This window comes from Micromonospora sp. NPDC005173, assembly GCF_040608515.1.
Lineage (GTDB): Bacteria > Actinomycetota > Actinomycetes > Mycobacteriales > Micromonosporaceae > Micromonospora.
In genome coordinates, this window is sequence record NZ_JBEXIK010000008.1 from 1 (window position 1) to 210,230 (window position 210,230).

The following is a 210,230-nucleotide window of genomic DNA, read 5'->3' on the forward strand; positions in this document are numbered from 1 at the left end:
CCCGCAATCTATTTCAGGTATTTCTGTTTTTGGGGGGGTTTTATATCCGGCGCGGGCCCCCACGCGGCGAGCGGGGCGCGGGGCCGGCTGGTGATGGAGCGACTGCTCAGCAGTCGTAGGCAGCTCAGCAGTCGTAATACATGGCGAACTCGTGCGGGGTCGGGCGCAGACGCACCGGGTCGACCTCGTTGGCCCGCTTCCACTCGACCCAGGTGGAGATCAGGTCCGGCGTGAAAACGCCGCCGTCGAGCAGGTAGTCGTGGTCGGCCTCCAGCGAGTCGAGCACCGCCGGCAGCGAGCCCGGGACCTGCTTGACGTCGCCCCACTCCTCCGGCGGGAGGTCGTAGAGGTCCTTGTCGATCGGCGTCGGCGGCTCGATCTTGCTCTTGATGCCGTCCAGGCCGGCCATCATCATGGCCGAGAAGGCGAGGTACACGTTGGCCGACGGGTCCGGCACCCGGAACTCGACGCGCTTGGCCTTCGGGTTGCTGCCGGTGACCGGGATGCGGGTGCAGGCGGAGCGGTTGCGCTGCGAGTAGACCAGGTTGACCGGCGCCTCGAAGCCCGGCACCAGCCGGCGGTACGAGTTGACCGTCGGGTTGGTGAAGGCCAGCAGCGACGGGGCGTGGTGCAGCAGGCCGCCGATGTACCAGCGGGCGGTGTCGGACAGGCCCGCGTAGCCGGTCTCGTCGTAGAACAGCGGCTCACCGCCCAGCCAGAGGCTCTGGTGGGTGTGCATGCCGGAACCGTTGTCGCCGAACAGCGGCTTGGGCATGAAGGTGGCGGTCTTGCCGTTCGCCCAGGCCTCGTTCTTCACGATGTACTTGAAGAGCTGAAGCTGGTCGGCGGCGTGCAGCAGGGTGGAGAACCGGTAGTTGATCTCGGACTGGCCGGCGGTGCCCACCTCGTGGTGCGAACGCTCCACAGTGAAGCCGGTGTCGACCAGCCGGCGCACGATCGAGTCGCGCAGGTCGGCGTAGTGGTCGACCGGGGGCACCGGGAAGTAGCCGCCCTTGTAGGCGGTCTTGTAGCCGCGGTTGCCGCCCGGCTCCTCGCGGCCGGAGTTCCAGGCGCCCTCGATGGAGTCGATGTAGTAGAACGACTGGTGCGCCGAGGTTTCGTGGCGGATCGAGTCGAAGATGTAGAACTCGGCCTCGGCGCCGAAGTAGGCGGTGTCGGCGATGCCGCTGGCCGCGAGGTACGCCTCGGCCTTCTTCGCGACGTTGCGCGGGTCGCGGGTGTAGGCCTCGCGGGTGAACGGGTCGTGGATGAAGAAGTTCAGGGCGAGGGTCTTCTGCGCCCGGAACGGGTCGATGAACGCGGTGGCGACGTCCGGGAGCAGGAGCATGTCCGACTCGTGGATCGCCTGGAAACCGCGGATCGACGAACCGTCGAACGCGAGGCCGTCGGTGAAGAGGTCGTCGTTGACGGACTCGACCGGCAGATTGAAGTGCTGCATCACGCCGGGCAGGTCACAGAAACGTACGTCGACGAACTTCACGTCCTCGTTCTTGAGGTATCGCAGCAGTTCCTCGGGATTGGCGAACACACGTCCTCCTGGCACGTCCACTGGGTGGCTAGGCTTCTGGCGACGCTATTCCCAAGCGGTTGCCCGGCCATGTCTCCGATGTTTCTGCCGTGTTACGTCGCTCGCGGAGCGTCAGCGACGCTCTTCCACCGCTTTCGGCCCGCCGCGAACGTCGTACCGGCTGTGCCATTGTAATGACATCTGATGCGATTAGCCCGATTAGGCACGCGGCGAGGGGCGGCACCCGGAAGCCCCGATCCCGACGCGGATACCCTTGACCGCTGTGACCAACCCGCACGCCACGGCAGCGCCCGCCACCGACCCCTCCTTCACCCCGCCGAGCCTCGGTCGGCGGTTCGGAGCGCTGATCATCGACTGGGTGCTCTGCCTGCTGGTGGCCAACATCTTCGCCGACCCGGTGCGCGACGGCTGGGCGCCGGTGCTGGTGCTGATCCTCGAGTACGGCCTCTTCCTCGGCCTGTTCGCCCAGACGCCGGGCATGTACATCACGAAGATCCGCTGCGTGAGCTGGGCCGACGGCGGGCGGATCGGGCTGTTCCAGGGGCTGCTCCGGGGCCTGCTGCTGGCCCTGGTCGTCCCCGCCCTGATCATGGACGAGCACCGCCGTGGGCTGCACGACCGCCTCACCGGTTCGGTCATCGTCGACGCACCCCGCAACTGACCCCCCGGCGCCAGGGACCGCGACCCGCAAGATCGCGCTCGATCAGGAACGCCACCGGCAAGATCGCGCTCGATCCAGGATGTAGCGGCATCCCTGGTGTTCCAGGCCACTACATCCTGGATCCAGCGCGATCTTGGCGCCCGCACCGGGGCCAGGGGCGGGGCGAGGGTCGGGGGACGCGGTGGGGTAACGGAAAGGAGCCGGACCTGTAGGTCCGGCTCCGTTCGGTGCACGGCGGGGGTCAGCGGCCCCGCGACTGGCGGAAGTTGCCCGGCGGCCGCATGTTCTTCGGGATCGCGCCCTTGGGCATCTGCGGGCGGGCGGTGAGCGCCTTCAGCCGCTTGTCCAGCGAGTTGACGTCCTTGCCGGAGAGCGCGCGGGGCAGCCGCAGCAGCGTCGTCCGCAGCTTGCGGATCGGCAGCTCGCCCTCGTCCTGCCCGATCACGTAGTCGTGCAGCGGGGCGGAGCCGATCACCTTGGACAGCCGCCGCTTCTCCTGCCCGAGCAGGCCGCGCACCCGCTGCGGGTTGCCCTCGGCCAGCAGGATCACGCCCGGCCGGCCGATCACCAGGTGGACCATGTCCATCTGGGTGGTGGAGCTGACCGCCGGGGTGACCCGCCAGTCGCCGCGCATGTTCTCCATGATCTGCGCTGCCGCGCCGGGCTGGCCCTCGGCGGCGTTCATCATCGCCTTGTTGGACCGCAGGTTCAGCACGATCAGCACCGCGAGCAGGATGAACAGGATGCCCACCGGCAGCCAGATCCAGCTCCAGAGGATGACCGCGACCACGGTGACGGCGAGCGGGAGGAGCACCGCGGCGGCGACCAGCGGGGCGAACCACCGGTCCTGCTTGGCGGTGAACTTGAACACCATCCCGATCTGCTTCAGCCGCTGGCCGAACGAGACCTTCTCCTGGGGCTTTGCCATGTCGGAGAGTCTAGTGGGCGCCGCCGGCCCCGTTGATCCGCGTCCGGGTGCCGGCCGGCTGAGTACCTTACGTCGCCTCAGGCGTCGCTGGCGGGCGGGTAAGGAGGGTGGCACCGGGGAAGATCAGGCAGTGTGCCCATGCCCGGGTGGGGCCTTCGCGCGAAGAGTCATCAGCAGAAAGATGACGACGCCACGAAGGAGCCCGACATGTTCGGCAACGACGCAGAATTCCTGCTCTCCCTGCACCGTACCCACGCCGCTGAGCTGCGCGCCGAGGCGGCGGCGGAACGACTCGCCCGCTCGGTGTCACGCCCGGCCGGCCGCAGCTGGCTAGGCCGGCGCCAGGTCCGCCGCACCGGTGACGACCACCGGTGACGGCGCCCGCCCCAGCCGCCGCGCCCGTCCCGTCGCCGGCCCCGCCACTCGGTCACCGGCCGATCGGCGGGGCCGGCGGCGTGGGCCGCCATGGCATGCTCGTTCCCGTGACCGTACGTGCCGCCAGCTCCGTCCTCGTCGGCCGCCAGCGCGAGATTGCCGCGCTGCGCGGCGCGCTGGCCCGCGCCCGCACCGGGGAGCCGAGCACGGTGCTGGTCGGTGGCGAGGCGGGCGTGGGCAAGACCCGGCTGCTGGAGGAGTTCGCGGGCGGGGCCACCGACACCGGAGCCCGGGTGCTGATCGGCCAGTGCCTGGAGTTGGGCGAGGCCGGCCTGCCGTTCGCCCCGTTCGCCGCCGCCCTGCGTGCGGTGCTGCGCGCCGACGGCGCCGAGGTCTTCGCCGGCTACGAGGCGGAGTTCGCCCGGCTGCTGCCGGAGCTGGGTCGGGTGCCGGCGGCGCTGGCCGTGCCGGCCGCCGCGCCGCTCACCGACGCCCCGCGCGGATACCTGTTCGACCTGGTCGCCGAGCTGTTCCAGCGGCTCGCCGACGCCCGGCCGCTGGTGCTGGTGATCGAGGACCTGCACTGGGCGGACCGCTCCACCCGGGACCTGATCGGCTTTCTGGTCCGGGCCGCCCGGCCGGGCCGGCTGCTGCTGGTCGGCACCTACCGCACCGACGAGTTGCAGCGTGGGCATCCGTTGCGCCCGTTCCTGGCCGAGCTGGACCGGGCCCGCGGCGTCGAGCGGGTCGAGCTGGGCCGGTTGGACCGCGACGGCACCGCCGCGATCCTCGCGGACCTGCTCGGCGCCGAGCCGACCGCCCGCGCCGTCGACGACATTCATGACCGCACCCAGGGCAATCCCTTCTTCATCGAGGAGCTGGCCGTCGCCGGCGACCCGCTGGGCTGCGCCGCGCTCCCCGAGACGCTGCGCGACCTGCTGCTGGCCCGGGTGGACCGGCTGCCCGAGCCGGCCCAGCGGGTGTTGCGGATCGCCGCGGCCGGCGGCAGCCGCTTCGCCCACCACCTGATCGCCGAGGTCGCCGCGCTGCCCGAGGCGGAGCTGGAGGACGCGCTGCGCGCCGCCGTCGCCGCCCAGCTGGTGGTGGCCGACCCGGACGGCGACTACGAGTTCCGACACGCGCTGGTCCGCGAGGCCGTGCACGACGAGCTGCTGCCCGGCGAGCACGCCCGGCTGCACGCCCGCTTCGCCGCCGCGATCGTGGCCCAGCCGCACCTGGTCGCCGAGGGCCGGGCACCGGCCGAGATCGCCCACCACTGGTACGCCGCGCACGACCACCCGCGAGCCCTGGTCGCCGCCTTGGCGGCGGCCTGCGCCGCCGCCGACCGGTACGCCTACGCCGAGCAGCGCCGGCTGCTGGAACGGGCGCTGGAGCTGTGGGAGTTGGTGCCCGACGCCGCCGACCGGCTCGGCATGGACCACCTGGCGCTGCTGGAGCAGACCCTGGGCGCCGCCGTCACGGCGGGCGACTTCAGCCGTGCGATCACCCTGACCCGGGCCGGCCTGGCCGAGGTGGACGCCGACGCCGCGCCGCTGCGCGCCGCCCGCCTGCAGGACCAGCGGGGTCGACTGCTGGCTCTGCTCGGCAAGAGCGACGGCAGCAGCGAGCTGGGTGAGGCGTACCGGCTGGCGGCGGGCGGCCCGGCCGGTGTGGAGCGGGTACAACTGCTCGCCGACATCGCCGCCCACCTGGTCAAGATCGACCCTCAGCAGGCTGCCCGGGTGGCCGCCGAGGCTGCCACGGACGCCGAGGCGCTCGGCGAGGACGTGGCCCTGCTGCCCACGCGGATCGCCCTGCTGTGCCACGGCGAGCGGGACCTGGAGCGAGGGCTGGCCGAGCTGAGCCGGGCCGAGGCCGCCGCCCGTGCGTCCGGTGACGCGCCAACCCTGGTGCTCGCAATGGTGTACCGGTCGGACCTGCTCTGCGAGCTGGGTCGCTACGCCGAGTCCGCGCAGGCGGCCGAAGCCGGCGTGGCCGAGGCGCGGCGGGTGGGGATCAGCCGCTCCACCGGGGCGTACCTGTTGTCCAACCGGGCCGAGGCGCTGATCGCGCTGGGCCGGTGGGACGAGGCCGAGGCGGTGTGCGCGGAGGCCGCCCGGATCGACCTGTCCGGCGTCACCGGGCTGCACTGGCTCCAGTTGGGCGCCGGGCTGCGGCTGGCCCGGGCCCACCCGGCCGCCGACGAGCTGGTCGACCGGGCGCTGGCCTTCCTCGGCCGGCCCTACCTGTGGCCGAACCATCGGCTGCCCCTGCACGAGCTGGCGATCGAGTCGGCGCTGGCCGCCGACGACAAGGTCGAGGCGGTCCGGGCGGCCCGCGTCGCGCTGGCCGATGGGAGCCTGCCGCAGCTGCCCCGCGAGGGCTGGCCGGTGCTCAGCGCCGTCGCTCGTACCGCCGCCCGGATGGGCGACCGGGAGCTGGCCGCCGCCGTCGCGGCGCTCGCCGCCGATCTGCCCGCGCTGCATCCGGGCGCGCGGGCGCATGCCGCCCAGGTCACCGCGCTGCTCGCGGCCGGTGATCAGGCGCTGCCGGCGTGGCGTGCGGCGGTGGACGCGTGGCGCGCCGACGGGCAGCCGTACCCGCTGGGCCGGGCACTGCTGGCGCTGGCCGAGGCGGCCGCCTCGGCCGGAGAGCGGGACGAGGTGGCGGCGGCGGTCACCGAGGCCGCCGAGATCGCCCGGCGACTGGGCGCGACGCCCTTGGCCGATACGGCCGCCACGCTGGCCCGCCGGGTCGGCCTGCGCGGAGCGGGCCAGGGCGGCCCCGGCACCGATCTGCTGACCGCTCGGGAACGGGAGGTGCTGCTCCTGGTCGCCGAGGGGCACAGCAACAGCCGGATCGCCGAGCGGTTGTTCATCTCGCCGAAGACGGCCAGCGTGCACGTGTCCCGGATCATCGCCAAGCTGGGTGTGACCAACCGGGTGGAGGCCGCCGCCCTGGCGCACCGCCTTGGCCTGCTCAGCGAGCCCGCCGTACCCCGCTGACAAGCGAGCCGGGGCGGCTCGGCCACCCCGCTGATGAGCGAGCCGGGGCGGCTCGGCCACCCCTCAGGCGTGCGGTAGGTAGATCCGCCAGCCGTCCAGGGTGACGAGGTCCAGGCTGCCCGGGGCGGCGCGCAGCCGCTCGTCGAGCCGGGTCGCCAGCGGTGAGTCGGCCGGCGCGACCCAGGCCGGTGCCGCGGCGCGCTCCACCTCCCGCCGGTACGCGGGGTAGCGGTCGAAGCCGGGGCGCAGTGTGTCGTCGACGACCGCGCAGACCACGTCCTCCCCACTGGCGAAGGTGAGCCGGTTGCAGGTCCAGTAGCCGGCGCGTACGTGCCGTACGCCGAGCTGCCGCAGGGTGGTCACCAGCTCGGCGTGCCGGGCCTCGGCGGCCCGGATCGCCGGGGCGGTCTGCGTCGCCTGCCACGTGGCGTGGGCGGTGGTGCCCAACGTGGCAGCGAGCACGACCAGCGCGACCAGCCGGACGACGGTCCACCCGGCTCGGTGTCGGGCCGCCATCCACAGTGGCCAGAGCAGCGCCGGCAGGGAGATGAGCAGGCAGGACAGGTAGCGGGAACTCTCCACCGGGGTGAGCCCGGCGGCGCTGCTCGCGGTGTACGCGACGAGGGTGGCCACCGCGGCTAGCACGAGAGCCAGCCGCATCGCCGCCGTGACCCGGGGCGACGGGTCAGCCGGGGTGGTGGACGAACGGCGCATCGTTCGCCAGGCGGTCCCGGCGGCGACGGCCAGCAGCACCGGGAGTGCGAGCGCCCACCAGAGCTGCCAGGTGGCGCACTGCCCGGGGGCGCAGAAGCCCATGCCCAGCGGCGGGCCGAGCAGCAGCCCGCCGTGCAGCCGGTCCGCCCAGCCCGCGGTGGCGTTCGCCCCACCGGCGGCGAGTACCGCGTGCAGCGGGTTCCGGCCGGTCAGCAGGCTGTGCACCAGCAGTGGGGCCGCCCCCAGCGCGGCGGCCGCCCCGAGCAGCGCTCCGGCCGCCCCGCGCAGTTCCCGGCGGCAGAACCCGATCAGTACCGCCCCGGTGGCCAGGATGTACGGCAGCACCAGCGGGTCGACCCAGAGCATCAGGCCGGACAGGAGCCCCCACGCCGCCCAGCGGACCAGCCGCCGCCCCGGCCGGCCGGTGGCCAGGTCGAGGGCGAGTAGGGCGAGCGCCACCCCGGCGGCGTTCATCTCGGGATAGCCGCCGCCGGCGATCAGCTGGTTCTTGACGACCCGGTCGGAGCCGAGGGCGAGCAGCGCCACCACGAGCAGCCCGAACCAGCGGTCCCCGGTCAGCCGCACCGTCAACCGCCAGGCAAGCAGCAGGAACACCGCGTACAGCACCAGCGTGGGCAGCCGCAGGCCGAGCAGCGACGGCCCGCCGGCCAGAGCGAACACCGGCGCGGCCAGGTACGCCTCCAGCGTGCCCATGTACTGCTGGCCGTAGAACCAGACCGGGAAGTTCTCGCCCCGGGCGATGTGCAGCGCGGCCAACCCCATGGTGGCCTCGTCGCTGTTCGTCGGTGGCGCGGCGTGGCCCAGCAACCAGAGCCGGTAGCCCACCCCGGCGAGCAGGGCCAGCCCGGTGAGCCAGCCGACCAGTCCGGGGCGTGCGCCGGGCCGGAGGCGCGGGTTGCCCGCCCCATGCGGCTGCTGGCGTACCCCGACGGTCATCGCACGATCATGGCACCGACCGCTCGCGCGGCGTGCCGCGCCCGGCGGGTCGGGCGCGGCTCAGCCGGGCGGTGGAAGTCGGAGTGCCGGTGGTGCGGCTCAGCCGGCGGTGGCGACCGGGGTGGCGGCGCGGGCGTCGAGCGCCTGCCGGTAGAGCCGGCCGGCCCGGTACGACGAGCGCACCAGCGGCCCGCTCATCACCCCGGCGAAGCCGATCTCCTCGGCCTCCTCGCGCAGCTCCACGAACTCCTCCGGCTTGACCCAGCGGGTCACCGGGTGGTGCCGGGGGGAGGGCCGCAGGTACTGGGTGATGGTGATCAGCTCGCAGCCGGCCTCGTGCAGGTCGCGGAGCGCCTGGGAGACCTCGGCCCGCTCCTCGCCCATGCCCAGGATCAGGTTGCTCTTGGTGACCAGGCCGTCGGCGCGGGCCTGCCGGATCACGTCCAGCGAGCGGTCGTAGCGGAACGCCGGCCGGATCCGCTTGAAGATCCGCGGCACGGTCTCCACGTTGTGCGCCAGCACCTCCGGGCGGGAGCCGAAGACCTCGGCCAGCTGCTCGGGGACGGCGTTGAAGTCCGGGATCAGCAGCTCGACGCCGCAGCCGGCCTGGAGGGCGTGGATCTGCCGGACGGTCTCGGCGTACAGCCAGGCGCCGCCGTCGGGCAGGTCGTCCCGGGCGACGCCGGTGATGGTGGCGTAGCGCAGCCCCATCGAGACCACCGACTCGGCGACCCGGCGGGGCTCGTCGGCGTCGAACTCGGCCGGCTTTCCGGTGTCGATCTGGCAGAAGTCACAGCGCCGGGTGCACTGGTCGCCACCGATGAGGAAGGTGGCTTCGCGGTCTTCCCAGCACTCGTAGATGTTGGGGCAGCCAGCCTCCTGGCAGACGGTGTGCAGCCCCTCGCGCGAGACGAGCCCGCGCAGTTGGGTGTACTCCGGCCCCATCTTGGCCTTGACCTTGATCCATGGCGGTTTGCGCTCGATCGGCGTCTCGGCGTTGCGCGCCTCGATCCGCAGCAGGCGACGCCCCTCGGGGGCGGCCGTTGCGGTGCGCGCTGCCTGGCCGGTCGTCGGCGCGGAGTGCTCGATCGTCACGAAAACGAGCCTACGCCCGACGGCCGTCGTCTATGTGCGTCAGGCGACCGGCATCACGCCGCAGATGTTGTGACGCCGGACACCGCCCTGTCGAAAATGGGCGTCACACCGACGGACGTCGGGTGCTACGGTCACCGCCAACAGCGACGACGGAGCCGAGTAGCGCCCCGACCCGCCAGTGCAGAGAGCCGCCGGTGCTGAGAGGCGGTCTGGCGCCGGTGCGTGAAGACCCTCCCGAGCTGCGGGAAGAACGGTTGCGGGTCGCCCCCGTGCCCAGTAGAGCCCGCCCGGCTGGCCCCGGTCATCAGGCGACGAACGAGGCTCCCGCTCCGGCGGGGGCGAAGGTGTGGTGGCACCGCGAGGTTCCCGCTCGCCCACACCTCCCTGGGGCTGATGCGACGCTTCGCCGCCCGGGAGGTGGCGAAGGCGTCGCGATTGACCGAGGAGCAGCCCACCATGCAACGCGTCCTTTCCCACCACCTGCACCTCCACCTCGGCACGACTGTGCGGATCGCCGGCTGGGTACGCCGCCGCCGGCTGCTGAAGTCGGTGGCCTTCCTGATCGTGCGGGACGCCGCCGGCCTGGCCCAGGTCGTCATCACCGACCCGGCCGTCCGCGCCGACCTGGAGAAACTCACCGAGGAGACGGTCGTCGAGGTCATTGCCACGGTGGTCGCGCGGGACAGTCACGCCGCGCCCACGGCCGATGCGGCTACGACGTCCGCCGGGGTCGAGCTGACCGACCCGACGGTACGCCCGCTCGGCCCGCCCGCCGTGCCGCCACCGTTCGACCTGTACCGGCCGGCGCTCACCGCGAGCCTGCCCACCCAGCTCGACCATGCGCCGACCGCGCTGCGGCACCCCACCCGGTCGGCCGCGCTGCGCGTCTCGGCGGCCGCGGTGGCCGGGTTCCGGGCCGCGCTCGACGCCCGGGACTTCGTGGAGATCCACACTCCGAAGGTGGTCAGCTCGTCGACCGAGAGCGGCGCGAACGTGTTCGCGCTGGACTGGTTCGGCCGGCCCGCGTACCTGGCCCAGTCGCCGCAGTTCTACAAGCAGCTGATGGTCGGCGTCTTCGAACGGGTCTATGAGGTGGGGCCGGTGTTCCGGGCCGAGCCGCACGACACCGTCCGGCACCTCGCGCAGTACACCTCGCTCGACGCGGAGTTGGGCTTCGTGGCCGACCACCGGGACGTGATGCGCGTGTTGCGCGACGTCCTGGCCGGGATGCTGGGTGCGGTGGGCGAGCGGGCCGCGGGTGCGTTGGAGACGCTCGGCGTCGAGGCGCCGGCCGTGCCGGCGGAGATCCCGGCGGTGCACTTCACCGACGCGTTGCAGATCGCCGGCGCACCCGACGACGAGCCGGACCTCGCGCCCGCCCACGAGCGGGCGCTGGGGGAGTGGGCCCGCCGCGAGCACGGGTCGGAGTTTCTCTTCGTCACCGGCTACCCGATGGCGAAGCGACCGTTCTACACCCATCCGGACCCGGGCCGGCCGGCGTACTCCAACGGTTTTGACCTGCTCTTTCGTGGCCTGGAGCTGGTCACCGGCGGGCAGCGGCTGCACCGGCACGCCGACTACCTGGCGGCGCTGGCGGCCCGGGGCGAGCCGGTCGAGCCGTACGCCGGGTATCTGGACGCGTTCCAGCACGGCATGCCGCCGCACGGCGGCTTCGCCATCGGCCTGGAGCGCTTCGTGGCCCGCCTGGTCGGCGCGGCCAACGTCCGGGAGGTCACCGCGTTCCCGCGCGACCTGCACCGCCTGACCCCGTGACAAACAGGGGCCCCTGTCCACGCCTTCGGCGGAACAGGGGCCCCTGGGTCGTCATTCGGACGGATCGAGCCGACGGCATCGCACCGCCGGCCGGGTGCTACACCTCGATCAGGGTGGACAGTCGGCGCTCGACGACCGGGAGCACGTCGGCGACGGTGATCGGGCGGCCCAACTCGGCGGTGAGTGAGGTGACGCCGGCGTCCCGGATGCCGCACGGCACGATCCGGTCGAAGGACGTCAGGTCGCAGTCGCAGTTGATCGAGAAGCCGTGCAGTGTGACGCCCCGGGCGACCCGGATGCCGATGGCGGCCACCTTGCGGGCCGGCCCCCGGTCGTCCTCGGGCACCCAGACACCGCTGCGCCCCTCGACCTGGCCGGCGGCCAGCCCGAACTCGGCGCACACGTCGATCAGCAGTTTCTCGGTGCGGCGCACGTAGGCGACCACGTCCACCGGGTCGGGCAGTCGGAGGATCGGGTAGCCGACGAGCTGCCCCGGCCCGTGCCAGGTGATCTTGCCGCCGCGGTCCACGTCGACGACCGGGGTGCCGTCCGCCGGCCGGTCCCACGGCTCGGTGCGCTTGCCCGCGGTGTAGACGCTCGGGTGCTCCAGCAGCAGCACGGTGTCGCCGCGTTCGCCGGCCACCACCGACTCGTGCAGGCGGCGCTGCTCGTCCCAGGCGGCCTGGTACTCGAGCAGGCCGGCGCGGACGGCCGTCAGGCCGGAGGTCGTCGTTGTCACGCCACCGAGCCTAGTCCGGCCACCGGCTCCGATCCCTGGTGAGCCGCCTCACCACGGCCGGTCAGGCCGGCGGAACGCGCCAGACCCAGACGTCGTCGACCCGTTGCGGTTCACCGAACAGAGCGGTGGCGGTACGCCGGACCGCCTCCTCGTCAACGTCGAACTTCGCGCCGTGCACCCGGTCGGCGAGCACCACCGTCTCGATCCGCCAGTGCCGCAGGTCGGAGCGGACCTCCCGGATGGTGCCGTCGGTGACGATCGGCACCGTTCCGGTGCGGCCCGCCTGGTCCATCAGCGCGCTCAGGGTGCGCGGCACCGGCCCGATCCGGCCGCGTCCGTCCGGGCCGCCGGGGCCGAGGAAGAAGCCGCCCGGGATGGCGAACTCACCCTGCCGGTGCGACAGCGCGTACGCCTGCCAGCGCTGACCGTCCGGGTAGATGTCCACGGTCAGCGGCACCGGGGTGAGCACCCCGCCCGGGGAGACGTACTCCCGCCAGGTCCCGGCCGTGATGAACCGGGGGATGGGCTCCCGCTCGTGGGTCAGCAGCGGGGTGGGCAGGAGCGGCAGCAGGGCCACCGCGAACCCGAGCGACCAGGCCAACTCCGTGGAGCGGTGCCGGGGCGGCGCGGCGCGCAACTGGTCGATGGCGTACGCCAGCAGCACGCCGATCACCGGCGCGACCACCAGGGCCAGCCGGGCGGGCAGCGCGGCGTTCACCACCGGCAACTGCCCGAGCAGGTCGAACGGCATCGGCAGGTCGGTGCGCCGCCCGTCGACCTTCGCCACCGGCCCGAAGGAGAGCACCGTGAAGATCAACGCGGTGGCGCCCAGAGCCCAGAGGGTGGCCCGGCGGCCGGCGTCGGCCCGCCGCCAGAGCGCGACGAAGCAGACCACGGTGAGCACCAGCAGCGGAATGCCGAAGAACGAGTTCTCCTCGGTCGAGTTCGGTGCCAGTGAGGTGCCCAGCCCGGCCTCACCGGCCAGCGAGCGGCGCGGGAAGGCGGCGAACGCGGCGATGTCCTCGGAGTGGGTCACGGGGTCGAAGCCGGTGCCGTGGAACCGCTGCGGTCCGGCGAAGTGCAGCCACAGCGGGTACGACAGCAGCGCGGCGGCCACCACCGCGGTCACTCCGAGCCCGCGCAGGAAGGTGGGCAGCACGGCCCGCGCCTCGGCCCGGTGGGCCGGGTGTACCGCCCAGACGGCGACGAACACTCCGAGCGCGAGCGCGGTGAAGAACAGGCCCTCGGCGGCGATCGAGAAGGCCACCGCGACCAGGACGCCGAGGATCACCCCGTCCCGGAGCCAGTGCCCGGGCCGGCGCAGCGCGAACAGCCGCCAGATCAGCAGCGGCACCAGCCAGCCCGCGGTCCAGTTCAGGTGGGCGTTGGCGTGCGAGACCATGCCGGGGGAGTAGGCGATGAACAGGCCGCCGATCCCGGCGGCCAGCCGGCTGCGGACCAGGTGCCGGGAGAGCAGCCAGTACCAGGCCAGCGCGGTGGCGAGCAGGTTCAGGGTGAGGATCACCAGGAACGTCGCCGGCGGCCCGATCAGGTACGTGAGCGGGGCGAAGACCACCGCGTACACCGTGATCGAGGTGTTGACCGCGAGGTTGACCCCGTCCGGGACGTTGATCAGGTACGTGAAGAGCGGGTTGTCCCCGTGGGTGACCGCGTGCCCGCCGAAGGCCAACAGCCACTCGAAGAGCGCCTGGTCGCTGGAGTTGACGGTGATGGTGCGCAGGTTCGGGTCCCGCCACAGCCCACTGGTCACCCAGACGGCGAGCGCGAGCGCCACCAGCACGACGATCAGGTCGGCCCGGCGGTCCCGCACGGTGTGCGGCGGTGACGCGGGTGCGGGCCCGGTGGCCAGCGACGGGGAGGACGGCACGCAGCGGACGTTACCAACCGGACCTGGACCGGCCGGTCAGACACGGAACCTTCGGGCACACATCGCGTCGCGGGACGGCCGAACCGGGAGCACATCTTGACGTCGGTGAATGTGTGAGTGTGCCCCATGTCATAGCGGCGACACATCGACGTAACGTCTCGGCAATTCGACCGTGACCCAGTTCACATTTCGCCCCGGGAGGCCGCCGTGCGCCGCTCCTCATCCCTCCTCACCCGGCTGACCGGTGTGGTCGCCGGGCTCGTCCTCGCCGCCGCCGGCGTCGTCGCCCTGGCCGCGCCTGCCCAGGCTGCCAGCCTCACCGCGGTCGCCAGCTTCGGTTCCAACCCCGGCAACCTGGCCATGTACGCGTACCGGCCGGACAACCTGCCGGCCAACCCGCCCGCCGTGGTGCTGTTGCACGGCTGCACCCAGAACGCGTCCGGCTACTTCACCAACTCCGGCTGGCGCAAGTACGCCGACCAGTGGGGGTTCGCGCTGATCGTGGCGGAGCAGAAGTCCGGCAACAACGCCAACAGCTGCTTCAACTGGTTCGAGCCGGGGGACACCGCCCGGGGTCAGGGTGAGGCGCTGTCGATCAAGCAGATGGTCGACCACGCGAAGGCGAACTTCGGGGTGGACAGTGCCCGGGTCTTCGTCAGCGGCCTGTCCGCGGGTGCGGCGATGAGCTCGGTCATGCTCGCCACGTATCCGGACGTCTTCGCCGCCGGATCGATCATCGCGGGCATTCCGTACCGCTGCGCCACCAGCATGGTCAACGCGTTCAGCTGCATGAACCCGGGCGCGGACAAGAGCCCGGCGGCCTGGGGCGACCTGGTCCGCGGCGCGTACTCCGGCTACACCGGCCAGCGGCCCAGGGTGGCCATCTGGCACGGCACCTCGGACACGACCGTCGCCCCGCTCAACGGCACTGAGTCGCGCGACCAGTGGACCAACGTGCGGGGCGTCTCGCAGACCCCGAGCAGCACCTCGTCGCTGCCCGCCGGCACCAGCCTGGAGGTGTACGGCAACGACGACGTGCGGCTCTACCGGGTATCCGGAATGGGTCACGGCACCCCGGTCGACCCGGGCTCCGGCGCCGATCAGTGCGGCACCGCCGCCGCGTACTTCCTGGACACCATCTGCTCGACGTACCGCGACGCGCTCTTCTTCGGCCTGAACGGCGGCGGAACCACCCCAACCCCCACCCCGACGGCCACCCCCACCCCCACCCCCACGCCGACCCCCACCACGCCCCCGACCTGCGTGACCGCCAGCAACTACGCGCACGTGGCCGCCGGCCGCGCGTACCACTCCGGTGGCTACGCCTACGCGAACGGCTCCAACCAGCGAATGGGCCTCTACAACACCTTCTACATCAGCGCCCTCAAGCAGACCGCCCCCAACCACTGGGTAATAGGCTGCTAACCCCCCACCCCATCCCACCCCCCGGGGCGCTGACCGCCGTCGATCATGAAGTTGTTGCCACGACACGCCGAGGTGGCTGGCAATAACTTCATGATCGACGGCGGTGGGGTTACTCGGTGAGGGCGGCGTGCAGAGCGGTGCGGAGGTCTGGGTGGTGGTACTGGTAGCCGGCCCGGGTGAGCACGGCGGGTAGGACGCGGGTGCTGGTGAGGGCCTCGTGGGCGAAGCCGCCGAGGACCACCTTGAGCGCCAGCGCGGGGATCGGGATGATCGCCGGCCGGTGCAGTTGCCGGGCCAGCTCCCGGGTGAACTCGGCGTTGGTGACCGGGTTCGGCCCCACCACGTTCACCGGGCCGGCGATGTCGGCGTGGTCCAGCAGGAAGCGGATCGCGTCCAGCCAGTCGGCCATCGAGATCCACGGCAGCCACTGCCGGCCGCTGCCCAGCCGGCCGGCGATGCCCAGCTTGAACGGCAGCAGCTGCGGCTTGAGCAGCCCACCGTCGCGGTGCAGCGGCAGGCCGGTGCGCAGCCGCACCACCCGTACCCCGGCGTCCTCCGCCGGCCGGGTCGCGGCCTCCCAGACCCGGCAGACGTCGGCGAGGAAGCCCTCACCTGCCGGGGCGTCCTCCTCGACGACCCGGTCGCCGGTGTTGCCGTACCAACCCACCGCCGAGGCGTTCAACAGCACCTGCGGCCGGTCGGCGGCCGGCAGCCCGGCGATGGCGGTCGCCAGGGTGCTGGTGCTGTCCACCCGGCTGGTACGGATCAACCGCCGGTAGTCGTCGTTCCAGCGCTTGTCGCCGACCCCCGCGCCGGCCAGGTTGACCACCGCGTCCGACTCGGCGACGGTCGCCGGGTCGAGCTGCCCGGCGGCCGGATCCCACCGCCGCTCCCGCGGGTCGCGCGCGGGCCGGCGAACCAGCCGGGTGACCTGGTGGCCGTCGGCCGAGAGCCGGTCGACCAGCCGGGTGCCGAGGAAGCCGGACGCGCCGGCCAGAAGGATCCGCATGTCCTCATCTTCGCCCAGAACGCCGTCGGTGGATGCGTCGGGCGGCCGACGTCACCGGCTGCGGAGCGACCCGGCGAAGAAATCTGCGCGGATCCACCGGGCGGCGTGGAAAACGCAGGTCAACGGGCGTTCCTGGCGCCGAAAAAGGCTGTCGCGCGCATTCGGCGGTCGGCGTGTTTCCGCAGGTCAGAGCGAACGTGAATGCGATGTTCGCGATTGCTTCCGGCGTCGATCTGACTGACCATGAGCCATCCGAGTGAGCCCCCGAATGGGGGGGTTGGCGCTCCATGCCCGCCGTCGGGCAACCCGTGAGGAGGAACCATGCCGATCCTGGTGACCGGAGCGACCGGGACCGTCGGAGGCAGCCTGGTCCGGCAACTGGTGGCCGCCGGCCACGAGGTACGCGCGTTGACGCGGGACCCCGCCTCGCCGGCGGCTGCCGCCCTGCCCCGCCGGGTGGAGGTGGTGGCGGGTGACTTCGCCAGGCCGCACACGCTGGCCCCGGCGCTGCGCGGCGTGACGCGCATGCACCTGGTCGCGATGGACGGGTACGGGCCGCTGACCACCGGTGCGGAGATCCTGGAGCTGGCTCGGCAGGCCGGCGTCCGCCGGGTCACCCACCTCGGTCACAACGATCCGAGCCGGGCGGACGACGACCCGATCGAGGCACCCCACCGGCCCCTGCACCGGGCCGTCGAGAACTCGGGCCTGGAGTGGACGCACGTCTTCCCCGGCGAGTTCATGGCGAACACCCGGGACTGGGCGGCCGGCATCCGGACCGAGGGGGTGGTGCGGGCGCCGTTCGGGGACTGGAACAGCGCGTTGGTCCACGAGGCGGACATCGCAGCGGTCATCCTGGCCGCGCTCACCGACGATGGCCACGCCGGCCGGGTGTACCAGCCGACCGGGCCGGAGCCGGTCCGCCGCCGGGACGCGGTCCGGATGATCGGCGAGGCGATCGGCCGTCCGGTGCGGTTCGACGAGCTGACCCCGGAGCAGGCCCGGGAGCACTGGAAGGATGACTACCCCGCCGAGGTGATCGAGTGGTTCCTGGAGATGGGGCGGTATCCCGACGGCAACGGCTGGGTCGCCCCGGACGTCGAGCAGGTGACCGGACGCCCCGGGCGCACGTTCCGGCATTGGGCCGCCGAACACGCGGACGACTTCCGCTGACGGCGCCCGGGGCGTGGACCCGGTGGTCAGGCCGCGTGGGCCGGACGCAGGTCGGCGAGCAGTCGCTCCACCTCGGCGTACGCCTCGGCGCTCAGCGGGCCGAGCGCCAGGGTGGCCAGGTTCTCCTCGGCCTGGGCCACCGTGCGCAGGCCGGGGATCGGCACGGTACGCGGGCTGCGCGCCAGCAGCCAGCCGAGCGCCCCCTGGGCCAGGGTGCGCCCGTCGGCGGTGAGCGTCGCCCGGACCTGTTCGACCCGGGCCGCCCAGCGCGGCGTCGGGCGTCCGTCGGTGAACCACTCCAGCCACTCCGGTGCCCGGCCGCGCACGTCGTCCGCGCCGACCGCCCGGGTCGACCCGGTGAGCAGCCCCATCGCCAGCGGCCCACGGTTGAGGCTGGCCAGGTCGTAGCTGTCGCAGACCGCCAGCACCGCCGCGTTGTCCCGCAGCACCGACTCGTCGTGCTGGATGGCGGCGCAGTGCGCGCCCGCCGCCGCGAAAGCCTCCGCCGAGGCCGGGTCGTCGGTGCTCCACCCGTACGCCCGGATCTTGCCCTGGCCGACCAGGTCCTCCAGGGTGCCGACCAGGTCGAGCGCGGCGGGCACCGACAGCTCGTTGATGTGCAGTTGGTAGAGGTCGACGTGGTCGGTGCCGAGCCGGCGCAGCGAGTCCTCCAGGCTGCGTACCGCGAAGGCGGGGCTGGCGTCGGTGCCGAGCGCCCGCCGGGTGGCCTCGTCGCTGACGTTGCCGAACTTGGTGGCGATCACCGCACTGTCCCGCCGCCCGGCCAGAGCCCGGCCGAGGATTCGCTCGCTGTGCCCGGCGCCGTAGTTGCTGGCCGTGTCGAACAGGGTCACCCCGAGGTCGAGCGCGCGGTGGATGGTGCGGATCGACTCGTCGTCGTCCACCTCGCCCCAGCCGAACGGCTGCCCGTCGTCACCCCAGAGCGGGCCGCCGATCGCCCAGCACCCCATCCCGATCGCGCTCACCTCGATGCCGCTGCGTCCCAGCGTCCGTGTCGTCGTCATGCGGACCAGCCTCCAACCTGGAGTGCACTCCAGGTCAAGCACTACCCTCTCGGGACATGAGTGGTTACGCCCCCGCGGAGGCTGCCCGCCGCAGCGGCTTCAGCCTGGACACGCTGCGGTACTACGAGAAGATCGGCCTGCTCGCCGACGTGGGCCGGACGGCGGGCGGCCAGCGGGTCTTCAGCGACGACGACCTGAGCTGGTTGGTGCTGTTCCGCTGCCTGCGCGACACCGGGATGCCGATCGCCCAGATGTGTCGCTACGCGCAGCTGGCCCGGGAGGGTGAGCACACCACCGACGAGCGGCGGGCGCTGCTGGAACGGCACGCGGTGCGGGTCGAGGACCAGATGCGCCTGCTCCAGCGCCAGTACGACCACCTCCGGGAGAAGATCCGCTTCTACGAGCGGCTGCCCGGCCCGGGGCCGGAGGCCGGGCAGCCGACGGCAGCCGCCCGCCCCGGCTCGTAGGCGGCTCGGGCGGCGAACAGCCGTCAGTCGGCGGGTTGCGGCGCGGTCAGGCCGAGGAGTTCCTCGGCGGTCCCGGGTTGGCCGGTGAGCGCGTTCAGCGCGTTGACCAGCCTCTTCTCCTCGTACCGGAAGTGCGACTCCAGTAGCGCGGCCAGCCCGTCCAGCTCGCCGCGCAGTTGGGCCGGCATCGCCGTAACATCGCCCAGCAGGTCCTCGACCCGCTCCAGGATCCCGGCCACCACCTCGTGGTCGGTGATCAGGTTGGCGATGACGGGGCGTAGCTCGGGGACCTGGTCGGCCAGCAGCCGGAAGGCGCCGGCGTCCTCCCCGGTGTGGTGCCGGCCGAGGGCGGCGCAGAAGGTGAGGCAGTGGGCCCGCAGGTCCCGCGATGGGCGGACCTCGCCGGGGGAGGCGGGGTCGAGGCTCGCCCGGAGGCGGGCCAGCTCCGCGCTGAGCCAGAGGTGGATCTCGATCATCTGATTGCCGACGGCGGCGAGCCGGCCGGCCGGTGAACTGGTTGGGTGCACGTTTGTCCCATGCTGTCCCCGCGCCTCCATGCCCACGGCGGCCTTCGTGCCGGGTGCACCGCGACGCTGGGCCGGATCCTATCCCGAGGGGTCAGGGCGTGGTGGGGTCGTCCGGCTCCCTGAGGTCGTGCCAGCGGGCCCGCCAGGCGGCCTCGTTGGCCTCGTGGGTGGTCCGCTCCTGGAAGACGACGGATCGCAGCGCGTGCCGGGAACTGGCCATCACCATCACCTCCACGGCCACCAGTCCGACACAGATCACGGTCGCGAGGGTGAGCGCACCCAGCGCCGGCAGGTGCTGACCGATCGGGAGGGCCAGCGTGAGCACCACGATGACGCCGACGCGGGTCCAGCTGACGGTGTGCAGGGTGCGGAGCTGGAACAGGATGTTGGTGGCGAAGTAGCAGATCAACCCGCCGAAGAGCATCGGCACCGCCGGTCCCTCGACCTTTTCGGCGATCCCGCCGGCCGGGTCAGTGATCTTGTGCAGGACCTGCTCGTTGCCGATGGAGAAGAGGATCACCCCGGCGATCATCGGCAGGTAGAGGTACGCGTACGCGTCGCGGGCCATCGCCACCCGGGGCCCACCCTCCGCCGCGTGCAGGGCGATCCGGGCGGCTGGCCCGATGAAGTCGAAGTGCGCCCACCAGAGGGCAGCGGTGACCACGATGCCGAGCGCGGCGGCCGCCACCGCCGGCCAGGTGACCGGCTTGCCGAGCAGGTTGCCGCCCACCCCGGTGGAGATCACCGATTCGCCCAGAGCGATGATCAGGATGAGGTCGTAGCGCTCTGTCCAGTGCTCGGCGCTGGTCACCCCCCAGCCCCAGGTGCCGACGATGAAGCCGGTGGCGTACTGCACCACCACCACGGCGATCCACAGCCCGTCGCGAACCATGGCGGCCTGGTCGGGGTCGGTGATCTGCGGCGGGATGAGCGCGGCGGCCAGCAGCAGCGCGATGCTCACCGCAAGCTCCGGGGCGAACCGCCGCAGTTGCCGCCGCTCCTGCGGGCTGTCCCGCACCACATGCTGATACAGGATCATGTGAACGGCCCGGACCACGACGTAGCTGATGGCCACCAGCATCGGGCCGGAGGCGCTTCCCTTCGGGTCGCTGAACGCCTGCGGCAGCCCCAGCGCGAACGCGAACAGGGCGACCATCGCGATCACCATGAGCACCGGGACGTAGCCCTCGCCGAGTCGGACCCGGGTGGCGACCAGGCTGTGCACCACCCAGATCCACCAGAGCACGGCGAGGACCAGGCCGGCGTGCAGCAGTTGCCGGCCGGAGATGTTCGCGGCGGTCGCGCGGGTGATGATGAAGAACGAGAAGACGAAGACCAGGTCGAAGAAGACCTCGAACTTGTCCACCCGTGCGCCGGGGGCGATCGGGACGGCCGGCCCCAGTTGCCCATGCCGCCGGAAGCCACCCACGAACCCACTCTGGCAGCGTCCAGCCTGGGCGGAGGCCGGAACGGGTCAGCCCGCTCGTCGGTGCCGCAAGCCGTCCATCAGTAGGTCGAGCAGCCGGTCGGCCTGGGCACGCTCACCGGCGGCCAGGGAGATCCCGCTCAGGCTTACCAGCACGTCGCCGGTTTCCACGTCCGCCCGGACGCTGCCAGCCGCGACGCCCGCGGCCAGCAGCCGGCCCAGCGCCTCCAGCAGCCGGTCCCGGCTCTGCGCGTACGGGTTGGCGCCAGCGGCGATCACCAGGCGCAGGGCGTCGGCCATCCCGCGCTTGGTGGCGAGGTAGTCGATGAACCGGGACATCCAGTTGCGTAGCGCCCGATCCGGCGGCAACCGGTCGAGCAGTTCAGGCGCGGCGTCGCAGAGCTTGCCGAGCTCGTTGCGGTACGCCGCCTCGACCAGCGCCTCGCGGGTGGGGAAGTGGCGGTAGAGGGTGCCGATGCCCACCCCGGCCTCCCGGGCGATGGCGTCGAGCGTTACCTCCGGCCCGGGGCGGGAAAACGCCTGGACCGCGGCCTCCAGCAGCCGCTCCCGGTTGCGCAGCGCGTCTGCCCGTAGCGGGCGGGGGCCGGTCTCCGGCACGTCTCCTCCTTGGCTGGTGCGGCCGACGGGTGCACCCCGCAGTGGTATCCGGAGGAAACTCCGGTTAGTCTCGACCGTAGCGGAGGATCCTCCGCTTCCATCGTAGTGGCGGGCCGGTCGGTCCGCCCCACCCGGACAAGGATGGATCATGACGACGAGCACCCCGATCATCACACCGTTCACCCATGACTCCACCGCCATGGACGTGATCCAGGGCGTGGACCTCGGCGGGCGGCGGGCGATCGTCACCGGCGGGTCGTCGGGCATCGGCGTGGAGACCGCCCGCGCCCTGGCCAGCGCCGGCGCGCAGGTCACCCTGGCCGTCCGCAACACCGACGCCGGGCAGCGCGTCGCCGACGACATCACCGCCACGACCGGCAACGACCGGATCCTGGTCGCCCCGCTCGACCTCGCCGACCAGGACTCGGTCGCCGACTTCGTGGCCAACTGGGACGGCCCGGTGCACATCCTGGTCGACAACGCCGGCATCATGGCCGCGCCGCTGAGCCGGACCTCCCAGGGCTGGGAGATGCAGTTCGCCACCAACCACCTGGGGCACTTCGCGCTCGCCACCGGACTGCGCCCGGCGCTGGCCGCCGCCGACGGGGCCCGGATCGTCTCGGTCAGCTCCGCCGCGCACCTGCGCTCGCCGGTGGTCTTCGAGGACATCCAGTACGACCGCCGGGCGTACGAGCCGTGGCAGGCGTACGGGCAGTCCAAGACGGCCAACGTGCTCTTCGCCGTCGAGGCGACCCGGCGCTGGGCCGACGACGGCATCGTGGCCAACTCGCTGATGCCCGGGGCGATCCGGACCAACCTCCAGCGCTATGTCAGCGACGAGGAACTCGACCGGTTGCGCGCGGGCAACGCGGCGGCCTGGAAGACCCCCGAGCAGGGTGCCGCCACCTCGGTGCTGGTCGCCGCGTCGCCGCTGCTCGACGGGGTCGGCGGGCGGTACTTCGAGGACAGCCAGGAGGCCGGCCCGGCCAAGCCCGGCGATCGTCGCGGCGTCGCGGAGTACGCGCTGGACCCGGAGGCCGCCGAGCGGCTCTGGGAGGTCTCGACCCAGCTGCTCAAGGGCTGAGCCCTCCGGCGCCGGCCCGGTTCCGACCTGGCCGGCGCCCGCCCATTACGAACGACGAAAGGGCGCCCCGGTCGACGACCGGGGCGCCCTTTCGGTTGGCTCGGAATCAGGCCAGGCCCAGCTCCGACTCGAAGTTGCCGGCCTCCAGCCGCTCCTTGACCGCGGCCAGGAAGCGGGCCGCGTCGGCGCCGTCGATCAGCCGGTGGTCGTAGGACAGGGCCAGGTAGACCATCGACCGGACCGCCACGACCTCGCCCAGATCCGGGTCGTTGACCACGACCGGCCGCTTGACCACGGCACCGGTGCCGAGCATCGCCGACTGCGGCGACGGCACGATCGGGGTGTCGAAGAGAGCGCCCCGGCTGCCCGTGTTGGTCAGCGTGAAGGTCGCCCCGGCGATCTCGTCCGGGCTGATCTTGTTGGTCCGGGTCCGCTCGGCCAGGTCCGCGACCCGCTTGGCGATGCCGCCCAGGTTGAGGTCGCCGGCGTTGTGGATGACTGGAACCAGCAGACCCCGCTCGGTGTCCACGGCGATGCCGAGGTGCTCCGCCTCCGGGTAGGTGATCGTGCCGCCCGCCAGGTCCATCCGGGCGTTGACGATCGGGTACGTCTGCAGCGCCTCGACGGCGGCGAGAGCGAAGAACGGCAGGAAGGACAGCTTCACGCCGTGCCGCTGCTGGAAGGAGTCCTTCGCCTGCGTCCGCAGCTTGGCGATCCGGGTGACGTCCACCTCGATCACCGTGGTGAGCTGCGCCATCTCGTGCAGCGACTCCTGCATCCGCGTGGCGATGGCCTTACGGATCCGGGTGAGCTTCTCCGTGGTGCCCCGCTTGCCGCTCGGCTGCGGCTTCGCGACCGGCTTGGCCGGGGCCGCAGCGGCGGCGGCCGGCTGCGGCGCGGCGGGAGCGGCCTTGGCCGCCTTCGCCTTCTCGGCCGCCTCCAGCACGTCCTGCTTGCGGATCCGACCACCCACGCCGGTGCCGTTGAGCGAGGACAGGTCGACGCCGTGCTCGCTGGCCAGCTTGCGCACCAGCGGAGTGACGTAACCGGCGGCCTCCTCGCCGCCACCCTGCGCCGGAGCGGACGGGCGCTGCGGCGTCGGGGTCGGCGCGGACGGCTGCGCGGCCTGCTCGGCCTTCGCCGGCTGCGCCGAGGTCTCGGCCGCCGCGGCCGGCTCGTTGTACGACGTGCCGGGGGTCGGCTCCTCGACCTTCGGCTCGGCCTTGGGCGCCGGCTTGGCCTCCGCCTGGGGCTCGGGCTTCGGCTCCGGCTTCGCCGGCGCGGGGGCCGCACCGGCAACGCCGATGATCGCCAGGTCGGCGCCGACCGCCGCGGTCTCGTCCTCGGGGACCTTGATCTCCAGCACCGTGCCGGCGACCGGCGACGGGATCTCCGTGTCCACCTTGTCGGTGGAGACCTCCAGCAGCGGCTCGTCCACCTCGATGGTGTCGCCGACCTGCTTGAGCCAGCGGGTGACCGTACCCTCGGTGACGCTCTCGCCCAGGGCCGGCATCTTCACCGCGGTGCCCTCGCCCGAAGGCGCGGCGGCCGGAGCCGGCGCCTCGTCCTGGGCCACCTCGGCGGCGGTGCCCTCGGCGGCGGCCGTCGGCTCGGCGGCCGGCTCGGCCGGGGCCTGCTGCTGCTGCTCCTGCGGGGCGGCCTCGCCGCCACCCGCCGACTCGCCCTCACCGGCGATGACGGCCAGCTCGCTGCCGACCTCGGCGGTCTCGTCCTCGCCGACCACGATGCGGCTCAGCACGCCCGCCGCAGGCGACGGGATCTCGGTGTCGACCTTGTCGGTCGAGACCTCGAGCAGGGGCTCGTCGACCTCGACCGTGTCGCCCTCCTGCTTGAGCCAGCGAGTGACGGTGCCCTCGGTGACGCTCTCGCCGAGCCGGGGCATGGTGACCGATACCGGCATTTTCTGAGACTCCTTCATTCCCCTGGTGGGATCTTCGCCCGTCGCCGGACGCCGCGGGTTGTCGTGGTCAGGCGTGCGCGTGCAGCGGCTTGCCGGCGAGGGCCAGGTGCGCCTCGCCCAGGGCCTCGTTCTGGGTCGGGTGGGCGTGCACGAGCTGGGCGACCTCGGCCGGGTAGGCCTCCCAGTTGTAGATGAGCTGCGCCTCGCCGACCAGCTCACCCACCCGGGCGCCGACCATGTGCACGCCGACCACCGGGCCGTCGTCCACCCGGACCAGCTTCACGAAGCCGGCGGTCTTGAGGATCTGGCTCTTGCCGTTGCCACCCAGGTTGTAGTTGTACGTCTTCACCTTGTCGGCGCCGTACTGCTCCTTGGCCTTCGCCTCGGTCAGGCCGACCGACGCCAGCTCCGGGTCGGAGTAGGTGACCCGCGGGATGCCGACCTCGTCGATCACGGCCGGGGTCTGGCCGGCGATCTCCTCGGCGACGAAGATGCCCTGCTGGAAGCCGCGGTGCGCGAGCTGGAGGCCGGGCACGATGTCGCCGACCGCGTAGACGTTCGGCACGCTGGTGCGCAGCCGCTCGTCGGTCAGCACGTAGCCGCGGTCCATCTTGACGCCCTGCTCCTCGTACCCGAGGTTGGCGGTGTTCGGGCCGCGACCGACGGCGACGAGCAGCAGCTCGGCCTCGACGGTCTCGCCGCCCTGGATGGTCAGCTTGACGCCGTTCTCGGTCTTCTCGACCTTCTCGAACGGCTTGCCGACCTTGAAGTTGATCTTCCGCTTGCGGAACGCCCGCTCCAGCGCCTTCGACGACTCCTCGTCCTCGGCGGCCACCAGGCGGGGCAGCGCCTCGACGATCGTCACGTCCACCCCGAAGGACTTCCACACGCTGGCGAACTCGACGCCGATCACACCGCCACCGAGCACGATCGCGGAGGCGGGGATCCGGTCCAGAACCAGGGCGTGGTCACTGGTCAGGATCCGCTCGCCGTCGACCTCCAGGCCGGGCAGGCTCTTGGCGTACGAGCCGGAGGCCAGCACCACGTTGCGGCCGGTGTAGCGCTTGCCGTCCACCTCGACGGTGTTCGGCGCGACCAGCGTGCCGCGCCCCTCGACGATGGTGATCGACTTGTTGCCCTTGAGCATGCCCTGCAGGCCCTTGTACAGGCGGGAGACCACCCCGTCCTTGTACGCGTTGACCCCGGCCATGTCGATCCCGACCAGCTCGGCCTTCACACCGAACTGCTCCGACTCGCGGGTCTGGTCGGCGATCTCCGCCGCGTGCAGCAGCGCCTTGGTCGGAATGCAGCCGTTGTGCAGGCAGGTGCCGCCGAGCTTGCCCTTCTCGACCAGGGCGACCGTCAGGCCCAGTTGGACGGCACGCAGGGCGGTCGCGTAGCCGCCGCTGCCACCTCCGAGGATGACGATGTCGAAGGTTGCGTCGTTCGGCTCGCTCACGTCCAACTCCCAGGTCGCGTCACTGCATCGGGGGTCACAGAGGTGTAACAGGGACACACCCCACCTCGGTCATCTTGTCACCACTGGGCACAGGGTGCGTACCGAGGTGCCCAACGACACGTCGGTGACACGTACCCTTGGCACCGTTATCGATGACAAACGTGGGGGAGAGGTCCGGTGGGATTGTTCCGCCGCCGTAAACAGGCGCGTGTGTCGAGCCACGACCGCGCGGCCGATCGTGGCGACCTCGACCATCTGGAGAACTTTGTCCGGAGCCGGCGCGGCGTCGAGGCGTTCATCGAGCCGCGGACGACGGTGACCGAGACCACGGTCATCCTGATCGCCGACGACGGGGAGTGGACCCGCCGGCGCGTCGACGGCCCGGACGGCGCCCGGCGCTTCGCGTACCGGATGGGCATCCCGGTGTACGACGTCCGGCTGATGGGCTACCCGCAGCGCATGCGCGACTTCAACGAGCGCCGCAAGCGCCGCCCCGAGCGGTACTGAACGCGACCGGGGCGCCCCCGTGTTGGGGCGCCCCGGTCGTCGTCGGTCTTCTGACGGTCAGCCGTTGACGGCGACGTCCTCGACCAGCTGCACCAGGGTGCGGACCGGCACGCCGGTGCCGCCCTTGGTCCAGTAGCCGGTCGGCTCGCCGGAGTGGTAGCCCGGCCCGGCGATGTCGATGTGCGCCCACGCCACGTCGTCGGTCACGAACTCGCGCAGGAACACGCCGCCCTGCAGCATGTGACCGGCCCGGTCCATCCCGGCGTTGACCTGCGAGATGTCCGCCACGTCGGAGTCCATGCCCTTGCGCACGTCGTCCGGCAGCGGCATCGGCCAGGCCGGCTCGCCGACCGCGTCGCCGACCGTCCGGACCCGCTCGCACAGCTCGGGGGTGCCCATCACGCCGGCCATCCGCTTGCCGAGCGCGATGACCTGGCCGCCGGTCAGGGTGGAGGTCTCGAACAGGTAGTCGGTGCCGTCCTCGCAGGCGCGGGCGATCGCGTCGGCCAGGATCATCCGGCCCTCGGCGTCGGTGTTGAGCACCTCCACCTTCTTGCCGCTGTACATGCTGATCACGTCGCCCGGCCGGTAGCTGGTGCCCGACGGCATGTTCTCCGCCATCGGCAGGTAGGCGCTGACCGCCACCGCCGGCTTGAGCCCGGCGATCGCCAGCATGGCGGCGCCCACCGCGGCGGCGCCCGCCATGTCGGACTTCATCTCCCACATGCCCTGCGCCGGCTTGATCGAGATGCCGCCGGTGTCGAACGTGATCCCCTTGCCGACCAGCGCGACCCGCTTGCCGTTGCCGCCATCCTGCGGGGTGTAGGTCAGCTTCACCAGCCGCGGCGGAGCCTCCGAACCCTGCCCGACCGCGACGATGCCGCCGTACCCGCCAGCGACCAGCGCCGCCTCGTCCAGCACCTCGACGCCGAGGCCGGCGGCACGGGCGGCGTCGGCCACGGCGTCGGCGAACGACGGCGGGCGCAGCTCGTTCGGCGCGGTGTTCACCCAGTCCCGGCTGAGCCGGACCGCGCCGGCCACCACCTGCGCCCGGCTGATCTCGGCCTGGGCGCCCTCGTCACCGGCGTCCGGCACCGCGACCAGCACCTCGGCCACCGGCTCCCGCCGGGCCGGCTGCGGCCGGGTCTTGTAGCCGGCGAACCGGTACCCGCCGAGCAGCGCGCCCTCCGCGACCGCGCGCAGGGCGGCCGGCGCGTCGGCGTCGTCCGGCAGCGGCATGGCCAGGGCCACCTTCGGTGCGCCGGCCAGAGCCCGGATCGCCGCACCGGTCGCCCGGCGCAGCGTCTCCGGTGCCGGGGCGGCACCCGAGGGCTCCGGGCCGAGCCCGACCGCGACGACCACCGGGGCGGTGACCGTGCCCAGCGTGGCCAGCTTGATCACCTCGCCCGGGCCACCGGTCGCGCCGAGCAGCGCCAGGGTCTCGGTCAGCTTGCCGTCGAACGCGGCGGCGATGCTTTCCGCGCCGCTGGCGAGCAGCAGGGTGCCGGTGCGGCCGCTGGTGGCGTCCTGCTCTCCGGTCTGGCTGTGCACGCCGATCACGATCGCGTCGACGGCGAGTTCCGCCGGGTCGGTGTCGACCAGGCTCAGGGTGGTGGTGCGGGGTGATGTCACTGAAGCTACTCCGGGCGGGCCGGGCCGGCCGCGTCGTCGCGTACCGGCGATGAAGGTCTCCGGCGGAACCTACCCGCCGGACGTCAGGGCTGTCCCGTCGATGGCGCTGACAGGGTCCCGCCGATGCTAACCAGCGGCGTTGCCCCCGGTAAGTTGCCACCCATGACCGACGTGACCTCCTCCGCCGCCGAGACCCGGCTGCGCCGTTCCCCGCTGCACGAGCGGCACACCGCTCTCGGCGCCAAGTTCGCCCCCTTCGGGGGCTGGGAGATGCCGCTGGAGTACGCCGGCGGCGGGGTGCTCAAGGAGCACGCCGCAGTGCGTACGGCGGTGGGGGTCTTCGACGTGTCGCACCTGGGCAAGGCCCGGGTGAGCGGCCCCGGCGCGGCCGAGTTCGTCAACGCCTGCCTCAGCAACGACCTGGGCCGGATCGGTCCGGGTCGGGCGCAGTACACGCTCTGCTGCGACGACGCGACCGGCGGCGTGGTGGACGACATCATCGCCTACCTGTACGCCGACGACCACGTCTTCCTCATCCCGAACGCCGCGAACACCGCCGAGGTCGTGCGCCGGCTGCGCGCCGCCGCGCCGAAGCAGATCACCGTCACCGACGAGCACCAGGCGTACGCGGTGCTGGCCGTGCAGGGCCCGCGCTCGGCAGAGCTGCTGGCCGCCCTCGGCCTGCCCACCGAGCACGGCTACATGAGCTTCTCCGCCGCCAGCCTGGCCGGGGTGGAGCTGACGGTCTGCCGCACCGGCTACACCGGCGAGCTGGGCTACGAGCTGGTGGTGCCGGCGGAGCACGCGGTCCCGGTCTGGGATGCGCTCTTCGCCGCCGGCGAGAGCTTCGAGCTGCGTGCCTGCGGGTTGGCCGCCCGGGACACGCTGCGTACCGAGATGGGCTACCCGCTGCACGGGCAGGACCTGTCCCTGGAGATCACCCCGGTGCAGGCCCGCTCCGGGTGGGCGGTTGGCTGGGACAAGCCGGCCTTCTGGGGCCGCGACGCCCTGCTCGCCGAGAAGGCCGCCGGCCCTCGCCGTACGCTGCGCGGCCTGGTGGCCGTCGACCGGGCCATTCCGCGGCCCGGGATGACCCTGCACGTCGGCGACGCGCAGGTCGGCACGGTGACCAGCGGCACCTTCTCACCGACCCGCAAGCAGGGCATCGCGCTGGCCCTGCTGGACACCGACGCCAAGCTCGCCGACGGCGACCTCGTCGAGATCGAGATCCGCGGCCGCCGGGCCCCCATGCAGGTGACCCGCCCCCCGTTCGTCAACCCCTCAGTCAAATAACCGCTGCCCCACCTCTGGCCCCGGGAGGGATCAGGGGGTGGGGGTCGGGGGTTCGCCGGAGTCGAGGACGGCCTGGGTCCAGCCGCCCTCGATGACGCCGGTGGCGTCCAGCACCGCCCAGTCGACCACGTCGGTCGCCTCCACCACGACCGGGACGCCGATTCGCACCGAGGGGTCGGTGGCCGCGTCGCTGGCGCTGACGCCCACGATCCGCTCCGGGGCTTCCCACGACGTGACGCCCGCCCAGACGTACTCCGGACCGTCGTCACCGGGCAGGCCGTACTTGACCACCAGCTGTGACTCCGCCGGCAGGTGACCGGCGACGAACCGGGTCCGGGCGTCGCCCAGCGCGGCCCGGGCAGTGGCGACCGCCCGGCTCATCGCGTCGCCGGAGCGCGCGTAGCGCACGTCCGGCTGGATCCCGGCGAACAGCGTCGCGCAGGCGGCCGCGTAGTAGCGCCCGTCCGGACCGGGATGCCCGGGCGGCGGGCGCAGGCTGAGGAACGAGTCGGCCTCCGGGTCGGTCGCCGGGTCCAACTCAAGGCGCAGCAGCACCGGGGCGGTCGCCCCGTGCTGGTCCGGGTTGCCGTACGCCACCGCGATGTCATGCCCGGTCACCGTGGCCAGCACCGGCAACTGCACGAACGCCGGCACCTCCTCGCCGTTGAGCCCGTCGGTCCAGTCCCGCAGCAGCCGTCGCGCCGCCCCGGTCATCACCGCGCCCCAGGCCCGGGTGAGGTGGTCGGGCACCCCCTGGGTCTGCAACTCCAGCAGCCCGAAGCGGCGCAGCCCCTTGGTGGTGAACCACAGACCCTCCACATCCGAGGAGTACGGCACCAGCACCCAGTCCACCAACCGGATCCGGCCCTGCTCATCGGGGAGCGAGCGCAGCGCGGTCGCCGGGTCGAGGAACTGCAGGCCGAAGACGTCCACCACGTCGCCGTCGACGGATTCCGCCACGGCAGCCGCGACCGCGCGGGCCGCCCACTCGTGCGCGGGCGGCCAGCCGGGCCGGTACTCGGCCTGCACCACCACCAGGTGACTCGCCGCGGCGAGCCGCGCCAGTTGCGCCTCGGTGGCGCCGAACGCGGTGAGCAGGTCCGGTGGTAGCTCGGGGAACTCCGCGATCGGCCGGGTGTCCACGCTCATCAGCGGGCTGTCCAGCATCTGCCGGGCCAACCCGTGCACCGGCTCGGCCAGCCGGCCGGTCAGCGCCGCCACAGCGGTCTTCGCGCTGACCTTCGGTAGCCCCGCCATCGGCACCAGGTAGGTCGCGCTGAGCGACTCCGGGACCGGTACGGGCAGGAAGTCGTCCGTGATGAGCATTCTTTGTCCCCCGGTGGCCGCGCCGGTGCTGTCGAGGCGAACGCTACCCGGCCCGCCTCGACGGGTTCAGCCGGACAGCACCAGACCGACGTAGACCAGCGTGGTGACCACCTCGACGGTCGCGCCGAGCACGTCGCCGGTGATCCCGCCGAGCCGGCGTACCACGTGGGTGAGCAGCGGCACCGCGACGGCGAGTGCGACCGCGACGGCCAGCGGCCCCTGCCAGGGCCGGTCCGGCACCGCCGGCACCGCCAGCAGCACGACGGCGACCGCGCCGGCGGCCAGCGCGGCCGGGCCGACCGTCCCGGCCACCATGGCGCCCAGCCCGTCCGGCCGGGCAGCCGGCACGCCCCGCCGGCAGGCCACCGTCACGCCCAGCCGCCCGGCGGCGGTCGCCGCGACCACCGCCGCGAGGCAGGCCGGCCAGGACCGCCCGGCCAGCTCGGCGAGTGCCGCCGCCTGCACCAGCAGGACGACCACCAGGGCGACCACCCCGAACGGGCCGACGTCCGGCTTCTTCATGATCTCCAGCGCGGCCGCGCCCCGCCGGTACGAGCCGAGCGCGTCCACGGTGTCGGCCAGCCCGTCCAGGTGCAGCCCTCGGGTGAGCAGGGCTGCGGCGCCCACGGTCACACCGGCGGCCACCAGCGGGGGAGCGAGCGCGCCGGCCAGCAGCAGTACGCCAGCCAGCAGTACGCCGAGCAGCGCGCCGACCGCCGGGGCGAGCGCCATCGCGGTGCCGGCCACCGGGCGGTCGATCCGCCCGGCCCGTACCGGCAGGGTGGTGAACGTGGTGACCGCCAGCCGGGCCCCCGCGACGAGCCGCGAGTCAGCCGGCACGCCAGCCCGACGCCGGCTGCTCGTCCGCCCCGGTGCTGGCCGGGCCCGGTCCGTCCGGCTCCGGCTCGATGAACTCCGGATCGGTGTACTCCCGGTCGGCGTACTCCGGATCGGTGTACTCCGGCTCCTCGGGGGCCGGCTCCGGCTCTCCGCCGCCGAGCGACGGGTGGACCGGCAGCGCAGCGGCCAGCGCCAGCACCGAACGCAGCAGCGGGAGCGCGACCAGTGCGTTCGCCCCCTCGCCGAGGTCCAGCCGCAGGTCGAGCAGCGGGGTGAGGCCGAGCACGTCGGCGGCCAGCCGCACCGCCGGGTGCCCGCCGTGGTCGGCGAGCAGGCACCAGTGCCGCGCCTGCCCGGCCAGATCGCGGCTGACCATGCCGGCGGCCAGCCCGACCGGCCCGTCCAGCAGCACCGGCACCCGGCGGGCGGTGGCGCCCAGCAGCACGCCGGTGGCCACGGCCACGTCGCCGCCGCCCAGCTCGGCCAGCACGTCCTTGGCGGTACGCGGCGAGCGACGGGTGCGGTGCAGCGCGTCGCGTACCGCCGCGCAGCGGATCATCCAGGCCGCGTCGTCGATCTCGCCGGAGTCGGTGATTACCCGGCTGAGCACGGCCTGCGGCTCCGCGCCCGCGGTGGCCGCCAGCACCGCCGCGGCGGCCGCCTCGGTGCCAGCGCCGCACGCGCCCAGCACGAGCAGCTGTACGCCGGCGTCGGCGGCCTGCTCGGCCAACCTCCAGCCGTAGCGCAGCGCCGACTCCACCTGCTCCGGCGCGAGCGCCGGCTGGTCCTCCATCGGCGCTGCGGCCGGAGTGTCCACCACCTGCAGGCTGGCACCGCTCTCGGCGGCCAGCCGGGCCAACGCGCCCAGGCCGGCGCGGGCCTGCGCGGCCCGGCGTGCCGAATCGCCGGCGACGGTGCCGGCGGACGCCCCGCCAGCGTGGTCGCCGTGCAACAGCAGCACCCGCACCGAGCCCCAGGCGACCGGGGTCGAGGTGCCCTGGGTGGCGGCGGCGAAGCCGACCACCCGGTCCAGCACACCCAGCCCGGCACCGGGAACGTCCAGCGTGGCCAGCCGGTCCACCGCCTGTGGGCCGGTGTACTCGTCGGGCATCGGCAGCTCCATGCCCGGCTGGATGACCAGCCCGGTGGCCACCATCGGCAGCGCCATGGTGGGCGCGGCCCAGGGGTTGCCCGGCTCCTGGTTGGGGGCGACCGGCGGCGCGTGGGTCAGCACGTCCGGAAGCTGCACCTCGGGGGTCGGCTCGGTGTCGGCCAGGCTGACGACGACCGGCGCGGAGACGACCGCCCGGGAGCCGGCCGGCTCGGTCACGGTCGCGGCGCTCGCGGGCTCGGCACCTCCGGTGCTCGCGGGCGCGACGGCCGGCTTCAGCCAGGCCGGCTGACCGGCGACCACCAGCACCACCGCGTCGCAGGCGTCGGCGACCGCGCGGTTGGCCGCGCCGAGCGCGTCGGTGAACGCCCGGCCCAGCGGTGTGGTCGGCACCAGTGACAGCCCCACCTCGGGGCTGACCAGCACCACCCGCGCCGAGCAGGTGCGGATCGCCTCGGCCAGCTCGGCGATCGTCGCCACGTCGTCGGCGGGCTGATGATCCGGGTCGAGCAGCACCGTCACCCAGCCGCCCAGGTCGTCCACCAGCAGCGTCTCGTTGGGCTGTGCGGACGCGAGCACGTCGGCCAGACGCCGTGGCTCGGCCGCCGTCTCCTCGGTGGTCCAGCTGCCCGGCCGCCGGGCGCGGTGCGCGGCGAGCCGGGTCGCCCACTCGGTGTCGTCCGGGTCACCCTCGGGCGCGGTGGCGAGGTAGCGGACCACCGGTGCGTCGGTGACCAGGGACTCGGCGAACTCGGACTTGCCGGACCGGATACCGCCGAGCACCAGGACCGTGTTCCACCCGTCTACGGACATGCCCGTACCTTAAGGCCGCCCGGCGTCCCGCTGCCTGCCGGCCCGGCGCTCGCGGTTGATCAGTCGCAGTGTTCGAACCCGCTGCCGTAGCTGACCCCGCCGGTGGCGCCACCCCATTTCACACACTTCCCGGCGGCGCTGGCCCGCACCGGCCCGGCGTAGTAGTCGAAGGACCCGCTGTCGGTGCTGCGGGCCCGTCCCTGGACCTCCAGGTACGCCGACGCCGCCGACGGCGTGCCGACCGCGGTGTCCTTGAGGGTGACCACGCAGTTGTTGCCGTTGCCCGAGTGGTAGAGCAGGTAGACCCGCCCCCGGCGGCGGCCGTCACCGCCGGTCAGCGTCGCCGAGTCGATCACCTGGTAGCCGCTGCCGCACGCCTGCGCCGCCGTGTACGGGTTGGGCCGGCCCGCCGGGCTGCCGCTGGACGTCGGCTGGCCGCTGGCCCCCCCGGTCGGCGTGGTCCCCGGCGCGGTGGTGCGTGGGGCCGGGGCACCGCTGCCCGGCGCGCCGGGCTGGCCGCTGGCGCCGGTCGGTGCGGCGGTCGCGGTCCGGCTGGCGCCCGGCGTGCCGCTGGGCAGGGGCCCCGGGCTGGTCGCGTCCCCGCTTGGCAGCGGGACCTCCGCGGCCGACACCGATTCGCCGGCCAGTGCCGGCGGACCGTCTGTTCCACCAGGGTCGGAGCCGGGCCGCAGTGCCGCCACGGCCCCGGCGACCAGCGCGACGAGGACGACCGCACCGACCCCGACCAGCAGTGGCCCGCGCCGCCTGGCCGACCCGGTCCGGAACGGGTCCTCCCGGGTCTGCCCGGTCCCCACCGGTTCGGTCCCGAAGGCCGCTCGGGGCCGCGGGTCCGTGGGCGGGGCCGATGGCGTCGGCGCGGGGGTCGGGACGGCCTGCGGGGTGGGTCCCAGGACGGGCGGTGGGGTGGGGCTCGGGACGGGCGGCGCGACGGCCGGCGGGGTGGGGCTCGGGGCGGGCGGCGCGACGGCCGGCGGGGTCGGGCCCGGGACGGATGGGGTGGGGGCGGCCAGCGCCCACGGTGGGCGGGCGGCGAGCGGGATGCTGGCCAGGGTCGCGTCGCGGGCGTCGGCGGCGGCGCCGGCCAGCTCGGCGGCGCTGGTGTAGCGGTCCGCGGGGCGCTTGGCCAGCGCGCGGGCGACCACCGCCGCCACCGCTGGCGGGGTGTCCGACGGAAGCGGCGCTGGTTCCTCCTGGGCGTGCCGCAGCGCCACCGCGAGGGGGTTGTCGCCGTCGAACGGCGGCTGCCCGGCCAGGCAGAAGTACGCCACCGCGCCAAGCGCGTAGACGTCGGTGGCGGGGGAGACCCGCTGCCCGGTGGCCTGCTCGGGGGACATGTACGAGGCGGTGCCGAGCACCATGTTCGCGGCGGTGAGCCCGGCCATGGTGCTCGAGCGGGCGATGCCGAAGTCGACCAGCACCACCCGGCCGTCGGCCTTGACCAGCAGGTTGCCCGGCTTGACGTCCCGGTGCACGATGCCGGCGAGGTGGGCGGTGTGCAGCGCGTCCGCCGCCTGCGCCAGCACCGACATGGTGGTGGCCGGGTCCAGTCGACCCACCCCGCGCACCCGGGCGCTCAACGGCTCGCCCTCGACGTACTCCATCACCAGGTAGTCGACCCGGCTGCCGTCGGCGAGGGCGGTCTGCCCGACGTCGTGCACGGCGACCACGCCGGGATGCCGCAGCGCCGCCAGCATCCGCGCCTCGGCCCGGAACCGGGCGGTGAACTCCGGGTCGGCGACCAGCGACGGCAGCAGCACCTTCACCGCCACCTCGCGCTCCAGCATCACGTCGGTGCCGCGCCAGACCGCGCCCATCCCGCCCGTCGCCACCCGCTCTCCCAGCCGGTACCGGTCGCCGAGCAGCACTCCCCGTGTCAGCACTGGGCCACCGTACCGGCCGGCCCCGACGGGGATCGATCAACCCATGGGTCGCGGTCGAAGGCGAGCGAGCGGTCGTTCCACGCCGGGCCGACTACGCTGGCGAGGGTTCGTCCCACGGGGACTTCAGCGGCGAGGGGAGACGCGGCATGGCGTGGAGCTGGCGGTACGAGGGCACGGACGGCCAGACGGTCGAGGGACCGGCGGAGTCGTTCGGCAGCCAGGCCGACGCCGAATCCTGGATCGGTCAGACCTGGCGGGAGCTCGCGGCGTCCGGCGTCACCTCGGTCGCGCTCGTGGAGGACGACCGGGTGGACTACCGGATGAGCCTGCTGCCCACGGCCGAGTGATGGGCTACGACCGGCCGGGTGGGGAGCGGCTGGTGCTCGGGGTGCCGCGGGAGGCGTTCCGGCCCAGCCCGATTTTCCTCGGCCTGGTCGCCCTCTTCGCGGTCAGCGGGGTGCTGACCTGGAACGGGTACGGCAATGTCCGGTTCGACGTGTTCCTCTTCGTGGTTTCCGGGTGGCTGGTCTCGCTCTGCCTGCACGAGTACGCCCACGCGGTGGTGGCCTACCGCGCCGGCGACCGGGACATCGCCCACCGCGGCTACCTGACGCTCAACCCGTTGAAATACACCAACCCGCTGCTGTCGATCGTGCTGCCGGTGGCGGTGGTGCTGCTCGGCGGCATCGGCCTGCCCGGCGGTGCGGTGTGGGTGGACCGGCACGCCATCCCGGGCCGGCTGCGGCACACCCTGGTCAGCCTCGCCGGCCCGGCGACCAACGTGCTGTTCACGCTGGTGCTGGTGGCGGCGATACGGTTCGGCACCCAGACGGGCGGCCCGGTGGAGTTCTGGGCCGGCGTGGCGCTGCTGGCGTTCCTCCAGCTCACCGCGAGCGTGCTGAACCTGCTGCCGGTCCCCGGCCTGGACGGCGGCAACATGATCCAGCCGTGGCTCAACCCGCAGTGGCGCCGGATGTACGACCTGTTCGCCCCGTTCGGCTTCCTGCTGCTCTTCGCGTTGCTGTGGAACCCGCGCATCGGTGGCTGGTTCTTCGACGCGGTCTTCGCAGTGGGGGACCTGCTCGGCCTGCCCTCCTGGCTCTACGCCACCGGCCTCGAGCTGATCCGCTTCTGGCAGGGCTGATCGTCTCGGGCTGACCGACCCGGTCCGGCCGGCGCGGACCCGCGCCGACCGGACCGGACTGGCGTCAGGGCCGCTGAGCGGGCGACTCGGTCTTCGCCGGGTCGCGCTCGGTGACCGGCTCGACGATCTCGTCGATCGCCTTGAGCAGTTCGGCGTCGAGCTTCACCCCGGCCGCCTTCACGTTGTCGTGCACCTGCTCGGGGCGGGACGCGCCGATGATCGCCGAGGAGACGTTCGGGTTCTGCAACACCCACGCCACGGCGAGCTGGGCCATGCTCAGCCCGGCCTGCTCGGCCAGTGGCTTGAGCTGCTGGACCCGGGTCAGCATCTCGTCGGTCATGAACCGGGAGATGAAGCCGGCACCGGACTTCTCGTCGGTGGCCCGGGAACCGGCCGGCGGCGGTTGCCCCGGCAGGTACTTGCCGGACAGGACGCCCTGCGCCATCGGCGACCAGACGATCTGGCCGATGCCCAGCTCCTCGCTGGCCGGTACGACCTCGGCCTCGATGACCCGCCAGAGCATCGAGTACTGCGGCTGGTTGGAGACCAGCGGGATGTGCAGCTCCCGGGCGAGCGGGTGAGCGGCGCGCAGCTGCTCCGCGCTCCACTCGGAGACGCCGATGTAGTGCGCCTTGCCGGAGTGCACGACGTCGGCGAACGCCTCCATCGTCTCTTCCAGCGGCGTGCTGTGGTCGTACCGGTGGGCCTGGTACAGGTCCACGTAGTCGGTGCGCAGCCGGCGCAGCGAGCCGTTGATCGACTCCATGATGTGCTTGCGGGACAGGCCGCGGTCGTTGCGGCCCGGTCCGGTCGGCCAGTACACCTTGGTGAAGATTTCGAGGCCCTCGCGGCGCTCGTTCTGCAACGCCCGGCCGAGCACGTCCTCGGCCCGGGTGCCGGCGTACACGTCGGCGGTGTCGAAGGTGGTGATGCCCGCGTCGAGGGCGGCCCGGACGCAGGCGAACGCCGCGTCCTCCTCGACCTGCGAACCGTGGGTGATCCAGTTGCCGTACGAGATCTCGCTGACCATCAGGCCGGAGCGGCCCAGGTGTCGGAATTCCATGACTGGACCCTAGCCCTGCTGGTTTACGGGACTCTGAACGGCCGATCAGAGCACCGGGTTGGCGTCGGTGAGCAGCCGGTCGATCTCGGCCAGCACCGCGTCACGATCGCGGTGTACAGGGTCGATCAGCGGCTCGCCACGCCGGTCGAGCGCACCCCACCGCCCGGTGCTGCTGCCGACCAGGAACGCCACCGGGTGGATGACCAGCATCGGGTGCGCCGGCGGGACCAGTACGGTGCCGCTGCGGTCCACCACACCGCGCCTGCCGGCCACGTCGACCACGGCGAGGCCCTCGTCGGTGAAGCCGTCGACCTGCTGGCCGTCGGCCAGCTCGGTGGCGAAGCCGTGGTGCCGGGTCGGCACCACGATCCGGCCGGTCCGGTCGACCGCACCCCACCCCTCGCGCCGTACCGCGGCCACCCCACGGCGGAACGGTCGCACGTCGGCGAAACCGGGCCGAACCTGCACCTCCCCGGTCGCGTCGATCGCCTGCCAGCCGTTCGCGTTGTCCGCCACCCAGGCCAGGCCGTCGCTGAACGGGCGCGCCGCGCGGTAGGTCGGCGGGATCACCGTCGTACCGAGCAGGTTGATCAACGACCACCGGTCGGTGTCCGGCCGGCGGACCCAGGCCAACCCGTCGTGGAACGGCTGCGCCTCGGCGTACCGGGCGGGGATGACCAGGTCACCGTCCGCGTCGGTGTACCCCCACAGCGGTCCGTCCCGCCCCGGCAGCGGGGGCCGGTCACGGTCGAGTACCTCGTCCCGACCCCGGGGGTACGGCCCGAAGCCATCCGTCGCGGCCCGGGTGGTGACCGCGTCGAGGCCCACCCGGATCCGGTCCAGCAGGTCGGCGTCGCCGGCGCCGCGCAGGTCGAGCGCCTGCTCGAAGTGCTGGCAGGCCTCCATCAGCCGACCCTGGTCGTAGCAGGACCGACCGGCGTGTTCGTGCAGCGCGGCCCGCAGCCGGTCGGGCAGTTCGACGGAGTTGGCCTGGGCGAAGAGTTGGTCGGCCTCGGGGAAGTCCCCGCGCCAGCGCAGCACGTGGGCCAGCCGGGCCTGGGCCAGCGCGGTCCGGCGCAGCTCGCCGGTGGCCTCGGCGTAGGTGAGGGCGAGCCGGCCGTCGGCCAGCGCGTCGTCCAGGTCGCCGAGGATCCGGGAGGCCACCGCCCGAAGACTGAGCAGCCGAGCGCGGGACCGGTTGTCGGTGGCCGAGCCCAACTTCTCGGTCAGCCGCCGCCGGATCGCCCGTAGGTCGTCCGGCTCCGTCAGATCCTCGCGCAGGGTGACCGGGTCCAGTCGCCAGCGGTACGCCGCAAGGACCTGCTCCGGGTCGCCCTGGTCGGCCAGCGTCCGGCGGGGTGCCGCTGGCGGCGCCGTGTCGGGTGGCGCGGATACCGGCACGCTCTCCTCGGCTGACCCGTTCCGCGGCTCGGGAACTGCTGCGGCCGGCGGCCCGGAGACTGGCGGCCCGGAGACCGGCGGCGCGGAGACCGGTGTGGCGGACACCGGCGGCGCGGAGATCGGCGGTGCGGACACCGCCGCTGCCGGCGGAGCGGAGACGGATGCTGCGGGCGGTGCCGAGACCGGCGGTGCGGGCAGGTCGGAGACGGGCGGCGCGGAGACGGGCGGCGCCGGAACGGGGTGCTCCGCGTCGTGGTCGGTCGGCGCCGGTCGGGCCGGCGGCGCATCGGCAGCGGCCCAGTCGTCGGGTTGTGAACCGGCCGCCGGTCCGGCGGTGCTCGGACCGCCCGGCGCGTCGGACTGCGGGTCGGGCGGCGCGGCGGTCGCTTCGCCTGCCGGGTCGCGTTCGATCGGGTCGGTGTCCGCTCCGGGGGGTGCGGAGACCGGCCGGTCCACCTGCGCGTCGATCGGCGCCGACGTCGGCCGGTCCAGCGGCTCGGGGTCGGCGAGGCGATCGCCCTCCCAGTCGGCAGGTGTGTCGGACGTGGGCGTGCTCGGCGTGCCGGGGAACTGGTGGTCGGCCTCGGCGGCGGGTTCGGTCTGGAAGTGCCGCGTTCCGTCGCTCAGAGCAGCGGAGACCGGCCGGGAGGCATCGGTCGGTGTCGGCTCGTCGGTTGGCTGTGCGTCGTCGAGCAGGTCGTCCGCCCAGGTGCGGGGTGCACCGGAGACCGGGCGGACCGGCGGTGCCGAAACCGGGTGGACCGGCGGTCCGGAGACCGGGCGGGCCGGTGGCGCGGAAACCGGTCCGGGCGCCTCGGTCGGTATCCACCCGACCGCGGACTCCCGGTCGGCGCCGATGTCGTCGGTCCAGAGGTCACGGTCGCTGGAGACCGGTTCGGCCGGCGGTGCGGAGACCGGTCGCGCGGGCGGTGCGGAGACCGGTTGGGCCTGCGGTGCCGTTGCCGCGATGGCCGGCTCGACCGTCGCATCGGGGCGCGGGTCGGTCGCCCAGCCGTCGGCGGGCGGTTCGGTCACCGGTGTCGACGGGTCGTGCTCCGCTCTGGTGGGTGTCGAGGAGCCGGCCTGGCCGTCCGCAGGCCGATCGTCGGCCGCGTCGGTCGGTCGGCGGTCCGTCGCCGGCTCGTCCTGGTCGGACTCCTCCGCTTGGGCGGGGCTGAACCAGGCGGCCGGTCCACCGGTGACCGGAGCCTGGACCGGCTCCGGAGCGGGCGCCACCGGCGGTTCCGACGACGGCGGGGGTGGCACGTAGCGGCGCGGCCGGCCGGGAGTTATCGGAAGCACCGCATCGGCGTCCGCCGTGGGTGCCGGGTCGGCGGGTGCGGATGCCTGGGCCGTGGGTGCCGGGGTCGGCCGGGTGGCCGGCGGTTCCGGGGCCTGCCAGGTGGGCGGCGGCGCGACCGGCGGGCGCGCGTCCCCCGACGGGGCAGACCGCTCCGGCGGTGTCGGGCGGCGGTCCGTGGTCGGCTTCCCGCCGGGCCGCTGGTCGGCTGGGCGGTCGTCGGTGCCCGGACCGGGGTAACGCGGCGGCGCGGTGGGCCGCGCGCCGGCCGTCGGTGCCGGTTCGGTCGGCGTCCGGTGCTCGGGAGGCAGCGGGCCGGGGCGCTCGTCGGGCAGCGGCGGGTCCACCGGCGCGGGCAGGTACTCCAGCCGCAGCCGGGCGGCCGGCGGACCCGAGACGGGTACGTCCGTCGCCGGGGAGACCGGGGCCGCCGACACCGGCCGGTCCCGATCCGGGCGACCGGGCGGGGTGTGGTCCGCCGGTCGGCGCTCGTGGTCAGTCGGCGCGGGAGAGATCGGGGCGGTCGAGATGGGCCGGTCCCGGCCGGGCGCGGCGGGGGAGACGGGTGCCGGCGACACCGGTCGCTCCGGGGAGAGCGGGGCGGTCCGGCCGGAGGTGGCCGGTGCGGGCGGAGCCGTGGCGGCGGGGCGTGCCGGCCGGTCGTCGTACCGGGACGGCGCGGTCGGAGGCCTCTCGGGCCGGGTGGCCGGCCGCGACGCGAGGCCGGAGTCGGCGGTGCGCTGCGGTTCGGCGGTCTGGTGCGGCTCGGCACGGTAGCCCGCCTCGCGCGTGCGGTCCGGGCGCACCGGACCCGGCGGTGGCCAGGGCAGGCCGCCGTCCGGTCGGTGGCCCGGCTGCGACCGCGGCTCGCGGTAGGCCTCCTCGCGGTAGGCCTCCGGCCGGGTCTCCTCGCGGGGGCGCCGGTCCGGGTACGCCTCGGCGCGGGCCGCCGCATCGCGGGGCTGCTGCCGGTGCGGGTCGGCGTCGGGTCGACGCCGCTCGTCGTCCCGGCGTGGTTGACCAGGCGTCTCCTGTTCGGGCTGGCGGCGGCGTCCACCGTCGGGTGTCTGCGGCGCGCTGACCCGCTCGTCGGGCTGGTACCGCCGCTCGCTGGGCGCGCCGACTCCGGCGTCCGTGCGGGCTCGCGCCGCCGGCCGCGCCTCGTCGGAAGCCCGGTCGGGGCGGCGCGCGTCGTCCGTACTCCGCTCGGGGCGGCGGGCGTCCTCGGCGGCCCGGTCGGGGTACCGGTCGTCGCGGTAGAGCGAGCGACCGTCCACAGGCGCCCACTGGCCGGCCCCGTCGGCGGCCCAGCCGTCGGCCGTCCGGCCGTCGCGGCCCCGGTTGGGCCGGTTGCCGTACCCGTCGTCGGGGTGCCGGTCGTATCCGGCGGCCGGTCGCTCCTGCGTGCCGCGCCGACGTGGCGCCTCCTCCGGCTCCGGCACCCAGCCGGGCTGGGTCCGCGGTGCGGGGGACACCGGTGGCGCCGACGAGTGCCCCGGGTCCCGGTCGGCCGGCTCGTGCCGGGGTCGGCGGGTGTCGTACCGCTCGGCGGGCTGGTCCCGGTGCCAGGCGGCCTCCCGGGCCGGTCCCCGGTCGTCACTGGGGCGCCGGTCGGACCAGGCGGTCCGCCGGTCGGACTCGGGGGAACGGCGATCGTCGCGCCGAGGCGGCTCGGGCAGCGGCCGGCGGTACGGCTCGTGGTCGTAACGCGGGGCCTCCGCCTCGGGCCGGCCGTAGGCGGAGGCGTCGGCCGGCCGCTCGTCGCCCTGGGACCGGCCGAAGGTCGGCGTCTCGGCCGGCTCCTCGTCCGCCCAGGACCGGCCGAGGTAGGTGCCGTCCGGGCGGGTGGGTGCGAGCGGCGGCACCTCGGTACGGCCGACCACGGTCGCCCGGCCGCGCGGCGGCGGGGGCGGCTGGTGGGACAGGCCGATGTCGCCGGGGTAGCGCTGGCCGGGAAACTGGGGATGCCACTCGGTGGTCGGTTCAACCACCCAGGACGGTTCGTTCGGGTCCCGCCACCGGTCGGTGTAGCGGCCGTTCATCCGCCGAACCCGTCGCCAAGCCCGGCCGGTCGGCCGATCTCCAGAGGAGGCGGGCCGTCCGCGTGCGCGCCCCGGTGACCGCGGGGCGTCCGGTCGCCGCCTGCCACGCCCCGGTGGCCGGCTCGCGTCCGCTCGCTCACGGCGTTGTCACCTCGTTGCAAATTGTCGCGCTGGGGCCTCGCGTGCCGGTCAAGTCGCCCATTCCGGCAGGGCGTGGCTGCGGATGGAGGGTAACGGCGTGGGCTCGCTCACCGCCACTGTGGTACTGCCCACGGGCGCAAACGTTATCCTACTGTTTCGGACATTTGGGCCGATAACCGAATCTGGTTTCCGACGATACCCCACCCGCCGGTGGAGCGGCCCGGGCGGGACCGGCCGCGCTCGATCAGGGGTGTTCCATGACGAGTACGGCGAAGGTGCCGGGAACCAACGCCTCGTAGGCGTGCGGGGCGTCGCCGGGGAACGTCGCGTAGTCGCCCGGGCCGAGGTCGACCGTGCCCTCCTTGGGGCCTACCCGCAGGCGGCCGGCGGCGACCACCACGTGCTCGACGCTGCGGGGGGTGTGCCCTTCCGCGGCCCGGACCGCGCCCGGCTCCAACTCGATCAGGTAGATGTCCCGGCGCAGGTGCGCCGCTCCGGCGCTGAGCAGCGTGCCGGTGAAGTCGGCCTGCTCGGAGCGGACCCGTGGCCCGTCTCCGGCCCGGATCACCCGGATGCCGTCGTCGGCCGGCTCAACCAGCCGGCTGAACGGCACGCCGAGCGCCACGCCGAGCGCCCAGAGCGTCTCCACGCTCGGGTTCCCGGTCCCCGACTCCAGTTGGGAGAGGGTGGACTTGGCAACTCCCGCCCGGCGGGCGAGCTCGGTCAGCGAGATGCCGACCCGGTCCCGTTCCCGGCGCAGAGCGGCGGCGATGGTGGCCAGGGGAGCGGCCGGTTCGGGAGGCATGCGTTCGCTCCATCGGATCTACGTTCGGTTTGACGAACACCGGTCATCTGTTCACCATGGTGAACCATGCGTACGGTACAACGAACAGCCGACGCCCGGATGCTTCGCGACGTGCTTGCTCTCGGTGCGGCCATGATCGCGGTGGGTGCCTCGTTCGGGGCGGTGGCGGTCGCCGCCGGGCTACCCGTGTGGGCCACCCTGACCATGTCCGCGGTCCTCTACGCCGGCGGCGCGCAGTTCATGGCGGTCGGCCTGGTGGCCGCCGGCAGCCCACTGGCCGCCGTGCTGGCCGGGCTGCTGCTCAACGCCCGGCACCTGCCGTTCGGCCTCGCCCTCGGTGACAGCCTCGGCCCCCGGCTGCGGCACCGGCTGCTCGGCAGTCACCTGATGACCGACGAGACGACCGCGCTCACCCTGGCCCAACCGGCCGGCCAAGCTCGGCGGCGAGCGTTCTGGCTGGCCGGCACGCTGCTCTTCCTGGCCTGGAACGTCGGCACCCTGCTCGGCGTGCTCGCCGGTGACGCGATCGGCGACCCGGCCGCGCTGGGCCTGGACGCCGCCTTCCCCGCCGGATTGATCGCGCTGCTGCTGCCGTCCCTGCGTGACCGGGACACCCGGCAGGCGGCGTTGGCCGGGGCCGCGCTGGCGGTCGTGGCCACGCCGGTGCTGCCGGCCGGGCTGCCGGTGCTGCTCGCGCTCGCCGGCCCGGCTGCCATCGCCTTCCGCCGTCGGCCGCCTCCGAGCGGCGACGCCAACCCCGCCCCGCCCGCGCCCAGCGGGGTCGAGCAGACCGGGGAGGGGCCGCGCCCGGCCGCGGCCGAACCGGTGGGCGTCGAACAGGCCCGCCCGGCTGCGTCCGCACCTCTCGGCGTGGAGCGCACCGGGGAGGTGCCGTGCTGATCGCGGTGATCCTGGCGTTGGCCGCCGGAACCTATGGCTTCCGGCTGGCCGGTGTGCTGCTGCGGGACCGGCTGGAACTTCCGGAGTGGGCCCGGCGACTGTTGCCGGTGGGTGCCGCCGCGTTGCTGGCCGCGCTGGCCGCCACCGCGGCGCTGACCGAGGCCGGCCGGTTCGCCGGCTGGGCGCGCCCGGCCGGGGTGCTGGTCGGCGTGCTGCTCGCCTGGCGGCGGGTGCCGTTCGTGCTGGTGGTGGTCGGCGCGGCCGCCACCACGGCGGTGCTGCGTCTGCTCGGGGTGGCCTGAGCCGGGGTCAGACCTTGTCGCCGAGCTTGACCTGGGGGGCCGGGGCGCGCATCCGCCGGAAGGTGATCGAGCGCATGACCGCGTAGAGGTAGAGCGAACCCATCCGCTGGCCGGTCTTCGGGAAGCGCGCCCGGACCAGCTTGTTGATCTTGCGGCAGATGAGCACCGAGTCGACGACCACGCCCAGCGCCAGCGCACCCCAGAGCACGTTGGAGATCAGCCGGACCAGCGGAGGCATCGCCGCGTTCGACCCGATCAGCACGATCAGTGCGCCGCCGAAGAACCAGGTGCCGACAGTACGCCGGGAGTCGACCACGTTGCGGGCCAGCAGCCGCTCCGGGCCGCGGTCGCGGGGGCCGCCCTCGCGGCGGAACTCCGACGCGGCCTCGGCACGCAACTGACGGCGGCGCTCCCGCTCCTCCTGCTTGTTCAGGGGGCGGGTGGGGCCGGCCGGGCGACGGCCGACGGTTGGCCGCTTCGGCGTCTCCCGACCCTTGGCCGGGGTGTAGCCCCGGGACCGCTCGGCGGTTTCCTCGGGGGTCACCGAGGTGACGGCCTCGTCGACGAGGTCGGTGGACTTGCGGCGAAAGAGCGACGGCACGCGGCAAGGGTAGCCAACGGTTCGCGCCCGGTGCACATCGCGGTGCACCGGGCGCGAACGGAAGGTGTTCGAGGTTACGGACGCTCGGCGTGCGCGCCCAGGTCGGCGAGCTTCGCCTCGAAGTCCTCGTAGCCCCGGTTGATCAGGTCGACGCCGTACACCCGGGAGGTGCCCTCGGCCGCGAGCGCCGCGATCAGGTGGCTGAAGCCGGCCCGCAGGTCCGGGATGACCAGGTCGGCGGCGTGCAGCTTGCTCGGCCCGGCGATGACCGCCGAGTGCTTGAAGTTGCGCCGGCCGAAGCGGCACGGGGTGCCGCCGAGGCAATCCCGGTAGACCTGGATGTTGGCACCCATCGAGTTCAGCGCCTCGGTGTAGCCCAACCGCTGCTCGTAGACCGTCTCGTGGACGATCGACAGCCCGCGGGCCTGGGTGAGCGCCACGACCAACGGCTGCTGCCAGTCGGTCATGAAGCCGGGGTGCACGTCGGTCTCCAGCGCCACCGCGTTCAGCTCGCCGCCCGGGTGCCAGAACCGGATGCCACCCTCCTGGCCGAGATCGCCCAGCTTCGGCGGCCGGGCGTCGGTGACCTCGTACTCGCCACCGACCGACCGGAAGATGTTCAGGAAGGTCATCATGTCGGCCTGCTGCGCGCCGAGCACCTCGACGTGACCGCGGGTGGCCAGAGCCGCCGCAGCCCAGCTAGCCGCCTCGATCCGGTCCGGGATCGGCCGGTGGGTGTAGCCGTGCAGCTTCGGCACGCCCTGGATCTCGATCACCCGGTCGGTGTGCACCTTGATGATCGCGCCCATCTTCTGCAGGATGCAGATGAGGTCGATGATCTCCGGCTCCACCGCGGCGTTGCGCAGCTCGGTCACGCCCTCGGCCATCACCGCGGTCAGCAGCACCTGCTCGGTGGCGCCGACACTCGGGTACGGCAGGGCGAACTTCGTCCCGTGCAGTCCGTTCGGCGCGGACAGGTGCAGCCCTTCGGGCCGCTTGTCGACCGTGGCGCCGAACTCGCGCAGCGCCTGCAGGTGGAAGTCGATCGGGCGCGGGCCGATGTGGCAGCCGCCAAGGTCCGGGATGAACGCGTGCCCGAGCCGGTGCAGCAGCGGGCCGCAGAACAGGATCGGGATCCGGCTGGAGCCGGCGTGCACGTTGATCTGGTCGGTGCTGGCGCTCTCCACGTTCGCGGGATCGAAGACGAGCTCGCCGTCCTCGTCGCCGTCGGTCACCTTGACGCCGTGCAGGCCGAGCAGACCCCGGACCACCTCGACGTCACGGATCTTCGGCACGTCGAACAGCCGGCTCGGGCTGTCGCCGAGCAGCGCGGCGACCATCGCCTTCGAAACCAGGTTTTTCGCGCCTCGCACGCGGATCCGCCCTTCAAGCGGAGTGCCTCCGTGCACGACCAGGACGTCGTCGGTCAACGCAACCTCCAGCATGTCGGTGCTGCCGTGTTGATGGTGGGGAGTCTGAACACTGTCGCTACCCCGGATGCGGCCATATCGAAATGGCCCGCTTGCGTCGTCGCTCCGGCAGCATAGCCCTCGGTGACGAAAAACGACTCGGTCACATCGGCGTGTGTGGCATTAATCGGTGATCAGGCACTTTTGCGTACCAACGACGCTACGGATAGTGATCAGCTCGCGGTCGGCGGCGGGGTGTCCGCGCCGGGCAGGGCGAGCATTTGATCCAGCGCCACCCGCGCGTGGTACGCGGTGTCGGGGTCCACCGTGATCTGGTTGGCCACCCGGCCCGCGACCAGCTCCTCCAGCGCCCAGACCAGGTGCGGCAGGTCGATCCGGTTCATCGTCGAGCAGTAGCAGACGGCCTTGTCCAGGAACATGATCTGCTTGTCCGGGTGCGCCAGCGCCAGCCGGCGGACCAGGTTCAGCTCGGTGCCGAGCGCCCACGCCGAGCCGGTCGGAGCCGCCTCGATGGTCTTGATGATGTACTCGGTCGAGCCGACGTAGTCGGCGGCCGTGACCACCTCGTGCCGGCACTCCGGGTGGACCAGCACGTTGACCCCGGGCACCCGCTCCCGTACGTCGTTGACGCTCTCCAGGGTGAAGCGGCCGTGCACCGAGCAGTGCCCCCGCCAGAGGATCATCTTGGCGTCCCGCAGCTGCTCGGCGGTGAGCCCGCCGCCCGGCTTGTGCGGGTCGTAGAGGACGCAGTCGTCCAGCGACAGGCCCATCTCCAGCACCGCCGTGTTGCGGCCCAGGTGCTGGTCGGGCAGGAAGAGCACCTTCGACCCCTGCTCGTACGCCCAGTCCAGGGCGCGCTTGGCGTTGGAGGAGGTGCAGACCACGCCACCGTTTCGGCCGACGAAGCCCTTGATGTCGGCCGAGGAGTTCATGTACGTCACCGGCACGGTCTCGCCGGCGATGCCCAGTTCGGTCAGCGTGTCCCAGGCGGCCTCGACCTGGCCCAGCACGGCCATGTCCGCCATCGAGCAGCCCGCCGCCAGGTCGGGCAGGATCACCCGCTGGGCGTCGGTGGTGAGGATGTCGGCGCTCTCGGCCATGAAGTGCACACCGCAGAACACGATGTACTCCGCGTCCGGACGGGCCGCGGCCTCCCGGGCCAGCTTGAACGAGTCGCCGGTCACGTCCGCGAACTGGATCACCTCGTCGCGCTGGTAGTGGTGCCCCAGCACGAAGACCTTGCTGCCCAGCTTCGCCTTCGCCGCCGTGGCGCGGGCCACCAGATCGGGGTCGCTGGGCGCCGGCAGGTCGCCCGGACACTCGACGCCGCGCTCGGTGTCGGGGTCGCTGCCCCGACCGAGCAGCAGCAGAGCCGTCGCCGTGTTGGAGGGTTCCACCCAGGTCGAAGTCACGTGGTCCATGGTCCCACAGCGCGAGCGCGACGCGGCTTCCGTCGGTGTGGGCTGCCACACTGCTCGGCATGCGTGTGCTGCTCTGTCCGGACAAGTTCGCCGGCACCCTGCCCGCACCGGAGGTGGCCGCCGCGGTGGCCGCCGGCTGGCGCACCGTCGCCGCCGGCGACGACCTGCTGATCCGGCCACTCGCCGACGGTGGGCCGGGCTTCGTGGAGGTGCTCGCCGAGGCCATCGGTGGCCGGCGGGTGCCGGTGCGGACGGTCGACCCACTGGGCCGGCCGGCGGCCGGTGAGATCCTGCTCACCGCCGACGGCGCGACCGCCTACCTGGAGAGCGCCCAGGCGTGCGGGCTGCACCTGCTCGCCACCGCCGAACGTGACCCGAAGGCCACCACGTCGTACGGCCTGGGCCTGCTGGTGGCCGCTGCGGTGGAGAGCGGCGCCCGGACGGTGGTGATCGGGCTGGGCGGCTCCGGCACCAACGACGGCGGCGCCGGGATGCTCACGGCGCTCGGCGTCACCCCGCTGGACGAGGCGGGCCGCGCCCTGCCGTACGGCGGAGCGGCGCTGGCCGCGGTCGCCGCGCTGGACGGCGCGCCCCGGCTGCGCGGCACCCGGTTGATCGCCGCCACCGACGTGGACAACCCGCTGCTCGGCCTGCACGGCGCCAGCAGCGTGTTCGGCCCGCAGAAGGGTGCCGACCGGGCCGATGTGCTGCTGCTCGACGCCGCCCTGGAGCGCTTCGCGGCGGTGCTGGAGCGGGACCTGCCCGGCTGCCCGCCGGGGCTCGGCGGACTGCCCGGTGGCGGAGCCGCCGGCGGCATCGGCGCGGCCCTGCTCGCCCTGGGCGGTGGCTGCGAGTCGGGCATCGGCCTGGTCACCAGGGCCACCGGGCTGGACGCCGCACTGGACACCGCCGACCTCGTGATCACCGGTGAGGGGTCCTTCGACCACCAGTCGCTGCGCGGGAAGGTGGTCGCCGGGGTGGCGGGCGCCGCCCGGGACCGGGGGGTCCCCTGCGTGGTGGTGGCCGGGCAGGTGAGCACCGGCCGGCGGGAGGCCGCCTCGGCGGGGGTGACCGACGCGTACAGCCTGGTCGACCACTTCGGCGGGGAGGAGGGCGGCGGGCTGGCCGCCGCGATGAGCCGGCCCACCGACGGGCTGCGCGAGCTGGGTGCCCGACTGGCCCGGCAGTGGAGCCGCTGAGCGCTCAGGCCGCGCGCCCGACCCGGCTGCGACCGGGACTACCTGCGGCGGGGGTCACGCCACGCGGGTGAGTCCGGCCGGCGCGGCGTACGATCGGAAAAGGACCACAACCGGGAATCACTGGACGGCGTGCGGCGTTGGCCAGTGCGTCCGGACCCATACCGCGCAGGGAGACTTCCACGTGACCACGCCAGCGCAGACCGAGTCGACCGAGGCCCAGGCCGCCCCTACTTCCGTCGTCCTCACCGACGTCGCGGCGCAGAAGGTCAAGGCCCTGATCGAGCAGGAGGGCCGCGACGACCTGCGGCTCCGGGTCGCGGTGCAGCCGGGCGGCTGCTCCGGCCTGCGGTACCAGCTCTTCTTCGACGAGCGTTCGCTCGACGGTGACGTCGTCACCGATTTCGGTGGTGTTGAGGTCGTCGTCGACCGGATGAGCGCCCCGTACCTTTCCGGCGCGACGATCGACTTCGCTGACCGGATCGACGCCCAGGGCTTCACCATCGACAACCCCAACGCGGGCAACTCCTGCGCCTGCGGCGACTCGTTCAACTGAGTCGCGCCATACGCACCAACACGACGGGGCCGTCCTTCGGGACGGCCCCGTCGTCGTTCTGGGAGTGGTGACCGGCGGGGGTGGGAGCGGTCTCGGGACGGCGCCCGCCGGGCGGTTACCGGGCGGTTGCCGTTGTCCGACCGAGCGGACACCGCCGGATGGCCGGGCCGGTAGGCTGACCGCGCCCTGCTCCCGACCCCGAGGGTTGACATGAAGATCGCCGTCACTGGCTCGATCGCCACCGATCACCTGATGAGCTTCCCCGGTCGCTTCGCCGACCAGCTCATCGCCGATCAACTGCACAAGGTTTCCCTCTCCTTCCTGGTGGATGACCTGGTGCTCCGCCGCGGCGGCGTGGCGGCGAACATCTCCTTCGGCATGGGACAGCTCGGGCTGCGCCCGGTGCTGCTCGGCGCGGTGGGCGCCGACTTCGCCGACTACCGCTCCTGGCTGGAACGGCACGGAGTGGACTGCGACTCCGTGCACATCAGCGAGGTGGCCCACACCGCACGGTTCGTCTGCACCACCGACACCGACATGTGCCAGATCGCGTCGTTCTACGCCGGCGCGATGAGTGAGGCACGCAACATCGAGCTGTCCCCGGTTGCCGACCGGCTCGGCGGACTGGACCTGGTGCTGGTCAGCGCCAACGACCCGGAGGCGATGCTGCGCCACTCGGCCGAGTGCCGCACCCGCGGGTACGCGTTCGCCGCCGACCCCTCCCAGCAGCTCGCCCGGATGCCCGGCGAGGACGTGGTGGCGCTGATCGAGGGCGCCGAGTACCTGATGACCAACGACTACGAGAAGTCGCTGCTGCAGAGCAAGGCCGGGCTGAGCGACGACCAGCTGCTCGACCTGGTCAAGGTGCGGGTCACCACGCTGGGCAAGCACGGCGTGGAGATCGCCGGGCGCGGCATCGACCCGATCCACGTGCCGATCGCGCGGGAGATCCGGGCGGTCGACCCGACCGGGGTGGGCGACGGCTTCCGCGCCGGCTTCTTCACCGCGCTCTCCTGGGGGCTCGGCCTTGAGCGGGCCGCCCAGGTCGGCTCGCTGCTGGCCACGCTGGTCCTGGAGACCGTCGGCACCCAGGAGTACGAGGTCCGCCGCGACCTGTTCGTGAAGCGCCTCGCCGAGTCCTACGGCGACACCGCCGCCGACGAGATCCGCCCCCACCTCCTGCCCTGACCCGTACCCCCGCACTCCGTGGTCTTGCACGTTGTGACGCCGATCCGCGCTTCAGGTGCGTTTCGCCGGGCGGAACTGCGAGATCGCGGGGTGCGGCGGGTCAGTGGGCGCGGCGGATGTCGTAGGCGGGGCCGTCGGGGCCGGTGATGGCGGCGAGGAACTCCTGACCGCGCATCCGGCACCAGGCGGGGATGTCCACCGCGGCGGCTGGATCGTCGGCGAGCACCCGGACGACCGTGCCGACCGGCACCTGGGGCATCCGTCGGGCCGCCGCGATCACCGGCAGCGGACAGCGCTGGCCCCGGCAGTCGAGGATCTCGTCCGGCATCGTCACCGCCCCATTCTCCCGTTCCCACGCCGTGCCGTCCCGCCCGTAGCCGTCCCGCCCGTGGCCCGCCCGCGCGGCGCCGGGGGAGCGGTAGCGGTCACAGCCCCACCACCCCGGCCTCGGCGCGCAGGTCGGCGACGATCCCGGGCAGTTCGGCGAGGAACCTCTCGACGTCCGCCTCGGTCGTCTCCCGGTGCAGGCTGACCCGGACGTTGCCGTGCGAGAGCACCCCCATCGCCTCCAGCACGTGCGACGGGCGCAGCGTGGACGAGGTGCAGGACGAGCCGGACGACACGGCGAAGCCGCGCCGGTCCAGCGCGTGCAGCAGCGCCTCGCCGTCGACGTACAGGCAGGAGAAGGTCACCAGGTGAGGGAGCCGGAGCACCGGGTCACCGACCACCTCGACGTCGGGCACCTCCGCCGGCACCCGCGCCCGGATCCGATCCACCAGCGCCGCCAGCCGGCTCTCCTCGGCCGCGGCGTCGGCCGCCGCCGCGCGCAGGCTCGCCGCCGCCGCCACCACCGCGGGCAGGTTCACCGAGCCGGGGGTACGTCCGCCCTCCCGCTCGTCGGCCGGCCAGGGTGACTCCCAGCGGGTGCCCTTGCGGACCGCCAGCAACCCCACCCCGGGCGGGCCGCCCCACTTGTGTGCGCTGGCGCTGAGCACCGACCAGCCCGCCGGCAGGGGTACCCGGCCGACCGACTGCGCGGCGTCGACGTACAGCGGCACCCCGGCGTCGGCGCACGCGGCGGCCGCCTCGGCCACCGGTTGTACGGTGCCCACCTCGTGACTGGCGGTGATCAGTGCGGCCAGCGCGACGCCGGGGGCCTGGACCGCGTCCGACCAGGCGGTCAGGTCCAGCCGGCCCAGCCGGTCGACCGGCACCGGGTTGGCGCTGCCGCCAGCTGCCACGTGCCGCTCCGCGGCGTGCAGCACGGCGGAGTGCTCGATCGCCGAGTGCACCAGCGTGGACCCGACCCGGTGCCGCCCGGCCAGGCCACCGAGCACAGCGCCGTGGGCGGCCGTCGTACCGCTGGGGGTGAAGGACAGTTCGTCGGCGCGGACGCCGAGCGTCTGCGCGGTGGCCTCGCGGGCGGCGTCGAGCAGTTGCCGGGCCCGACGGGCCTGGGTGTAGAGCTTGCCGGGGTCGGCCCAGCCGTCGTCGAGGGCGGCCATCAGCGCCTGCCGGGCGACCGGGTGCAGCGGCGCGGCGGTCGCCGCGTCCAGGTAGACCGAGGGTGCACTCACTGATCCGCCTTTTGTTCGCGACTGTGGGGCTCGCAACCCCGGCTCACTCCTCGCACTCACGGATCCAAACGCTATCGCGGCGGTATGCCCAGGATCCCCCCGATGGGGGCGGACAGTGACCCCACCACGGTCGAGTCCGTCATGGTCGAGTAATCTGCGACCGTCGGTGACGCCTTTGCCGCCGGTGCTGAGGAAAGACGCACCGCGGCGCGCTAGGGAGGCAGGACCAGGTGGTCGCAAGGAGTTCGGAGGTACGGCCGTCGGCCGTACGGCACAGCGCTTCCCGAGGGGTCGGTGGACGCCGACGGCGTGGTGCTGGTCGGGTGGCCGGGCTCGGTCTCGGTGGCGTCGCGCTACTGGTCCTGCTCACGGGCTGTGACGTTGGCAGGGCGTTCGACGGCTTCGGCTGGCCGCAGGGCGGCATCTCGGCCGAGTCCCGGCGGATGTACGACCTGTGGATAGCCTCCTGCATCGCAGCCCTCGCGGTCGGCATCTTCGTGTGGGGCCTGATCTTCTGGTGTGTTGTGCGCTACCGCAAGCGTGGCAACGCGCTGCCGGTGCAGACCCGCTACAACATGCCGATGGAGTTCCTCTACACCATCGCGCCGATCCTGATCGTCTCCGTGCTCTTCTACTACACGGCGATCGTGCAGACCGACGTGGACAAGTTGACGAAGAACCCCGACGTCACGGTCGAGGTCGTCGCCTTCAAGTGGAACTGGCAGTTCAACTACCGCGACGGGCAGGGCCCGGACGCCAAGACCACCGCGTCGACGCTCGGCACCAGCGAGGTCATCCCGGTGTTGGTGCTCCCGACCAACCGGTCCATCCGGTTCGAGGAGACCAGCCGCGACGTCATCCACTCCTTCTGGGTGCCGGAGCTGCTGTTCAAGCGGGACGTCATGCCGGGCAAGATCCGCAACGTGTTCGAGGTCTCCAGCCTGGAGACCGAGGGCGCCTACGTCGGCCGCTGCGCCGAGCTGTGCGGCAGCTACCACGCGTTCATGAACTTCGAGCTGCGGGTGGTTTCGCCCGAGCAGTACGACCAGTTCCTGGCGGCCAAGCAGGGCGGCAAGTCCACCCAGGACGCACTGATCCAGATCGGTGAGAAGCCGTACGCGGAGACCACCGAGCCGTTCGACACCCGGCGGACGCACAGCAACTTCAACCCGGACAACGCTCCGGCCGGCACGGGAAGCTGAGGCAGCGGGATGAAGACCGAGTGGCGCATCTTCCTGATCATTGCCACGTTCCTGGGCGGCGCGACCATCCTCTACGGCGCCTGGACGGCCGGTGAGGCCGGTGGCGTCGAGTGGGTGGGCACGGTGGCCCTGCTGCTGTCCTTCCTGCTCTGCACGATGTGCGGTGGCTTCTTCTGGTTCGTTTCCCGCCGGATCGACCTGCGCCCCGAGGACCGGCCGGACGCCGAGATCGCTGACGGCGCCGGTGAGGTCGGCTTCTTCAGCCCGGGCAGCTACTGGCCGTTCGGCCTGGCGCTGGCCGCCGCGACGGCAGGCATGGGCCTGGTGTTCTGGCAGTTCTGGCTGGTCGGTGCCGGTCTGCTGGCGGTCATCTTCGCCGCCTGCGGGCTGCTGTTCGAGTACTACACCGGCACCCGGCGTACCGCCGAGCACTGATTCACCCGGTCGCCGTAGCAGCGACCCGTACTGCCATGAAGGCCCGTTCCCCGGTGGGGGAGCGGGCCTTCGTCGTGCTCGAGCCCGGCGGGCTCGGGTGATCAACTCCACGTACCCGATCCGGGGGTGAGAGCGCTGCCGGATACCGCACCCACGCCGACACCGAGTCGATCGAGCCGTGGCGGGGTCAGGCGGCGTGGCGGGTGGGCTGGCGGTGTCGGCGGTCGGCCAGCCGGGTGACGCGGAAGGTGAAGGTGGCGATCACCACAGCGGTGCCGCAGCGGGTGCAGATCAGCTCGGGACAGTCGGTGCCGTGGCCGTCGACGCAGGGCGGCACCTCGAACGGCGCCACGCCCTCGCAGACGCCGCAGTAGAGCTCGCGGTCCGACGACACGGGCGTCTCCTCTCACTTCGGGCGGCTCGCCCCCGGCGCGACAGCAACGCACAAACGGAAGCGGAGAACTACTCGGCTGTAGTTTCCCACGCGGGTCCGACAAATCCCCACTGCGGGGCGAGTCAGGCGGTGGTGGCGGTCTCGATCCACCGGTCGAGGGTGGCGGCCGCCGCGCCGGAGTCGATCGACTCGGCCGCGCGGTCCAGGCCGGCGCGCAGCGCCTCGGTCAGGTCGCCGTCGAGCGGGCCCTGAGTGGCCAGCGCCGCCGCCGCGTTGACCAGCACCGCGTCCCGGACCGGGCCGGTCTCGCCGGCCAGCAGGCGACGGGCCACGCCGGCGTTGTACGGGGCGTCACCACCGCGCAGATCCGCGAGGGTGGACCGGGGTACCCCCAGGTCCGTCGCGTCCAGCACGGCCTCGCGTACGGTGCCGCCCTGGGCCGCCCAGACCCGGGTCGGTGCGGCAGTGGTGAACTCGTCCAGCCCGTCCTCGCCGCGCATCACCAGCACCGAGTCGCCGCGAGCGGCGAACACGCCGGCCATCACCGGGGCCATCCGCGGGTCGAAGCAGCCGACAGCGCCGGCGCGGGGCCGGGCCGGGTTGGTCAGCGGGCCGAGGAAGTTGAACACGGTGGGCACGCCCAGCTCTCGCCGGATCGGCCCGGTGTGCCGCATGCCCGGGTGGAACCGGGCCGCGAAGCAGAACCCGATGCCCGCCTCGGTGACGCAGCGGACAATCGCGTCCGGGTCGAGGTCGAGCGGAACGCCGAGGAACTCCAGCAGGTCGGCGGTGCCGCAGGAGGACGACGCGGCACGGTTGCCGTGCTTGACCACCCGGACGCCGGCGCCTGCCACCACCAGCGCTGCCATGGTGGAGATGTTGACCGTGTGGGCGAGGTCACCGCCGGTGCCCACCACGTCCAGTGCGGTGGAACGCAGCTCCTCGGGAAGGTCGACCGGGACCGCACGGCTCAGCATCGTCTCGACCAGCCCGGCCAGCTCGGCCGAGGTCTCGCCCTTGGCCCGCAGCGCCACCGCGAAGCCGGCGACCTGCGCGGCGCCCGCCGAGCCGGCCATGATCTCGCCCATCGCCCAGGCGGTGTCGGCGGTGGACAGCTCGTCGCCGCGCAGCAGCGCGTTGAGCAGGTGCGGCCAGGTCCGATCGCCCATGGCGGGCCTCCCGAGCATGCGAAGTGCGGGTGGGCTGGAACCGGCGCCGATTCTTCCGGCGCCGTGGCGGTGCCGGAGAGCGGGGACGTCAGGCGGGTGCGTGCGTCCGCAGCAGCTCAGCCACCGTGCTGCCGGTGGTCACCGGGTCGAGCGGGTGCACCAGCGTCGCGTCGACCTCGGCGTACGCGGCGAGCCATCGGTCGGCGGCGCGGGCGATCACCAGGCAGGTCGGGGGCGCGTCGTCCCGGTCGTCCTTGATCTGTCGGGCGATGCCCATACCGCCGCCCGGGCTCGCCTCACCGTCGAGCAGCAGGAGGTCGATCTCGTAGTCATCGACGAGCCGGATGGTCTCGGCGTAGGTCGACGCGTCGACGAACTCGATCTGCAGCCCGGGTGCGGGCCGGGTGCCGACGGCCATCCGCATCCGATCACGGACCTGCGGGTCGTCGCTGTAGAGCAGGACGGTGCAAAGACGATCGCTCATGGCTGGACTGGCTCCCACCTCGTAGCTGCCCGCCGATCGTACCGGTCCACGTGACGCAGTCGACATCCCGCCCGTCGCCGGCCGTCTGGCGTACCGTCGCCGCAGCTCAGGCCGGGGTGCCGGCGGTGCAAGCTCAGGCCGGGGTGCCGGCGGCGCGTTCGCGGGCCTCCTGGCGGTCCAGGTCGCGGTCGATCCGGCGGGCCTCGCGTTCGGACTGCTTGACCCACTGCACCACCAGGACCGCGAGCATGGTGACGCTGACGAACTCACCGCCGGCCCACAGGATGCCGCCGGCGACCACCTGGTCGTCCCAGGGGTCGGACCAGCTCAGGTTGAGCGACGGGTACCAGTCGCCGCCGAAGAGCGTGCTGCTCTGCATGATGGTGAGCCCGAGCACGGTGTGGAACGGCACGGAGAGCAGCATCAGCAGCGCCCGTGCCGGGTACGGCCAGCGGCCCGGCAGCGGGTCGAGGCCGAGCAGCGGCCAGAAGAACACGCAGCCGGTCAGGATGAAGTGCGCGTGCACCAGCTCGTGCGCCCAGGCGTGTTCGAGGGTGAAGCGGTACAGGTCGCTGAAGTACAGCGCGAACGGGTTGACCACGAAGATGGCGAACGCCACCAGCGGGAAGCTGTAGACCCGGGCGACGCGGCTGTGCACGATCGCCAGCAGGCGCTTGCGCGCCCCGACCGGCAGGGTCCGCAGCGCCAGCGTCATCGGTGCGCCGAGTGCCAGGAAGATCGGCGCCACCATGGACAGCACCATGTGCTGGACCATGTGCACCGACAGCAGGGCGGTGTCGTACGCGTGCAGCCCGCTGACCGTGACCAGCGCGATGCCGCCCAGGCCGGGGCCGAGGAAGAAGACGGTACGGGAGACCGGCCAGCGGTCGCCGCGGATGCGCAGCCGGTGCACCCCATAGAGGTAGAGGCCGGCGGCGAGCACCAGGCCGAGCGCCAGCCAGCTGTCCAACCGGGTCTCGGTCAGCACCGTGCCGACGGTGAACGGGGGAGGGGTCGCCTCGCCCCCGGCGGCCAGCGCCGGGCCCGCCGGGGTGGCCGCGAGCACTGCGGCCGGGACGGCCGAGGTGGCGGCGAAGATCGGATCGACGTGCAGCACGCTTTTCAGGCTAGGCCAGGCGAACCGGACCCCGACGCTCGGGCCACGGAAGGCGTGGGTTTGCCACCCCGCTGATCGCCGGCCCCGGTCAGGGGCAATAATGACGGCGTGACTGCGGCCCCAGCCATTGACAAGAGCCGGATCCACTCTCTGACCCGACCGAACATGGTCAGCGTCGGGACGATCGTGTGGCTCTCCAGCGAACTTATGTTCTTCGCGGCGCTGTTCGCGATGTACTTCTCGATCCGCGCGGCTGCGCCGGAGCAGTGGGAGAAGCACACCGAGCACCTCAACATCCCGTACGCGACCACGTTCACGGTGATCCTGGTGCTCTCGTCGGTGACCTGCCAGCTCGGCGTCTTCGCGGCGGAAAAGGGTGACGTGCACGCGCTGCGGCGCTGGTTCACCGTCACCTTCGTGATGGGTCTGATCTTCGTGCTCGGCCAGCTGAACGAGTACCGCGAGCTGGTGCACGAGGGCGTCAAGATCAACGGAGACGGCTACGGCTCGGTGTTCTACCTGACCACCGGCTTCCACGGCCTGCACGTGACCGGCGGCCTGATCGCCTTCATCATCTTCATGGTCCGTACGACCATGGGCCGGTTCACACCGGCGCAGGCGACCTCGGCGATCGTCGTGTCGTACTACTGGCACTTCGTCGACGTCGTGTGGATCGGGCTGTACGCCATGATCTACTGGCTTCAGTGATCTTGGCGCGTCACGAACCGCGCCGCTGCTCCGTCCCCTGAGACAAGGTCCAACCGGTTAAGGACACAGCTCATGACTTCTGACAACGACCGCCGACGCGGTCTGCTCGCGCGCCTGCGCGGGCGGCCCGCCGCGCGCAGCAGGGGCCGCCGCCGGCTGGGTGCCGCGGTTCGGCTGTTCGCCGCGCTGATGCTCGCCGGCGGCGCCTACACCGTCTTCGCCCCCGGTGTGCAGGCGCAGGACAACCCGCCGATGACCGGCGCCGCCGCCGAGGGCAAGGCGCTGTTCGACGTGAGCTGTGTGACCTGCCACGGACGCAACGCCCAGGGCGTCGAGGGCCGCGGACCGAGCCTGGTCGGCGTCGGCGCCGCCTCGGTCGAGTTCCAGGTCAGCTCCGGCCGGATGCCGATGGCCCGGCAGGAGGCCCAGGCACACCGCAAGCCCCCGCTCTTCACCGACGAGCAGACCCGCCAGCTGGCTCAGTACATCCAGGAGCTCGGTGGCGGCCCGATCGTGCCGGAGGGTGACCTCGCCCAGGACGCCAACGTCGCGGCCGGTGGTGAGCTGTTCCGGATCAACTGCTCGCAGTGCCACGCCTTCGGCGGCGGCGGTGGCGCGCTCTCCTCGGGCAAGTTCGCTCCGAGCCTGCACCCGGCGACCGACCGGCAGATCTACGCGGCGATGCTGAGCGGCCCGCAGAACATGCCGGTGTTCGGTGACAACCAGCTCCGCCCGGAGCAGAAGGCCGACATCATCGCCTACATCCAGGAGACGCTGAAGCACGACCAGGACCCGGGTGGGTTCAACCTCGGCCGGTACGGGCCGTCCACCGAGGGCCTGGCGATCTTCCTGGTTGGCATCGTGGCGCTCGTCTTCGCTAGCCTGTGGATTGCGGGCAAGTCGTGACCGAGCGGATCATCCGATTCAGTGCTGTGGTGCCGCTCGGCGCCACCCGTAGCGAGGTGACGGCATGAGCACGCACACCGAGCACCAGGCCCCGCAGGGCCAGGAGCCGCTCGACCTGAACGCGCCCGGGGTGACCCGGTTCGACGTCGTCCGTGAGGGCGCGCGCCGGGACGACATCGAGATCGTCCACTACGAGCCGCAGGTACTGCCCGGCACCAAGGCCGAGCGCCGGCTGACCCGGGTGGTGGCAGGGTTCTTCCTGATCACCGGCCTGGCGGCGACCGCGTTCCTGGCCATCTACATCTGGTGGCCGTGGCAGTACGAGCCGGGCCGTGGCGGCGACAAGTTCTACACCCCGCTGCTCGGCGCCACCCTCGGCGTGGCCCTGCTCGCCGTCGGCTTCGGCATCCTGACCTGGGGCAAGAAGTTGCTGCCCAAGGAGGTCTCGATCCAGGACCGGCACGAGGGCGCGGTGGACGAGGAGAGCCGCACCATCACCGGCCAGACCATGCTCTACATGGCCGACGAGTTGGGCGTGAAGCGTCGCCCGCTGCTCGGCATCTCGCTGCTGGCCGGTCTCGCGCCGGTCGGCGCGGTGGTCGCGGCGCCGCTGGTCGGCGGTCTGATCTCCCAGCCGCACAAGAACAACCAGATGTTCACCACCGGGTTCGCCGCGGCCGAAGGTGGCCAGCGGATCCGGCTGGTTCGCGAGGACGGCCGGCCGATCCGCCCGGCCGACATCAGCGTCGGTGGTCAGCTGACCGTCTTCCCGGGCATTGACCACGGCGTGAGCAACAAGCACGCCGACTCGCCGACGCTGCTGATCCACCTGCGGGACTCCGACGCGATGACCTCGCGCCAGGCCAACGAGCGGGTCGGCCACGGCGACTACATGTGGGGCAACTACGCGGCGTTCTCCAAGATCTGCACGCACGCCGGTTGCCCGGCCAGCCTGTACGAGCAGCAGACCAACCGGCTGCTCTGCCCGTGCCACCAGTCCCAGTTCCTCATCACCGACAACGCCCGGCCCGTCTTCGGCCCCGCCAGCCGGCGGCTGCCGCAGTTGCCGATCGAGGTGGACTCCGAGGGCTTCTTCGTGGCGAAGTCCGACTACACCGAGACCGTCGGGCCTGATTTCTGGGAGCGGCCATGAAGCGTCGAAAGCTTGACCTTGCGGCGACGCCGGGCAAGGCCGCGGTGGGAGTGGATGACCGCTTCCAGGTGGCCACCCCGCTTCGCCGGCTGCTGAACAAGGTCTTCCCGGACCACTGGTCCTTCCTCCTCGGCGAGATCGCGCTGTTCTCGTTCGTGGTGCTGCTGCTGACCGGTGTGTTCCTGACCTTCTTCTTCGAGCCGGCGATGACCGAGGTGGTCTACGACGGCAGCTACGCCCCGTTGCAGGGCACGCCGATGTCCGCCGCGTACGCCTCCAGCCTGGACATCTCGTTCGACGTCCGTGGCGGTCTGGTGATGCGGCAGATGCACCACTGGGCGGCGCTGCTGTTCATGGCCGCGATCGTCGTGCACATGCTGCGGGTCTTCTTCACCGGTGCCTTCCGCAAGCCGCGGGAGACCAACTGGATCATCGGCTCGCTGCTGTTCTGGGTCGGCTTCCTGGCCGGCTTCACCGGCTACTCGCTGCCGGACGACGGCCTGTCCGGCACCGGCCTGCGGATCGCCTCGGCGATCATGCTGTCGATCCCGGTGATCGGCTCCTGGGTCACCTCGTCGATCTTCGGCGGGGAGTTCCCCGGCACGATCATCATCAGCCGGTTCTTCATCGCCCACGTGCTGCTCATCCCGGGTCTGCTGGTCGCTCTGATCAGCGTCCACCTGGGCCTGGTCTTCAAGCAGAAGCACACCCAGTGGCCCGGCCCCGGTCGGACCAACGGCAACGTGGTCGGCGAGCGGATGTTCCCGCGGTACGCGCTGAAGCAGGGCGGCTTCTTCATGGTCGTCTTCGGGGTCATCGCGCTGATGGGCGGTCTGTTCCAGATCAACCCGATCTGGCTGTTCGGCCCGTACGAGGCGTGGGTGGTCTCGGCCGCCAGCCAGCCCGACTGGTACGTCATGTTCCTCGACGGCTCGACGCGGCTCATGCCAGCGTGGGAGATCAACATCCCGCTCGGTGACGGGTACGTCATTCCGCCGCTGTTCTGGCCGACGGTGGTGCTGCCCGGCATCCTGGTGGGCCTGTCGACGATGTACCCGTTCCTGGAGGCGCGGCACCTCAAGGACCGCAAGAGCCACAACCTGCTCCAGCGGCCCCGTGACGTTCCGGCCCGGACCGCGGTCGGCGCCATGGCGGTGTCGTTCTACATCGTGCTGACGCTCTCCGGCGCCAACGACGTTATCGCCGACAAGTTCCAGATCAGCCTGAACGCGATGACCTGGGCGGGCCGGGTCGGCCTGCTGCTGGTCCCGCCGGTGGCGTACTACGTCACCTACCGGCTCTGCCTGGGTCTACAGCAGCACGACCGGGAGGTGCTCGCGCACGGCGTGGAGACCGGCATCATCCGGCGTTTGCCGGACGGCCGGTTCGTCGAGGTGCACCAGCCGCTCAGTGCGGCGGACGGGCACGACGGCCACGGCGAGCTGGAGTACGTCGGCTGGGTGGTGCCCAAGAAGATGAACCGGCTCGGGGCCCTCGGCCCGGCGATCCGGGGCTTCTTCTACCCGATCGAGAAGCCGGTCGAGGCGCCGGTCTCGCCGGGGCACCCGCCGGTCGAGGCCCGACCCGAGCGCGAGGAGATCAGCAGCGGCGAGAGCCGCCGCTGACCCCCCGACCGCAGCGTTACGTGGCGCCCGCCGGAATTCCGGCGGGCGCCACGCCGTATCGGCGTCCACCACCCATCCGGTCAGGAGTCGGACGGCCACGGCGGGACCGGTCGACCCCGCGCTACGGGCGATCGCAGGAATAACCCCGGTGAGCCGGGTATCCGTGCGGTCCAACGTCTCAAGGGGGGGAAGCATGTTGGGTATCAAACGCCTCGGCCTGTTGGCCGCGCTGGTACTGGTCGGCGTAGCGCCGGCAGCGGCCGCGCAGGCCGCGGCACAGCCGTCGACGCAGGACACCCAGTATCTGCAGGCGGTGCACCAGGTCAACCTGTTCGAAATCACCGCCGGTGACCTGGCCCAGCAGAAGGGCCAGGACCAGGGGGTCAAGGACCTGGGCGCGATGTTGAAGACCGACCACACCCAGCTGGACCAGACGGTGCAGCAGACCGCGTCCCAGCTCGGGGTGGAACTGCCGAACGAGCCCAGCGCCGATCAGCAGGCCGTCATCGACCAGCTGAACAACGCCAGCGGCGCGGAGTTCGACCGGCTCTGGGTGACCAGTGAGCTGGCCGGTCACGTCCAGGCCATCCAGGCCACCCAGACGGAGATTTCGCAGGGCTCCGAGCAGTCGGTGGTCCAGTTGGCCCAGACCGCCCTGCCGATCCTGCAGACGCACTACGACGAGTTGGTCCAGCTCGCCAACCAGCTGGGCATTCCGGTCCCGCAAACCAGCGCCAGCGGTACGCCCAGCCCGGGCGGCACCGGCACTGAGTCGCCGGCTCCGGGCGGCACGGGCACCGAGTCCCCGGCTCCGGGCGGCACGACCGAGTCGCCGGCTCCGGGCGGTGGCACCACCGAGACGCCGGCTCCGAGCGAGAGCTGACGTAACGGCAGCAGACGGCCGGTCCACCCGCGGGGTGGACCGGCCGCCGTGCGTCCGGCGTGGCCGACACGGCGGTCGGCGTGGCCGGCGCGGTCAGTCGGCGCTGGCCAGGCCGATGGCGAACGCCTCCTCCAGGTCATGCTGGGAGTACGCCCGGAACGCGATGTGCGACTCGGTGTTGAGCACGCCCGGCACCTTGGAGATGCTGCCCGCGATGACCTGGGCGATCTGGTCGAACTCGCGGACCCGGACGATGGCGATGAGGTCGACGTGCCCGGCCACCGAGTAGACCTCGCTGACGCCGGGGAGGTTGGCCAGGTTCTCCGCCACCTCGGGGATCGCGTCGGTGGCGCAGTCGATCAGCACGATCGCGGTGATCACGGGGCATTTCTCCGTTCGTCGGCGTCGTCGCCCATGCTAGATGTTTCCGCCCGGGCCTGGAGGCGGGAGCCGTCGGGGCTCAGCCCTGCGCGCCGGCCGGCACGGTGCAGCCGTCCCCGGCCCGGATCGCGTCGCGTAGTCGTTCGTCGGCGCGTACCGTCGCGCCCGGCCAGACCACCGTGCGCCGTACGTCGCCGTGCACCCGTGCACCGGCGCCGACCACCGACTCCACGCAACGGCCGGTCACCGTGGCCGACGGGTCGACCAGGGTGCCGCCCGCCGCCGCGTGCAGGTTGGCGGCCAGGTAGTCGGCGGGGGTGCCGGTGTCGTAGAAGGTGCCCGGGTAGGGCACCACCTCCAGCGCGCCGGCCGCCTCGGCTGGCCGCCAGACCGCGCGTACGAGGTCGGAGAAGACCACCGGCAGGTCGCGGACAAGCCGCCAGGGCAGCAGCGAGAAGCCGGTGAAGCAGTGCCCGGCGAAGGTGCCCGGCTCCGTCGGGTTCGCGGCGGGCTGACCGAGCAGGCGTACCCGGTGCCCGTCCCAGCCGTCGAGCAGGGCGGCCACGTCCGTGCCCGGTGGAGCCGCCGGGTCGGCGAGGTACGCGTCGGCGTTGCCGACCAGCACCGGCCGGCCGTCGATCCAGTCCCGCAGGTTGGCCACCCCGCCCGCCGTGCCGAGCGGGTCGCCGGGCTCCACCGACAGGTGAGCACGGTCGCCGACGTGCGCGACCACCTGGTCGGCGAGGTAGCAGGCGTTCACCGCGACCCGTCCGGGACCGGTCAGGCCGAGCCCGGCCAGCCGGGCCAGCGCCCGGTCCAGCAGCGGCACGTTGCCCACCGGGCAGAGCGCCTTGGGCACCCGCTCGGTGAGCGGTCGCAGCCGGGTGCCCTCGCCCGCGGCCAGCACCACGGCGCACACCTCCGCCCGCCGGTCGCCCGGCCGGCCGTCGGTCGCCGGCACGCCGGCCGCTGCGGTCACGGCATCGTGTCGGGTACCGGTGGCGGGAACTGCCCGGCCAGCGGCCCGATGTCGTAGTAGGCGAGCAGCCGGGCCGTCGGCCAGGTCAGCTTGGGCAGATCGTCGAGCGGGTGCCAGGCGGCCTCGAAGACCTCGCCGCCGTCGACCACCAGCTCGGTGTCGGAGGCCGGCACCTCCGTCTCGAAGACCACGTCCACCCAGCCCTTGGCGTGCACGACCGCGTTCGGCACCGCGGGGCGCAGCCGGGACGGTGGGAGCCGGATGCCGCTCTCCTCGAACAGCTCGCGGGCCGCGCCCACCACCGGGGCCTCGCCCCGATCCAGCAGGCCGGCGGGCAACGACCAACCCTTGCCGGGCGGCTGGCGCAGCAGCAGCAACCGCCCCGCACCCGTCGTCTCGGCGTCGCGGACCAGGGTGACCGCGCCGACGATGTACTTGGGCACGGCCAGCCGGACCAGGCGGCGGCGCACCGGCAGAGGCAGCCGGTAGAAAGCCTGGTAGAAGATGGCCCGACCGGTGGCGCGGGAGCGGGGGATCATGACTCCAGGCTAGTGGTCACGAATGTCGTTCGGACGCGCTGGGGCCCGGCGGGTCACTGCCGATGGTCGACCAGGTCGATGAGCTGGCGGACCACGGTGTCCGGTTCGATCACCCGGTCGAAGACCGCGACCAGCAGGGTCTCCAGGTCGGGGTAGCCCAGCTCCTCGGAGAGGCGCAGCAGCGGCAGGTCACTGGCGAGGCCACGGTTGTGCTGGCGCAGGGCGAGCCCGATGGTGGCCCGGCCGAGGCGGACCTTGTCGCTGATCGTGATGCCCGGCTCGGTGTGCTCCGCGAACCACCGGTTGATCTGCATCTGCGCGTGCGGCGACTTGACGAAGTCGAGCCACTCCCGGCGTGGGCCGCGCGGCGCCACCCCGGCCTCGAAGCCGTTGTCCCCGTCGTTCTCGGTGAAGATCTCGACCACGTCGCCCTCGTCCAGCTCGGAGCTCAGCGGCGCGAGCCGGCCGTTGATCCGGGCGGCGAGGCAGTGGTCGCCCCGCTGGCTGCCCAGCTCGTAGGCGAGGTCGACGGGCGTGGCACCGGCCGGCAGCACGACCTGCCGCCCGTCAGAGAAGACCTGGATCTGCCCCTCGGCGAGGTCGCAGCGCAGCGACTCGAGGAACTGCGCCGGGTCGGCGGCGTCCGGCTCCCAGTCGAGCACCCGCCGCAGCCAGTCCAACTGCTCGGCGCGGGCCGCCGCGCTGCCGCTGCTCGTGCGTGGAAAGCGGAAGTCGGCGGCGATGCCGTACTCGGCCGAGCGGTGCATCTCCTCGGTGCGGATCAGCACCTCCACCGTGCGGTCCTGCGGGCCGCAGACGCTGGTGTGCAGCGAGCGGTAGAGGTTGTTCTTCGGCGAGGCGATGAAGTCCTTGAATCGGCCGGGGACCGGTCGCCAGGTGCCGTGGATGGCGCCGAGCGCGGCGTAACAGTCGGTGGCCGGGCCGTCGACCACCACAGAGATGCGCGGCAGGTCGTACGGCGCGGCGTGGCCGCCGGCGATGGTGTCCTTCCAGATCGAGTAGAGGTGCCGGGGCCGGGGGCTCACCTCGGCGTCGACCCGGCTGCGACGCAACGCCACCCGGGCACGGGTGACCACCGACTCGAGGTACGCGTCCCAACCCGGCCGGTCGTGCACGTGCCGGGCCAGCCGGGCGTGCTCGTCGGGCTCCAGGTGCAGCAGCACCACGTCGTCCAGCTCGCGCTTGAGGGTCTGGATGCCCAGCCGGTCGCAGAGCGGGACCAGCACCTCCTGGGTCTTGCGGGCGATCCGTTCCCGCGACGCCGCGGAGCGCACACCGAGGGTGCGCATGTTGTGCAGCCGGTCGGCCAGCTTGATGATCAGCACCCGGACGTCCTTGGCAGCCGCCACGATCATCTTGCGGATCGTCTCCGCCTCGGCGGCCTTGCCGTAGAACGCCTTGTCGAACTTGGTCACCCCGTCGACCAGGTGGGCCACCTCGCCACCGAAGTCCTCGGAGAGCGCCTGGAGCGTGTAGCGGGTGTCCTCCACCGTGTCGTGCAGCAGCGCCGCCACCAGGGTGATGGTGTCCATCCCCAGCTCGGCGCAGATCTGCGCCACCGCGAGGGGGTGGGTGATGTAGGGCTCACCGCTCTTGCGGAACTGCCCGCGGTGCATGTTTTCCGCGATGGTGTACGCCCGGCGAAGCACCGCGGGATCGGTGCCGGCGTGGATGCCCCGATGGGTCCGGACAAGCTGCGTGACCGGGTCGGAGTCGGCGGTCGGCCAGGTGAGCAGCGACCGCAGCCGGCGGGCCAGCGGCAGCTCACCCGACTGGGTCGGCAGGGCGCCCCCCAGGGCGGCGCCGTGTCCGGCGTCGACGTCCACGAGGGACACCTCCTCACCCCGGCTCCGCGGCCGCCGAAACCCGGCGGTCGGGAGCAGGCCCACGAATCGGGCAGGACTGCACTTCTCCAACAGCCTAAGGGAGTCGACGTAGTCCGATCGGTCACTTGGTCATGAGCGTTCGGTCGAGAGTTGGTGGGACCCTCCGTTTTCGGCCTTCGCCAGGAGGTCGCGGAACCGGCCCGCACCACCAACCGGCGAGGACCAACCGGAGGACATTTCCACCAGCCGGGTCTCCGGTCGTTCCAACCAGGACAGGATGCGCTCGGACTCCTCGGCGGTGGCCGCCGGCACCGGCCCGTGCCCGCCCGGCACCGTCTCGGCGGTCGCCCGGATGGCGTTCAGCGTGGGTCGCGGGTGGACGCTCGGCGGGGACACCCCCGCGCCGGCCAGCCGGCCGTGCCGGACCAGGGCCAGCTCCCAGCCGCCACGGGCGGCCGGCCGGGCCGCGGCCAGCTCGACGATCCCGGTCAGCGCGGCCAGCCGCTGCATCCGCACGGTGGCGCGCAGGACCGCGGCCAGCCGGGACCGCACCACCGCGGCCTCCTCGTAGCGCTGGTCGCGGGAGAGCACGTCGATCCGGGCCAGCAGCGCGTCCACCACCGGCTGCGGGTCGCTGGCGGTGGCGGTGCGGAACGGCGCGGCGGCGCGGTCGTCGTACTCCTCGGGGGTGATCTTGTGCTCGCAGGGTGCCGGGCAGCGACCCAGCTCGGCCAGCGCGCAGGCCGGCGTGACGGTCCGCAGCGAGAGCCGGTGCGTGCACTGGCGCAGCGGCACGGCGTCGTGGAAGCCCGCGGCGGCCAGCTCCGCGGCCCGTCGGGAGGTGAACGGCCCGAGGTAGGCGGTGTCGGTGGGGGAGAGGCCGCGGACCACCGACAACCGGGGGTACGGGCCGTCGGTCAGCTTGAGCCAGACCATCCGCTCCGGGTATTTCGACCGCCGGTTGTACGGCGGGGCGTGCGCGGCGATCAGCCGCAGCTCGCGCACCTCGGCCTCGAGCGAGTGCGCGCACTCGACCGCCTCGACCCGCTCGGCCGCCGCCAGCATCTCGGAGATCCGGGCCCGCTTCTCCCCGGCGGTGAAGTAGCTGCGCACCCGGGTGGCGATGTCGCCGGAGGTGCCGACGTAGAGCGGCCGGTCGTCGGCGGCCCGGAAGATGTAGACCCCGGGGACCTTGGGCAGCCCCTCGGCCAGGTGCCGCTTGCGGCGCTGGGTCGGGGTGACCGCCCGGGCGAACTCGATGGCGTCGCCGACGGTGTCCACCCGGTGCCCGCCGAGCCGGCCGATCAGCCCGTGCAGCACGTCGACGGTGGCCTTCGCGTCGTCCAGCGCCCGGTGGGTGGGCTGGGTGGCGGTGCGGAAGTAGGCGGCCAGGGTGCCCAGCTTGCGGTTGGGCACCTCGTCGCGGGTCAGCACCCGGCGGGCCAGCGCCGCGGTGTCCAGCACCCGCGGGTTGGGCCACCGGTAGCCGTGCTTGGCGCAGGCGGCCTTGAGGAAGCCCACGTCGTAGGGGGCGTTGTGGGCCACCAGCACCGCGTCGGCGATGAACTCCAGGAAGCTCGGCAGCACCTGCTCGATCGGCGGCGCCGGCACCAGCATGGCCTGGGTGATCCCGGTCAGCACGGTGATGAACGGCGGGATCGGCTGCCCCGGGTTGACGAGGGTGGCCAGCACGCCGAGCTGCTCACCGCCGCGCACCTTGACCGCGCCGATCTCGGTGATGCCGCCGCCGTCCGGTGCGCCGCCGGTGGTCTCGAGGTCGACCACCACGAAGGTGGTCGCGTAGAGCGGCAGCGCCGGGTCCACCCCGCCCATCGCCGGGTCGAGACCGGCCAGTGACTCCTGGACGTACTCCGACTGTGCCATCGGCGGCACGCTAGCGCCCCGGTCCGACACTCCCGTCACAACGGTCCCATGAGTTACCACGGGGGCTAGGATGAGAGATCGGCTCACTCACCGGGCGGTGGGCCCGGTCGCGGTGGGAGACTTGTTACATGCCCCTCACCGAGCCGTCCGACGACCACCTCCCGCAGGAGGATCCGGTCGCGCTCGACGGGGCCCTGGGCAACCCGGACGACAACGTAGTCAGCGAGACATCCGGCGCATCCGGCCCGACGGCGGCGGGCGACGGGCCGGTTGTCGAGCCGGAGCCGACCCTGCCCGAGCCGGTCCGGCAGCGGATCGTGGCGCTGACCGCCGCGGTGCTGCCCGTGCTGCCCTCCGACGAGGTGCCGGTACCGCTGCGCCGGGTGGCCAAGTTCGCCCCGAACCGGCGGGCCCGGCTCGGCGCGCCGGCCATCGCCGCCCAGCTCACCGGCGACCCGCTGTTCCGGCAGCGGGTCACCGCCCGGGTGCTGGCCGACGCCGGTGACCTTGGCGCAGCCGTGGTCGAGGGCACCGCGCCAGCCGCCGCCGACCCGGTCGAGGTGGCCGCGCTGGCCTACCTGGCCCGGCCGCGTGGCTGGCGCGAGCTGATCGACGCCAGCGGCGCGGCGGTCCGCGCCGAGGCCGACAGCGCGGTCGTCGCCGAGTTGGTTCGCGAGGCCGAGCAGCGGGCCACCCGGGCCGAGCACGACCGGGCGGTGGCTCGGGTGGAGGCGGAGAAGCTCCGCGACGAGCTGGCCCGGGTCCGGGAGGAGTTGGGCCAGCTCCGCGAGGAGTCCCGCCAGTTGGCCCGTACGCTGCGGGAGACCCAGGCCCGCGAGCGCAAGGCCACCGAGGTGCTGGCCACCGAGCGTGGCCGGGCCGCGCGGGCGAGCGCCGACGTGGACGCCGAGCTGCGTCGGGCCCGCGCCCGGCTGGCCGAGGCGGAGGCCGCGGCCGGCGTGGCCCGGGCCAGCGCCAAGGAAGCCCGCTCGGTCGACGACGCCCGGCTCTGGCTGCTGCTGGAGACCATCGGTCAGGCCGCCGTCGGGCTGCGCCGGGAGCTGGCGCTCGACCCGGTGGACAAACTCCCCGCCGACTTCGTGGCCGACGCGTTCGCCGAGCAGCCGGGCACCGCGCCGGCCGGCCCGTCCGCCCGCGCCCGGGACACCGACGACCCGGCCCGACTGGACCAACTGCTCGCCCTGCCCCGGGCACACCTGGTGGTGGACGGCTACAACGTCACCAAGCGCGGCTTCGGCGAGATGTCGCTGGAGCAGCAGCGCAAGCGCCTCATCACCGGGCTGGGCGGGATCGCCGCGCAGACCGGCGACGAGGTCACCGTGGTCTTCGACGGCGCGGAGCGGATGCACGGGCTGCCGCCGGCGCCGCGCGGCGTACGGGTGCTCTTCTCCCGCAAGGGCGAGACCGCCGACGAGCTGATCCGGCGGCTGGTCCGCGCCGAGCCGGCGGGGCGTCCGGTGGTCGTGGTCTCGTCCGACCGCGAGGTCGCCGACGGCGTACGCCGACACGGGGCCTACCCGCTCGGGGCCGACTCGCTACTGCGGCGGCTGGCCCGCTCCTGACCGCATCGGCCGGCGGCCAATCTCTGCGTGATCGACACGAGGTCGGTGATGTTGGGGTGTCCGGCGGTCGGGATACCCCGATATCGCTGACCTGGAGTCGATCTCGCCCCCAAACGGCCGGTCGAGGTGGTTGTCCGGGTTTCTGTCATACCCGGTGGCTAGCGTCGATGTGACCGACGGTGCTCGGGTGGCGACGACAGTGCGCCCGGCCGCGCATCGCGAGCCGATCAGGAGGCGTGATGCTCATCGACTGCGAGGGGTGCCCGACCCAGGGGGGCGGTTGTTCCGGCTGCCTGGTGGCCGCCCTGTTCGACGAGTCGTCCCCGGCGGCCGGGCTGGCCGCCGCAGAGGTCCAGGCGATCGAGGTGTTCGCCCGGGCCGGCTTCGACGTGGAGGTGCTGGCGGCGCCCGCGCGTCCCGGCACTGTTCGTCGCCGCGCCTCCCGCCAGGTCGCCTGACCGCCACACCGCGCCCGGAGCGGGCTTTTCGCGGACCATAGGATGGGCGGTCACGGCGGGAGGAGCGGCGGGATGAGCGGGGTACGACGCGACGACGGCGGGCCCGCCGGCAGCGGCGAGAAAGTCCGCCGCGCGGTGCGTACGGTGGTGCGCCGGTGAGCCCGCGCGGCTGGGCGCTGCTGACCCTGGCCGGGTTGACCGTCGCGCTGGTGGTGACCGCCGCGCTGCTCATACCGTGGCACCGACCGCCGGCGCCCCGGGCCGACCAGCTCGCGGCGCTGCGTGACCTGCCGGCCGACCAGGTGGCCCGGGGGCGGGAGTTCCGCGCCGCGCTGCGCCCCGGTGGTTACTCCGCGCTCGCCGTCGGGCTGCTGGTCGCCCTCGCACTCGGGCTCACTCCGCTGGGCAGCCGCCTGGTCGAGCTGGTGGGCCGGCCGTTCGGCGGGCACTGGGCCGCGCAGGCGGTGCTCGGCGGGCTGGCCGTGGTGCTCGTCGCCGACCTGCTCACCCTTCCGTTCTCCGCCTGGCGGCAGAGCGTGCTCACCCGCTACGGACTGAGCACCAACGGCTGGAGCGGCTGGGCGGTCGACCTGCTCAAGTCGTACGCCGTCAGTGCGGTGATCGGCGCGGTGGCGCTGTTCGGCTTCTACGCGGTCATCCGGCTCGCCCCGCGCTGGTGGTGGGCTTTCGGCGCGGCCGGTGCGGCCCTGCTGGTGGTGCTGCTGTCGTTCGTGCTGCCGGTGCTGGTGGAGCCGGTGTTCAACCGGTTCACCCCGCTGGAGCAGGGCCCGCTGCGCACCGAGCTGGTCAGCATGGCGGCCCGCGACGGGGTGCCGGTACGCGACGTGCTGGTGGCCGACGCCTCCCGGCGCACCAAGGCGGTCAACGCGTACGTCTCCGGTCTCGGGCCGACCCGGCGGGTGGTCGTCTACGACACGCTGCTGCGCGAGGCGACCCCGGCCGAGGTGACCGCCGTGGTGGCGCACGAGCTGGGGCACGCGAAGGACCGGGACGTGGCGGTCGGCACGCTGACCGGCGCGCTGGGCGCTGCCGCCGCAGTGGTGGCGCTCTACCTGCTCGGCTCGTGGGGGCCGCTGCTGCGGCTGGCCGGTGTCGACTCGGTCGCCCAACCGAGCGCGTTCCCGTTACTGGTCGCCCTGGTCACGGTGGTGGGGCTGCTCGCCGCGCCGGTGCAGGCGCTGATGTCCCGGCGGGTGGAGGCGCGGGCCGACGCGCACGCGCTCGCGCTGACCGGTGACCCGGCTGCCTTCGAGTCGATGCAGCGCCGGCTCGGCTCGGTCAACCTCGGCGACCCTGACCCGCCGCGCTGGGAATACCTCTACTCGGCCACACATCCGTCCACCGTGGAGCGGATGGCCGCTGCCCGCGCGTACGCCCGGGAGGCCGGCCGATGAGCCGCACGCTGCTGATCACCAACGACTTCCCGCCCCGTCCCGGTGGGATCCAGTCCTTCGTGCACAACCTCGCGGTGCGTCAGCCGGCCGGCTCGGTGGTGGTGTACGCGTCGAGCTGGCGCGGGGCGGCGAAGTTCGACGCCGACCAGCCGTTCGAGGTGATCCGGGAACGCACCCGGGTGCTGCTGCCCACCCCGCTGATCGCCCGCCGGGCTGCGCGGCTGGCCCGCGCGTACGACTGCGACACGGTGTGGTTCGGCGCGGCAGCCCCGCTCGGGCTGCTCGCCGCGGGCCTGCGCCGACGGGCCGGGGTGCGCCGGGTGGTGGCGCAGACCCACGGCCACGAGGTCGGTTGGGCGGCGCTGCCCGCCGCACGGCCGGCGTTGCGGCGCATCGGTCGAGGCGTCGACGTCACCACCTACCTCGGCGAGTACACCCGTAGCCGGCTGGCCCGGGTGCTGGACGGGGTGACCGAGCTGCGTCGGCTGGCGCCCGGGGTAGACGTGGACACCTACCACCCGACTGTGGACGGCGAGCCGGTGCGGGCTCGGCTGGGGCTGGCCGACCGGCCGGTGGTGGTCTGCGTGTCCCGGCTGGTGCCGCGCAAGGGGCAGGACATGCTGATCCGGGCGCTGCCGGAGATCCGCCGTCGGGTGCCCGACGCGGCGCTGCTGATCGTTGGCGGTGGCCCGTACCGGGCGACCCTGGAGAAGCTGGCCCGGCAGGCCGGCGTGGAGCGGGACGTGGTCTTCACCGGCTCGGTGCCGGCGGCCGAACTGCCGGCGCACTACGCGGCCGGCGACGTCTACGCGATGCCCTGCCGCACCCGCAACCGGGGGCTGGACGTGGAGGGGCTGGGCATCGTCTACCTGGAGGCGTCCGCGACCGGCCTGCCGGTGGTGGCCGGCGACTCCGGGGGCGCGCCGGACGCGGTCCGCGAGGGCGAGACCGGCTACGTGGTGCGGGGCCGGGACGTCGCCCAGCTTGCCGACCGGGTGGCCCGGTTGCTCGCCGACCGGGACCTGGCCCGCCAGTTGGGCGCGGCCGGCCGGGCGTGGGTGGAGCGGGAGTGGCGCTGGGAGGCGCAGGCGCAGCGGATGGCAGCCCTGCTCGCCGGCTGACCGCCACCCGCGCTCAGCTGGGGCTCGACCGGGGCGGTGCGTAGCGGGGCACGTACTCCTGGCCGGTGAGCCGCTGGATCGCCGCCATCACCTCGTCGGTGACCGTCCGGATGTCGCGTGGCCCGTTGATCCGGCCGGCGACCGGGATCGGCGGGCCGAACCGCAGGGTGATCGGGTGTCGGCGGGGCAGCCGCGCGTCGACCGGCAGCACCTCGGCGGTGCCGAGCACGCCGACCGGGATGATCGGCACCTCGGCGTCGCGGGCCAGCCGGGTCATTCCGACGCGGCCCCGGTAGAGCCGCCCGTCCGGGGAGCGGGTGCCCTCCGGGTAGACGGCGACCAGGCCGCCGGAGCGCAGCACCGGCACGGCGGCGTCGAGGGCGCTGAGGGCGGCCCGGCCGCCGCCGCGCTCCACCCGGATGGCGCCCATGCCGGCGACGATCTGCCGGTTGAGCCAGCCGCCCGGGCCGCGGCCGGTGAAGTACTCGGCCTTCGCCCAGAAGGTGACGTGCCGGGGCGTCGCGCAGACCAGGAACAGCTCGTCGGCGACGGAGAGGTGGTTGCCGGCGAGGATCGCGCCACCGTGCCGGGGCAGGTGCTCCAGCCCTTCCACGCGTGGCCGCCAGCCCAGCCGCAGCGTCGTGCCGACGGTCAGCTTGGTGAGGTCGTACAGCAGGGGCACGTGTCCTCCGGGGTGCGGGGGCGGATGGTTCAGGCGGGGGCAGGGCCGAGGTGGGCGTCCAGCGTGGCGCGCAGCAGGGCCTCGTCATCGGTGGCGCCGGTGGCCAGCGGCAGGCTGCCCCAGGCCCAGAGTTGGGCGATGCCGTGCAGGTTGGCCCAGAGCGCGCCGGCCAGCACCGGGGCTGGCGCGTCGGTCGGCCGGCGCAGTTGGGCCACCAGGTCGGTCACGACGGCGAACAGGGGGAGGCTCGTCTCGCGTAGCCGGAGCCGGCCGCTGCCCAGCAGGTCGTGCCGGAACATCAGCTCGAACATGCCGCCGTGGGCCGCCGCGAAGTCCAGGTACGTCCGGCTCAGCGCGGTCAGCCGGGCCCGCGGGTCGGGGCCGGCGTCGCGCGTCGTCTCCTCGACCCGGGCTGCGAGGTCGGCGAAGCCCTCGCGGGCGATGGCGGAGAGCAGGTCGACATGGGTGGGGAAGTAGCGGCGTGGTGCGCCGTGCGACACCCCGGCCTGGCGGGCGATCTCCCGTAGTGACACCGCCGACTGGCCCTCGCGCAGCACCAGGTCCACCCCGGCGGCCACCAGCCGCGCCCGGACACTCGCCTCCTCGCTCATAGACAGTGTCTACCAGCCGGACGTAGACGCTGTCTACCCAGCCCTCGCTGCCCACTCTCTGCGGCATGAGACGAGGGCCGTGTCCGGCCGTGGCCACCGGCGAGCCCGAGGGCGGCCTCGCCGCATCGAGCGTGATACCTCAGAGTCATAAAAATACCTCTGAGGTATCGCCGTCCACGCAGTCCGCGCGCCGTCGAGTGACGCGCCATCCACGCAGTCCGCGCGCCGTCGAGTGACGCGCCATCCGCGCAGTCCGCGCACCGTCGAGTGGCGCGGCATCCGCGCCGTTGAGTGGCGCGCCGGGCGGTCAGCGGATGCGGGCCAGGATCCGGTCGGCGGGGGCCGGCCGGCCGAAGTGCCAGCCCTGGGCGGCGTCGCAGCCGATCGCCCGCAGCCGCTCGGCCTGTCCGGCGGTCTCCACACCCTCGGCGGTCACCGTCAGGTCCAGCGCGTGCGCCAGCGAGACCAGCGAGGCGAGGATCCGCTCGTCGGTGCGTCCGACCGCCGGCGACTGCAACCCCGCCACGAACTCCCCGGCAACCTTCAGCTCGGTCACCGGCAGGTCCCGCAGGTACGCCAGGTTGCTGTAGCCGGTGCCGAAGTCGTCGATGGCGATCCGCACCCCGAGGTCGGCCAGCACCCGCAGGGCGCGTACCGGCTCCTCGGCGGTGCTCATCATCGTGCTCTCGGTGATCTCCAACTGGAGTCGCTCCGGCGGCAGGCCGGTCTGCCCCAGCAGGGCGCGGACCTCCTGCACCAGCCCGGGCCGGTGCACCTGGCGGACCGCCAGGTTGACGCTCACGAACGGTGCCGCCGCGCCACCGGCCGACCAGGCCTTCGCCTCCCGGCACGCCTCGGCCAGCACCCACCCGCCCAGTTGCACGATCAGGCCGGTCTCCTCGGCCAGCCCGATGAAGCTGTCCGGCCGCAGCACCCCCAGCTCCGGGTGGCGCCAGCGGACCAACGCCTCCACGCCGATCAGCCGGCCGTCGCGCAGCGAGGTCAGAGGCTGGTAGTCGAGGTAGAACTCGCCCCGCTCCAAGGCGGCCGGGATGGCCGCGGAAAGCGCGTACCGGGCCAGCTCGCGCCGGTTGCGCTCGGCGTCGTAGAGCGCCCAGCGCGCACCACCGGCCGACTTCGCCCAGTGCAGGGTGCTGTCGGCGGCCCGCATCAGGTCACTGGGGTTGGCACCGGCCACCTGCCGCTCGACGATGCCCAGGCTCGCCGAGACCTGAAGCTCGTGCCCGTCGACCAGCGCCGGTGTCCGGACCGCCTCCAGCGCGGCCTCGGCCACCTTCACCATGTCGTCAGTGCCAGCGGTGTGTTCCACCAGGATGACGAACTCATCCCCACCGAGCCGGGCCACCAGGTGCTCACCCAGGGCCTGGCACAGCCGCTCGGCCACCGTGGACAGCAGCCGGTCGCCGATCTGGTGCCCGAGGGTGTCGTTGACGACCTTGAACCGGTCCAGGTCGAGGAAGCACACCCCGACCCGCTGCGCGCCCCGGCCCGGCTCGTTCAGCGCGGCGGTGAGCCGCTCGGTGAACAGCGTCCGGTTGGGCAGGCCGGTGAGCGGGTCGTGGGTGGCCTGGTGGCGGAACCGCGCCTCACTGGCCCGCAACGCCCGCTCGGCGTGCGTCCGGGCCATCATGGCGGCCCGGCGGATCGACTCCTGCTCGTCGAGCGTCCGGTCCCGCAGCGCGCGGGCGTACCCGGTTGCCACGGCGGCCAGCAGCCGCGCCATCCGGTCCTCGACGTCCTCGGCAACCAGCCCCAGGTCGCGCACCAGCCGGAGCTGGATGACCTCGACGGTACGGCCCAGCCCCTCCGCGGAGGCGATGTGCGCCGCGACCAGTTCGGCGCCGACCCGGTGCCCGGTGCGCACGTCGAACGGCTCGGCGAGCAGTGCACCGGCCAGTTGCCCGGTGAGCCGGTGCAGCAGGGTCTCGAGCTGGGCCTGGGTCATCGGCAGATAGCTGGTGCCGGAGACCGCCTTGGCCCAGGCCCGGGCGAAGCTGCCCGGGTAGGAGGTCGCCTCTGGCGACTCAGGCACCGAGCCGCCCGACGCCGCCAATGAAGACCGCGCGTTCGGCGTCCTCCGCGCTCTCCGGGGTGTCCGGCCGCCACCCTGGCACCCAGACCACGCCCGGGTCGACCAGCTCGAACCCGTCGAAGAGCGCGGTCAGCTCATCCCGGCTGCGGACCCAGAGCGGGTTGTCGGTACGCCGGTAGACCCGTTCCGCCTCGGCCCGTTCGTCCCGGCTGCGCCCGTCGTCGCTGGCCTGTGACAGCACCAGGTAGCTGCCGGGGGCCAGCGCGTCGCGCAGGGTCCGCAGCAGCTCCGCCGGTCGGTCGTCATCGGGGACGAAGTGCAGCACGGCCACGATCATCACGGCCACCGGTTGCCCGAAATCGAGCAGCCCTCGCACGCTCGGGTGGGCCAGGATCTTCTCCGGGTGCCGCAGGTCCTCCTGCACCACCACCGCGCGGTCGTTGCCGGCCAGGATCTCGCGGCTGTGCGCCACCGCCACCGGGTCGACGTCCACATAGACCACCCGCGACTCCGGGTCGATCCGCTGGGCGATCTCGTGCACGTTGCCGACGGTCGGGATCCCCGAGCCGATGTCCAGGAACTGCCGGACCCCGGCTTCGGCGAGGTGGTGCACCGCTCGGCGTAGGAACGCTCGGTTGGCCTGGGCCATCAGCGGCGCCTCCGGCACCGCCGACACCATCGCCTGGGCCGCGGCCCGGTCGGCGGCGAAGTTGTGCGAGCCGCCGAGGTAGTAGTCGTACATCCGCGCGACGCTTGGGCGCTCGATGTCGATGGTGTCGGGTGCCCAGTCCGGCCGCTGCATGCGCTTCACCCCTAGTCCGCGACGCGGGCGTCGTCGCCCGCGCGGGTATTGTGCCCCCGCTGTGCCCGCCAGACCATAGCGTGCCGCCCATGTTGCCGCCGACCTCGGTCGATACGCGAAGGTCCGCGCCTGCCGGGGAGGCTGGCGCGGACCTTCGGTCACGGCGTCCCGCTCGGCGAGCGGGGGCAGATCAGAACTTCGGGGCGTCCGGCGCCTCGAGCAGGCCGAGCCGGAGCGCGGTCATCAGCGCCTGCGCCCGGTTGGCAGCCCCGAGCTTCTCGTAGAGCTTGGAGATGTGGGTCTTGGCCGTGGACTCGCTGACGAACAGCTGCTTGGCGATGCCGGCCACGCTCATCCCGTCGGCGAGCAACCGCAGCACCTGACCCTCCCGGGGGGAGAGCTGCGGACCGGACGGGGCGAGCCGGCGCTTCATCGCCTCGGCAAGGTCGGCCGCGGTGAACGCGCTGGGGGAGGAGGCGGCGTGCCGGGCGGCGGCCACCACCTCGTCGGCCGGGGCGGTCTTCGGCACGAAGGCACTGGCGCCAGCCTCCAGAGCGCCGAAGAGCTGATCGTCGCCGGCGTACATGGTCAGTACCACGATGCCCATCGACGCGCTGGACTTGCGCAGCGCGCGGGTGGCCTCCAGGCCGCTGCCGTCGGGCAGCCGCAGATCCATGATCACCACGTCCGGCTGAAGGGCGCCCGCCTGACGTACCCCCTCCGCCGCCGTGGCGGCCTCACCGACGACCTCGAACTGACGGTCGCGCTCGAAGGCGTGTCGCAGGCCCTTGCGAATAAGGTCGTGATCGTCGACAAGGAGGACCTTGGTACGGGTGGCCGGTGTCGGACTTGTGGTCATCCTCGGGTTACTCCCCTTCTGGTGCTGCGCTACCGCGCACGTTATCGCGCCGGGACGAGGTGCCGAGAACTACCGCCACGGTCGTGCCGCTCGGTTGCCGCGGCCTGATCTCCAACCGGCCCCGGATACGTTCCGCCCTCTCGGCCATGATCGCAAGACCGTACCGCCCGTCGGGGCGCTGGTCAGCCATCCCCTGACCGTCATCCGACACTTCAATTTGCGCGTACGGGGGGTCCACCTCGCAGGTGACCCAGAGATTCGAGGCTCCAGCGTGCTTGCGCGCGTTGGTCACCGCCTCCTGCGCGATGCGCAGCAACTCGGCCTCGGTGGCCGCCGGCAGCCGTGCGGTGGACTCGTCCAACGACAGGTGCACCCGCAGCCCGCCGGACGCGCCCACGGTCCGCGCGTACTCGGCGATCGCCGCGGCCAGCCCGCCCTGCCGGTCCACCTCGCTGCGCAGCTCGAAGAGGCTCAGCCGCAGCTCCTGAATCACCCGGGTCACCTCGCCGCGCAGCGTACGCAGCGCCTCGGCGGTCTCGTCGGCGTCGTCGAAGACGGTGGCCAGGGCGTTGTCGATGCCGTAGCCGACCATCACCAGCTCCTGCGCCACCCCGTCGTGGATCTCCCGGGCCAGCCGCTGCCGTTCCTCGTTGGTGGCCAGCGAGCGGACCTCGTCGAAGAGCAGCGCCGCCTCCAGCCGCAGCGCGGCCGGCCGGGTCAGCGCGGTCACCCGGGACACCACGGGCGGCGGGTACGCGTGTGCGGCGTCCGCCTCCAGCACCACCAGCCCCACCGTGCGCACACCGGCGACCAGCGGGACGATCAGCGCGGAGACGTCGCCGCCGCGGTGTGAGCGGGACTGTGAGCGGGCAGCGGTCTGCGCCTGCTGGCTGGCCCAGGCGTCGGCGATCGCCGAGTCCGCGTCCAGCGTCGTCTCCCAGTCCACCCGGTCCACCCCGGCCTGGGCGAGCACCACGAGCCGGCCGCCGCCGCTGGCCGACAGCACCGCCGCCCGGTCGGCTCGCGCCACCGTACGCAGCTCGTCCAGCAGGTGCTCGGAGATGCCGCCCGGGTCCAGGGTCGCCCCGGGCAGTTGGCGGGCCACCGTGCGCAGCTGGGTCAGCAGCCGGGTCGCCTCGGCGTACGGCTGGGGCTTGCCCTCACCGCGTACCGCCATCACCCGGTGCAGGGTGCTGGCGGCGTAGAGCCCCAGCGCGGCCAGGATCAGCCACTGCGCGCAGACCGCCAGGTAGCCCGGCTGGCCGAGCTGACGCCCTCCGCCGACCTCGGTCAGCGCGCCGCTGACCAGGAGGGTGGCGGCGGTGACCGCGAGCAGGGCGGCACCCTCCCGGAACCGGCGGCGCAGCGCGGTGACGGTCACCGGCACCGCCAGGTAGGGCAGCATCGCCGAGGCGCCGAGCCCGTCCACCGTCCCGCCGATCGACGCGACCGTGGCCACCTGGCTCGCGGCCAGCCCCAGCACGACCACCTCGGCCACCCTGCTGAGCGGGCCGATCAGCCGGTGCTGGGGGGCCAGCGACGCGGGCAGCCCGGCGACCGCCAGCAGCGCGATCCACCACAGCTGGCTGACGTCGTGGGTGGCGAACAGGGTCAGGACGGCGACCAGCGCCAGCATCACCAGGCGGGCGGCCGCGGCGAGGGGATGCGGGTGCGGTGCGACGGATGTGGATACGGGCACGTGACGGATGGTAGTCAGCCCCGGTAGATATCGGCGATCTCCGCCGCGTACGTCTTGTGGACGACCTGGCGCTTGACCTTGAGCGACGGGGTCAACTCGCCGGTGGCCTCGGTGAAGTCGCGGGGCAGGACGCGGAACACCTTGATCGCCTCAGCCTTGGAGACGGCCTGGTTCGCGGTGTCGATCGCGGACTGGATCTCCGCGCGCAGGCCCTCGTGCCCGCGCAGCTCCTCGACCCGGGTGTCGGCGGGCAACTCGGCGCTCTCCAGCCACTTCGGCAGCGCCTCCTCGTCAACGGTGACCAGCGCCGCGATGAACGGCTGCCGGTCGCCGACGACGACGCACTGGCTGATCAACGGGTGTGCCCGGACCAGGTCCTCCAGCACCGCCGGGGCGACGTTCTTGCCGGCGGCGGTGACGATCAGCTCCTTCTTCCGGCCGGTGATGCTGAGGTAGCCGTCGTTGTCGAGCTGGCCCAGGTCGCCGGTGCGGAACCAGCCGTCGGCGCCGAGGACCTCGGCGGTCGCCGACTCGTTGTGCCAGTAGCCCTGGAAGATCAGGTCGCCGGAGAGCAGGATCTCGCCGTCGTCGTCGATCCGCACGGTCACGCCGGGCAGCGGGCGGCCGACGGTGCCGATCCGGGTGCCGGTGGGCAGGTTCGCCGCGGCGGCGGGCGAGGTCTCGGTCAGGCCGTAGCCCTCCAGGATCGTCACCCCGATGCCGCGGAAGAAGTGACCGAGCCGGGCACCGAGCGGTGCACCGCCGGAGATGGCGTCCCGGCACCGGCCGCCGAGCGCGGCGCGCAGCTTGCGGTAGACCAGCCGGTCGAAGAGGGCGTGCTGCGCGCGGAGCGCCAGGCTGGGCCCCCGCGAGGTCTCCAGCGACTCGCTGTACGCGATGGCGACCTGCTCGGCGCGGGCGAAGATGGCGCCCTTGCCGTCGGCCTCGGCCTTCTGCTTCGCCGCGTTGTAGACCTTCTCGAACACCCGGGGTACGGAGAGCACGAAGGTCGGTTTGAACCCCTGCAGCTCGGCGACCAGGTTCTTGGTGTCCGCGCAGTGGCCCATGGTGGCCCGGGCCTGCACCACGCCGATCTGGATCAGCCGGGCGAAGGCGTGCGCCAGCGGCAGGAAGAGCAGGGTGGCCGCGCCGGCGTTGAACAGGTTCGGCAGCACCGGCACCGCGTTGGCGATGTCGGCGTACATGTTGCGGTGGGTCAGCATGCAGCCCTTGGGCCGGCCGGTGGTGCCACTGGTGTAGATGATGGTGGCCAGGTCGCCGGAGCGGACCCCCTCGCGTCGCCGGTCCACCTCGGTCAGCTCGACCGCGGCACCGGTGGTGACCAGCTCATCGACCGCGCCGAGGTCGAACTGCCAGACCTGGTTCAGCTCGGGCAGCCGGTCCCGGACGCCGGCCACCAGGGCGGCGTGGTCGGCGGTCTCCACCACCGCGGCGACCGCGCCAGAGTCGGAGAGGATCCAGGCGGCCTGCTCGGCGCTGGAGGTCTCGTAGATCGGCACGGTGACCGCGCCGGCCGTCCAGATCGCGTAGTCCAGCAGCGTCCACTCGTAGCGGGTCCGGCTCATCAGGGCGACCCGCTCGCCCGGCTGGATCCCGGCGGCGATCAGGCCGCGGGCCACCGCGACCACCTCGTCACGGAACTGAAGGCAGGTCACGTCGGACCAGCTGGTGCCGGTGCCGTCGGCGGCCGGGGTGGCGCGGGCAAACTGGACGGCGTCCGGCGCGACCTCGGCGTTTTTCCAGACCGGATCGGTGAGGTTGGCCGCGTCGCCGACGGTGACGATCGGCGGAACGGAGAACTCGCGCACCTGCACTCCCTCGTGCTCACACTGGCCGGACCGGCCGCCACCGTGGGCGTCGGCTTTGTCGAAACCTACCCGGCCGCCGGGGCGGGTGTAGTAGGCAGGCTGCCCAGTACGGTCGTGGCGCGGTGGTCCGGCGCGCGGCGGGGGCGGCGCGGCGCGTGCGCGATGCCCGCCGGGTAGCCTCCCCCCATGGCGGACTCCTCCACCCAGTCGATCATCATCGGCGCCGCACCGGACCGGGTGGCGGCGGTCATCTGCGACTTCGCCCGGTACCCGGAGTGGACCGAGGCGGTGCGCCACGCTGAGGTCATCGAGGAGTACGAGGACGGCTACGCCAGCCAGGTGCGGTTCACCATCGACGCTAGCGTGATGGCCGACGAGTACGTGCTCGCCTACGAATACGCCGAGGACCTGTCCCGGATCGAGTGGCACCTGGTCGCCCCCTCGAAGATGCAGAAGAGCCAGCGCGGTTCGTACGACCTGGTGGGTAACGCGGACGGCGGCACCACGGTGACCTACACCCTGGAGGTCGAGCTGTCCGTGGGAATGCTCGGCATGTTTCGGCGCAAAGCCGAGAAGATGATCATGGACACCGCGTTGAAGCAGCTCAAGCGCCGGGTAGAAGCACCCGGTGCGGCGCACTGACGCGTCCGGCGGCACGGTAGAGGAGCCGACCATGGGCGGAACGGATCCGGGTTCTGCCCGGGAAGAGGCGGAGCGGCTGGTCGCCACCCTGCTCGCGGGGGCGCGGCTGGCCTCGGCCGGGTCGGCGGGCGGCGCGTGGGGCCCGCTGGGCGGGATGGTGGCCGGTGTCCTCGGTCACAGTGCCGCCCCGGACGGTCGGTCCGGTGCCGGCGGCGGTTTCGCCACCGGCACGGCTGAATGCTGCATCTGCCCGGTCTGTCGGGGCATCGCCGCATTGCGTGACCCGAGTCCGGAATTCGCCGAACGGCTGGCCACCGGCGCCGGTGACCTCGCGGCGGGCGTCGCCAGTCTGCTGCGCGCGTTCGCCCCGGCCGAGCCGCCCGCCGCCAGCCCACCGGCGCCACCCGCCCCACCCCGGCCGGCGCCCGACCCGACCGCCGGCCCGAGCACCGGCACCGAGGTCCCGGAGCCCGCCCCGGCCGACCGTTCCGCCGGAGCCGACGACGATCACGTGTGGCGCGATGCCACCCGCACCGGGCATGATTCTCAGCCGGCGCCGGAGCGGGATGTCTGGTCGGCCGCCACCCGGACGGCGGACCCATCCGCCCCGGCCGCCGCACCACCCGTCGACGAGGCCGGGCCGGTGTCCGCACCGGCACCGACCAATCGACCCGTGGTGCCCGCCTCGCGGGTGCCCGACGACACCGACGCACACGAGCCGGGCGACCGCGCCTGAGCGCGGGAACCTACGACCCGGACCGGCGTGCCGTCGGTGCGCGGGCCGGACAGCACAGCAGAGGGGAGCGGCAGCGGTGACGCTGACCATCGGAGTCGACGTCGGTGGCACGAAGGTGGCCGGCGGTGTCGTGGACGACACCGGCGAGGTCCTCGTGCAGACCCGACGGGACACTCCCGCCGATGACGTCGGCAAGACCCGTGACGTCATCATCGAGCTGGTCGGCGAGCTGGCTGCCGGGCGGACGATCGAGGCGGTCGGCATCGGCGCGGCCGGCTGGATCGACGCCACCCGCTCGACGGTGCTCTTCGCCCCCAACCTGGCCTGGCGGGACGAGCCGCTGCGCGAGTACGTCAGCGCGGCGGTCGGCCTGCCGGTGATCGTGGAGAACGACGCCAACGTGGCCGCCTGGGCCGAGTTCCGGTACGGCGCTGCCCGGGCCGCCGACGACTCGATGATCATGTTCACCATCGGCACCGGCGTCGGTGGCGGCATCGTGCTCGGCGGCGAGCTGATGCGCGGCGCGCACGGCGTCGCCGCGGAGCTGGGCCACATGCTGGCCGTGCCGGACGGACACCAGTGCGGCTGCGGTCGGCTGGGCTGCATCGAGCAGTACGCCAGCGGCAGCGCTCTCGTCCGCTTCGCCCGGGCCGGCGCCCGGCAGGAACCGCACCGGGCCACCGCGCTGCTGGAGCTGGCCGGCGGGGAGGCCGAGGCGATCACCGGCCCGATGGTGACCACCGCCGCGCAGGGCGGTGACCCGGTCTCCGCCGAGGCGTTCGCGCAGATCGGCCGGTGGCTGGGCACCAGCCTCGCCGACATGGCGCAGATCCTCGACCCGCAGACCCTGGTGGTCGGGGGTGGCGTGATCGACGCCGGTGACCTGCTGCTCGGCCCGACGCGCCGCTCGTACCTCGACGCGCTCTCCCAGCGGGGACGGCTGCCGGTGGCCGACGTGCTCCCGGCTGAGTTGGGCAACAGCGCCGGGGTGATCGGCGCCGCCGACCTGGCCCGACGGATCTGAGGCGGGTCGGGATGGGCCAGGGTGCCGGCGTACCGCTGCGCGTGGTGTCGTACAACATCCACAGCCAGCGCGACGACACCGCCGCGCTGGCGGCGGTGGTCCGGGCCGCGACACCGGACGTGGTGATCGTGCAGGAAGGGCCGCGCCGGTTCCGGTGGCGGCAGAAGTCCGCCACGCTGGCCGAGTCCTTCGGCCTGGTGGTGGCCGCCGGCGGGCTGCCCGCGCTGGGCAACCTGGTGCTGACGAGCCTGCGGGTCCAGGTGCGGGGCACCCGTTGCCAGCGCTTCCCGCTCACCCCGGGCCGGCACCTGCGCGGCGCCGCGTACGCCGACTGCCGGGTCGGCGACGCCCGGTTCACCCTCGCCGGCTCGCACCTGTCCACCGACCCGGCCGAGCGTCCCGGGCAGGCCGCCGAGTTCAAGCGTGGGCTGGATGCGGCGAGCGGCCCGGTGGTGGCCGGAGCCGACCTCAACGAGGGCCCGGACGGGCCGGCCTGGGCCACCGTGGCGAGCGGGCTGACCGACGCCGCGGTGGCGGCCGACCAGGCGGACCGGCTCACCTACTCCTGCGCCGACCCGCGCCGCCGCATCGACGCGCTCTTCGTCGACCCGCGGATCACCGTGGTCGACTACGACGTGGTGGACACCCCCCAGACCCGGCGGGCCAGCGACCACTTCCCGGTCCTGGTCGACCTGCTGTTGCCCACCACCGACTGACCCCGCACCGGCCCGACCCGTCGATCCGGCCCGCGCCGGGGCTGGACATCCGGCTCCGTTGTGGAGAGGATTTCGCGGCGACCGGCACGTGTGCCGCACAAAAGGAGATGTCCCGGTGTCCACCTCCACCGACCATGGCCGGCTCGACCCGGAGGCGACCCCGTCCGCGCTGAGCCGCGACGATCGCCCGGTCTCCGACCGGGGCGACACGGTCTGCGTCATCGGCGCCGGGGCCAGCGGCCTGACCGCCATCAAGAATCTGCGCGAGCACGGGTTCGGCGTGGACTGCTACGAGCGCGAGACCGGCATCGGCGGCGCCTGGAACTGGCGGCACGACCGCAGCCCGGTGTACGCCAGCACCCACCTGCTGTCGTCGAAGCCGTTCACCCAGTTCCCCGACTTCCCGATGCCGGACTCCTGGCCGGACTACCCGCACCACAGTGAGCTGCTCTCGTACTTCGAGCGGTATGCCGACCACTTCGACCTGCGCTCGCACATCTGGTTCGGCACCGAGGTGATCCGGGTCGAGCCGGCTGCGGGGGACCGCTGGAACGTGACCACCCGCTCCACCGGCGGGTACGGGCCGGAGCGCACCTCCCAGTACGCCGCCGTGGTGATCGCCAACGGCCACAACTGGTCACCCAAGCTGCCCCGCTACGAGGGGCTGGAGCAGTTCCGGGGCGAGATCATGCACGCCTCGTCCTACAAGGACCCGGCGCAGCTGCGCGGCAAGCGGGTGCTGGTGGTCGGCGCCGGCAACACCGGCTGCGACATCGCCGTCGAGGCCGCCCAGCAGGCGTCGCGCTGCTGGCACTCCACCCGGCGCGGCTACTGGTACGCGCCGAAGTACGTGCTCGGCCGCCCCGCCGACCAGGTCAACGACACCCTGCTGGCGCTGCGGGTGCCGCTGCGGGTGCGCCAGTGGCTCTACCACTGGACGCTGCGGCTGACCGTCGGCGACCTGACCCGCTTCGGCCTGCCCAAGCCCGACCACCGGGTGTACGAGACGCACCCGATCGCGAACAGCCAGCTCGTCTACTACGTGGGCCACGGCGCGATCGGCCCGGTGCCCGACGTCGCACGGTTCCACCCGTACGCCGTGGAGCTGGCCGACGGCCGTGAGATCGACCCTGAGCTGGTCATCTTCGCCACCGGCTACCTGCCGCGCTTCGAGTTCCTCGACGCGTCGGTGTTCGGCGACAGCGCCGGCGCCGGCCGGCCGACGCTGTGGCTCAACGCGTTCACCCCCGGGCATCCGACGCTGGCGGTTGCTGGCCTGGTCCAACCGGACTCCGGGATGTTCACCCTGTCGCACTGGCAGACGGTGCTCTTCGCCCGGCTGCTCCAGGCCCGCCGGGACCGCCCGGAGCGGGCCGCGGCGTTCGCGCAGCGGGTGCGCGACCGGGCCGGGGAGCGCTACTCCGGCCAGGTCAAGGAGAGCAGCCGGCACTGGTTCGAGGTTGGTCACGCCGACTACCTGCGCGCCGTCGAGCGCGCCCTCCACGACCTGGAGGGCAAATGAGCGCGAGGAGTGAGCTTGCGAGCCCCGCAGTCGCGAACGAAAGGTCGGCCCGATGAGTGAGCTGCGGATCATGCGGGGCCGGGAGTGGTCCCGTCCGGTTCGGCCGGCCCGGCGCGAGGTGCTCAGCGCTACTCCCGAGCTGGAGGAGGGGCGCCCGCCGCTGCTCTTCGTCCCCGGGTTCGGGCACGGCGCGTGGGCGTTCGCCGAGCACTGGCTGGGGCACGCGGCGTCGCGGGGGTTCCCGGCGTACGCGATGAGCCTGCGCGGGCACGGCGGCAGCGAGCCGGCGCCGGAGGCGACGCTGCGCGCGTACGCCCATGATGTGGTCCAGGTGGCCGCGGGCCTGCCGCGCCAGGCGGTGCTGGTGGGGCACGGCGCCGGGGCGCTGGTGGTGGCGCACGCGTTGGCCCGCTACCCGGCGCGGGGCGCGGTGCTGGTGGCGCCGGTCTTCGGCGGCTGGGGATTGCTGGGCGCTGCACTGCGCCGCAATCCGGCCGGCACGCTGCCGGCGGTGTTCGGCGGCCCGCTGCGGCTCAGCCGCGGCCAGTTGTTCAGCCGCGAGCTCCCCGACGAGGAGGCCCGGCGGCACGTCGCCCGGCTCGGTCGGGCCGGGCGGCGGGCGCAGTGGGCGCTGCTGGGTGCGCCGGACGCCGAGCCGGCCGTGGGTGCGCCACCGGTGCTGGTGTTGGGCAGCCCGGATGACCGGGTGGTGCCGACGTCGGCGTTGACCGGGGTGGCAAGGCGCCACGGGTCGGCCCCGTTGCTCTTCCCGGGGATGGGGCATGACCTGATGCTGGACGCGCGCTGGGCGGAGCCGATCGACGCGATCCTGGACTGGTTGGAGAAGGAGCCCGCGGCGCACTGAGCGACCCGACGGCTGGGCAGGCGCGCGCCGGTCAGCCGCCGGCGTGGTGCGTGGCCGGGGTGACCCGGCTCGTCGGCAGCGGCACCCGGGCGGCCTCGGCCGGGTTGCCGTCGGTGCTGGTCAGGCGGCCGACCACGGCACCTTTTTCGTCCAGTGCGCTGAGGTAGGAGCGGGCCCAGGCCCGGATGTCGTGCTGGTGCAGGTAGGCGCGCATGGCGCGCATCCGTTCCGTGACGTCGGCCGGGCTGGCCCGCAGTGCCGCGCACAGTCCCTGCTTGAGCCCTTCCAGGTCGTGTGGGTTGACCAGGTACGCCTGGGGCAGCTCGGCGGCGGTGCCGGCGAACTCGCTGAGCAGCAGCGCGCCGGAGTCGTCCACCCGGGCGGCGACGTACTCCTTGGCGACCAGGTTCATCCCGTCGCGCAGCGGGGTCACCGCCATCACGTCGGCGACCCGGTAGAGCGCGGCCAGCTCGGCCCGGTCGAAGGGCTGGGTGAGGTAGTGGATGGCCGGCTCGCCGACCCGACCGAACTCGCCGTTGATCCGGCCCACCTCGCGCTCGATCCGTTCGCGCAGGATCTGGTACTGGCCGACGCGTTCCCGGCTCGGCATGGCGACCTGCACCAGCACCGTGTCGCGGACCTTGACGTCGCCGCTGGCGAGCAGCTCGCTGTATGCCTTGAGTCGCTGCTCGATGCCCTTGGTGTAGTCCATCCGGTCCACGCTGAGGATGACCTGCCGGGGGTCGCCGAGGTCCTGGCGCAGCCGGCGGGCACGGGCGGCCACGTCGGGGCGGGCGGCGAGCGCGGCCATCTCGGCGGTGTCGATCGAGACCGGGAACGCGCCGATGCGCACCACCCGGTCGTCGACTCCGATCCGCCGGTCGGTGGCCGGCAGCTCCAGCACCTTCGTGACCAGCTGGGCGAAGTTGTGCGCCGCCTGGGCGCGCTGGAAGCCGACCAGGTCGGCGCCGAGCATGCCGCGCAGCAGCTCGGCCCGGCGGGGCAGCTGCATGAACAACTCCGGCGGCGGGAACGGCACGTGCAGGAAGAACCCGATGCGCAGGTCCGGTCGGAGCGCGCGGAGCGCGCCGGGGACCAGTTGCAGGTGGTAGTCCTGCACCCAGACCACCGCGCCCTGCTCGGCCACCCCGGCGGTGGCCTCGGCGAAGCGCTGGTTGACCCGCTGGTACGCCTCCCACCAGCGGCGGTGGTGCTGTGGCTGCTCGACGGCGTCGTGGTAGAGCGGCCAGAGGGTGGCGTTGGCGAACCCCTCGTAGTGGTCGCGCAGGTCCTCGTGGCTGAGCGCGACGCTGTGCATCCGGACGCCGTCCACGTCCGGTAGTGCGGGGGCCGGCCCGGTGCCGCCGGCCCAGCCGACCCACGTCGCCGGTGTGTGCCGTAGCAGGGGGTGCAGCGCGCTGACCAGCCCTCCCGGGCTGCGCCGCCATTCGCAGGCCCCGTCGGGCGCCACGCTGTCGTCGATGGGGAGGCGGTTGGCCACCACCACGAGGGAACTCTGTCGCATCTCGGGCATTCCGATCAGCAGAGGGCTGACCGCCGCGAGCAAGGAAAAACCGGTCAGTCAGCGGGGGAAGTGACGTACAGCGGTATTCCTACTGACAGTAAGTTACACCACTGTTACGCCCGGGGCGGGGCGTCGTCGTCCCGGGATGCGGTCGGCGGTGGCCCGCCGGAGTCAGACGACCGCGCCGTTGTCCGGGTCGTCGTCGTCCTCGTCACCGGGGCGCAGCCGCCAGATCAGGGTGACGAAACCGGCCAGGATGCCGGTGAACCCGAACAGCGTGACCGCCGAGCGGTCCACCGGGAGCAGCGACGGGAAGAGGAAGAGCACGAACCCGACGACCACCGCGAGCACGCCGACCACCGCGTACTTGGAGAACCGGGGCAGCGGCGGCGGCGGGGGCGGGTGGTAACCCTCGTCCTCGTCCTCGTCGTCGGGCAGGTCGGCACCGAAGGTGTCCAGCCCGTCCAGCAGCGACGGCTCGTCCGGGCGGGTGCCACGCCCGATCGAGATCCCGGAGATGTCGGTGGCGGACGGCAGCCGGCGGACGTCGGTCGCGGTCGGGCCGGCCTCGTCGGTGCCGGAACGGGCCAGCGGACCGGCGGCGGGCTCGTCCCGCTCCTCCACGTCCTCCGCGGCTGGCCACGGGCGCTCGCCGACCGTGGCGGTGCTGTGGAAGCCGGCCACGATCCGGGTCCACTCGGCGTCGATGTCCGGCTCGTCGCGGGCCGGCGGCTGCTCGGGGGCGGTCTCGTCGGAGAGCTGGGTGAGGTAGTCGCGTGCGGTGGTCAGGTGCGAGCGGTCGACGTAGAGCCGGTCGACCGGGCGGGCCGGCACGGTGGTGGTGCGGGTGACCGGGTTGAGGTCGGCGGAGGGTTGCAGGTAGGCGGCGATCCCACCGGCGGCCAGCACGTCGAGCAGGTGCTCACCGACGCGCGGATCGACGTCGCCCACGACGGCGTACTCACTCGCGTCGAGCCCGTTGTCCCGCCGTCCCCGGCGGGCCCCACCCGCTGACACCCGGACATCCTCCCTCAACGCGCCTTCGGCGCGGCCGCCCCAGCCCCCTCGACGTCCGTCCGCACGCCGTGCTCTGAATCGTGACACGTCCGGGGCCGGTTCCGGGAGTGCGTTGTGTCGCGTCTTCCAAAGTCAGAGCCGGTGCTGCAGGTCGCGGCAGGGCTCTTTGTCCGTTCTTGCTCAACAAGTGCTAACAGGGGTTTACCCGATGGAGCTGTCCAGCACCTCGCCGGCAGGAGTCGACCCGTCGGCGTCGCCGAGCGTACGGGCGCCGTGGCGGCTGTGCCGCGATTCCATGGCGTACCGTCTGGAACCCCCCGGATCCAGACGGGCGGTGCCCATTCAGCGACTGGAGAGGTACACGTGGCTGGTGGTGACTACGAGGAACTGGACGTCCCGCCGCAGCTCCAGACCTTCGCGGACCGTCATCACCTCGAATACCGGCAGACGCCACCCGGGATCACGCTCTATCTGGGCCTGGGCTCGACCCTTCTGGGGTTGCTGTTCAGCACAGCCCCGAAGGTCCCCGACGACCGGATCATCGGCTACCTGATGCTGGGCGGCGGTGCCGTGCTCCTCATCGCCTCCCGGGTGCTGCACAAGCGCAAGCGAAGGCGGGAAGAGAGGCTGTACCGCCACTACCTACAGTGGAAGCGGGAGCAGGGCGAGTAGCTGGCCCATCGCCGGTCACGGATTTGCATCGAGGGGTCGGGATGGATCTGGCGATGAGGGTCACCCGCTGGCTGGCCGGCCCCGTCGCCAGAGTGCTCGACGTCGACGGCGAGACACCCGAGGAGCGGCGTGCCGAGGTGATCGAGGCCGCAGGCCTGCCGGGGGACGAGGTGGAGGACCTCGGCCTGCGGCACGTGACCCGGGCGGTGGCCTGGTTCATCCTGAGCGGTGTGGCGTTCGCCGCCACCATGGTGGTCGTGATTCCGGTATCCGTCTTCGCCAGCGAGCGGGTGAAGGACCTGGCGTTCGACATCGGCGACTGGGTGATCTTCTTCCCGCTCTTCACGGCGGCTGTGCACGTTGTGAAGATGGTGGTGGTCTGGTACCTGCCGGAGCGCCGGTGGAACCCGCAGAGCCGGCTGTGGCGGGCGGTGATGCTGGCCCAGACACCGGACTACGCGCTCGCCACCCTGCTGACCGCGGCCAACGCGCTGTGGTGAGGGCCCGGCCCCGGTCCGGTGCGTCAGCGCCGACCTTCGTCCGTTGTGGTCAGGGCCCGCGCTTCGTAGGCTCGTCGGCGACGGCGGCGTTCCCGGGCTTGGCGCTGTCGCGGGCACATCACGGGAAAGGACGCCGGTGCTCTACTGGCTGCTGAAGTACGTCATCCTCGGTCCGCTGCTCAAGCTGATCTTCCGCCCGCAGGTGGAGGGCCTGCACAACGTGCCGGCGACCGGTCCGGTGATCCTGGCCAGCAACCACCTCTCCTTCTCCGACTCGATCTTCACGCCGCTGATCACCTCGCGGAAGGTCACCTTCGTGGCCAAGGCCGAGTACTTCACCGGCAAGGGGATCAAGGGCTGGCTGACCAAGATGTTCTTCGTCGGCACCGGCACCATCCCGGTCGACCGTTCCGGCGGCCGGGCCGCCCGCGCCGCGCTGGACACCCAGTTGCAGGTGCTGCGGGCCGGGGGAGTGGCCGGCATCTACCCGGAGGGGACCCGCTCCCCGGACGGGCGGCTCTACCGGGGCAAGACCGGCGTGGCCCGGCTCGCGCTGGAGAGCGGCGCGGTGGTGGTGCCGGTGGTGATGCTCAACGCCGACGAGATCCAGCCGCCGGGCAAGCTCATCCCCAAGGTCGCCCGGGTGAAGATCCGCTTCGGTGCCCCGCTGGACTTCTCCCGCTACGCCGGTCTGTCCGGTGACCGGTTCGTCGAGCGCGCGGTCACCGACGAGATCATGTACGAGCTGATGGAGCTCTCCGGCCGGGAGTACGTCGACATCTACGCGCAGAAGCTCAAGCAGCCCGTCCCCGCACCGGTCGCCGCCTGACCCGGCCTCAGCAGGCCACCGCGGGCCCGGTCGGGCTGATCGGTCGGCCGGCGAGCGCGAGCAGCCCGGGGGCGTCGTTGCGCAGCGCGAAGGTGCGTACCTCGGCGCGCGGCACCCGGGCGGCCGCCGGGTCGCCGGCCCGGGTCAGCTCCGCCGCCGCGAACGCCAGCGCCAGCACCCGGTCGCTGGCGTCCGGGATCCGGCCGTAGGTCTCGGCGGCGGCCAGGTGCAGCTCGGCCGAGCGCCGGTGATCGCCGTCGGCCGCGGCCAGGGCGGCCGTCACGGTCCGAAGCGCCGCCTCCGACCACGGGGTACGGTGGCCGACCCGGTCGAGCATCGCCCGGACCCGCACCGCGGCGGTCCGGCCGGCCAGGGCGGCGGCGTACGCGGCAGCGGCGATCCACTCCCCGCTGGCCAGCGCCGGCACCGCCGACCAGGACCGGTCCAACTCCTCGATCAGCTCCGCCGCCTCGTCGGCGCGGTCCTGCAGCGCCCGGCACAGCGCGGCCATGCCCAGCATCGTCCAGTGCAGGCGGTGGAACCCACTGCGCCGTGCGGTGTCCAGGGCGGCGGCCACGTCGTCCGGGTCCTCGTCGTCGCGCAGCACCAGCAGGCAGCAACGCAGCCCCCGTACCTGCATGTCCCAGCTGCCGGTCGGAGTGTCCACGAATGCTTCCGCCGCGGCGAGCAGCCGGCCGAAGTCGCCGTCGAACCAGGCGAGCATCGCCTCCGCCGAGTAGCTGGTGGTCAGGGTCTGGCCGCTGGCGGTGCGGGCCGGCGCGGCCGAGAGCAGGGCGTTGGAGCGCAGCCAGTCGCCCTCCTCCCTGATCGCCCAGGCGAGGTTCTGGGTGGCCCGGGGCAGCGCGAGCAGTTGGTTGGCGCGGCTGAACTCGACGATCGCGTGCAACTCGTCCAGGCCCACCCGGTCGCCGGACTGGTAGCGGGCGGTGGCCGCGGTGATCCGGGCGTTGGTGCGGGTCTCGGTCAGGCCCAGCCGCTCGGCGATCTCGGCCGCGGTGTCCGCCGCAGCCACGGCCGGGTCCCGCTCGTAGTTGAGCATGTGCAACCGGGCCAGCTCGGCGTACGCGTCGGCCTTCTGTGGGGTGTCCGGCAGCGGCTCGAACAGCTGCACCGCGCGGTCCAGGCAGGCCAGCGCGTCGCTCCGGTCGGCGCGCAGCCAGGCGGCCTGGCCGAGCAGCGTCCACGCTCGGGCGGCGCACGCGTCGTCGCCGTGCGCCAGCAGCCGGTCGGCGAGCGCGTGCACCTGCTCCGGCCCACCGCCGGAGAGGAACCCGTTGCCGTCCCGGTAGAACGAGATCTCGGTGCTCAGCAGCTCCAGCTGGAGCCGGCCCAGCGGGTCACTGTCGTCGGCCAGGCCCAGCGCCCGGCCCGCGTGGCTGGCCGCCGCGTCCAACCCGTGCAGCGCGTACGCCCGGCGGGCCGCCCGGTGCAGCGCCTGCCGCGCCGGCCCGGCGTACCGGCGGACCTGCATGCCGAGCGAGCGGGCGATCTCGTGGGCCGCCCAGCGGTGGTGGGCGAGCACCTCGGCCAGGTCGGTGTCGCGGCTGTGCGACAGCGCGTCGAGCCAGTCCGCGGCCCGCTCGTGCCGGGCCACCCGCTCGGTGCGCGGCAGCCGCTGGTAGCAGACGTCGCGCACCAGCACGTGCCGGAACCGGAACTCCGCCTGCCCGGCCATCGTCGACGCCGCCTGCTCGTGCACGAAGTCGCGCTGCTCCAGCCGACGCAGCGAGCGTTCGACCGACTCGACCGGCTGCCCCAGCGCGGCGGCCACCGCGCCAGGCCAGAACTGCACCCCGACCACCGAGGCGGCCAGCAGCACGGCGCGGTCCTTGGCGTCCAGCAGGTCCACCCGGTTGGCGATCACCGCGTGCACGCTCTCCGGCATGGTCAGTTCGAGCTGCTTGTCCAGCGACCAGCCCCGTCCGGACTGGCGCAGCGCGCCCTGCTCGATCAGCATCCGGACGTACTCGTGGGCGTAGAGCGGGTTGCCTCCGGCCACCTCGATGAGCGGGCTCAGCATGTCGGCGGAGAACGCCGCCTGGCCGAACATGTGCGCGTACAGCGCGGCGATGCCGGTGTCGCGCAGCGGCGGCAGGGTGATGGTCACCGAGCCGGTGATGGTGCCGGCCCAGCTCGGGTCCCGGTCGACCAGCTCCGGCCGGGCGGTGCAGAGCAGCAGCAGCGGCACCTCGCGGGCCGCCGCGCCGAGCAGCTCCACGAAGCGCAGCATCGCGTCGTCGGCCCAGTGCAGGTCCTCGAAGACCAGCACGGTGGGGCGGCGGGCGGCCAACGCCAGCAGGAAGCGCCGCCACGCCGACTCCGCCTCCTCGGCCGGCAACGGTGTGCCGGGCAGCCCGACCAGCGGTCGCAGCGCGTCCACCACCCGGCCCCGTTCGCCCGGGCCGATCAGCTCGCCGACCGCCGCGGTCAGCCGCTGCGCCGCGCTGCTGGCCGGGTCGGTGTCCAGGATGCCGGCCTCGGACTTCACGATGTCGGCCAGCGCGGCGAACGTGACGTTCTCCCCGAACGGTGGGCAGCGCCCCGTCCGCCAGGTCAGCGGCTCGTCGACCAGCCGACCGGTGTGCCGGTAGAGCTCCCGCAGCAGCCGGCTCTTGCCGATGCCGGCCCGGCCGAAGATGGTCACCACCTGCGGCAGTCTGTCGCGCAGTGACCGGTGCAGGGCGTTGACCAGCATGCCCAGCTCGTGTTCCCGGTCGACCAGCGGCGTGGTGTCCGGCTCCCGGTCGGTGGGCTGGCGGCGCAGCGGGGACAGGGCGAGCCACACCTCGGTCGGCGACGACCGCCCGCGCAGCGTGACCGGGGGCTGCTCCTCGTAGCGGATCGCGTCCTTGGTCAGCGCGTGCGTGCTGCCGCAGACCAGCACCCCGCCCGGTGGCGCGACCGACTGCATCCGGGAGGCCGTGTTGACCACGTCGCCGGCCACGATCGCCTGCCCGCCGTCGCGGGCGGCGGCCACGTCGACCAGCGCCTCGCCGGTGGCCACCCCGACCCGGAACCGCAGCTCCGTGCTGCCGGTGGGGGCGAACCGGGTGAGCACCCGTTGCAGCTCCAGCCCGGCCCGTACGCAGCGCAACGCGTCGGTCTCGGTGGCGATCGGTGCGCCGAAGAGCGCCATCACCGCGTCGCCGATGTACTTCTCCACCACCCCGCCGTACTGGCCGACGACCCGGCGGGCGGCGGAGAAGAACCCGGTCTGCATGCCGCGGACCTGCTCCGGGTCGGCCCGTTCGACGTACGGGGTGAAGTCGATCAGGTCGACGAAGAGCACGCTCACCCGGCGGCGGTCCTCCTGCGGGGTGACCGCGGCCGGTCGGTCCGCGCCCGGCCTGGGCGACCCGCACGAGGTGCAGAAGGTGACGTCCGAGGCGAGCGGACGCAGACAGTGCGGGCAGACGGCGCCCAGTTCGGCACCGCAGCCACCGCAGAAGCGGTCGCCGTCGGCGGCCGTGCGTCCACAGCGCCCACACTGCGCGGCGATGACATCCTCCACTGACGAACAGGCGGACGCGCACCGCGTCCCGTCAGTGGAAGTATCACCGCCGACGCGGCTGTCGGGTACCGGCCTGTTGGCTTGTGGACAGTCCACCCGGGCATTCACGGACTAGATTCAGGCAGCCACATGTCGTTCAGCGAGCACAGGGGGACAGGTCAATGGTGTACGTCAAGTTGGAGAGCGACTGGACCGACGGCAACGGGGTCAGCCACTCCGCGGGTGAGTCGGTGGACGTCGACGCCGCCACCCTCGCCACCCTGCAGGCCGAGGGCATCGTCATCGAGCAGTCCCACGGGGCGGGCGGCGACGGCAAGGGCCCGGACAAGTGGGCCGGTCCCGGCAGCTCCGGGGTCTGACTCAGCGCTGGTGAAGCGACGACGCGGCCGGGTCACCCACGGGTGGCCCGGCCGCGTCGTGTCCGTTTCGGTGCGTCGCCCGTTGTGCGGGATCAGCGGTCGTTCATGCCGGCGCGTCGACGCAGCGCGGCCACGTCGGTCACCACGATCCGGCGCCCCTCGGTGCGCAGCCAACCACGACTGGCGAACGACCCGATCGCCTGGTTGACGCTCTGCCGGGAGCCGCCGGCCATCTCGGCCAACTGGCTCTGGTTGAGCTCGATGGTGATCATCGGCGCCTGGCTCTCGCCGGCCAGCCGGACCAGCGTCTTGGCCACCCGACCGGGCAGGTCGAGGAAGACGTGGTCGGCGTTCTGCTCGGTGAGCCGGCGGATCAGCCCGCCCAGCGAGCGCATCACCGCGTCCAGGATGCGCGGGTTGGAGTGCACCAGCTCCATGAACGCCCCCCGGGACAGCGCGAGCGCCGCACAGTCCTCAATGGCCTCGGCCGAGGCCGACCGGGTGGAGGCGTCGAGCAGGGAGACCTCGCCGAGCACGTCCGGTGGACGGATCACCGACAGCACGGCCCGCTCGCCGGTGGGTGCGGTGCGGAAGACGGCCACCGCGCCCCGGCGGAGCACGATCAACGACTCGCCCGGGTCGTTCTCCACGAAGAGCAACTGACCCTTGCGGTAGGTGCGCGGGACGGCGGCGGCGATGACCCGCTGCCGCACCTCGGGCTCCAGCCCGGCGAACATCTCGACACCCGTGAGCGCGTCACCCGGCTCCGGCAGGCGAACCTCCACGGGCCAACCCCTCCCCGGTAAAGGACCACAACTCGCTCACCGGGCGAACCTGATGGCCCCGACAAGGTGAACTGACACCGGTTCGGCGTCCGGTAGCGGTACACATCAGATCATGACGGTCCGGTCGCTTGCTGTACACCCCTCGAAGCACTTCCGTGACCGTCCCGAGCTGCGGCGCACCGCTTTCTGGGGTGCAGATCCAGGCCGGCGGCACGGGTCATCGCCGGCGCGGCCAGCGGCCGTCCGCCGGCCCCGCCGGTCAGCGCCGCGTGGCGGTGGGCGAGGATGGCCGGAATGGTCTACCGCTACTTCTACGACTGCGAGTTCATCGAGGACGGCCAGACCGTCGACCTCGTCTCGATCGGTGTCGTCGACGAGTACGGCCGCGAGTTCTATGCGGTCTCCACTGAGTTCGACGACTCCCGCGCCGTGCCCTGGGTGCGGCGCAACGTGCTGGACAAGCTGCCGTCGCCGGCCGACCGGGCCTGGCGCTCGCGGGAGCGCATCCGCGACGACCTGTACGACTTCCTGGTCGAACCGGTCCGGGACCGGCCGGGGGAGCAGCTGGAGCTGTGGGCCTGGTTCGCCGCGTACGACCACGTGGTGCTCGCCCAGCTCTGGGGTGCGATGCCGGCGTTGCCCCGGGAGATCCCCCGGTTCACCAAGGAGTTGCGGCAGCTCTGGGACGACCGTGGCCGGCCAACCCTGCCGGACGCGGACGCGGCCCGGCACGACGCCCTGGTCGACGCCCGGCACAACCTGGCCCGCTGGCGGGCGATGACGGCCCGCTGAGCGGCGACCGGCGACGGCCGTACCGGCGGAGGTTTGACCGGTTCTGTCCAGGGCACCGGTTCGACGAGTCGAGCCGAGGGAGAGTGCCATGAGCAACGAGTCGACCAGCGCCGCCGAGGCCCGGGCCCGAGTCACCGAGCTGGCCCGGGCCGCGCGGGTCTGCATGCTCACCACGATCGCCCTGGACGGGCGGCAGGTGAGCCGGCCGATGGGCCTGCAGGAGGCCGAGTTCGACGGCGACCTGTGGTTCTTCGCCTCCGCGGACTCAGCCAAGGTCCGCCAGATCCGGGTGAACCCGGAGGTCAACGTCGCCTTCACCGACCAGAAGCACAACGCCTGGGTGTCCATCTCCGGCACCGCCAACGAGGGATTCGACCGGTCCCGCGCGGACCGGCTCTGGAGCCCGGTGCTCAAAGCCTGGTTTCCGGACGGGCTGGACACCCCCGGCCTGACGATGATCAAGGTGCACGCCAGCTCCGCCGAGTACTGGGACTCGCCCAGCAGCACCGTGGTCAACCTGCTCGGCTTCGCCAGGGCCGCCGTCACGGGCCGGCCGCCGGAGGCCGGCGAGAACCACGAGGTGACGTTCTGACCCGCGAGAGGCGGCCCGGTCGACCCGGGGCGCGCTGTCACCGCACAGGCAGGCCGACTACAGTGCGCAGTGACGGCCCGCCCCGGGCCGGCAACGGCGCCGATGGTCTGACCTGACACATATCCTGGGGCATATCGGGCTTTACCTGATGCTCCAGGAGGATGAGCGGATCATGCGTATCGGCGTGCTCACCGGCGGCGGCGACTGCCCAGGTCTCAACGCGGTCATCCGGGCGGTCGTCCGCAAGGGCGTCGCCACTTACGGTCACGAGTTCGTAGGCTTCCGGGACGGCTGGAAGGGCCCGCTAGAGGGTCTGTCCCGGCCGCTCGACATCGCCGACGTCCGCGGCATCCTGCCCCGCGGTGGCACCATCCTCGGCTCGTCCCGGACCAACCCGTTCAAGATCGAGAACGGCGTCGAGCGGATCAAGGACAACCTCGCGGAGCAGGGCGTGGACGCCCTGATCGCGATCGGCGGCGAGGACACCCTCGGCGTGGCCACCAAGCTCTACGAGCTGGGCGTGCACGTGGTCGGCGTACCGAAGACGATCGACAACGACCTGGGCGCCACCGACTACACCTTCGGCTTCGACACCGCGGTCAACATCGCGATGGAGGCCATCGACCGGCTGCACACCACCGCGGAGAGCCACCACCGCACCCTGGTCGTCGAGGTGATGGGCCGGCACGCCGGCTGGATCGCCCTGCACGCAGGCCTGGCCGGTGGCGCCAACGTGATCCTGCTGCCGGAGCGGCAGTTCGACGTCGAGCAGGTGGCCGGCTACGTCGAGAAGCGCTTCCAGCACCAGTACGCCCCGATCGTGGTGGTCGCCGAGGGCGCCCAGCCGCTGGACGGCCAGATGGTGCTGGCCAACCAGGAGCTGGACTCGTTCGGTCACGTCCGCCTCGGCGGCATCGGCCAGTGGCTGGCCGAGCAGTTGGAGGCCAAGACCGGCAAGGAGGCCCGCACCGTGGTGCTGGGCCACATCCAGCGCGGTGGCACCCCAACCGCCTTCGACCGGGTGCTCGCCACCCGGCTCGGCCTGCAGGCCATCGACGCGGTGCACGAGGGTGACTGGGGCAAGATGGTCGCGATGCAGAGCACCGACATTGTCCGGGTGCCGCTGGCCGAGGCCACCCGAGAGCTGAAGACCGTGCCGCTGGAGCGGTACGCCGAGGCTGAGGTCTTCTTCGGCAGCTGATCGACGGTCGACGGCGCGGCGGGCCTGCGGGTCCGCCGCGCCGCGACTCGACACGAGGGGGTACGACCGAGATGTCCGCCGGGGTGCACACGGTCGCGGTGATCGGCGCGGGCAAGATCGGTGAGCTGATGCTCTCCGGGTTGCTGCGCTCGGGATGGCCGGTCGACCGGCTGTTGGCCACCGCCCGCCGACCGGCACGCGCCGAGGAGTTGACCGCCCGCTACGGCGTCCGAGTGGTCGACAACCTGGCCGCGGTGGACGAGGCGGCGGTGCTCGCGGTCTCGGTCAAGCCGCAGGACGCCGCCGCGCTGCTGGACGAGATCGGCCCCAAGGTGCCCGCCGACAAGCTGGTCATCTCGCTCTGCGCCGGTCTGCCCACCAGCTTCTTCAACCGCCGGCTGCCCGAGGGCACCCCGGTGGTCCGGGTGATGACCAACACGCCGGCACTGGTCGACGAGGCGATGACGGCGATCTCGGCGGGCGCGTACGCCACCGGGACGCACCTGGCCCTCGCGGAGGAGATGTTCAAGCCCCTCGGCCAGACGATCCGGGTGCCCGAGTCGCAGCAGGACGCGGTCACCGCGCTCTCCGGCTCCGGTCCGGCTTACTTCTACCTGCTGGTCGAGGCCATGATCGACGCCGGGATCCTGCTCGGGCTGCCCCGGCAGGTGGCGCACGAGCTGATCGTGCAGACCGCGATCGGCTCCGCGGTGATGCTGCGCGACTCCGGCGAGCACCCGGTCAAGCTGCGCGAGGCGGTCACCTCGCCGGCCGGCACCACCATCTCCGCCATCCGTGAGCTGGAGAAGCACGGCGTCCGGGCGGCCATGCTGGCGGCGCTGGAGGCTGCCCGGGACCGCGCCCGCGAGCTGGCCGTCCAGGCCGACTGAGACTGTCGCCCGTCGCGGGGCCCTGCACGCCCCGGTGGGTGCCGCATACTGGCCCGGTGTTCACACTCGCCCAGGCCCGGCACCTGGTGGCCACCCTGCAGCCGCGTGTCGACGAGTTGATCCGGCTCCGGGCCGACCTGGCCGAGCTGCGCGCCGACCTCACCGACCACGGCGTCAGCGCGCTCGGCGGGTTGGCCGAGGTGAAGGGGCTGGAGGCCCGGCTGCACGGCGTCGTCGACGAGCTGCACCAGCACGGCATCCAGGTCAAGGGCATCGCACCGGTGCTGCTCGACTTCCCCGGCGAGCGGGCCGGCCGCGCCGTGCTCTGGTGCTGGCTGGAGGGGGACTCCGACGTGCGCTGGTACCACCGGGCCGAGTGCGGCTTCGCCGGCCGACGCCCGGTCTGAGTGCGCTCTGGCCAGGGCCGGCGACCGAGTGCTCAACCCGCGGCGGAGCCCGGCAGCACCGGGCCAGCGGCGTCGGTCACCGCGAACACCACCACGTTGTCCCGGTAGTGCCCGCGCCGCCGGTCGAAGTCGCCGCCGCAGGTGACCAGGCGTAGCTCCGCGCCGGGCGTCGGGCCGTAGACCACGGCGGTGGGGAGCTGCTCCTTGCGCGTGCGCAGCGACCCGGTCACCCGGAACGACAGTCGCTGCCCGCCACGCCACACCTCCACCCGGTCGCCTGGACGCAGCTCGCCGAGCCGGGCGAAGACCGCCGGGCCGCGCCGCGAGTCCAGGTGGCCGGCGAGCACGGCCGGGCCGGTGTCGCCAGGGGCCGGGCCGCCGCCGTACCAGCCGGCGGTCTCGAAGTCGGTCGGCGGGATCAGCGCGCCGGCGCGGTCCAGGCCCAGCACGGTGAGCGCCGAGTCGACGCCGATCCGCGGCACGCGTACCCGGGTGGGTGGGCCCTGCGGCGCGGGCACGGCGGCGGGCGACGGGCAGTCGTCGGCGCAGCCCGGCTGCCAGCTCGCCGACGGCGGCGGCAGCGCCGGGGCGGTCGTGGCGAGCCCGACCCCGGTGCCGGCGGCCAGGCAGAGCGCCGCGCCGGCCGCGACCAGCGCGGCCAGCGGCACCCGGCGGTCGCGGTGCCGTCGGATCGCGAGGTCGGGCCCGGTGCTCACCAGGTCGTGCGCCGCCGCCGGCGCCACAGCAGCAGGCTCACCGCGACGGCCGCCGCGGCCAGCCCGCCGGCCACCAGGGGGTACGCGCCACGCCCGGTCCCGGCGGTGCCGCCGGCGCCGGTGTCCACGCCACCGGCCGGTACGACGGTGCCGCCCTCAGCGTCGCGGCGCAGCTCGGCGGTGAGCCCGCCCTGCTTCGCGTCGAGCACCAGCAGCGAGTAGACCGCGCCTCGGGTCAGCTGCACCTCGGTGTCGGTGCTCGGGCCACCGGCGCCGGTCAGCTTCAGCCGCCAGCTACCCGGCTCGACCTGCTGGTAGGCGGTGGTGGTGGCGAACTGGACGCCGTTGGCGATCATCGGACCGTCGGCGGCGGCCACATCGAGTACCGGAGTCCGCACCGACGCCTGCACGACGCGCACCTTGGCCCGGCCCTGGGCGGGCGCGCTGAGGTCGTCGTTGAGCACCCGCAGCCCCAGGTCGGCGTGCCGACCGACGCCGGCCACCGTGAACGCGTCGCCACTGGTCACCGCGACCTCGGTGGTGAGCACCGGGGGATCGCTGGCGGGGGCGCCGGCCTCGCGCATCGCCACCGCGTACCGGCCGGGCGCCAGCTCCAGGTAGTCGGAGACCACGCCATAGCCGACCCCGGGGAAGACCTGCGGCTTCGCGGCGTCGGGGGCGGCCAGGTAGACGTCCACCGCCGGGGTGTCGGGGGAGAGATGGGCGAGCCGGACGTATCCGACGGTGGCCGCGCCGGTCGCGGCGCTGGCCGGCATCGGCGTGCCGGCGGCGGCGAGGGTGGTGCCGAGCAGCAGCGCGCCAGCGCCGGCCAGCAGCCGGCGGGGCACGGTACGGAGCGTGTGCATGTCGCCTCCGGGGCACGTTCGGTGAGCGGGCGGCAACCCACGGACAGAGTCCCGTGTACGGGACCATCACGCAAGTTGTCCCGGGGATGTCGCCGGATTTTTGTCACCCGTGCCGAGTGCGTGACGGGCCGGTCAGTCCTTGACGGCGAGGAAAGCGAGCAGATCCGGGACGCCACCCGGGCCAGCCTCGGCGATCCGGACCAGCCGTAGGCCGGCGGCCACGGTTGCGTTGAGCAGGTCGGCGAGTGGCACGTGCCAGGCGCCCACCCGCACCCGGACACCGCTGGTGTTCCAACTGGCGAAGCTGCGTGACCGGTCGGCGTACCGCTCGTCCACGACGACGCTCGGCCGCTGGCTCCAGTCCGCGAACGCCCCCACGAAGCAGGGGTGCACGCCCACATGCACGAACCGCCCGCCAGGGCGTAGCACCCGGGCGACCTCGCGCAGCACGGCCGGGTAGTCGGGTACGTCCGTGCTGGACAGCACGCACATCGCCGCGGGCAGCGACGCGTCGGCGATCGGCAGCGCGACAGCGTCGGCCCGGGTCACCGGCAGCCGCCCGGAGGCGTGCCGCAACTGCCCGCCGGACAGGTCCACGCCCACCGGTGTCCAACCCAGACTCGCCGGCACGGCGGCGTGCGCGCCGGTGCCGCAGCAGATGTCCAGGCAGGGACCTTCGCCCGCGCCCAGCAGGTCCGCCACCGTCGTGTGCACCCGCCGGAGATATCCACCCCCGGCCGAGATGAAGTCCTCGTACCAGTCCGCGTGGGCGTCGTACGCGGGTGTGCTCGTCGCTCCCATCAGCCGATGCTAGGGATCGGGACGCGCCGCGCGGCATCCGTTCTCCCGAGGGCAGATGCGGCGCTGGCGGGCCTCCGCCGGTCGTCGCGGTCCCTTATTCTCGGTCGATGCGGGATCGCCGGGTGGCGCTGGCGTGGGCGGCCTTCGTGGTCGTCGCGCTGCTGTCCTGCGTGCTCGTGCTGCGGCGCGAGGACCGCCTCTCCGACCTGCACATCTACTACGGGGCGCTGTCCGACCTGCACTCCGGCCGGCCGCTGTACGGGTACAAGGCGGAGAACGGCGGCCCGTTCACCTATCCGCCGTTCGCCGCGCTCGTGCTGGGGCCGATCACCGCCGTCAGCGAGGGCGTACTGCAGGGGATCTGGCTGGTCGCGACGTGCGCGGCGGTCGTCGCCATCGCCGGGACGGTCGGCGTCGCGCTGACCGCCCGACGGTCCCGGCGCCCGCTCGTCGTGGCGGTGGCGGCCGCGGTGCTGATGCTCTCCGCGCCGGTGCAGAGCAACCTGCGCTTCGGCCAGGTCAGCATCTTCATCGTGCTGATGGCCCTGCTCGACGGGATGGGCGTCGTCCCACCCCGACTGCGCGGGGTGCTGGTCGGGATGGCCGCGGCGATCAAGCTGACCCCGCTGCTGTTCGTGGTGTACTTCCTCGCCACCGGCCGCTACCGCGACGCCGGCCGTGCGGCGGCGACGTTCGTGGCCTGCGCCGGGCTCGCCGCGATCGTGCTACCCCGGGAGAGTTGGACCTACTGGACCGAGTCCGTGCGGCAGACCTCCCGGATCGGCAACCTGGCGTCGCTGGGCAACCAGTCCCTGCACGGGATGCTGCTGCGCGTCGGGGTCGACGAGGCGTCCCTGCCCGTGCTCTGGGCCGGCCTGGTGGCGGTCATCTGCGCGGCGGCGCTGCTGCGGGCCCGGCAGTTGACGGCGCAGGGCCGTGCCGCACACGGCGCGGTGCTCGTCGGCTGCGCCACCGTGGCCGCGTCCCCGGTGTCCTGGACCCACCACCAGGTGTGGCCGGTGCTCGCCGCGATGCTGTTGATCGGCGCGTCCGGCGTCACCCAGCGGGCCGCTGGCGCCGCGCTGCTCGGCACGATGGTCGTCTCGTTGGGTGCGGCCCTCAGCCCGGTGTCGACGCGGCCGGGCGTGCAGTTCCTGTTCGAGAACGCCCGCGCCGTCGGGGTGTGCCTGCTGTGCCTGGCCGGCTTCGGGGGCGTCGCGGTCGCCGCCGCCCGCACGAACCGGCGGCCGGCCACCGGGCGAGCCTGGTGGCGGGTGGGCATCGCGGCCACGGTGGCTGTCGCGTTCTTCGCCGTCCAACCCCTGCCCGCGGGAGCGGACCCGACCTTCAAGGCGTACAACCTCGACGACGTGGTCAACCCGCGGTACTTCTTCGTCTGTCGGGGCCCGGTCGAGTGCGCCGCCTACCGCACCGACGCGCCGGTCACCTTCGGCACCCGCGCCGAGAAGACCAAGGTACGGGTCAACGGCGTGGTCTCCCCGCAGGTGGCCCGATTGGAGTACTACTCCGCGCCAGGCGGGGCGCCCCGGGCCATTCCCCTGCTCGACGCGTACCCGGGGACCCGGACGTTCTCGTTCCGGTCGGCGAGCATGGCGCAGGGTCGGCTCGTCGCGTACGCCTCGGACGGCCAGCCGATCGCCAACTACGACGAGGAACTCGCCGCCGCCCTCCGCACGACCACCCGATAGGGGAGGCTGCGCGAGGCGGGGCGGGCCGCCGAGCACGGCGGCCCGCCCGGCGGTGGTGGTCAGCGGGTGGCGGCGGCCAGGGCGGTGCGCAGCTTCTCGGCGTCGCTCTGGGCCGGGTGCTCCCAGTCGGTCGGGTCGGCGGAGTAGATGGTTCCGTAGGCCGGGGTGTCCGGCTGGTAGCGCCACCCCTCGGCCAGCGACCCGGCGTCCACCGCGTCGTAGCCGATCCGGTCCAGGAAGGCGGTCACCTCGGCCTTCGCGGCGGCGTCGTCGCCGGCGATCGCGAGGGCGCTGCGGTCGGCCGCGCCGGCGGGCCGGGGCAGCGCGGCCAGGTGCTTGAAGAAGATGTTGTTGAAGACCTTCACCACCCGGGACTCCGGCAGGTGCTGCTGGAGCAGTTCGCTGCTGGTGATCTCGCCGGAGTCCAGCTCCGGGAAGTTCCCGTCGCGCTGCGGGTAGTAGTTGTTGGTGTCGATGACGACCTTGCCGGCCAGCGGCTCCACCGGCACCGCCCGGTACGCCTTCAGCGGAACGCTGACCACCACCAGATCGCCCACCTGCGCCGCGTCCTGTGCCGTGCCGGCGCTGGCATGCTTGCCCAACTCATCGACCAGGTCGGTGAGCGTCTCCGGCCCGCGCGAGTTGCTCAGCACCACGTCGTACCCGGCGGCCACCGCCAGCCGGGCCACGTTGCCACCGATGTGGCCACTGCCGATCAGTCCCACAGTTGTCATGCTCGTTCCCAACTCCGTCCACCCGCGACACATTCCCGACTGGTGCGGTGGGTTATTCCGGTTGCCGGCGTGCCGACCGGTGCGCAGAATCCCGTCCGTGCAGTGTCTGACCGAGGATCTCGCGACCTTCACCGCCGCAGCCGACGCCTGGCTGCGCCGCGAGCCTGTCCTGCACAACGTACTGCTCACGCTGGTCGCGGACCGGCTGTCCGGGGACGTGCCACTCTCCGGTGACGAGCAGTTCGTCCGGGTGGTCGACGGCGGCGCGACGGTGGGCGTGGCGGTGCACACCCCGCCGCGCGGGCCGCTGCTCGGCGCGGTGTCGGTGGCCGCCGCGCGAGCACTGGCCGACCACTTTGTCCGGGCGGCGCCGCCGCTGGCCGAGGTGCACGGCCCGGTTCCGGCCGTCGGGGAGTTCGCCGAGCGGTACGCCGAGTGCGCCCACCTGGTGGCCGTACCCGGAACTGCGCAGCGGATCTTCGAGCTGGCCGCGGTCCGGTCGCCGGTCGGCGTACCCGGGCGGGCCCGACCCACCACCACCGCGGACCGGGACCTGCTGATCACCTGGGCTGCCGCGTTCCTCGCCGAGACGGCGCCCGGCGGGTCGCCGGTGGACCCCGCCCGGCAGATCGACGCCCGGCTGCCGCACGGCGACCTGCTCTGGCTGTGGGAACAGGCCGGTACGCCGGTCGCGACGGCCTGGCTGAGCCGGCCGGTGGCGGGGGTGGTCCGGGTCAGCGGCGTGTACACGCCGCCGAAGTGGCGGGGGCACGGCTTCGCCAGCGCCTGTGTCGCGCACGTCAGCCGGTACGCGCTGAATACCGGCGCCGCCGCGTGCACGCTCTACACCGACCTGGCCAATCCCACCAGCAACCGGATCTACCAGGTGCTCGGCTACCGCCCGAAGGTCGACGTGCCCCAGTGGCGCTTCGTCGCGCGCTAACGCCCCTCCCACGGTCGATCATGGAGTTGTGGCGGGGGACGAATCCGGCGAACCATGACGCGTCGGGCACCACAAGTCCATGATCGGCCCGTGGGTCGGGTTGTGGGTCGGGTCGTGGGTTAGGGGGTGGGGGGAAGCAGCTTCTCGATGGCGGCGTGTAGCTCGTCGGCACCGGGCTCGACGGTGGGGGCGAACCGGGCGGCGACCGTGCCGTCCGGGGCGACCAGGAACTTCTCGAAGTTCCACCGGACGTCCCCGGTGTGCCCGTCGGCGTCCGGGGTGTCCACCAGCGCGGCGTAGAGCGGGTGCCGGTTGGGGCCGTTGACGTCGACCTTCTCGGTCAGCGGGAACGTGACCCCGTAGTTGACCTGGCAGAAGTCGCTGATCTCGGCAGCGCTGCCCGGCTCCTGCCCGGCGAACTGGTTGCAGGGCACGCCGAGCACCACCAGGCCGCGGTCGGCGTAGGAGTCCGCGAGGGCCTGCAGGCCGGCGTACTGGGGGGTCAGGCCGCAGCGGGAGGCGACGTTGACGACCAGCAGCGCCTTGCCGCGGTAGCGGGCCAGGTCGGCGGGGCCACCGCTGAGAGCGTCGATCGGGATGTCGAAGACGGTCATGGTTCGAGGCTACTTGCCGGCCGACGGGGCGCCGGTGACGGGTGGAGCAGGTGCACTCCACGCACCAGGAGAAATCGATACATGCACATCTTGACGAAGTGATGACGTGCTGAGTACCGTCTCACCATCTCTTTTGGAAAGTTTCCTAACAGTTCGGGAGACGCCTCATGAAAAGATCGCTCCGCCGGGCCCTCTGGGCCGGTGCCGTGGTCGCCTTGACCCTCACCGCGGTGCCGATGACCACCGCGTTCGGCGCCGGCACCGTCACCGCCACGTTCGCCAAGGCACAGGACTGGGGGACCGGTCACGAGACGAGGGTGACCGTCACCAACGGGTCGAGCGCCACGGTCAGCACCTGGCGCATCGAGTTCGACCTACCGTCGGGCACCACCATCAGCAGCGCCTGGGACGCCGACGTGACCAGCAGCGGCAACCACTACGTCGCGGTCAAGAAGAGCTGGGCGGGCGGTCTCGCCCCGGGCGCCTCGTTCAGCTGGGGCTACAACGGCACCGGCGCCTACAAGGCGCCGTTGAACTGCACCGTCAACGGCGCCGCGTGCGGCGGAGGCACCACCCCGCCGACCACTCCGCCGCCGACCACGCCCCCGCCGCCGACTACGCCCCCACCGACCACGCCGCCGCCGACCACGCCCCCGCCGAACCCGGGTGGCAAGAAGGTCGTCGGCTACTTCGCCGAGTGGGGCGTCTACGCCCGCAACTACCACGTCAAGAACATCCAGACCAGCGGCTCGGCAGCCAAGCTGACCCACATCCTGTACGCCTTCGGCAACACCACCGGCGGCCGCTGCTCCATCGGCGACAGCTACGCCGACTACGAGAAGGCGTACACCGCGGCGGACAGTGTCGACGGCGTCGCCGACACCTGGGATCAGCCGCTGCGCGGCAGCTTCAACCAGCTGCGCAAGCTCAAGCAGTTGAACCCGCACCTGAAGGTGATCTGGTCCTTCGGCGGCTGGACCTGGTCCGGCGGCTTCACGCAGGCCGCGCAGAACCCGGCCGCCTTCGCCGAGAGCTGCTACAACCTGGTCGAGGACCCGCGCTGGGCGGACGTCTTCGACGGCATCGACGTCGACTGGGAGTACCCGAACGCCTGCGGCCTGACCTGTGACAGCAGCGGTCCGAACGCGTTCAAGAACGTGGTCGGCGCGCTGCGGACCAAGTTCGGCTCCAACGCCCTGGTCACCGCCGCGATCACCGCGGACGGCAGCAACGGCGGCAAGATCGACGCCACCGACTACGCCGGGGCCATGGGCAGCCTCAACTGGCTGATGCCGATGACGTACGACTACTTCGGCGCGTTCAACGCCCAGGGCCCGACCGCCCCGCACTCGCCGCTCACCTCGTACACCGGCATCCCACAGCAGGGGTTCAACTCCGACGCGGCGATCCAGAAGCTCAAGAGCAAGGGCGTACCGGCCAACAAGCTGCTGCTCGGCGTCGGCTTCTACGGCCGGGGCTGGACCGGCGTCACCCAGGCCGCCCCGGGCGGCAGCGCCACCGGTGCGGCACCGGGCACCTACGAGGCGGGCATCGAGGACTACAAGGTCCTCAAGAACACCTGCCCGACCACCGGCACGGTTGCCGGCACCGCGTACGCCAAGTGCGGCAACAACTGGTGGAGCTACGACACCCCGTCGACCATCAACGGCAAGATGACGTACGCGAACAACCAGGGCCTCGGTGGCGCGTTCTTCTGGGAGCTCTCCGGTGACACCGGCAACGGCGAGCTCATCGGCGCCATCAAGGGCGGTCTCGGCTGAGCCGAGGGCCGACGCACCACCCACACGGCGGGGAGGGGCCGCACCGTCCCTCCCCGCCCGTGACGGACCGGTCCGGCCGACGCACAGCGTCGGCCGGGCCGCTGGCGTTGGGCGGGCCGGCCCCGATGTGGCAGACTCGCGGCTCGGCAGTCTCGATGTCCCCGTCGACGGAGGTGATCATGCGCTCGACCCACCGCAGGCTGGCCGCGACCGCCGCTGGGCTGGTGCTGCTGCCGGTCGCCCTGGTCGGCTGCGGGATCGGCGGCGGCGGCGATGAGCCGGCCGCCAAGCCCGAGCGTGCCCCCGCCGAGGAGGCCGCCACCCGGTCCCGTGAGCGGGTGCAGGCGTACCTCGACGCGATGACCGCCAAGGATGTCGCGGCCGGTCGCAGCCAGCTCTGCGCGCTGCTGCACGAGGGCTTCGACCTGGGTGCCACCGGCCCCAACGGCGACTTCGCGGACCATTTCGAGGTGCCCGAGGCGGCCATCACCGATGTCCGGTCCGGTCCGCGCGGCCAGGAGGTCAGCGTCTCGGTCTCGGTCACCGCCGGCACGCGCAAGGTCACCCGACCGTTGGTGTTCACCGTCACCCGCGACGGCGGCGACTGGTGCATCGCGGGGGAGGCGCCGGGTGGCGTCCCGGCCGCCGCGACGCCGACCGGCGTCGCCCCCTCGCCCGCGTCCTGACCTGCTCCCGCTGGGATTGATCTCCCAACAGCCGGAACCGTCACCCTCGCCGCCCGGGCACCCCGACGGCCGCCGTAGGCTTTCTGTCATGCGCCATGAGTGGCATCAGCTGAGCCATCCCGGGGTGGGCAGCCCGGGCCTGCAGACCAGCCGACCGACCGTCGACTCCGCCGAGGACGCGGCCCTCGGCCTGGACCGATGGCGGGAGTTGCCCCGCGAGCAGACCCCGCCGTGGTCCGACCCGGCCACGGTCGCCGAGGTCTGCAAGGTGCTCGACACCGTTCCGTCGGTCGTCGCGCCCTACGAGGTGGATCAGCTCCGGCAGAAGCTGGCCCTGGTCTGCGAGGGCAAGGCTTTCCTGCTCCAGGGCGGCGACTGCGCCGAGACCTTCGCCGACAACACCGAGAGCCACCTGCTGGCCAACGCCCGGACCCTGCTCCAGATGGCGATCGTGCTCACCTACGGCGCGTCGCTGCCGGTGGTCAAGGTGGCCCGGGTCGCCGGGCAGTACACCAAGCCCCGCTCGCTGCCCACCGACGCGCGCGGCCTGCCCGCCTACCGCGGCGACATGATCAATTCGCTGGAGGCCGACCCGGCCGCCCGGGTCGCCGACCCGCAGCGCATGATCCGGGCGTACGCCAACTCGGCGGCGGCGATGAACATGCTCCGGGCGTACCTCGCCGGTGGGCTCGCCGACCTGCACGCGGTGCACGACTGGAACAAGGGCTTCGTGAAGAACTCCCCGGCCGGGGAGCGCTACGAGGCGATCGCCCGGGAGATCGACCGGGCGTTGGCCTTCATCCGGGCCTGCGGGATGACTGACGACGAGGCGCTGCGCACCGTCACCCTCTACTGCTCCCACGAGGCTCTGGCCCTGGAGTACGACCGGGCGCTCACCCGGGTCTCCGACCGCCGGGCGTACGGGCTCTCCGGGCACTTCCTCTGGATCGGCGAGCGCACCCGGCAGATCACCGGCGCGCACATCGACTTCATCTCCCGGATCGCCAACCCGATCGGCGTCAAGCTCGGCCCGACCACCTCACCCGACGAGGCGATCGAGCTGTGCGAGAAGCTCAACCCGGACAATGTCCCCGGCCGGCTCACTCTGATCAGCCGGATGGGCAACCACCGGGTGCGCGACGCCCTGCCGCCGATCGTGGCCAAGGTCACCGCCGCCGGCGCCAAGGTGGTCTGGCAGTGCGACCCGATGCACGGCAACACCCACGAGTCGTCCAACGGCTACAAGACCCGGCACTTCGACCGCATCGTTGACGAGGTGCTCGGCTACTTCGAGGTGCACCGAGGGCTGGACACCCACCCCGGTGGCCTGCACGTCGAGTTGACCGGCGAGGACGTCACCGAGTGTCTCGGCGGCGCCCAGGGCATCGAGGACCTCGACCTGCCCGACCGGTACGAAACCGCCTGCGACCCGCGACTGAACACCCAGCAGTCGTTGGAGCTGGCCTTCCTGGTAGCGGAGATGCTCCGTGGCTGACGCGAGGAGTGAGCTTGCGAGCCCCGCAGTCGGCAGCCGAAAGAGGATGACTGTGGCTGACGCGAGGAGTGAGCTTGCGAGCCCCGCAGTCGGCAGCCGAAAGGACAACTGTGGCTGACATGTTCGTGGATTTGCGCTCCGACACGGTGACCCGGCCGACCGCCGGCATGCGGGAGGCGATGGCCACCGCAGAGGTCGGTGACGACGTCTACGGCGAGGACCCGACCGTCAACGCGCTGGAGGCCGAGGTCGCCGCGCTGTTCGGGCACGAGGCGGCGCTGTTCGCCCCGAGCGGGTCGATGGCCAACCAGATCGCCCTGCAACTGCTGGTCTCGCCCGGCGACGAGCTGCTCTGCGACGCCGACGCGCACGTGGTCACGTACGAGATCGGTGCCGCGGCCGCGTACGGCGGGATCTCCTCGCGGACCTGGCCTGCGGTCGGCGCGGACATCGACCCGGAGACGGTCGCCGGGATGATCCGGCCGGACGGCTACTTCGCCGTCCCCACCCGCGCGATCGCCGTCGAGCAGACCCACAACCGGGGCGGCGGCGGGGTGATCCCGCTGTCCACCCTCCGGGCGCTGCGTCGGGTCGCCGACGACGCGGGGGTGGCGCTGCACTGCGACGGCGCCCGGATCTGGCACGCGCACGTCGCCGACGGGGTGCCTCTGATCGAGTACGGTCGGCTTTTCGACACGATGTCGGTCTGCCTCTCCAAGGGCCTCGGTGCGCCGGTCGGCTCGCTGGTGGTGGGCAGCGCGGAGAAGATCGAACGCGCCCGGCTGATCCGCAAGCGGATGGGTGGCGGCATGCGTCAGGCCGGCATCCTCGCCGCCGCCGGCCGGTACGCGCTCGCGCACCACGTCGACCGGCTGGCCGAGGACCACGCCAGGGCGGCCCGGCTCGCCGAGGCGGTCGCGCCGTTCGGCGTGCTCGCCACCGCGGTCCGCACCAACCTGGTCCCGCTGGACCTGACCAAGCACGCGCTGGACGCCCGCGCCCTGGCCGCCGCCGCGCGGGCCGAGGGCGTACTGATCTCCGTGCTCGGCCCCCGTACCGCCCGCCTGGTGACCCACCTGGGCCTCAACGACACGGACATCAGCCGCGCCACCACCGTCCTCACCAGCGTCCTGTCCGCCTGACCCCACCCCGCGGTCCCCGCTGTTGATCAAGAGGTTTGCGTCAGAATCCGGCCTCCGGATGACGCAAACCTCTTGATCAACAGGTTGGGGTGGGGTGGGGTGGGGGTTAGGGGTGGAGGCGGGTGAGGGTGGCGATGTCGGCGGCGTGGCCGATCTGCTTCTCACTGGGGGTCTCCACGACGACCGGGACGCCGGCGGTGGCCGGGTGGGCCATCAGCTCGGCGAAGGCCGGCTCGCCGATGGTGCCCTTGCCGATGTTCTCGTGCCGGTCCCGGGTGGAACCGCACAGATCCTTCGAGTCGTTGGCGTGCACCAGCCGCAGCCGGTCCGCCCCCACCGTGGCCACCAGCGTGTCCAGGGTCGCCGTCATCCCGCCCTCGACGGCCAGGTCGTGCCCGGCGGCCCAGGCGTGACAGGTGTCGAAGCAGACCCCCAGCATGGGGTGCCGGTCCACCGCGTCCAGGTAGGGCCCGAGCTGCTCCACCCGGGAGGCGAGCGACCGACCGCCGCCCGCGCTCGGCTCCACCAGCAGCATCGGCCCGCCGACCTCGGCGGCCCAGTCGAGCAGCGGCAGTAGCTCCTGGCGGACCTGTCGCATCGCCGCCTCGGCGTGCCCCTCGTCGACCGAGCTGCCGGCGTGGAACACCACCGCCCGGGCGCCGATCGCGACCCCCCGGCGCAGCGCGTGCGCCAGCGTCTGCGCCGACCGTTCGACCGTGGCCGGGGTGGGTGAGCCCAGGTTGACCAGCAGCGAGGCGTGGATGAAGGTCGGGATGCCCCGCTCGGCGCAGCCGTCGCGGAACAGCACGTCCTGCGCCGGGTCACCGGCGGGCAGCGCCCAGCCCCGCGAGTTGGAGACGTACACCTGCACCACCTCGGCGCCGGTCGCGTCGGCGTACGGCAGGGCGGCCTTGGCCAGCCCACCGGAGGTGGGGGTGTGTGCGCCGACCGGTCGGGAGCGGGTCACCGGCATCTCAGAAACATCCGATGGTGACCTGGGTGCCCGGCGGCACCTGCGAGTTCTCGCCCGGGTTCTGGAACCGGACCACGGCGTTCGGGTTGAACTGGATCGTCACCGGGAAGCCCTGGCTCTCCAGCACCTGCTTGGCCTGCGGGCAGGGCAGGTCGATCACGCGGGGTACGACCACCGCCGGCGGGCCCTTGCTGACCTCCAGTTTGACCTGGGTGCCCTTCTCCACGCCGGCGCCGTCGGCCGGGCTCTGACCCAGGATCTCGTCCTTGGGCTTGTCGGAGTCCTTGTAGGTCTCCACCGGCACCAGGTTGAGTTGGGCCAGGGTGGTCCGGGCCTCGGTCAGGCTCTTGCCGACCAGGTTCGGCACCGACACCGGCGCCCGGCCCCGGCTCAGGATGAGGGTGATCTTCGCGCCAGGTTTGACCTCGGCGCCCACCTTGGGGGAGCTGTCCACCACGACCCCGGCCGGCAGGCTGTCGTCGTAGCGGGCGGTGCCCTTGGCCACCACCAGCTTCGCGTTGACCAGGTCCGCCTCGGCCAGCTCGAACTCCTTGCCGATCACGTCCGGGACCGGGAAGCGCTCCGGGCCGAGGGAGAGGGTCAGGGTGATCGTGCCACCCTTGACGATCTTGGTGGTCGACGCCGGGCTCTGCCCCAGCACGCTGTCCTTCGGGGCCTTCTCGTCGTAGCGCGGCTCGCCGTACGCCAGGGTGAGCCCGGCGCGGTCGGCCCGCGCCTGCGCGTCGGCGTTGCTCAGGCTGACCAACTGCGGGGCGGCCGTGTAGCGACCGACGCCGAACCACCAGCCGCCGACGGCGGCCACCAGACCCAGCACCACCACCACGGCCGCGACGGCCAGCCGGCCCCGCGGGTTGCCCATCACCGTGCTGCGCAGCTCGGCGAGCCGGGACCACAGCCCCTCCGCCGGCTCGGGGGCGGCCCGCCGCCGGCCCGGCCCCTGGTTGCCGCCCTCGGGCAGCCGGGCCCAGGCAGGGCGCTCAGCCGGGCGGACCGTGGCGACCATCATGGTCGGCTGGGAGATCGGCGGCTCGTCGGTCACCCGGCGCAGCACGGTGGTACGGCTGTTGGCGTCGCCCAGGGCGTCCCGGGCCACCTGCACCTCGGCCAGCAGCACGCCAGCGTCGGCTGGCCGGGCACCCGGATCGCGCCGGGTGGCCCGCTGAACCAGGTCGTCGAGGATCGACGGCAGGCCGGGCACCAGCGTCGAGGGTGCCGGCACGTCCCGGTCGACGTGTTGCCAGGCGACGTCCACCGGACGGTCCCCGTCGTAGGGCACCCGACCGGTGAGCATCTCGAACAGCACGATGCCGGCCGAGTAGACGTCGGTACGCGGGTCGGCCCGACCCTCCGTGACCAGCTCCGGGGCGACGTACGCCACGGTGGCCATCAGCTGGTTGCCCTGCTCCTCGTCGGCGCTCGCCTCGACCGCCCGGGCCAGCCCGAAGTCGGCCACCTTGACGACGCTGTCCACCAGGTTGGCCACGCCGCCGGTGGGCGCCTCGGCGACCAGCACGTTCTCCGGCTTGACGTCGCGGTGCACCAGGCCGGCCCGGTGCGCGGCGGCGATCGCGGCGAGCATCTGCTCGGAGATGGCCAGCACCTCGTCCGGGTTGAGCCGGCGTCGCTCGGCCAGCACGTCGCGCAGCGTGCGGCCGCGGACGTACTCCATCACCAGGTACGGCAGACCGGCATGGGTGCCCTGGTCGTAGACCGCCACCACGTTCGGATGGGTCAGCCGGGCGATGGTCTTCGCCTCGTCGGTGAACCGGGTCACGAAGTTCGCGATCCGGGCACGGGCTTCGGGGGCCTGGGTCGGATGAATGATCTTTACAGCGACGGTGCGCTCGAGGCGTTCGTCGGTGGCGGTGTACACGGTCGCCATGCCGCCACGGGCCACGCGACCGCGAATGCGGTAGCGCCCGTCGATAAGCGAGCCCAGCAACGTGTCGGCGACCTGTGTGTCCATCGGCAGGGAGTCTATGTGTCCAAGGGGCGAAGTTTGAACAGGATGCTACAGGCCGGGGCTGGGCCTGGTCCGTCCCGCCGCGTTCGCCGCCCCCGTCCCGACGGGTTGGTGCCGGTCATCCGGGGTGCCGGTGGCTCGTCCGGGCAGTGGCGTGGCAGGGTGATCGGGTGACCGAACCCATACCCGACCAGGCCGTACCCGGCCTCGCGCTCGCCGGACCTGCCGACCTGGCCGACTGGCTCACCCTGCCCGACGTCGCCGAGCGCCTCGACGTGTCGATCAGCAAGGTGCACCAGATGATCCGCGACCGGGAGTTGCTGGCGGTCCGCCGCGACGGCATCCGGCGGATCCCGGCGGATCTGGTGGCCAACCAGACCGTGCTCAAGCACCTGCCCGGTGTGCTCAACCTGCTCTCCGACAACGGCTACGACGACGAGGCCGCGCTGCGCTGGCTCTACGAGCCGGACGAGACCCTCCCCGGAGCCACCCCCGCCGCGGCCCTCTCCGGCGACCAGGCCCGCGAAGTCAAACGCCGAGCCCAAGCCCTCGGCTTCTAACCCCGCCCCCCGCGCCCCCCGGCGCTCCGCGCCCCGCGTTCCCCCGCGTCGATCATGAAGTTAGCGGCGTCCGCACCGGCGAGTCGTGCCGCTAACTTCATGATCGACGGGGGCGGGAGGCCCGGGCCGGGAGGGGGAGGGGAGGGGAGGGGGTTAGTCGGCGCGGCGGGTGGCGGCTATGGCTAGGTCGACCAGGGCCTGGCGGGCCTCGGTGTCCAGGTCTACGGCGGCCAGCGCCGCCAGCGCGCTGTCGGTGAGCGTGACGATCCGCTGCTCGGTGCGGGCCAGTGCGCCGCTCGCGGAGATCAGCTCACGCAGCCGGGCCACCCCCTGCTCGTCCAGCTCCGGGTCGCCGAGCCGGCCGAGCAGCAGCTCCCGGCCGGCGTCGTCGGTGGCCTCCACGGCCGCCGCGACCAGGTACGTGCGCTTGCCCTCGCGCAGATCGTCCCCGGCGGGCTTGCCGGTCTGCGCCGGGTCGCCGAAGACCCCCAGCACGTCGTCGCGGAGCTGGAACGCCTCGCCCAGCGGCAGCCCGTACGCCGAATAGGCCGTCCGCACGTCGGCCGTCGCGTCGGCCAGTGCGGCGCCGAGCAGCAGCGGACGTTCGACCGTGTACTTCGCCGACTTGTACCGGGCGACCTTGCTGGCCCGCTCCACCGAGGTGTCCCCGGTGGCCTGGGTCAGCACGTCGAGGTACTGCCCGACGGTGACCTCGGTGCGCATCTCGTCGAAGACGGGCCGGGCGCGGGCCACCGCCCGTAGGTCCAGCCCGGCGGAGTGCAGCAGCTCGTCGGACCAGACCAGGCAGAGATCGCCGAGCAGGAGCGCCGCGGCGTCACCGAACCCGTCCGGGTCGCCGCCCCAGCCAGCCGCCCGGTGTCGGGCGGCGAACCGCCGGTGCACCGCCGGCTCACCGCGCCGGGTGTCGGAGCGGTCCATCAGGTCGTCATGGATCAGGGCGCTGGCCTGCACGAACTCCAGCGCGGCCAGGGCGGTGAGTACCTGGTCGGAGTCCACCCCGCCGGCGCCCCGGAAGCCCCAGTACGCGAAGGCCGGACGCAGCCGCTTGCCGCCGCCGAGCACGAACGCCTCGATCGCCTCCGCCACCGGGACCAGGGCGTCGTCCACCCGGGTCAACCGGGCCCGCTGGCCGGCCAGGAACTCGGTGAGGGCCTTGTCGACCCGCTGTCGCAGGTCGGCGCGGTCGACGGGAGACACGGGAGCAGCGTGGGTCACGCCACGACGCTAGCCGGTCGTCATGGCCCGCGCTCCACCGCCACGCGTAGTCCCGCCGGCCCGCCCGGCGGCGCGGCCCGGACCCGTCCGCCCGGCCGGCCGCGCGCTGGCCACGGTTGCCCGCCCCGGCCCGCCGACCCGCGTCGGGCCTGCTCGCCGGGTGCTCGCGGCGGCCTCGGCGAGCACCACCAGCGGCACGTCCAGCACGATGGCGAGCCAGCCGAGCCAGAACCCTCCGGGGACACGCCGCTGCCGTTCCCACCGGGACACCTCGTGCCGGCTCAGCGTCGGCACCCCCGCGGCGGTACACAACTCGGCGGCGGTGCGCTGCTGACTCCAGCCGAGAGCCGACCGGCGCAGGGCGAGCAGCGGCCCGAGCTGTGGCGGGCGCGGTGGTGGGGACGGGGTCATCGGTCCTCCCGGCGGGGGTCGGTGCGGTGACGACCCGCCCGCCTGAGCGGACGGGACCGGCGTCACCGGTCGGCTGCTGACCCCCGCGCGTGCCCCCGGGCCGCCCCCGCCGCCCCTCCCGCGCCACCCATTCCTACCCCGTGGGTACGACGGCTTCGCGCCCGCCGGGCCGGGCGGGCAGGCCGCGGCCAGTCGCCGGGCGGGGCCCGGATACGCCCACGGACCCGTCGATCCGTATACCGGCGTGGGAAGCGTCTGGGTGGCGGTGGCGCCGCCCGCTAGAGTCGAGTCGTGGCGCTCGGTCTTCCCTCGGTACTCCCCAATCCGCAGCCGGCGATCGGGGAGCTCATTCGTGACCGCCAGCCGACCTTCTCGTTCGAGTTCTTCCCGCCCAAGACCGAGGCGGGGGAGCGGCTGCTCTGGCAGGCGATCCGCGAGCTGGAGTCGCTGCGCCCGTCGTTCGTGTCGATCACCTACGGCGCGGGCGGCTCCACCCGGGACACCACCGTGGCGGTGACCGAGCGGATCGCCACCGAAACCACCCTGCTGCCGATGGCCCACCTGACCGCGGTCAACCACTCCGTCGCCGAGCTACGGCACGTGATCGGCCGGCTCGCCGGGGTGGGCGTCCGCAACGTGCTGGCGGTGCGCGGTGACCCGCCGGGCGATCCGGGCGGCGAATGGGTGCGCCACCCCGAGGGCGTGGACTACGCCGAGGACCTGGTCCGCCTGGTGCGCGACTCCGGTGACTTCAGCGTGGGTGTGGCGGCCTTCCCGTACAAGCACCCCCGCTCAGCCGACGTGGCCAGCGACACCGCGCACTTCGTCCGCAAGTGTCGGGCCGGCGCCGAGTTCGCGGTCACCCAGATGTTCTTCGACGCCGACGACTACCTGCGGCTGCGCGACCGGGTCGCCGCCGCCGGCTGCGACACCCCGATCCTGGCCGGTGTGATGCCGGTGACCCAGATCGGCACCATCGAGCGGTCCGTGCAGCTGTCCGGGGCGCCCTTCCCGCCAGCGCTGGCCACGCGCTTCGAGCGGGTCGCCGACGACCCCGAGGCGGTCCGCCAGCTCGGCATCGAGCAGGCCAGCGACATGTGCCGCCGACTGCTGGACGAGGGCGTGCCGGGGATCCACTTCATCACCCTCAACCGGTCCACGGCGACCCGCGAGGTCTGGCAGAACCTCAAGGCCGGCGCGCGGGTGTGACCAGGAAGTCCGCGACACCTGATGACCGGCACGACGGTTGATCCGTGGTGGGCACACAGCTGAACTGGGACCAGTACGCCACGGCGTGGGCGCGGCTGCACGGCGGGTTTGACCCCCGGACCGCCGCGCCGGTGGTGCGCGCCTGGCTGCGGTTCTCGTACCACGTCGGGTACGTGCTGGGCCGGCTGCGGGTCACCCCCACCCCGGTCACCGTGGCCGGGGTGCTGCTCTGCTTCTGCGTACCGTTGCTGGCGACCCGGCCGGGCGACGGGCCGTTCCTCGGCGCGCTGTTCGTGCTGCTCGCCTCGGTGGCCGACAGCGTGGACGGGGCGGTGGCGGTGGCCACCGGTCGCACCACCCGGCTCGGCTACGTCTATGACTCGCTCGCCGACCGGCTCGGTGAGGTGGCCTGGCTGCTGGCGTTCTGGCTGGTCGGCGCGCCGGGCGCGCTGGTCGTCGCGGGCGGCGCGCTGTCCTGGCTGCACGAGTACGTCCGGTCCCGAGCGATCTCCGCCGGCATGCGCGAGATCGGCGCGGTGACCGTGGGCGAACGCCCCACCCGGGTCTCGGTGGCGCTGGTCGGGTTGCTGGTCGCCGGGTTGGCCGGGCTGATCGAGCCGGACCTGGCCGCCGGCACCATCACCATGGCGACCGCGGTGTGGGTGCTGCTGGCTGGCTTCGGCCTGGGGCAGCTGCTCTCCACCGTCCGCCGCGCGCTGCTCGACGCCGGCTGACCGCCGCGCTGCTCGACGCAGGCTGACCGCCGCGCTGCCCGCAGGCGTCAACAACGTCCCTACCAGGCCGGGCCGATCTCGTCGGCGACGATCTGCGCGGAGAGGGTCACCATCGGCAGCCCGCCACCGGGGTGGCTGGAGCCGCCCACCAGCCACAGTCCGTGCGCCGGGCCCCGGTTGGCCGGGCGGAGCAGCCCACCCGCGGTGCCGTAGATCGAGCCACCCGGCGCGCCGGTCGCCACGTCCAGGTCGGCCGGGGTGCGGACCTCGCGGAACAGCAACCGGTCGCGCACGTCGACGCCGCGTTGCGCCAGCACGTCCAGGATCCGGTCGGCGTACGCGTCGGCCAGCCCCGGGCGTCGCCAGTCGACCGCGCCCGCTGCGGTGCCCTGCCGGGCGGCGTTGACCAGCACGAACCACGCCTCGTGCCCGGCCGGGCGGACCATCGGGTCGTCGGCCACGGTGACGAACACCGTCGGGTCGGCCGCCGGCCGGGCCCGTACGCCGCGTCCCGGGTTGCCGAAGACCGCGTCGAACTCCGCGTCGTAGTCGCGCGGGAAGAAGACGTTGTGGTGCGCCAGCCCGGTGCTGCCGGAGACGCCGAGCAGCAGCACGAAACCGGCCAGGCTGCGGTCGGCCAGCCCGGCCAGCAGGCGCGGATGCGGCAGCAGGTCGCGATAGACGGTGAGCGCGTCCACGTTGGCCACCACCACGTCGGCGGGCACCGGCGCGGCGACGCCGGCGAGGCGTACCCCGTGCACCCGGCCGCCGGTGGCGTCGATCCGGGTCACCGCGGCGCCGGTCTGCACGACCACGCCGAGGTCCAGGCAGCGCGTCAGCAGCGCGTCGGCGAGCGTGCCCAGCCCGCCGCGCAGGTACCAGCCGCCGAAGGTCAACTCGGCGTAGGGGACCGCGGCCAGCGCCGCCGGCGCCCGGCGCGGGTCGGCGCCGGTGTAGGTGGCGTACCGGTCCAGCAGCATCCGCAGCCGCGGGTCGGACAGGTGCCGGCGGCCCAGCCCGCGCAGGGTGCGGCCCGGGGCGATGGCGGCCAGGTCACCGACGCGCCAGGCCAGCGACGCGAGGTCGCGGGGGGAGTCGACGGTACGGCGCAGGATGTCCCGCGAGGAGGCGTGCCACACCCGTGCGGCCCGGCGCCACAGCCGCTGCCAGTCGGCCGCCGCCCGATCACCGAAGGCGGCCCCGATCCGGGCGGCGAACTCCACCGGGTCGGTGCAGGAGTCCAGCGCCGGGCCGCCGTCGGGGAAGACGTGCCGGACGATCGGGTCCAGCGGGGCCAGGTCGAGGTATTCGTCGAGCTTCGCCCCGGTCGCCTCGAACAGGTCGTGAAAGACCTCGGGCAGGGTGAGCAGGCTCGGCCCGGTGTCGAAGTGGAACGACCCGGCCGGGGTGTCGTGCGTGTACCGGCCGAGCTTGCCGCCGACCGTGTCGGCCCGCTCGAAGACGGTCACCTGGTGCCCGGTGGCGGCCAGCCGGGCGGCGGTGGCGAGGCCACCCACCCCGGCGCCGACGACCACGATCCGCGCCATGTCGCGCCCTCCTAGCTGACCGGGCGGCCCCGCCAGGTCAGGCGGCGACGCTTTCGCAGATGGTACGACCGCAGGGTCAGCCAACCGAGGACCACGACCGACACGGGGTGTGCGAGCGCGTCGGGCCACCACCGTCCCCCGGTCGCCCGGGCGGTGAGCACCCGTCCGGCCGCTCCGAGCAGGTAGCCGGCCAGACCCACGGCGGCCACCACCGGAGCGCCGGCCGCCACGCCGGCCAGCGCGACCAGCGGCGGCGCGGTGTAGAGCAGGAGCAGCAGCGCCACCACGGCGGCCGCCGCGCCCGGGTGCCCGAACGACGCCCAGAGCGACTTCGAGTACCCGTCGCGCAGCTGCGGCCAGTCGTCGTACATCCGGCAGGTGGCCAGCCGGGAGCCGTCGGCCAGGGCGATGCGCCCGCCGGCCCGTTTGACCGCCCGGGCCAGCTCGATGTCCTCCAGGATCTTGTCGGCGACCGCGGCGTGCCCGCCGGCGGCGGTGTAGCCGGCCCGGTCCACCACCAGGAACTGCCCGCCCGCCGCGGCCAGCGACGGCCGCGGCGAGCGTTCCATCGCGCGCAACGGCAGGAAGGTCAGCCAGAGCCACTGCAACAGCGGCTGCACCAGCCGGTCGGCCGCCGTCGTCACCACGATCCGGGGGTACGGCGACAGCAGCGTCGCGCGGGCGGTGCGCAGTTCGGTGACGGCCGCCGCCACGGCGTGCGGGGCGAGCACCACGTCGGCGTCGACGAAGACCAGCGCGGTGGCCGCCGGGTCGGCCCGGGTGGCCAGTTGCCAGCAGGCGTGCGGCTTGCCCAGCCAGCCCGGCGGCGGGGCGACCCCGGTGAGCAGGGTGACCCGAGGGTCGTCGCCGGCCACCGCGCGGACCACCTCGGCGGTGCCGTCGGTGGACCCGTCGTCGAGGACCACGACGCGCAGCCCGGGCACGCCGCGCTGGGCGAGCAGGGCGCGCAGGCAGGGGATGACGCGGGCGGCCTCGTCGCGCAGCGGCAGCAGTACGGCGACCAGCTCACCGACCTCGTCCGGTCGGTCGGTGGGCCGGCGCAGCCAGCGGGCGGCGTTGAGCCAGGTGTGCCCGGTCAGCGCGGCGACGGCGAGCAGCAGGGCGAGCAGGACGGTCATCGGGTCGCGTCGACGCCGGGCCGGTGCGGTTGGTGATCCACCCGGTGGTTGTCGCGGGCCCGGCGGGCACGCAGCAGGGTCACCGCCAGCGGCACGGCGATCACCGACATGCCGGCCGCGCCCCAGAGCGCCGAGGCGGGCAGGTCGAGGAAGACCGCGTGGGCCAGGATGCTGGAGAAGTACGTCCACAGGTAGAGCGCGATCATCGGGTGATCCCGTTGGTCGGTGTGCTCGGCGGTCGGGCCGGCCAGCGGGCGCAGCGCGCTCATCAGCAGCACCGCGAAGAGCAGCCAGCCCAGGTAGTTGCTGACCGGGATGCCGGGCAGGCCGGGCAGCGCCGGGGTGGCGTTCCGCCAGGTCCAGTAGCCCTCGGCCACCATCTGCGGATCGAGGAAGAGGTCCCAGGCGGCCAACCCCAGTGCGGCCAGCGCGACCCGCCGGACCCGCCGGCCAGCCGTCGACCCGTTGCCACCAGCCGTCGACCTGTTGCCGCCGGTCAGCCGGACCGCCGCCAGCCAGGCCGGCCAGGCCATCCAGGTCCAGGCCAGCGGGATGATCAGCGGCACCCCGGCCAGCTTGGGGCCGAGCTCCCCGGAGTAGTCGTAGCTGCCGAACGGCACGCCGGTGGCCACCCCGATCGCCTCGATCGCGAACCCGCCGCCGGTGGCCACCGCGACCAGCGCCGCCGCGGCCCGGGGGCCCCGGCTGAGCAGCGCGTGGCCGACCGAGAGCAGCCAACCGAGCACGACGGTGGCCACGGTGAGCCCGGCCCGTGTGGCGCCGCTGGTGAGCGGGTAGCAGATCTGGGCGAGCACCAGGACCGCGAGCAGCGTCCAGGAGACCCGCCGGGTCATGACGCCGGTGGCTCGAGCGGCAGGTCCCGACCGAGTACGCCGAACGGTCGCTCGTCGCCGGGGAAGTGGAAGTCGCGCAGCACGTCGACGAAGCCGAACCGCCGGTACAGCCGCCAGGCCCGCGAGGTCTGCTCCTCGGCCTCCGGGGTGGACAGCAGCGTGGTGTCGCCCTCGGCCATGGTGAGCAGCGCGCGCAGCTGGCCGGCGCCCAGGCCGTGCCCCTGCGCGGGCGGCCGGACGTGCAGCTCGACCACCTCGAAGCAGTGGGTGAGCCAGCGCTGCCGGGTCGGGACGTCCAGTGCCCGGTGCACCTGGTCGTGCCACCACTGGCCGGGGCCGCCCAGGTAGCCGTAGCCGAAGCCGGCGAGGTGCCCCTCGCTGGTCAGGCTGGCCACGGCCCGGAACCCGGGTCGGCGGACGTGGGTGGCGATGTAGCCGCGCCGGGCCTCCAGCAGGTCGGTGCGGTAACCCATCGCCTCGCCGTAGACGGTCACCACGTCGTCCAGCCGCCGGACGAGATCGTCCGGCGTCCAGCGCACCAACCTCATGCCCGTCCACCCTTCACCGTTCCCGAATCGCCGTCGGCGACCCATCCGAGCACCGTCCGGTCGCCGACCACGTCGCGCACCTCGAACCGCGCGAACAACTCCTCGGCGTACCAGCCCGCGGTGGGAGTTCGCATGATCGCCGCCCGGTGCTCCGGGTGACGGTACGCGAACGCCACCAGGTCCGTCGGGTCGCGCCACACGCTCACCGTGCCCTGCCAACCCAGTGGCGCCTCGCCGACGCCGAACCGGGCCAGCAGCCCGGGAGCGTCGCGCAGGGCGGCGGCCACCGGGGGGATCGCCCGCCAGAAGGTGGCCGCCCGGCGGGCCCGCAGCCGGGCCCGGGTCAGCGCCAGCACCGGCCCGGTGACCCGGCCGCCCGACGGCTCGCCGAACGGCCGCTGCCCGGACCACTCACCCCGGCTGCTCAGCGGGCGCAGGTCGACCCGGGCGTGGGCACGGGCGATCCGCGCCCACGCGCGCCCGACCGGCGAGTCGTCGAAGCCGGCCGCCGCGGCGGGGGAGTCCCAGACGGTCAGCGCCGCCCACCGGGTCAGGTCGGCGTCACCCGGGCCGAAGCCGGTGCCGGTCCCGGTGCCCAGCAGCTTGCCGAACCGGACGCCCGGGAGGGCACGCAGCCGGCCCGGGTCCACCGCCATCCGGGTCAGCGCCCGGGGCAGCGCGCCGCGGGACGTCCGCCACACGTGCAGGGTGACCAGCTCTCCAACGCTGCTCACGCCACCGCTTCGCGGCGTCGCGAGCGCCTCGCTGCTGTGCCTGCTGGTTCGCTCGCTTCGCTCGCTCACGCCACCTCGGTCGGGGTGCCGGCGGTGACCCGCAGCAGCTCGGCGTAGGTGGTCGGGAAGACCGCCTGCGGTACGCCGCCAGCGGCCCAGACCTCCGGGTACGCCGCCAGCGCGGTGTCCACCAGGGTGCGCAGTACGCGCGGGTGCCCGAGCGGAGCGACCCCGCCGATCGGCTGCCCGGTGTGCGTCCGGACGAACTCCGGGGTGGCCCGGCGCAGCCGGGTGACCCCGATCGACGCGGCCAGACCGGCGGTGTCCACCCGGTGCGCGCCGGAGGTGAGCACGAGCAGCGGCGCGTCGTCCGCGTCGAAGATCAGCGAGTTGGCGATCTGGCCGACCTGGACGCCGAGCGCCTCGGCGGCTGCCGCGGCGGTGTGCACCGCGTCGGGCAGCAGGCGGACCGTGCTGGGCTGGCCAGCGCCGTCGAGTGCGCCGGCGTCGGTGAGCGCGTCCTGCACCGCCCGTACGTTCGGGTGTGGCTGCATCCCGCCATTCTTCCCGGTCCGCGGTGCCGGGTTCACTCTGGTGCACCGGCCGGCGCGTCACACGTTGCATTTTCGTCGGAGGGGAGGTGTACTGTCAGCAGCAGTTAGAACGAGTGTTCGATTGCCTCGAACGCCCGTTCCAACCAGCCGGAGCGCGGTGTTTCGCGGCACCACCTCCGGGCGGTGTGGCTCCGCGGGCCGCACCTGGGTTTCCGGGCAGTCGCGAGCCCGGTCCCATCAGGCAGGAGCGTCGCTCGCCGCCCACGACCCCCGGGCGGCGGGCGACGAACCCGCCGGTACGCCGGCCGGGTGTGGTGTGGGGAAGCATCCACACCCGGCCGGCCACACCCGGTGCGTCTTCCTCCGCACCACCCGACCTCGGCGTCTCATCGGCGGCATCAGTGCGCCGGCCGACGCCCCGGCCACGTGGAGGAGACAGTCCATGCCGACCAACCCGGCTCAGGCACCGACGGTGCCGGCGCACGTGCTGCCGCACCGCACCCCCGCCCAACTCCTCACATTGGCCCGGCGCGGGCTGATCGAAGCCGGCCAGACCCGACCCGACGGTTTGCGCTACGCGGCCGCCCACCTGGCGGCGCTGCGCGCGGCGGCCGCCCTGCTCGCCGCCCGCGCCCGACCCGCGCCGAGCCGGCGTAACCGGATCACCAGCGTCTGGGTCCTGCTCTGCGCCGTCGCCCCCGAGCTCGACGAGTGGGCCCGGTTCTTCGCCGCCGGTGCCGGCAAGCGGGCCGCCGCCGAGGCCGGCATCCCCCGGGTGGTCAGCGCCCGGGAGGCCGACGACCTGCTCCGCGCGGCCGAACAGTTCGTCACGGTGGTGGAGACCGCGCTCGGTGTGGCTCACCAACCGGCCCTGGACGGCCTCGCCGCATGACCCCGCCGTGACGCCGGCCGCCCGATGGGGGGAGCCGGGCGGCCGGCGTCACCGGCGTGCCGGTCCTGATCTGATCCACAGCAACGACGGGGGGTTGGTCCGATGGCGGGCCGCATGGTGGTCGGTTCCGCCGCACTGGCCGATCTGGTACGCCCGGCGAGCGCACCCGATCCGGAGGGCGGCCACCGGGTGCTGCCGGTGGTGCCCGAGCTGACCGGCCTGCTGCCCAACCGGGGCCTGCGTCGGGGCAGCACCATCGCGGTCGCCGTCGGTCAACCTCGGCGCAGTGGCGGCACCTCGCTGGTGCTGGCCCTGCTCGCCGAGGCGTCCCGTGCCGGCTCGTGGTGCGCCGTGGTCGGGGTGCCGACGTTCGGCGCGGGCGCGGCCGCCGAGCTGGGCATCGCCCTGGACCGGCTGGCCCTGGTGCCGAATCCCGGCCCCGAGTGGGCCACCGTGGTCGCCGCGCTGATCGACGGGGTGGATGTCGTGGTCACCGCCGTGCCGGCCGCGGTCTCCGCCTCGGTCGCCACCCGACTGGCCGCCCGGGCCCGGCAGCGCGGCAGCGTGCTCGTCCCGTACGGCCGGTGGGACGGCGCGGACGTGACGTTGCAGGTGGTCCGTGGGGTCTGGGAAGGGCTCGGGGCGGGCCGGGGCCGGCTGCGCCGCCGGGAGGTCACCGTCTCGGCGCGCGGGCGCGGGGCGGCCGCCCGACCCAAGGAGATCAAGGTCTGGCTCCCCGGTGACGAGCTCACCCGGGTGATCCCTCGTACGGTGCTGTCGCCCGTGGGCCGACCGGCCGTGCCGTTCGCCGGCCGGCCCCGCCCGGTGCCGCCGGCCGGTGACCGGGTCCGCGCCGACACCGCCCGGCAGGGCGCCCTCACCCTGGTCAGTCCGGCGTGACCGGGGTCGCGGAGCGCGGTGCCGTTCCGGCCGAGCCTGGCCCGGGAGGTCCGGGGTGACCGGTTCACCGGTACGGACCCTGCTGCTGTGGTGCCCAGATTGGCCGGTGCTCGCCGCCGAGATCGTCGACGGGGTGCCGGCCACCGGCCCGGTCGCCGTGCTGCACGCCAACCGGGTGGTCGCCTGCTCCGAGCGGGCCCGCGCCGAGGGGGTGCGCCGGGGGCTGCGCAAGCGGGAGGCGCAGGGCCGCTGCCCGCAGCTCACCGTCGTGGAGTACGACCCCGGCCGGGACGCCCGGGCGTTCGAGCCGGTGGTCGCCGCAGTGGAGGAGTTGGTCGCTGGCGTCGAGGTGGTTCGCCCGGGCGCCTGCGCGGTGGCCGCCCGGGGCCCGAGCCGTTACCTCGGCGGCGAGGAGGCGGCCGCCGAGCGGATCATCGAGCACATCGCCCAGTCGTGTCTGGTGGAGAGTCAGATCGGCGTCGCCGACGGGGTCTTCGCTGCAGGGCTGGCCGCCCGCGCCGGCCGGGTGGTGGCGCCGGGCGGGACGCCGGAGTTCCTGGCCGGGTTGCCGGTCGAGGCGCTCGCCCGGCCGGCGCTGGCCGACCTGCTGCGTCGGCTGGGGGTGCGGACCCTCGGCGACTTCGCCGCGTTGCCGGCCGGTGACGTGCTGGCCCGGTTCGGGTTCGACGGCGCGCTGGCCCACCGGCTGGCCGCCGGGCGGGACCACCGCCCGCTCGCCGTCCGGCAGCCGCCGGCCGACCTGACGGTGACCGCCGAGTACGACGAGCCGATCGACCGGGTCGATGCGGCGGCGTTCGCCGCCCGTGCGCTGGCCGAGCAACTGCACGACCGGCTGGCCGGGCACGGGCTGGCCTGCACCCGGCTCGGCATCGAGGCGGTCACCGAGCACGGGCAGGAGCTGCACCGGGTGTGGCGGCACGACGGCCTGCTCACCGCCGCGGCCATCGCCGACCGGGTGCGCTGGCAGCTCGACGGGTGGCTCTCCGGCAGCAACGGCCGGGCCGGTGCCCGACCGGCCCGGCCGACGGCCGGCATCATCCGGCTGCGGCTGATCCCGGACGGGGTGATCGCCCAGGCCGGCCTGCAGTCCGGCCTCTGGGGGGAGACCGGCGAGGAGCGGGAGCGGGCGCACCGGGCGTTGAGTCGGGTGCAGGGCATCCTCGGCCCGGAAGCGGTGGTCACCGCGGTGCTCGGCGGCGGGCGCTCCCCGGCCGACCAGGTGCGACTGGTGCCCTGGGGCGACGAACGCGTCCCCACCCGTCCCGGCCCGCCGGCGCCGGGCAGCCCGGCGTATCCGGGCGGGTCGGCGTCCCCCGGTGGGCTGGCGGTCTCGGGCCGGTCGGCGGACCTGGGCGGATCGGGCGGTGGTGCGGCGCGGGCCGGGGCCCGGGTGGCGGGGGGTGCCCCGCCCTGGCCCGGCCAGCTCCCACCGCCGGCACCGGCGGTGGTGCTGCCGAGCCCGCTCGCGGCGACCGTGCACGACGCCGCCGGAGAGCCGGTGGTGATCAGCGCGCGGTTGGCGGTGAGCGCCCCGCCCGCCCTGCTGGTGGTTGGTACCGGCCGGCCGGCGGAGATCGTCGGCTGGGCGGGGCCGTGGCCGGTGGACGAGCGCTGGTGGGCGCCGGCGGAAGCCCGCCGTCGGGCCCGGTTTCAGGTCGGCCTCGCCGACGGCACCGCCCTGCTGCTCGCCGTCGAGGCCGGGCAGTGGCTGGTGGAGGCGATCTATGACTGAGTGTTCAGCCGGATGAGCTTCCACAACCCGAAGATGCCCTGGTCGGAGCTGGAGGGGGTGCTCTCCGGGCGGCCCGACGGCAACCGGGGGAGCAGGGGCGAGCGGCACCTGCACGTGGTGGACCCGCTCGCCGTGGACGCCGACGGTGGTGACTCCCCGGCCTGGAGCCGCAAGCGCCAGCACTACGAGGCGCCCGAGCTGCCCCGCCCCGACGACGCCGTGCCCTACGCGGAGCTGCACGCGCACACCAACTTCAGCTTCCTCGACGGCGCCAGCCACCCCGAGGAGTTGGCCGAGGAGGCGGCCCGGCTGGGGCTCACCGCGCTCGCCGTCACCGACCACGACGGCTTCTACGGGGTGGTCCGCTTCGCCGAGGCGGCCCGCGCGCTGGACCTGCCGACCATCTTCGGTGCGGAGCTGTCCCTCGGGCTGCCCGGCCCGCAGAACGGCGAGCCCGACCCGCACGGCGCGCACCTGCTGGTGCTCGCGCACGGCCACGAGGGGTACGCCCGGCTGGCCACCACCATCGCCCGCGCCCAGCTACGCGGCGGGGAGAAGGGCCGCCCGGTCTACGGGGAGCTGGAGGAGGTCGCCGCCGAGCTGCGCGACCACGTGCTGGTGCTGACCGGCTGCCGCAAGGGGCACGTGCCGGCGGCGCTGCTCACCGAGGGGGTGGACGCGGCGGCCCGCGAGCTGGACCGGCTGACCGCGCTCTTCGGCGCGGAGACGGTGGCGGTGGAGCTGACCGACCACGGCCACCCCGTCGACGCCGACCGCAACGATGCGCTCGCCGAGTTGGCCGCCGCGGCCGGGCTGCCGACGGTGGCCAGCAACAACGTGCACTACGCCAGCCCCGGCCGGCGTCGGCTGGCCACCACCGTCGCCGCCGTCCGGGCCCGACGCAGCCTGGACGAGATCGACGGCTGGCTGCCCGCGGCGGCCACCGCCCACCTGCGCAGCGGCGCGGAGATGGCGGCCCGGTTCGCCGCGTACCCGGGTGCGGTGTCCCGGGCCGCCGAGTTCGGCGCCGAGCTGGCCTTCGACCTCCAACTGGTCGCGCCGCAGCTGCCGGCGTACCCGGTGCCGCCAGGGCACACCGAGATGAGCTGGCTGCGGAAGCTGACCGCCGACGGGGCTCGGGAGCGCTACGGCCCCCCGCAGGCGCACCCGACGGCGTACGCGCAGCTCGACCACGAGCTGAACATGATCGAGGAGCTGGGTTTCCCGGGCTACTTCCTGGTGGTCTACGACATCGTGACGTTCTGCCGTGAGCAGGACATCTACTGCCAGGGCCGGGGCTCGGCAGCCAACTCGGCGGTCTGCTACGCGCTGCGGATCACCAACGTGGACGCCGTCCGGCACCGGCTGCTCTTCGAGCGTTTCCTCGCCCCGGAGCGGGACGGCCCCCCGGACATCGACGTGGACATCGAGTCCGACCGCCGGGAGGAGGTGATCCAGCACGTCTACACCCGCTACGGCCGGGAGCACGCCGCCCAGGTCGCCAACGTCATCTCCTACCGGCCCCGGTCGGCGGTGCGGGACGTGGCCAAGGCGTTCGGCTTCTCTCCCGGCCAGCAGGACGCCTGGAGCAAACAGATCGACCGGTGGGGCTCGGTCGCCACGGTCGACGTCGAGGACATCCCGGAGCAGGTCGTGGAGTACGCCAACGAGCTGCAGACGTTCCCCCGGCACCTGGGCATCCACTCCGGCGGCATGGTGATCTGCGACCGGCCGGTGATCGAGGTCTGCCCGGTGGAGTGGGGGCGGATGCCCGGGCGCAGCGTGCTCCAGTGGGACAAGGACGACTGCGCTGCGGTCGGCCTGGTCAAGTTCGACCTGCTCGGCCTCGGCATGCTCTCCGCGCTGCACTACGGCTACGACATGATCGGGTCCCGACTCGACCTCGGCGACATGACGCTGGACGACCCGGAGGTCTACGACATGCTCTGCCGGGCCGACTCGGTCGGGGTGTTCCAGGTGGAGAGTCGCGCCCAGATGGCCACCCTGCCCCGGCTCAAGCCCCGCGAGTTCTACGACCTGGTGGTCGAGGTGGCGCTGATCCGGCCCGGCCCGATCCAGGGCGGCTCGGTGCACCCGTTCATCCGGCGCAAGAACGGCCTGGAGCCGGTGACGTTCGCGCACCCGTTGATGCGCAACGCGCTGGAGAAGACCCTCGGCGTGCCGCTGTTCCAGGAGCAGTTGATGCAGCTCGCCATCGACCTGGCCGGCTTCGACGCGGCCGAGGCCGACCAACTGCGCCGGGCCATGGGCGCCAAACGCTCGGTCGAGCGGATGACCCGCATCGCCGACCGGCTCTACGCCGGGATGGCCGAGCGGGGCATCACCGGTGAGCTGGCCGACGACGTCTACCGCAAGCTCACCGCGTTCGCCAGCTACGGCTTCCCGGAGAGCCACGCGATGAGCTTCGCCTACCTGGTCTACGCCAGCTCCTGGCTCAAGCGCTACCACCCGGCCCCGTTCCTCGCCGCGCTGCTCAACGCCCAGCCGATGGGCTTCTACTCACCGCAGACCCTGGTCGACGACGCCCGCCGGCACGGGGTGGAGGTACGCCGGCCGGACATCAACGCCAGCGGGGCCAAGGCGGTGCTGGAGTCCACCCCCGACACCCGGTGGGGCAGCGGGCCGGGGGAGCCGCCGCACGCCTGGGGGCTGGACGGTCCGGCGGTCCGGCTCGGGCTGTCCAGCGTGCGTACCCTCGGCGCTGAGGTGGCCGAGCGGATCGAGGCCGACCGGAGCGCGCACGGGCCGTACCGTGACATGTCGGACCTGGCCCGGCGGGTTGGTCTCACCGCCGCGCAACTGGAGGCGCTGGCCACCGCGGACGCCTTCGCCTGTTTCGGGCTGACCCGACGGCAGGCGCTCTGGGCCGCCGGCGCGGCGGCCCAGGACCGGCCGGGCCGGCTGCCCGGCACGGTGACCGGCGCGGCGGCGCCGACGCTGCCCGGGATGGAGGCGGTGGACCGGCTGGTCGCCGACGTGTGGGCCACCGGGCTGTCACCGGAGAGCCATCCGGCCCGGTTCATCCGGGGTCAGCTCGACGTGCTCGGCGCGGTGCCGATCGCCCGGCTCGGTCGGGTGGAGCCCGGGCAGCGGATCCGGGTCGGCGGCATCGTCACCCACCGACAGCGCCCGGCGACTGCGGGCGGGGTCACCTTCCTCAACCTGGAGGACGAGACCGGCATGCTCAATGTCACCTGCTCGCCGGGGCTGTGGCAGCGCTACCGGCGGGTGGCCCGGACCAGCGCCGCGCTGGTGGTCCGGGGGCGGCTGGAGCGGCATGAGGGGGTGACCAACCTGGTCGCCGACCGGCTGGACGCCATCGAGCCACCGGTCAGTCCCGCGTCCCGTGACTTCCGCTGATCGAGTGATCCACATTACGGTTTCCGGTGCCGCCGAGCGGGAGACTCGTGCTGAGCGGGCAGAGCGGCCCGTGATCCATGAGGGGAAAGAACAGTGATGGGGAATCACACGTACACCGGTGGAATCGCCAACTCCCGACGGACCCGGCTCGGCGCCGGTTGGATGCCGTCGCACCTCGCCGACCCTCGCGAGTACGAGGTGACCAACGGTCCGGTCGCCAACGAGCGGCGGTCCCGCGCGGAGGACGAGGTCGAGGGCGTCGAGTCCTGACCGGCCGCGTCACCGCGTCCCGACCGGGCGGGTCGGTGCGCCTGCCCCACGATCGCCCTGCTGATGGACCGGGTGACTAGGCTCGACCGGGTGGAGCAGACCCGAGGCCGGTTCGCCGGGCCGCCGCTGACCCCCCGTACCGCCGTGATCTGGTCGGTGCTCCGCGCCGAACTGGACCGGCGCGGCGACACCGAGCTCACCGTGCTGGACGTGGGCGGCGGCACCGGCGGCTTCGCCGTCCCGCTGGCCCGGGCCGGGCACCGCGTCACCGTGGTCGACGCCAGCCCCGACGCGCTGGCCGCGCTCGCCCGCCGGGCCGCCGAGGCCGGGGTGGCCGACCGGATCGTCGCCGTGCAGGGCGACGGCGACGCCCTGACCGGGCTGGTCGAGCCGGCCGGCGTCGACCTGGTGCTCTGCCACGCCGTGCTGGAGGTGGTCGACGACCCGACGCCGGTGGTGACCGCGCTGGCCACCGCACTGCGCCCCGGCGGCGCGGCCAGCGTGCTGGTGGCCGGCCGGGCCGCCGCCGTGCTGGGCCGGGCGATGAACGGCCACCTGGAGGTCGCGGCCGCGCTGGCCGCCGACCCCGCCGGCACCGCCGGGCCGCGGGACACCCTGCGCCGCCGCTACGACGCCGACGGCGCCGCCGCGCTGCTCACCGCCGCCGGGCTGGTGGTCGAGGAGATCCACGGGGTACGCGTACTGGCCGACCTGCTGCCGGCCGCGGTCGCCGACGGGCAGTCGGCCGCCCTGGTCGAGCTGGAACGGACGCTGGCCGCCCAGCCCCCGTACCGGGATCTGGCCGCCCAACTGCACCTGTTCGCCCGCCGGCCGGCATGACCGCCCCGCCGGGTGGTGCGCCGGCGCCGCTGGCGGTCCTCGGGCCGGAACACGGCGGCGGCCGCCTCACCGATGTGCTGCCCAGCGCGCTCGCCGTGCTGGGCGTCCCCGGGTCGGCCGACCCGCTCGGGCTCGTCCCCGCGCTGGCCGGCGTACGCCGGATCGCCGTGCTGCTGGTCGACGGCCTCGGCTGGTACCAGCTGCCGACCGCCGCGCCGTACGCGCCGACCCTCGCGGGGCTCGCCGCGACGGTGGCCCGGCCGCTTATCGCGGGCTTCCCGTCCACCACCCCGACCAGCCTGGTGTCGCTGGGCACCGGCGTCGCGCCGGGCGCGCACGGGGTGCTCGGCTTCACCGTGCGGATGCCCGGCACCGACCGGGTGCTCACCCACACCGACTGGGCCGCCGACCCGTCGCCGCTGCGCTGGCAGCCGGTGCCCACCCAGCTGGAGCGGGCCCGCGCCGCCGGAGTGGCGGTGAGCGTGGTGAGCCGGCCGGAGTTCGGTGGCAGCGGGTTGACCCTGGCCGCCAACCGGGGCGGCGACTTCCGGGGCGCCATCGGCGCGGACGCGGTGTCCGCCACCATGCTGGCCGCGCTGTCCGCCGGCCACGGACCCACCCTGGTCTCCGGCTACCACGCCGACCTGGACCGGCACGGCCACCTCAGCGGGGTCGACTCGGCACCCTGGCGGATCGCCGCCAACGAGGTGGACGCGCTGCTCGCCCGCCTGGTCGACGGGCTGCCGCCGGACGCCGCGCTGCTGGTGACGGCCGACCACGGGCAGCTCAACGTGCCCGCCACGCACCGCTTCGACCTGGACACCGATCCGCGGCTGCGCGGCGGTGTGCGGCTGGTGGCCGGTGAGGCACGGGTGCGCTACCTGCACGTCGCGCCCGGCGCGGCCGACGACGTGGTGGCCGCCTGGTCGGCGGTGCTCGGCGACGCGGCGCGGGTGCGTACCCGCGACGAGGTGGTGGCCACCGGCTGGTTCGGGCCGGTGCCCGAGGAGCACCTGGGGCGCATCGGCGACGTGGTGGTGACCTGCAACGACACGTACGCGGTGCTGGCCACCCGCACCGAGCGGCCGATGGCGTCCCGGCTGGTGGCGTACCACGGGTCGGACACGGCCGCCGAGCTGACGGTGCCGCTGCTGGTCGTCCGCGGCTGAACGGTGGTCCGGCCCGGCGGTCGCTGGTGGTGTCGTACCCCCGGGTTAACCTGCCGGGATGGGCCGCAGTCAGTCGTTGCCCCGGGGCGTCGATCCGCGCTTCGGGCCGGACGCCGACGACTCCGACAGCCCGATCCTGCACGTCGACATGGACGCCTTCTTCGCCGCCGTCGAGGTGCGTCGCCGGCCCGAGCTGCGCGGCCGGCCGGTGGTCGTCGGCGGTATCGGGCCGCGCGGCGTGGTGAGTTCCGCAAGCTATGAGGCCCGCCGCTACGGCGTACGCAGCGCGATGCCGACCAGCCAGGCCCGTGCCCGCTGCCCGCACGCCGTCTACCTGCCACCGGATTTCACCGCCTACACGACCGCCTCCCGCGCGGTGATGCAGATCTTCCGGGACGTCACCCCGCTGGTCGAGCCGCTCTCCCTCGACGAGGCGTTCCTCGACGTGACCGGTGCCCGCCGGCTGTTCGGGGCCCCGGCCACCATCGCCGGGCTGATCCGCCGCCGGGTCGCCGAGGAACAGGCGCTGACCTGCTCAGTCGGGGTTGCGCCGAGCAAGTTCGTGGCCAAGCTGGGTTCCACCCGGGCCAAGCCCGACGGCCTGTTGGTCGTGCCCCCCGGGCAGGTGCTCGACTTCCTGCACCCACTGCCGGTGGACGCGCTCTGGGGGGTGGGGGAGCGGGCCGCCGAGGCGCTGCGTCGGCTCGGCCTGGCCACCGTCGGCGACCTCGCCGAGGCCCCGTTGGGCATGCTCCGCCGGGCGGTCGGCGCCGCGTCGGCGGCGCACCTGCACGAGTTGGCCTGGGGGCGAGACCCGCGCCGGGTCAGCCCCGAGCACGTCGACAAGTCGATCGGCGCCGAGGTGACCTTCGACGTCGACGTGGCCGACCCGCTGGAGATCCGCCGCGCCCTGCTCGCGCTCAGCGCGAAGGTCGGCGTCCGGTTGCGCGGCTCCGGGCAGGTGGGGCGCACCGTGTCGCTCAAGGTGCGCTTGGCCGACTTCCGCACCGTCAACCGCTCCCGCACTCTCGGCGTGCCCACCGACACGGCACGCGAGATGTTCGACACGGTCTGGGCGCTCTACACCGCTCTGGACCCGGGCGAGCGGATCCGGCTCGTCGGTGTCCGGGTGGAGGGGCTCGCCCCGGCGGAGGGTGCGCCCCGGCAACTCACCCTCGGCGCGCCCGAGCGTGGTTGGCGGGAGGCGGAAGCTGCCGTGGACGCTGCCGCTGCCCGATTCGGGCGATCCGTCATAGGTCCAGCCAGTCTGTTAGGCGACCGTGATCCCCGCCGAAACGAAAATCCACCCCACCCATAGGTCGTCCCGCTTTCCGACGCGCGACCCCCCTCGTAGACTTGCGGGTAAGCAGCCGGTTGGCTGCCACGGTCTGTCGGCCCGAGTGGGCCTGACCAACGTGACCGGGGAGGAGTGCCGTGCCGCTCTCGGAGCACGAGCAGCGGCTGTTCGAGCAGATCGAGCGGTCGCTTGCCGAGGACCCCAAATTCGCCTCGGCCGTGCGCGCCAGCGATCCGCGCTTCCACGCGCGGCGTCGCCTGCTCGTCGCTGCCGGCGTGATCATCGCTGGCTTGGCTCTACTGGTCTATGGCGCGGTGATCAAGACTCCACCGCTGGCGGTGGCGGGCTTTGTCGTCATGCTGGCCTCGGCCGCGTTCGCGGTGCAGTCGCACCGGCGTGCGCAGTCACCCGACCTGCACGTGGTGGGCGGCACGACCAGTCGTCGTCGTCCCCGTGGCGGCGGCCGATCCGGCCGCCGGTCGTCGATCCTGGATCGCATGGAGGACAGGTGGCGGCAGCGCCCGGAGGGGCACCGCTGAGCCCGTCCCGCCGCTGAGGCGGGCCGTACACCGCGACGAGCGGGTCGCCGGGAACAGCCCGGCGACCACTGTCGTATCCGCGCGCCCTCGTACCCGCGCGTTGCACCGCGCCCTCGTACCCGCGCCCTCGTGCCGCTGCCCAGCATCACTTGATGCTGGGCAGTCCCGTCCGGCTTCTCGTGACTGCTCACCATCAAGGGATCAACGGCGGCCCGGGGCACCGCAGCGACTGCAGGTGGTTGAGCAGGGGAGCACCGACGGGATGCGCCACAGCCGGGCGGGGCGACGGCCAATGGACCGCCGCCCCGAGCCGGACGGGGACGTCCCTCAGCGGGCCGCCCGGTCGGCCAGCAGCCGACGCGGATTCCAGCGCAGCAGCCGGTACCGGGCCCGCCCGGTCAGTGCCACCAACCGGCCGGAGGAGTCCGCCAGGCCGAGCCGCCAGCGCAGCAGCACCGACGGCGGCAGCACGGCGGCCAGCAGCCGGGTCCGCCGGTCCGCCCGTGCGGCCAGCGCGCGCCGGACCGCGCGCAGCGCCGGCAGCAGCCGCTCACCGGTCAGCGGGTCCCGGGCGTAACGCGCCCGCTCCTCCGCCCGGCCGAGCAGCCGCGCCGCGCCGACCGCCGCGGTGTCATCGGTGAAGGTGTCCCGGACCAGCCGGTCCGCGGTCGCCCGGGGCGTCTCGGTCCGGTCGACCCGGACCTTGAAGTCCACCAGCGTGTCGAGCAACTCCGCCCAGGCGGCATGCGCGTCCGCGCGGGCCGCGTTGGCGTCCACCCCGACCACCATCACAGGTGCCCCGTCGCCAGGAGCGGCATCGTCCGCGGTGGCGGCCACCGCGGCGCCCTCCGCCCGGCCACCCCGCCGTCGGCGCAGCGCCAGCCGACGCAGCGCCGGCACCGCCAGCAGTGCCATCAGGGCCAGCAGACCTGCCGTCCACCATGGCCACACCGGTGCCTGCTCGGCCGGCGTCTGACCGCTGAGGGAGAGCCCGCTGTCGGTGTCCCGGTCGGCGTTGTCCGGTCCGGCCGGTCCGGCCGACGCGTCGGGGCCCACCGGGGTGTCCGTGGTGCCGGTGCCCGGGCTGGACGGCTCCGGCGCGTCAGTGTCCGGCGCCCACGCCGACCGGGTGGAGCCCGGCACCCCGTACGTCGGGGTGGCGTCGAACGGCACCCAGCCGACCCCGTTGAAGTAGACCTCGGTCCAGGCGTGCAGGTTGAGGTTGGTCAACGTGTAGGTGTCGCCGTCCCGCTTGCTGCCGTTGGTGAACCCGAACGCCACCCGGGCCGGGATGCCGGCCGCGCGGACCAGCCAGGCCATCGCTGCGGCGTACTGCTGGCAGTAGCCGACCTTGTTGGTCAGGAAGTTGACGATGTCCTGGCCACTGCTGCCGCTCTCGGTGCTGAGCCGGTAGCTGAACCCATTGTCCGCCGAGAAGTGCTGGTAGATGGACAGCACGCGATCGTAATCGGTGCGCTGCCCCTGGATCAGCCCCTTGACCAACTCCTCCACCTCGGGCACCGGCCCCGGGGTGGCGGTCAACTGCCGGCGGACCGGGTGGTCGGCCGGCAGCGACTGCGCGGCGCGCAGCGCCGCCGGGGTGTACGTCGAGCGGATGTAGTCGAAGGAGTACTTCTTGCTCCGGGAGTTTTCCCGGTTGGAGAAGACGACCTGCTGGTTGGGGTCATAGAGCCAGTTGCCGTTGAGGTCCTCGGTGCGCACCGGCTCCGCGTACACGGGCAGCAGGGACATGCTCAGGCTCTTGGTGACCTCGACGGTGGCCCGGTACGGGGTCTGCTGCACCCCTCGGCCGGCCCGCTCGCCGGGATCCGGGAGATCCCGGTTGGCCGGCCGACCACTCGGGCTGCGCGCCTGGAAGCCGCTCGGACGCAGCTCGTCGGCGACCGCGTAGCGGAGGTAGAACGGGGTCGGCTCAGACGTGGTCACCTTGACCAGGTCGCTCACCTCGGACTGGTTGAGCTGGCCGGCGAGCGACGCGAACAGGTCGATGCGGCCGGACGAGCCCGCCCCCGCCCGGCCGTTGCCGTTGCCCGCCCCGCCGCCAAGCGTGTCGAGCAGCCCGCCGGTCATGCCCGGCACGGCCAGCGGCAGCACCACGGCCAGGGCAACCCCGACCACCGCGAGCCGGCGGCCGGCGGCGGCCAGGGGCGAGGCCTCCCACACGTCGACGTCGCGGCCGTCGCCGGTGAACCGGCGTCCGAACCGGCGTACCCGGTCGACGTTGTCGGTGACCAGCAGCCAGAGGTACCCGGCGGCGCCCACCACGAACGGCACCGCGGGAACGCTGTCCACGTCGACGGCGACCGGCACCGAGTAGATGGCGAGCATCGGCAGCCCGGCCAGCGCGGGCCGGCGCAATGCCACCGCCAGCACGTCCACCAGCACGGCCACCCCGCCGACGCCGAGCACGGTGATGAACAGCAGCGGGTCAGTGTCCGGCACCTCGATGCCGTACGAGCGCATGTCCTGCATCGAGCCGGTGAACAGGTCGGCGAAGTGCCCGAACGTGGTCGGCGTGGGCAGGAAGGTGAGAAACTCCGCGCCGCTGGGGAACAGCCAGGTCAGGGCGAGCACCAGGGCGGCCAGCATGCCGAGCACCTGACCCCACAGGGGTGCCCGGACGAGTCGGGTCAGCGCGGCCACCCCGGCCACCACGGCGACCGCGATCGCGGACTGGATCAGCCACGTCCAGGTCTCGAAGATGGCCGACAGCGGGGCGGCGGCGAGCAGCGTGGCCGCGGCCGCCACCGCGCCGATGTTCCGACTGGCGATCATGAGGGGAACCTTCCGTTCATCGCACGCCGCCGGCCACCGTCTCGGCCAGCGCGGCGCGCAGGGCGAAGCCCTGGGAACCCCGGCCCGCCTGCGGCCAGAGTGCCGGCAGTCGGCTGCCGTGGTCGACACCGACCACCCGCCAACCGCTCTGCAACATCGTGAGCGCTGCGGCGCCGTGCGCGTGCTCCGCCTCGGCCCGGGCCTTCTCCGGCAGGCTCAGCCAGGTGGAGCTGTCCAGCAGGAAGCCGACGCAGGTGGCGCCATTGCCCCGCAGCCCGGCCAGCAGCTCGGCCTCGGCCACACTCACCGCGCCGAACAACCCGATGATCAGACCGCCGTCAGCGCGTTGCCGGACGCGCTGCACCAGGCCGGTCACCTCGGCCCGCTGGTCCAGCCGGACCTCGGCGAGGTGGTCGAGCAGCGTCCCGTCGCCGCCGGCTTCCGAGGCGTCCACGTCCGCCCCCGAACCGGTGACCAGGCGCAGCTTGTAGCCGGCCTGACGCAGGTGCACCGCGATGCTCGCGGCGGCGGAGACCGCCCACTCGAAACTCGCCGTCGGCCCGTCGCCGCGGTGACCGTACGCGCGGGTGTCCAGCACGACCGTGGCCCGGCTCTCCCACGGCTGTTCCTCGCGGCGCACCATCAGCTCGCCGGTGCGCGCCGTGGACTTCCAGTGCACCCGGCGCAGGTCGTCGCCGCGCCGGTACTCCCGGGTCGCCGCGTCGTCCTCACCGTGCACCGCCACCGACCGGGCCCGGCTGTCGCCGCTGCCCGCGTACTCCCCGGGGAGCCGGACCGACGGCAGTGGGGTGACCTGCGGGATGACCGTCAGGTGGTCGGTGCTGGGGAACGCCCGGCTGAGCTCGCAGAGCCCGAACGGGTCGCTCATCCGCACCACCAGCGGGCCCACGTCGTAGCGGCCCCGCACGTCGGCCCGGACGGTGTACGCCACAGAGCTGGCCTGCTGCGCGCCGAGCCGCTCCAGCACCACCCGGGGCCGGCTGCCCAGGGCGTAGGGCAGCCGGTCCTCCAGTAGCAGGGTGCCGGTCGGCAGCCGGGAGAGGTTCTGCAGCCGCAGCACCACCCGGGAGTTGGCGCCGACCGGGACCCGGTGCGGGTCCAGTGAACGGTTGCAGGCCAGCTTGTAGCGGCTGCGCCCGACGTAGGCGGCGGCCAGCAGCGGCAGGACGGCCAGCAGCACGGCGACCCGGAGCAGGTCCTTCTCGCCGAGGATGCCGGCCGAGATCGCCGCCGCGACCGCGGCGGCGAGGAACGAGCGCCCGCGGGTGGTCAGCCCGCGCAGCCCGGCACGCACGTCACGGCCTCCGCGGCTCGTAGGGCGCGCGACCGTTGCCGGTGGCGGGCCGGGTGTCGTACGGGGAGCGCTGCCGGTCGTGCGGCAACGGCAGTCGGTGCACCAGCTCGGAGACGATCGCGTCGGTGGTGCGTCGGGCGAGCTGCGCGTCGGCGGTCGGGATGATCCGGTGCGCCATTACCGGCACCGCGAGGGCCTGCAGGTCGTCGGGGAGGACGTAGTCGCGCCCCTCCAAAGCGGCGACCGCCCGGGCGGTGCGCAGCAGCTGCAGGGTTGCCCGGGGAGAGGCGCCCAGACGCAGGTCGGGGGCCTCGCGGGTCGCGGTGACCAGGTCGATGGCGTACTGCTTGACCGCGTCGGCGACGTGCACCTGCCGGACGGTGGCGATGAGCTGCCGGACGATGTCCGCGTCGGAGACCGGGCGCAGCTCGTTCAGCGGGTCGGTGCCGCCGTGCCCGTCCAGCATGGCCAGCTCGGCGCCAGCGTCCGGGTAGCCCATCGCGATCCGGGCGGTGAACCGGTCGCGTTGCGCCTCGGGCAGCGGGTAGGTCCCCTCCATCTCGATCGGGTTCTGGGTGGCGATGACCATGAACGGGGTCTGCAGCTGGTACGTCACGCCGTCGACCGTGACCTGCCGCTCCTCCATGCACTCCAGCAGCGCCGACTGGGTCTTCGGCGAGGCGCGGTTGATTTCGTCGCCGACGACCAGGTTGGCGAAGACGGCGCCGGGACGGAACTCGAAGTCGTGCGTCTCCTGGTTGTAGACGCTGACCCCGGTGACGTCGCTGGGCAGCAGGTCGGGGGTGAACTGGATCCGCCGCACCGTGCAGTCGATGGACCGCGCCAAGGCCTTGGCCAGCTTGGTCTTGCCGACGCCGGGGACGTCTTCGATGAGGAGGTGACCCTCGGCGAGCAGGACGGCAAGGGCCAGCCGCACGGTGGCGGTCTTACCCTCGATGACCTGCTCGATGTTGGCCACGATGGCCTCGCTGGCGGCGCGGAACTCGTCGTGCGGCAACAGTCCGCCGACCTCGTCCCAGGTCTGTTGTGTCACGGGCCTCCTCCTCGTCGCCGTCACGGCAGCTCTGTATAGAGCACCTGGACCCGCCGTTGGGTTCGCGACGTCGAGCCTCGTTTGCCGCAGAATTCTCACTGGCCTCTCAGGCTAACCATGTTTGTCGTTATCGCCGACCCCCGCAGGCAGTCCGTCGGTTACGCACCGATATTCGCCGGGTTGGGGGACTGGCCCCGCCGACCCCGGCCCGAACCGGCGGCGAGGTACACTGCCGGACATGGCCGGAGTCTTCCTGCTTCTTATCGGGCCGTGCTGATGCGCTGAACGCGCGACAGCACGGCGGCCCCTCCTGCGTGAGGGGCATTTTTGTGCCCGTCGCCGGTCCGGCCCGGCGGTGCCGAGACGAAGCGAAGCGAAGCGAGGAGAGACGATGAGTGAGGCAGCCGCACCGGCGGGCGACATTCCCCCGTTCCGGTACACCGCGGCCCTGGCCGACGAGATCGAAAATCGTTGGCAGGACACCTGGGCGCGCGAGGGCACCTTCCACGCCCCGAACCCGACCGGCCCGCTGGCCGACCCGGACCACCCCCGGGCCGGTGCGGAAAAGCTGTACGTGCTGGACATGTTCCCCTACCCGTCCGGCGCCGGCCTGCACGTCGGCCACCCCCTGGGCTACATCGGCACCGACTGCTTCGCCCGCTACCAGCGGATGGCGGGGCGCAACGTGCTGCACGCCATGGGCTTCGACGCGTTCGGCCTGCCCGCCGAGCAGTACGCGGTGCAGACCGGCACCCACCCACGGACCACCACAGTGGCGAACATCGAGCGGTACAAGGCGCAGCTGCGCCGGCTGGGGCTGGCGCACGACGAGCGCCGCTCGGTGGCGACCATCGACACCGACTTCTACCGCTGGACCCAGTGGATCTTCCTGCAGATCTTCAACTCCTGGTATGACCGGGACGCCGGGCGGGCCCGGCCGATCGCCGAGCTGATCGCCGAGTTCGAGGGTGGTAACCGGGCGACCCCGGACGGCCGGGCCTGGGCCGAGCTGAGCGTCGCCGAGCGCCGCCAGGTCGTCGACGACCACCGCCTGGCGTACGTCTCGCAGGCCCCGGTGAACTGGTGCCCAGGGCTGGGCACCGTGCTGGCCAACGAGGAGGTCACCGCCGACGGCCGCTCCGACCGGGGCAACTTCCCGGTCTTCAAGCGCAACCTGAAGCAGTGGATGATGCGGATCACCGCGTACGGTGACCGGCTGATCGAGGACCTGGACAGCCTGGACTGGCCCGAGCCGATCAAGATGATGCAGCGCAACTGGATCGGCCGGTCCACCGGTGCGCACATCGACTTCCCCACCGAGCTGGAGCCGATCCGGGTGTTCACGACCCGGCCGGACACCATCTTCGGGGCCACGTACATGGTGCTGGCGCCCGAGCACGAGCTGGTCGACACGCTGGTGCCGGCCGCCTGGCCGGAGGGGACGAGGGACGCCTGGACCGGCGGGCACGCCAGCCCCCGGGCGGCCGTCGAGGCGTACCGCAAGGCGGCGGCGGCCAAGACCGACATCGAGCGGCAGGCCGACAGCAAGGAGAAGACCGGCGTCTTCATCGGCGCGTACGCCACCAACCCGGTCACCGGCGGGCAGATCCCGATCTTCATCGCCGACTACGTGCTGGCCGGCTACGGCACCGGCGCGATCATGGCGGTGCCGGCACAGGACGAGCGGGACTGGGCGTTCGCCGAGGTCTTCGAGCTGCCCATCGTGCGCACCGTGCAGCCCGCGGAGGGCTTCGACGGCAAGGCGTACACCGGGGACGGTCCGGCGATCAACAGCGCCGCGCCCGAGCGCGGCCTGGACCTGGACGGCCTGGGGGTCGCCGACGCCAAGGCGGCGATCATCGGCTGGCTGGAGGCGAACGGGTACGGCGCCGGCGCGGTGACCTACCGGCTGCGCGACTGGCTGTTCTCCCGGCAGCGCTACTGGGGCGAGCCGTTCCCGATCGTCTACGACGAGACCGGCGCGGCGATCGCCCTGCCCGAGGAGATGCTGCCGGTCGAGCTGCCGGAGGTGGACGACTTCTCACCGAAGACGTTCGACCCGAACGACGGCGACTCGAACCCGGAGACCCCGCTGTCGCGTCGCCGCGACTGGGTCGAGGTGGAGCTGGACCTGGGTGACGGGCCGAAGCGGTACACCCGGGAGACCAACGTGATGCCGCAGTGGGCCGGCTCCTGCTGGTACGAGCTGCGTTACCTGGACCCGACCAACAGCGAGCGGTTCGTCGACGCGGAGAACGAGCGGTACTGGATGGGCCCGCGCGGCGAGGGCGACTGCGGGGGTACCGACCTGTACGTCGGCGGCGCCGAGCACGCCGTGCTGCACCTGCTGTACGCGCGGTTCTGGCACAAGGTGCTGTTCGACCTGGGGCACGTGTCGTCGTTCGAGCCGTTCCGCAAGCTGTTCAACCAGGGCATGATCCAGGCGTACGCGTACACCGACTCGCGCGGCAGTTACGTGCAGGCCGAGGACGTCATCGAGCGCGAAGGCGGCTGGTACCTGGGCGACGACGAGGTGCGCCGCGAGTACGGCAAGATGGGCAAGTCGCTGAAGAACGTGGTGACCCCCGACGACATGTGCGCCGCGTACGGCGCGGACACCTTCCGGGTGTACGAGATGTCGATGGGCCCGCTGGAGGTGTCCCGTCCCTGGGAGACCCGGGCGGTCGTCGGGTCGTACCGGTTCCTGCAGCGGGTCTGGCGGGCCGTGGTCGACGAGGAGACCGGTGCGCTGCGGGTCAGTGAGGCCCCGGCCGACGAGGCGACCCGCCGGCTGCTGCACAAGGTGATCGACGGGGTCCGTGGCGACATGGACGGCATCCGGTTCAACACGGCGATCGCGAAGCTGATCGAGCTGACCAACGGGCTGACCCAGCTGTCGGCGACGCCGCGCGAGGTGGCCGAGCCGCTGGTGCTCATGGTGGCGCCGTTCGCCCCGCACGTGGCCGAGGAACTGTGGCGCCGGCTGGGCCACGAGACCTCGCTGACGTACGCGGACTTCCCGACGGCTGACCCGGCACTGCTGGTGGCGGACACGGTGACCTATCCGGTGCAGGTCAACGGCAAGGTCCGTGGCCGCATCGAGGTTCCCACCGACGCGTCCGAGGAGTCGGTCCGTGCCGCCGCCCTGGACGCGGTGGCCGCCACCCTGGCCGGCAAGGAACCCCGCAAGGTCATCGTCGTCCCGGGCCGGATGGTCTCCGTCGTCGCCTGACCCTCGCGGCGTAGGTGGTCCGGGCACTCGGCGGGGCTGGCGTCGCGGTCCGGGCATCCCGAGCCTTCGCGGTCTGGCGTCCCGGCCCCGGGTATACAGAGCGTGACGCCCGGGGGGATGGACGCCACGACGAGCGTGATGACTCAGAGGTATAAATATGCCCCTGAGTCATCACGCTCACCGGCGCACCCGCCGCCCGGCGCGACACGCCGGCTCCTAGCGGCGACCCGTCGGCTCTGAGGGGCGGCACCGACTCAGGCGGTCAGCGCCGCCGCCACGGTGCGGCGGTGGGCGAGCAGCCAGTCCTGCCAGCGACGTACCCCGTCGACGGCGCCCCCGTCGCGCAGCCGGCGCATTCCCGGCTCGTCGCGGTCGGCGCCGGCGTCGATGCCGCGCCAGGTGCCCTCGATCTGGTCGAGCATGAGGTCCACCAACTCGTCCCGGGCGAGTGCCACCAGGGTCGGTCCGGTGGCTGCGGCCTCGTAGGCGTCGCAGAGCACGCGGCAGCGCCTACCCAACTCGGCCGGGTCGGCGCCCTCGCCCAACGCGGCCCAGTGCCAGCCGGCGAACGCCACGTCGGCGATCCGGGGACCCGGTGCGGCCAGGTCCCAGTCCAGGAAGGCCACCGGCAGGAGACCGGCGGGAAAGTCCCGGTAGACCGTGTTCTTCGGTGACAGGTCGTGATGGCAGACCGTTTCGGCGTCGCCGGCCAGGGCGGTGCCCGCGCAGGCGTCGTGCAGCCGCCGGATCAGCTCAGCCAGCCGCACCAGCGCCGGGTCGGCGACAAAGGCCGGGTCCTCCTGGTCCCGCCACGGCACCCGCCCCTCGATGTGGCTGAGCATCTGGCGGCCCAGGGCGTCGACACCCAGGTGCCGGGGGGCGAGGTCCGCGCCGACCTCGGCCAGGTGGTGCAGGAGCGCGCTGACGAAGTCCAGGTTGGCCGGTGGGGTACGCCGTACGGTGTCGCCGATCCGGACCACGTCGGCCACGAAGCCTCCGGCGAGTCGCTGCTCGCCGGGCAGGTCGGTCGGCTCGGGCACGGTCAGGCCGGCATGGAGCGGCGGCGCCGCTCGGCGCGCCACCACTGGTGGATGAGCACCACGCTGGCGATCAGGCCGAGGCTGGCGGGGGCGGCGGCGTACCAGTTGATGCGGCCGGGTGAGCTGACCGCCGCGCCGATCGCGGCGTAGCCGAATGCGGTCGGCGCGGAGGCGATCACGCTGCCGGCCAGGAACGGCAGTACCCGGGCGCCGGTGGTGCCGTAGCCATAGCTGACCAGCCCGAAGCCGGCGATCGGCAGCAGCCGGACGGTGACCACGCCGAGCACGCTCTGCCGGGTGAACCAGCCGTCGAGGCGGGCCAGCCGGCCACGGACCCGCTCGGCCACGAACTCCCGACCGAGCAGCCGGCCGACCGTGAACCCGATCGCCGCCGCCAGCAGCGCGGCGCCCAGGGCGTACGCGGCGCCCTCCAGCGGGCCGAAGATGGCGCCCGAGGCGAGTGTGATGAAGGTCCGGGGTACCAACGCGACCAGCAGCAGCGCGCCGCCGAGGACCGCCGCCACCGGGGCGAGATGGCCGAGGTGGTTGGCCAGCCGGGGTAACTGCTCCGGGTCCGGTCGGGGCGCCAGGAGCAGCAGCAGCGCGCAGCCGCCGATCAGCAGCACGAGCAGGGCGAACCGGGCGGCCGACGGCTGCCGGAGCAGCCGCCGGACGGCGGGGATCATGCCCGGGCGGCGGCCACCGCGGCGCGGCGTTCGCTCCGAAGCCGGTCCGACCAGGTGTCGTCCAGCGGCGGGAGCTGGTGCGCCCCGGTGGCCCAGCGCAGCAGAAGGTCGGCCAGGGCCGGATTGCGGGCCAGCGCGGGGCCGTGCGAATAGGTGCCGAGCAGCTTGCCCCGCCAGGCACCCTCGGTGGTGCCGTCGTTGCCCACCCCGGTGCTCACCCGTGCCAGCGGGGAGACCTCCGGACCGAGGTGGGTGCGGCCGCCGTGGTTTTCGAAGCCGGTCAGCGCGGGCAGGCCCAGGCGGGGGTCGATCTCGCCGGCCAGCTCGCCGACGGCTCGGCTCGGGCCCCGGTCGGACTGCAGGTCGAGCAGCTCCAGGCCGCGGCACTGCACACCCTTGGCGAAGAAGGACATGCCGAGTAGCTGGTAGCCGGCGCAGACGCCGAACACCACCGAGCCCTGGGCGACCGCCCGGTGCAGGCCACCGTCGGCGATCAGCCGCTGCGCGCCCAGCGCCTGCGGACCGTCCTCACCGCCGCCGACCAGGTAGATGTCGGCGGTCGCGGGCAGCCGCTGGTCGGAGCGGACCTCCATGACCTCGACCGGCATACCGCGCTGGCGGGCCCGCCGGGCGAGGATCAGCGCGTTGCCCCGATCGCCGTAGGTGGAGAGGAGGTCTGGGTAGATCCAGACGATGCGCAGGCTCTCAGTTGACACGGTCCAACTCCGCTCGGATGTCCTGGAACGCGGTGTAGTTCGCGATGACCTCCAGCCGCCCCGGCGGGACCGACCGGATCGCGTCCTCGAACGTGCGCACGTGCTGGAACGACACGTCGTTGACGTCCAGGCGGACCGCCAGGTCGTACGCCCGGTCGCCGGTGATCAGCACCTGTCGGCCGCGCAGCGGCGCGAAGTCGACGTCGAAGAGCCAGGAGGTGTCCAGCCCGTCGGGGTCGCGCGCGTTGATGGAGAGCAGGGTCGGCGCCTCGTCGGCCATGTCGAAGGCCTCCAGCCAACTGGCCGGATTCTTGGCCAGCAGCAGCCGGATGTTGCGCCCGTCCTTGTCCACCTGCGCGTAGCGGCCGGCCACCGAGGTGACGATGCCGAGGCGGGACACCGCGTCGACCGGGCGGACGCCGAACTCGGCGGCCACGGCCAGCGCCGTCGCCGCGTTGCCCAGGTTGACCTTGCCGGGTAGCTGGAGGGAGACCTTGTGCCAGGCTCCGGTGGGGTCGAGCACGCCCTCGTCCTCGACGACCCACTGCGGCTCCGGCCGGCGCAGCGGGCAGCCGGTGCACCACCACTGGTCGCCGTTGCGCTGAATGGTGGAGCCGCACTCCGGGCAGACCCAGGAGTCGTCGTGCCAGCGCTGGCCGGCGCTGAACCAGGTCACGTGCGGCGGGTTGATGCCGCGGGCGGGGTCGCCCGGCGGGGTGGCGGCCCAGACCACCATCGGGTCGTCGGCGTTGGCCACCACCCGCACATCGGTGTGCCGGACCAGCGCCGCGCGCCAGAGCTGCGCCATCATGGCGACCTCCTTGGCCCGGTCGAGCTGGTCGCGGGAGAGGTTCAGCAGGGCGACCACGTGCGGCTCGGTCGCCTCCAGCACCTGGGCGAGGTAGTGCTCGTCGACCTCCAGCACGGCGTACGGGGTGCTGCCGGCCTTGGCCAGCGCCGAGGTGTGGCCGCTGGGCATGTTGGCGCCGAAGGAGTTGGTGGCGACCCGCCCGAGCACGCCGACCGCGGCGGCGGTCAACCGGGTGGTGGTGGTCTTGCCGTTGGTGCCGGAGACGAGCGCGATGGCGCGCCCGGCCGACAGGTGGGCCAGCAGGTCCGGGTCGATCTTCAGGCCGATCCACCCGCCGATGACCGAACCGTCGCCACGGCCGGCCGCCCGGGAGAGCGCGGCGGCGGTCCGTGACACGGAGCTGGCCACCTTGGCCCGTAGGGGCATTTTCGCGTCCGTCACGCGAGCGAGGTTACCGGACCGCCCGCCTCACCAGATCGCCGCCGACCGCGAACCGTTCGGCCGTGGTGCCCACGCGGGCGGCTGGTTCGGCTTCATCCGGACGGAGTCGATCTATGTCGGAAAGCGGACCACGCCGGACCGCCGCCGTGGCCCTCCACTCCGCTCCACCCCTTGTGACGTGCGGTTTTGCCCGCGCATCGAGCGCGCCACGCGGGCGAATCTGGTTGCAGGTGGAGGGAAGTGGAGTAGAGTGGGGACCAATGGTGAGGCCGGGAGGGCTCACCGGCCCGGGGGGTCAGCGGCGCCGCGAACGCCGTTCAAGGGCGAGGGGGTAGGGCCGATGTTCCTCGGCACCCACACTCCGCGCCTGGACGACAAAGGCCGGTTGATCCTTCCGGCCAAGTTCCGGGACGAGCTGGCAGGGGGTGTCGTGGTCACTAAAGGGCAGGAGCGCTGCCTCTACGTCTTTCCGACACCTGAGTTCCAGCGGATCGCGGAGCAGTTGCGCGCGCAACCGATGACGCACAAGGCGGCCCGGGCCTACAGCCGGGTCTTCTTCGCCAGCGCGCACGACGAGGTTCCGGACAAGCAGGGTCGGGTGACCATCCCGGCCCACCTGCGGGCGTACGCCGCACTGGATCGCGACCTGGTCGTGATCGGCGCGAGCACGCGGGTGGAGATCTGGGACCGGGTCGCCTGGGAGACCTACCTCGCCGAGAGCGAAGACGACTTCGCCGACATCGAGGAGGGGGTGCTGCCCGGCGGTCTGTAGGGCGGAACGGCGCCCGACGTACTGCGAGATCTCCAGCCGCTTTCGAGTTCCTGGCACCCCTTCCCCGGTGCCAGGCGCACGATCCAGTCATCGGGCGGAGCCCGGTGCCCGGCGGGAGCGGATGGGGATCTGGCGGTACGACGGCAGCGCCGTCCGACGACGGGCGCACGAGGAGAACGGACGTTTCAACCAGTGGGGGTCATCATGGGGGAGTTGCGCGGCACGCACGTGCCGGTGCTGCTCGAGCGGTGTCTCGAGCTGCTGGCCCCCGCGCTGGGTCGAAGCGGCCGGACGGTGCACGTCGACGCGACGCTCGGCCTGGGCGGGCACGCGGAGGCGGTGCTCGAGGCGCATCCGGAGACGGTCCTGATCGGGCTGGACCGGGACACCGAGGCACTCGCCCACGCGCGGGTTCGGCTGGCCCGGTTCGCCGATCGGGTGCACCTGGAGCACGCCGTCTACGACGAGCTGCCCGAGGTGCTCGACCGGCTGGGCTATCCGGGCATCGACGGCATCCTGTTCGACCTGGGTGTCTCGTCGCTGCAACTCGACGCGCCCGACCGCGGGTTCGCGTACGCCCAGGACGCGCCACTGGACATGCGGATGGACCAGACCCGGGGGGTGACCGCCGAGGAGGTGGTCAACACCTACGCGCACCCGGACCTGGCCCGGGTGCTTCGGGTCTACGGCGAGGAGAAGTTCGCCGGCCGGATCGCCTCGGCGATCATCCGGGAGCGGGAACGCGTCCGGATCACGTCGTCCGCGCGGCTGGCGGAGCTGGTCCGGGACTCCATTCCGGCGCCAGCTCGACGAACGGGCGGACACCCGGCAAAGAGAACGTTTCAGGCTTTACGGATCGAGGTAAACAAAGAGCTGGCAGCGCTGGAGACGGCGCTGCCGTCCGCGCTCGACGCATTGACCGTGGGCGGTCGCATGGTGGTCCTGTCCTACCACTCGCTGGAGGACCGGCTCACCAAGGTGGCGCTCGCGGACCGGGTCCGCAGTAAGGGCCCGATCGACCTCCCGGTCGAACTGCCCGGGTCCGGTCCGACGTTCCGGCTGCTCAGCCGGGGTGCCGAACTGGCCGGGGAAGCGGAGGTCGCCGCTAACCCGCGAGCCGCCTCGGTGCGGCTGCGGGCGGCGGAGCGACTCGACCCGAACGCGGCACAGCAAGGGCGGACCGACCGCGAACGGTCCCGCCGAAGGGTGAAGGGGATGCACCAACCGGGGACGGGGACTGCGTGATCCGTGGGGGATCCGTGGCTCCGGTCCGGTAGAGGGACGGACGTTGAGGGGGAGGGGACATGAGCATTGACAAGCGCGACCGCCGGGACATCACCGGCGGCGGGCAGCGCACACCACGGTCGGGGGGCCGGACCGTGGCGGAGCGGGCGACGCGCGTGGGGAACGGTACGCCACGCATCGATCGAGTGAAGCGGCAGGGGGAGGCTCGTGCCCGGGGGGCGCGCGAGTTCCCCACCCAGGGCAGTGCCGCGCTGCGGCCGGCCGAGAAGGCCGGCGTCGCCGCCAGCGCTCGCCCGCCGCGGCTGCGGGTGGCGCCGCCGCCGCCGATGTCGGTGCCGCGCGCACCGTTCGCGGCGCTGATCGTGCTGCTGGTGCTCGGTGGGGTGCTCGGCATCCTGACGGTCAACACCAAGATCAACGAGAATGCCCTGCGGCTGGAGAAGCTGGAGCAGCAGCAGGGCCGGCTGGACCTGGAGAAGCAGCAGCTGGACAAGCAGATCGCCGACGCCGAGGCGCCAGGCAACCTGACCGCCGAGGCGCGCCGACTGGGTCTGGTGGACGCGGGCGAGCCGGGGTACGTCCGGCTGCCGGACGGCAAGCTGCCCCTCGGCGTGCCGAAGCCGGCGACCGGGGAGCCGTCGGTGACCAGCCAGCAGGGTGCGGGGGGCTGACCGGTGCCATCGAGGTCGGACGAGCCGCGCCGGGATCCCAAGGGGTCCCGGCGCGGTTCTTCCCGTGACACCGACCCCACGGACGGGGAGCCGCGTGCCGGGGAGCCGGGCATGGGAGGCATCTCGGGCGCTCGGGCGTACACCCCTCGGGGCCGGACCATCCGGGAGGAGCGCGGCTCGCCGGCGCGTAGCGGGGGCACCGAGCAGCGGCGTACCCCGCGCAGCACCCGGTCCGGCGACCCGTTCCGGCCCGCGTTGCAGGTGCTCGACGGCGGCCGGGCCGCCGCCCGGACCGGCCGACGGGACGCGCCGGCGGCGGGACGTGGCGGGGTCGTGCGCACCGTCGCGCCGCGCACCCCGCGCGGCCCGGCCGGCGACGAGCCGCCGCCGCGCCGCCGGACCACCACGCCGCGCGCGCCGCGCCGCGGCGACCGCCCGGCGGCCCGCCGGCCGTCCCGCAAGCCACCGCGCCCGCCGAAGCTGGCCGACTCACGGCTGCGGCTGAGGCTGGGCACCGCGCTCACCCTGACGCTGTTCGCCGTCATCGGGATCCGGCTGATCTTCCTCCAGGCGGTAGACACTCCGGCGTACGCCGGCGGCGGCGTCGCCGACCGGACCCGCACGGTCGAACTGCCCGCCCCGCGCGGCGCGATCTACGACCGCACCGGCGCCCCGCTGGCCCACAGCGTCGAGGCGCGGTACGTGTTCGCCGACCCGACCGAGATCGAGGACCCGGCCGGCACCGCGAAGGCGCTCTCCCCGCTGCTCGGCATCCCGGCGTCGAAGCTCACCGAGCTGATGAAGCCCCGCAAGCTGGAGACCGGCGTCGCTTCACGATTCGAGTACCTGGCCCGGGGAGTGGAGATCTCGACCGCCAAGCGGGTGCAGACGCTGGAGCTGCCCGGCATCGGCGTGCACCGCGACGAGCGCCGCGAGGTGCCCGGCGACGACCTGGCGGCCAACCTGATCGGCTTCACCAGTCAGGACATGGTCGGGCTGGAGGGCCTGGAGGCCCGCTACAACGATCTGCTCGCCGGACAGGACGGCAAGCGGGTGTACGAGGCCGGCCTCGGTGACCTCGCCGCGCCGATCCCGGGTGGCTACAGCAAGACCACGCTGGCCAAGCCGGGCAGCTCGATGACGCTCACCATCGACCGCGACCTGCAGTTCCGCAGCCAGCAGATCCTTAGCACGGCGTTGGCTCCGCACCCGGGTAGCACTGGGGCGGCGGTGATCATCGACGTGCCCACCGGTGAGGTGCTGTCCCAGGCCAGCCACCCCACCTACAACGCCGCCAAGCCGATCCCGAGCGACCCGGTGGCCCGGGAGGACGCCGCGACCAGCTTCGTGGTCGACCCCGGTTCGGTGCACAAGGCGATCACCTTCGGGGCGGCACTGCAGGAGGGGGTGATCACCCCGGACACCACGCTGCCCATCGCGAACAGCATCAAGAAGGGCGACACCTGGTTCGCCGACACCCACCCGGCGAACGGCAAGCGGATGAGCGTGCCGGGGATGCTCGCCTACTCGTCGAACGTCGGCACCATCACCATCGCCGACCGGCTCGGCCGGGACCGGTTGATCGACTACCAGAAGCGGTTCGGGCTCGGCCAGCCCACCGGCGAGGGGATGCCCGGCGAGGCCCGCGGACGGCTGCTGCCGGCCGACGAGTGGAGCGAGTCGTCGGCCGGGTCGGTGCCGATCGGGCACAGCGTCGACGCCACGCCGCTGCAGATGGCCGCCGCGTACGCCACCATCGCCAACGACGGCACCTACGTGCAGCCACACCTGGTCAAGGAGACGATCGGCCCGGACGGTAAGCACACTGCCGCGCCGGCCCCGGTGACGCGTTCGGTGCTCAGCCCGCAGAACGCGGCGGCGCTGCGCACCATGCTGGAGGCGGTCACCACGGTCGATCGCGCCACCGGCGAGGCCGCCGCGGTCCCCGGCTACCGGATCGCCGGCAAGACCGGCACCGGCTGGCGGCTGGTGGACGGCAAGAAGCAGCCCGGCGAGGTGTCCTCCTTCATCGGGATGGCCCCCGCGGAGAAGCCCCGTTACGTCGTCGCGGTGTTCGTGTACAGCCCTGGTGGCGGTGGCGCCAAGGCGGCAACAGAATCCTTCCGCGAAGTGATGAGCTTCACTCTGCGTCATTCACGAGTCCCTCCTACGGGAACGCCGAGTCCACGTTTTGTCGTCTTCCCTGGTTAGCAACGGATGGCGTCTTCGGCGGAGGCACGCAGACCGCGTTGAAGCAGGTGCAGGCTGCGGTCGGTGTGACCGCTGACGGTGTCTACGGCCTGAACACGCGGAACGCCATGAAGTGGATCCACGCGGAGATCTAATTGCAGTCGGGCGCGGATACGGGTTGGAAATAATCCGTGTCCGCGCCTCATTTTCTGGTTTCTGGTGAAGGCGGCTGAGCCGGCAGGGAACTGTGCTCCCCTGCGGTGCTCTCGCAACCGGCTCGGACCCCTGCACCAGCGTCGCCGCAGCCGCTCCACGGGCCGCCCGACGCCACGCCGGACGTTCGGCGACTCCCGAGACGGATATTCAGGCGCGGTGTGCGGCCGGAACCGGACGACCGGGTAGGGTCTGACGCCGTGCCCGGCAATCCACGTCCACGTACCGTGACCGGAGTCCGGCTCGGCGATCTCGCCGTCCGGCTCGATGTCGACCTCCCGGCGGACGCCGCTGGAGTGGTCGTCACCGGGGCCACCCACGCCAGCCAGGAGGTCCGCCCCGGCGACCTGTATGCGGCCCTGCCCGGTGCCCGCCGGCACGGCGCGGAGTTCGCGGCCGGCGCTGCCGAGGCCGGCGCGGTGGCGCTGCTGACCGACCCGGCCGGCGCCGAACTGGCGGCGGGGTCCGGCCTGCCCGCCCTGGTGGTGTCCGACCCCCGTGCGGTGCTCGGCGAGGTGGCCTCGGCCGTCTACGGCGACCCGACCGCCGGGCTCACCGTGATCGGCGTGACCGGCACCGCCGGCAAGACCTCCACCGCCTACCTGATCGAGTCGGGCCTGCGCGCCGCCGGGCACACCACCGGGCTGATCGGCACCGTGGAGACCCGGCTCGGTGACCTGGTGATCGACAGCGTGCGCACCACCCCCGAGGCGACCGATCTGCACGCCATGCTGGCCACCGCCCGCGAGCGCGGGGTCACCGCCGTGGTCATGGAGGTCTCCAGCCACGCGCTGGCCATGGGCCGGGTGGGCGGCGTCCGGTTCGCCGTCGGCGGCTACACCAACTTCGGCTCCGACCACCTGGACTTCCACGCCGACAGCGCCGACTACTTCGCCGCCAAGGCGCAGCTCTTCGACGGCCGGTGCGCCGTCGAGGTGCTCAACCACGACGACCCGGCCCTCAAGTCGCTGTACAAGCCGACGACGGTCAGCTACTCGGCGGCCGGCGACCCGGACGCGACGTGGTGGGCCGACGGCGTCGGTGGTGAGGGGTACGCCCAGCGGTTCACCGCGCACGGCCCGGACGGGCTGGCCCTGCCCACCGGGGTGGCGCTGCCCGGCCGGCACAACGTGGCCAACGCGCTGCTGGCCATCGCAGCGCTGGTGGGTGCCGGGGTGGACCCGGCGACCGCGGCGGCCGGCGTGGCGGCCTGCGGCGGCGTACCGGGCCGGCTGGAGCTGGTCGACGTCGCGGGGCCGGTGCGCGGGGTGGTCGACTACGCGCACAAGTCGGACGCGATCGTGGCCGCGCTGGCCGCGCTACGCGAGCTGAGCGCGGGCCGGTTGATCTGCGTGATCGGTGCCGGTGGGGACCGGGACCGGGGCAAGCGGCCGGTGATGGGCGCCGCCGCGGCGGAGGGAGCCGACGTGGTGCTGGTGACCGACGACAACCCGCGCACCGAGGATCCGGCGGAGATCCGCGCCGAGGTGCTCGCCGGGGCGTACCGGGCCGGCACGGCCGCACGGATCATCGAGGTGGACGGCCGGCGCGCCGCCATCGACGAGGCGGTCCGGCTGGCCGAACCGGGCGACGTGATCGCGCTGCTCGGCAAGGGCCACGAGCGGGGCCAGGAGGTGGGCGGCGAGGTGTTCCCGTTCGACGACAGCACCGAGCTTGCCGACGCGCTGCGGGCCCGCTTCGGGGACCTGGCGGGTCAGCAGTGATCGCGCTGACCCTGGCCGAGGTGGCCGCCGCGGTCGACGGGCGGCTGGTCGCCGCCGACGCGGCCGTCACCGTGACCGGCACGGTCGAGTTCGACTCGCGCAAGGTGGCCCCCGGCGCGCTCTTCGTGGCCTTCCCAGGGGAGAAGGTCGACGGGCACGACTACGCGGCCGGCGCGATGGAGTCCGGCGCGGTGGCGGTGCTCGGCACCCGCGAGGTGCCCGGAGTGCCGATGGTGCTGGTCGACGACGCGCTGACCGCGATGGGCCGGCTGGCCCGCGCGGTGGTGGACCGGCTGCCCGGGCTGACCGTGGTCGGGCTAACCGGCTCCTCCGGCAAGACCACCACCAAGGACCTGATCGGCCAGCTCACCGTCCGGCTCGGCACCACGGTGGCGCCGCCCGGGTCGTTCAACAACGAGCTGGGGCACCCGTACACGGCGTTGCAGGCCGGGCCGGACACCCGCTACCTCGTGCTGGAGAAGGGCTCGCGCGGGGTGGGGCACGTGCGCTACCTGTGCGAGATCGTGCCGCCGAGGATCTCCGTGGTGCTCAACGTCGGGACCTCACACATCGGTGAGTTCGGCTCGCAGGAGACCATCGCCCTGGCCAAGGGCGAGCTGGTCGAGGCGCTGCCGTCCGACGGCCTGGCCGTCCTGAACGCCGACGACCCACGGGTGGACGCGATGGCGAGCCGTACCAGCGCCCGGGTGGTCCGCTACGGCGAGGCCCCGGACGCCGACGTGCGGGCCGAGGACGTCACGCTGGACGATCGGGGACGCGCGTCGTACACCCTGGTCACCCCGGAGGGGAGCGCGCCGGTACGGCTCGGGCTGACCGGCCGCCACCAGGTCTCCAACACCCTCGCCGCGGCGGCGGTGGCCCGAGAGCTGGGCATGCCACTGGACGAGCTGGCCACGGCGCTCGGCGAGCTGGGGCTGGTCTCCACCCGACGGATGGACGTCTTCGACCGCCCCGACGGGGTGACCGTCATCGACGACTCGTACAACGCCAACCCGGCCTCGATGTCGGCCGCGCTGAAGGCGCTCGCCACGCTCGGCCGGGGTCGGCGTACCGTCGCGGTGCTCGGCTACATGGCCGAGCTCGGCCCGTTCGAGCGGGACGGCCACGCTGAGGTCGGCCAACTCGCGGCCGAGCTGGGTGTCGACCGGCTGCTCGTCGTGGGCGAGCCGGCTGCGCCGATCCACGAAGGCGCGACAGCGGTAGCGAACTGGGGAGGAGAGTCGGTGCTGCTCACCGATCAGGCAGCGGCCGTCGAGGTGCTGCGGGGCGAGCTACGGCCGGGCGACGTCGTCCTGGTCAAGGGCTCCCGGTACCGGACCTGGGAGGTGGCCGACGCCCTGCGCGCCGACGCCACCTCTGAGAATGGAGCTACCGCGTGAGGGCGGTCATCGTCGCCGTCGGGGTGGCCTTCCTCGTCTCGCTCTTCTGCACCCCGATCGCGATCAAGGTGTTCACCCGGCTCAAGGCCGGCCAGCCGATCCGGGCCGAGGGCCCGGCCATGCACCAGACCAAGAAGGGCACGCCCACGATGGGCGGCGTGGTCTTCATCCTGGCCACGGTGATCGCGTACGTGGCCGGGCACCTGGCTCTGACCACCCTGCCGGACGCGCAGATCGCCCAGGTGGAGCCGACCATCACCGCCCTGGTGCTGCTGGGGCTGATGGTGTTCTCCGGTGCGGTGGGCTTCCTCGACGACTTCCTCAAGGTGCGCAAGCGCAACAGCGCCGGGCTGAACAAGCGCGGCAAGCTGCTCGGCCAGATCCTGGTCGGCGCGGTCTTCGGCGTGGTCGCGCTGTACTTCCCGAGCACGATGACCGACGCCTCGGGCGCGGTGACCAACACCGAGACGGTGGGCAGCACCACGCTGAGCTTCATCCGGGACATCGACGCCCTGGAAGTCAGCAAGATCGGCGCGATCATCATCTTCATCTTCGTGGTGATGGGCGCCACGAACGGGGTGAACCTCACCGACGGCCTGGACGGTCTGGCCACCGGCGCCTCGGTGATGGTGCTCGCCGCGTACGCGTTGATCGCGTTCTGGCAGTACCGGCACTGGTGCGCCGACCCGAGCTACACCCAGTCGTACTGCTACGCGGTCCGCGACCCGTTGGAGATCGCGCTGATAGCCGGGGCGGCGGCCGGGGCCTGTGTCGGCTTCCTGTGGTGGAACACGTCCCCCGCACGGATCTTCATGGGTGACACCGGTGCGCTGGGGCTGGGCGGCCTCATCGCCGGCATGGCGATGTCCACCCGGACCATCCTGCTGCTGCCGATCATCGGCGGGCTCTTCGTGATCATCACGATGTCCGTCGTGATCCAGATCATCTCCTTCCGGACCACCGGCAAACGTGTGTTCCGGATGTCGCCGCTGCAGCACCACTTCGAGTTGGCCGGCTGGAGCGAGGTCAACATCGTGGTCCGGTTCTGGATCATCGCCGGCATCGGGGTGGCCATCGCGCTGGGCCTGTTCTACAGCGAGTTCCTGGCCAACATGACCTGACCCGGCGTACACCGGCCAGCACACCTCGGCCCCCGGTTCCGCTCGCGGCGGACCACCGGGGGCCGTGGCGTGTCCATCCGACACGCCGGGGGCGCCGTTGTGGGCGTGCGCGGCGCGCGGAGCGGTGATGATGTCCGGGTGGGGGAGGAACCAGGCACCGAGGACAGGACAGCCGGCCGGTCGCGGCGGTCACCGGGCGCGGGGCGTAACGCGTCGCCGCGCGGCCCGGACGACAAGCGTGGGCCGGACGACAAGCGGGGGTCGGATGGCTCGCGTGGGCCGGCAGCGGGGGCCGCGGCGCGGGAGCCGGAGCCGGCCGCGCCGGCGCCGCTGCGTGGGCTGGACGCCGCTGGTGGGCTGGCGGCGCTGCGCGGTCTGCTGGACCGGCCGCTGGCCTCCTACTACCTGCTGCTGTCCAGCGCCGGCCTGCTGCTGCTGATCGGGCTGACCATGGTCTTCTCGGCGACCAGCGTGCGGGACTTCGCCGAGGACGGCAACGCCTCGGCCTCGGTGACCAAGCAGGCGATCTTCGCGGTGATCGGCATCGGGGCGTTCTGGGCCTGCCAGCGGCTGCCCGCCACCACCTACCGGTCGCTGGGCCGACCGCTGCTGATCACCTCGGTGGGGCTGCTGCTGGTGCTCAACCTGCTGCTCGCCTACGCCCGGCTGGCCGGCAAGGAGTCGGCCCAGCTCGGCCCGTTGAAAGCCGAGCTGCTCTGGCTGTTCGTCGGCGGGATCCAGCTCCAGCCCTCCGAGCTGGCCAAGTTCGCGTTGGTGCTGTGGGGCGCACACGTGATCGCCCGCAAGGGTGCCGCGCTGGGCTGGTGGCGGGAGCTGGCCACCCCGCTCTTCCCGGTGATCGGGCTGCTCTTCGTCCTGGTCGGCTACAACGACGTCGGCACCATGCTCTGCCTGCTGGCCCTGGTGGTCGGCCTGCTCTGGGCGGCCGGGGTGCGGATGCGGGTCTTCGGCGCGCTCTCGGTGGCCGGCCTGGCCGGGATCGGCCTGCTCATCGCGGTGGCCTCGCTGGGTGCCGGCTCCGGCGAAAAGGGTAAGGAGAACTACCGCTTCGCCCGGCTCACCTACTTCCTCAACCCGCCGCCGCCGCAGGAGTGTGGCGACCCCTGCTACCAGATCTACCAGGGCCGGCTGGCCATCGAGCACGGCGGCTGGTTCGGCGTCGGGCTGGGTAAGAGCAGCCTCAAGTGGGACTGGCTGCCCGCGGCGCACAACGACTTCATCTTCGCGATCATCGCCGAGGAGTTGGGCGTGATCGGCTGCGTGGTGGTGCTCGCACTCTTCGCGGTGCTCGCGTACACCGGGCTGCGGATCGCCCGGCGGGTCGACGACCCGTTCCGCCGGCTCGCCGCCGCCGCGGTGACCACCTGGCTGGTCAGCCAGGCCGTGATCAATATCGGTGGGGTGGTCGGGCTGCTGCCGATCACCGGCCTGCCCCTGCCGTTCATCTCGGACGGCGGAAGTGCCCTGGTCGTGACGCTGGCGGCGATCGGGATGCTGGCGTCCTTCGCGCGCGCCGAACCCGATGCGGCCAGAGCACTGCATGCCCGTCCGCCGGCCCGGTGGGTCCGACTACTCTGGGCCCCGTTGCCGCCGCTTCCCGGCCGGCGTCGCCGGCCGGCGACGCCGTCGGCTGGCCGAGGGTCCGTGCCCCGGTCCCGCGCGCGGCGACAGGACGACCAGGCCGTACCGCGCGGCGTCCGGCAGGACCGGAGTCGCGCGGGTTCGGCGAGCGAGAGGAGACGCTGATGGGTCCGCTGCGTTCGGTAGTGCTCGCGGGAGGTGGCACCGGGGGGCACATCTACCCGTTGCTCGCCTTCGCCGACTGCCTGCGCCGACACGACCCGGGCGTCCGGATCACCTGCCTCGGCACACCCAAGGGCATGGAGAACGAGCTGATCCCGCCGCAGGGCTACGACCTGCGGCAGATCCCGGCGTACCAGCTGCCCCGGTCGGTGAACATGAACCTGGTCCGCACGCCGGGCCGGATGTGGACCGCGGCCCGCGCGGCGGGCAAGATCATCGACGAGGTGCGCGCCGACGCGGTGGTCGGCTTCGGTGGGTACGTCTCGGTGCCGGCCTACCTCGCCGCCTGGCGCCGGGAGCTGCCCATGGTGATCCACGAGGTGAACGTGCCGCCGGGGGTGGCCAACCGGCTGGGCATGAAGTTCACCAAGAACATCGCGGTCGGCTTCCCGCACCAGCCGAGCCAGGCCGAGTCGCTGCGCGACGCCCGCGTGGTCGGGGTGCCGCTGCGCCGCAGCATCGCCACGCTGGACCGGTACGCGCTGCGCAACGCCGCCCGCGCCCACTTCGGGCTCCGCCCGGACCTGCCGGTGCTCTTCGTCGCCGGCGGCTCCTCGGGCGCCCGCTCGATCAACCTGGCGGTCTCCGGGGCGGCCAAGGAGCTGGCCCGCAACGGCGTGCAGGTGCTGCACGTGATGGGCGCCCGCAACGAGCCGGTGCCGATCCCCACCGACCTGCCGGTGCCGTACGTGACCCTGCCCTACCTGTCCGAGATGGAGCTGGGTTACGCCGCCGCCGACCTGATGCTGGGTCGGGGCGGTGCGATGACCGTCGCCGAGGTGGCCGCGATCGGGCTGCCCACGATCTACGTGCCGTACCCGCACAGCAACCAGGAGCAGAGGCGCAACGCGCTGCCCGTGGTGGAGGCCGGCGGCGGGATGCTGGTCGACGACGCGGAGCTGACCCCGGACTGGCTGGAGCGCACCATCATCCCGCTGATCCGTGACCCGCAGCGGTTGTACACCATGGGCGCGGCGGCAGCGGCGTACGGGCGCCGCGACGGCGACGAGGCGCTACGCTCGTACGTCATCGAGGCGGTGGCCCGATGACCGCGCAGTTCACCCCGGCCGGCACGCTCACGGCCGAGGACCTGGGCACCATCCACCTGATCGGGGTGGGTGGGGTCGGCATGAGCGGGCTCGCCCGGCTCTTCCTCACCCGGGGCATCCCGGTCTCCGGCAGTGAGCTGCGCGAGTGGCCGTCGCTGGCCGGCCTGCGGGCGCTGGGTGGGACGATCCACATGAGCCACGAGGCGACCAACCTCGATGGCGTGGACACCGTCGTCTACTCCTCGGCCATTCCGCAGGACCACCTGGAGATGGTCGAGGCGCGCCGGCGTGGCCTGCGGGTGCTGCACCGCTCCGAGGCGCTCGCCGCGGCGATGACCGGCCGCCGCGCGGTGGCGGTGGCCGGCACCCACGGCAAGACCACCACCACCTCGATGGTGACCATGGTGCTTCAGCAGGCCGGGGTCGATCCGTCCTTCGTGATCGGCGGGGAGATCTCCGAGGTCGGCTCGGGCGCCCACCACGGCAGCGGCGAGTACTTCGTGGTCGAGGCGGACGAGAGCGACCGCTCGTTCCTCATCTACCGCCCGTACGTCTCGATCATCACCAACGTCGAGGCGGACCACCTCAACACCTACGGCGACTACGCGACGCTGGAGGCGGCGTTCGTCGAGTTCGCCCAGCTCACCGACCCGGACGGGTTCATCATCACCTGCGCCGACGACCCGGGCGGGCGGCGGCTGGCCGAGAGCCTGCGCGCCGAGGGGCGGCGGGTGTACACGTACGGCGAGGCGGCCGACGCCGACCTGCGACTGACCGACATCGTCTCGTCCGCGCGCGGGGTGCGGTACCTGGCCGCGATCGACGGGCGGTCGCTGGGCGAGTTCCGGCTGCCGGTGCCGGGGCGGCACATGGGCCTGAACAGCGCCTCCGCGGTGCTGACCGCGTACCTGCTGGACCTGCCGCTGCCGGCGGCGGAGGCCGCGCTGGCGGTCTTCCCGGGGGTGCGGCGGCGCTTCGAGCGCAAGGGCGTCGCGGACGGCGTGCTGGTCTACGACGAGTACGCCTACCACCCGACCTCGATGACGCTGGCGTTGCAGACGCTGCGCGAGGTGGCCGGGGAGGGGCGGCTGATCGTCGTCTTCCAGCCGTACCGGCTGTACCGCACCCGCGATTCGCAGGCGGAGATCGCCGAGGCGCTGGCCATCGCCGACGAGGTGGTGCTGCTGGAGGTCTTCGGGCCGGGTGAGCTGCGCCAGCCCGGCGAGGGCTCGGCGGCGCTGATCGAGGCGGTGGCGCTACCCGCCGAGCGGAAGGTCTTCGTCGACTCCTGGGAGGCGGCGCCGGTCGAGGTGGTCCGCCGGGCCCGCCCGGGGGACGTGGTGGTGACCATGGGCGCCCCGCCGATCTCGCTGATGGGTGACGAGTTGCTGGCCGGCCTTCTCGCGCGTACCGCGGGCTCCGCGCCGACGGCGACCGTCGACCCGGTGGCCACCGCTCCGGCGGTCGGTCATCCGGTGGCCGGCGGCTCCACCGCCGGCGGCGACGGGGCGGCCCTCGGTGGCACCGCCGCACCGGACGGCGCGGCGCCCACGGCCGGATGAGCCCCGGCCCGGCCCGAGGACGGACGAGCGGCGCCGACGGCGGCGCTCCGCGACGCGGTCCGGTCCGGCGCTGGCAGCTGGTCCGGGCGGGCAGCGACGCGGTGCCGGCGTCGACCCGCCGGTTCATGGCCCGCGCCCGGCAGCGCCGGATGCGCGCGGCGCTGCCCTGGGCGGCGACCGCCGGGGTGCTCGCCCTGGTCGGGCTGGTCGCCTGGACGGTGCTCGGCACCGGGTTGTTCGGGGTCCGCGAGGTGAAGGTGGAGGGTGCCAGCCTGGTCACCCCGGTACAGGTGCGTGACGCGGTCGGGGTGGCCGACGGGGTGCCGCTGGCCCGGGTGGACCTGGCTGCCGCCGCCCGCCGGGTCGGCACGCTGGCGCCGGTGGAGCGGGCCACGGTGTCCCGGGACTGGCCCGGCGCGCTGGTGGTCCGGGTGACCGAGCGGGCCCCGGTGGCGGCGGTGCCGCAGGGTGAGGCGTTCGCCCTGGTCGACCGGACCGGGGTGGCGTTCCGGACGGTGCCCCGGCGCCCCGCGGAGCTGCCGCTGGTGCGGGTGGCCCGGCCGGCCGTCGACGATCCGGGTACCCGGGCCGCGCTGGAAGTGCTCGTCGCGTTGACCCCGGAACTGCGCGCCGAGTTGGTGGACGTGAGCGTGGAGGGGCTGGCGCGGATCAGCCTGCGGTTGCGCGGGGACCGGACGGTGGTCTGGGGTGACGCGACGCGGGGTACGGACAAGGCCCGGGTGGCCACCGCACTGCTCGGCGAGGACACCGACCGGATCGACGTGAGCGCGCCGGACGTGGTGACCTTCCGCTGAGCGGGGGGCGTGCCGCGGGGTGCGGGGACGTGACTCATCGCGCTCTGGGCGGCGACACGCCGGTCGGGTCCTTGGCCGATCGCGCGGCGGCGCTTACGTTGCCCCGAAGAGGATCAGTGGTTGACATAACTGTAAGCCTCTAGTAGAGGGTGAGGGTTCACCTCTGATCCTCGGTGGTTACAGCTGTCGTCGGCCGCTGGGCAGGCCACGCCGTACCCGGTCGGCCGAAGCCAATCTCGAAGGGAAAGGACCGGAGATGACACCTCCGCACAACTACCTGGCGGTCATCAAGGTCGTCGGCATCGGGGGCGGCGGCGTCAACGCCGTCAACCGGATGATCGAGGTTGGGCTCAAGGGCGTCGAGTTCATCGCGATCAACACCGATGCCCAGGCGCTGCTGATGAGTGACGCCGACGTCAAGCTCGACGTCGGCCGGGAGCTGACCCGCGGCTTGGGCGCCGGGGCCAACCCGGATGTCGGCAAGAACGCCGCCGAGGACCACCGCGACGAGATCGAGGAGGTGCTCAAGGGCGCCGACATGGTCTTCGTGACCTGCGGCGAGGGCGGCGGCACCGGCACCGGCGGGGCGCCCGTGGTGGCGAACATCGCCCGCAAGCTCGGCGCGCTGACCATCGGCGTGGTGACCCGGCCGTTCTCCTTCGAGGGAAAGCGCCGCCAGGTGCAGGCCGAGACCGGAATAGACGAACTGCGCAACCAGTGCGACACCCTGATCGTCATCCCGAACGACCGGCTGCTGGCACTCGGCGACCGCGGCATCAGCATGATGGACGCGTTCCGCACCGCCGACCAGGTGCTGCTCTCCGGTGTGCAGGGCATCACCGACCTGATCACCACCCCGGGTCTGATCAACCTGGACTTCGCCGACGTCAAGAGCGTCATGAGCGGCGCCGGCAGCGCGCTGATGGGCATCGGCAGCGCCCGCGGCGAGAACCGCGCGGTCGAGGCGGCCGAGGCGGCCATCTCCAGCCCGCTGCTGGAGCAGAGCATGGACGGCGCGCGCGGTGTGCTGCTCTCCATCGCCGGCGGCTCCGACCTGGGCCTGTTCGAGATCAACGACGCGGCCCAGCTGGTCACCGACGCGGCGCACCCGGACGCCAACATCATCTTCGGCGCGGTGATCGACGACGCGCTCGGCGACGAGGTGCGGGTGACGGTCATCGCGGCGGGCTTCGACGGCGGCACGCCGGCGTACAAGGCGGCCGAGCCGTCCCGCAAGACCAACACCAACCAGCCGGCGCCGCAGAGCGCTCCGGTCCCGGCGCCGGTCACCATGCCGGCCCCGACCCAGTCGCCGCGTCGGGTGCTCTTCGACGACGTGGACGTGCCCGACTTCCTCAAGAACGGGTCCTGAGCACCGCCGATGACCGACAGCCCAGCCACGGTACGACCGGAGCGGCGTGCCGAACTCGCGGCCGGCCTGGCCCAGGTCCGGGCCCGGATCGCCGACGCGTGCGCGGACGCCGGCCGGGACCGTTCCGAGGTCACGATGATCGCGGTGACCAAGACCTACCCGGCCGACGACGTACTGGCGCTGGCCGGGCTCGGGGTGACCGACGTGGGGGAGAACCGCGACCAGGAGGCGGCCGGTAAGGCCGCCGAGGTGGCCGCGGCCGGGGTGAGCCCGCGCTGGCACTTCATCGGCCAGCTACAGCGCAACAAGGCCCGTTCGGTGGTCCGGTACGCCGACGTGGTGCACTCCGTCGACAGTGTCCGGCTGGCCCGGGCGCTGGCCACCGCGGCGGCCGACCGGGAGCGACCGTTGGCCGCCCTGGTGCAGGTGAGCATCGACGGCGATCCGGCCCGGGGTGGCGCGCTGCCCGATTCGGCCGACCCGAGCGTCGGGCTGGAGGCGGTGGCCGAGGCGCTGGCCGGTGCGTCGGCCCTGCGGCTGGCCGGCCTGATGGCGGTGGCGCCGCTGGGCTGGGCGCCGGAGCGGGCTTTCGCCCGGCTGGCCGAGGTGGCCGAGGCGTTTCGCGCGGTCCACCCGGGAGCGAGCGCGTTGTCCGCTGGAATGAGCGGCGACCTGGAAATCGCGATCCGATACGGCGCGACACATGTCCGCGTCGGTAGCGCGTTGCTCGGAATGCGCCCCACGCTGCGGTAGCCTGACCGCGAAAGAAGCAAATTACATCAGTGTTGTTTCAGGGACGGCGTCTCCTTGTCGGGGGTCGTGGCGTGCGACGCGAATCGCGCGCCAGGGGATTGCCGTTCCGGTCCGATGGGCATGGTTGTCCACTCGCGACGAGCGACATGGCACGGGGGCGCGTGCCGCACGGCGGACGGAAGGGCGCGGGATGGGTGCACTGCGCAAGGCGGGGGTCTGGCTCGGTCTGGTCGAAGAGGACGACGAGCGGGCCTACGATGACGGTGGCTACGACAAGGGTGGCTACCGTGACTCGCGGTACCGGCAGAGCCGGTACGCCGAGGAGTTCGCTGACGAGGACGACGACGACACCGAGGAGCCGCCGGCTCCCCGGCCGCGGGCCACTGAGCGGGGTCGGCTCTCCGACCGGGCGAACGGGCGCGTCAGCGACTCCGACCGGGGCGACGGCGAGCGTCCGGAGCGGGTCGAGCGGTCCAGCGTCCGGTCGATCACCCGGTCGTCTGCCGGCGAGACCTCCGGTGCGCTGACCTACCACACCCGGGACAACCTTGCCCTCGCGCCGCAGGCCAGCCTGCGTGAGCGGGCGGTGCCCGAGGAGGAGCAGCGTTACCAGATCACCACGCTGCACCCGACCACCTACCGGGAGGCGCGCACCATCGGTGAGCACTTCCGCGACGGGGTGCCGGTGATCATCAACCTCACCGAGATGGATGAGGCCGATGCCCGCCGTCTGGTTGACTTCGCCGCCGGTCTGGCGTTCGGGCTGCGCGGTACGATCGAGCGCGTGACCAATCGGGTGTTCCTGCTCTCACCGGCCAATGTCCAGGTCACCGCGGAGGACAAGGCCAAGATCGCTGAGGGCGGTTTTTTCAGTCTGAGTTGATCCCGCCCGACCCGAGGGACGTCGCTGACCGTGTTGTCGATCTTGCTGCAAGTGTTGTACCTGATCCTTTATGTCTTCCTGCTCCTTCTTCTGTCCAGGTTTGTGCTGAGCGCCGTCCTGCAGTACGGCCGTCGGTGGCAGCCGGGGCGTGGAGCATCGGCAGGATTGGAATCCGTGTGGAGCGTCACTGATCCCCCTCTCAACGCGTTGAGGCGTGTGATCCCTCCGCTGCGAATTGGTACCGTGAGCATCGACCTGGCCTCCCTTGTGCTCCTGGTTATCCTGTTCGTGCTGATGGAGTTCGTGTTAGGGCCGTCGATCAGGGCATCTGCCTGATGACCGACGCGCTTTCGCGGCCGCAACTGACCCGAGGAGTTTCGATGCCGCTGACCCCGGCCGACGTCCACAACGTCGCCTTCAAAAAGCCGCCGATCGGCAAGCGGGGCTATGACGAGGAGGAGGTCGACGCCTTCCTGGACGAGGTCGAGCGCGAGCTCGCCCGTCTCATCGAGGAGAACAACGAACTGCGCGCCCAGGTGGAGCGCGGCGGCCGTGGCGGTGCCCCCGCCGGCCCCGGCGGCGACGCCCGACTGGCGGCAGAGCTCAACGACGTCAAGGCCCAGCTTGACCGGGTGCAGCGCGACAAGGCGTCCGCCGAGCAGGCCGCCCGCGCCATGCAGGCCGAGCTGGAGCAGGTTCGCGCGACCGGCGGCCCGGCGGTCACCGGTGACGGTGAGCAGCAGGCCCTGCGCGTGCTGATGATGGCCCAGCGCACCGCCGACGACCACGTGTCCGACGCGCGCCGCGAGGCCGACCAGCTGCTGTCCGAGGCCCGCGGCAAGGCCGAGGAGGTGACCCGCGAGGCTCGCGCGAAGGCCGACGCCCTCGAGCGGGACGCCCGCCAGCGGCACCAGGAGGCCATGGGCGGCCTGGACGCCAAGCGCACGGCGCTGCAGAAGCACATCGAAGAGCTCAAGCAGTTCGAGCGCGAGTACCGCACCCGCCTCAAGGCCTACCTGGAGAGCCAGCTGCGTGACCTCGACGGTCGCGGCCAGGGCCTCGAGGCTGAGATGACCCGCTCCGAGGCAGGCCGGGTCGCCGGTGGTGGCAACGGGCTGGCCGCGGCGGGCCTCGCCGGTTCGTACGGCGGCGGCGGGCGCTCCGGCGCCCTCGAAGCCGGACGCTGAGCACCGGCCGGCGATCGCGTCCGCCGATGGTGACGGTCGCCGGCCCCGCCTGGACGGTACGACGCGGCGGGGGTGAGCCGTGATAGTCGCAAGTCTGCTGCTCATCCTCGTCGCGGTGGTGCTGCTGGTGCTCGGCCTGGCCGGTGGCTCCAGCTTTATGTTGATCATCTCCATCGCGGCCAGTCTGCTGGCCGCCGTGGCGTTGGTGGTGGGCGCCCGCCAGGCAGCCGCCAACCGCGCGACGGCGGAGCCCGGCCGGCCCGGCTGGCGGCACCCCGGAGCGCCCCGCACGGCCAACCAGGCCGGACCGGGTGTCGCGTACGGGCCGCCGCTGGTCGAGCCGGAAGTGCCGGTCCAGCACGTGCCCACGACGTTCGGTACCGGCGGCACCGGGTGGCGGCAACCACCCGAGCCGCCGGCCGACCACGCGTCGCCCCTCGACGCGCCGGTGGAGCAGGGGCCGCCCTTCGCGACCCCGGCCGACCAGGCGTCCACCCCGGCCGACCAGGCGTCCACCCCGGCCGACCAGGCGTCCACCCCGGCCGACCAGGCGTCCACCCCGGCCGATCAGGCGTCCACCCCCGGCGGCCAGGCGAATACCCCCGGCGGCCAGGTGTCTCCCTTCGCGGCCCCGGTCGACGAGGCGGCACGCCTCGATGCCCCGGCGGCCGAGGCCGCAGACGACGAGCCGACCGAGCAACCGATCACCCCGGCCGAGGCGGCCCAGGTCGCCCGGTTGCCCGACCCCGTCGAGGTGGTGGACGGTCGGCCCCGGTACCACCTCGCCACCTGCTCGCACCTGGCCGACCGGGTGCCCGAGACGCTGCCGGTCGCCGAGGCCGTCGAGCTCGGCTTCACCCCGTGCGCGCACTGCGCGCCGGCCACCGCCCTGCTGGCCGACGCCCGGCCGATCTGAAACGGCGTCCGGTGACCGCCCAGGACACGCTCACCGTGGCGGTACGGGTAAAGCCCAACGCATCCCGGGACCGGGTCGGCGGCCGGTTCGACGGCCCGCACGGCCCCGCCCTGGTGATCGCGGTGCACGCCCCCGCCGTCGACGGTCGGGCCACCGAGGCCGCCCGCCGGGCGTTGGCCGGCGCATTGGGCGTCCGGCCGGCGGCGGTGTCGCTGCGTACCGGCGCGGCCAGCCGGGACAAGCTCTTCCTCGTCGACCGTCCCGGCCCGGGGCTGTCCGAGGTGCTGTGCCGCCTGCGCGACGGATCCGCCGGGTGAGGAACGCCCGGGCCAGGCAACCGTGACGCCCGGGCTGGATATCGCGCTGCTCCTCGGCGCGGCCGTGCTGCTGGTGGCGGTCGGCGCGGTCCGGCTCTCCACCCGGCTCGGGGTGCCCAGCCTCCTGGTCTACCTGGCGCTGGGCGTGGCGATCGGCGAGTCCGGGCTGGGCATCCGCTTCGACGACGTCGACCTGACGCGGACCCTCGGCTTCTGCGCCCTGATCGTGATCATCGCGGAGGGTGGCCTGACCGCCCGGTGGAGCACCCTGCGTCCGGTGCTCGGGCTGGCCGCCGCGCTCTCCACGGTCGGCGTGGTGGTCAGCATCGGGGTGGTCGGCGTCGTACTGCACCTGCTGCTCGGGCTGGACTGGCGGCTGGCGCTGCTCTACGGCGCGGTGCTCTCCTCGACCGACGCGGCCGCTGTCTTCGCCACCCTGCGCCGGCTGCGCCTGCCACCCCGGCCGGTGGCCACGTTGGAGGCCGAGTCGGGCATGAACGACGCCCCGGTGGTGCTGCTGGTGGTGCTCCTGTCCCACGAGGGCTGGTCGCACCCGTGGTGGTACGAGGCCGGCCTGGTCGCCTACGAGTTGGGCGTCGGCGCCGCAGTGGGCGTGGGCGTCGGCCTGGGCGGCGCCTGGGCGCTGCGCCGGGCGGCACTGCCCTCCTCCGGGCTTTACCCGATCGCCGCGGTGGGGATCACCGTGCTGGCGTACGCCGCGGGGGCGGTGCTGCACGCCTCGGGGTTCCTTGCCGTCTACGTGGCCGGGGTGCTGCTGGGCAATGCCCGGCTGCCGCACCGGCAGGCGATTCTCGGCTTCGCCGACGGGCTGGCCTGGCTCGCCCAGATCGGCCTGTTCGTGCTGCTCGGGCTGCTGGTCTCGCCGGTCCGGCTGGACGCGGCGGTGCTGCCGGCGGTGGTCGCCGGCCTGGCGCTGGTGCTGCTGGCCCGGCCGCTGTCGGTGTTCGTGTCGGCGCTGCCGTTCCAGGTCGGCCTGCGCGAGCAGGCGTTCCTGTCCTGGGCCGGGCTGCGGGGGGCGGTGCCGATCGTGCTGGCCACCATTCCGCTCTCCGAACGGGTGCCCGGCGCGGAACGGCTCTTCGACGCCGTCTTCGTGCTGGTGGTGATCTTCACGCTGGTGCAGACCGGGACGCTCGGGCCGTTCGCCCGCCGGCTGGGGGTGACCGCGCCGGCCGAGGCCACCGAGATCCACGTGGAGACCGCCCCGCTGGAGCGGATGCGGGCCGACCTGCTCCAGCTGGAGGTACCACCGGGCTCGCGGCTGGCCGGCGTGCACGTCGACGAGCTGCGGCTGCCGCTGGGCGCCTCGGTCACCCTGGTGCTGCGCGACGGCGTGGGCTTCGTGCCCGGCCCGGACACTCGACTGAAGACCGGCGACAGCTTGTTGATCGTGGCCACCGCCGGGGTGCGTGACGCCGCCGAGCGGCGGCTGCGGGCGGTCAGCCGGCGGGGTCGGCTGGCCCGGTGGTTTGGTGAGTACGGGGATGAGGCGCCCGGTTGATCTGCTAACGTTCCCTTTGCCCCAGTTAGGCAAGGCTCGGGGCTGTGGAGCGGTGCGACGGTGCGGCACGTTGTCGGACGCCTGTACGTTCCGTATTCTTGCCAACCTCCGGAGTGTGCGGCCTTCGTTGCCGTGCGCCCCTTTTCGTACATAGGGGACGCCCTGGTCGGCGCCCCCTGACCAGGCATCGCGGGCCACCCCGGTGCCGCGGCCGAGGGAGCGACCCATGGCGAAGCCAGCCGACACCAAGACCGCCGGCCGAAAGCCGGTGGCCAAGGCCACCCGCAGCGCGGCGGAGACCGAGAAGATCCGGGCGGCGCTGGCGGCGCGGCGGGACGAGCTTCGCGCCGAGTACGATCAGACGCTGAGTGAGATCACCGAGCTGCAGCGCGATCGGCTGACCGACTCGGCCGGGGACGACCAGGCCGACACGGGCACCAAGACGCTCGAGCGGGAGCAGGAGATTTCTCTCGCCAACAGCATCCTGGAACGGATCACGCAGGTCGAGCGCGCCCTGGAGCGCCTCGACGAGGGTGGATACGGCTGGTGCGAGCGGTGCGGCAACCCGATCCCGGTCGAGCGCCTCGCCGCCTTCCCATCCGCCACCCTGTGCGTGACGTGCAAGCAGCTGGAGGAGCGGCGCTGAGGTCCGCTCCCCGGCGGCGATGAGACGGTGAGCGATCACCGCCGAGACTGTCGATGGGGAGCGCATGACCGCAGCACCGTCCGCCGAACCCGGCCGCACCGACCCGGGCGGGGGTAAACGCCGGCCCCGGGCCATCGCGATCCTCGCCGGAGTCGCCCTGGTGGCCCTGCTGGCCGACCTGGTCACCAAGCACCTCGCGCTGGCCGCGCTGACCGACCGGGAGCCGGTCCGGTTGCTCGGCGGACTGGTCTACCTGAGCCTGACCCGCAACAGCGGTGCGGCGTGGAGCATCGGCTCGGACCACACCTGGGTCTTCCCGCTGATCACCATCGGTGTGGTCGGCTGGATCGTCTGGATGGCACTGCGGCTGCGCTCGCTGCCCTGGGCGATCTCACTCGGCCTGGTGCTCGGCGGCGCGCTGGGCAACCTCATCGACCGGATCTTCCGGGCGCCCTCCCCCTTCCACGGGCACGTGGTCGACATGATCAGCCTCTTCGACCCGTACGGCCAGGTCTGGCCGGTGTTCAACCTGGCCGACAGTTCGCTGGTGTGCGGCGTGCTGCTGGCCGTGCTGCTGGAGCTGACGGGCCGTCAGCGTGACGGCCGGCGGGTCGGTCGCGACGGCAAGCCAACCGACGCGAGCGAAGCCACCCACGGCGCCGACCAGCGGGAGCGGGCGTGACCTCCGCGTTCGCCGCTGGCGGCGACCACCGTTCACTGCCCGTGCCCGACGGCCTCGAGGGGATGCGACTGGACCAGGCGGTGTCCCGGCTGTTCGGGCTCTCCCGCACCGCCGCCGCGGCCCTGGTCGATGCCGGGGACGCGCTGGTCGACGGCACGGCCCGGCCCAACTCGCACAAGGTCAAGGCCGGCTCGTGGCTGGATGTCACGCTGCCGGCGCCGGTCGCACCACCGACCATGGTGCCGCAGGCGGTGCCCGGCCTGCGGGTGGTGTACGCCGATGACGACATCGTGGTGGTGGACAAGCCGGTGGGCGTGGCCGCGCACCCGAGCCCGGGCTGGACCGGCCCGACGGTGATCGGCGCGCTGGCGGCGATCGGGCACCGCATCTCCACCAGCGGCGCGGCCGAGCGGCAGGGTGTGGTGCACCGGCTCGACGTGGGCACCACCGGGATCATGGTGGTGGCCAAGAGCGAGCAGGCGTACACCGCGTTGAAGCGGGCCTTCAAGTACCGCGAGGTGGACAAGGGCTACCACGCGGTGGTGCAGGGGCACCTGGACCCGCTGCGCGGCACCGTCGACGCGCCGATCGACCGGCACCCCACCCACGACTACCGTTGGGCCGTGGTCTCCGGCGGCAAGCCGAGCATCACCCACTACGACACGCTGGAGGCGTTCCCGGCGGCCAGCCTGGTCGACGTCCGACTGGAGACCGGCCGGACCCACCAGATCCGGGTGCACTTCTCCACTCTGCGGCACCCCTGTGTGGGCGACCTCACCTACGGTGCCGACCCCACCCTCTCGGCCCGGCTCGGGCTGGCCCGACAGTGGCTGCACGCTCGCGAATTGAGCTTCCTGCACCCCCGAACGGGGGACGAGGTCCGGTTCGTCAGCGACTACCCTGACGACCTGGAACGCGCGCTTCAGGTCCTGCGTGACTGAGCGGCGGCCACCCGACACCGATCCGACGAGGGGATCCCGCCCGTGCGCGCCGGCGACCTGCTGCGGCAGTTGGACCAACGGCTGCTGCCGCCGCTGACCCGGGCCGTGGGCCGGCTGAATGACCGGTCGGCGCGGTTCGGGGTGCTCACCTGGGCCGCTCTGCTCTCCACGGCGGCGGTGCTGGGCACCGCGGTCTGGGCCGCCGACGACACTCCGGTCGGCGACCGGACGGTGGGCGAGGTGACCCGGGTCGGAGTCGTCGACGGCGACTCCGTCCCCGGCTACCTGCGGTCCGCCGCCGCCGACCTGGCCGCGCTGCCGACGGCGGCCCCGGCCACCGGGGACGGGACCTACGCCCTGGTCACGCTGGGCGCGTACCTGCCTCCGCAGCGACTGGCGGCGGTGCTCGGCGACGTGCCGGTCTCGACGGTCTTCGGGCGGGTGCCGCTGCCCGGGCGGCAGACCGAGATCGTGAAGATTCCCGCGCTGCGGGTGCCGGACGACGTGGTCGCCGGGATGGAGCAGGTGGCCGTCCGTAAGGACACCGAGGCCGCCGACTACCGGGCCAGGGCCGCCGCGGTGAGCGGCGACGGTGCCGCCGAGCGGGAGTTGCGCGAGGGGTACGCCAGCGGCGCGGACGTGGCGGCGGCCGAGGCGGCGGCGTACCGCACCGGCTGCGCCTGCGTCTACGCGGCGGTGGTGCGGGCGACGCCGGGGGTCCTGCGCGGGGTGGCTGCCCGGCCGGACGTGCGGGCGGTCGACCCCGCCCCCGAGGTGTACCGGCTGGACCGCACCGTCTTCACGCCGCCGTTGCCCGAGCAGCACGACGTGGTCCGCCCGCCGGCCGACAGCGGGCCGACCCCGGACCCGACCTCGGACGGGCGCGGGGAGCCGGCGCCGGTGTCCCAGGCGCCGATGGGCGAATCGTCGGAACCCGCACCGGTCGTGACGATCCCGTCACCCGAGCCGTCGTCGGTGGAGCCCACCGAGCCGGCCCCGCCGACCGTCGCGACCTCCCCGGACGCCACCGGTTCCGCGCCGCTGGCACCCAGCCCGTCGTGATCCGCGCCGGGTGATGTGCACGCCGTGGTGTGGTCCGAATAGGGTTTCCTTCGTAGCCTGTCAGACGGAGATCGATGGCGCTGGGAGGGCGGGCCGTGGAGGGCAGTGAGACCGGCTGGGGCCGGCCGGCCGAACCAGCGCCGAGGTGGCGGGCATTGCTGGACCGCGCCCGGCACGGCAGCCGCGCCGCTGAGCAGGCCGAGCCCGAGCGGCGGGCCGAGGAGCCACCCCCGGCTCCCCTGCCGCAGCGCGCGAACCCCAACGGCTACTCCGGTCGGGCATCGGCCATCGGGCATCCGGCCGAGCTGTCGTACGGCGCGGAGCCCGGTTACCGGGCCGAGGCGACCTATCGGGTCGACCCCGCCTACCGTGCCGAGCCGACGTACCGGGCCGAGCCGGACTACCGGGCGGAGTCCGCGTACCGGGCGGAGCCGGACTATCGGGCGGAGCCCGCGTACCGGGCGGAGCCGGACTATCGGGCCGAGCCGGTGTACCGGGCGGAGCCGGACTATCGGGCCGAGCAGGCGTACCGGGCGGAGCCGGTGTACCGGGCCGAACCCGAACCCGAGCCGCCGCCGAGCCGGGCCGAGCCGGTCCAGTCGCGCTACGCGCTGCTGGACAACGGCTACCGCAACGGCAGCCCGCCGGTGGAGTCCCGGTACGCGCTGCTGGAGACCGGCTACCAGCCGGAGATCGGCTACCCGCCGGCCCCGCCCGCTCCGCCGGTCACGCCGACCCCGCCGGTCATCCCGCCAGCCGCCCCGGCGGTCGGCTCGGCGATCGCGGAGCGCGGCTACCCGGCCCGTATCGAGTGGCGCCCGCAGGGTGTCGACCCGGAGCTGGAGCGGGTCAGCGGCGTGCTCCGCCGGGAGCTGGGCACCCCCCGGGTGTTCGCGTTCGCCAACCCCAAGGGCGGGGTGCACAAGACCACCGCGACCGTGCTCGCCGCTGCCACGGTCGGCAGCGTCCGCGGGCAGGGCGTGCTGGCCTGGGACGACAACGAGCTGCGCGGCACCCTCGGGCTGCGCGCCGGCAGTGCCCGACACGCCCGGACCATCCGCCACCTGATCACCGACCTGGCCCAGATCGAGATCCTGGAGGGCTCGACCCTGCTGGAGCGGCTGGACGACTACCTGCGGCACGCCTCCGACGGCTCGTACGACGTGCTGGCCGGAGAGGAGAGCCCACGCTTCGCCCAGCGACTGGACCAGTTCACCGTCCGGCGGGTGCTGGAGCTGCTCCGGCGTACCCACGACGTGGTCTGTGTGGACACCGGCAACAACGTGGAGAGCGCCAACTGGCGCACCGTGATGCAGGCCGCCGACCAGCTGGTGGTGACCACCGTGCCGCGTGAGGACGCCGCGTTCAGCGCCGACTGGATGCTCGATCTGCTGCACGAGGAGGGCATGGGAGAGCTGGCCGACAACGCGATCACCCTCATCTCCTGCCCGACGCCGGGCCGCCTGCCGCTGCAGGACGACCTGGAGCGGCACTTCGCCACCCGGACCCGCGGGGTGGCCGTGGTGCCGTACGACCCGGCACTGGAGACCGGCTCCTCGATCGAGTACCACCAGCTACAGCCGGAGACCCGGCAGGCGTGGCTGCACGCGGCGGCGATGATGGTGGAGCCGTTCGCCCGGTGAGCTGGTCTGGGGCCACCGGCGCCCCGGCCCCCCACCGCGCCTGAGAGGATCATCGGGTGAGCCCGGACACCCCCGACCCTGAGCGGCCCGTCGACGACACCGACCGGCCCGCGCCGCCCGGCGCGTCAGGTGCGACACCGTCGTCGGCCGAGCCGACGGCCGTGCCACCGCCGGACCGACCGTTGCCGCCAGCCGGGTTCGACCCGGCCGGTTCTCCGCCCTCGGCCGCGTACCAGAGCTCGCTGGAGCAGGGCGCCGACCAGCCGCCTCGCCGGATGCGGGTCGCGGCGACGGTGCTCGGGACCGCTCTCGCGCTGGCCGTGCTGGGTGCACCGCTCGGGCTGCTCTGGGCCGCCCTCGCGCCGGACACCCCGGTGCTCAAGACCGCCGAGGGGGCGATCTACGCCGAGCCGCAGCCGGAGCAGCCGATCGCCGCCGACGGCTGGTTCAGCGTGCTCGGGCTCGCCTTCGGGGTGCTCGCGGCGCTCGTCCTGTGGTTCGTGCTGCGCAGGTGGCGTGGCCCGGTCGGGCTGCTCGCCGCCGTGTTGGGCGCACTGGCTGCCGCGCCGGTGGCCTGGCAGGTGGGCCGGCGGGTCGGCCGGGCCACCTTCGACCGGCTGCTGGACACCGCCCCGCCCGGCCAGGCCTTCAGCAAACCCGCCGACCTGCGGGCCGGCGGGGTCGACTGGCTGCTCGGCGTGCTGCCGGTGCCGCACGGCAACCTGCTGCTGCCGGCGTTCGGCGCCGCGATCATGTACACCCTGCTGGCCGGCTGGTCGCGCTGGCCGTCACTGCGCCCGGAGCCGGAGCCCGACCCGACCGCGTTCAATTGGGCGTTGGCGGGGACGCCAACTCCGCCAGCGGCACCGGAACCGCCCGCACCTGGCGCAGCAGAGCCGCCTCGCGGTTGAGCAGCCGCAACTCGGCACGGAGCCGGGCGGCGGTGTCGTCGATCGCCAGCAGCCGCTGCCGGTCGTCGACGGTCAGCGCCGCGGTGGCCGCCACCAGGTGGGAGAGCACGGTCGGGTCCTCCGGCAACTGCTCGGAGATCTCCTCCGGGTCGGACCGGATCAGGCCCAGGTACTGCCGGAACACGGCGATCACCCGGGCGGCGAGCAGGTCGGCCACCTCATCCGAGCCGGCCGGCTCGGGCAGCCACTCGACCTCGGCGGTCAGGTAGGGCGCGGAGCGGTCGTCGACGTCGGCGACCCGGAACCGGCGCCGGCCGACCGTGACGATGTCGAAGCCGCCGTCGGGTAGCTTGGTCACCTGGCGCAGCTCGGCGGTGCAGCCCACCTCGTGCAGGGTGACGTCGCCGCTGACGGGCGTCGCCCGCGTGCCTGGCCCGGTCGGCGCGACCTCCCAGCCAGCCTGGATGGCCACCACCCCGAACTCGCGCGGCGCACCCTCGGGCAGGTCGACCAGGTGCCGGACCAGAGCCCGGTAGCGCTCCTCGAAGATGTGCAGCGGTAGCACCAACCCGGGAAAGAGCACCGTTGCGAGCGGGAACACCGGCAGCCGTGCGGTCACAGGTCGAGCCTAGCCAATCCTGACCGCGTCGGCGTGGCCCGGCTCACCGTCCCGGCTGGCGGGCGGCCCGGGTGGGCTCCGGACCGGCCGCCTAGACTCGCAAGGGTGCTGAATCGGATCGACCTGCGCAATGGTCTCGGTGACCCGCGCCGCCTGCTGCCCCGTGCCCAGCTCGACGTGTCGGTGGCCGTCGAGCGGATCCGGCCACTGGTGGAGGCGGTCCGGGAGCATGGGTACCCGGCGATCCGGGAGGCCAGTGAGCGGTTCGACGGCGTCTCGCCCGAGGTGCTGCGGGTGCCGGTCGAGGCGATCGCCGAGGCCGAGGGGGTGCTCGACCCGGAGGTGCGCGCCGCGCTGCTGGAGTCGATCAGCCGCACCCGCCGTGTGCACGCCGACCAGCGGCGCACCGAGCACACCACGCAGGTGGTGCCCGGCGGCACGGTCACCGAGCGGTGGCTGCCGGTCGACCGGGTGGGCCTGTACGTCCCCGGCGGGCTGGCCATGTACCCGTCGACTGTCGTGATGAACGTGGTGCCGGCCCAGGCGGCCGGGGTGCGCTCGCTGGTGGTGGTCAGCCCACCACAGAAGGACAACGGTGGCCTGCCCGACCCCCGGGTCCTCGCCGCGTGCGCGTTGCTCGGCGTCGACGAGGTCTACGCCGTGGGCGGTGCCCAGGCGGTGGCGATGCTGGCGTACGGCGCCGCGGTCGACCCGGCGGGTGAGGCGCGCTGCGAGCCGGTGGACCTGGTCACCGGCCCGGGCAACATCTGGGTGACCGCCGCCAAGCGGCTGCTGCGTGGTGTGGTCGGCATCGACGCCGAGGCCGGGCCGACCGAGATCGCCATCCTGGCCGACGACACGGCCGATCCAGCCCACGTCGCCGCCGACCTGATCAGTCAGGCCGAGCACGACCCGCTCGCCGCGAGCGTGCTGGTCACCCCGTCGGTGGCGCTGGTCGAGGCGGTCGAGCGGGAGTTGGCCCGGCAGGTGCCGGCGACCAAGCACACCGAGCGGGTGACCGCCGCGCTGACCGGTGAGCAGAGCGGCGTGGTCCTGGTCGACGACCTTGAGGCCGGGCTGCGGGTGGTCGACGCGTACGCGGCCGAGCACCTGGAGATCCAGACGGTCGACGCCCGGGAGTGGGCGCTGCGGGTACGCAACGCGGGGGCGATCTTCGTGGGCGCCTGGTCGCCGGTGTCGCTCGGCGACTACTGCGCCGGCTCCAACCACGTGCTGCCCACCGGTGGCTGCGCCCGGCACTCCTCGGGGCTGTCCGTGCAGTCGTTCCTGCGCGGCGTGCACCTGATCGAATACACCGAGGACGCGCTGCGCGAGGTGGCCCCGCACGTGGTCACCCTGGCCACTGTGGAGGACCTGCCCGCGCACGGCCAGGCGGTCCGGGCCCGCTTCCCGGGAGGGTCGGCGTGAGCTCGCTCGACGACCTGCCGATCCGCGACGACCTGCGCGGGCTGTCGCCGTACGGAGCGCCGCAGCTGGACGTGCCGGTGCGGCTGAACACCAACGAGAACTCCTACCCGGTGCCCGAACCGGTGGTCGAGGCGATCGGCAAGGCACTCACGGCCGAGCTGCGCGAGCTGAACCGCTACCCGGACCGGGACGCCGTGGCGCTCCGCGCCGACCTGGCCGGTTACCTCGGGCACGGGCTCACCGTCGAGCAGGTGTGGGCGGCCAACGGCTCCAACGAGATCCAGCAGCAGCTGCTCCAGGCGTTCGGCGGTCCGGGTCGCAGTGCGCTCGGCTTCGTCCCGGCGTACTCGATGCACCCGCTGCTGGCGCTCGGCACCGGCACCCGGTGGGTGCCGGTGCGGCGCGGCGTCGACTTCGGGCTGACCGCCGACGAGGCGGTGGCCCAGGTCCGCGAGCACCGGCCCGACGTGGTCTTCCTCTGCTCGCCGAACAACCCGACCGGCACCGCGCTGGACCCGGCGGTGGTCGCCGCGGTGCTCGACGCCGCGTCCGGCATGGTGGTGGTCGACGAGGCGTACGCCGAGTTCGCCCGGCCCGGCACGGTCAGCGCCCTCGCCGTGCTGCCCGGGCATCCGCGGCTGGTGGTCACCCGGACGATGAGCAAGGCGTTCGGCTTCGCCGGCGGGCGGCTGGGCTACCTGGCCGCCGACGCGGCGGTGGTGCAGGCCGTGCAGCTGGTCCGGCTGCCGTACCACCTCTCCGCGCTGACCCAGGCCGCCGCCCGCGCGGCGCTGGCCCACCGCGACGCCCTGCTCGGTACGGTGAGCGCGATCATGGTGCAGCGGGACCGGATCGTGGCGACGCTGCGCGGGCGCGGCCTGCGGGTGGCCGACAGCGACGCCAACTTCGTGCTCTTCGAGGTGGGCGGTGACCAGGCCACCGCCTGGCGCGTTCTGCTGGAGCAGGGTGTGCTGGTCCGCGACGTCGGCCTGCCCGGCTGGCTGCGGGTCACCGCCGGCACCCCCGCCGAAACTGACGCCTTCCTAGCCGCGATGGAGAGACTGCCATCGGAGCGCGGGGAGTGAGCGTGCGAGACCCGCAGTCGCGACCGAGAGGTGAGCAATGAGCCGGACCGCCCGGGTGGAGCGGATCACCAAGGAGACCAAAGTGCTCGTCGAGATCGACCTCGACGGCACCGGAACGGCCGAGATCAGCACCGGCGTGGGTTTCTACGACCACATGCTGCACCAGATCGCCCGGCACGGCGGCTACGACCTGACCGTGCGCACCGTGGGCGACCTGGAGATCGACGCGCACCACACCATGGAGGACACGGCGCTCGCCCTGGGCACCGCGTTCGACCAGGCGCTGGGCGACAAGGCCGGCATCCGGCGGTACGGCTCGGCGACCGTCCCGATGGACGAGGTGCTGGTCCGGGCCGCGGTGGACCTGTCCGGCCGGCCGTACGTGGTGCACGACGAGCCGGTGCTCGCGCCGTACATCGGCCCGGTGTACCCGACCAGCATGACCCGGCACATCTGGGAGTCCTTCGGCCAGGCGGCCCGGATCACCCTGCACGTCGACGTGCTGCGGGCGGCCCGGCCGGGCGGTCACCCGGACGCGCACCACGTGGTGGAGGCGCAGTTCAAGGCGGTCTCCCGCGCGCTGCGCGAGGCCACCGCGATCGACCCGCGAGCGGCGGGCGCGATCCCGAGCACGAAGGGGGCTCTCTAATGGGTGGCGCTTTGCCGACGTTGTTGCTGATCCTGGCCGGGGTGCTGGTGGGCGGCGCCTGGTCGCTGTACCGCCAGGGCGCGTCGAGGGCTGCCGTGGTGATCACCGCGTTGCTCGCCGTGCTCGCTACGATCGGCGGCGTGCTCTGGCTGCTCCCGGGGGACGCGTGAGCGCGAGGAGTGCGGCGCAGCGGAGCCCCGCAGTCGCGAACGAGAGGTGGCGCCGGGTGAGCGTGAGACGGTTGACGACATGAGCGACGTGGTGGTGCTCGACTACGGCTCGGGCAACCTGCGCTCGGCGGAGCGGGCGTTGGCCGCCGCCGGCGCGGCCGTGCGGGTGACCGACGACCTGGCGGCCGCTGCTGCCGCGGATGGTCTGGTGGTGCCGGGGGTGGGTGCCTTCGCCGCGTGCATGGCCGGGATCGAGGCGCTCGGCGCCGGTCCGGTGATCGCTGAGCGGGTGGCCGCCGGGCGGCCGGTGCTCGGCATCTGCGTGGGCATGCAGGTGCTCTTCGAGCACGGCGACGAGCACGGTGTGGTGACCAAGGGGCTTGGGCTGCTGCCCGGCGGGGTTACCCGGCTGGCCGCCACCCGGTTGCCGCACATGGGCTGGAACACGGTCCGGGCGCCGCGGGAGTCGGTGCTCTTCGCTGGTCTGCCGGCGCAGAGCCGGTTCTACTTCGTCCACTCGTACGCGGTGGGCGACCCGTCCGCGCTGGCCGCCGCTGGCGCCGTGGTGACCACGGCCCACCACGAGGCCGACTTCGTCGCCGGGGTGGAGCTCGGTTCGCTGTCGGCGGCTCAGTTCCATCCGGAGAAGTCCGCCGACACCGGTGCCGCGCTGCTGCGCAACTGGCTCGCCACGCTGCCCAGTGGTGACTGAGCGCAAACGCCCGGCGCCCGCCCGACGGGGATCGCGGTGAGCCGGGAACGGGCCCGTCGTCGGGCGGAGCGTGAGGCGGAGCAGGCCCGGGAGCGGGCGGTCCGGCAGCGCCGGGTGGCCCGCCGGCAGCGCCGCCGGGCGCTGGTCCGCCGGTTGACGCCGCAGGTGCGGCGGGGCCGATCCGGTCGGCTGGCTCGGCACACCCGGGGTGAGCGGGCCGCGATCGTGCTGCTCACCGCGGCGGCGGTGATCCTGCTCTGGACGTTCGTGGACGATCTGGCGTTGCGTATCGCGCTGATCGCGCTGCTGCTGCTCGTACTGCCGGCGATCGTCGTGATCGCCCTGGACCGTCGTACCTGATCGAGGAGAAGACGTTGAGCCTCACCCTGTTACCCGCCGTGGACGTCGCCGACGGCCGGGCCGTCCGGCTCGTGCAGGGCGCCGTCGGAAGCGAGAGCATCTACGGTGACCCGCTGGACGCCGCGCTGGCCTGGCAGAGCGACGGCGCCGAGTGGATCCACCTGGTCGACCTGGATGCGGCGTTCGGGCGGGGCACCAACGCGCACCTGCTCGCCGAGGTGGTGCGCCAGCTCGACGTGAAGGTGGAGCTGTCCGGTGGCATCCGCGACGACGAGTCGCTGCGCGCGGCGCTGGGCACCGGGGCGGCCCGGGTGAACATCGGCACCGCTGCCCTGGAGGACCCGGTCTGGTGCGACCGGGTGGTCGGGGAGTACGGCGACCGGGTCGCCATCGGGCTGGACGTGCGCGGCCGTACCCTCTCCGCACGCGGCTGGACCCGCGACGGCGGTGACCTGTACGAGGTGCTGGAGCGGCTGGACAAGGCGGGCGCCTGCCGGTACGTGGTCACCGACATCACCAAGGACGGCACCATGCGCGGGCCGAGCCTGGACCTGCTGCGCGAGGTGTGCGGTCGTACGGACCGGCCGGTGATCGCCTCCGGTGGTGTGTCCACGCTGGACGACCTGCGGGCGCTGTCCGCCCTGGAGCCGCTCGGGGTGGAGGGCGTGATCGCCGGTAAGGCGCTCTACGCGGGCGCCTTCACGGTGGCCGAGGCGCTGCGGACGCTGGCCGAGTCGTGACGGTCACCCGTCTCGGCTCGGGCGGGCCGTGGGAGCAGCGGTACGGCTACTCCCGGGTGGTCCGGGCCGGCAATCTGGCCTGGACGGCCGGCTGCACGGCCACGGTGGACGGCCGGGTGGTGCACGTCGGGGACCCGGCCGCGCAGACCGCACAGGCGCTGCGGATCGGGCTGGCCGCGCTCGCCGAGGTGGGCGCGGAGCCGGGCGACGTGGTCCGTACCCGGATGTACGTGACCGATCGGCTGCACGCGGACGAGGTTGGTCGGGCGCACAACGCGGTCTTCGGCGCGGTCCGGCCGGCGGCGACGCTGGTGGTGGTGGCCGGCCTGCTGGACCCGGAGCACCTGGTCGAGGTGGAGCTGGAGGCGTATCTCGCCGACCGCTGAGGCGGTGGTGGTGGTCCCGCGGTGATCGCCGTCCTGGCCGAACCTCGGCCCGATAGGTTGTGCACAACTTAATTGTGGGCTACGGTTTGCCGGTGACCGATGACCTGGTGCTGCGCCGGCAGGTGTGCTTCGCGCTCTACGCCGCGTCGCGCGCCCTGACCGACGTCTACCGGCCGATCCTCGACGGCTTCGGGCTGACCTACCCGCAGTACCTGGTGCTGCTGGTGCTCTGGGAGCGCCCCGACGACGCCCCCACGGTCTCCGAGCTCGGTGCCGAGCTGCGGCTGGACTCCGGCACGCTCTCCCCGCTGCTCAAGCGACTGGAGGGGGCGGGCCTGGTGGTGCGGCGGCGGTCGGCGCGCGACGAGCGGCGGGTCGAGGTGGGCCTCACCGAGCAGGGCCGCGCGCTGCGGCAGCAGCTCTGCGACGTCCCGCTGCGGATCGCCCAGGCCACCGGGCTGGGCATCGACGAGCTTGTCGCGTTGCGTGACACCCTCACCCGGGTCACCGACACCATCCATCGACAGAAGGAGCAGTGACCATCATGCAGGTGCTCTACACCGCTTCCGCCACGGCCAGCGGCGACGGCCGGGACGGCCGCGTCGAGACCTCCGACGGCACGTTCGCCCTCGACCTTGCCGTGCCGAAGGAGATGGGTGGCGCCGGTGGTGCCGCGAACCCCGAGCAGCTCTTCGCCGCCGGCTACGCGGCCTGCTTCCACTCCGCGCTGCGGCTGGTGGGCCGCAGGGCCAAGGCCGACGTGACCGGGTCGGTCGTCGCCGCCGAGGTCGGCATCGGCCCCAACGGCAACGGCGGCTTCGGGCTCACCGTGCAGCTCGTCGTCGACCTGCCCGCCGTTCCCCGGGAGCTCGCCGAGCAGGTGGTCGAGCAGGCCCACCAGGTCTGCCCGTACTCCAACGCCACCCGCGGCAACGTCGACGTCACGCTGACCGTCCGCGAGACCCTGGCGGCGTGACGTCGCCGACCCAGGCCCCGACCGCGGACGAGAGGACGACCACCCCCGTGACCAGCAACCGTGAGATCCACCTGGCCAGCCGGCCCCAGGGCTGGCCCACCGAGGAGACCTTCCGGCTCGTCGAGACCGACGTCCCGACGCCCGGCCCGGGCCAGATCGTGGTCCGCAACCAGTACATGTCGGTTGACCCGTACATGCGCGGCCGGATGAACGACGTCAAGTCGTACGTGCCGCCGTACGCGCTCGACGCGCCACTCGACGGCGGGGCGATCGGCGAGGTGGTGGCCAGCGAGGCCGCCGACGTCGCGGTCGGCGACACCGTGCTGCACGGGCTGGGCTGGCGGGAGTACGCGCTGCTCGACGCCAGCGCCGCCCGCAAGGTCGACCCGAGCCTGGCCCCGGTCAGTGCGTACCTCAGCGTGCTGGGCATGACCGGGATGACCGCGTACGCCGGGCTGCTCGAGGTGGCCGCGATGAAGCCGGGCGAGACGGTCTTCGTCTCCGCCGCGGCGGGCTCGGTGGGCAGCCTGGTCGGCCAGATCGCCAAGCTCAAGGGCGCCGGCCGGGTCGTCGGCAGCGCCGGCTCGGCGGCCAAGGTGCAGCGGCTGCGGGCGCTGGGCTTCGACGCCGCCTTCGACTACCACGACGGGCCGGTCCGCGACTCGTTGCGGGCGGCCGCCCCGGACGGCGTCGACGTCTACTTCGACAACGTCGGCGGCGATCACCTGGAGGCGGCGATCTCGGCGATGAACCTGCACGGCCGGGCGGCCATCTGCGGGATGATCGCGCAGTACAACGACACCGAGCCGCCGGCCGCGCCGCGCAACCTGGCGCTGGTCATCGGCAAGCGGCTCACCCTGCGCGGCTTCCTGGTCCGCGACCACGGCCACGTGCGGGAGGCGTTCGTCCGGGACGTCGCCGGCTGGCTGCGCGAGGGCCAGCTCTCCTACGACGAGACGATCGTGGACGGCATCGAGAACGCCCCGGCGGCGTTCCTCGGCCTGTTGCGCGGCGAGAACCTGGGCAAGATGCTCGTCCGGGTGTGACCCAGACCTCGTTCACGGCGGTCGGCCCGAACGGGTCGGCCGCCGTGCCGTGCGCGGAGGATAGGCTTCGCGGCATGACGGTGGCGGTGCGCGTGATCCCCTGTCTGGACGTGGACGCCGGGCGGGTGGTCAAGGGGGTCAACTTCCTCGACCTACGCGACGCCGGCGACCCGGTGGAGCTGGCCGCCGCCTACGACCGGGCCGGCGCGGACGAGCTGACCTTCCTCGACGTCACCGCGTCCTCCAGCGACCGGGGCACCATGCTCGACGTGGTGCGCCGCACCGCCGAGTCGGTGTTCATACCGCTGACCGTCGGCGGCGGGATCCGGCAGGTCGCTGACGTGGACACTCTGCTGCGCGCTGGCGCGGACAAGGTCGGCGTGAACACCGCAGCCATCGCCCGGCCGGAGCTGATCGCCGAGATCGCCGACCGGTTCGGCCGGCAGGTGCTGGTGCTCTCCCTCGATGTGCGCCGGGCCCCGGCCGGCAGCACGCCCAGCGGCTTCGAGGTCACCACGCACGGCGGCCGGCGCGGCACCGGGATCGACGCGGTGCACTGGGCGCAGCGAGGGGCCGAGCTGGGCGCGGGGGAGATCCTGCTCAACTCGATGGACGCCGACGGCACCAAGGCGGGCTTCGACCTGGAACTGATCGCCGCGGTACGGGCGGTGGTGGACGTGCCCGTGATCGCCAGCGGCGGCGCCGGCGAGGTGGCGCATTTCCCACCGGCGATCGCCGCCGGCGCGGACGCGGTGCTCGCCGCCAGCGTGTTCCACTTCGGCGAGCTGACCGTGGCCGAGGTCAAGGACGTGCTGCGCCGCGGCGGCCACCCGGTGCGCTGAGCCCGGTCAGTACCCGCCGGACTGACCCTCCGGCGAACGCCGGGGGGTGGGGATCGAGCGGACCATGTACTCCTGGACGGCCGCCGCGTGGTCGGCCTCGTCCAGGCTCCAGTCGGCGCTGGCCGGCGCGTGCCGGCGGCTCAGCACGCCCTGCACGGTGTCCACCATGGTCGCCACCCCGGCGCGCGGCCTGGTGCGCCAGAGCTGCTCGCCGTCGGCGGTGATCCGGAACCAGCCGTCCGTGACGCTGACCAGCCCGGCGCCGACCAGCCGCTGGACCGCGGCCTCCACCTCGTGGCGCTGCGGGATCGCGTGATTGAGGTGATCGGCGGTGGAGAGCACGTCGGTCAGGCGGACGCCCTCCGGCCGGCGGCTGGTGGCCGACCGACGGTGCCGCCCCGCCCCGCTCGCGATGACCAGCGACACGAAGATCCAGGCATCGGTCCAGCGCCAACCGTTCTCCCCCATGCAGAGATGATGACGGCGAGCGTCGCGGAAGGGAACACCCACCCACCATCCGGCCCGCCGCACCACCGTGGCGTGCCGGTCCGCGAACGGTCGGTGAGGCCTCAGACGGCCGGCGTGGCCGGCGCGGCGGTCGCCGGCACGGGTGCGGCGGTGTCCGGTTCGGGCACCGCGAACAGCGGGATGAAGAGTTGGGCCAGCGGACCGATGGCCAGCGCGTACGCGACGGTCCCCAGGCCGACCGTGCCGCCGAGCAGCCAGCCCAGCGCCAGCACGGTGACCTCGATGACCGTGCGCACCAGCCGGATCGACCAGCCGGGCCGGCGGGCCACGAAGCCGGTCATCAACCCGTCGCGCGGGCCCGGGCCCAACCGGGCGCCGAGATACATTCCGGTGGCGGCCCCGTTGGCGACGATCCCGGTAACCAGCAGCGCGATCCGCACGCCGAGCGGGCCGCCGGACGGCAGCAGGGCCAGTGTGGCGTCCACCACCAGGCCGATCACCACCACGTTGCTGACCGTGCCGAGACCGGGCCGCTGCCGTAGCGGGATCCAGAGCAGCAACACCAGCGCGCCGACGGCGATGGTGACCGTGCCGAAGGAGAGCCCGGTCAGCTCGGACAACCCCTGGTGGAACACGTCCCACGGGTCCAGGCCCAGGCCGGAGCGGATCATCAGGGCCATGCTGACCCCGTAGAGGACCAGCCCGACGTAGAGCTGGGCCAACCGTCGCGCCGGCCGGTGCCGGAGATTGCCAATCAGTGCCATGCATGCCACCCTAGGTGCCAATCCTCCCGGAGGGAGAAGCCAATATCGGAGGAGTGGCCATGGCGGGTGAGCTGAGGGGCGTCCAATTGGCCCGCCTGCTCGGGCAGTGGCACGCCCTGCCGGGTCGGCGGCGCAGCCCCGACTACGCCGCCCTGGCCAGCACGGTGCGCGGGTTGCTCGCCGACGGCCGGCTACCGCTGGGTGTCCGCCTGCCGGCCGAACGGGAGCTGGCCGAGGCGCTGCGGATCAGCCGCACCACGGTCACCGCCGCGTACCGGCAGCTGCGCGAGACCGGGCACCTGGCCAGCCGTCGGGGCGCCGGGAGCTGGACCATGCTGCCCGGCAACCACCGGGTGGCCAGCACCGGCCTCTGGACCCCGCTGGACGACCGGGAGATGATCGACCTCGGCGTCGCCGCGCTGGCCGCCCCGCCGCAACTGCTGGCGGCCGCCCGGGCCGCCGCCGAGGACCTGCCCCGCTACCTGGGCGGGGCCGGCTACCACCCGACCGGCATCATCGAGCTGCGCGAGGCCGTGGCCGACGGGTACACCGCCCGGGGCCTACCCACCTCGGCCGACCAGATCATGGTCACCAGCGGCACCCAGCACGCACTGGACCTGGTGTTGCGGCTCGCCCTGGCCCCCGGCGGCAGCGTGCTGGTCGAGTCCCCGACCTACCCCAACGCCCTCGCCGCGCTGGCCGGCCGGCGCGCCCGGATCACCACTCACGGCCTGGCCGCCGACGCCGGCGGCTGGGAGTCCGATCTGCTGCTGGGCAGCCTCCGGCAGACCCGGCCCAAGCTGGCCTACCTGATCCCGGAGTTCCAGAACCCGACCGGGCACCTGATGCCGGCGTCGCTGCGTGAGCGGGTGGTGGCCGCCGCCCACGCCGTCGGCACCGACCTGGTCATCGACGAGTCCTTCGTGGACCTGCCGCTGGACGGCACCGAGCTGCCCCCGCCGACGGCCACCTTCGACCGGCACTCCCGGGTGGTCACGATCGGCGGGATGAGCAAGCCGTACTGGGGTGGCCTGCGGATCGGCTGGGTACGCGCCTCCGCGCCGCAGGTGCAGCGGCTGGCCGCCGTCCGGGTCGGTGTGGACATGGCCAGCCCCGTGCTGGACCAACTGGTCGCGGTGCACCTGCTCGCCGATGCGGCGGCCATCGTCGCGGGCCGCCGCGTCCAGCTCGCCGCCCAGCGCGACGCGCTGCTCGGCGCGCTTGCGCACCGGCTGCCGGACTGGCGGGTCACCGTGCCGCGCGGCGGTGTGACGCTCTGGGCCGAGCTGGACGGCCCGGTCTCCAGCGCGCTGGCCCGGGCAGCCGAGGAGGTCGGCGTCCGGCTGGCGCCCGGTCCTCGGTTCGGCCTCGACGGCACCCTGGAGCGGTTCCTGCGGCTGCCGTTCACCCTGCCCGCCGCCGACCTGGTGGAGGCCGTGGGGCGGATCGCCGCGGTCCGCTACGACCTGGACCGCACCGGCCGGCAGCGCTGGCGGGAGCCAGCCGTCATCGCCTGAGTCCCGCCGCCTGGCGCACATCCGCGCGTCCCGCTGCCGCGCAGGCGGCAGGCCCGCCAGCAGGGCCGCTGACCGCCTGCCGAGGTCATCCAATCGGGCCTGCCGGTCCGCCCCGTGCTGACAGACTGCCGGGATGGGCGGCGAAGGCGGGGTCCGGTGGTCGCGCGGGATCCGGCCCGGCGCCCCCGGTTCCCGCACGAACCGGCTGGAACTCTTCTACGACCTGGTCTTCGTTTCGCGTTCCTCAACGTCACCACGCTGACCGCCGACAATGCGAACGCGTCCGGCTTGATCCGTTGCCTACTGGTGCTGGCCCTGCTCTGGTGGTGCTGGACCAGCTTCGCCGCCTTCGGCAACGTGGTGCGCACCGACCAGGGGATCGTCCCGTTGGTCGGCTTCGCCAGCATGGCCGCGGCGTTCGTCTTCGCGCTGAGCATGCCCCAGGCGTTCCGCGACGCGCCCGGCGGTCTGTATGGCCCGCTGGTCTTCGTGACCTGCTACTTCCTGGTCCGCGCGTTCCAGGTCGCGATCTTCGGCTGGGTGGTCCGGTACGACCCGCGGCTGCGCCGCCGCTCGTTGCTGCTCGCCGTGCCGGTGCTGATCTCCACCGCGCTCATCGTCAGCGCCCCGCTGCTGCCGCCGCGGCTGTTCGACGTGCCGATCGGGACCGGCATCCGGCTGACGCTGTGGCTGGTCGCCATCGCCGTCGAGTACGGCTTCGGCCTGGTGCTCCGCCGCAGCGGATGGACGCTCGTCTCGGCTGGACACTGGGCCGAGCGGCACGCGCTGATCATTCTGGTCGCGCTCGGTGAGTCGATCATCTCGCTCGGGCTGGGCCCCGGGTTCATCACCGGCCTACCGCTGACCTGGCCGGTGATCATCGCGGCGGTGCTGGGTGTCGCCGTGGTCGCCGCGCTCTGGTGGTCGTACTTCGACACCCTCGCCCTGGCGCTGGAGCAGCGACTGCACCGGACCCGTGATCAGGACCTGCGCTGCGCGCTGGCCCGCAGCGCGTACACCTACCTGCACCTGCCGATGGTGGCCGGGACGATTCTGTTCGCGCTGGGCCTCAAGGGGCTGCTCGCCGACGCGGCAGACCCGTCCACGCCGAGCTGGGGTGTGCCGCTGCCCGGCTTCGACCTGCTGACCCTGCACGGCGGGGTGGCCCTGTACCTGCTGGCGCTGGTGGCCCTCGGGTGGCGCGGGCTCGACACGCTGCGCTGGCCGTCGGCCGTGGCGGTGGGGCTGATCGTCGTGCTGGTGCCGGTCGCGGCCCGACTGCCGGAACTGCTCGCGCTGGGGCTGCTCGGTCTGGTCGTCCTGGCGGCCACTGCGGTGCAGACGGTGGTGGATGCCCCGCTGCGCCGGCAGGTGCGCGAGGTGGCGCTGACCGAGCAACTGGCTGCCGAGGCCGACCAGACGCAGTGGCGGGGGCGGCACCTGTGAACGCCAGCGGCCCCGCACCCGGGCGGGTGCGAGGCCACCGACGGTCGGCTCAGAGCTCGGCGAGGGTGCCGGCGTACATCTTGTCGATCTCGGCGGCGAAGTTGCTCTCCACACCGCGGCGCTTGATCTTCAACGACGGGGTGATCTCGCCGTGCTCGATGGTCAGGTCGCGCGGCAGGATCGCCACCTTCTTGATCGTCTCCCAGCGGTTGAGCTTGGCGTTGAGCTGGGCGACGTACTCCTCGACCATCGCCTGGGCCTCCGGCGAGGAGACGATGGCGGAGTAGTCGCGGCCCTCCAGGGGGCCACCAGCGACCCAGCCCTGGATCGCATCCGGGTCCAGGGTGACCAGCATCGTGCAGAAGTTGCGGGCCTGCCCGACGACGATCGCCTGCGAGGTGTACGGGCAGATCGCCTTGAACATCCCCTCGATGTGCGAGGGCGCGATGTACTTGCCGCCCGAGGTCTTGACCAGGTCCTTCTTCCGGTCGGTGATCCGCAGGTAGCCCTGCTCGTCGAGGCTGCCGATGTCACCGGTGCGGAAGAAGCCGTCCTCGGTGAAGGCGGCGGCGGTCTCCTCCGGCAGGTTGTGGTAGCCGCGCATCACCGGCCGGCCACGGACCAGGATCTCCCCGTCGGTGTCGATCCGGCACTCCAGGTCGCCCATCGCCCGGCCCACCGTGCCGATCTGCAACCCCGAGGGCGGGTTGACGAAGTTGCCGGCGCTGGTCTCGGTCAGGCCGTAGCCCTCGGAGATCGGCAGGTTGGCGGCGGCGAAGAAGGTGGCGATCTCCGGGCTGAGCGGAGCGGCACCGGAGACCAGTACGCGCATCCGACCGCCCAGGCGGGCCTGGAGCTTGCTGAACACCAGCTTCTCGGCCACCCCGTAGCGCAGCTTCAGCCCGGCCGGCACCGGCTTGCCGGCCTGCTCCAGGGCCACCTTCGCCTTGCCGACCCGGACGCCCCAGGCGAAGATCTTCGCCTTCGCGCCGCCGCCGCCCTGCGCGGTGGTCACCGCCTTGTTGTAGACCTTCTCGAACACCCGGGGAGCGCCGCACATCAGCGTCGGCCGGATCACCGAGAGCAGGTCGACCAGCTTCTCCACCCGTCCGTCCACATAGGTGGGCAGGCCGACGTGGATGGCGCCGCAGAGCAGCGTCTTGCCGAACGAGTGGGCCAGCGGCAGCCACAGGTACTGCAGGTCGTCGTCGCGCAGCAGCCCGACCTCGGCCTGCGCCACGGCCTCCCAGCACCAGCCGCCGTGCAGCAGCTCGACGCCCTTGGGTTGACCGGTGGTGCCGGAGGTGTAGATCAGGGTGGCCAGGTGCTCCGGGCCGATGCCGGCCACCAGCATGTCGATCAGATCCGGCTCGGCGGCCAGCGCACGGGTGCCCCGCTCCTCCAGGTCGGCGAGCGTGAGCTGGGGGATCGCGGCGGCCTCGTCGGCGACGCCGTCGAGCAGCACCACGTGGGTCAGCGCGGGCAGGTCGGCACCGGCGATCTTGGCGGCCTGGGCCGGGTTCTCCGCGAACAGCACCTTCGAACCCGAGTCGGCGATGATGTAGGTCGCGTCCGCCGGCTCGGTGGTCGGGTAGACGGTGGTGGTCGCCCCGCCGGCGCACATGATGCCGAGGTCGGCGATCACCCACTCCAGCCGGGTGTTGGCGAGGATCGCGACCGGATCCTCCTGGCCGACGCCCAGGCCGTGCAGGCCGGCGGCGACCGCCTTGGCGCGTTGGCCGACCTGGTCCCAGGTCAGCCAGACGGGACCCGAATTGTCGGGGTTCGGGGAGGCGAACGCGTGCCGGTCGGGGGTGGCCGCCACGCGCTTGAGGAACATGTCCGGGATGGAGCGGTACGGGACATCGAGAGCCATCGCTGTAGCCGCCTTCGGGGGTGGTGGCGTGACGGTCGTCACGTCAAAGTGGTTACCGAAGGGTATTGCCTGTCACCGGACATCGGCTAGCCCCGGTGATCGTCCGGGGGTGCCATCCCACCAACCGGTACGGCCAGATCAGGCGTACCGGGCGGCCACGAGTGACCAGTCGTAGGTGGCCCGGACCCAGTTGCGCCGGGCGGCGAGCGCGGGGCGCAACCCGTCGTCCCCGCCGGCCAGCAGCGCTTCCTCCACGGTCAGGTACGCCGCCAGCCCTCGGTTGAACCGGTCCGCCGCCGCCCGCAGGGCGTCCGCCTCGTCCGAGCCGCTCTCCTGGGCGATCACCGTCACCAGGTTGTGCGCGTCCGGGTCGACCTGGCTCTCCTTGCCGTAGGAGAAGAGATCGTTGCACCAGCAGATCAGGTCGACCGCCAGCAGGTCCAGGGTGAGCAGCGTCGGATCGGCGCGTCGGGCCGACCCGGGCGGCTCCTTCGACGCGAGGTCGGTCAGGGTGAGGCAGGGGTGCACGCCGCCGATGTGTCGGCGCAGTTGGACGTACTCCGCCACCTCGGGCACCCGCCGGCGCTCCCGGTTGGTCGCCTCCCAGAGCAGCGCCAGCAGGTACTCCCGCAACTGGCTGACGAACCGCAGCAGCAGTGCCGGGTGGCCCTGCGCCCGGGCGCGGCGGCACAGGTCGTGCAGCGCGTCACCCAGCGGCCCAACGGCGGGCGGCATGATGTCCGGGTCACCGCACCGGTCCAGCACGTCGAGCAGGGTGCCGATCGCCGGTGCCAGCCGGCTCGGGTCGGTGCCGAGGCCGTCCTCGTCGCAGGCGTCGTCCATCACGAAGAGCCAGGAGATCAGGTCGGTGAGCAGCCGTAACCCGTCCACCGGCCCGTCCGGGCAGGCCCGGCCGGCCAGGCCGGCGGCATCCGCCCGTTGCAGCCGGTGAACTCGGTGTCCGGAATCGACCAGCCCGAACACGCGCGCCCACTCGACGCTCTCGCTCGCCACCCGATCCGTGGCCTCATGGCACCCCGCCGCGAAGGGGGGCTCCTCCAGCGCCGAGATCGCGAAACTCCGCATCGTCCGCCCCCACTCGTGCCGCCCCGGCGCGGAACGGCGCGGTGAAGAGTACGGGAGTAGGGATCGGTCTGGATCGTTGGGTGCGGGTCGTTCCGCACCGGGAAAGTGACCGATCAGGCACAGAAAGTTACATGCCCAGGCTGGCGTTACGCAGCTGCTGCGCGGAGGAGGCCGGGCCGTCCAACTGGACGCGGGCCACCCGTTGCCGGCCGGAGAGGAACAGGGCCAGCTCGGCCGGGGCGCCGACCACCCGCAGCGGCTCACCGCCGCGGCCGACCGAGATTTCGCCGTGCCCGGGCGCCTGCACGTACAGGTCCGCAGGGAAGCGGCGCAGCGCCAGCCGGGCCATCGGGGCGGCCCGCTTCCAGAGCGCGGCCTGCAGGCCGGGCGACAGCTCGCGCGGCAGCCATCCCGAGCCGGCCCGCCGCACGTCCTCGTGGTGGATGAAGAACTCCAGCGTGTTGGCCAGTTCGTCGGTCACCGGGTTGCTGACCGGGCTCCACACCGGCGGCCGGCGCACCTGCGCCACCAGCTCGGGATAGGGCTGGGCGGCGAGCCGGAGACGGACCCGTTCGGCGTACCCACGCAGCGGCGCCAGCACGAGGCCGCTGGCCGCGTCCGGGCGGCGATCCCGCAGCACCAGGTGCGCGGCGAGGTCACGGGTGGCCCAGCCCTCGTTGATCGTCGGAGCGTCCGGCCCGAGGGCCAGCATGAGGTCGGCCAGCGCTTGGCGCTCGGCTCGGGCATACCGCGGCATGGCCCCGATGGTAGGCCCGGGGGCCCGTGAGCGCGCGCCGGCGGATCTCGCGTCGACGTCGAGCCGGTCCCGCCGTCCGGTACGTGACGGTCGACATATCCGGTCCGAGTCGGCGGGGGTGGTCCGGACCGGTAAGGATGAGGGAGATAATTGCGGCTTACGGCGGGGGAGAGCGTGGCGAGCAAGACAAGTCGGGATGTGCTCGGCCGAGGGCTGGGGGTTCTCCGGCAGGCGATCCGGGAGCAGCCACGGATCTTCACGGTGGCGGTGGTCGGCAGCGTGCTGTTCGGCGCGATGGTCATCGTCAGCGCGTACGTGGTCGGCGGGGTCGTCGGCGACGTGGTGGTACCGGCCATCGCCCGCGGCGAGGTGGCCACCGGCACCCTGGCGCTGGCCGCGGTCGCGCTGTTCGGGATCAGCGTGCTGCGGGTGGTGGGGATCTTCGGCCGCCGACTCGGCGCCGGCTACATGCAGTACCGCCTCCAGGCGGCCTACCGCCGCCGCGTCACCCGCCGCTACCTGGACCTGCCGCTGTCCTGGCACCACCGCAACGCCACCGGCACCCTGCTCTCCAACGCCAACTCCGACGTGGAGGCGGCCTGGTACCCGATCGCGCCGCTGCCCTTCGCGGTCGGCACGCTGGTGATGCTGGTCGGCGCGATCGTCTCGCTGTTCGCCACCGACTGGGCGCTGGCCCTGGTCGGCCTCGCGGTCTTCCCCGCGCTGTTCGCGCTCAACGTGGTCTACTCCCGCCGGATGGCGCCCCGGCAGGCCCGGGCTCAGCGGCTGCGCGCCGAGGTCAGCGGGATCGCCCACGAGAGCTTCGACGGTGCCCTGGTGGTCAAGACGATGGGCCGCGAGGCGCAGGAGACCGCCCGGTTCGCCGGTCGGGCCGGTGAGCTGCGTGACGCGTTGATCGCGGTCGGCCGGCTGCGCGGCGTCTTCGACCCGCTGCTGGAGACGCTGCCCAGCCTCGGCACCCTGGCCGTGCTGGTGGTCGGGGCGTTCCGGCTGCGGCAGGGCGCGATCAGCGTCACGGAGCTGGTCAGCGTGGCCTTCCTCTTCACCGTGCTGGCCTTCCCGGTGCGGGCCATCGGCTGGGTGCTGGCCGAGCTGCCGCGCAGCGTCGCCGGCTGGGACCGGGTCCGCCGGGTCCTCGACGCGACCGGCGAGATGCCGTACGGGCGGGTGGTTCTCGACCCGGCCACCCCGGGCCCGGCCGCCCTCACCTTCACCGACGTGCACTTCTCGTACCCGCCCGCCGAGGCGCACCAGCCCGGTGCGCAGGTGCTCGGCGAGGTCGGCTTCACGGTGCCCGCCGGGCGGACGGTGGCTCTGGTCGGCCCGACCGGCGCCGGCAAGTCCACCATCGCCTCGCTGGCGGTGCGACTGGTCGATCCGGACGCCGGCACCGTCGAGCTGGACGGGGTGGACGTGCGCGAGCTGACCGCCGCGTCGCTCGCCGGCACGGTGGCCCTGGTCGCCCAGGTGCCGTTCGTCTTCGACGACACGGTCCGGGCCAACATCGCCCTCGACCGGCCGGGCATCGACGACGAGGACGTCTGGGCGGCGCTGCGGCTCGCCGAGGCGGACGGGTTCGTGGCGGCGCTGCCCGACGGGCTGGACACCATGGTCGGCGAGCGGGGCACCTCGCTCTCCGGCGGCCAGCGGCAGCGGCTCACCCTGGCCCGCGCGGTGGCCGGCCGGCCGCGCCTGCTGGTGCTCGACGACGCGACCAGCGCCGTGGACCCCCGGGTGGAGGCGGCCATCCTGGCCGGGCTGCGCTCGTCGGCGTCCCAGCCGGGAGTGTCGGCCGCGTCGATCCTGGTGGTGGCGTACCGCCGGGCCACCATCGCGATGGCCGACGAGGTCATCTACGTGGAGCAGGGACGGGTGGTGGCCCGGGGTACGCACACCGAGCTGCTGGCCACCGTGCCCGGCTACGCCGACCTGGTGACCGCCTACGAGCAGGCGGAGGTCGAGCGCGCGCAGGAGCGCTCGTACGACGACGAAGAGGTCGCCCCGCTGCCGTCGGGCCTGGAGATCGAGGTGGACCGGTGAGCGCGAGGAGTGCAGCGAAGCGGAGCCCCGCAGTCGCGAACGAAAGGTCAGCCCCGGTGAGCGCGAGGAGTGCAGCGAAGCGGAGCCCCGCAGTCGCGAACGAAAGGTTGGCCCGGTGAGCGCGCAGACTGATGAGCGGGCAGAGCGGGTGGAGACGACCTGGCAGACCCTGCGCCGGGGGTTGGCGCTCTCGCCGGAGCTGCGGACCGGGCTGGCCGGCACGCTGGCCCTGGCGCTCGTTTACATGGTCGGCCGGGTGGCCGTACCGGTCGCCGTGCAGCAGGGCATCGACCGCGGCATCGTCGGTGGCCTGAACCTGGACGTGGTCTGGTCGGTGGCGGTGATCACCGCGGCGATCCTCGCGGTCACCACGCTCTGCGGCTACCTGATGATGCGCCGGCTGTTCACCGTCAGCGAGACGGCGCTGGCCAACGTGCGGACCCGGGCGTTCCGGCACGTGCACGACCTGTCGATGCTGCACCAGCAGTCGGAGCGGCGTGGCTCGCTGGTCTCCCGGGTGACCAGCGACGTCGACCAGATCACCCAGTTCCTCCAGTGGGGTGGGGTGATCCTGCTGGTCAACCTCGGCCAGTTGGTGGTCACCACGATCGTCATGCTCGCGTACTCCTGGCAGTTGACCCTGGTGGTGCTGGTGGCGTTCCTGCCGGCGGTGTTCATCATCCGGCAGTTGCAGCGCCGCCTCGGCGCGGCGTACGCGACGGTGCGTCAGCGCACCGGCACGCTGCTCGGCGCGATCGGCGAGAGCGTGGTGGGCGCGCCGGTGATCCGGTCGTACGGCATCGCGGGCCGGACCGCGCGGCGGCTGGACGACGCCATCGACAGCCAGCGCCTGGCGCAGCAGCGGGCGATCCGGATCAGCATCGTGGGCAGCTCGGTTGGTGAGCTGGCGGCTGGGGTGGCGCTGGCCGGCGTGGTGGTGCTCGGGGTGACGCTGGGGGTGGACGGCACGTTGTCGATCGGCCAGCTGACCGCGTTCCTCTTCCTGGTGACGCTCTTCATCCAGCCGGTGCAGATCGCCACCGAGGTGCTCAACGAGGCGCAGAACGCGATCGCGGGCTGGCGTCGGGTGCTGGACGTGCTGGATGTCGCTCCGGACGTGGCTGACCCGGGGGAGCAGGGGCGGGACCTGCCGGGCGGGCCGCTGGACATCCGGTTCGCCGGGGTGCGGTTCGCCTATCCCGGTGGCCCGCCGGTGTTGCAGGACATCGACCTGGAGATCCCGGCGAAGAGTCGGGTGGCGGTGGTCGGCGAGACCGGCAGCGGCAAGACCACGTTCGCCAAGCTGCTCACCCGGCTGATGGATCCGTCGGCGGGCGCGGTGCTGCTGTCCGGGGTTCCGCTGGCGGAGGTCCGGTTCGACTCGCTGCGTTCGCGGGTGGTGATGGTGCCGCAGGACGGGTTCCTGTTCGACGCGACAGTGGGGGACAATGTCCGGTTCGCCCGGCCGGAGCTGACCGACGAGCAGCTCGGCGCCGCCTTCACCGAGCTGGGCCTGGCGGACTGGCTGGACGGCCTGCCGGCTGGCCTGAACACTCCGGTCGGCGAGCGCGGGGAGGCGCTCAGCGTGGGGGAGCGGCAGTTGGTCGCGCTGGCCCGGGCGTACGTGGCCGACCCGGACCTGCTGGTGCTGGACGAGGCGACCAGCGCGGTTGACCCGGCGACGGAGGTGCGGTTGCAACGCACCCTGGATGCGGTGACCCGGGGCCGGACCACCTTGGCGATCGCGCACCGGCTTTCCACGGCGCAGGCCGCCGACGAGGTGATCGTGGTGGACCGGGGGCGGATCGTGCAGCGCGGCCCGCACGACGAACTGGTTCGCGACCCCGATTCGATCTACGGCCTGCTGTACGCCTCGTGGCTGGAGCAGACCCGGTAACGGACCGGCGTCCACCTGCGCCGAGACGGTGGACGCCGTCGGCCGCGTGCTCTACGCTCCGGTTAGGTAAGCCTAACCTCTGAAGGAGGTCGCGCCCATGCGGCCCAGCCCCGCCGAGATCGTTCGTACCCTCGTCGCCGGCCGGCTGCCCGGTCTCGTCCATCTGGCCCATCGGCCGGGCCCGCACCACGCCCGGCACGTGACCGATCCGGACGGCCGGGTGCTGCTCCTGGTGCCGGTGGCCAGTCACCTGGCCGCCGCGCTGCGACCGGTCGCCGGGGGTGGCGACGTGGCGGTGGTCCTCGACGTGCTCGACCTGCCGCCCGCGGCCGGCGCCCCGGGCCTGGGCCGTGCCTGGGTCTCGGGCTGGGCCGCCGAGCTGCACGGCGCCGAGGCCCGCAGCGCGGCGGTTGACTTCGCCGTGGTGGACCCGACCGGCGACCTGCTCGACCTGGGCGTCCGGTTCCGGCTGTTCCGCTTCGAGGTGGTCGAGGTTCGCTGGGAGCGTGCCGGTGTCGTGCAGCGGATCGACCCGGGGGAGTACGCCGAGGCCGAGCCGGACCCGGTGCACCCGGTCGAGGCGCGGCTGCTGGCCGACCTCGCCGAGCGCGACGCTTCGCAGGTGACCGAGTACCTGCGCCGGCAGCTCGGGCTGACCGAGCAGACGCCCGACGGGCCGCCTCGGGTGGTGCGCATCGACCGCTACGGGCTGGTGGTCATCCTCGGCCGCCCCGGCGCCCGGCGGCGGGTCCGGCTGGCCTTCCCGGGCCCGGTGGCCGACCCGGACGAGCTGGCCGGCCTGCTGCCGTCGCTGCGCCTCCCGGCCGAGGCCCGCCCGCCGTACTGAGCCCGGCAGGCACTGGAAGTGGCCGGAGAGCGGCCCTGGGCGCGGGCCATCTGAGCATCACCGCGTTCACACTCGGCCTCGGCCCCTTGCCGCAATCGGCACGGCCACCGTGCCCACGGTGGCGTCTGCCACGGTTGCGTACTCAGCGACGATGACACGTGCGGGTCGATGACCGCGTCGTGGCCATCAGCGACCGGCTCGGGAAGCATCGGGAGGAGCCAACGGCATGGGCCAGACACTGGCGGAGATTCTGGACGCGGCGGCTGGCGGGCGGTTCCCACCGCCAGACGGTGGCACGACGGTGATCCCGCAACCCAACCGACGGGATGCCGGGGTGATCGCTTTCACCGCGCACTCAGTGGTGTTCACCGACGAAGATCCGCATTGGGTGCACACGATCGTGGCCGACCTCGCCTGTGACGAGCTGGCAGCCACGATGAACCCACGCTTCCTCACCGCGTTGCTCGATCGCACCGGCCGATCCACCGACACCATCGACCTGCTGACAGTGGCGACATCGCTGGCTGGAGAGCCACCAGTACGGCTGCGCGAAATAGCCGACCCGGACCACCCCCGGGTGGTTAGAGCACGTCTGCGTCGGGACGACGTGCGCGTCTGGGCCGCCGACGGCGGGCTCGTCATCCTCGGTCGCGGGGTAGCGGGCCGCTGGGAGACCGCGATCGAGGTGGACCAGCAGGCACGCCACCAAGGGCTGGGCCGCGCGTTGGCCGTTGCCGCCCGCCACCTCGTACCGGCCGGAGAACCGGTCTGGTCGCAGCAGGCCGCGGGCAACGCGCGCAGCATCCGCGCGTTCCACGCTGCCGGCTTCCGACCGGTCGGAGCCGAGGCGCTGCTCCTACCCACCGTCATGCGGAAGCGTGCGTAACCGTCTGCCACCGACTCGCCTAGGATCGGAGCCATGCCCATGGCCTCGGACGACGTCGACCGGTTCGTGGGCTCCCGGCATCGTCTGGAGGCCATCGCGTACCGGCTTCTCGGCTCCGCCACGGAGGCCGAGGACGCCGTGCAGGAGACGTTCCTACGCTGGCAGGCCGCCGATGTCGCACGTATCGAGGTGCCTGAAGCCTGGCTGACCAAGGTGCTCACCAACCTGTGCCTCAACCAGCTCACCTCCGCGCGGGCGCGGCGCGAGACCTATGTGGGCCAGTGGCTTCCCGAGCCGCTGCTCGCCGGGGACCCGATGCTCGGCCCGGCCGACACCGCCGAGCAGCGCGAATCGGTCTCGTACGCGGTCCTCACCCTCATGGAGCGCTTGTCCCCCAAGGAGCGGGCCGTGTACGTGCTGCGGGAAGCCTTCGACTACCCGCACCGGGAGATCGCCGAGATCCTCGACATCACCGAGACCGCCTGCCAGCAGATCCTCCATCGCGCGAAGAAGCACGTCGCGGACGGCAAGACCCGTACCGAGATTGACGGGGTTGCCGCCCGGCGGATCGTCGAGGAGTTCCTGGCTGCCGCCACCAGCGGCCAGACCGGGCCGCTCGTGCGGCTGCTCACCGCGGACGCGATCTCGATCGGCGACGGCGGCGGAAAGGTTCCGGCTCGCGCCAAGGCGTTCGAGGGAGCCCACGCGGTCGCGCGGTTCCTGTGGGGACTGTTCAAACCCGCCGCCGCCAAGCGGGCCGTGGTCGGCGGCTCGCCCGGTGTCTACGCCTGGACCGCCAACGGTGATCCCGCCGCCGTGGCCGTCGTGGACGGCCGGGTCGTCGGCGTCATGTGCCTGCAGGTCACCGCCGAGGGCGTCGCCGCCGTCCGTAGCCAGGTCAACCCCGACAAGCTGGAGCGCGCGACCGAGCGGTTTGCGGCCTCTGACCACGGACGACCGCTGTTCGAGGCGTTCTGACCCTCGTGTGAGGTGCTTCACATCACGCTCCTGCCTGTCAGCAAACGGCGGACCGCCCGGTTCAAGTGGCGAATCTCGTCAGACAGGAGCACGGACATGCAGCACCGCATCGTCGTCATCGGCGCCGGATACGCCGGAGCCATCGCCGCCGGGCGCCTCGCCAAGCGGCTCCACCGCGAGGAGGTCGCCATCACCCTCGTCAACGCCGAGCCCGACTTCGTCGAGCGCGTCCGCCTGCACCAGCTCGCCACCGGCCAGACCCTCAAGCCCCGGCCCTTCGGTGAGATGTTCGCGGGCACCGGTGTCGAATTCAGGGTGGCGAGGGTCACCGGCGTCGACGTCGATCGCAAGACCGTCGGCGTCATCGACGCGAACGGCGCCGGGCAACTCGCCTACGACACGCTCGTCTACGCCCTCGGCAGCGGCTGGAACGCTCAGGGCGTCCCCGGGACCGCCGAGCACGCGTACGAGATCGCCAGCCGCCCCGGAGCACTCCGGCTGCGCGAGCGCCTGGCCGGCCTCGACGCCGGACAGACCGTGGTCGTCGTCGGCGGCGGACTCACCGGCTTGGAGGCCGCGACCGAGATCGCTGAGGCCCGCCCGGACCTCGACGTCGCCCTCGCCGCCCGCGGAGGCCTCGGCGACTGGCTTTCGACCAAGGGCCGCGGTCACCTGCGGAAGGTCTTCGGCAAACTCGGGATCACCGTGCACGAACATGCCGCCGTCACCGGCGTCGAAGCCGGCCACGTCACCACCGCCGACGGAAATGCCATCCCGGCCTCGGTCACCGTATGGACCACCGGTTTCGCGGTCCACCCGATCGCGAAGGAGACCTCCCTGGAGGTCACCAGCACCGGTCAGATCGTGGTCGACGGGACCATGCGCTCGGTCTCGCACCCGGACGTCTACGCCATCGGTGACGCGGCCTTCGCGATCGGCGCAGGAAACAAGCCGCTCCGGATGTCGTGCGCTTCGGGCACGCCGATGGCGTGGCAGGCTGCCGACTCGATCGCGGCGCGGCTGACCGGCGGGAAGCTCCCGAACGCGCCGCTCCGCTACCTCAACCAGTGCATCTCGCTCGGCCGCAAGGAGGGCGTGATCCAGTACGTCACCGCCGACGACCGCGCCGTGTCGGCGGCCCTGACCGGACGGCTCGCCGCCGTCTACAAGGAGCTGATCTGCAAGGGCGCCGCCTGGGGTGTCGCCAACCCGGCGCTCGGGCTGCCAACCCGGCGCCGCCGGGTCACGCGGGAGCGAGTCACGGCGGGCCCGGCCGTCAAGGAGCTGGCCTAGCTAGGTCGGCAGCGGCCCGGTCAGGTACCGCTGCAGGGTTGGGCCGATGGCCACGGCCAGCGTCTCCGGGTCGGCCGACGCCACCGGCTCCAACCGGATCACGTGCCGCATCATGGCCAACCCGATCAGCTGGGTGGCGACCAGCGAACCGCGCAGCGGCAGCTCGACCAGGTCGACGTCGAGCTGGTCGAGCACCCGGCGCAGCACCTGCGTGGTGATGAACTCGCGTAGCAGCTTCGCGGTCCACTCGTTGCTCACCGCCGAGCGCAGCAGCGCCACCCCGGCGGTGCCGGCCGGGGAGTCCCAGACGCCGAGGAAGGTGCGGACCAGCCGCTCGCCGATGCCGTCCTGGCCGCCCGCGAGCACCTTCGGCACCACCTCCCCCGGGTCGACCGGAAAGTTCATCGCCGCGAGGAAGAGCTGGTCCTTGCTGCCGAAGTAGTGGTGCACCAGCGCCGGATCCACCCCGGCGGTGCCGGCGATGGCGCGGATCGAGGCCGCGTCGAAGCCGCGCTCGGAGAACGCCGTCCGCGCCGCGTCGAGGATCGCCTCCCGGGTGTCCGGGTTGCCAGGTCGTCGGCCGGTCCGCCGCGTCATCGTCGCCCCTCGTCTCGTCCGCCGGGCGCCGCCGGGGCCCTTCGCCCCGGCGGTCGTCGGCCGCGATCGGTCAGCCGCTGCGCCGGCGCAGGGTGGCCGCCGCGAGCACCAGCGCCAGCACCACCGCGCCGAGCACCACCGCCACGTCCCGCCACATCCTGCCGGTCGGCTCGGCGTTGGCACCGACCTCCTGCAACGCCTCGATGGCGTACGAGAGGGGGAAGGCGTCGCTGAGCGCCTGGAGCCAGCCGGCCATCTGGTCGCGGGCCACGAACAGCCCGCAGAGCAGCAGTTGGGGGACCACCACGACCGGCAGGAACTGTACGGCCTGGAACTCGGTGCGGGCGAAGGCACTGCAGAACAGCCCGAGGGCGACACCGAGCACCGCGTCGATCACCGCGATCCCGATCACCAGCCCGCTGCTGCCGGCGGTGTCCAGGTCGAAGATCCAGTACGCCACCCCGGCGGCGACCGCGGCCTGCACGGCGGCGGCCAGCCCGAACGCGATGCCGTAGCCGAAGAGCAGGTCGAGCTTGCCCAGCGGCGTGGTGAGCAGCCGCTCCAGGGTGCCCGAGGTGCGCTCGCGGAGCATGGCGATGCTGGTCACCAGGAACATGATCACGAAGGGGAAGATGCCGAGCATCACCAGTGCGATCCGGTCGAACGCCGACGGTTGGCCGGGCGGGCTCGGCTGGTCGGCGTACATGAAGTAGACCAGCGTGAGCAGGACGGACGGCACCACCACGAGCAGCGCGATGGTGCGCCGGTCGTGCCGGAGCTGACGCAGGATGCGGCCGGTGGTGGCCGCCAGGATCCGCGGGTTCATGACACTCCTCCGGTTCGCGAGCCGGTGGAGCTCGTCGCCCCGGCCCGGATCAGCCGCAGGAACGCCTCGTCGAGGTCGTCCACGCCGGCGGCGGCGCGGATCGCGGCGGGGCTGTCGTCGGCGATCAGCCGCCCCTCCCGGATCAGCAGCAGCCGGTCGCAGCGGGCCGCCTCGTCCATCACGTGGCTGGACACCAGCAGGGTGGTCCCGGCCGCGGCCATCGCGTGGAACCGGGCCCACAAATCGGCCCGCAGCACCGGGTCCTGACCGACGGTCGGCTCGTCGAGGATGACCAGCTCCGGCTCACCGACCAGGGCGCAGGCCAGGGAGGCCCGGCTGCGCTGGCCGCCGGAGAGGGTGCCGACCAGTTGGTTGGCCGCCTGTGCCAGCCCGACGTCGCTGATCGCCCGGTCGGCCTCGGCGCGCCCCCGCCGGTGCAGGGCCGCGAAGTACCGAGCGTTCTCCCGCACGGTCAGGTCGGCGTAGACGCTCGGCGCCTGGGTGAGGTAGCCCACCTGGTGTCGCAGCGCGGGCGAGCCGGCCGGTTGGCCCAGCACGGTGACTGTTCCGCTGGTGACCACCTGCACCCCGACCACCGCGCGCATGAACGTCGTCTTGCCGCTGCCGCTGGGGCCCAGCAGCCCCGTGACGGCGCCGCGCGCGACGGCGCAGCTGATGCCGTCCAGCACCCGTCGCCCGCCCCGGTCGACCACCAGGTCGCGGACCGCTATCGCGTCGTCCATCGCGCACCTCCCGCGGAACTCATCAACTGTTGAACTCAACGCTAGATGAGATACCCGCGTTCACGCAACGGTTGACTTCGAGTGCACTCGAGCTGGAAGCCTGGGTGGCGTGGACGTCAGCACCAGAGAAATGACCCTGACCGTCGGTGAGGCCGCCGAACGGGTCGGCCTCACCACCTACACGCTGCGCTGGTACGAGCAGGAGGGGCTGGTCGCGCCGGTCGGCCGGGACGCCGCCGGGCGTCGCCGATACACCGCCGGCGATGTCAGCTGGTTGTTCCTGCTCACCCGGCTGCGCCGCACCGGGATGCCGGTGCGCGACATGCGTCGCTACGCCGAGCTGGCCCGACAGGGCGACCGCACCCTCGGTGCCCGGCGGGCGCTGTTCGAGGCGCACCGGGCCCGGGTGCTGAGCCGGATGGCCGAGCTGGAGGAGGACCTCACCGTGCTCAACCACAAGATCGACGCCTACCGCCGCGCCGAGCTGGAGAACGGGCAGTAGCCTTCGGACCGGACACCAGGTCCGGCAACGGGCATTGCGCGCCGATCGGGCGTACGGCACGATGGCGCGGTGGGTCACCCTCCGTTACCGGACAGCGGGTTTCTCGAGGACTGGGCCGCGCGGTTGCGGCAGGCCGCCGAGCGGCCGGTCGTCGGCATCCTGCTGCGCGGCAGTCACGCCCGGCGCGCCGCCACCGCGCACAGCGACGTCGACCTCGACGTCCTGGTCGGCGGCTCCCCGTACGCGGCCCGACGGGCGTACCTGGCCGAGTCCGCCGGCCGGCTCACCCACGTGTCGGTGGCCGCCCTGGACGTCCGCTCCTGGGTGCACCGGCTCGGCGAGCCGGCCGACTGGGCGTTCGGGCTGCCGGTCACCGCACCGGCGCGACTGCTCTGGGCCGACCCGCACTGGCGGCCCCGCATCGACCTGCCGGTGCTCCGCCAGCCCGCCGAACCGCCCCGGCTGGAGGAGCTGATCGCCACGCTGGGTAAGGCCGCCGCCGCCTGGGCCGCCAGCGACCGCCTCGGGGTACGGCTCGCCGTGGCCGACCTGGCCCGGCTCTGCCCCTCGGTGCTGCGCCCGGCCAACCCGTCGGTACGGGTCTTCTCTCGCCGGGCTGCCTTCGCGGCGGCCCTGGAGCTGCCGATCGCCCCGCCCGGCTACCGGGAGGACATGCTGCTCTGCCTCGGGCTGCGTCCGGGCGCCACCGGGCAGCTGTGGGCCGCCGCCGTCCGGTTGGTCACCGGCACGCTGCCGTTGATCCGCCCGTACGCCGAGGAGATCGTTGAGGTGGCCGGCACGGACCTGGCCGACGCCCTGGTCGACGGCCGGCTGGACCGCTACGTGGCCCAACTGGCCCGACCCGCCGGCGATCCACCGCGACCCCACCGGGAGCCGTCGCCGGTGCCCGCGCCGCGTGCGGGACAATGGGTCACTGTGCCTGTACCTGACGCGCCGGTGACCGGCGTCCCCAGCGATCCGACCGGCCCGGCCGCGCCCGTGCCGGCCCGTCCGTCCCGGCTCGACCCGGCCATCGCGGCCCAGTTGCGCCGCACCGCCGACGGTCTGGTCGCCGCCGTGGTCCGCGCGCACGACTCCGGCGAAGTGCTGATGGTCGCCTGGATGGACGACGAGGCGCTGCACCGCACCCTCACCACCGGCCGGGCCACCTACTGGTCGCGCAGCCGGCGCGAGTACTGGGTCAAGGGCGCCACCTCCGGGCACCACCAGTACGTCCGCTCGGTCGCGCTCGACTGCGATGGGGACGCGCTGCTGGTGAGCGTCGACCAGGTCGGCGCCGCCTGCCACACCGGACACCCGACGTGCTTCTTCACCGAGCTGCCGGTCACCAGCCCGGAGGCCCGACCATGACCGACGGCGCGGTGAGCCCCGACCTGGCCACCTTCACCGAGCTGGCCGCGCACTGGCGGGTGGTGCCGGTCACCCGTCGGCTGCTGGCCGACGCCGAGACCCCGGTCGGGGTCTACCGCAAGCTGGCCGGCGGGCCCGGCACGTTCCTGCTGGAGTCGGCCGAACAGGGTGTCGGCTCGGCCGGCATGGCCTGGTCGCGGTACTCGTTCATCGGGGTACGCAGCAGCGCCACTCTCGTCGAGCGGGACGGCGTGGCGACCTGGCTCGGCCAGCCGCCGGCCGGGCTGCCCACCGAGGGTGACCCGGTGCGGGTGCTGCGGGAGACCGTCGAGGCGTTGGCCGGCCCGGTCGGGGACCCTTCCAGCGGGCTGCCACCACTGACCGGGGGCATGGTCGGCTACCTCGGCTACGACCTGGTCCGCCGCTTCGAGCGGCTGCCCGACCTGACCGAGGACGACCTCGGCGTGCCGGAGCTGGGCATGATGCTCGCCACCGACCTGGTGGTGCTCGACCACTACGACGGCTCGGCGATCCTGGTCGCCAACGCGGTGCTGCCGCCGCTGGACGCCCCGGACCGCGTCGCGCAGGTCGCCGCCGCGTACCACCACGCCGTGGGCCGACTCGACGCGATGACCACCGCGCTGTCCCGGCCCATCCCGCCAATGATCTCCACGGTCGAACGCCCGCCGGCCGGTGAGGTGCTCTGTCGTACCCCCGACGGCGGCTACCCGAAGGCGGTGGAGGCGGCCAAGGAGGCGATCCGAGCCGGCGAGTGCTTCCAGATCGTGCTCTCCCAGCGCTTCGAACGGCCCACCCACGCCGACCCGCTGGACGTCTACCGGGTACTGCGCACCAGCAACCCCAGCCCGTACATGTACCTGCTGCGCTTCGACGGGTTCGACATCGTCGGCTCGTCCCCGGAGGCGCACCTCAAGGTCACCGCCGGCGCGGACGGGGAGCGGCGGGCGTTGCTGCACCCGATCGCCGGCACCCGGCCGCGCGGCGAAACCGCGGCCGCCGACGCCGGGCTCGCCGCCGAACTGCTCGCCGACCCGAAGGAACGGGCCGAGCACGTGATGCTGGTCGACCTGGGCCGCAACGACCTGGGCCGGGTCTGCCGGCCGGGCAGCGTGGAGGTTCCCGAGTTCGCCACCATCGAGCGGTACAGCCACGTGATGCACATCGTCTCCACCGTGACCGGCACGCTGCGTGACGACCGCAGCGCGTTCGACGCGCTCGCCGCGACCTTCCCGGCCGGCACGCTCTCCGGCGCGCCCAAGGTGCGGGCCATGGAGATCATCGAGGAGCTGGAGCCGGTTCGCCGTGGCGTCTACGGCGGCACGGTCGGCTACTTCGGCTTCGGCGGCGACCTGGACATGGCGATCGCCATCCGGACCGCGCTCATCCGCGACGGCCGCGCCTACGTGCAGGCCGGCGCGGGGGTGGTCGCCGACTCGGACCCGGCCGCCGAGGATCAGGAGACCCGCAACAAGGCCGCCGCCGTGCTGGCCGCCATCGCTGCCGCCGAGACGCTGCGGCCGGCCCGGTGAGCACGACAGCGCAACCACAGGACCGGCCGGAATCGGGCGCCCGGGCCGCGGCGGGACGGCGTCAGTTGACGTACGCCGTGCTGCTCTGCCTGGCCGGCGCGGGCCTGGCGCTCTGGGCAGCGACCCGGAGCTGGTCGATCGAGTTGACGGTGCGGCCGGCACCGCTGCCGCCGGTGCGCGACGCCCGCAGCGGAGCCGCACTGCTGCCCTGGCTGCCGGCGCTGGCCCTGGTCACGCTGGCCGGCGGCGGCGCGGTGCTGGCCACCCGGGGCCGGCTGCGACGACTGCTCGGCGTGCTGCTCGGGGTGCTCGGCCTGGCCGTGGCAACCGGTGGCGGGTACGGGCTGGTCGCTGACCTCGACGGCGTGGTGAGCCGGCAGTGGCCGGCGCTCTGCCTGGTCGGCGGCCTGCTGGCCGCGGCGGGCGGCGGGTGGACGGCGCTGCGCGGTGGTGGCTGGCCGGCGATGGGCGCCCGGTACGAGCGGCCGACACGGACCATCACGGAGAGTGCGCAGCCCGCGGACGGTCCGGCCGGCCCGATGGCCGGGCGGCGGACCACGGAGGCGTGGGACGCGCTGGACCGGGGCGAGGACCCGACTGCCGGCTGATCCGCCCGAACGCCGGCCGGCGCGACGGGCGGCGGGCTGGGCTGCTGGTGACCCCGACCGCCGGCACGGCTGTCAGCCGACCGGTTGACGCTCCCGCTGCTGGCGGCGGGCGGCGGCGCGGGCGGCGGTCAGCTCGGCCACCAGGCGGTTCAGTTCGGCGCGCTGGTCCGCGCGGGCCCGGTCGGCGCAGACCGCCTCCCAGGCGTTGCCGCGCGCGGTCCGCATCCGTCCCTCGCCGACCACGGCCCGCTCCAGCGTGTGCACCACCCCGACGGCGAGCGACGCGACGGTCCGCGAGATGGTGGTCAGCCCGATGCTCGGGCTCGGCTCGGTGATACTCATGGTCACCCCGCACAAGGAATTGGCGACGGTCGGGCAGGCGCGCCATCGAGTCTGCCCGAGGACGATGCTGACCCGCCGACGTTTCGCCGGGGTGACCGCCCGGTCAACTGTCCCGCCTCGGCCGCGACCAGGCACTGGCCGTTCGGCCTTGAGCTTGCTCACAGCATCGACCGACATCGCTGTCATCCGGCATCGATCCCGTGCCGATGGCATGATCGGTGGATCGGCCCGCTTCGACGGGGTCGCCGGGCACCCGTCGCGCGACGGCGGTCGATACCGGAGGTGGCACTGCGTGACATACCGTTCACGGCAAGTCGGCCATTATGCCGCAGCCCTTTTGGTGAGCAGCGCCATACCCCCGGCGCCCGGCGTCGGCCGGCTGCCCCTAGCATCGGCCCATGACACCCGGAGAGGGGAGTCCGCTGGTGACTGCTGAGCATGCGCACGCGGAGGGGGACGAGGCCGGTCAGGCCGCGTCCGTAAGCGTGCTCGACGAGATCCTGGCCGGCGTGCGTGAGGACGTCGCCCGACGCCAGGAACAGGTTCCGCTGGAGCGGATCCGTGAACTGGCAGCGGCGGCGCCGCCGCCGCTGGACGCGTACGCGGCGTTGCGCAAGCCCGGCGTGGCCGTGATCGCCGAGGTGAAGCGTTCCTCGCCGTCCAAGGGCCGGCTGGCCGAGATCGCCGATCCGGCCGACCTCGCCGTCGACTACGCGGCCGGCGGGGCGCGGGCGATCAGCGTGCTCACCGAGGGGCGCTGGTTCGGCGGCTCGCTGGACGACCTGGCGGCCGTCCGGGCCGCGGTCACCGTGCCGGTGCTGCGCAAGGACTTCGTGGTCTCCAGCTACCAGGTGCACGAGGCGCGTGCGCACGGCGCCGACCTGGTGCTGCTGATCGTCGCCGCGCTCGAGCAGAACGTGCTGACGGGCCTGCTGGAGCGGATCGAGTCGCTGGGCATGACCGCGCTGGTCGAGGTGCACGACGAGGAAGAGGCCGACCGCGCCCTGGAGGCCGGCGCGCAGGTGATCGGGGTCAACGCCCGTGACCTGCGTACCCTGGAGGTCGACCGGTCGGTTTTCGAGCGGATCGCGCCCGGCTTGCCCAGCAGCGTCGTCAAGATCGCCGAGTCTGGCGTGCGTGGCCCGCACGACCTGATCCGGTACGCCTCCGCGGGCGCGGACGCGGTCCTCGTCGGCGAGGGCCTGGTCACCCAGAAGAGCCCCCGCGAGGCGGTCGCCGAGTTGGTCAACGCCGGCAACCACCCCGCAACGCCCCGGCCGGTGCGCTGACCCCGCGCCGGTGACGCCCCACTGAGAGGATCTCCGATGAGCGCCGACGCGCTGGCCCCGGTGGCCGGCTCGCAGCCCGACTCCGCCGGCCACTTCGGCCGCTTCGGCGGTCGGTTCGTGCCCGAGGCCCTGGTGGCCGCGCTGGACGAGCTCGACGGGGCGTGGCGTACGGCGATGACGGACGAGTCCTTCCGGGCCGAGTTCGGCGCGCTGCTGCGCGACTACGCCGGCACGCCGTCGCTGCTCTACGAGGCCCGGCGGTTCTCGGCGAAGGTCGGCGCGCGGGTGCTGCTCAAGCGCGAGGACCTCAACCACACCGGTGCGCACAAGGTGCGCAACGTGCTCGGCCAGGCGCTGCTCACCAAGCGGATGGGCAAGACCCGGGTGATCGCGGAGACCGGGGCAGGTCAGCACGGCGTGGCCACCGCGACCGCCGCCGCCCTGTTCGACCTGGAGTGCGTGGTCTACATGGGCCAGGTCGACACCGAGCGGCAGGCGCTCAACGTGGCCCGGATGCGGATGCTCGGCGCCACCGTCGTTCCGGTCACCACCGGCTCGCGCACCCTCAAGGACGCGATGAACGAGGCGATGCGCGACTGGGTGGCCAACGTCGACGAGACGCACTACCTGATCGGCACCGCCGCCGGGCCGCACCCGTTCCCGGCGATGGTCCGTGACTTCGTCCGGGGCATCGGTGACGAGGCCCGCCAGCAGTGCCTCGACCTGACCGGCGGGCTGCCGGACGCGGTCACCGCCTGCGTCGGCGGCGGCTCGAACGCGCTGGGCATCTTTCACGCCTTCGTGGGCGACCCGGACGTGCGGCTGTACGGCTTCGAGGCCGGCGGCGACGGGGTGACCACCAGCCGGCACGCGGCCAGCATCACCGGCGGGTCGGCCGGGGTGCTGCACGGCGCCCGCACCTACGTCCTGCAGGACGCCGACGGGCAGACGCTGGAGTCGCACTCGATCTCCGCCGGCCTCGACTACCCCGGTGTCGGGCCCGAGCACGCCTGGCTGCACGACACCGGCCGGGCCAACTACCTGCCGGTCACCGACGACGAGGCGATGGCCGCGTTCGAGCTGCTCTGCCGCACCGAGGGGATCATCCCGGCGATCGAGAGCGCGCACGCGCTCGCCGGCACCGTCGCGCTGGCCCCGAAGCTCGCCGCCGAGCTGGGCCGGGAGCCCACCATCGTGGTCAACCTCTCCGGGCGGGGCGACAAGGACGTGCACACCGCCGGTGACTACTTCGGCATCCTCGACAAGGAGCGGTGAGATGAGCCGGATCGGGGTGGCCTTCGACAAGGCACGGGCCGACGGGCGGGCGCTGCTGGTCGGCTGCATGCCGGCCGGGTTCCCGACCGTCGACGGCAGCATCGCGGCGATGACCGCCATGGTCGAGGCCGGGGTCGACGTCATCGAGGTGGAGATTCCGTACTCCGACCCGGTGATGGACGGGCCGGTCATTCAGAAGGCCAGTGACATCGCGCTGTCCGGCGGCGTGCGTACGGCGGACACGCTGCGCATCATCGAGGCGGTCGCGGCCACCGGTGCGCCGGTGGTCACCATGACCTACTGGAACCCGATCGAGCGTTACGGCGTGGACGTGTTCGCTCGCGATCTCGCCGCCGCAGGCGGGACCGGCCTGATCACCCCGGACCTCATCCCCGACGAGGCGGACGAGTGGCTGGCCGCCTCGGACGCGCACGGGCTGGACCGGACCTTCCTGGTCTCGCCGTCGTCCACCGACGCCCGGGTGGCGATGACCGTGGGGCACTGCCGGGGCTTCGTCTACGCCACCGCCGTGATGGGGGTGACCGGGGCCCGAGCACGTACCTCCGACGCCGCACCGACGCTGGTCTCCCGGGTCCGCGCGGTCACCGACCTGCCGGTCGGCGTCGGTCTGGGCGTGGGCACCGGCGCGCAGGCCGGCACCGTCGCCGGGTACGCCGACGGAGTGATCGTCGGCAGCGCGCTCGTCCGCTGCATGCTCGACGCGCCCTCCGAGGCCGAAGGGCTGGCCGCCCTGCGCACCCTCAGCGCCGAACTCGCCGAGGGCGTCCGAACCCCCACCCGCTGAGGCTGGCGCTCGGCACCCTGACCCGCTGTCTCGCGCTGTGGTCCGTGCGGCTCAGGATCAACCGTCCGGCGTGGCGCGCACCGGGCATGTCTGTCTTTTGAGGGTGATACCTGTGAGTCATATTTATGGGTCTTGTGTCGTGTTAGTGGGTGGTGGTGGGGGCTGGTGACGGCGCATGCCGTTGTTCCGTTGGAGTTTTCGACCTGCGAAAGTGCGAAAACTTGGTGACGGAGCAACGGCATGCGTTCTGCCAGGGTCTGGGCTGTGCTGTTCGGGGTCGAGCAGGCGGTTGTTGAGGGTGTCGAGTTCGATCAGGCTGAGTCGTTGTTGGTGGCTCGGGTGCGGGTGTGTCGGGGTGCGCGGCGGCGGTGTCCGCATTGCGGGCGGCGGTGTGTCGGCTATGACGCTGGTGCCCGGCGGCGGTGGCGGGCGTTGGATCTGGGTGCGGTGCGGGCGGTGGTTGAGGCCGACGCGCCGCGGGTGTCGTGTCCGGATCATGGTGTGGTGGTCGCGGCGGTGCCGTGGGCTCGTCATGGGGCGGGGCATACGCGGGCGTTCGACGCGACGGTGGCGTGGTTGGCGGTGCATACGGCGAAGTCCGCGGTGTCGCGGCTGATGCGGATCGGGTGGCGCACGGTCGGGGCGATCGTGGCCCGGGTCTGGGCCGACACCGGTGCCGTGACGGATCGCTATGACGGGTTACGCCGGATCGGTATTGATGAGGTCAGTTACAAGAAGGGCCACCGGTATCTGACAGTGGTCGTCGATCATGACAGCGGTCGGCTGGTCTGGGCCGCGCCCGGCAAGAGCGCGGCCACGTTGCACGCGTTCTTCGACCTGCTCGGTCCCGGCCGCGCCGCCGCGATCACTCATGTGTCCGCTGACGGCGCCGATTGGATCACCACGGTGGTCCGGCGCCAGTGCCCCCGAGCAGTCCGATGCGCTGACCCGTTCCACGTGGTCGCCTGGGCCAGCGACGCCGTGGATCGGGTTCGCCGTCAGGTCTGGAACGAAGCCGCAGGTCGAGGGGCCGGTCGTCGCGGCGTCGCCGTTGGTGAGGCCCGGATGTTGAAGAACACCCGTTGGGCGTTGTGGAAAAACCCGCAGAACCTCACCGACGCCCAGCAGGCCAAACTCGCCTGGATCGCCAAGACCCACCCCCGCCTGCACCGAGCATG

At 73.2% G+C, this 210,230-nt stretch carries 192 protein-coding genes and 3 pseudogenes; 117 read left to right on the top strand and 78 right to left on the bottom strand.

What is annotated here, in order from left to right; all coding sequences use genetic code 11:
• Window positions 1-124 precede the first annotated feature (124 nt).
• Window positions 125-1,549: a type I glutamate--ammonia ligase gene (gene glnA, locus ABZV00_RS12055; protein WP_355604792.1), complete on the bottom strand. Its 1,425-nt coding sequence runs from the start codon at window positions 1,547-1,549 to the stop codon at window positions 125-127.
• A gap of 262 nt (window positions 1,550-1,811) precedes the next feature.
• Here glnA and ABZV00_RS12060 point away from each other — a divergent pair, with 262 nt between their 5' ends.
• The gene (locus tag ABZV00_RS12060) at window positions 1,812-2,210 is read left to right on the top strand and encodes an RDD family protein (protein ID WP_355604795.1); all 399 of its coding nucleotides are present in this window, start codon (window positions 1,812-1,814) and stop codon (window positions 2,208-2,210) included.
• 241 nt (window positions 2,211-2,451) lie between these two features.
• Here ABZV00_RS12060 and ABZV00_RS12065 read toward each other — a convergent pair whose 3' ends face one another.
• Window positions 2,452-3,138, bottom strand: a complete 687-nt coding sequence (locus tag ABZV00_RS12065) for a DUF4191 domain-containing protein (protein ID WP_328418998.1) — start codon at window positions 3,136-3,138, stop codon at window positions 2,452-2,454.
• A gap of 207 nt (window positions 3,139-3,345) precedes the next feature.
• Here ABZV00_RS12065 and ABZV00_RS12070 point away from each other — a divergent pair, with 207 nt between their 5' ends.
• Together ABZV00_RS12070 and ABZV00_RS12075 are read left to right on the top strand one after the other, a co-directional pair.
• Window positions 3,346-3,513: a hypothetical protein gene (locus ABZV00_RS12070; RefSeq protein ID WP_328418997.1), complete on the top strand. Its 168-nt coding sequence runs from the start codon at window positions 3,346-3,348 to the stop codon at window positions 3,511-3,513.
• A gap of 107 nt (window positions 3,514-3,620) precedes the next feature.
• Complete coding sequence (locus ABZV00_RS12075) at window positions 3,621-6,518, top strand: AAA family ATPase (protein ID WP_355604799.1); 2,898 nt, start codon at window positions 3,621-3,623, stop codon at window positions 6,516-6,518.
• Between the two features lie 63 nt (window positions 6,519-6,581).
• Here the strand turns inward: ABZV00_RS12075 and ABZV00_RS12080 are convergent, their stop codons facing one another.
• Together ABZV00_RS12080 and lipA are read right to left on the bottom strand one after the other, a co-directional pair.
• Window positions 6,582-8,189 carry a hypothetical protein gene (locus tag ABZV00_RS12080; RefSeq protein WP_355604801.1) on the bottom strand — a complete coding sequence of 536 codons (1,608 nt, stop codon included), beginning with the start codon at window positions 8,187-8,189 and terminating at the stop codon, window positions 6,582-6,584.
• 99 nt (window positions 8,190-8,288) lie between these two features.
• A complete protein-coding gene (gene lipA, locus ABZV00_RS12085) occupies window positions 8,289-9,284 on the bottom strand; it encodes a lipoyl synthase (protein ID WP_328418994.1) in 996 nt (331 codons plus the stop codon).
• A 456-nt stretch (window positions 9,285-9,740) separates the two neighbouring features.
• On the opposite strand from lipA, the gene aspS reads away from it, so the two are divergent.
• On the top strand, window positions 9,741-11,057 hold the full coding sequence (gene aspS / locus ABZV00_RS12090) for an aspartate--tRNA(Asn) ligase (protein WP_355605132.1): 1,317 nt from the start codon (window positions 9,741-9,743) through the stop codon (window positions 11,055-11,057).
• Between the two features lie 97 nt (window positions 11,058-11,154).
• On the opposite strand, the gene lipB is transcribed toward aspS, so the two are convergent.
• Entirely contained in the window at window positions 11,155-11,796 is a 642-nt protein-coding gene (gene lipB, locus ABZV00_RS12095; RefSeq protein WP_328418993.1) for a lipoyl(octanoyl) transferase LipB, read from the bottom strand.
• A gap of 61 nt (window positions 11,797-11,857) precedes the next feature.
• Window positions 11,858-13,684 carry a DUF2079 domain-containing protein gene (locus ABZV00_RS12100; protein ID WP_355604804.1) on the bottom strand — a complete coding sequence of 609 codons (1,827 nt, stop codon included), beginning with the start codon at window positions 13,682-13,684 and terminating at the stop codon, window positions 11,858-11,860.
• Between the two features lie 207 nt (window positions 13,685-13,891).
• Between ABZV00_RS12100 and ABZV00_RS12105 the strand changes: the two genes are divergently transcribed.
• On the top strand, window positions 13,892-15,109 hold the full coding sequence (locus ABZV00_RS12105; RefSeq protein ID WP_355604807.1) for a PHB depolymerase family esterase: 1,218 nt from the start codon (window positions 13,892-13,894) through the stop codon (window positions 15,107-15,109).
• A gap of 109 nt (window positions 15,110-15,218) precedes the next feature.
• On the opposite strand, the gene ABZV00_RS12110 is transcribed toward ABZV00_RS12105, so the two are convergent.
• Window positions 15,219-16,118: a TIGR01777 family oxidoreductase gene (locus ABZV00_RS12110; protein WP_355604810.1), complete on the bottom strand. Its 900-nt coding sequence runs from the start codon at window positions 16,116-16,118 to the stop codon at window positions 15,219-15,221.
• Window positions 16,119-16,439: 321 nt separating this feature from the next.
• Here ABZV00_RS12110 and ABZV00_RS12115 point away from each other — a divergent pair, with 321 nt between their 5' ends.
• Entirely contained in the window at window positions 16,440-17,291 is an 852-nt protein-coding gene (locus ABZV00_RS12115) for an NAD(P)H-binding protein (RefSeq protein ID WP_355604813.1), read from the top strand.
• Between the two features lie 26 nt (window positions 17,292-17,317).
• Here ABZV00_RS12115 and ABZV00_RS12120 read toward each other — a convergent pair whose 3' ends face one another.
• Complete coding sequence (locus tag ABZV00_RS12120) at window positions 17,318-18,316, bottom strand: aldo/keto reductase (protein WP_355604815.1); 999 nt, start codon at window positions 18,314-18,316, stop codon at window positions 17,318-17,320.
• A gap of 56 nt (window positions 18,317-18,372) precedes the next feature.
• Here ABZV00_RS12120 and ABZV00_RS12125 point away from each other — a divergent pair, with 56 nt between their 5' ends.
• Window positions 18,373-18,783 (top strand): MerR family transcriptional regulator, encoded by a 411-nt coding sequence (locus ABZV00_RS12125; protein WP_355604818.1) that lies wholly within the window; start codon window positions 18,373-18,375, stop codon window positions 18,781-18,783.
• Between the two features lie 23 nt (window positions 18,784-18,806).
• On the opposite strand, the gene ABZV00_RS12130 is transcribed toward ABZV00_RS12125, so the two are convergent.
• The 3 genes from ABZV00_RS12130 to ABZV00_RS12140 form a co-directional block, all read right to left on the bottom strand.
• The gene (locus tag ABZV00_RS12130) at window positions 18,807-19,310 is read right to left on the bottom strand and encodes a hemerythrin domain-containing protein (RefSeq protein ID WP_355604820.1); all 504 of its coding nucleotides are present in this window, start codon (window positions 19,308-19,310) and stop codon (window positions 18,807-18,809) included.
• Between the two features lie 91 nt (window positions 19,311-19,401).
• Window positions 19,402-20,739 carry a low temperature requirement protein A gene (locus ABZV00_RS12135; RefSeq protein ID WP_355604823.1) on the bottom strand — a complete coding sequence of 446 codons (1,338 nt, stop codon included), beginning with the start codon at window positions 20,737-20,739 and terminating at the stop codon, window positions 19,402-19,404.
• 45 nt (window positions 20,740-20,784) lie between these two features.
• Window positions 20,785-21,354, bottom strand: coding sequence for a TetR family transcriptional regulator (locus tag ABZV00_RS12140; protein WP_355604826.1), 570 nt, complete (start codon window positions 21,352-21,354; stop codon window positions 20,785-20,787).
• A gap of 148 nt (window positions 21,355-21,502) precedes the next feature.
• On the opposite strand from ABZV00_RS12140, the gene ABZV00_RS12145 reads away from it, so the two are divergent.
• Window positions 21,503-22,438 carry an SDR family NAD(P)-dependent oxidoreductase gene (locus ABZV00_RS12145; RefSeq protein ID WP_355604829.1) on the top strand — a complete coding sequence of 312 codons (936 nt, stop codon included), beginning with the start codon at window positions 21,503-21,505 and terminating at the stop codon, window positions 22,436-22,438.
• A 106-nt stretch (window positions 22,439-22,544) separates the two neighbouring features.
• On the opposite strand, the gene sucB is transcribed toward ABZV00_RS12145, so the two are convergent.
• The gene (sucB, locus tag ABZV00_RS12150) at window positions 22,545-24,359 is read right to left on the bottom strand and encodes a 2-oxoglutarate dehydrogenase, E2 component, dihydrolipoamide succinyltransferase (RefSeq protein WP_355604832.1); all 1,815 of its coding nucleotides are present in this window, start codon (window positions 24,357-24,359) and stop codon (window positions 22,545-22,547) included.
• 67 nt (window positions 24,360-24,426) lie between these two features.
• On the bottom strand, window positions 24,427-25,818 hold the full coding sequence (lpdA, locus tag ABZV00_RS12155; protein WP_328418981.1) for a dihydrolipoyl dehydrogenase: 1,392 nt from the start codon (window positions 25,816-25,818) through the stop codon (window positions 24,427-24,429).
• A 177-nt stretch (window positions 25,819-25,995) separates the two neighbouring features.
• On the opposite strand from lpdA, the gene ABZV00_RS12160 reads away from it, so the two are divergent.
• The gene (locus ABZV00_RS12160) at window positions 25,996-26,325 is read left to right on the top strand and encodes a hypothetical protein (RefSeq protein WP_328418980.1); all 330 of its coding nucleotides are present in this window, start codon (window positions 25,996-25,998) and stop codon (window positions 26,323-26,325) included.
• A gap of 57 nt (window positions 26,326-26,382) precedes the next feature.
• On the opposite strand, the gene ABZV00_RS12165 is transcribed toward ABZV00_RS12160, so the two are convergent.
• Window positions 26,383-27,957 carry a leucyl aminopeptidase gene (locus ABZV00_RS12165; RefSeq protein WP_355604837.1) on the bottom strand — a complete coding sequence of 525 codons (1,575 nt, stop codon included), beginning with the start codon at window positions 27,955-27,957 and terminating at the stop codon, window positions 26,383-26,385.
• 162 nt (window positions 27,958-28,119) lie between these two features.
• On the opposite strand from ABZV00_RS12165, the gene gcvT reads away from it, so the two are divergent.
• The gene (gene gcvT, locus ABZV00_RS12170; RefSeq protein ID WP_355604839.1) at window positions 28,120-29,250 is read left to right on the top strand and encodes a glycine cleavage system aminomethyltransferase GcvT; all 1,131 of its coding nucleotides are present in this window, start codon (window positions 28,120-28,122) and stop codon (window positions 29,248-29,250) included.
• A gap of 30 nt (window positions 29,251-29,280) precedes the next feature.
• Here gcvT and ABZV00_RS12175 read toward each other — a convergent pair whose 3' ends face one another.
• From ABZV00_RS12175 to ABZV00_RS12190, 4 genes and pseudogenes are all read right to left on the bottom strand, one after another.
• Window positions 29,281-30,576 carry a DUF2314 domain-containing protein gene (locus ABZV00_RS12175; RefSeq protein ID WP_355604842.1) on the bottom strand — a complete coding sequence of 432 codons (1,296 nt, stop codon included), beginning with the start codon at window positions 30,574-30,576 and terminating at the stop codon, window positions 29,281-29,283.
• Window positions 30,577-30,642: 66 nt separating this feature from the next.
• Window positions 30,643-31,416, bottom strand: coding sequence for an adenosylcobinamide-GDP ribazoletransferase (locus ABZV00_RS12180; RefSeq protein WP_355604844.1), 774 nt, complete (start codon window positions 31,414-31,416; stop codon window positions 30,643-30,645).
• On the bottom strand, window positions 31,406-33,340 hold the full coding sequence (locus ABZV00_RS12185) for a bifunctional adenosylcobinamide kinase/adenosylcobinamide-phosphate guanylyltransferase (RefSeq protein WP_355604846.1): 1,935 nt from the start codon (window positions 33,338-33,340) through the stop codon (window positions 31,406-31,408). Before ABZV00_RS12185 ends, ABZV00_RS12180 begins: the two co-directional genes overlap by 11 nt.
• A 1,097-nt stretch (window positions 33,341-34,437) precedes the next feature.
• Window positions 34,438-35,241, bottom strand: a pseudogene (locus ABZV00_RS12190) (serine/threonine-protein kinase); the annotation flags it as partial.
• A gap of 146 nt (window positions 35,242-35,387) precedes the next feature.
• Between ABZV00_RS12190 and ABZV00_RS12195 the strand changes: the two are divergent.
• A complete protein-coding gene (locus ABZV00_RS12195) occupies window positions 35,388-35,588 on the top strand; it encodes a hypothetical protein (protein WP_007463228.1) in 201 nt (66 codons plus the stop codon).
• Complete coding sequence (locus ABZV00_RS12200) at window positions 35,588-36,385, top strand: site-2 protease family protein (protein ID WP_355604849.1); 798 nt, start codon at window positions 35,588-35,590, stop codon at window positions 36,383-36,385. Before ABZV00_RS12195 ends, ABZV00_RS12200 begins: the two co-directional genes overlap by 1 nt.
• Window positions 36,386-36,449: 64 nt before the next feature.
• Here ABZV00_RS12200 and ABZV00_RS12205 read toward each other — a convergent pair whose 3' ends face one another.
• The 3 genes from ABZV00_RS12205 to ABZV00_RS12215 form a co-directional block, all read right to left on the bottom strand.
• Entirely contained in the window at window positions 36,450-37,448 is a 999-nt protein-coding gene (locus tag ABZV00_RS12205) for an aldo/keto reductase family protein (RefSeq protein WP_355604852.1), read from the bottom strand.
• A gap of 45 nt (window positions 37,449-37,493) precedes the next feature.
• Entirely contained in the window at window positions 37,494-42,191 is a 4,698-nt protein-coding gene (locus tag ABZV00_RS12210) for a WG repeat-containing protein (protein ID WP_355604855.1), read from the bottom strand.
• Between the two features lie 385 nt (window positions 42,192-42,576).
• On the bottom strand, window positions 42,577-43,137 hold the full coding sequence (locus tag ABZV00_RS12215; RefSeq protein ID WP_328418971.1) for an XRE family transcriptional regulator: 561 nt from the start codon (window positions 43,135-43,137) through the stop codon (window positions 42,577-42,579).
• Between the two features lie 66 nt (window positions 43,138-43,203).
• Between ABZV00_RS12215 and ABZV00_RS12220 the strand changes: the two genes are divergently transcribed.
• The gene (locus tag ABZV00_RS12220; protein WP_355604858.1) at window positions 43,204-44,037 is read left to right on the top strand and encodes an AzlC family ABC transporter permease; all 834 of its coding nucleotides are present in this window, start codon (window positions 43,204-43,206) and stop codon (window positions 44,035-44,037) included.
• On the top strand, window positions 44,031-44,339 hold the full coding sequence (locus ABZV00_RS12225) for an AzlD domain-containing protein (RefSeq protein ID WP_328418969.1): 309 nt from the start codon (window positions 44,031-44,033) through the stop codon (window positions 44,337-44,339). Before ABZV00_RS12220 ends, ABZV00_RS12225 begins: the two co-directional genes overlap by 7 nt.
• A gap of 7 nt (window positions 44,340-44,346) precedes the next feature.
• On the opposite strand, the gene ABZV00_RS12230 is transcribed toward ABZV00_RS12225, so the two are convergent.
• The 3 genes from ABZV00_RS12230 to nadA all read right to left on the bottom strand — a co-directional run bounded on the left by ABZV00_RS12230 (window position 44,347) and on the right by nadA (window position 47,782).
• Window positions 44,347-44,940 (bottom strand): DUF3043 domain-containing protein, encoded by a 594-nt coding sequence (locus ABZV00_RS12230; RefSeq protein ID WP_355604862.1) that lies wholly within the window; start codon window positions 44,938-44,940, stop codon window positions 44,347-44,349.
• A 74-nt stretch (window positions 44,941-45,014) separates the two neighbouring features.
• A complete protein-coding gene (gene murA, locus ABZV00_RS12235) occupies window positions 45,015-46,370 on the bottom strand; it encodes a UDP-N-acetylglucosamine 1-carboxyvinyltransferase (RefSeq protein WP_328418967.1) in 1,356 nt (451 codons plus the stop codon).
• Between the two features lie 212 nt (window positions 46,371-46,582).
• Window positions 46,583-47,782 (bottom strand): quinolinate synthase NadA, encoded by a 1,200-nt coding sequence (nadA, locus tag ABZV00_RS12240; protein ID WP_355604865.1) that lies wholly within the window; start codon window positions 47,780-47,782, stop codon window positions 46,583-46,585.
• 68 nt (window positions 47,783-47,850) lie between these two features.
• Between nadA and ABZV00_RS12245 the strand changes: the two genes are divergently transcribed.
• The 3 genes from ABZV00_RS12245 (at window position 47,851) to ABZV00_RS12255 (ending at window position 50,731) form a co-directional block, all read left to right on the top strand.
• Window positions 47,851-48,990 (top strand): glycerate kinase, encoded by a 1,140-nt coding sequence (locus tag ABZV00_RS12245; protein WP_355604868.1) that lies wholly within the window; start codon window positions 47,851-47,853, stop codon window positions 48,988-48,990.
• A 181-nt stretch (window positions 48,991-49,171) separates the two neighbouring features.
• The gene (gene erpA, locus ABZV00_RS12250; protein ID WP_328418964.1) at window positions 49,172-49,543 is read left to right on the top strand and encodes an iron-sulfur cluster insertion protein ErpA; all 372 of its coding nucleotides are present in this window, start codon (window positions 49,172-49,174) and stop codon (window positions 49,541-49,543) included.
• A 210-nt stretch (window positions 49,544-49,753) separates the two neighbouring features.
• Window positions 49,754-50,731: a carbohydrate kinase family protein gene (locus ABZV00_RS12255; protein ID WP_355604870.1), complete on the top strand. Its 978-nt coding sequence runs from the start codon at window positions 49,754-49,756 to the stop codon at window positions 50,729-50,731.
• A 100-nt stretch (window positions 50,732-50,831) separates the two neighbouring features.
• Here ABZV00_RS12255 and ABZV00_RS12260 read toward each other — a convergent pair whose 3' ends face one another.
• Both ABZV00_RS12260 and ABZV00_RS12265 read right to left on the bottom strand, forming a co-directional pair.
• Window positions 50,832-51,065 carry a sulfurtransferase TusA family protein gene (locus ABZV00_RS12260; RefSeq protein WP_355604873.1) on the bottom strand — a complete coding sequence of 78 codons (234 nt, stop codon included), beginning with the start codon at window positions 51,063-51,065 and terminating at the stop codon, window positions 50,832-50,834.
• Window positions 51,066-51,156: 91 nt separating this feature from the next.
• Complete coding sequence (locus ABZV00_RS12265; RefSeq protein ID WP_328418961.1) at window positions 51,157-52,308, bottom strand: aminotransferase class V-fold PLP-dependent enzyme; 1,152 nt, start codon at window positions 52,306-52,308, stop codon at window positions 51,157-51,159.
• Between the two features lie 230 nt (window positions 52,309-52,538).
• Here ABZV00_RS12265 and coxB point away from each other — a divergent pair, with 230 nt between their 5' ends.
• Window positions 52,539-53,510 carry a cytochrome c oxidase subunit II gene (gene coxB, locus ABZV00_RS12270; RefSeq protein WP_328418960.1) on the top strand — a complete coding sequence of 324 codons (972 nt, stop codon included), beginning with the start codon at window positions 52,539-52,541 and terminating at the stop codon, window positions 53,508-53,510.
• 9 nt (window positions 53,511-53,519) lie between these two features.
• Entirely contained in the window at window positions 53,520-53,945 is a 426-nt protein-coding gene (locus ABZV00_RS12275) for a cytochrome c oxidase subunit 4 (protein ID WP_328418959.1), read from the top strand.
• Window positions 53,946-54,132: 187 nt separating this feature from the next.
• Here ABZV00_RS12275 and ABZV00_RS12280 read toward each other — a convergent pair whose 3' ends face one another.
• From ABZV00_RS12280 to ABZV00_RS12295, 4 genes are all read right to left on the bottom strand, one after another.
• Window positions 54,133-54,339, bottom strand: a complete 207-nt coding sequence (locus tag ABZV00_RS12280) for a hypothetical protein (protein WP_355604878.1) — start codon at window positions 54,337-54,339, stop codon at window positions 54,133-54,135.
• Window positions 54,340-54,461: 122 nt separating this feature from the next.
• Window positions 54,462-55,508, bottom strand: coding sequence for an anthranilate phosphoribosyltransferase (trpD, locus tag ABZV00_RS12285; protein WP_328418957.1), 1,047 nt, complete (start codon window positions 55,506-55,508; stop codon window positions 54,462-54,464).
• Between the two features lie 88 nt (window positions 55,509-55,596).
• On the bottom strand, window positions 55,597-55,992 hold the full coding sequence (locus ABZV00_RS12290) for a hypothetical protein (RefSeq protein WP_355604881.1): 396 nt from the start codon (window positions 55,990-55,992) through the stop codon (window positions 55,597-55,599).
• Window positions 55,993-56,125: 133 nt separating this feature from the next.
• Window positions 56,126-57,109: a cytochrome c oxidase assembly protein gene (locus ABZV00_RS12295; RefSeq protein ID WP_328418955.1), complete on the bottom strand. Its 984-nt coding sequence runs from the start codon at window positions 57,107-57,109 to the stop codon at window positions 56,126-56,128.
• Between the two features lie 108 nt (window positions 57,110-57,217).
• Between ABZV00_RS12295 and ABZV00_RS12300 the strand changes: the two genes are divergently transcribed.
• From ABZV00_RS12300 to ABZV00_RS12320, 5 genes are all read left to right on the top strand, one after another.
• Entirely contained in the window at window positions 57,218-57,817 is a 600-nt protein-coding gene (locus tag ABZV00_RS12300; protein ID WP_355604885.1) for a heme-copper oxidase subunit III, read from the top strand.
• A gap of 72 nt (window positions 57,818-57,889) precedes the next feature.
• Window positions 57,890-58,723, top strand: coding sequence for a cytochrome c (locus ABZV00_RS12305; RefSeq protein ID WP_355604888.1), 834 nt, complete (start codon window positions 57,890-57,892; stop codon window positions 58,721-58,723).
• A 64-nt stretch (window positions 58,724-58,787) separates the two neighbouring features.
• Window positions 58,788-59,876, top strand: coding sequence for a Rieske 2Fe-2S domain-containing protein (locus ABZV00_RS12310; protein WP_355604890.1), 1,089 nt, complete (start codon window positions 58,788-58,790; stop codon window positions 59,874-59,876).
• The gene (locus tag ABZV00_RS12315) at window positions 59,873-61,501 is read left to right on the top strand and encodes a cytochrome b N-terminal domain-containing protein (RefSeq protein ID WP_355604891.1); all 1,629 of its coding nucleotides are present in this window, start codon (window positions 59,873-59,875) and stop codon (window positions 61,499-61,501) included. The genes ABZV00_RS12310 and ABZV00_RS12315 overlap by 4 nt, the downstream gene beginning before the upstream one ends.
• Before the next feature lie 193 nt (window positions 61,502-61,694).
• Window positions 61,695-62,384 (top strand): DUF4142 domain-containing protein, encoded by a 690-nt coding sequence (locus ABZV00_RS12320; RefSeq protein WP_355604893.1) that lies wholly within the window; start codon window positions 61,695-61,697, stop codon window positions 62,382-62,384.
• Window positions 62,385-62,477: 93 nt separating this feature from the next.
• Here ABZV00_RS12320 and ABZV00_RS12325 read toward each other — a convergent pair whose 3' ends face one another.
• The 5 genes from ABZV00_RS12325 to ABZV00_RS12345 all read right to left on the bottom strand — a co-directional run bounded on the left by ABZV00_RS12325 (window position 62,478) and on the right by ABZV00_RS12345 (window position 68,014).
• On the bottom strand, window positions 62,478-62,765 hold the full coding sequence (locus tag ABZV00_RS12325) for an Lrp/AsnC ligand binding domain-containing protein (protein ID WP_074313163.1): 288 nt from the start codon (window positions 62,763-62,765) through the stop codon (window positions 62,478-62,480).
• A gap of 79 nt (window positions 62,766-62,844) precedes the next feature.
• Window positions 62,845-63,726 carry a sugar phosphate nucleotidyltransferase gene (locus ABZV00_RS12330; RefSeq protein ID WP_355605134.1) on the bottom strand — a complete coding sequence of 294 codons (882 nt, stop codon included), beginning with the start codon at window positions 63,724-63,726 and terminating at the stop codon, window positions 62,845-62,847.
• Between the two features lie 14 nt (window positions 63,727-63,740).
• Window positions 63,741-64,283: an NUDIX domain-containing protein gene (locus ABZV00_RS12335; protein WP_355604896.1), complete on the bottom strand. Its 543-nt coding sequence runs from the start codon at window positions 64,281-64,283 to the stop codon at window positions 63,741-63,743.
• Between the two features lie 53 nt (window positions 64,284-64,336).
• Complete coding sequence (locus ABZV00_RS12340; protein WP_328426810.1) at window positions 64,337-66,130, bottom strand: HD domain-containing protein; 1,794 nt, start codon at window positions 66,128-66,130, stop codon at window positions 64,337-64,339.
• 129 nt (window positions 66,131-66,259) lie between these two features.
• Window positions 66,260-68,014 (bottom strand): DEDD exonuclease domain-containing protein, encoded by a 1,755-nt coding sequence (locus ABZV00_RS12345; protein ID WP_328418948.1) that lies wholly within the window; start codon window positions 68,012-68,014, stop codon window positions 66,260-66,262.
• Window positions 68,015-68,142: 128 nt separating this feature from the next.
• On the opposite strand from ABZV00_RS12345, the gene ABZV00_RS12350 reads away from it, so the two are divergent.
• From ABZV00_RS12350 to ABZV00_RS12365, 4 genes are all read left to right on the top strand, one after another.
• Complete coding sequence (locus ABZV00_RS12350) at window positions 68,143-69,597, top strand: NYN domain-containing protein (protein ID WP_355604899.1); 1,455 nt, start codon at window positions 68,143-68,145, stop codon at window positions 69,595-69,597.
• 239 nt (window positions 69,598-69,836) lie between these two features.
• A complete protein-coding gene (locus tag ABZV00_RS12355) occupies window positions 69,837-70,055 on the top strand; it encodes a hypothetical protein (RefSeq protein ID WP_355604902.1) in 219 nt (72 codons plus the stop codon).
• Between the two features lie 155 nt (window positions 70,056-70,210).
• Window positions 70,211-71,470 (top strand): M48 family metallopeptidase, encoded by a 1,260-nt coding sequence (locus tag ABZV00_RS12360; RefSeq protein WP_355604905.1) that lies wholly within the window; start codon window positions 70,211-70,213, stop codon window positions 71,468-71,470.
• Complete coding sequence (locus ABZV00_RS12365) at window positions 71,467-72,591, top strand: glycosyltransferase family 4 protein (protein ID WP_328418944.1); 1,125 nt, start codon at window positions 71,467-71,469, stop codon at window positions 72,589-72,591. The genes ABZV00_RS12360 and ABZV00_RS12365 overlap by 4 nt, the downstream gene beginning before the upstream one ends.
• A 13-nt stretch (window positions 72,592-72,604) precedes the next feature.
• Here the strand turns inward: ABZV00_RS12365 and ABZV00_RS12370 are convergent, their stop codons facing one another.
• The 7 genes from ABZV00_RS12370 to ABZV00_RS12400 all read right to left on the bottom strand — a co-directional run bounded on the left by ABZV00_RS12370 (window position 72,605) and on the right by ABZV00_RS12400 (window position 81,126).
• Complete coding sequence (locus tag ABZV00_RS12370) at window positions 72,605-73,273, bottom strand: lysophospholipid acyltransferase family protein (RefSeq protein ID WP_355604909.1); 669 nt, start codon at window positions 73,271-73,273, stop codon at window positions 72,605-72,607.
• A 29-nt stretch (window positions 73,274-73,302) separates the two neighbouring features.
• Window positions 73,303-73,884, bottom strand: coding sequence for a TetR/AcrR family transcriptional regulator (locus ABZV00_RS12375; protein WP_328418942.1), 582 nt, complete (start codon window positions 73,882-73,884; stop codon window positions 73,303-73,305).
• Window positions 73,885-74,191: 307 nt separating this feature from the next.
• Entirely contained in the window at window positions 74,192-75,850 is a 1,659-nt protein-coding gene (locus tag ABZV00_RS12380) for a bifunctional diguanylate cyclase/phosphodiesterase (RefSeq protein ID WP_355605136.1), read from the bottom strand.
• 79 nt (window positions 75,851-75,929) lie between these two features.
• Complete coding sequence (locus ABZV00_RS12385) at window positions 75,930-76,739, bottom strand: SAM-dependent methyltransferase (RefSeq protein ID WP_355604912.1); 810 nt, start codon at window positions 76,737-76,739, stop codon at window positions 75,930-75,932.
• A gap of 190 nt (window positions 76,740-76,929) precedes the next feature.
• Entirely contained in the window at window positions 76,930-77,598 is a 669-nt protein-coding gene (locus ABZV00_RS12390) for a response regulator transcription factor (RefSeq protein ID WP_007072219.1), read from the bottom strand.
• Window positions 77,599-77,605: 7 nt separating this feature from the next.
• The gene (locus ABZV00_RS12395) at window positions 77,606-79,297 is read right to left on the bottom strand and encodes a GAF domain-containing sensor histidine kinase (protein ID WP_355604915.1); all 1,692 of its coding nucleotides are present in this window, start codon (window positions 79,295-79,297) and stop codon (window positions 77,606-77,608) included.
• A gap of 14 nt (window positions 79,298-79,311) precedes the next feature.
• Entirely contained in the window at window positions 79,312-81,126 is a 1,815-nt protein-coding gene (locus ABZV00_RS12400) for an AMP-dependent synthetase/ligase (protein WP_355604917.1), read from the bottom strand.
• A gap of 186 nt (window positions 81,127-81,312) precedes the next feature.
• Here ABZV00_RS12400 and ABZV00_RS12405 point away from each other — a divergent pair, with 186 nt between their 5' ends.
• The 6 genes from ABZV00_RS12405 to ABZV00_RS12430 all read left to right on the top strand — a co-directional run bounded on the left by ABZV00_RS12405 (window position 81,313) and on the right by ABZV00_RS12430 (window position 86,631).
• Complete coding sequence (locus ABZV00_RS12405; RefSeq protein ID WP_328418938.1) at window positions 81,313-81,768, top strand: SRPBCC family protein; 456 nt, start codon at window positions 81,313-81,315, stop codon at window positions 81,766-81,768.
• A 31-nt stretch (window positions 81,769-81,799) separates the two neighbouring features.
• Window positions 81,800-82,504, top strand: a complete 705-nt coding sequence (locus ABZV00_RS12410; RefSeq protein WP_355604920.1) for a hypothetical protein — start codon at window positions 81,800-81,802, stop codon at window positions 82,502-82,504.
• A gap of 76 nt (window positions 82,505-82,580) precedes the next feature.
• The gene (locus ABZV00_RS12415) at window positions 82,581-83,528 is read left to right on the top strand and encodes an ROK family glucokinase (RefSeq protein WP_328418936.1); all 948 of its coding nucleotides are present in this window, start codon (window positions 82,581-82,583) and stop codon (window positions 83,526-83,528) included.
• Between the two features lie 11 nt (window positions 83,529-83,539).
• On the top strand, window positions 83,540-84,244 hold the full coding sequence (locus ABZV00_RS12420; RefSeq protein WP_355604923.1) for an endonuclease/exonuclease/phosphatase family protein: 705 nt from the start codon (window positions 83,540-83,542) through the stop codon (window positions 84,242-84,244).
• A 115-nt stretch (window positions 84,245-84,359) separates the two neighbouring features.
• On the top strand, window positions 84,360-85,766 hold the full coding sequence (locus tag ABZV00_RS12425) for an NAD(P)-binding domain-containing protein (protein ID WP_355604926.1): 1,407 nt from the start codon (window positions 84,360-84,362) through the stop codon (window positions 85,764-85,766).
• 52 nt (window positions 85,767-85,818) lie between these two features.
• Window positions 85,819-86,631 (top strand): alpha/beta fold hydrolase, encoded by an 813-nt coding sequence (locus ABZV00_RS12430; protein ID WP_355604929.1) that lies wholly within the window; start codon window positions 85,819-85,821, stop codon window positions 86,629-86,631.
• Between the two features lie 31 nt (window positions 86,632-86,662).
• Here the strand turns inward: ABZV00_RS12430 and ABZV00_RS12435 are convergent, their stop codons facing one another.
• Together ABZV00_RS12435 and ABZV00_RS12440 are read right to left on the bottom strand one after the other, a co-directional pair.
• Window positions 86,663-88,156 carry a trehalose-6-phosphate synthase gene (locus ABZV00_RS12435; RefSeq protein ID WP_355604932.1) on the bottom strand — a complete coding sequence of 498 codons (1,494 nt, stop codon included), beginning with the start codon at window positions 88,154-88,156 and terminating at the stop codon, window positions 86,663-86,665.
• Window positions 88,157-88,327: 171 nt separating this feature from the next.
• Entirely contained in the window at window positions 88,328-89,173 is an 846-nt protein-coding gene (locus ABZV00_RS12440) for a DUF308 domain-containing protein (protein WP_328418932.1), read from the bottom strand.
• A 363-nt stretch (window positions 89,174-89,536) separates the two neighbouring features.
• Between ABZV00_RS12440 and ABZV00_RS12445 the strand changes: the two genes are divergently transcribed.
• The 3 genes from ABZV00_RS12445 (at window position 89,537) to ABZV00_RS12455 (ending at window position 91,174) form a co-directional block, all read left to right on the top strand.
• A complete protein-coding gene (locus ABZV00_RS12445; protein ID WP_328418931.1) occupies window positions 89,537-89,845 on the top strand; it encodes a hypothetical protein in 309 nt (102 codons plus the stop codon).
• A gap of 53 nt (window positions 89,846-89,898) precedes the next feature.
• On the top strand, window positions 89,899-90,345 hold the full coding sequence (locus tag ABZV00_RS12450) for a hypothetical protein (protein WP_355604936.1): 447 nt from the start codon (window positions 89,899-89,901) through the stop codon (window positions 90,343-90,345).
• A gap of 136 nt (window positions 90,346-90,481) precedes the next feature.
• Window positions 90,482-91,174, top strand: coding sequence for a lysophospholipid acyltransferase family protein (locus ABZV00_RS12455; RefSeq protein ID WP_355604938.1), 693 nt, complete (start codon window positions 90,482-90,484; stop codon window positions 91,172-91,174).
• Between the two features lie 7 nt (window positions 91,175-91,181).
• Here ABZV00_RS12455 and ABZV00_RS12460 read toward each other — a convergent pair whose 3' ends face one another.
• On the bottom strand, window positions 91,182-94,706 hold the full coding sequence (locus ABZV00_RS12460) for an adenylate/guanylate cyclase domain-containing protein (protein ID WP_355604941.1): 3,525 nt from the start codon (window positions 94,704-94,706) through the stop codon (window positions 91,182-91,184).
• A 161-nt stretch (window positions 94,707-94,867) separates the two neighbouring features.
• Here ABZV00_RS12460 and ABZV00_RS12465 point away from each other — a divergent pair, with 161 nt between their 5' ends.
• Entirely contained in the window at window positions 94,868-95,065 is a 198-nt protein-coding gene (locus tag ABZV00_RS12465) for a hypothetical protein (protein ID WP_328418927.1), read from the top strand.
• A gap of 92 nt (window positions 95,066-95,157) precedes the next feature.
• Here the strand turns inward: ABZV00_RS12465 and ABZV00_RS12470 are convergent, their stop codons facing one another.
• Window positions 95,158-95,850, bottom strand: a complete 693-nt coding sequence (locus ABZV00_RS12470) for a Crp/Fnr family transcriptional regulator (RefSeq protein ID WP_030337710.1) — start codon at window positions 95,848-95,850, stop codon at window positions 95,158-95,160.
• Window positions 95,851-96,144: 294 nt separating this feature from the next.
• Between ABZV00_RS12470 and ABZV00_RS12475 the strand changes: the two genes are divergently transcribed.
• From ABZV00_RS12475 to ABZV00_RS12495, 5 genes are all read left to right on the top strand, one after another.
• On the top strand, window positions 96,145-96,642 hold the full coding sequence (locus tag ABZV00_RS12475) for a polyadenylate-specific 3'-exoribonuclease AS (protein WP_328426804.1): 498 nt from the start codon (window positions 96,145-96,147) through the stop codon (window positions 96,640-96,642).
• A gap of 88 nt (window positions 96,643-96,730) precedes the next feature.
• On the top strand, window positions 96,731-97,234 hold the full coding sequence (locus ABZV00_RS12480) for a pyridoxamine 5'-phosphate oxidase family protein (protein ID WP_355604943.1): 504 nt from the start codon (window positions 96,731-96,733) through the stop codon (window positions 97,232-97,234).
• 172 nt (window positions 97,235-97,406) lie between these two features.
• Window positions 97,407-98,435, top strand: a complete 1,029-nt coding sequence (locus ABZV00_RS12485; protein WP_328426802.1) for a 6-phosphofructokinase — start codon at window positions 97,407-97,409, stop codon at window positions 98,433-98,435.
• Between the two features lie 71 nt (window positions 98,436-98,506).
• Window positions 98,507-99,325 (top strand): pyrroline-5-carboxylate reductase, encoded by an 819-nt coding sequence (gene proC / locus ABZV00_RS12490; RefSeq protein WP_355604946.1) that lies wholly within the window; start codon window positions 98,507-98,509, stop codon window positions 99,323-99,325.
• Window positions 99,326-99,381: 56 nt separating this feature from the next.
• On the top strand, window positions 99,382-99,732 hold the full coding sequence (locus tag ABZV00_RS12495; protein ID WP_355604949.1) for a DUF2203 domain-containing protein: 351 nt from the start codon (window positions 99,382-99,384) through the stop codon (window positions 99,730-99,732).
• Window positions 99,733-99,764: 32 nt separating this feature from the next.
• On the opposite strand, the gene ABZV00_RS12500 is transcribed toward ABZV00_RS12495, so the two are convergent.
• The 3 genes from ABZV00_RS12500 to ABZV00_RS12510 form a co-directional block, all read right to left on the bottom strand.
• Entirely contained in the window at window positions 99,765-100,475 is a 711-nt protein-coding gene (locus tag ABZV00_RS12500; protein WP_355604952.1) for a class F sortase, read from the bottom strand.
• Window positions 100,445-101,314: a DUF4397 domain-containing protein gene (locus tag ABZV00_RS12505; protein WP_355604955.1), complete on the bottom strand. Its 870-nt coding sequence runs from the start codon at window positions 101,312-101,314 to the stop codon at window positions 100,445-100,447. Before ABZV00_RS12505 ends, ABZV00_RS12500 begins: the two co-directional genes overlap by 31 nt.
• Window positions 101,315-101,446: 132 nt before the next feature.
• Window positions 101,447-102,115 (bottom strand): methyltransferase domain-containing protein, encoded by a 669-nt coding sequence (locus ABZV00_RS12510; protein WP_355604958.1) that lies wholly within the window; start codon window positions 102,113-102,115, stop codon window positions 101,447-101,449.
• A gap of 107 nt (window positions 102,116-102,222) precedes the next feature.
• Between ABZV00_RS12510 and ABZV00_RS12515 the strand changes: the two genes are divergently transcribed.
• Window positions 102,223-103,824: a glycosyltransferase 87 family protein gene (locus ABZV00_RS12515; protein WP_355604960.1), complete on the top strand. Its 1,602-nt coding sequence runs from the start codon at window positions 102,223-102,225 to the stop codon at window positions 103,822-103,824.
• A 59-nt stretch (window positions 103,825-103,883) separates the two neighbouring features.
• On the opposite strand, the gene ABZV00_RS12520 is transcribed toward ABZV00_RS12515, so the two are convergent.
• The gene (locus ABZV00_RS12520; RefSeq protein ID WP_355604962.1) at window positions 103,884-104,558 is read right to left on the bottom strand and encodes an NADPH-dependent F420 reductase; all 675 of its coding nucleotides are present in this window, start codon (window positions 104,556-104,558) and stop codon (window positions 103,884-103,886) included.
• 97 nt (window positions 104,559-104,655) lie between these two features.
• Between ABZV00_RS12520 and ABZV00_RS12525 the strand changes: the two genes are divergently transcribed.
• Window positions 104,656-105,501 (top strand): GNAT family N-acetyltransferase, encoded by an 846-nt coding sequence (locus ABZV00_RS12525; RefSeq protein WP_355604965.1) that lies wholly within the window; start codon window positions 104,656-104,658, stop codon window positions 105,499-105,501.
• A gap of 119 nt (window positions 105,502-105,620) precedes the next feature.
• On the opposite strand, the gene ABZV00_RS12530 is transcribed toward ABZV00_RS12525, so the two are convergent.
• Window positions 105,621-106,115: a glutathione peroxidase gene (locus tag ABZV00_RS12530; RefSeq protein ID WP_355604968.1), complete on the bottom strand. Its 495-nt coding sequence runs from the start codon at window positions 106,113-106,115 to the stop codon at window positions 105,621-105,623.
• Between the two features lie 167 nt (window positions 106,116-106,282).
• Here ABZV00_RS12530 and ABZV00_RS12535 point away from each other — a divergent pair, with 167 nt between their 5' ends.
• The 4 genes from ABZV00_RS12535 to ABZV00_RS12550 all read left to right on the top strand — a co-directional run bounded on the left by ABZV00_RS12535 (window position 106,283) and on the right by ABZV00_RS12550 (window position 111,219).
• Window positions 106,283-107,896 (top strand): glycosyl hydrolase family 18 protein, encoded by a 1,614-nt coding sequence (locus ABZV00_RS12535; RefSeq protein ID WP_355604970.1) that lies wholly within the window; start codon window positions 106,283-106,285, stop codon window positions 107,894-107,896.
• A 179-nt stretch (window positions 107,897-108,075) separates the two neighbouring features.
• Window positions 108,076-108,582: a nuclear transport factor 2 family protein gene (locus ABZV00_RS12540; protein ID WP_355604973.1), complete on the top strand. Its 507-nt coding sequence runs from the start codon at window positions 108,076-108,078 to the stop codon at window positions 108,580-108,582.
• A gap of 88 nt (window positions 108,583-108,670) precedes the next feature.
• The gene (locus ABZV00_RS12545; protein WP_355604975.1) at window positions 108,671-110,077 is read left to right on the top strand and encodes a class II 3-deoxy-7-phosphoheptulonate synthase; all 1,407 of its coding nucleotides are present in this window, start codon (window positions 108,671-108,673) and stop codon (window positions 110,075-110,077) included.
• 110 nt (window positions 110,078-110,187) lie between these two features.
• Window positions 110,188-111,219 carry a GntG family PLP-dependent aldolase gene (locus ABZV00_RS12550; RefSeq protein ID WP_355604978.1) on the top strand — a complete coding sequence of 344 codons (1,032 nt, stop codon included), beginning with the start codon at window positions 110,188-110,190 and terminating at the stop codon, window positions 111,217-111,219.
• A 106-nt stretch (window positions 111,220-111,325) separates the two neighbouring features.
• On the opposite strand, the gene ABZV00_RS12555 is transcribed toward ABZV00_RS12550, so the two are convergent.
• Window positions 111,326-112,192, bottom strand: coding sequence for a deoxyribonuclease IV (locus ABZV00_RS12555; RefSeq protein ID WP_355604980.1), 867 nt, complete (start codon window positions 112,190-112,192; stop codon window positions 111,326-111,328).
• Between the two features lies 1 nt (window position 112,193).
• Window positions 112,194-114,179, bottom strand: a complete 1,986-nt coding sequence (gene pknB / locus ABZV00_RS12560) for a Stk1 family PASTA domain-containing Ser/Thr kinase (protein ID WP_355604983.1) — start codon at window positions 114,177-114,179, stop codon at window positions 112,194-112,196.
• 179 nt (window positions 114,180-114,358) lie between these two features.
• Here pknB and ABZV00_RS12565 point away from each other — a divergent pair, with 179 nt between their 5' ends.
• Window positions 114,359-114,736 carry an Rv2175c family DNA-binding protein gene (locus tag ABZV00_RS12565; RefSeq protein ID WP_328426800.1) on the top strand — a complete coding sequence of 126 codons (378 nt, stop codon included), beginning with the start codon at window positions 114,359-114,361 and terminating at the stop codon, window positions 114,734-114,736.
• Window positions 114,737-114,889: 153 nt separating this feature from the next.
• On the opposite strand, the gene ABZV00_RS12570 is transcribed toward ABZV00_RS12565, so the two are convergent.
• A complete protein-coding gene (locus tag ABZV00_RS12570; protein WP_355604985.1) occupies window positions 114,890-115,972 on the bottom strand; it encodes a polyprenyl synthetase family protein in 1,083 nt (360 codons plus the stop codon).
• Between the two features lie 9 nt (window positions 115,973-115,981).
• Window positions 115,982-116,383 carry a helix-turn-helix transcriptional regulator gene (locus ABZV00_RS12575; RefSeq protein WP_355604987.1) on the bottom strand — a complete coding sequence of 134 codons (402 nt, stop codon included), beginning with the start codon at window positions 116,381-116,383 and terminating at the stop codon, window positions 115,982-115,984.
• A gap of 291 nt (window positions 116,384-116,674) precedes the next feature.
• On the opposite strand from ABZV00_RS12575, the gene metF reads away from it, so the two are divergent.
• Complete coding sequence (gene metF, locus ABZV00_RS12580; RefSeq protein WP_355604990.1) at window positions 116,675-117,592, top strand: methylenetetrahydrofolate reductase [NAD(P)H]; 918 nt, start codon at window positions 116,675-116,677, stop codon at window positions 117,590-117,592.
• A 44-nt stretch (window positions 117,593-117,636) separates the two neighbouring features.
• The gene (locus tag ABZV00_RS12585; RefSeq protein ID WP_328418906.1) at window positions 117,637-118,326 is read left to right on the top strand and encodes a CDP-alcohol phosphatidyltransferase family protein; all 690 of its coding nucleotides are present in this window, start codon (window positions 117,637-117,639) and stop codon (window positions 118,324-118,326) included.
• Window positions 118,327-118,385: 59 nt separating this feature from the next.
• On the opposite strand, the gene crtI is transcribed toward ABZV00_RS12585, so the two are convergent.
• The 6 genes from crtI to ABZV00_RS12615 form a co-directional block, all read right to left on the bottom strand.
• Entirely contained in the window at window positions 118,386-119,873 is a 1,488-nt protein-coding gene (gene crtI, locus ABZV00_RS12590) for a phytoene desaturase family protein (RefSeq protein ID WP_355604994.1), read from the bottom strand.
• 11 nt (window positions 119,874-119,884) lie between these two features.
• Window positions 119,885-121,012: a glycosyltransferase family 2 protein gene (locus ABZV00_RS12595; protein WP_355604997.1), complete on the bottom strand. Its 1,128-nt coding sequence runs from the start codon at window positions 121,010-121,012 to the stop codon at window positions 119,885-119,887.
• Window positions 121,009-121,866: a carotenoid biosynthesis protein gene (locus ABZV00_RS12600; RefSeq protein WP_355605000.1), complete on the bottom strand. Its 858-nt coding sequence runs from the start codon at window positions 121,864-121,866 to the stop codon at window positions 121,009-121,011. Before ABZV00_RS12600 ends, ABZV00_RS12595 begins: the two co-directional genes overlap by 4 nt.
• Window positions 121,863-122,414, bottom strand: a complete 552-nt coding sequence (locus ABZV00_RS12605) for a GNAT family N-acetyltransferase (RefSeq protein WP_328418902.1) — start codon at window positions 122,412-122,414, stop codon at window positions 121,863-121,865. The genes ABZV00_RS12600 and ABZV00_RS12605 overlap by 4 nt, the downstream gene beginning before the upstream one ends.
• Window positions 122,411-123,148, bottom strand: coding sequence for a monooxygenase (locus ABZV00_RS12610; protein ID WP_355605003.1), 738 nt, complete (start codon window positions 123,146-123,148; stop codon window positions 122,411-122,413). Before ABZV00_RS12610 ends, ABZV00_RS12605 begins: the two co-directional genes overlap by 4 nt.
• Before the next feature lie 65 nt (window positions 123,149-123,213).
• Entirely contained in the window at window positions 123,214-123,702 is a 489-nt protein-coding gene (locus tag ABZV00_RS12615) for a YbaK/EbsC family protein (protein ID WP_328418900.1), read from the bottom strand.
• Window positions 123,703-124,144: 442 nt separating this feature from the next.
• Between ABZV00_RS12615 and ABZV00_RS12620 the strand changes: the two genes are divergently transcribed.
• The 9 genes from ABZV00_RS12620 (at window position 124,145) to ABZV00_RS12660 (ending at window position 134,743) form a co-directional block, all read left to right on the top strand.
• Window positions 124,145-124,594 (top strand): SAV_6107 family HEPN domain-containing protein, encoded by a 450-nt coding sequence (locus ABZV00_RS12620; protein WP_328418899.1) that lies wholly within the window; start codon window positions 124,145-124,147, stop codon window positions 124,592-124,594.
• A gap of 102 nt (window positions 124,595-124,696) precedes the next feature.
• Window positions 124,697-125,494 (top strand): hypothetical protein, encoded by a 798-nt coding sequence (locus tag ABZV00_RS12625; protein ID WP_328418898.1) that lies wholly within the window; start codon window positions 124,697-124,699, stop codon window positions 125,492-125,494.
• A gap of 55 nt (window positions 125,495-125,549) precedes the next feature.
• Window positions 125,550-127,247: a DNA polymerase Y family protein gene (locus ABZV00_RS12630; RefSeq protein WP_355605007.1), complete on the top strand. Its 1,698-nt coding sequence runs from the start codon at window positions 125,550-125,552 to the stop codon at window positions 127,245-127,247.
• A gap of 12 nt (window positions 127,248-127,259) precedes the next feature.
• The gene (locus tag ABZV00_RS12635) at window positions 127,260-130,628 is read left to right on the top strand and encodes an error-prone DNA polymerase (RefSeq protein WP_355605010.1); all 3,369 of its coding nucleotides are present in this window, start codon (window positions 127,260-127,262) and stop codon (window positions 130,626-130,628) included.
• 96 nt (window positions 130,629-130,724) lie between these two features.
• Window positions 130,725-130,898: a hypothetical protein gene (locus tag ABZV00_RS12640; RefSeq protein WP_328426867.1), complete on the top strand. Its 174-nt coding sequence runs from the start codon at window positions 130,725-130,727 to the stop codon at window positions 130,896-130,898.
• Between the two features lie 63 nt (window positions 130,899-130,961).
• On the top strand, window positions 130,962-131,738 hold the full coding sequence (locus tag ABZV00_RS12645; RefSeq protein WP_355605012.1) for a methyltransferase domain-containing protein: 777 nt from the start codon (window positions 130,962-130,964) through the stop codon (window positions 131,736-131,738).
• Window positions 131,735-132,907 (top strand): nucleotide pyrophosphatase/phosphodiesterase family protein, encoded by a 1,173-nt coding sequence (locus ABZV00_RS12650; RefSeq protein WP_355605014.1) that lies wholly within the window; start codon window positions 131,735-131,737, stop codon window positions 132,905-132,907. The genes ABZV00_RS12645 and ABZV00_RS12650 overlap by 4 nt, the downstream gene beginning before the upstream one ends.
• A 58-nt stretch (window positions 132,908-132,965) precedes the next feature.
• Window positions 132,966-134,225, top strand: coding sequence for a DNA polymerase IV (locus ABZV00_RS12655; RefSeq protein ID WP_355605017.1), 1,260 nt, complete (start codon window positions 132,966-132,968; stop codon window positions 134,223-134,225).
• A gap of 116 nt (window positions 134,226-134,341) precedes the next feature.
• A complete protein-coding gene (locus ABZV00_RS12660; protein ID WP_124817678.1) occupies window positions 134,342-134,743 on the top strand; it encodes a DUF3040 domain-containing protein in 402 nt (133 codons plus the stop codon).
• A 327-nt stretch (window positions 134,744-135,070) separates the two neighbouring features.
• Here the strand turns inward: ABZV00_RS12660 and ABZV00_RS12665 are convergent, their stop codons facing one another.
• From ABZV00_RS12665 to ABZV00_RS12675, 3 genes are read right to left on the bottom strand one after another with little or no spacing between them, the layout of a single operon-like run.
• Window positions 135,071-137,539 carry a DUF3488 and transglutaminase-like domain-containing protein gene (locus ABZV00_RS12665; RefSeq protein WP_355605021.1) on the bottom strand — a complete coding sequence of 823 codons (2,469 nt, stop codon included), beginning with the start codon at window positions 137,537-137,539 and terminating at the stop codon, window positions 135,071-135,073.
• A 16-nt stretch (window positions 137,540-137,555) separates the two neighbouring features.
• Entirely contained in the window at window positions 137,556-138,854 is a 1,299-nt protein-coding gene (locus ABZV00_RS12670; RefSeq protein ID WP_328418891.1) for a DUF58 domain-containing protein, read from the bottom strand.
• A 1-nt stretch (window position 138,855) separates the two neighbouring features.
• Window positions 138,856-139,908 (bottom strand): MoxR family ATPase, encoded by a 1,053-nt coding sequence (locus ABZV00_RS12675; protein WP_328418890.1) that lies wholly within the window; start codon window positions 139,906-139,908, stop codon window positions 138,856-138,858.
• Between the two features lie 391 nt (window positions 139,909-140,299).
• On the opposite strand from ABZV00_RS12675, the gene leuS reads away from it, so the two are divergent.
• Window positions 140,300-143,140, top strand: coding sequence for a leucine--tRNA ligase (gene leuS / locus ABZV00_RS12680; protein ID WP_355605025.1), 2,841 nt, complete (start codon window positions 140,300-140,302; stop codon window positions 143,138-143,140).
• Between the two features lie 254 nt (window positions 143,141-143,394).
• On the opposite strand, the gene ABZV00_RS12685 is transcribed toward leuS, so the two are convergent.
• Genes ABZV00_RS12685 through ABZV00_RS12700 form a run of 4 tightly spaced genes read right to left on the bottom strand, consistent with a single transcriptional unit; the run spans window position 143,395 to window position 146,819 of the window.
• Entirely contained in the window at window positions 143,395-144,222 is an 828-nt protein-coding gene (locus ABZV00_RS12685; RefSeq protein ID WP_355605028.1) for a phosphotransferase, read from the bottom strand.
• The gene (locus ABZV00_RS12690) at window positions 144,183-144,866 is read right to left on the bottom strand and encodes a VTT domain-containing protein (RefSeq protein ID WP_328418888.1); all 684 of its coding nucleotides are present in this window, start codon (window positions 144,864-144,866) and stop codon (window positions 144,183-144,185) included. The genes ABZV00_RS12685 and ABZV00_RS12690 overlap by 40 nt, the downstream gene beginning before the upstream one ends.
• On the bottom strand, window positions 144,863-145,582 hold the full coding sequence (locus ABZV00_RS12695) for a glutamine amidotransferase (protein WP_328418887.1): 720 nt from the start codon (window positions 145,580-145,582) through the stop codon (window positions 144,863-144,865). The genes ABZV00_RS12690 and ABZV00_RS12695 overlap by 4 nt, the downstream gene beginning before the upstream one ends.
• On the bottom strand, window positions 145,572-146,819 hold the full coding sequence (locus ABZV00_RS12700; RefSeq protein ID WP_328426798.1) for a MurT ligase domain-containing protein: 1,248 nt from the start codon (window positions 146,817-146,819) through the stop codon (window positions 145,572-145,574). Before ABZV00_RS12700 ends, ABZV00_RS12695 begins: the two co-directional genes overlap by 11 nt.
• A gap of 355 nt (window positions 146,820-147,174) precedes the next feature.
• Between ABZV00_RS12700 and mraZ the strand changes: the two genes are divergently transcribed.
• The 26 genes from mraZ to ABZV00_RS12830 all read left to right on the top strand — a co-directional run bounded on the left by mraZ (window position 147,175) and on the right by ABZV00_RS12830 (window position 174,255).
• The gene (gene mraZ / locus ABZV00_RS12705) at window positions 147,175-147,606 is read left to right on the top strand and encodes a division/cell wall cluster transcriptional repressor MraZ (RefSeq protein ID WP_328418886.1); all 432 of its coding nucleotides are present in this window, start codon (window positions 147,175-147,177) and stop codon (window positions 147,604-147,606) included.
• Between the two features lie 204 nt (window positions 147,607-147,810).
• Window positions 147,811-148,851 (top strand): 16S rRNA (cytosine(1402)-N(4))-methyltransferase RsmH, encoded by a 1,041-nt coding sequence (rsmH, locus tag ABZV00_RS12710; RefSeq protein ID WP_355605140.1) that lies wholly within the window; start codon window positions 147,811-147,813, stop codon window positions 148,849-148,851.
• Between the two features lie 59 nt (window positions 148,852-148,910).
• Complete coding sequence (locus tag ABZV00_RS12715; protein ID WP_355605032.1) at window positions 148,911-149,522, top strand: hypothetical protein; 612 nt, start codon at window positions 148,911-148,913, stop codon at window positions 149,520-149,522.
• A gap of 3 nt (window positions 149,523-149,525) precedes the next feature.
• A complete protein-coding gene (locus tag ABZV00_RS12720) occupies window positions 149,526-151,733 on the top strand; it encodes a penicillin-binding protein 2 (RefSeq protein ID WP_355605035.1) in 2,208 nt (735 codons plus the stop codon).
• Complete coding sequence (locus ABZV00_RS12725; RefSeq protein ID WP_355605143.1) at window positions 151,640-151,867, top strand: peptidoglycan-binding domain-containing protein; 228 nt, start codon at window positions 151,640-151,642, stop codon at window positions 151,865-151,867. The genes ABZV00_RS12720 and ABZV00_RS12725 overlap by 94 nt, the downstream gene beginning before the upstream one ends.
• 219 nt (window positions 151,868-152,086) lie before the next feature.
• Window positions 152,087-153,649, top strand: coding sequence for a UDP-N-acetylmuramoyl-L-alanyl-D-glutamate--2,6-diaminopimelate ligase (locus ABZV00_RS12730; protein WP_355605038.1), 1,563 nt, complete (start codon window positions 152,087-152,089; stop codon window positions 153,647-153,649).
• Window positions 153,646-155,049: a UDP-N-acetylmuramoyl-tripeptide--D-alanyl-D-alanine ligase gene (gene murF / locus ABZV00_RS12735; protein WP_355605041.1), complete on the top strand. Its 1,404-nt coding sequence runs from the start codon at window positions 153,646-153,648 to the stop codon at window positions 155,047-155,049. The genes ABZV00_RS12730 and murF overlap by 4 nt, the downstream gene beginning before the upstream one ends.
• A complete protein-coding gene (mraY, locus tag ABZV00_RS12740) occupies window positions 155,046-156,170 on the top strand; it encodes a phospho-N-acetylmuramoyl-pentapeptide-transferase (RefSeq protein ID WP_328418881.1) in 1,125 nt (374 codons plus the stop codon). The genes murF and mraY overlap by 4 nt, the downstream gene beginning before the upstream one ends.
• 357 nt (window positions 156,171-156,527) lie before the next feature.
• Window positions 156,528-157,937 (top strand): putative peptidoglycan glycosyltransferase FtsW, encoded by a 1,410-nt coding sequence (locus tag ABZV00_RS12745; RefSeq protein ID WP_355605146.1) that lies wholly within the window; start codon window positions 156,528-156,530, stop codon window positions 157,935-157,937.
• On the top strand, window positions 157,937-159,043 hold the full coding sequence (gene murG / locus ABZV00_RS12750; protein ID WP_328418880.1) for an undecaprenyldiphospho-muramoylpentapeptide beta-N-acetylglucosaminyltransferase: 1,107 nt from the start codon (window positions 157,937-157,939) through the stop codon (window positions 159,041-159,043). The genes ABZV00_RS12745 and murG overlap by 1 nt, the downstream gene beginning before the upstream one ends.
• Window positions 159,040-160,605: a UDP-N-acetylmuramate--L-alanine ligase gene (murC, locus tag ABZV00_RS12755; protein WP_328418879.1), complete on the top strand. Its 1,566-nt coding sequence runs from the start codon at window positions 159,040-159,042 to the stop codon at window positions 160,603-160,605. Before murG ends, murC begins: the two co-directional genes overlap by 4 nt.
• Window positions 160,602-161,420 (top strand): FtsQ-type POTRA domain-containing protein, encoded by an 819-nt coding sequence (locus ABZV00_RS12760; RefSeq protein ID WP_355605045.1) that lies wholly within the window; start codon window positions 160,602-160,604, stop codon window positions 161,418-161,420. The genes murC and ABZV00_RS12760 overlap by 4 nt, the downstream gene beginning before the upstream one ends.
• Before the next feature lie 256 nt (window positions 161,421-161,676).
• Window positions 161,677-162,792, top strand: coding sequence for a cell division protein FtsZ (ftsZ, locus tag ABZV00_RS12765; protein WP_328418877.1), 1,116 nt, complete (start codon window positions 161,677-161,679; stop codon window positions 162,790-162,792).
• 9 nt (window positions 162,793-162,801) lie between these two features.
• Window positions 162,802-163,545, top strand: coding sequence for a YggS family pyridoxal phosphate-dependent enzyme (locus ABZV00_RS12770; protein WP_328418876.1), 744 nt, complete (start codon window positions 162,802-162,804; stop codon window positions 163,543-163,545).
• Between the two features lie 190 nt (window positions 163,546-163,735).
• Window positions 163,736-164,428 carry a cell division protein SepF gene (sepF, locus tag ABZV00_RS12775; protein WP_355605049.1) on the top strand — a complete coding sequence of 231 codons (693 nt, stop codon included), beginning with the start codon at window positions 163,736-163,738 and terminating at the stop codon, window positions 164,426-164,428.
• A 30-nt stretch (window positions 164,429-164,458) separates the two neighbouring features.
• Window positions 164,459-164,764 carry a YggT family protein gene (locus tag ABZV00_RS12780; RefSeq protein ID WP_030334503.1) on the top strand — a complete coding sequence of 102 codons (306 nt, stop codon included), beginning with the start codon at window positions 164,459-164,461 and terminating at the stop codon, window positions 164,762-164,764.
• Window positions 164,765-164,808: 44 nt separating this feature from the next.
• Window positions 164,809-165,615, top strand: a complete 807-nt coding sequence (locus ABZV00_RS12785) for a DivIVA domain-containing protein (protein ID WP_328426792.1) — start codon at window positions 164,809-164,811, stop codon at window positions 165,613-165,615.
• 79 nt (window positions 165,616-165,694) lie between these two features.
• Window positions 165,695-166,531, top strand: a complete 837-nt coding sequence (locus ABZV00_RS12790; protein ID WP_355605154.1) for a hypothetical protein — start codon at window positions 165,695-165,697, stop codon at window positions 166,529-166,531.
• A gap of 11 nt (window positions 166,532-166,542) precedes the next feature.
• The gene (locus tag ABZV00_RS12795) at window positions 166,543-166,848 is read left to right on the top strand and encodes a DUF167 domain-containing protein (RefSeq protein WP_328418873.1); all 306 of its coding nucleotides are present in this window, start codon (window positions 166,543-166,545) and stop codon (window positions 166,846-166,848) included.
• Between the two features lie 22 nt (window positions 166,849-166,870).
• Window positions 166,871-168,370, top strand: coding sequence for a potassium/proton antiporter (locus ABZV00_RS12800; RefSeq protein ID WP_328418872.1), 1,500 nt, complete (start codon window positions 166,871-166,873; stop codon window positions 168,368-168,370).
• 226 nt (window positions 168,371-168,596) lie between these two features.
• Complete coding sequence (locus ABZV00_RS12805; protein ID WP_328418871.1) at window positions 168,597-169,016, top strand: TraR/DksA C4-type zinc finger protein; 420 nt, start codon at window positions 168,597-168,599, stop codon at window positions 169,014-169,016.
• 64 nt (window positions 169,017-169,080) lie between these two features.
• Window positions 169,081-169,698 carry a signal peptidase II gene (lspA, locus tag ABZV00_RS12810; RefSeq protein WP_328418870.1) on the top strand — a complete coding sequence of 206 codons (618 nt, stop codon included), beginning with the start codon at window positions 169,081-169,083 and terminating at the stop codon, window positions 169,696-169,698.
• Window positions 169,695-170,639, top strand: coding sequence for an RluA family pseudouridine synthase (locus ABZV00_RS12815; RefSeq protein WP_328418869.1), 945 nt, complete (start codon window positions 169,695-169,697; stop codon window positions 170,637-170,639). The genes lspA and ABZV00_RS12815 overlap by 4 nt, the downstream gene beginning before the upstream one ends.
• A gap of 42 nt (window positions 170,640-170,681) precedes the next feature.
• Window positions 170,682-171,701: a hypothetical protein gene (locus ABZV00_RS12820; protein ID WP_355605054.1), complete on the top strand. Its 1,020-nt coding sequence runs from the start codon at window positions 170,682-170,684 to the stop codon at window positions 171,699-171,701.
• Window positions 171,702-171,775: 74 nt separating this feature from the next.
• Entirely contained in the window at window positions 171,776-173,344 is a 1,569-nt protein-coding gene (locus tag ABZV00_RS12825) for an AAA family ATPase (RefSeq protein WP_355605057.1), read from the top strand.
• 56 nt (window positions 173,345-173,400) lie between these two features.
• Window positions 173,401-174,255, top strand: coding sequence for a DUF2567 domain-containing protein (locus ABZV00_RS12830; protein ID WP_355605060.1), 855 nt, complete (start codon window positions 173,401-173,403; stop codon window positions 174,253-174,255).
• On the opposite strand, the gene ABZV00_RS12835 is transcribed toward ABZV00_RS12830, so the two are convergent.
• Complete coding sequence (locus ABZV00_RS12835; protein WP_328418865.1) at window positions 174,170-174,874, bottom strand: LON peptidase substrate-binding domain-containing protein; 705 nt, start codon at window positions 174,872-174,874, stop codon at window positions 174,170-174,172. The genes ABZV00_RS12830 and ABZV00_RS12835 overlap by 86 nt on opposite strands.
• A 105-nt stretch (window positions 174,875-174,979) precedes the next feature.
• Here ABZV00_RS12835 and hisD point away from each other — a divergent pair, with 105 nt between their 5' ends.
• The 12 genes from hisD to hisF all read left to right on the top strand — a co-directional run bounded on the left by hisD (window position 174,980) and on the right by hisF (window position 183,268).
• Window positions 174,980-176,302 (top strand): histidinol dehydrogenase, encoded by a 1,323-nt coding sequence (gene hisD / locus ABZV00_RS12840; protein ID WP_355605063.1) that lies wholly within the window; start codon window positions 174,980-174,982, stop codon window positions 176,300-176,302.
• Complete coding sequence (locus tag ABZV00_RS12845) at window positions 176,299-177,387, top strand: histidinol-phosphate transaminase (RefSeq protein WP_328418863.1); 1,089 nt, start codon at window positions 176,299-176,301, stop codon at window positions 177,385-177,387. Before hisD ends, ABZV00_RS12845 begins: the two co-directional genes overlap by 4 nt.
• Before the next feature lie 37 nt (window positions 177,388-177,424).
• Window positions 177,425-178,036, top strand: coding sequence for an imidazoleglycerol-phosphate dehydratase HisB (hisB, locus tag ABZV00_RS12850; RefSeq protein ID WP_355605066.1), 612 nt, complete (start codon window positions 177,425-177,427; stop codon window positions 178,034-178,036).
• Window positions 178,037-178,047: 11 nt separating this feature from the next.
• Complete coding sequence (locus ABZV00_RS12855) at window positions 178,048-178,206, top strand: hypothetical protein (protein WP_355605156.1); 159 nt, start codon at window positions 178,048-178,050, stop codon at window positions 178,204-178,206.
• 79 nt (window positions 178,207-178,285) lie between these two features.
• The gene (gene hisH / locus ABZV00_RS12860) at window positions 178,286-178,918 is read left to right on the top strand and encodes an imidazole glycerol phosphate synthase subunit HisH (RefSeq protein ID WP_328418861.1); all 633 of its coding nucleotides are present in this window, start codon (window positions 178,286-178,288) and stop codon (window positions 178,916-178,918) included.
• Window positions 178,919-178,954: 36 nt separating this feature from the next.
• Window positions 178,955-179,278 (top strand): hypothetical protein, encoded by a 324-nt coding sequence (locus tag ABZV00_RS12865; RefSeq protein WP_328418860.1) that lies wholly within the window; start codon window positions 178,955-178,957, stop codon window positions 179,276-179,278.
• A 14-nt stretch (window positions 179,279-179,292) separates the two neighbouring features.
• Window positions 179,293-180,018: a bifunctional 1-(5-phosphoribosyl)-5-((5-phosphoribosylamino)methylideneamino)imidazole-4-carboxamide isomerase/phosphoribosylanthranilate isomerase PriA gene (gene priA, locus ABZV00_RS12870; protein WP_328418859.1), complete on the top strand. Its 726-nt coding sequence runs from the start codon at window positions 179,293-179,295 to the stop codon at window positions 180,016-180,018.
• Window positions 180,015-180,404 (top strand): RidA family protein, encoded by a 390-nt coding sequence (locus tag ABZV00_RS12875; RefSeq protein WP_355605071.1) that lies wholly within the window; start codon window positions 180,015-180,017, stop codon window positions 180,402-180,404. Before priA ends, ABZV00_RS12875 begins: the two co-directional genes overlap by 4 nt.
• A gap of 92 nt (window positions 180,405-180,496) precedes the next feature.
• Window positions 180,497-180,943, top strand: a complete 447-nt coding sequence (locus ABZV00_RS12880; protein ID WP_355605073.1) for a MarR family transcriptional regulator — start codon at window positions 180,497-180,499, stop codon at window positions 180,941-180,943.
• 5 nt (window positions 180,944-180,948) lie between these two features.
• Window positions 180,949-181,380, top strand: coding sequence for an organic hydroperoxide resistance protein (locus ABZV00_RS12885; RefSeq protein WP_355605148.1), 432 nt, complete (start codon window positions 180,949-180,951; stop codon window positions 181,378-181,380).
• Window positions 181,381-181,427: 47 nt separating this feature from the next.
• A complete protein-coding gene (locus tag ABZV00_RS12890; RefSeq protein ID WP_355605076.1) occupies window positions 181,428-182,426 on the top strand; it encodes an NADP-dependent oxidoreductase in 999 nt (332 codons plus the stop codon).
• Between the two features lie 74 nt (window positions 182,427-182,500).
• Window positions 182,501-183,268: an imidazole glycerol phosphate synthase subunit HisF gene (gene hisF / locus ABZV00_RS12895; protein ID WP_355605079.1), complete on the top strand. Its 768-nt coding sequence runs from the start codon at window positions 182,501-182,503 to the stop codon at window positions 183,266-183,268.
• 6 nt (window positions 183,269-183,274) lie between these two features.
• On the opposite strand, the gene ABZV00_RS12900 is transcribed toward hisF, so the two are convergent.
• The gene (locus ABZV00_RS12900) at window positions 183,275-183,736 is read right to left on the bottom strand and encodes a hypothetical protein (RefSeq protein ID WP_328418854.1); all 462 of its coding nucleotides are present in this window, start codon (window positions 183,734-183,736) and stop codon (window positions 183,275-183,277) included.
• Window positions 183,737-183,837: 101 nt separating this feature from the next.
• Window positions 183,838-184,500: a hypothetical protein gene (locus tag ABZV00_RS12905; RefSeq protein ID WP_355605082.1), complete on the bottom strand. Its 663-nt coding sequence runs from the start codon at window positions 184,498-184,500 to the stop codon at window positions 183,838-183,840.
• 59 nt (window positions 184,501-184,559) lie between these two features.
• Between ABZV00_RS12905 and ABZV00_RS12910 the strand changes: the two genes are divergently transcribed.
• Both ABZV00_RS12910 and ABZV00_RS12915 read left to right on the top strand, forming a co-directional pair.
• Window positions 184,560-186,017, top strand: a complete 1,458-nt coding sequence (locus tag ABZV00_RS12910) for a PLP-dependent aminotransferase family protein (protein WP_355605085.1) — start codon at window positions 184,560-184,562, stop codon at window positions 186,015-186,017.
• Between the two features lie 133 nt (window positions 186,018-186,150).
• Window positions 186,151-187,463 (top strand): annotated as a pseudogene (locus ABZV00_RS12915) (low temperature requirement protein A).
• Between the two features lie 49 nt (window positions 187,464-187,512).
• On the opposite strand, the gene ABZV00_RS12920 reads toward ABZV00_RS12915, so the two are convergent.
• The 3 genes from ABZV00_RS12920 to ABZV00_RS12930 all read right to left on the bottom strand — a co-directional run bounded on the left by ABZV00_RS12920 (window position 187,513) and on the right by ABZV00_RS12930 (window position 191,182).
• Window positions 187,513-189,339, bottom strand: a complete 1,827-nt coding sequence (locus ABZV00_RS12920; RefSeq protein WP_355605087.1) for a long-chain fatty acid--CoA ligase — start codon at window positions 189,337-189,339, stop codon at window positions 187,513-187,515.
• Between the two features lie 138 nt (window positions 189,340-189,477).
• Window positions 189,478-190,425, bottom strand: a complete 948-nt coding sequence (locus ABZV00_RS12925) for a terpene synthase (protein WP_355605090.1) — start codon at window positions 190,423-190,425, stop codon at window positions 189,478-189,480.
• 127 nt (window positions 190,426-190,552) lie between these two features.
• Window positions 190,553-191,182 carry a TIGR03085 family metal-binding protein gene (locus ABZV00_RS12930; RefSeq protein WP_355605093.1) on the bottom strand — a complete coding sequence of 210 codons (630 nt, stop codon included), beginning with the start codon at window positions 191,180-191,182 and terminating at the stop codon, window positions 190,553-190,555.
• A gap of 174 nt (window positions 191,183-191,356) precedes the next feature.
• Between ABZV00_RS12930 and ABZV00_RS12935 the strand changes: the two genes are divergently transcribed.
• The 6 genes from ABZV00_RS12935 to ABZV00_RS12960 all read left to right on the top strand — a co-directional run bounded on the left by ABZV00_RS12935 (window position 191,357) and on the right by ABZV00_RS12960 (window position 199,144).
• On the top strand, window positions 191,357-193,243 hold the full coding sequence (locus ABZV00_RS12935; RefSeq protein WP_355605096.1) for an ABC transporter ATP-binding protein: 1,887 nt from the start codon (window positions 191,357-191,359) through the stop codon (window positions 193,241-193,243).
• Between the two features lie 115 nt (window positions 193,244-193,358).
• Window positions 193,359-195,140, top strand: a complete 1,782-nt coding sequence (locus ABZV00_RS12940) for an ABC transporter ATP-binding protein (RefSeq protein WP_355605099.1) — start codon at window positions 193,359-193,361, stop codon at window positions 195,138-195,140.
• 97 nt (window positions 195,141-195,237) lie between these two features.
• Window positions 195,238-195,987, top strand: a complete 750-nt coding sequence (locus ABZV00_RS12945; protein ID WP_355605102.1) for a DUF2470 domain-containing protein — start codon at window positions 195,238-195,240, stop codon at window positions 195,985-195,987.
• 226 nt (window positions 195,988-196,213) lie between these two features.
• Window positions 196,214-196,873 carry a GNAT family N-acetyltransferase gene (locus ABZV00_RS12950; protein ID WP_355605105.1) on the top strand — a complete coding sequence of 220 codons (660 nt, stop codon included), beginning with the start codon at window positions 196,214-196,216 and terminating at the stop codon, window positions 196,871-196,873.
• 33 nt (window positions 196,874-196,906) lie between these two features.
• Window positions 196,907-197,851: an RNA polymerase sigma factor SigJ gene (gene sigJ / locus ABZV00_RS12955; RefSeq protein ID WP_355605108.1), complete on the top strand. Its 945-nt coding sequence runs from the start codon at window positions 196,907-196,909 to the stop codon at window positions 197,849-197,851.
• Window positions 197,852-197,947: 96 nt separating this feature from the next.
• Window positions 197,948-199,144, top strand: a complete 1,197-nt coding sequence (locus ABZV00_RS12960) for an FAD-dependent oxidoreductase (RefSeq protein ID WP_355605110.1) — start codon at window positions 197,948-197,950, stop codon at window positions 199,142-199,144.
• Here ABZV00_RS12960 and ABZV00_RS12965 read toward each other — a convergent pair whose 3' ends face one another.
• The 3 genes from ABZV00_RS12965 to ABZV00_RS12975 form a co-directional block, all read right to left on the bottom strand.
• Window positions 199,145-199,741 (bottom strand): TetR family transcriptional regulator, encoded by a 597-nt coding sequence (locus ABZV00_RS12965; RefSeq protein WP_328418841.1) that lies wholly within the window; start codon window positions 199,739-199,741, stop codon window positions 199,145-199,147. It abuts the gene before it with no gap.
• 70 nt (window positions 199,742-199,811) lie between these two features.
• Window positions 199,812-200,567, bottom strand: coding sequence for an ABC transporter permease (locus tag ABZV00_RS12970; protein WP_355605113.1), 756 nt, complete (start codon window positions 200,565-200,567; stop codon window positions 199,812-199,814).
• On the bottom strand, window positions 200,564-201,310 hold the full coding sequence (locus tag ABZV00_RS12975; protein WP_328418839.1) for an ABC transporter ATP-binding protein: 747 nt from the start codon (window positions 201,308-201,310) through the stop codon (window positions 200,564-200,566). Before ABZV00_RS12975 ends, ABZV00_RS12970 begins: the two co-directional genes overlap by 4 nt.
• A 109-nt stretch (window positions 201,311-201,419) precedes the next feature.
• Between ABZV00_RS12975 and ABZV00_RS12980 the strand changes: the two genes are divergently transcribed.
• The 5 genes and pseudogenes from ABZV00_RS12980 (at window position 201,420) to ABZV00_RS13000 (ending at window position 205,341) form a co-directional block, all read left to right on the top strand.
• Window positions 201,420-201,812 carry a MerR family transcriptional regulator gene (locus tag ABZV00_RS12980; protein WP_355605117.1) on the top strand — a complete coding sequence of 131 codons (393 nt, stop codon included), beginning with the start codon at window positions 201,420-201,422 and terminating at the stop codon, window positions 201,810-201,812.
• A 432-nt stretch (window positions 201,813-202,244) separates the two neighbouring features.
• Window positions 202,245-202,568, top strand: a pseudogene (locus ABZV00_RS12985) (phosphoribosyl-AMP cyclohydrolase); the annotation flags it as partial.
• A 180-nt stretch (window positions 202,569-202,748) separates the two neighbouring features.
• The gene (hisI, locus tag ABZV00_RS12990; RefSeq protein WP_355605151.1) at window positions 202,749-203,183 is read left to right on the top strand and encodes a phosphoribosyl-AMP cyclohydrolase; all 435 of its coding nucleotides are present in this window, start codon (window positions 202,749-202,751) and stop codon (window positions 203,181-203,183) included.
• Window positions 203,180-204,733, top strand: coding sequence for an anthranilate synthase component I (locus tag ABZV00_RS12995; protein ID WP_355605121.1), 1,554 nt, complete (start codon window positions 203,180-203,182; stop codon window positions 204,731-204,733). The genes hisI and ABZV00_RS12995 overlap by 4 nt, the downstream gene beginning before the upstream one ends.
• On the top strand, window positions 204,730-205,341 hold the full coding sequence (locus ABZV00_RS13000) for a Trp biosynthesis-associated membrane protein (RefSeq protein WP_355605123.1): 612 nt from the start codon (window positions 204,730-204,732) through the stop codon (window positions 205,339-205,341). The genes ABZV00_RS12995 and ABZV00_RS13000 overlap by 4 nt, the downstream gene beginning before the upstream one ends.
• Before the next feature lie 72 nt (window positions 205,342-205,413).
• On the opposite strand, the gene ABZV00_RS13005 is transcribed toward ABZV00_RS13000, so the two are convergent.
• Window positions 205,414-205,683 carry a hypothetical protein gene (locus ABZV00_RS13005; protein ID WP_355605125.1) on the bottom strand — a complete coding sequence of 90 codons (270 nt, stop codon included), beginning with the start codon at window positions 205,681-205,683 and terminating at the stop codon, window positions 205,414-205,416.
• Between the two features lie 485 nt (window positions 205,684-206,168).
• On the opposite strand from ABZV00_RS13005, the gene trpC reads away from it, so the two are divergent.
• The 4 genes from trpC to ABZV00_RS13025 all read left to right on the top strand — a co-directional run.
• Window positions 206,169-206,972 (top strand): indole-3-glycerol phosphate synthase TrpC, encoded by an 804-nt coding sequence (trpC, locus tag ABZV00_RS13010; RefSeq protein ID WP_252418487.1) that lies wholly within the window; start codon window positions 206,169-206,171, stop codon window positions 206,970-206,972.
• 36 nt (window positions 206,973-207,008) lie between these two features.
• Window positions 207,009-208,247 carry a tryptophan synthase subunit beta gene (gene trpB / locus ABZV00_RS13015; RefSeq protein WP_328418834.1) on the top strand — a complete coding sequence of 413 codons (1,239 nt, stop codon included), beginning with the start codon at window positions 207,009-207,011 and terminating at the stop codon, window positions 208,245-208,247.
• Window position 208,248: 1 nt separating this feature from the next.
• The gene (gene trpA, locus ABZV00_RS13020) at window positions 208,249-209,052 is read left to right on the top strand and encodes a tryptophan synthase subunit alpha (RefSeq protein ID WP_355605127.1); all 804 of its coding nucleotides are present in this window, start codon (window positions 208,249-208,251) and stop codon (window positions 209,050-209,052) included.
• Between the two features lie 240 nt (window positions 209,053-209,292).
• On the top strand, window positions 209,293-210,230 hold a 938-nt coding region (locus ABZV00_RS13025; protein WP_355605129.1), incomplete at its 3' end, for an ISL3 family transposase.

What these genes read in the sequence shown, in the direction of transcription:
- ABZV00_RS12065 (WP_328418998.1), bottom strand. Translation starts at nt 3,138, where the DNA reads ATGGCAAAGCCCCAGGAGAAGGTCTCGTTCGGCCAGCGGCTGAAGCAG.
- ABZV00_RS12070 (WP_328418997.1), top strand. Translation starts at nt 3,346, where the DNA reads ATGTTCGGCAACGACGCAGAATTCCTGCTCTCCCTGCACCGTACCCAC.
- ABZV00_RS12080 (WP_355604801.1), bottom strand. Translation starts at nt 8,189, where the DNA reads ATGACCGTCGGGGTACGCCAGCAGCCGCATGGGGCGGGCAACCCGCGC.
- aspS (WP_355605132.1), top strand. Translation starts at nt 9,741, where the DNA reads ATGCAACGCGTCCTTTCCCACCACCTGCACCTCCACCTCGGCACGACT.
- ABZV00_RS12110 (WP_355604810.1), bottom strand. Translation starts at nt 16,118, where the DNA reads ATGCGGATCCTTCTGGCCGGCGCGTCCGGCTTCCTCGGCACCCGGCTG.
- ABZV00_RS12115 (WP_355604813.1), top strand. Translation starts at nt 16,440, where the DNA reads ATGCCGATCCTGGTGACCGGAGCGACCGGGACCGTCGGAGGCAGCCTG.
- ABZV00_RS12120 (WP_355604815.1), bottom strand. Translation starts at nt 18,316, where the DNA reads ATGACGACGACACGGACGCTGGGACGCAGCGGCATCGAGGTGAGCGCG.
- ABZV00_RS12125 (WP_355604818.1), top strand. Translation starts at nt 18,373, where the DNA reads ATGAGTGGTTACGCCCCCGCGGAGGCTGCCCGCCGCAGCGGCTTCAGC.
- ABZV00_RS12145 (WP_355604829.1), top strand. Translation starts at nt 21,503, where the DNA reads ATGACGACGAGCACCCCGATCATCACACCGTTCACCCATGACTCCACC.
- sucB (WP_355604832.1), bottom strand. Translation starts at nt 24,359, where the DNA reads ATGCCGGTATCGGTCACCATGCCCCGGCTCGGCGAGAGCGTCACCGAG.
- gcvT (WP_355604839.1), top strand. Translation starts at nt 28,120, where the DNA reads ATGACCGACGTGACCTCCTCCGCCGCCGAGACCCGGCTGCGCCGTTCC.
- ABZV00_RS12175 (WP_355604842.1), bottom strand. Translation starts at nt 30,576, where the DNA reads ATGCTCATCACGGACGACTTCCTGCCCGTACCGGTCCCGGAGTCGCTC.
- ABZV00_RS12185 (WP_355604846.1), bottom strand. Translation starts at nt 33,340, where the DNA reads ATGTCCGTAGACGGGTGGAACACGGTCCTGGTGCTCGGCGGTATCCGG.
- ABZV00_RS12195 (WP_007463228.1), top strand. Translation starts at nt 35,388, where the DNA reads ATGGCGTGGAGCTGGCGGTACGAGGGCACGGACGGCCAGACGGTCGAG.
- ABZV00_RS12200 (WP_355604849.1), top strand. Translation starts at nt 35,588, where the DNA reads ATGGGCTACGACCGGCCGGGTGGGGAGCGGCTGGTGCTCGGGGTGCCG.
- ABZV00_RS12205 (WP_355604852.1), bottom strand. Translation starts at nt 37,448, where the DNA reads ATGGAATTCCGACACCTGGGCCGCTCCGGCCTGATGGTCAGCGAGATC.
- ABZV00_RS12210 (WP_355604855.1), bottom strand. Translation starts at nt 42,191, where the DNA reads ATGAACGGCCGCTACACCGACCGGTGGCGGGACCCGAACGAACCGTCC.
- ABZV00_RS12215 (WP_328418971.1), bottom strand. Translation starts at nt 43,137, where the DNA reads ATGCCTCCCGAACCGGCCGCTCCCCTGGCCACCATCGCCGCCGCTCTG.
- ABZV00_RS12220 (WP_355604858.1), top strand. Translation starts at nt 43,204, where the DNA reads ATGCGTACGGTACAACGAACAGCCGACGCCCGGATGCTTCGCGACGTG.
- ABZV00_RS12245 (WP_355604868.1), top strand. Translation starts at nt 47,851, where the DNA reads ATGCGTGTGCTGCTCTGTCCGGACAAGTTCGCCGGCACCCTGCCCGCA.
- ABZV00_RS12255 (WP_355604870.1), top strand. Translation starts at nt 49,754, where the DNA reads ATGAAGATCGCCGTCACTGGCTCGATCGCCACCGATCACCTGATGAGC.
- ABZV00_RS12275 (WP_328418959.1), top strand. Translation starts at nt 53,520, where the DNA reads ATGAAGACCGAGTGGCGCATCTTCCTGATCATTGCCACGTTCCTGGGC.
- trpD (WP_328418957.1), bottom strand. Translation starts at nt 55,508, where the DNA reads ATGGGCGATCGGACCTGGCCGCACCTGCTCAACGCGCTGCTGCGCGGC.
- ABZV00_RS12290 (WP_355604881.1), bottom strand. Translation starts at nt 55,992, where the DNA reads ATGAGCGATCGTCTTTGCACCGTCCTGCTCTACAGCGACGACCCGCAG.
- ABZV00_RS12305 (WP_355604888.1), top strand. Translation starts at nt 57,890, where the DNA reads ATGACTTCTGACAACGACCGCCGACGCGGTCTGCTCGCGCGCCTGCGC.
- ABZV00_RS12310 (WP_355604890.1), top strand. Translation starts at nt 58,788, where the DNA reads ATGAGCACGCACACCGAGCACCAGGCCCCGCAGGGCCAGGAGCCGCTC.
- ABZV00_RS12315 (WP_355604891.1), top strand. Translation starts at nt 59,873, where the DNA reads ATGAAGCGTCGAAAGCTTGACCTTGCGGCGACGCCGGGCAAGGCCGCG.
- ABZV00_RS12320 (WP_355604893.1), top strand. Translation starts at nt 61,695, where the DNA reads ATGTTGGGTATCAAACGCCTCGGCCTGTTGGCCGCGCTGGTACTGGTC.
- ABZV00_RS12335 (WP_355604896.1), bottom strand. Translation starts at nt 64,283, where the DNA reads ATGATCCCCCGCTCCCGCGCCACCGGTCGGGCCATCTTCTACCAGGCT.
- ABZV00_RS12345 (WP_328418948.1), bottom strand. Translation starts at nt 68,014, where the DNA reads ATGGCACAGTCGGAGTACGTCCAGGAGTCACTGGCCGGTCTCGACCCG.
- ABZV00_RS12350 (WP_355604899.1), top strand. Translation starts at nt 68,143, where the DNA reads ATGCCCCTCACCGAGCCGTCCGACGACCACCTCCCGCAGGAGGATCCG.
- ABZV00_RS12355 (WP_355604902.1), top strand. Translation starts at nt 69,837, where the DNA reads ATGCTCATCGACTGCGAGGGGTGCCCGACCCAGGGGGGCGGTTGTTCC.
- ABZV00_RS12365 (WP_328418944.1), top strand. Translation starts at nt 71,467, where the DNA reads ATGAGCCGCACGCTGCTGATCACCAACGACTTCCCGCCCCGTCCCGGT.
- ABZV00_RS12375 (WP_328418942.1), bottom strand. Translation starts at nt 73,884, where the DNA reads ATGAGCGAGGAGGCGAGTGTCCGGGCGCGGCTGGTGGCCGCCGGGGTG.
- ABZV00_RS12380 (WP_355605136.1), bottom strand. Translation starts at nt 75,850, where the DNA reads ATGACCCAGGCCCAGCTCGAGACCCTGCTGCACCGGCTCACCGGGCAA.
- ABZV00_RS12385 (WP_355604912.1), bottom strand. Translation starts at nt 76,739, where the DNA reads ATGCAGCGGCCGGACTGGGCACCCGACACCATCGACATCGAGCGCCCA.
- ABZV00_RS12390 (WP_007072219.1), bottom strand. Translation starts at nt 77,598, where the DNA reads ATGACCACAAGTCCGACACCGGCCACCCGTACCAAGGTCCTCCTTGTC.
- ABZV00_RS12405 (WP_328418938.1), top strand. Translation starts at nt 81,313, where the DNA reads ATGGCGGACTCCTCCACCCAGTCGATCATCATCGGCGCCGCACCGGAC.
- ABZV00_RS12410 (WP_355604920.1), top strand. Translation starts at nt 81,800, where the DNA reads ATGGGCGGAACGGATCCGGGTTCTGCCCGGGAAGAGGCGGAGCGGCTG.
- ABZV00_RS12420 (WP_355604923.1), top strand. Translation starts at nt 83,540, where the DNA reads ATGGGCCAGGGTGCCGGCGTACCGCTGCGCGTGGTGTCGTACAACATC.
- ABZV00_RS12430 (WP_355604929.1), top strand. Translation starts at nt 85,819, where the DNA reads ATGAGTGAGCTGCGGATCATGCGGGGCCGGGAGTGGTCCCGTCCGGTT.
- ABZV00_RS12435 (WP_355604932.1), bottom strand. Translation starts at nt 88,156, where the DNA reads ATGCGACAGAGTTCCCTCGTGGTGGTGGCCAACCGCCTCCCCATCGAC.
- ABZV00_RS12450 (WP_355604936.1), top strand. Translation starts at nt 89,899, where the DNA reads ATGAGGGTCACCCGCTGGCTGGCCGGCCCCGTCGCCAGAGTGCTCGAC.
- ABZV00_RS12465 (WP_328418927.1), top strand. Translation starts at nt 94,868, where the DNA reads ATGGTGTACGTCAAGTTGGAGAGCGACTGGACCGACGGCAACGGGGTC.
- ABZV00_RS12475 (WP_328426804.1), top strand. Translation starts at nt 96,145, where the DNA reads ATGGTCTACCGCTACTTCTACGACTGCGAGTTCATCGAGGACGGCCAG.
- ABZV00_RS12480 (WP_355604943.1), top strand. Translation starts at nt 96,731, where the DNA reads ATGAGCAACGAGTCGACCAGCGCCGCCGAGGCCCGGGCCCGAGTCACC.
- ABZV00_RS12485 (WP_328426802.1), top strand. Translation starts at nt 97,407, where the DNA reads ATGCGTATCGGCGTGCTCACCGGCGGCGGCGACTGCCCAGGTCTCAAC.
- proC (WP_355604946.1), top strand. Translation starts at nt 98,507, where the DNA reads ATGTCCGCCGGGGTGCACACGGTCGCGGTGATCGGCGCGGGCAAGATC.
- ABZV00_RS12505 (WP_355604955.1), bottom strand. Translation starts at nt 101,314, where the DNA reads ATGCACACGCTCCGTACCGTGCCCCGCCGGCTGCTGGCCGGCGCTGGC.
- ABZV00_RS12510 (WP_355604958.1), bottom strand. Translation starts at nt 102,115, where the DNA reads ATGGGAGCGACGAGCACACCCGCGTACGACGCCCACGCGGACTGGTAC.
- ABZV00_RS12515 (WP_355604960.1), top strand. Translation starts at nt 102,223, where the DNA reads ATGCGGGATCGCCGGGTGGCGCTGGCGTGGGCGGCCTTCGTGGTCGTC.
- ABZV00_RS12520 (WP_355604962.1), bottom strand. Translation starts at nt 104,558, where the DNA reads ATGACAACTGTGGGACTGATCGGCAGTGGCCACATCGGTGGCAACGTG.
- ABZV00_RS12530 (WP_355604968.1), bottom strand. Translation starts at nt 106,115, where the DNA reads ATGACCGTCTTCGACATCCCGATCGACGCTCTCAGCGGTGGCCCCGCC.
- ABZV00_RS12535 (WP_355604970.1), top strand. Translation starts at nt 106,283, where the DNA reads ATGAAAAGATCGCTCCGCCGGGCCCTCTGGGCCGGTGCCGTGGTCGCC.
- ABZV00_RS12540 (WP_355604973.1), top strand. Translation starts at nt 108,076, where the DNA reads ATGCGCTCGACCCACCGCAGGCTGGCCGCGACCGCCGCTGGGCTGGTG.
- ABZV00_RS12545 (WP_355604975.1), top strand. Translation starts at nt 108,671, where the DNA reads ATGCGCCATGAGTGGCATCAGCTGAGCCATCCCGGGGTGGGCAGCCCG.
- ABZV00_RS12555 (WP_355604980.1), bottom strand. Translation starts at nt 112,192, where the DNA reads ATGCCGGTGACCCGCTCCCGACCGGTCGGCGCACACACCCCCACCTCC.
- pknB (WP_355604983.1), bottom strand. Translation starts at nt 114,179, where the DNA reads ATGGACACACAGGTCGCCGACACGTTGCTGGGCTCGCTTATCGACGGG.
- ABZV00_RS12575 (WP_355604987.1), bottom strand. Translation starts at nt 116,383, where the DNA reads ATGACCCCGTCCCCACCACCGCGCCCGCCACAGCTCGGGCCGCTGCTC.
- crtI (WP_355604994.1), bottom strand. Translation starts at nt 119,873, where the DNA reads ATGGCGCGGATCGTGGTCGTCGGCGCCGGGGTGGGTGGCCTCGCCACC.
- ABZV00_RS12595 (WP_355604997.1), bottom strand. Translation starts at nt 121,012, where the DNA reads ATGACCGTCCTGCTCGCCCTGCTGCTCGCCGTCGCCGCGCTGACCGGG.
- ABZV00_RS12600 (WP_355605000.1), bottom strand. Translation starts at nt 121,866, where the DNA reads ATGACCCGGCGGGTCTCCTGGACGCTGCTCGCGGTCCTGGTGCTCGCC.
- ABZV00_RS12605 (WP_328418902.1), bottom strand. Translation starts at nt 122,414, where the DNA reads ATGAGGTTGGTGCGCTGGACGCCGGACGATCTCGTCCGGCGGCTGGAC.
- ABZV00_RS12615 (WP_328418900.1), bottom strand. Translation starts at nt 123,702, where the DNA reads ATGCAGCCACACCCGAACGTACGGGCGGTGCAGGACGCGCTCACCGAC.
- ABZV00_RS12620 (WP_328418899.1), top strand. Translation starts at nt 124,145, where the DNA reads ATGCCGACCAACCCGGCTCAGGCACCGACGGTGCCGGCGCACGTGCTG.
- ABZV00_RS12625 (WP_328418898.1), top strand. Translation starts at nt 124,697, where the DNA reads ATGGCGGGCCGCATGGTGGTCGGTTCCGCCGCACTGGCCGATCTGGTA.
- ABZV00_RS12635 (WP_355605010.1), top strand. Translation starts at nt 127,260, where the DNA reads ATGAGCTTCCACAACCCGAAGATGCCCTGGTCGGAGCTGGAGGGGGTG.
- ABZV00_RS12640 (WP_328426867.1), top strand. Translation starts at nt 130,725, where the DNA reads ATGGGGAATCACACGTACACCGGTGGAATCGCCAACTCCCGACGGACC.
- ABZV00_RS12645 (WP_355605012.1), top strand. Translation starts at nt 130,962, where the DNA reads ATGGACCGGGTGACTAGGCTCGACCGGGTGGAGCAGACCCGAGGCCGG.
- ABZV00_RS12650 (WP_355605014.1), top strand. Translation starts at nt 131,735, where the DNA reads ATGACCGCCCCGCCGGGTGGTGCGCCGGCGCCGCTGGCGGTCCTCGGG.
- ABZV00_RS12655 (WP_355605017.1), top strand. Translation starts at nt 132,966, where the DNA reads ATGGGCCGCAGTCAGTCGTTGCCCCGGGGCGTCGATCCGCGCTTCGGG.
- ABZV00_RS12665 (WP_355605021.1), bottom strand. Translation starts at nt 137,539, where the DNA reads ATGATCGCCAGTCGGAACATCGGCGCGGTGGCGGCCGCGGCCACGCTG.
- leuS (WP_355605025.1), top strand. Translation starts at nt 140,300, where the DNA reads ATGAGTGAGGCAGCCGCACCGGCGGGCGACATTCCCCCGTTCCGGTAC.
- ABZV00_RS12690 (WP_328418888.1), bottom strand. Translation starts at nt 144,866, where the DNA reads ATGATCCCCGCCGTCCGGCGGCTGCTCCGGCAGCCGTCGGCCGCCCGG.
- ABZV00_RS12700 (WP_328426798.1), bottom strand. Translation starts at nt 146,819, where the DNA reads ATGCCCCTACGGGCCAAGGTGGCCAGCTCCGTGTCACGGACCGCCGCC.
- mraZ (WP_328418886.1), top strand. Translation starts at nt 147,175, where the DNA reads ATGTTCCTCGGCACCCACACTCCGCGCCTGGACGACAAAGGCCGGTTG.
- rsmH (WP_355605140.1), top strand. Translation starts at nt 147,811, where the DNA reads ATGGGGGAGTTGCGCGGCACGCACGTGCCGGTGCTGCTCGAGCGGTGT.
- ABZV00_RS12715 (WP_355605032.1), top strand. Translation starts at nt 148,911, where the DNA reads ATGAGCATTGACAAGCGCGACCGCCGGGACATCACCGGCGGCGGGCAG.
- murG (WP_328418880.1), top strand. Translation starts at nt 157,937, where the DNA reads ATGGGTCCGCTGCGTTCGGTAGTGCTCGCGGGAGGTGGCACCGGGGGG.
- murC (WP_328418879.1), top strand. Translation starts at nt 159,040, where the DNA reads ATGACCGCGCAGTTCACCCCGGCCGGCACGCTCACGGCCGAGGACCTG.
- ABZV00_RS12760 (WP_355605045.1), top strand. Translation starts at nt 160,602, where the DNA reads ATGAGCCCCGGCCCGGCCCGAGGACGGACGAGCGGCGCCGACGGCGGC.
- ftsZ (WP_328418877.1), top strand. Translation starts at nt 161,677, where the DNA reads ATGACACCTCCGCACAACTACCTGGCGGTCATCAAGGTCGTCGGCATC.
- ABZV00_RS12770 (WP_328418876.1), top strand. Translation starts at nt 162,802, where the DNA reads ATGACCGACAGCCCAGCCACGGTACGACCGGAGCGGCGTGCCGAACTC.
- sepF (WP_355605049.1), top strand. Translation starts at nt 163,736, where the DNA reads ATGGGTGCACTGCGCAAGGCGGGGGTCTGGCTCGGTCTGGTCGAAGAG.
- ABZV00_RS12785 (WP_328426792.1), top strand. Translation starts at nt 164,809, where the DNA reads ATGCCGCTGACCCCGGCCGACGTCCACAACGTCGCCTTCAAAAAGCCG.
- ABZV00_RS12805 (WP_328418871.1), top strand. Translation starts at nt 168,597, where the DNA reads ATGGCGAAGCCAGCCGACACCAAGACCGCCGGCCGAAAGCCGGTGGCC.
- lspA (WP_328418870.1), top strand. Translation starts at nt 169,081, where the DNA reads ATGACCGCAGCACCGTCCGCCGAACCCGGCCGCACCGACCCGGGCGGG.
- ABZV00_RS12825 (WP_355605057.1), top strand. Translation starts at nt 171,776, where the DNA reads ATGGCGCTGGGAGGGCGGGCCGTGGAGGGCAGTGAGACCGGCTGGGGC.
- hisB (WP_355605066.1), top strand. Translation starts at nt 177,425, where the DNA reads ATGAGCCGGACCGCCCGGGTGGAGCGGATCACCAAGGAGACCAAAGTG.
- hisH (WP_328418861.1), top strand. Translation starts at nt 178,286, where the DNA reads ATGAGCGACGTGGTGGTGCTCGACTACGGCTCGGGCAACCTGCGCTCG.
- ABZV00_RS12885 (WP_355605148.1), top strand. Translation starts at nt 180,949, where the DNA reads ATGCAGGTGCTCTACACCGCTTCCGCCACGGCCAGCGGCGACGGCCGG.
- hisF (WP_355605079.1), top strand. Translation starts at nt 182,501, where the DNA reads ATGACGGTGGCGGTGCGCGTGATCCCCTGTCTGGACGTGGACGCCGGG.
- ABZV00_RS12900 (WP_328418854.1), bottom strand. Translation starts at nt 183,736, where the DNA reads ATGGGGGAGAACGGTTGGCGCTGGACCGATGCCTGGATCTTCGTGTCG.
- ABZV00_RS12905 (WP_355605082.1), bottom strand. Translation starts at nt 184,500, where the DNA reads ATGGCACTGATTGGCAATCTCCGGCACCGGCCGGCGCGACGGTTGGCC.
- ABZV00_RS12910 (WP_355605085.1), top strand. Translation starts at nt 184,560, where the DNA reads ATGGCGGGTGAGCTGAGGGGCGTCCAATTGGCCCGCCTGCTCGGGCAG.
- ABZV00_RS12920 (WP_355605087.1), bottom strand. Translation starts at nt 189,339, where the DNA reads ATGGCTCTCGATGTCCCGTACCGCTCCATCCCGGACATGTTCCTCAAG.
- ABZV00_RS12925 (WP_355605090.1), bottom strand. Translation starts at nt 190,425, where the DNA reads ATGCGGAGTTTCGCGATCTCGGCGCTGGAGGAGCCCCCCTTCGCGGCG.
- ABZV00_RS12930 (WP_355605093.1), bottom strand. Translation starts at nt 191,182, where the DNA reads ATGCCGCGGTATGCCCGAGCCGAGCGCCAAGCGCTGGCCGACCTCATG.
- ABZV00_RS12945 (WP_355605102.1), top strand. Translation starts at nt 195,238, where the DNA reads ATGCGGCCCAGCCCCGCCGAGATCGTTCGTACCCTCGTCGCCGGCCGG.
- ABZV00_RS12950 (WP_355605105.1), top strand. Translation starts at nt 196,214, where the DNA reads ATGGGCCAGACACTGGCGGAGATTCTGGACGCGGCGGCTGGCGGGCGG.
- sigJ (WP_355605108.1), top strand. Translation starts at nt 196,907, where the DNA reads ATGCCCATGGCCTCGGACGACGTCGACCGGTTCGTGGGCTCCCGGCAT.
- ABZV00_RS12960 (WP_355605110.1), top strand. Translation starts at nt 197,948, where the DNA reads ATGCAGCACCGCATCGTCGTCATCGGCGCCGGATACGCCGGAGCCATC.
- ABZV00_RS12965 (WP_328418841.1), bottom strand. Translation starts at nt 199,741, where the DNA reads ATGACGCGGCGGACCGGCCGACGACCTGGCAACCCGGACACCCGGGAG.
- ABZV00_RS12970 (WP_355605113.1), bottom strand. Translation starts at nt 200,567, where the DNA reads ATGAACCCGCGGATCCTGGCGGCCACCACCGGCCGCATCCTGCGTCAG.
- ABZV00_RS12975 (WP_328418839.1), bottom strand. Translation starts at nt 201,310, where the DNA reads ATGGACGACGCGATAGCGGTCCGCGACCTGGTGGTCGACCGGGGCGGG.
- ABZV00_RS12995 (WP_355605121.1), top strand. Translation starts at nt 203,180, where the DNA reads ATGACCGACGGCGCGGTGAGCCCCGACCTGGCCACCTTCACCGAGCTG.
- ABZV00_RS13005 (WP_355605125.1), bottom strand. Translation starts at nt 205,683, where the DNA reads ATGAGTATCACCGAGCCGAGCCCGAGCATCGGGCTGACCACCATCTCG.
- trpB (WP_328418834.1), top strand. Translation starts at nt 207,009, where the DNA reads ATGAGCGCCGACGCGCTGGCCCCGGTGGCCGGCTCGCAGCCCGACTCC.
- trpA (WP_355605127.1), top strand. Translation starts at nt 208,249, where the DNA reads ATGAGCCGGATCGGGGTGGCCTTCGACAAGGCACGGGCCGACGGGCGG.